We start from the raw sequence: 225,936 nt of genomic DNA on the forward strand, positions 1-225,936 counted from the left end.
CCGTACGACGTCGACGTGTCAGGCGTGCGCTGGATCGACGTACTCGATCGACTGGCCGCGGAACGCCCGCGGATCGTCGTACCCGGGCACGGCGACGTCGGCGACGTGCGCCTGCTCGCCCAGGTCCACGACTACCTCGTCGAACTGCGCGACGAGACGTGGAAGCGCCGTGACTCCGCGGAATCCGAGGACACGATCGCCGCCGAAGTGCGCGCGCTGATGATCGAGCGCCACCCCGACTGGCGCCTCCCCGAATGGATCGACCGTGGCGTCGGCTGCCTCTGCGCCGAACACCAAGCCGCCGCCAACCAAGCCGCAGCGAACCAGGCCGCCGCCGACTAGGCAGGTTCCACAACACGTCGGCGGGTCGCCAGCCGGGCGGTGAGGAGGCAGAAGGCGACGAGTACGGCAGCCAGCAGGAGGCGGTCCGGTGTGGTTTTCGCGCGGGTGAGGAGTCCGAAGATCGTGTGGGCAATCAGAGCCGCGCCGATCGCGGCGACTCGGTGCTCCGTGGTCCAGGCAGGGCCGCCGCTCCAGCGGGCGAGGAACCGGGCAGTGACGATGGCGACGGCGGCGGCGAGCGTCATCGGTAGCAGAACCCAGTTGCCGTGGGCAAAGGCCGGCCGATGGGCGCCACCGATCGGGAACAGCAACGCGAGGAACGCCAGGGTCGCCAACCCGCAGCTCACCCCGACGACTGCGGGAGCCGGCACCGGTAGGACGAACTGTTGAGCGGTCCGGGTGGGGAGGACGCGGAGGGCGAGCAGGCCGCAGATGGCGATGAGAGCGACGACGAGGAGGATCGCGGTGGCGGACATCTGGTAGTGAGGGTCCTCCGAGGGCGGGACTGCCAGCCGGAGTAGTACGGCCCCGAGCAGGGTGACGAACGCGGTGATGATCAGACCCGGCCGTCGCAGGTACGGCTGCTGACCAATGCGGGGGAAGAGGAGTTCGACCAGAGCGATCGGGATCAGAACGCTGAACACGACGTGATACGGCAGGTTGAGTTCGGTGTACGTCGTGTTGATACCGAACACGCGAGGCCCCCAACCGGCCGCGCCGTAGAGGTGCGGGCTGGTCAGGCTCTGGAGCGCCAGCCCTTCCTCGAGCAGGCCGTAGCAGACCCCGAGCAGCGCGATCGTCGGCCAGCCGCCACCGGAACGGCGGGCGAGCTCCCGCACCAGCAACGCGCCGGCGCCGTAGATCGGGACGTACATCAGCACGAGATACAGCATCCGCACCGGAACCGTACCAAGGGAGAACTCCGCGATCAGTGGCGTCAGCACCACCAGCGTCCACGCAGCCTTCCCGGCGCCTGGCTGCCTAGCCGGCCTCGGCGGCCGCGGGAACGCGGCCCGGACCGGCTTCAGGTTGGTGATGACAACAAGGGCCGCGAGCAACAACCACTGGATGACCTGCACCGAACGCAACCACATCGGGTACGCCCCGGTCAGCAGGAGGTAGCTGACGGCAACGAGCCCGGCCAGCGAGAGGGTCCGGACCCGGACGTACGCACCTCGCCGGCCGCGGCGCATCCGGCGGGCGACGAACCAGTAGAACGCGGCGATGAGCAGTACCGTCGAGGCCCGGATCCAGATCGAGATCCGGAGCTCCTCTGCAGTCTTGGTGCTGCCGTGGAGCAGTTGGTAGTCCACAACCTGCGCCGTGAACGTCAGAGTGAGAACGGCGAAGACAGCCGTCGCGCCCAGGTTCGCGAACAGCAGGACGACCGCCCGCCGGACCCACACGGCGGCCGTCGGTGGCAGGGCGGTGTCCGCCGGGGAGGTCGTCATACCTCGGAGATTAGGGACGGCTCGGGATCCTGGCATCCGACCAAAGTCGAGGTTCGCGTGACCATCGGGGGTGAGTAGGGGAGACTGACCCGGTGATGATGCTCGGTCGGCGGATCGCCGGGTGGTTGCGGCGTCGGGATCCTGGATTGGCGGCTACCCGGCGGGCGGCGCGGACGGCGGTGGTGATGCCGTTGCTGTTCGCGTTCTGCGCGGGCGTCCTGAAGGCACCGACCATCGCCACCTTCGCCGCGTTCGCCGCGTTCGCGATGCTGTTGCTGGTCGACTTCTCGGGCAGCGTGCTGCAGCGGATCCGCGCGCAGGTGCAGTTGGCGGTCGCGTGGCTGGTGCTGGTGTCACTCGGGACCTTGGCCGGGTACTCCATCTGGACCGCGATCGTGGCGACCGCGGTCGTGGGGTTCGCCGTACTGTTCTCCGGTGTCGTCAGCTCCGTACTCGCGGGTGCCGGTACGTCGCTACTACTGTCGTTCATCCTGTCCGTCGCGACGCCTGGCTCGCTGTCGACGCTGCCTGATCGGCTCGCCGGGGTCGCGATCGCTGCCGTCGCGGCGGTCCTCGCCGTCTCTTTCCTCTGGCCGCGCGCGTCCGTCGATCCGCTCGGTGCCCCGGCTGCGCAGGTGTGCCGGGCGGCCGCGGCGCAGCTCCGGTCCGAGGCGCTGGACTCGGCCGAGGTCTGCGTCGTCAAGACCCAGGCGACCGCGACGGCGATCGACGAACTTCGCCGCAGGTTCACCGCGACGCCGTACCGCCCGACCGGATTGTCGACCGGGTCCCGCGCGCTCGTGCGGCTGGTCGACGAGCTGACCTGGCTGAGCGGCATCGTCGGCGGACAGGGGCCGGAGGCAACGACCTGCGACGCGGAGTCGGCCGCTGTACACCTCGCCGCCGCGCAGGTGCTCGAGAACTGCGCCGAGCTGCTCGAGAACCCGACGCAGATTGTTGACAATCTTACCAGCGCAGTACAGGAACTCCGCGACGCGGTGGCGAAGCTCGAGGACGGCGCGGTCGACCGGCTGCCCGCGACCTACCGGTCCGAGGCCGATCTGCTCGGCAGCCTGAACGTGTCGTTCCGCGCGCAGGAGATCGCGTTCGGCGTACTGCTGATCGCGCAGAACGTCGAGGCCGCGCGCCGCGCCGATCAACGGACGTGGACCGACCGTCTCCTCGGCCGCGATCCGAGTGCGCTCGCCGGTCCGTTCACCAGCGCCACCGAACGAGCAGCAGCACACCTCGAGCCGCACTCGGTCTGGCTCCACAACAGCATCCGTGGCGCGGTCGGCCTCGCGGCCGCGGTCGCGCTGGCGAACGTGACCGGCGTACAGCACGGCTTCTGGGTGATCCTCGGGACCTTGTCGGTACTGCGTTCCAACGCGCTCAGCACCGGCCAGAACGCGTACCGCGCGATCGGCGGTACGGTCGTCGGCTCGGTCATCGGCGCCGTACTGCTGCAGCTGATCGGCGACAACCGGACCGCGTTGTGGATCCTGCTGCCGATCGCGGTCCTGGTCGCCGGGATCGTACCGGCGGCGATCTCGTTCGCGACCGGTCAAGCCGCGTTCACGGTGACGCTCGTGATCCTGTTCAACATCGCGCAACCGGAAGGCTGGTCGCTGATCCTGTTCCGGATCGGCGACATCGCGCTCGGTTGCGCGGTCAGCGTCGCGGTCGGCCTGCTGTTCTGGCCGCGCGGCGCGTCGAAGGCGGTCGGCAAAGCGCTGGCCGAGGCGTACGTCGACAGCGCGCAGTACCTCGTCAGCGTCGTCGGGTACGCCGTGTCCTGCTGCGCGCCCGGTCCACTCGCGCCACAGGACGGGCGACGCGCGGCGGCCGCGGCGCGCCGGCTGGACGACACGTTCCGCACCTACCTCGCCGAGCGCGGTGCGAAGACCGTGCCGTTGAGCGAGATGACCGCGCTCGTCACGGGTGTGGTCGGAGTGCGGCTGGCGGCGGACGCGGTACTGGAGCTCTGGCAGCGGTACGCCGACGGCCGGCCGCCGTCGGACGATCGGGCCGCGGCGCAGGCCGCGCTGCTCGTGTCGGCGGACCGGCTCCTGAAGTGGTACTCGAACCTTGCGGGTGCGCTGGACGGTCGTACGGCAGTACCCGAGCCGCTGGCGCACGACCACCCGGCGAAGACGCGGCTCGTCGACGCCGTACGGCACGACCTGTACGACGCCAACGACCAGGCGACGCCGACCGCGATCCGGATCCTGTGGACGCACGACCACCTCGAGGTCGTACGCCGTCTGCAGCCGGGCCTCGTCACGGCCGCGGCTAGCTCGACGCGAACGGACCCTTCGGGCTGAACGCGTACTCGACGAACCGATCGGCCATCACTTGATGGGTGGCGGCGTCGGGGTGCAGGTCGTCGAGCAGCGGGTGCGCGGCGTTGTCGGCCGCGCCGTACAGCGTCCGGCCGTCGAGGTAGTGCAGGTTCGGGTCGGTGAGGGCGCGCTGGGCGACGACGCGTTCGAGTTCGGCGCGGATCACCGAGAGGGTGAGCTTGCCGGCCGCGACCTCGTCGGGGTTGCCGGTGGCGGTGAAGGCGAGCTTGCCTTCGGCGAGGGCCTCGAGGTTCCAGCCGGTCGGGCCGGGCGTGTGCTCGTGGATCGGGCAGAGGATCGAGGAGACGATCAGCAGCGGCGTGTCCGGGTGGCCGTCGCGGATCGTGTCGAGGAACCCGTGCACGCCGGGGGTGAACGTACGCAGCCGGAGGCTGTCGGAGTTCACGATGTTGATGCCGAGCTTCAGGCTGATCAGGTCGGCGGGCGTGTCGCGGATCGTGCGCGCGTAGAACGGCTGCAGGTACGCGCTGCCGCCGAAGCCGAGGTTGAGCAGGTCCACGTCGGCGGCGGCTGCCACGAGGGCCGGCCAGGTCCCGGTCGGGTGGGTCGCGTTCGAGCCGTGGCTGATCGAGCTGCCGTGGTGCACCCAGCGGCGCGCCCTCGGCCGGACCGGCTCGACCGGGGAGTCGGTGCGGAGGGCAACGAGTTCGGTGGTCTCGTCGTGCGGGAGCCAGATCTCGACTGTCTTCGGTACGGCCGGGAGGTCTTCGATACGGAGGGTTTGGGCGGTGCCGTCGCGGGTGTCGGTCGTGCCGGTCATCAGGTCGATGGTGATGACGTTGCCGTCCGGGGCGGTGAGCTGGGTGGTGAGCTTGCCGTCGACCAGTACGTCGTACACGCCGTCGGGGCGTGGGGGAGCGCCGATGTAGTCGCGTTTCGTCGGGAGGGTGTCCAGTTCGATGACGGTGGCGGCCGTACGGAAGACGAGGCGGACGCCCGAGGGCTGGGTGTCGACCATGTCGGTCTGTGGGTCGACGTACTGCGCTCGCGCCCAGGCCGGGAGGCGGTGTGGGAGGTGGCCGCGGGCGGTCTGCTCCAGGTCGAGGGCGCCGCGAAGGAGCTCTTCGGTGATGGGGACGGTCTGCATATCAGCTCCAGTTGCGGAGGAGGTTGTCGAGTGCGGCGAGGATCCTTGGCCAGCTGTCGGCGCTGTCCGGTTGGCTGTGGCTGAAGGAGCCGGCTAGTTCGAGGGTGACGTAGCCGTGGATGACGCTTCCTAGTAGCCGTACGGCGTCTGTTTCGGCTGGCTCGTCCAGGTCGTACGCCCGCAGGACCGCGCGCATCAGCTCCGAATGCCTCCTCCCGGCGGACATGTACTCCGTTCCCAGGACTGAGGTGGAGGGGGTGCGGCGGGCGCGCTGGTGCGGGGCGGGCGCGGCGGCGGGCGGCTGTGGGGCGGGCGCGGCGGCTGACGGCGCGGCGGCTGGCGGGTGTGGGGTGGGCGCGGCGGCTGACGGCGCGGCGGATGACGGGTGGGGGGTGGGCGTGGCGGCGGGCGGGTGTGGGGTGGGCGCGGCGGCTGACGGCGTGGCGGCGGGCGGGTGTGGGGTGGGTGGGAGGTAGCGGGAGGCTGTGTAGCGGCCGGGGTGGGTTTGGGCGTAGGTGCGGTAGACGTCGGCCAGGGCGGCTAGGGCGTCGGCGCCGGCTCGGCCTGCTACCGCGTGCGCGGCTTGGTCGGCCAGTTCGGTGAGGGCGACGGTGGCTATGCGTGTCTTGAGGTCGTCGGAGTTGCGGACGTGGGAGTACAGGCTGGCGACCTGCACGTCGAAGCGGCGGGCCAGCGCGGACACGGTGACCTGGTCGAAGCCGAGCTCGTCGGCCAGGTCGGCGCCCGCGACGGCGAGGCGCTCGCCGGTCAACCCTGCTCTAGCCATAATTCATTATGGAATTACCTAAAGCCTTTAGGCAAATCGGCATATGAGAAAGCCCTCACCGCGCCGTTGCGGTGAGGGCTTCCCGACGGGTCAGGCCGTGCGCTTGGTCCGGTGCAGGTGCGCCGGGCCGATCTCGCCCTTGCGGAGCAGTTCGACCCGCTCGGCCAGCAGCTCCTCCAGCTCGGAGATGCTCCGGCGCTCGCGCAGCATGTCCCAGTGCGTACGCGCCGGCTTCTCCTGCTTCGGCTCCGGCTTCTCGCCGGTGGAGCGGGCGGCCTCGCTGCCGCAGTGCGGGCACTCCCAGACCGCGGGCACCTCGGCGTCGTGCGCCATCGTCACCTCGACCACGTGGCCGCGGGGGCAGTCGTACGTGATCATCTGGCGCGGCGCGAACTCGACACCACGGTCATCCTCGAAGCTGACCCCACCCAGCCCCGAACCACGCAGTACGCGATTAGACATGTCAAACCTCCGAGATCGTCATCCGTGCCAACGGTCGGCCGGCCCGGATCATTCCCATTTTGGCATGTCCGAGCCATATGTACGCACCTGACAGCCCTTGATAACACCGTCGTGACCCGGCGTCATCGAGTGTTTACAGAGCACGGTGTGTCGGGTGCCGACCGACGTACGACGTTCCAAATCGATATCTGGTTCACAGCCCGTTGCCAGGAATCGAGGATCTCCTCCTCAGTAATCGTCCTTAGCCTCAGCGTCCATGGTGCTACCCCGCCACAAGCTCCGTGGCCTCAGTTTCGTGAACGTGGCCCTGGTGGCCATTGTGCTCGTGATCGGCGTGACCGCCTACTTCTTGTTCTTCAAGAAGGATCCGCCGGCCGCCAGCGCGACCCTGCCGTCCGTAGCCGTCCAGCGGGGTGAGGTCACCGCGAGCGTCAGCTCGAGCGGCACGCTGCAGAGCTCGCAGACCGCGGCACCGCAGTTCGAGACCTCCGGCACGGTCACCCAAGTACTGGTGAAGGTCGGTCAGGTGGTGGCCAAAGGTACGGCGATCGCCAAGGTGGACCCATCCTCGGCAGAGCGGCAGCTGGTGATCGCCCAGCAGAACCAGATCGCGTCGGCGAACTCGGTGACCGCGGCGGAAGGCACCCTCAGCGACGCGCAGGACGCGCTCGAAACTGCCGAGGAGGCGTCCGCCTCCCCGTCGCCGACGCCCACGAACGGTCAGCAACAGCAGACGCAGTCTCAAGGTCAGGGTCAGGCCCAGAGCCCTGAAGTTGCCGTGAGCAACGCCGAGGCGAACCTGGCGAAGGCGAAGGCCGACAAGGAACAGGCCGACCAGAACGTCGACGCCGCCCAGGCCGCGGTCGACGCGACCACCCTCAAGGCACCGATCGCCGGCACCATCACCGCAGTCAACGGCACGGTCGGCTCGGTCGCCGGCGGCTCCAGCTCAGGTTCAGGATCCGGCAGCAGCGGGGGACAAGGCTCAACCTCAGGTCAAGGTTCATCCTCGACGTCGACCAGTACGTCGTCCACGTCCGGTACCGGCTTCGTCGACATCGCCGACCTCAAGTCGCTGCAGGTGGTGGCCGCGTTCGCGGAGGCCGACGCGATCAAGATCAAGGCCGGCCAGTCCGCGACCGTCACGCTGAACGCGGAGCCCGGTACGACGCTGACCGCCTCGCTGGCCACCGTCTCGCCGACCCCGACGACCACGAACGGCGTCGTCTCGTACTCGGCGACCTTCAGCCTCGCCAAGCTTCCGGCGAACGCCCGGATCGGCCAGACCGCGAACGTCACGGTCCAGACCGCGAAGGCCACGAACGCGCTGTACGTCCCGAGCACCGCGATCACGACGAGCGGTACGACCTCCACGGTGACGATGGCCGACGGCAGCGGGACCCGTGAGGTGAAGGTCGGCGTACGCGGCGACAGCTACACGCAGATCACGTCCGGCCTGAACGAGGGCGACCGGATCGAACTGCTCCAGGGCACGATCGGGGGTACGGGCACCCAGAACGGGCAGAACCGCCAGGGTGTCGGCGGCGGGCAGTTCCCGGGTGCCGGCACCGGCGGCTTCGGGCGCGGGACCGGTGGCGTCGGCGGTGGTGCTGGTGGTGGCGCCGGTGGTGGTGCTGGTGGTGGTTTCGGTGGCCGCTGAGTCCCTGATCGAGCTCCGGGACGTCACCAAGACGTACGGCCACGGCGAGACCGCGGTGCACGCGCTGCAGGGCGTGTCGCTGCGGGTCGAGGCGGGGGAGTACGTCGCGGTGATGGGTTCGTCCGGATCCGGCAAGTCGACGTTGATGAACATCCTCGGCTGCCTCGACGTACCGTCCCGCGGGGAGTACTGGCTGGACGGCAGCAACGTCGCCCGGCTGACCGAGGACCAGCAGGCGCTCGTCCGCGGCCGCAAGATCGGGTTCGTCTTCCAGTCGTTCAACCTGATCCCGCGCACCACCGCGCTCGCGAACGTCGAGCTGCCGCTCACGTACGCACACCTGCGCCGGGCCGAACGGCGGCGGCGGGCGAACCGCGCGCTGGAGCTGGTCGGGCTCGCCGACCGTACCGGGCACCGCCCGAACCAGCTGTCCGGCGGCCAGCAGCAACGCGTCGCGATCGCTCGCGCACTGGCGACCGGACCGCGGATCCTGCTCGCCGACGAACCGACCGGGAACCTGGACGCGCACTCGACCGACGAGGTGCTGGGCATGTTCGACGACCTGCACGCCGACGGGCGGACGATCATCGTGATCACCCACGAGCACGAGGTCGCGGCCCGCGCGCGGCGGCTCGTCCACGTGTCCGACGGCCGGATCGTGCGCGACGAGGTGACCCGCTGATGTCACCACGCGACCTGATGGGCGCCGCGCTCCGCGGCCTCACCGCGAACAAGCTCAGATCGCTGCTCACCGTCCTCGGCGTGTCGATCGGTGTCGGTGCGGTCATCGTGTTGGTTGCAGTCGGCAACGGTTCCGCGAAGGCCGTGCAGCAGCGGCTGGAGGCGATGGGTACGAACCTGCTGACGGTCTCCACGACTGGTGGCGGCGGCGGCTTCGTCCGCGGTCAGGCCGGTCCGGCGAACCAGCAGTACAGCCTCACGCTCAACGACGCCGCGGCACTCGCGGACAAGGCGCTCGCTCCCGACATCGCGTCCGTCGCGCCGGTGATGACCAGCTCCGGTACGGCGACCAACGGCGACACGAGCTACACGGTCAACCAGGTGATCGGTACGACACCGGCGTACCTGCCGGCGACCAACACGCCGGTGCAGCTCGGGCAGTCGTTCACGCAGGCGGACGTGGACACGTCGCAGCGGGTGATCCTGCTGGGACAGACGGCCGCGACCGAACTGTTCACGCGGCCGGCCAGCGCTGTCGGGCAGACGATCAAGCTCGGGGCCGTCGACTTCACCGTCCTCGGGGTACTTGCGAGCAAGGACAGCACCGGGTTCAACGACCCGAACGCGACCGCGATCGTCCCGATCAACACGCTGCGCGCGACCCAGGCCGGGTACGGCGCACTGAACCAGATCGTCGTCCAGGCGTCGGACAAGGACCGGGTCGACATGGCGCAGGCCGAGGTCACGCAGTTGCTGACGGCGCGCCACCAGGTACCGGCGACCGAGACGACGTCGCCGTTCCGGATCACGAACTCGGCCCAGATCCTGCAGACCAGTCAGGACACCGCGGCGACGTTCACCGCGCTGCTCGCGACGGTGGCCGCGATCAGCCTGGTCGTCGGTGGCATTGGCGTCACCAACATCATGCTGGTCACCGTCACCGAGCGGACCCGGGAGATCGGCATCCGCAAGGCCCTCGGTGCGCGGCGGCGGACGATCCTCGGCCAGTTCCTGATCGAGGCGACGCTGCTCAGCCTGATCGGCGGTGCGGTCGGGGTCGCGGCCGCGCTGATCGTCACCCGCTTCCAGCTGGCCGGCGTACAGCCGGTGCTGGTGCCGTCGTCGATCGGACTCGCGCTCGGCGTGTCCGCGGCGGTCGGCCTGTTCTTCGGCAGCATGCCGGCGCACCGAGCCGCCGGTCTCCGTCCCATCGATGCACTACGTCACGAGTGAGAGTGGAACTGTCATGAGTAGCAACCAGACGCCGGACGAGTTCGCCCAGATCGGGTCCGACGAAGAGGTCGACGCGGCGTTGAAGCCGAAGAAGACCCTGAACCTTCCGCTGGCGACGGCGATCCTGGCCGGCATCGTCGTGCTCGCGATCGGGCTGGCGGGCGGTGCCGGGCTGCACGCGGCGTTCGCGTCGGACAGCACGTCGAACCAGCCGCAGGCCGGGCGCGGGTTCGGTGGGTACGGCGGGTTCCGCGGCCAGAACGGCGGGGCTGGGCCTGGGGCGCAGGGCGGTGGTCAAGGTGGCGGGACCATCGGGACAGTTGTCTCTGCGAACAGTTCCGAGCTGGTGGTGAAGACGCAATCCGGCAACGTGACGGTCAAGCTGACCGGTACGACCACGTACGACATCACGTCCAAGGGCACCGCCGCGGACCTGAAGGCCGGCGAGCAGGTCGTCGTCACCGGCGACAACGCGAACGGCACGATCACCGCGAACACCGTCCGCCAAGGCAGCTTCGGCGGCTTCCGCGGCAACCCAAGCGCAACCCCCTCCTCCCGCTGAGGATCCCCAGGCCATCCCAATCGCCCGCCGGCCGCCCAGCTGAGCGGTGCCGCCGTGCAGAACCGCGGATTGTGATGGCCTGGCGACCCGGTCCCCTCGCCTGCGGGGCTCAGTTGCGGGTGGCGAACAGGGCTACTGCGGTGGAGTCGAGGGTGAAGGTGCTGCCGGCGGCGTCGATGGCGGTGCCGGTGCGGTCGAGGACGGCGTCGAGTTTGCCGGCGTCGGCCAGAGGTTTGGCGATGCCGCTTGTGCGGAGCTGGTCGAGCCACTCGTCGCGGGTGTAGGTGCGCGACCACGGGAACGTGGGGCGGCGGATGTCGGTGAACGCTGGGCCGAGGCTGTCGGCGGTACGGTCGAGGAAGTGCTCGTACGCGCCGAGCGGTGATGTGGCGGATCGTCCCGCGGCCGGGTTGTCGGGCAGTACGTCGCGGAGCACGTCAGCGAAGGCGGCGCCCAGCTCGGCGGGCGGCTGGAGGACGTACCAGAACACCGCGAACAGCCCACCCGGCCGCAACACCTGCACCGCCTTCGCGGCACCAGCCACCGGATCCACCCAGTGCCAGGTCATCCCGGCCACCAGTCCGTCGAACGTCCGTCCCGCCGGATCCCACGACTCGAACGCGGAAACCTCCACCTCGACCCCGGTGCTCCGCGCGTAAACGGCCATCCGTTCGTCGACCTCCACTCCCAGTACGCCGCACCCCGAAGCCTGCAGTTGCCGAGCGACGATCCCGGTCCCGCACCCCACATCAAGCACCTCGCGCCCAGGAGCCGCCGCAACGACCGCCTCGATCAGCTCCACCGGATACCGAGGCCGAGCCCGGTCGTACAACTCCGCGTCATCCCCGAACGACTCAGCCATATCCCGCCGCCGATGCGGCTCACCGGTACCGGCAGCAGGCTGAGGGGCAGTTCCACCATCTAGAATGGGCATGTGCCCACGGTAGTGGGCGGTTGCCCACTCTTGTCAAGGACGGTTCGGGATGCCTACCGGTGTGGCGATGCGGGATGCTCGGGAGTTGTTGTTCGGGGCGGCCGAGCGGGTCCTGTTGCGGGACGGGCCGGAGGCGCTGACGAGCCGGGCCGTGACGACCGAGGCCGGCTGCGCGAAAGGTCTGCTGCACAAGCACTTCACGGACTTCGACGGATTCCTCGCAGAGCTCGTGCTGGATCGGATCCGCCGACTCGCGGACCGCGGTGCGGAGCTGCTGGAGGCGGCCGGTCAGGGGAGTGTCGTCGACAACCTGACCGCGATGTTGACCGACCTGTTCGGCTCGGTCGCCGTCGCGATCGTCAGTCTGACCATCTCCCGCGACGGCCTGCGCGCCCGACTGCGTACGGCGGTCCCGACCGGCGTGCCGATCCTGAGCGAGGCGGGGCAGGTGATCCGGGACTACTTGGCGGCGGAGCAGGCGTACGGCCGGATCGCGCCGGACGCCGACACCGACGTACTCGGGCTGACGCTGATCGGCTCGACCCACATGCTGTTCGCGGACCGCACCGGTACCCGCCCGACGACCGACGCTGTCCGTACGTTCGTCGCTTCGGTGGTCCTCGGTTGACACCTTGCCTGGGATCAGGGCGGAGGCTGGTGCGTAACGACAGGTAGTGCATCGGCTATACGGTGTACGCGGCGACCCCGCCAGGCGCAGGTGCACTACCCCGGCGCCCAACACCTCCTGTCGTCCGGTACCCGGCACCAACCCACGCACAGATGGCAGAAGGACCCGGTTCAGGATTGACGATTCGCGATGGAAAGCGCTATCTTCCGACGAAATGCTGCCTAGAAAGTACAAATCAGGCCCTCTCTAGACGGAAGTTGGCACGACTGTGATTGGAGGCGCGACCGGCGAGCAGGAGATCATCAGGACGTACCTGGACCGGCTGCGGCTCGACCTGGTGGTCGCGGCGCGGATCACCAAGGTGCATCGCGAGTGGTCCCGGGCGCTGATGCCCGACCAGTTCTCCCGGCTGTATCTGATCCTCGAGGGCGAGGGCCGCCTGGTCGTCGGGGAGCAGGAGCTGTACCCGAAGCCGGGTGAGCTCGTGTACCTGCCGGCCGACGTACCGGTCTCGTACGAGACGATCAGCGACAACGTGTTCCGCAAGCACTGGCTGCACTTCAACGCGCTGATCGGGGACCGCGACATCGGCGAGCTGCTCACGCTGCCGTACGTCGTGCCGAGCAAGGCGCCCGAGGAAGCAGCTGCGCTGTTCGAGCAGGTCGGCGCGGCGGACCGCGATCCGCCCGGCCTGGCCACGCCGTTGCGGTTGCGGTCGGCGCTCACCGCGCTGTTCGCGCACTACCTGGACAGCGCGCCGCCCGGTTCGGTGCGGTTGTCGCCGCAGCAGACGTCGGAGTCCGGGATCGTGCAGTACATCCAGGAGAACCTGGCCACGCTGCCGAGCGTGGAGGAACTGGCCGCGGTCTTCGGGTACGACCTGGCGACGTTCATGCGGCACTTCCGGACCGAGTTCGGGCTGTCGCCGAAGCAGTACATCAAACGGGCCCGGATCGAGTGGGCCCAGCGTGAGCTGACGGCGACCGCACGCCCGATGGAGGAGATCGCGGCCGCCGTCGGGATGGACCAGAGCTATTTCTCGAAGGTCTTCCGGCAGGTGAGTTCGGTGACCCCGAGCGAGTACCGAAAGCTGTACCGCCCACACAGTTAGGAGGCTCGTCCCATGGATCGTCGTACCTTCTTGATCAGCAGTGGCGCCGTGGCGCTCGCCGTCGGCAGCGCGACCCCCGCCTTCGCCGCCACCGTCACGTCGCTGGCGGAGTTGCAGCAGGCCATCGACAGTGCGACCGCCGGGACCACGATCACGGTCGCCAACGGTACGTACGCCGTACCGTCCGGGTCCCCGATCACGATCAGCGGCCGGCACGGGATCACGATCGTGGCGCAGAGCCGCGGTGGCGTGGTGCTGACCGGTGAGCAGAGTTTCGTACTGAGCGCGTCGTCGGACGTGGCGATCAGCGGGTTCGCGTTCCGGCAGAGTACGACGCTGGAGATCCCCACGGACTGCCCACGGATCCGGTTGACCCGCAACGACTTCCAGCTCGCCACGACGGCCGGCCACTGGGTGGTCGTCCGCGGCGACGACGCGAAGGTCGACCGGAACACGTTCCACGACAAGTCCACGCTCGGCGTCTACCTGGTGATCGACGGCCCTGGTACGGAGGCCATGGCGCAGCGTACGTACATCTTCCGCAACTACTTCCGGGACCACACGTACGGCTGCGCGAACGGCGGTGAGCCGATCCGCCTCGGGGTGAGCGGCCGGGCGCTCAGTACGGCCGACGCCACCGTGGAGTACAACCTGTTCGAACGCTGCAACGGCGATCCCGAGGCGATCTCGGTGAAGTCGTCGGGGAACAAGATCCGCTACAACACGGTCCGCGGCAGCCAAGGCGGGATCGTGCTGCGGCACGGCAACAACAACCGGGTGGAGGGCAACTACCTGTTGTCCGGCGACAACGGGATCCGGATCTACGGCAACGATCATCTGATCGTCAACAACTACGTCGACACGGTCGGCAGCGCGGGCGTGGTGCTCGGCAGCGGGACCGAGCGCGATCATTACGAGGGGGAGCCGTCGAGCTCGCGGACCGGGAACGATGCGCCGGACCGGGTGACGATCGTGCTGAACACGCTGCGGAACAACAACGGGGCAATCAACGGTGAGAGTCAGCGGACGGTGCCGCCGTTGGACTGTGTGATCGCCGACAATCTCCTGGTCGGCGAGAGCGGTGACCTGGTGAACATGCCGTACCTCGACGGGCTGAGCTGGTCGGGCAACATCCTCTGGGGCGGAGCGAGCGACGGCAACATCCCGGCGGGCTACACGAGAGTCGATCCGAAGCTGACAGCCGGCACCGACGGCATCTACCGGCTCGGCCCGGGCAGCGCGGCGGCGAACGCGGCAGCGCTCGACCACTCCGGCCAGGTCACCGACGACCTCGACGGACAGCCGAGAACGGCACCGTACGACGTCGGCGCCGACGAGTACTCGACAGCCGCCGCCGTGCGTCGTCCGCTCAACGCGGCCGACGTCGGGCCGAACGCGCCCTAGCTGCGGCCGGCCGCGCCGCCGGGTGGGGGAGAGGGTGGGACGCAGCGGCTCGGGGCCGGGGAGGCCCCCGGCAGGACGGGCGGCGTTGCTCAGACGACTGCCGGTTGGGTGTTGCCGGCCTCGTCGATGCCGCGGCGCATGTCGACGCGGGACAGTAGGGCCAGGCCGATGACGAAGAAGATGCCCAGGGCCACGATCGCGGGACGGTACGAGCCGGTGAGCTGGTGTACGAGTCCGAACAGCAGCGTGCCGAGCCACGACGTACCGCGTTCGCCGGCCTGGTAGAGCGAGAAGTACTCCGCCTCCCGCCCCTTCGGGATGAGCTGGCTGAACGCGGACCGCGACAGCGCCTGCGTGCCGCCGAGCACGATCCCGATCGCGACCCCCATCGTCAGGAACGGCAGGATCTGGTGCGCGGGCAGCAGCAACCCGGCCACCACGATCAGCACCCACACCACCAGACCACCGGAGATCGTCCGGTGCGCGCCGTACCGGGCCGCGACCCGCCCGAAGACGAGTGCCCCGAAGAACGCGATCAGCTGCACGAGCAGGATCGTTGCGATCAGCACCTGTGTCTCGAAGCCGAGCTGCTTCTCGCCGTACGTCGACGACACCGAGATCACGGTCTGGATGCCGTCGTTGAAGAACAGGTACGCGATCAGGAACAGCATTGTCATCTTGTACGCCCGCATATGCCTGAGCGTGCCCGCGAGTTGCCCGAAGCTCTGCCGGATCAGGTTGCCGCCGCGGACCTGCTCGACATTGCGCGGCGGCCGGTTCTGCAGCCGGACGAACGGAAGGATCGTGAACAGGCCCCACCACACGCCGGCGCTGAGCAGGCTGAGGCGTACCGCGGTTCCCTGGCTCATGCCGAGCGCGTTGTGGGCGGTGACGACGGCCAGGTTGACCAGGAGCAGCAGGAAGCCGCCGGCATAGCCGAGGGCCCAGGCGCGCGACGACACCGTGTCACGGTCGTCCGGCGGCGCGATATCGATCAGGATCGAGTCGTACACGACCAGCGACGACCCCAGACACAGGTTCCCGATGAACAGCAGCAGTGCGCCGAGCACCCAGCGGCCGCCGCCGACGAACACCATGCAGCTCGCCGCGACCGCACCGGCCCAGGCGAAGCCGCACATCAGCAGCTTCTTGTTCGCCATCCGGTCCGCGATCGCGCCGACCACCGGCAGGAACAGCGCCGACACCAGCGTCGCGACCGTCACGACGTAGAACGCCAGGGACCCCGGGGAGATGCCGAGCCCGAGGACGCTCAGGTTGGTGTGGCACGGGTTGTCGGTCGTACCGACGTACCCGCAGGCGGCCTTCTCCGCGACCGACGTGAGGTACGGCGCGAACAGGACGGTGCCCGTGGTGGTGACGTAGCCGGAGTTGGCCCAGTCGTAGAAGCTGAACCCCCAGTACTCACGCTTGTCGACCGTCGCCGGGGGCGAGAGGAATCCCATGCGCGGAAGTGTGTCATTCCCGGGGTACGTAGCGGCGTATCCCGCGATAACACTTCAGTGCCACTGACCTCTTTCGACGAGTACGTCCCGGAGCAGGTCGGTGCGATCGGTGATGATCCCGTCGACGCCGGCGTCCAGCAGCCGGCGCATCGTGTCCGGGTCGTCGACGGTCCACACGTGGACCTGCTTGCCGCGCGAGTGCGCCCGCCGGATCAGCCCGGGCGTGAGCAGGTGCAGCGGGCCGTACCGCTCCGGGATCTGCAGGCAGGCGCCTTTCGACGGGAGCGCGAACGGGAGGAACCGGATCAGCGCCGTCTCCCACTCGCCGTACCCGGTGCACAACCGCGGTCCGAGCAGCTTGCGGATCCGCCGTACCCGCGACTGGGAGAACGATGACACACACACCCGGTCGATCGCGCCGGCCGCGCGGAGGACGTCCGCGGCGGGTCCCAGACCGCCGTCGGCCTTGACGTCCAGGTTGAACCGTACGTCCGGGAAGTGCTCGAGCAGCTCGTCCAGCCGCGGGATCGGCTCGTGGCCGTTGATCAGCGCCTTCTGCACCTCCGACCACGGCAGCTCCGCGATCGCGCCGGTGCGGTCCGTGACCCGTTCGAGCCGGTCGTCGTGGAACGCGACCACGACACCGTCGCTGGTCGCGTGCAGGTCTGTCTCCAGGTACCGGTACCCGAGGTCGACGGCGTTCTGGAAGGCATGCAGCGAGTTCTCGTACCCGAGGTTGTCCGGATGCTTCGCGCCGCCGCGATGGGCCATCGCGATCGGGCCGTCGTGGTCGAGGTACGGGTACACGCGTGCAGTATGTCAGTGCAAGTCGGGGTAGGTAGAGTTGTGGCGGTGACCTTGAGCTCCCGCCCCGATCTCTGGACCCTCGATCCGGACGTCCTGCACCTCAACCACGGTTCGTACGGTGCGGTGCCGCGCCGCACCCAGGAGCTGATGGCGAGCCTGCGGACCGAGATGGACGCCAACCCGATGGTCTGGTTCCGTACCGTCGCCGACCGGTTGACCACGAGCCGGCTGGCGCTGGCGTCGTTCCTGGAGACCGACCCGGCGGGCTTCGCGCTGGTGCCGAACGCGAGCGCCGGGGTGACCGTGGCGCTGCATACGCTGCCGATCCCCGCGGGCAGCCGGATCGTGCTGACCGACCACGCGTACGGCGCGGTCCGGTACGCCGCCGAGCGGTTCGCGAAGGACCGCGGCGCCGAGGTGGTGAACGTGGCGATCCCGCTCGAGGCCGACGACGACACCGTGGTCGCGCTGATCGCGGAGCACCTGGACAACGCCTCCGTACTGATCGTCGACCAGATCACTTCGGGTACGGCCAAGGTGTTCCCGATCGACGGACTGGTCGCCGCCGCCCACGACCGCGGCGTACCGGTCGTCGTCGACGGCGCGCACGCCCCGGCGCTGATCGACGCCCCGGCCGCCGCGGGGGCCGACTTCTGGACCGGGAACTTCCACAAGTGGCCGGCCGCACCACGCGCGACCGCGGGCCTAGTGGTGGCGGAGCGGTGGCGGTCCGCGTCGATGCCGCTGATCGTGTCCTGGTCCGAGTACGACGAGCGGATGCCGGAACGGTTCGACATGCAGGGCACGTACGACTACGTGCCGTGGATCGCCGCGCCCGAGTCGCTCCGGGTGCTCGCGGACCTCGACTGGCCGGCCCGCCGACCGCAGCTGACCGCGCTGGTCGAGGAGGGGGCGAAGATCCTGGCGAAGGCGCTCGGGACCGGGGTCGCCGAGGTCGGGCACGCGCCGGCCACGATGCGGCTGGTCGAGCTGCCGTCCGGGGTGGACCTGTCCGGCGGGGACACGCTCAAGATGCGGATCTCCCGCGAGCTGAAGGCGGAGATCACCTTCACGGGGTTCGACGACCGGCAGTTCATCCGGCTGTCGGCACATGCATACAACTCGCTCGCGGACTACGAGAAACTGTCGGAGGGCCTGCCTAGGCTCCTCGCGTGAATGACATCCAAGGCTCGTACAACACTGCCGCTGCCGACTACCACGCGATTCTCAAGGACTACCACCAGGCCGATCCGTTCGAGCAGGGTGCGCTGGACTACTTCGGCGCGCTGGTCGAGGACGGCCCGATCGGCGATCTGGGCTGCGGGACTGGTCGCATCACGGCGTACCTGGCCGGCCGCGGGCTGGACGTGTTCGGGGTCGACCTGACGCCGGGGATGGTCGAGGTGGCCCGGCGGGAGTACCCGGCGCTGCGGTTCGAGGTCGGGTCGCTGCTCGACCTCGACCTGAAGGACGACGAGCTGGCCGGAGCGCTCGCCTGGTACTCCCTCGTCCACACGCCACGCGAGCAGCTTCCGACCGCGTTCGCCGAGCTGTACCGAGTGCTTCGTCCGGGCGGTGTGCTGGTGCACGGGTTCAAGGTCGGCGAGGGCAGCCGGCCGCTGACGCACGCGTACGGTCACGATGTCGACCTGCAGGTCTACATGTACGAGGCCGACGACGTCGCGGGCCTGCTCGCCGACGCCGGGTTCGTCGAGGTGGCGACGGTGACACGTGCGGCACTGCCCGCCGAGAAGGACGCCGGGCAGGCCGCACACCTCGTCAGGAAACCTGCTACCCCTTGATCGCTCCGGACGTCATGCCGGCGACGATCTGGCGGTTGAAGAACAGGAACATGATCAGCGGCGGGATCGTGATCAGCAGGATGTTCATGAACAGCAGGTTGTACTGGGTGGAGAACTGGCTGTTGAAGTTGTAGAGGGTCAGCTGGACGGTGGCGTTCTGGTCGCCGGGCAGGAAGTACAGCGGGTTGGTGAAGTCGTTGAAGACGGCAACCGACTGCACCACGACGACCGTGACGATCACGGATCTGAGCAGCGGGAAGATCACCCGGAAGAACAGCCCGAGCGGCCCGGCGCCGTCGATGACGGCCGCCTCGTCGAGTTCGCGTGGAATGGTCGCCACGAACGCCCGGAACAACAGGATGCAGAACGACAGGCCGAAGGCGATCTCGATCAGGATCAGGCCGGGCATCGTCTTGAACAGGCCGAGCTTCTGCAGCACCCAGATCGTCGGCACCACGGCCGGCGGGATGATGAGGCCGGCCAGCACCAGGAAGTTGATATACCCGTTCCACCGGCTCTTGCGCCGTTGCAGCACGAACCCGGCCATCGCCGCGAGCACCACCATCCCGGTGACGCTGGCGACGGTCAGGATCGTGCTGTTGATGAACGCGATCACCAGCATGTAGTCGCGGGCCTTCACGACCTCGACGAAGTTCTGCACGAACCGGAACTGGTGCGGCCAGGAGAAGCTCAGGTCCGCGGCCTGGGTCCGGTCCTTCACCGCGGTCAGCACGATGAACGCGAACGGGACGATGAACACCACGATCGACACCAGGATCGCGACCGCGCTCAACGCCCACTTCCGCGCGGGCCGGTGGTTGACCAACTCAGCCGTACTCACAGGTCGACCTCCTTGCGGTTCAGGGCCCAGGACAGCGGCAGGATGATCGCGGTGACGACGACGAACAGGACGACGTTGCCCGCGGTCGACAGGCCGTAGAAGCCGGCCTGGTACTGCTTGTAGATCACCGACGCGATCACGTCCGAGGTGAACCCGGGCCCGCCGCGGGTCATCGCCCAGATCAGGTCGAAGGACCGCAGTCCGCCGATCAGGGACAAGATGATGACGGTCACGGTGGCGGGCCGGGACAGCGGCAGCACGATCCGCCGGAACTGCTGCCACGACCCGGCCCCGTCCACCCGGGCCGCTTCGATGTACTCGCGCGGGATCGAGACGATGCCCGCGATGTAGATCAGCGTGGCCAGGCCGACGCCCTTCCAGACGTCGACCGCGGCCACCGACAGCAACGCCCACTTCGGGTCGGTCAGCCACCCCGGACCCTGGATCCCGATCGCCGCGAGCGACTTGTTGATCAGGCCCTGGTCCGGGTTCATCAGCACGGTGAACGTCAGCCCGACGCCGATCGTGGAGACCAGGACCGGGAAGAACACCACCGAGCGGAGGTAGCCGCGGGCAACGATCTGCGAGGTCAGCAGCACCGCGAGCAGCAACCCGAGGACCACCTTCGACCCGGAGGTGACGACCGCGTAGATCAGGGTGTTGGTGAAGCCCTTGACCAGCTGCGGTTCCTGGAAGAACAACTTGAAGTTCTCCAGCCCGATGAACTTCGACTCGAACAGGCTCCAGCGGGTCAGGCTGAAGTACAGCGAGGCGAACGTCGGGATCAGGAACAGCACGCCGTAGATGATCGCGGTCGGCAGGTAGAACCAGTTCGAGTACGGACGGTAGACCTTGCTACCGGTCTTCTTGGTGGTGACAGCGGCCTTGCTGCGTTCCTCGGCGATGACGGCCACCGACCTCACCAACCTGCCAGTCCGAGCTGTTGCGCCTGCTTCTTGACGTCGTCGTCGTACCGGGCGGCGCCGTCTTTCGCCTTCCGGATCCCGGATCCGACCTCGACCGTGATCTGCTCCAGCGACGGGCCCTTGACCGGCGACAGGAACTCCAGCGCGAGGCTGGACGCGCCGGGCTTGTCGAGGTACGGCTGCATGTCCTTGATCGCCTGCGGTACGTCGTTGCCGAGGCTGCAGCCCTTCACCGCGTACGGACCGGTCGGCGCGCCGGCCTTGTTCTGCGAGTCGCAGCCGTCCGGGCTGGCGATGAACGCGAGGAACTTCTTCGCGGCGTCGAGCTTGTCGCCGGTGGTGGTCTTCGGGATGTACACGCCACCCGGGGTCCACAGCGTCAGGCCGTTCTTGCTCGCGTCGTCACCAGGCAGCGCGAACAGGCCGACGTTCTTCGCCGCGTCCGGGTACGTCGCGACCATGTTCGCGACCACGCCGGACAGCATCGGGTAGTGCGCACCCTTGCCGGTGGCAAGCATCTTCAGGCCGTCGGGCAGCTTCGCGGACGCGAAGTCCTTGTTCTCGTAGCCCGCGTCGTGCACCGCCTCGGTGTGCTCGAAGCCCTTCAGCGCGGCCGGGTTGGTCGCGTACTTCGCCTTGTTCGCGGTGTAGTCGTCCGCGAACGACGGGTCGACCGCGGAGACGTTGTGGAAGTCGCCGAGGACGAACAGCTGCGACGTCCAGGTCTCGCCGTACGTCTGGATCACCGGGGCGATCCCGCCGGCCGCCTTGATCTTGGCGTTGTTGGCCATGAAGTCGGCCCAGGTCTTCGGGATCGTCAGGCCGAGCTTCTTGTAGACGGGGATGTTGTACAGCACCGCGCCGCCCATGAAGCCGCCGAACGGCACGCCGTACACCTGGTTGTCGGCGGTCACGGTCTTCTTGAAGTTGTCGTCCAGGTCCTTGATGTACGGCTGGTCGCTGATCGACACCAGGTTCTTCTGCGGCGCGATCGCCTGGAACAGCGATCCGGTGTTGTACGCGAACACGTCCGGCATGTCACCGGTCGACAGCCGGGTCTTGACGATGTTGTCGCCCTCGGACCCGGCCGGCCGGGTCTCGAGCTTCACCGTGATGTTCGGGTTCTTCGCGTGGAAGTCCTTGGCGATCTGGTTGCCTTCCTGGACGTCCTGGTCCTGGTTGCCGATCAGGTACGTGAGCTCGATCGAGCCGTTGCCTCCGGAATCGCTCGAGCCGAGACTGCCCGCGCTGCAGCCTGCGAGGGTGAGAGAACAGACAGCCAGCAGCGCGAGTCCGCTGGCTCCTGGGCGGAACCTCATCGTGACCTCCAAAAGGGGGATGGTGTGTCGCAGCGGGGCGGTCAGGGCAGGGGTGTCGGTTGTCAGAAGTGCAGGATTGCGCGGAGTGCGGTCTTCGCCGCATCCGGACCGGTGGCCTCGGCGAGGGCACCGGCAGGTTGGTCGAGGAAGCGCTCGAGCCGGCCGGCGAGCTCGGCGTCGTCGGCGACGAGCCCGCTCTCGACCGCGGCGCCCGACAGAGCCGCCCAGGTCGGCTGGTCGTCGACGAGCTGACGGATCGTGGCGTCGGCCGGCAACCCGGGCACCGAGGCGTACGGGTCGTCCACCGTCCATTCGTGCGTACCGTGGCCGATCTCGACAGCTTCGAGGCTCGGTACGTCGACCTTGGCGCGGGAGCCGACCGGGATCGTGACGGTCAGCGTGACGCGGCCGTCAGCGCGGGTCCAGCCGACCGAGGCCTCGCCGTACGGCGTGAGGTGCTTCGCGGACGCGTTGGTGAGCTGATCGGTGAACAGCGGCCGTACGTCGATGCTCCGGTAGCCGGGCTCCGCTGCGGCGAGGCCCGCGACGCGGCGGTGCATCCAGTCGGCGACCGCACCGAGGGCGTAGTGGTTGAACGACGTCATCTGGCCGGGGTTGATGCTGCCGTCGGGCAGCATGCTGTCCCAGCGCTCCCAGACCGTCGTCGCACCCATCGTCACTGCGTACAGCCAGGACGGGCAGCTTGTCTGTAGCAGGAGGCGGTAGGCCAGGTCAGGATGACCGGAATCGGCCAGTGCGTCGGCGATCAACGGCGTGCCGACGAATCCGGTACTGATCCGGAAACCTGCCGTCCGGACGAGGTCGGCCAGCCGCGCACCGGCACGCTGCCGTTGCTGCTCGGTCGGCAGCAGGGCCCACTGCAGCGCGAGCGCGTAGTTCGTTGCCGAGTCGCTCAATACCCGGCCGCCCTCGGTGGTGTACTCGGCCGCGAACGCCTGCCGGACCCGCGCCGCCAGTTCGGCGTACTCACGGGCCAGCTCGGTCTGCCCGACCACCTCGGCCGCCTTCGCGACCACCTCGGCCGAACGCGCCAGGTGCGCGGTCGCGAGGACGTCGGGGTCCGCCTTCGCGCGGAACGGGTTCTCCGGCGGCGCGGTCGGGTCGAGCCAGTCGCCGAACTGGAAGCCGCCGGACCAGAGCAGGTCGCCGCCGGCCAGGTCGGCCATCTTGTCCACCCAGGCGCGCATGCTCGGCAGCTGCCGCGCGAGCAGGCCGGCGTCGCCGGTGCGCTCGTACAGCACCCACGGCACGATCGTTGCCGCGTCACCCCAGGCCGCGGTGGCCGGCGCCTCGGTCCGGAGCACGTCCGGTACGACGAAGGGCACCGAGCCGTCCTTCTGCTGTTCGGCCGCGAGGTCCGCGAGCCAGTTGGTGAGGAAGCCGCCGGTGTCGAACAGGAAGCTCGCGCTGGGGGAGAAGACCTGGATGTCGCCGGTCCAGCCCAGCCGCTCGTCGCGCTGCGGGCAGTCGGTCGGTACGTCGACGAAGTTGCCGCGCATCCCCCAGACAACGTTCTGGTGGAACTGGTTCAGCAGCTCGTTCGACGACTCGAACCAGCCGGTGCGTTGCAGGTCGCTGCCGATCACGATCGCCTCGACGTCCGCCTTCCGGAGGTCGTCGACGCCGGTGACCTCGGCGTAGCGGAAACCGTGGAACGTGAGCGGCGAGTCGAGCAGGAGCTCGTCGGAGCCGGCGAGGATGTAGGTGTCGGTGGCCTTCGCGCTTCGGAGTGGGCGGACGCCGAGTTCGCCGTTCTCGAGCACCTCGGCGTGCCGTACGACGATCTCGTCACCCGCGGCGTGCCCGCGGACGGCGATGCGGACCCGGCCGACGAGGTTCTGGCCGAAGTCGACGAGCGTCTTGCCCGCGGGCGAGGTGGTGATCTCGACGGCCGGCAGCAGGTTGGTGATCCGGACCGGCGGGCCGTCGGGTGCGACGAGCAGGGTGAGATCGGCGTCGAGTACGTCGACGGGCGCGGGTTCGCCGGGCTGCCAGCGCAGGTCCGTGGTCTGGCCGTCGTACAGGTCGTCGGCGACGACGTTGCTCTCCCGGGAGGTCCAGCTGCCGTCGCTGCCGTACGTGTGCACCCGGCCGTCCTCGGTCGTGACCTCGAGCTGTGCGAGGACGGCGAGGCGCTCGCCGTACAGCTGCTTCTGGTCCTGGAAGCCGATCCGGCCGCGGTACCAGGCGTTGCCGAGGAGGAACTCGAGCGTGTTCTCACCAGGTCGGACAAGCTCGGTCACGTCGTACGTCTGGTAGCGCAGCCGGTACTGGTACGAGGTCCAGCCGGGCGCGAGCTCCTCGGTGCCGACGCGCTGCCCGTTCAGCTCGGGCAGGTAGATGCCGTACGACGTCGCGTACAGGCGGGCCTTGACGATGCCGTCCGGGAGGTCGGCCGTACCGGCGACCAGCGGGGCGGGGGAGCCGTGCGGGTTGTCGTGCGGGCTGACGAACCGCGCGGACCAGTCGTCGGCCGAGAGCAGGCCGGCTTCGACGGAGGCCGGCTCGCTCCACTCGCTCCAGTCGTCGTTCCCTCGGACCCTGACCCGGACCTGGGCGGCTTCGCGGGAGGTGAGGGCGTCGGCCGGCCAGGGCACCAGGATCTGGTCGGGGGACTGGACGGTGAAGACCTGCGTGGTGTCGCGGGCGATCTCGAGCTCGTACGCCGTCTGCGTGTAGCCGGGATCCGCGGCCGGGACCTGCCAGGAGATCCGCGGGCTCGCGGTACCGATCCCGGTCACCGGGGCCGGGCGGTGCTCGAAGCGGAGGGAGGTGGGTGCGGCGGGGTGCGACATGTGACTCCAACCGATGGGTTTCAGCATTCTGGATGAAACGATTCAGAGGATGATCCGATACTCCGACCAGCACCGGGCGGCTGCTAGCCCGATGTGCACTCGCTCTAGCACGATCTGCACCTCGGCTCGTACCTTGAGCTCGTGTCAGAAATGGCCGACGAGCCGGTGAGGACCCGTGGGACCGTGCTGCACTTCGTCGAAGGGACGGTGGTGCACGCCGGTAAGCACATGCACGAGCGGAGCCATCCGCTGCACACGCACAGCTTCTTCGAGCTGGTCCTCGTCACGGGCGGTGAGGGAATCCATCACAGCCTCGCGGGGCGGCAACGCGTACGGCCCGGCGACGCGATCCTGCTCCGGCCGGGCGTGTGGCACGAGTACGTCGACTGCGACTCGCTCGAGGTCTACAACTGCTGCTTCGCGGCAGACCTGGTCCGCCGCGAACTGGCCTGGGCACGCGAGGATCCGCTGCTCGGGTACCTGCTGTGGACCGGCCCGTTCTCGGCGCAGCGCCGGGGCATGCTGTCCACACACCTCGACCCGGATGCCGTGCAGGAGGCCGTCGGGCATCTCGACGCCCTACGCCAGCTGCGCAACCAGCCGCTCAGCCGGCATCGCGGCGAGGTGGTCGGCTGGCTCTCGCTGTACCTGAACTGCGTCGCCCGTACGGTCGCGGACCGTGACCAGCGACGGGAGTACACCCACCCCGCGGTCGTCGACGCGATGCGGATGATGGAGGCCGACCCGGCCCGGCACTGGACGCTGTCCGACCTCGCCGGCGAGCTGCACCTCGCACCGGGTTACCTGGTCCGGCTGTTCAAGTCGGTGACCGGGCTACCGCCGATGGCCTACCTGTCGCGGCACCGCGTCGAACTCGCGGCCGACCGGCTGCTGCACACGGATCTGCCGATCAACCGGATCGGGGAGTCCGTCGGCTGGCCCGACCAGAACTACTTCGCCCGCCGATTCAAGTCCCACTACGGGCTGCCCGCGTCGACCTACCGACAACGTTTCAATTCGGTTCGGCACAGCTATCCCGGCTCTTGACGAGCAGCTCCAGACCGTCCAGGATCCGCTCCAGCCCGAACTCCAGGCCCTGGTTCTCGCTGCCTGCCGTCGTACTCATCGCGGCGACCAGGTGCGGGAACCGCGGGGCCTCGGTCGCCATGATCTCGGCGAGGGCCTGCTGCATGTCCTCCTCGGTGAGACCGACGGTGTGGCCGGGGAAGGTCGCGGACTGCTGCGCGATGTTCCGGACGTGACTGGTGACGACCAGGATCGAGTCCATCTGCTCGCCACCGGTCAGGCCGATGTCCGAGAGGGCGCCGAGGCCGCGTTCCATCCAGGCGAGCTCGTTCGGGCCGAGCAGCCGGCGGCCGATCGTGGACTGGAGCAGCCACGGGTGGCGCATGAACCCGTCGTACAGATCGAGGGCCCAGGTGAGCAGCGACTCGCGCCACGGTCCGTCGGGGCGCGCGGGTGGACTGCCCATCGCCAGGTCGCTCATCACCGCGACCAGTTCGGTCTTGCCGGGCACGTAGCGGTACAGCGCCATCTTCGTCACCGGTAGCTCGCCGGCGATCCGCTGCATGGAGACCGCGTCCAACCCTTCGGCGTCCGCGATCGCGATCGCGGCCTGGGCGATCTCGGTCAGCGTGATGGCCGGTTTCGGTCCGCGGGTGCGGTGCGGTTCCTTGCCCCACAGCAGTTCGGTCATCGAGCTCCTTCCGAAAACACTTGAACTGTGTCTACCATACACATTACTGTGTCCGGCAGACACAGTTACTGATTTCGAGGAGACGATCATGAAGGTGCTGGTTTCGGGCGCGAGCGTGGCGGGGCCGTCGGTGGCGCTCTGGCTGGGCCGGGCGGGGCACGACGTGACGGTGGTGGAGATCGCGCCGGCGTTGCGGCAGGGCGGGTACGCCGTGGACTTCCGCGGCGAGGTGTTCACCACGGTGCTGGAGCGGATGGGTGTGCTCGCGGATCTGGGTGCGCTGCAGACCGGGGGTAGTGCGATGCGGTTCGTCGACGAGTCCGGCCGCAAGCTGATGCGGTTGCCGGCCGAGTTCGCGGGCGGGGAACTGGAGGTGCTGCGCGCCGATCTGTCGCGGGTGTTGTACGAGCACAGCCGGCAGCAGGCGACGTACCGCTTCGGTGACTCGATCGCGGCGTTGCGCGAGCACGCCGACGGCGTCGACGTACGGTTCGAGAGCGGGATCGAGGAGACGTACGACCTGGTCATCGGCGCGGACGGGATGCACTCCGTCGTCCGGCGGCTGGCCTGGCCGGCGGCTCAGGTGGTGGAGCGGCACCTGAACTACTACGTCGCCGGGTGGGAGGTGCCGAACACCCACCGGATCACCGGCGACTCGCTGATGTACAACGTGCCGGGCAAGCTCGCGAGCGTCGGCGCGGATCGCCGCGATCCGGAGCTGGCGCAGACGCTGTTCGTGTTCAAGTCGCCGGTGCTGGAGTACAACCGGCGCGACCTGGACCAGCAGAAGGCGATCGTCGCGGAGCAGTTCCGCGGCCTCGGCTGGTACGTACCGGAGCTGCTCGAGGCGTTGCCCGCGGCAACCGAGTTGTACTTCGACTCGATCAGCCGGGTGCGGGTGGACCGCTGGTCGACGAACCGGATCGTGCTGCTCGGCGACGCCGGGTACGGCGCGACGTTCGGCGCGCTCGGTACCGGTACGGCGGTCGTCGGTGCTTACGTACTGGCCGGCGAGCTGGCACGGGGAGACCTCCGGACGGCATTCGACCGGTACGAGGCGACGCTGCGCAAGGCCGTCTCGACGACGCAGGACGGCAGCCGGGCCGGTACGTTCCTGGCGCCGGCGACCCGGTTCGGGATCACGGCACGGAACAAGATCCTCGACCGGCCGTTCTTCCTGAACCAGATGCTGAAGATGGCCCAGAACATGAGCGAGCTGATCGAGCTGCCGCCGTATTCAGTCAAGGAGGGGCAGTTTGTCCAGCCATGACTCCCACGAGTCGGGCAGCCAGCCCGGCACGCCGAGCACGCCCAGGTAGAGCCAGACGCCGACCAGCACACACGCGAAGAGCGCTCCCGTGCCGAGCGCCTTCAGCCAGGCGGGCTGCTTGCCGGTCCAGGCGGTGAGTGCCTTCACCCAGTCCTTGACCCGGTACAGCAGCCGCTGCGCCCACTCGAACTCGCTGGCCAGCACCGCCAGGCCGGCGATGAACAACGGGATCCCGCCGGGGCCTGGCAGCCAGCCGGTCAGCGGGGCGGCGATGAGCAGCAGACCACCGACCACGCCCACGCCGATCCGGTAGAACAGCAGCTTCCTCGGGTTCTCCCGGATCCGGCGCCGCCACTCCCACCGGTCGTCCGCAGCGTCCAGCGTGATGTTGTCATCGGTGCGGTCGGGACTCTGTTTCTCGGCCACACAGCCAGACTACCCAGCTCTAGGAAGCGACCGGGTTTCCGAACTCCCAGTGCCAGGGCTCCTCGCGGTTGCGGCCGGGCTCGGCCCAGGCTGGGTGCAGCCAGCCGTACGACGGGGCGTGCGCCTTCATCCACTGGTACTGGACGGTGTTGTACTTGTCGATCCCGCCGCACAGGTCGACCGCGACACCCCAGCCGTGGTTCGACGTACCGGGAAGGGCGGCCAGCGAGGGTTTGCGCTGGTAAAGGCTGACCTGGGAGGCGTACGAGCGGTACGAGTCGGTGATGCACAGCGTCTTGCCGAACTGGGCGCGGTAGGCCGCGGCGAGTTGCCCGTACGCCGCGGCGGCGTCGCAGCGGAGCATGTGCCCGCCCCCGATCGCGCACAGCTTGTTCGCCGGGATCATGCCGTTGCTGTAGCCGCCCCAGCCGGTGCTCGCGGAGCCGGTCGCCAGGAACGGCATCGGGTTCACCGGGTCGCCGCCGAGCCGGACCTCGAAGTGCAGGTGCGGACCGGTCGTGTTCCCCTTGTCGCCGACGGCACCGATCTGCTGGCCGGCGGTCACCTGCTGGCCGTCCGTGACGTCGACGCGGCTCAGGTGCGCGTACAGCGTCTCCAGGCCGTTGCCGTGGTCGATCCGGACCAGGTTGCCGGCCCACGCCGGGTGCTCGACCCGGACGACGCCGGACGTGACGGCGCGGACCGGTGTACCGATCGCGGCCGGGAAGTCCTGGCCGGTGTGGTACCCGCTCGACCACTCGGACCCGGCTGCGCCGAACGGCGTACCGATCTCGTACGTGCCGTCCGGCAGCGGCCAGGTCCACGAACCGGAGCCGACGTCGTACGACGTGGCGGTGTTGCCGCAGCGGAACGCGTACGCGTCGCTCGTCGCGACCGGTGCGACCTGCGGCTTGACCGGAGCGCCGAGGGTCGGGCGCAGCGCGGCGTACAGGTTGTCGGGGACGCCGGTGACGACGACCGCGCCCTTGGACTCGTCGGCGGCGATCATCTCGTCGTCGTCGAGCGCGATCCCGATGTGCACCAGGCCGTACGACCTGCTGCCCATCACGAGCAGGTCGCCCGGCTGGATCTGGGTGGTCGGGACGGCCTGGTAGTCGGGGTAGACCTTGCCGACCAGGTTCGGGAGAGTCGTGTACGGCTCCCATGCGACGCGCGCGGCGCCGAGGCAGCCGTACTTGTCGGGGCCGGTCGCGGCCACGCCGTACCGCTTGCCGACGAGGCTGAACGCCTGGTTGACGGCGCGGATCGTTTCGGCGGACAGAACCCGGACCGTGCGGCCGGCCGTGGCGACGGACGCCACTCCGGGGACGGCCGCACCACGGCGCGTCAGCGGTGCGAGGCCGGCGGGGAGCTTGGCCGGGTTCTTGAGTACGGCGGCGGCCGGGGGAGTGACCTTCGCTGCGGCGAGCTCGGTGAGGTAGGTCTTCCAGCGGGCGAGGGCCTGTGCGTCGCGGACCGTTTGCAGCTGCTGCGAGACGCCGGACGCCACATCGAGGTCCGCGGTCTGGTCGGCCATCATGGCGGAGGCGTCCGCGGCCTTCTGCTGGACCTGCTTGCTGAGCTCTTGCGCCTTGGCGGCGGCCTCGTTCGCGGCAGCGCGTTTGGTGACCGCGTCGGACTTCAGCCGGTTCGATTCGGACTCGGCGGCCATGGCGGTGTTGTACTGCGACACCTGGGTGCTGCCGAGCTGGACGATGGCGGTCTGCCGGTCGGCGATCTCCTGGAGGTTCTCCGCGACCGGGGCGAGCGACCAGAGGATCGACTCGGTCCCCATGACGGTCGGGATGCCCAGCTGGTACGCCTGGGCGGTGATCACGCCGAGGCGGCGGCGTTCCTCGTCGGCGCGGCTCTTCGACGTACTGGCCGTGGCCTCGGCAGCCTTCGCGGCGGCCTCAGCCGTCTGCGCCTCCTTGAGGGCCTTCGTGTACGCGATCGTGGCCTTGGCGAAGTCGGCCTGGACGGCGGCTGCCTCGGCCTGGAGCTGCTCGAGGGAGCGATTCACGTCCGTGACGGAGGCCGGCGGGGGCTGGGTCGTGGGCGTGGGGTCGTCGGCGTACGCCGGTACGGCAACGGCCGCCAACAAGGTGCCGATCGCCGCGAACCGCAGCCACCGGCGCTTCCCCAGATCCATCCGTCCCCCATGTAACTCGCCTCACGCGATGCCCAAGCGTAGGCGTCGTACGGTCCTTACGGAACCCCGGCTAGCATTCACTCCATGGCCTCGCACTTTGACGTTGTTGTCCTCGGCGCGGGTCCGGGTGGGTACGTCGCGGCGATCCGCGCCGCCCAGCTCGGGCTCAAGACCGCCATCATCGAGAAGAAGTACTGGGGCGGTGTCTGCCTGAACGTGGGCTGTATCCCGTCCAAGGCGCTGCTGCGGAACGCCGAGCTGTCGCACATCTTCCGGACGGAGGCGAAGACCTTCGGCATCAGCGGTGAGGTCAGCTTCGACTTCCCGACCGCGGTGCAGCGCTCCCGCAAGGTCGCCGACGGCCGGGTCAAGGGCGTCCACTTCCTGATGAAGAAGAACAGCATCACCGAGTTCGACGGCTGGGGCTCGTTCACCGACGCGAACACGCTCGACGTCACGCTGAACGACGGCTCGTCCGAGACCGTGACGTTCGGCTCATGCATCGTGGCGACCGGCGCGACGACGAAGCTGCTGCCCGGTACGCAGCTGAGCGACCGCGTGGTGACGTACGAGGAGCAGATCCTCACCGAGGAACTGCCCGGCTCGATCGTGATCGCCGGCGCCGGCGCGATCGGCGTCGAGTTCGCGTACGTACTGGCGAACTACGGCGTCAAGGTGACGATCGTCGAGTTCCTCGACCGGATGGTCCCGCTGGAGGACCCGGAGGTCTCCAAGGAGCTCGCCAAGGCGTACAAGAAGCTCGGCGTCGACGTACTGACCTCGACCCGGGTGGACTCGATCGACGACTCCGGCTCCTCGGTCAAGGTCACGGTGACCGGCAAGGACGGCGTCCAGCAGACGATCGAGGCCGACAAGGTCATGCAGGCGATCGGCTTCCAGCCGCGCGTCGACGGGTACGGCCTGGACAAGATCGGGGTCGCGCTGACCGAGCGCGGCGCGATCGACGTGGACGGCTTCTGCCGGACCAACGTGCCGAACATGTTCGCGATCGGCGACGTGACCGCGAAGCTGATGCTCGCGCACGCGGCCGAGGCGATGGGCGTGATCGCCGCCGAGACGATCGCCGGGCACGAGACGATGGAGCTCCACTACGCGATGATCCCGCGGGCGACGTTCTGCCAGCCGCAGATCGCGAGCTTCGGCTACACCGAGGAGGAGGCCCGCAAGCTGGGCCACGACGTCAAGGTCGCGAAGTTCCCGTTCACCGCGAACGGCAAGGCTCACGGCCTGGGTGACCCGACCGGCTTCGTCAAGGTGATCAGCTCCGCGAAGTACGGCGAACTCCTCGGCGCGCACCTGATCGGCCCGGAGGTCACCGAACTGCTGCCCGAGCTGACGCTGGCCCAGAAGTGGGACCTGACCACCAAGGAACTGGCCCGCAACGTGCACGCCCACCCGACCCTGAGCGAGGCCCTCCAAGAGGCCTTCCACGGCCTCGAAGGGCACATGATCAACTTCTGATCGGCTGTGTCGAACGGGCCGGTGTCGATCTGACGCCGGCCCGTTCGACGTTGGGGTATGACAAACCAGCGCAAAGTTGTTGCCGCCTACTTCCTGTCCCTCGACGGCGTCGCCGAGAAGGCGAACGAGTTCCTCACCGGCTGGGACGACGAGACCGACGCGGCCGGGCAGAAGCTCATCGCGACGCAGGACACCGTGCTCCTCGGCCGCCGCACGTACGACGAATGGTCCGGCTACTGGCCGACCAGCGACGTCGAGCCGTTCGCGTCGTTCGTGAACGCGGCGCCGAAGTACGTCGCGACGTCCAGCCCGCTCGACGACGCCTGGGCGAACTCGCACCCGATCACCGGCGATCTGGCCGAGTTCGTCCGCGACCTGAAGAGCCGGCCCGGCGCCGACATCGGTATCCACGGCAGCATCTCGGTCACCCGCTCACTGCTCGAGGCAGGCCTGGTGGACGAACTGCACCTGGTGATCGCTCCCACCGTGGTCGGCACCGGCCAGCAGTTGCTCGATTCTCTCGGTCCGCTTCGGCTTGAGACAATCTACGGCACAAAGACTCCGGCCGGACACATCCTGGCCGACTACCGGGTCGTCCGCTAACGCTCGGAAACACCGCCGAGTACTGGCTTCACATCGACGATCGGGGTGCCGTCCAGCGCCTCCAGATCACTCACCCGCACCCGCAACCCGTCCACGGCCAGTACGCGGACCCGATGCAACCCCAGTGGATTGGGCCGATCCGGCGACCTCGTGCTGAACACACCGGTCGCCGGCCGCGCCACATCACCTCGCGGATGCACCTTCTGCACCTCCCGATCAGCCCGATCGAACCAACTGATCAGAATCACCTCGTCGCCGGGTTTCACATCCGCCAGCGCGTCCCGCACGCTGTCGTCGAACACCACCCAAGCCTCCGGTGCGCCTTCGTCCCCCTGCCGGGGCGCGTCCGCCCGTTCCCGCAGCTCCGACTCGACCCACCCAATCGGACGCAGAACGAGTTCATCGGACATCACAAGCTCCGGTAGATCGTTTGAAGGGGCTGGCCGGGGGTGTGGAAGTGGAAGGCGAGGCCAGGGTCGGCCGTCGGGTCCACCACCGCGGGGGTCGAGGGTTCGAAGGGGAGGTGGACGGTGGAGCGGATGCCGGGGGCGCCCCGGACAGGGAGGTTGGCGAACGTGCTCGTGATGGCGTTGTGGACGTGGCCGGTGAAGAGCGCTGTCACGGGCCTGGATTCCAGGACCTTGGCGAGGTCGTCGGGGTTCTGGAGTTTCCACTGGTCCATGACGGGGTGGTGGAGTTCGAACGGCGGGTGATGCATGGCCAGGAAGACGGGGCCGTCGAAGGGGACGGCAAGGGTGCGCTCGAGCCAGGCGAGTGTGTCCTCGGACAGATAGCCGTGGTCCTCGCCTTCGACTGTGCTGTCGACCAGCACGAAGCGGGCTTCGCCGACCTCGCGGACCTGGTGAATGGGGTGGCCGTGGTGGATGGGGTGACCGTTGCCCGGCTCTGTGACCAGCGCCCGGAACGGCTGACTCACGTCGTGATTGCCGGGCAGGACGAGGGTCGGTACGTCGAACGTCAACTCGCGCGCAACCTCGACGTACTCCTCGGCCAGCCCGTGATCAGCCAGGTCACCGGTCACCAGCACCACGTCAACCGTCGACGACCGCACATACGACGTAACCCGCCGCAACCGAGCCCGCGCCTCCTCAGAACCATCGAGATGCGGGTCACTCAAATGCGCGATCACATACATGCCCAGCACACTAACCGCAGAAGCCTGTCGGTAGGGCTGTGCAGGGGATCAGGCCGCCGCGTTCCAGGGCGGGGCGGGCTTGGGTGGAGTGGATGTAGTCGAGGAAGGCTGCTGTCAGCGACTTCGGGTCGGGGGCGCGGTAGGTGTAGGCGTGCTCCACCTCCCAGAACTTGTACGAGCGGTCCGCCACCTTCGACGTGTCCGGTACGACGTCGTCGATCGTCACCGCGGCGAGGTCCGGGAACTTCCGGGCGCTGCCGAGTTCGGCGTACCCGATGGCGCCGTCGATCTCGTTCACGCGGGTGAGCAGCTCGTCGGTGGTACCGACCTCGCAGCGGTGGTACGTCGCGGCGGCCGCGTCGTCGTCGCGCCGGCAGTCGTCGGAGGTGATCCCGAGCTCCTGGTCGCCGCCGAGTACCTTCTCGCGGAACACCAGCCGGGACCCGGACGCCGGCCCGACCCGGCTGACCATCCGGATCGGCAGGTTCCGGCCGCCGAGCTGGTTCCAGTTCGTGGTCTTGCCGGTGTAGATCTTGCGCAGCTCGTCCGTCGTCAGGCTGGTGACGCCGGCCGACCGGTTGACGACGACCGCGAACACGACCACCGCGACGGCCTCGCCGCTCAGCGTCGGCGCGTCCTCGGCCGGCCCGTCCGACATCGCGATCACCTTGCTCGCGGCGGCCGGGTCCTGCGCGCCGAGCGTCTTCAGGTCGAGTACGCCGCTGCGGCTGCCGTTGGCGGCGATCATGATGTCGGCGCCGGAGCACTCGCTCGAGTACGCGCTCCGCAGCTCGGTCATCGTCGGCTCGACCGCCGTCGACCCGATCACGCGGATCTGCCCGGAGGCGCAGTTGTCCGGCGGCTGCAGTACGTCGACCAGGAAGAACGCGACGAGCGCACCGACGAGCACCAGGGTCGTCGCCCCGAAGATCAACGTCCGCCGGCCCGGCCCGCGCGGCCGCGGTTCGTGGTAGATCCCGCCGTTCACGCCGCCGGCCAGGTACCCGCTGTGCTTGACCTCCTTGCCGGCTCCGGAGAGCACGAGCAGGAACTTGAAATGGTCACCGCGGTTGATGCTGAGCTTCGGGACCAGCAGCTTGTCGGTGTCGATGTAGTCGGCCGGCTTGATGTCCTGCTCGATCAGGTCGCCGAGGTCGGGCGGGTGCGACTCGACCACCTTCATCCGGACGATCTTCCGGTCCGGGAAGCTGAACCCGAGCGGTTTCTGCAGGTCGTGGGCGTCGATGTCGGTGCCGGCGTTGTCGACCCGCAGCAGCACGATGCTCGGGTCGTCGACGACCTGGTTCTGGTGCCGTACCTCGACGTCGACCAGGTCGCGGGCCCGGCTCTTCGGATGTACACCGATCTGTGCGTCGACCTGGACCCGGTACACGAGCCGCTTGCGGCGCCACAGGTACCGGTCGAGCAGCCAGACGATCGCGGTGACGATCACCGAGACGAGGGAGACGGCGGTCCCGAGGTCGATGTTGCCGAGCCCTGAGAAATCGAACAACTCTGTCCTCACTTCTACGAGAACAGAACGCTAGTGGCCGGTGGTGAACGCCTGCTTACCGTGCGATGACGCGCCGGGTCGGGACTTGGTCCGGCTCGGGTCGTCTGACAGATTTGGCCGCATGGCTGAACAGGTTGACGTCGTCGTTGTCGGGCTCGGTGTCGGTGGGGAGGAGACGGCGGGGCGGCTGGCGCAGGCCGGGCTGCGGGTGGTCGGGATCGAGTCCCGGCTGGTCGGCGGCGAGTGCCCGTACTACGGCTGCATCCCGAGCAAGATGATGATCCGGGCCGCGAACCTGATCGCGGAGACCCGCCGCGTGGACGGCATCGCCGGTACGGCGACCGTGCAGCCGGACTGGGCGCCGGTGGCGAAGCGGATCCGCGAGGAGGCGACCGACACCTGGAACGACCAGGTCGCCGTGGACCGCCTGGTCGGCAAGGGCGCCACCGTCATCAAGGACGTCGCCACCATCACCGGCCCGGCCACGGTCCGCGCCGGCGACACGGAGTACGAGGCGTCCCGCGGCATCGTGATCGCGACGGGGACGGTCCCGTCGGTGCCGCCGATCGACGGCCTGGCCGGTACGCCGTTCTGGACGAACCGCGAGGCGATCGAGGTGGAGACGCTGCCGGCGTCGCTGGTCGTCCTCGGCGGCGGCGCGATCGGGATGGAACTGGCGCAGGTGTTCGCGCGCTTCGGTGTCCAGGTGACCGTCGTCGAGGGTGCCCCGGAGGTGCTCGCGATGGAGGAGCCGGAGTCGGGCGTGCTGGCCCGGGAGGCGCTGCAGCGCGACGGCGTGACGTTCCGGCTGGGTGCGCACGCGCAGCAGGTCGGGTACGCCGACGGTACGTTCACGGTCACGCTGGCGGACGGTACGACGGCGACCGGCGAGAAGTTGCTGGTGGCAACGGGCCGCCGGGTGGCGACCGCGGATCTCGGCGTGGACAAGCTGGGTCTGGACCCGGCGGCGCGCCGGATCGAGGTCGACGAGCACGTACGGGCGGCCGACAAGGTCTGGGCGGTCGGGGACGTGACCGGCGTCGGCGCGTTCACCCACAACGCGATGTACCAGGCCGACATCGCGGTCCGCGACATCCTGCGGGAACCGGACGCGCCGACCGCGAGCTATCACGCGATGCCGCGGGTGACGTTCACCGACCCGGAGATCGGCGCGGTCGGGATGACCGAGCAGCAGGCCCGCGACGCCGGGCTGAACGTACGGACCAACTCGACCCCGATCCCGGCCTCGACGCGCGGCTGGATCCACAAGGCCGGCAACGAGGGCTTCATCAAGGTCGTGATGGACGCCGACCGCGGCGTACTGGTCGGCGCCACGAGCGCGGGCCCCACCGGTGGTGAGGTGCTGAGCGCGCTGGCGGTCGCCGTACACGCCGCCGTACCGGTGAGCACCCTGCGGCAGATGATCTACGCGTACCCGACGTTCCACCGCGCGATCGGCGAGGCACTCAAGTTCTAGTTGCGAATCGGTCGCAACTAGAACAAGAATATCGGCGTGCATGTTCCGGACGGATTCTTCGACGCGCCAACCTCCGTCGCCACCGGCCTGATCGCGGCCGGGGCGGTCGGGTTCAGCCTGCAACGGGCGAACCGTGAGCTCCGCGAGACCGGCCCGGCGCTGGCCGGGCTGACCGCGGCGTTCGTGTTCGCGGTGCAGATGGTGAACTTCCCGGTCGGCGCCGGGACGAGCGGTCACCTGCTCGGCGGTGCGCTGGCCGCGGCGCTGGTCGGGCCGTGGACCGCCGTACTGGTGATGTCCACGGTCCTGCTCGTGCAGGGCCTGTTGTTCGCCGACGGCGGGCTGACCGCGCTCGGTACGAACATCACGTTGATGGGGCTGGTCACGGTCCTCGTCGGGTACTTCCTGACCCGGGCGTTGCTGAAGGTGCTGCCGCGGCGCGCCGGCAGCGTCGTGCCGGCGACGGCCGTCGGCGCGCTCGTGTCCGTCCCGGTCGCGGCGCTGGCGTTCACCGGCCTGTACGCGATCGGCGGCGCGGTCGACATCCCGCTCGGCAAGCTGGCGACCGCGATGGTCGGCTGGCACATCTTGGTCGGTATCGGCGAGGCGGTCATCACCGCGGCCGTGCTGAGCGCGGTCGTCGCGACGCGGCCCGACCTGGTGTACGCGGCCCGCCACCTGCAGCAGGACCTGGTCCTGGTCGATGCCGACGGCAGCACCTCGACGGTCGCGCCGGACCGGCCGATCGCCGCGAAGCCGGCCGGGCGTTCGCTCGGAATCGGGGTCGCCGTCACGCTGGTGGTCGCGGGTGGGCTGAGCCTGTTCGCGAGCGCGCACCCGGACGGGCTGGAGTTCGTCGGCGCGAAGCTCGGGTTCGAGAGCGCGGCGAAGGACTCGGCGGTGGCGGGCAGCCCGCTGGCCGATTACGGCGTCCACGGGATCGGCAACGCGCAGGTGTCCGGGGCACTGGCCGGGATCATCGGCGTAATGGTGACGATCGTGGTCGGGCTGGCGATCGCGAAACTGGCCTCGTTGCGGGCGAACAAGGCCTCATGAGTGGCGACGGCCTGCTCGTTGCGGTGGACAGCCCGGTGCACCGCATTCCCGCGCAGGTGAAGCTGGTCGCGCTGTTCGTCTTCGTCCTGGCCGTCGTCTCGACCCCGGCCGCGGTCTTCTGGGCGTTCGGCCTGTACGCCGTGATGCTGATCGCGGCCGTGATCAGGGCGAAGGTGCCGGCGCCCGTGGTGTCGCGGCGGCTCGCAGTGGAGACGCCGTTCATCGTATTCGCGCTGTTGCTCCCGTTCGTTGCCACCGGCCCCCAGTTCGACGTACTCGGTCTGCACCTGTCCCGGTCGGGTGTGCTCGGCGCGTGGAACGTGCTCGCGAAGGGCACGCTCGGGGTGATCGCGGCGATCCTGTTGTCGGCGACGACAGCTCCGCGGGACCTGCTGGCCGGGCTCGAACGGCTGCGGTTGCCCGCGACGCTGGTGGCGATCCTGTCGTTCATGGTGCGGTACATGAGCGTGGTGTCGGACGACCTGCACCGGATGCGGATCGCCCGCGAGTCCCGCGGGTACACAGGTGCCCGACTGGGACATCTCAAGGCGGCCGCCGGGGGAGTCGGTGCACTGTTCGTCCGCAGCTTCGAGCGGGGCGAGCGGGTGCACCTGGCGATGCGGTCGCGCGGGTACATCGGCCGGATGCCCTTGCTCAGCGCCGAGGGCGCGTCGAGTACGCAGTGGATCGAGGGGCTCGCGATCTCCCTCGGCGCCGTCGTCGTCGCGATCGCGGCCAGGGTGGTGGGCTTGTGAGCGGTCCTGCGATTCACGTCGAGCGGCTGGTGTTCGCGTACCCGGACGGACGGCAGGCGTTGTTCGGCGTCGACTTCACCGTCGAACCGGGCGAGCGGGTCGCGTTGCTCGGGCCGAACGGCGCCGGCAAGACCACGCTGGTCCTGCACCTGAACGGCATCCTCGGGTCGGTCGCGGGCGGTACCGGGAGCGGCCGGATCCGGATCGGCGGCACCGGCGTACACCGGGAGCACCTGACCGCGATCCGGCGCAAGGTCGGGCTGGTCTTCCAGGACCCGGACGACCAGCTGTTCATGCCGACGGTCCGCGACGACGTCGCGTTCGGTCCCGCGAACCTCGGGCTGCGTGGCGGCGAGTTGGACGAGCGCGTACACGAGGTGCTGGTGCAGGTCGGCATGCAGGACCACGCGGACCTCGCACCGCATCACCTGTCGTTCGGCCAGCGCCGTCGGGTCGCGGTGGCCACGGTGCTCGCGATGCGGCCCGAGGTACTCGTTCTCGACGAGCCGTCCAGCAACCTCGACCCGGCCTCACGCCGCGAGCTGGCGGACATCCTCGCCGGGCTGGACGTGACGCTGCTGATGATCACGCACGACCTGCCGTACGCCCTCCAGCTCTGCGAACGCAGCCTGCTGATGAACAACGGCCGGATCGTCGCCGACGGCAAGACCCGCGACCTACTGGGCGACGCCGAGCTGATGGCCGCGAACCGCCTCGAGCTGCCGTACGGTTTCGACCCGCTGTCCGTCGCGGGACCGGAGCGCGGCTAGTTGGTGACCGGCACCGGGAATCAACGGTGAATTTGTTACCAGGCCCTTGTGTGTTACTCGCCGGTCAGCGAAGGTGACGTTGAGTACTTCAGTCGCCACAGCTCGCTCACAAAGGCGGTCCGCCCATGAAGTCCATCGCCAGTTTGCTGTCCGCTGTCGCCCTCGGCGCAGCCTCCCTCCTGATCCCCGGGGTCGCGCACGCCGCGGCGCCGAACTACGTCGCGCTCGGTGACTCGTACGCCTCCGGCGTCGGCACCCGGACGTACATCTCCAGCAGTGGTTCCTGTCAGCGTTCGACCAAGGCGTACGCGTACCTCGACGCCGCGCGGATCGGCGCCAACCTGACCTTCGTCGCCTGCTCCGGTGCGAAGGTTGCCGACGTCACCGCGAACCAGTTGCCGTCGGTGACGAGTTCGGCCGACATCGTCTCGGTGCAGGTCGGCGGCAACGACGCCAACTTCTCCTCGGTGATCACCACCTGCGCGGAGCCCTCCTGGCTCGGTGACTGCAACAGCGCGGTGGCCGGCGCGCAGTCGATCATCAACAACACGTTGCCCGGCCGGCTGAACACCCTGTACGGGTCGATCAGGAGCCGGGCGTCGTCGGCCACGGTCGTCGTGGTCGGGTACCCGCGGCTGTTCAACGGCACCGACTGCAACGCGGGTACGTTCTTCAGCGGCGACGAGATGACCAAGCTGAACGCCACCGCGGACCTGCTGAACTCGAAGATCGCCGCGGCCGCGAGCGCGGCCGGGTTCGCGTTCGTCAACCCGACGTCGGCGTTCATCGGCCACGCCGTCTGCGGCAGCCCGGAGTGGATCAACGGCCTGTCCAACCCGGTCAGCGAGTCGTACCACCCGAACGTCACCGGCCAGGCGGCGTACGCGAACCTCGTCCAGCCCGCCCTCTGACCGCACCATCACACGTGCCGCTCCGGCGTCGGGGCGGCACTGTGCTTTTCAGGGGTGCGTAACCGGCGAGTACGTGGTGTCATGCAGGAGTGGCGCGGAGGTCTCTCGACTGGTTGCTGGCGGCCAGGATGCAGGCCAACTGCCTTGCGCGTCCGGTGCACGAGGCCGGCCCCGGAGGGGTGGCCGACGTCGTACGCCGGACGGGGGGACTGCAGGCCCAGACCTGGCGAGGTGCCGCGTATGCGGTGCGCGCCCGATCCACCGCCACCACGTTCGCCGACGTGACGCACGCGCAGATCACCGACCGTTCCGTCGTCCGCGGCTGGTTCATGCGCGGAACCCTCCAACTCGTCGCGACCGAGGACGCCGGCCGGCTGCTCGGCCTGCTCGGCCCGAAGCTGATCAAGGACTCCGAACGCCGGTACGGCGAACTCGGCCTCCCGGAACGGATCCGCGGCCAGGCAGCCGACGTACTCGAAGCGCACCTGCTTGCCCACGGCCCGTCCAACCGCGCCGAACTGGCCGACCTTCTGGTTCGCGCCGGGCTGATCGCCGAGCCGAAGGGGCAGGCCGTCTACGCCCTGATCCGCTACACCGGTCTGCTCGGCCGCCTGTGCTACGGACCGGGCGATACCTGGGTTGCGGTACGGGACTGGCTGGGCAAACCCCTCGTGTTGGAGGGTGACGTGGAGGCTCTGGCCTACCGCTATCTGACCGCGTACGGCCCGGCGACCGCACGCGACTTCGCCACCTGGGCGGGCCTGCCCGTGCCGCAGGCCCGCCGTGCGGTCGCCGCCGTCGCCACGCAGCACTTCGAGGTCGAGGGCACCGAGCTCGACGCCGTCGACGACCTGCCCGGCTGTCAGGACGTCCGCATGCTCGGCGAGTTCGACGCGTACCTGCTCGGGTACCAGAACCGTTTCCAGGAGCTGCCGAAGGCGATCTTCCCGGGCGGCGGCACGCTCAGCCCGGCGGTGATCCGGGCCGGCCGAGCGATCGGCGCCTGGAAACACGCGGACCTCTCGACCGACCTGTACGAACCCGCGGACCTAACCGACGAGCTCGCCGACCTCGCCCGGTTCTGACACGTACCGGCGAAGATGCTCGGCCGTCACGGTCGGGCTGCTCTCCACCAGATCGGCCGGCGTCCCGGTGAACACGACCTGCCCACCGTCGTGCCCGGCACCCGGCCCGATGTCGATCAGCCAGTCCGCGTGCGCCATCACGGCCTGATGGTGCTCGATCACGATCACCGTGTTGCCTTGGTCAACGAGGGTGTCGAGCATCCCGAGCAGCTTGTCCACGTCCGCGAGATGCAGCCCGGTCGTCGGCTCGTCGAGGATGTAGATCGACCCGGTCCGGCCCATGTTGATCGCCAGCTTGAGCCGTTGCCGTTCACCACCCGACAGCGTCGTGAGTGGCTGGCCGAGTCCGATGTACTCCAGTCCGACAGTCGACAGCCGGTCCAAGATCGTCCGCGCCGTACCCTTCCGGAAGAACTCACGGGCCTCCGCGACCGTCATGCGCAGGACCTCGCTGATGTTCTTCCCACGGAGCCGGTAGCCGAGCACCTCGGCGTTGAACCGCGCGCCGTTGCAGTCCTCGCAGCTCGAGGCGACCTCGGCCATCATCGCCAGATCGGTGTATACGAGCCCGATCCCTTTACAGGTGGGGCAGGCGCCGACGGAGTTCGCGCTGAACAGTCCTGGCTTGACCCCGTTCGCCCTGGCGAACTCGGCGCGGATGGGATCGAGCAGACCCGTGTACGTCGCCGGGTTGCTCCGCTTCGACCCGCGGATCGGGTCCTGTCCGGCGATGATCACGCCGTCCCGCCCGGCCAGTGAACCGTGGATCAGCGAACTCTTCCCGGAACCGGCGACCCCGGTCACCACGGTCAGTACGCCGAGCGGTACGTCGACGCTGACGTCACGCAGGTTGTGCAGCGTGGCGTTCTCGATGGCGAGCTGCCCGGCCGGCCGCCGTACGTCGTCGCGTACGTTCACGCGGTGGTCGAGGTACTGCCCGGTCAACGTCCCGGACGCCTTCAGTCCGGCGACATCGCCCTGGTAGCAGAGCCTTCCGCCGGCCAGGCCGGCGCCCGGACCGAGGTCGACGACGTGGTCGGCGATCCGGATCGTCTCCGGCTTGTGCTCCACGACCAGCACCGTGTTGCCCTTGTCCCGCAGTTGCAGCAGCAGGTCGTTCATCTGCTGGATGTCGTGCGGATGCAGCCCGACGGTCGGCTCGTCGAAGACGTAGGTGACGTCGCTCAGACTCGACCCGAGATGCCGGACCAGCTTCACCCGCTGCGCCTCACCACCCGACAGCGTCGACGACTCGCGGTTGAGTGAGAGGTACCCGAGCCCGATCGTCACGAACGAGTCGAGCAGTTCCCGCAGCGCCCCGAGCATCGGCCCGACGCCGGGATGCTTGACCGAGGCAACGAACTCCGCGAGGTCGCTGATCTGCATCGAGGAGCACTCGCCGATCGTCCGCCCGTCGACGGTGACGGCCCGGGCGGCCGCGTTCAGCCGTACGCCGTCGCACTCCGGGCAGACGTCCTGCCGGATGGCGCGCTCGGCGAACGCCCGCGCGTGGCTCTGCATCGACTGCAGGTCCTTGCTCAGGTACTGCCGTTTCAGCTTGGTGATCAGTCCCTCGAAGGTCAGGTTGCTCTTCCCGACCCGGATCTTGATCGGCTCCTGGTAGAGGAACTGCTGCCAGGCCGCCGCCGGGAAGTCCTTCAGCGGCAGGTCCGGGTCGAACAGGCCGGAGCGCGCCATCAGTTGCCACGGCCAACTGTCGATCGTGTAGCCGGGCGCCTTGATCGGGCCCTGGTTGAGGCTCTTGTCGCGGTCGACGAGTTCGTCGAGGTCGAACTCGGTGGTCCGGCCGAGCCCTTCGCAGACCGGGCACATGCCCTCGGCCCGGTTGAAGCTGAACACCGACGGCGGGCCGGCCGACGGTGTCCCGGCGCGGCTGAACAGCACCCGGAGCATGGTGTGCGCGTCGGTCGCCGTACCAACGGTGGAGCGGGCGTTCGCGCCGATCCGCTCCTGGTCGACGACGATCGCGGCGGACAGGTTGTGTAGCGCGTCCACGTCCGGGCGGCCGAGGCTCGGCATGAAGTTCTGCACGAACGCGGTGTAGGTCTCGTTGATCAGCCGCTGCGACTCGGCCGCGACGGTGTCGAAGACGAGCGAGGACTTGCCGGAACCGGAGACTCCGGTGAAGACGGTGAGCCGGCGTTTCGGGATGTCGAGCGAGATGCCGGCGAGATTGTTCTCCCGGGCACCGCGCACCTGGATGACGTCATGACTGTCAGCAGGAAACATCCTTCAATGGTGTCATTGAACCGCCCGTACGAACTTTTGCTCACGGCATAGGTTTGGCTCGCTTAGAAACCTTCAAGGCCGTGAGGAAGGTTTGCGGGCCACCAGCGTGACTTCGTCGAGGAGTTGCTGCAGTTGGGACGCCAGTTGTCCGCGGTCGCCGGGGGACAGGGACGCGACCAGTTCGGACTCGCGCGTGAGCACCTGGTCGACGGTCCGCTCGATCAGGTCGTGACCGGCCGGCGTCAGCGCGACCAGCACCGCGCGGCTCCCGTCGTCGGCCGCGCGCCGGGTGACGAGTCCGCCGTCCTCGGCTCGAGCGACCCGCTGGGAGATCGCGCCGGCGGTGACGAGCGTACGGCTGGCCAGTTCGCGGGTGCTCAGCTCGTACGGCGTACCCGCTCGGCGGAGCACGCTGAGCAGGTCGAGCGTGGCCGGGTCGACGCCCGCGTCGGCGAGTACCCGCCGCCGGTCGTCGGCGAACAGCTTCGCCAGCCGCCACAGCGGCGTGACGATCTCGATCGAGTCGGTCGGCGTACCGGGACGCTCGCGCTGCCACGCGCGGGCGATCTCTGCCGCCGGGTACGGACTCGGTTGGTCGAGCGGGTAGTTGTCGGTCACGGCGTCCATGCTACGTTTAGACCTAAACATTTAGACCTAAACGTGAGGATTGAGATGCGAACGATCGTGGTGACCGGGGGAGCAACCGGGATCGGCCGGGCGACCGCGGAGTTGTTCCGTGCCGACGGCGACGACGTGGTGATCACCGGCCGGCGTGCCGATGTACTCGAGAAGACCGCGGCTGACCTCGGGGTCAGGGGAGTGGTGTGTGACGCAACCGACCCGGCGCAGGTCGAGCGGCTGCTGGACGAGCTGCCCGAGCAGGTCGATGTGCTGGTCAACAATGCGGGCGGCAACACCGACTTGAACCGGCCGGACGGCGGTCTCGCGCAGTTGAAGGCGAACTGGCTGGCCAACCTGGAGGCCAACCTGATCAGTGCGGTGCTGACCACGACCGCGCTCGGGCCCCGGCTGACCACCGCGGTCGTGCATCTGGGTTCGATCGCGGGCGCCCGAGGCTCCGGTTCGTACGGCGCGTCGAAGGCCGCGCTGGCGATGTGGAACGCCGAGGTGGCGGCGGAACTCGGTCCGCAGGGTGTCACGTCCAACGTCGTCGCGCCGGGCTTCACCGCTGACACCGAGTTCTTCCAGGGGCGACTGACCGACGAGCGGCGCAATACGTTGCTCCAGGCAACGTTGAACAAGCGCGAGGGACAGGTCGGCGACATCGCCGGCACCATCCACTTCCTCGCCTCGCCCGCCGCCCGGCACCTCACCGGCCAGGTCCTGCACGTCAACGGCGGCGCGCTCATCACCCGCTAGCGGTGCCGACGGACAGGAGGTGTACGCCCACCGAGGTCGATAGGTGGTCTTGCTGAGCGTGGGGACGCACGGGCGGACCCGACACCTCCTGTCGATCGGCACGTCCACGCTGCGTGACAACGTGGGCCAGGTGTGACAATGGGCGGCATGCGTCCCACCGTCAAAGATGTCGCCAAGCTGGCCGGGGTGTCGCCGAAGACGGTGTCGAACGTGATCAACGGCGTCGTGTTCGTGCGGCCCGAGACCCGGGCGCGGGTGGAGAGTGCGCTCGCCGAGCTCGACTACGTGCCGAACATGAGCGCCCGCGGCCTGCGCAACGGGCGCTCGGGCATGATCGCGCTCGCGCTGCCCGACCTGCTCCGGCCGTACTCGGCCGAGGTCGTGCACCTGGTCGTCGAGCTCGCCCACGAGCGCGGCTGGGGAGTGCAGATCGAGCAGACCGCCGCCGAGCCGAACCGTGAGTTCGAGCTGTTGTCGAAGGCCCGCGCGTACCTGGTCGACGGACTGATCCTGAACCCGGTCAACCTCGACGACAGCGCGGTGATGTCGGCCGGCCCGCTGCCACCCGTCGTACTGATCGGTGACGTCGACCAGGACCTGGTCAGCCAGGTCGCGATCGACAACGTTGCCGCGGCGCGGGACCTGACGAAACACCTGCTGGCACAGGGCTGCCGGCGGATCGCCGCGGTCGGCACACCGGAGGTCCCGCGCGGATCCAGTGGTGCCGGTGTGCTCGCGGGTTCGGCGCAGGCTCCAGGTACGGCGGCGTCCCGGCTGCGCACCCAGGGGTACTGCGAGGCGCTCGAGGAGGCCGGCGTACCGATCGATCCGGCGCTGCAGATCCCGCTGGATCGCTGGCGGCCGGAGGGTGCCGCGACCGTGGTCGGCAAGTACTTGGCCGATCACGAACTGCCGGACGCGTTCTTCTGCTTCACCGACACCGTCGCCTCCGGGGCTCTGTCGGCGCTGTGGAGCGCGGGCGTCAACGTACCGAAGCAGACGCTGGTCGCCGGGTTCGACAACATCCTCGAGAGCCAGTTCATGATCCCGCCGCTGACCACGATCGACTTCGACCGGCGCGCTTTCGTCGCGGCCGCGCTGGACCTGCTCGGCGAGCGGATGGCGGACAAGACCGCACCGCCACGCAGGGTGATCATCCCGCACCGCGTGGTCGAACGCGCCAGCACCACACGCTAACGGATACGTTTCCACAAAATCCAACATCAGAGTCTTGTGCCACCTATTCTAACGATGTAATCATCGGTCCCGCCCTCGAAGGAGACCGAATGAGTGAAGATTTCTCCCGGCGCTCGCTGCTCAAAGCAGCAGCGGCGCTGGCCGGTGGTGGGTTGCTCGTCGGCTGCGCGCCCGGAGCGTCGCGATCGACGACCGACCTGAGCTACTGGCACCTTTTGACCGGTGGTGACGGGACGGTGATGGCCGGCCTGGTGGACGCCGTCAACGCCGCGAACCTCGGCTTCCACACCACCCAGACCGTGCTGGCCTGGGGTCCGCCGTACTACACCAAGCTCGCCATGGCCTCGGCCGGCGGCCGCGCTCCGGACGTCGCGATCATGCATGCGTCCCGGATCGCCGGCTATGCACCAGGTGGTCTGCTCGAGCCCTGGGATCTCGACCTGCTCGCCGAGGCCGGCCTGCACGAGAGCGACTTCCCAGCGCGGGTCTGGGAGAAGTGCCAGTACGACGGGAAGCTGTACGCGATCGCGCTCGACACGCATCCGTTCGTCCTCTACTACAACACCGATCACGCCGAGAAGGCCGGTGTCACGGACACGCTGCACTCGCTCAAGAGCCCCGAGGAGTTCACCGAGGTCGCGACCAAGCTCCAGGCGGTCACCGGCAAGCACGGTCTCTCGTACGGCTATCTCGGCGACGGCGCGCAGATGTGGCGCTTGTTCTACACGCTGTACCGGCAGACCGGCGCGGACATGAAGCTCGTACCCGGGCAGCAGGCCCAGGTCGACAAGGACGCCGCGGTGCAGGTGCTGACGTTCATCCGCTCGTTGCTGAACGACAAGCTCGCGTCTCGCAGCGGCGACGGCGGTACGGCGACCAGCGAGTTCCTGCACGGCGAGAGCGGCATGTTCTTCGGTGGTGTGTGGGAGTTGCCGGTGCTGAAGGATGCGAAGCTGCCGGTCGACGCGCTGCCGATCCCGACGATGTTCGGGACCCAGGCCGCGTACGCCGACTCGCACACGTTCGTGTTGCCGCGGCAGTCGAAGGTCTCGCCGGAGCGTCGCAAGCACGTCTACACGATGGTGGCCGAGTTGCTGAAGCGCTCGGTGAAGTGGGCCGGCGGCGGTCACATCCCGGCGTACCAGCCGGTCGCGACGAGTGCGGAGTACCAGGCGCTGAAGCCGCAGTCGAACTACGCGGGCATCCCGGCGTACGTGAACTACGACCCGGACGTGTGGTTCAGCGGGGCGGGCAGCGACTTCCAGAACTACTTCGCCGAGAACGTGCAGAACGTGTACCTCGGCAGCGGTGACCCAGGCGCCGGGTTCGACGGCTTCGTCGCCCGGCTGAACAAGTTGCTCGACCGTCCGCAGCCGGTGTGAGAGGAGAGACACAGATGAGAAAGCGTGACGAGACGCTCACCGGCTGGGCCTTCGCGGCACCGTTCGCCGTCCTGTTCGTACTGTTCCTGGTGGTGCCGGCGGTGTACGGCCTGTACCTGAGCTTCACCGGCGAGACGCTGACCGGCGCCGGCAGTGGACTGGTCGGTTTCGCCAACTACGGCGAGGCTCTGACCGACCCGGACATGTGGAAGTCGCTCGGAAACACCTTGTGGTTCACGGTGCTCAGCACGATCCCGCTGGTGGTGCTGTCGCTGGCCCTGGCGTTGCTGGTGAACCTCGGCCTGCCGGGACGGTGGCTGTGGCGGCTGTCGTTCTTCATGCCGTACTTGCTCGCCTCGACGGTCGTGGTGATGTTCTGGAGTTGGATGTACAACCCGACGCTCGGGTTGATCAACGGCGTGCTGGCGAAGTTCGGCGCGGCGCCGGTGGCGTGGCTGCAGGACCCGAAGGTGGCGATGCTGTCGGTCGTGATCACCACGCTGTGGTGGACGATCGGGTTCAACTTCCTGCTCTACCTGGCCGCGTTGCAGAACATCCCCGAGCAGCAGTTCGAGGCGGCCGCGATCGACGGCGCCGGCAAGTGGCGGCAGCTGTTCTCGATCGTGATCCCGCAGTTGACGCCGACCACCGTCCTGATCCTGACGCTGCAGGTACTCGCGTCGCTGAAGGTGTTCGACCAGATCTACATGCTGACCAACGGCGGCCCGGCTGGTAAAACGCGGTCGATCGTGCAGTACATCTACGAGTCCGGCTTCACCGGCTACCGGTTCGGCTACTCGTCGGCCATCTCGTACCTGTTCTTCGCGCTCATCGTCCTGGTGTCGCTGGCGCAGTACAAGCTGATCAACCGCAGGAGCGCCGCATGATCAAGCAAGGTCACAAGCCGGGTGAGAATCCGTGGAGCGTCTCGCGAATCGTCGCGCTCCTGGTGCTGGCAGTCCTCGCCGCCACCTGGCTGGTCCCGTTCGCGTGGTCGGTACTGACCTCCTTGAAGAGTGAGGCCGACGCCGGGGCGTCGAAGCTCAGCCTGAATCCGCCCGACGGCTTCAGCTTCGCGGCGTACCGCAAGGTGCTGTCAGCCGGCGACATCCCGTCGTGGGCGTGGAACAGCCTCATCACGTCGGTCGCGATCACGCTGATCACCGTCGCGACGTCCGCCCTTGCCGGGTACGCGTTCTCGCGGGTGAACTTCAAGGGCAAACGACTGCTGTTCGCCGCCATCATCGCGGCGATCATCATCCCGCCGCAGTTGCTGATCGTGCCGCTGTTCCGGCAGATGCTCGCGTTCAACCTGGTCGACACGTACTGGGGCATCATCCTGCCGCAGGCGTTCGCGCCCGCGATGGTGCTGATTCTCAAGCGTTTCTTCGACCAGATCCCGGTCGAACTGGAGGAGGCGGCGCGGGTCGACGGGGCGAGCCGGCTGCGGGTGTTCTGGTCGATCGTGCTGCCGTTGTCGCGGCCGATCCTCGCGGCGGTGGCGATCTTCGTGTTCATCGGCGCCTGGAACAACTTCCTCTGGCCGTTCATCGTGACCACCGACGCGCACCTGATGACGTTGCCGGTCGGCCTGCAGACGGTGAAGAGCGCGTACGGCCTGCAGTACGCGCAGAACATGGCGTCGGCGATCCTGGCCGCGCTGCCGCTGGTCGTGGTGTTCCTGTTCTTCCAGCGCCAGATCATCAAGGGCATCGCAACTACTGGCTTCGGTGGCCAATAGGTTTCCTGAGCTTTCCTGAGACCTGGATTCCGGTACTCGGGATTCCGGTCACCATCCCTTGAAAACATCGTCACTCTCAGCAATTGTTGACCGCTACCGCCATCACTCGGGGGCAGTAACGACGAGAAGGGGGAAGTGTGTCAGCGATGAGTAGGCTCGCCGGGCAGTGCCGTGATGTGAGGAGTCACGGCAACGCCGGTCTCGGACGAGCTTCGGTCCAACCGGCGGTGTGTACCGGGATCCACGAGGTGAGCTCGTCGATTCCGTCGGTACCACCGCGACGCGTGGCCGTGCTGAGGTTGAGCAACGGTATGACGACCACGCTCCGACTCAGGTCCGGTGTTCAGGCACCGGTGCCTGGCACCACGGTGTACGTCCAAGGTGGCCGGGGCATGGGTGATCAGCCCGCCTCAGGTGGGGTCATCCTCGCGTCGGGAGTCTGAGTCAGTGACTCGCCGGTCTCAGGTGTCCAACGCCCAGCTGAGGCCGGCAAGTCCCTCGAACGGTCACGATTCCATCGGGTCGGTGAACTCCCGGATCTCGATCGGCGAGTACGGCGCCTCCGGCAGCCGCGCCGCGATCTCCGTCGCGCGCTCGAGGCTCGCGCAGTCGACCACGTAGTAGCCGGCCAGCACTTCCTTGGCCTCGGTGAACGGCCCGTCGGTCACCGCCGGTACGCCGTCCTGGACCCGTACGACCCGCGCGTTCTTCGTGGTGAGCCCGATCCCGTCGACGAGCTCACCGTTCGCCTTCAGTTCCTCCGACAGCACCCGGTGCTGGTCGAGCACGCCGTCGATGCCCTGCTCGTGCAGCGTGTCCCAGGTCTCGTCGTTCCCGTAGATCAGCAGCATGTATTTCATTTGTTCACGGTAGCGACTACCAGGTCGCACCCGCGGGCTGCCGGGTCGTCGTGTTCAGCCGGTTGAACAGGTTCGTCAGGCCGATCATCAGGATGATCGCGGACAGTTCCTTCTCGCCGTAGTGGTCGGCGGCCGCGTCCCAGATCTCGTCGCTGACCGCGGTCGGGTTGTCGGCCAGCCGCGTCGCCGCCTCGGTCATCTCCAGCGCGGCCCGCTCGGCATCGGTGAACAGGTCCGAGTCGCGCCACGCGGCCACCTGGTGCAGCCGCTCGTCGGTCTCGCCGTTCTTCAGCGCCGACTTGATCCCGCCGAACACACACGGGGAGCAGCCGTTGATCTGGCTGGCCCGCAGGTGCACGAGTTCCAGCACCTTGCCGTCGGTGCCGGAGGCGCCGATCGCCTTGTAGATGTTCTGGATGCCCTTGGTGGCGTCCGGCAGGATCATCGCGGGGTTGGTCATCCGTGCTTGCATGATCAGATCTCCATCAATTAGTTGCAGTTGGTTGCTTTCACTGCCTTGACGGATGCTGCGCGGCGGATGTGACAGCGAACCGCAGATCATTTTCCAGCCGGTTCGCCACGGGCACGGTGGGGTCGGAGTACTGCCCGGTCAGGCAGATCGGGCCGGCGTACCCGAGCTGCTGCAAGGTGGCGAACACGGCCGGCCAGTCGGACAGTCCGTTCTCGGCCTCGACGAAGTTCGTCTTCCAGGTACCGTCGTCGCGGACGTAGTGCACGTTCTTGAGGTTCACGATGCCGAGCCGGTCCGCCCCGAGCTGCAGGGTCACCGCCGGGTGGTCGCCGGCGAGCGCGTCGTGGGCCGCGTCCCACACCAGCTTGTAGTGGTCGGGCAGGCCGTCGAGCAGTTGCAGTACGCCGAGCGTCGACGACACGTACCGGCCGTGATGTGGTTGTACGCCGACCTGTACGTCGTACCGTTCGGTGAGTACGACGGCCTGCTCGAGCAGCTCCCGGTTCCGCCGGACCGATGCGGCGTACCCGTCGGCGCCGAGCTCGGCCATGATCCGGATCATCGGTACGCCGGCCTCGGCGCAGGCGGCGAACACCGGCTCGGACAGGTCGCTCGCGACGCTGATCGGTTCGATGCCCTCGGCCCGTAACTGCCCGGTGAACTTCGGCAGCTCCGCCTCGGCGTTCGCCGCGGTCACGTACGCCGTGTCGCGGACCGGCACCTCGGCGCCGCCGAACCCGAGGCCGGCGATCAGCCGGCCGAGCTCGTCCCCAGGCAGTCCCGCCCACGGTTTGGTGAAGACGGACCACAGATAGGACATCAACGGCCTCCCAGCCCACTCATGGTGATACCTCGGACGAACCAGCGCTGCGTGAGGAAGAACAGCACGATCAGGGGGATCGTGGTGACGGTCGCGGCCATCAGCAGCAGGTTCCACTGCGTGCCGTTGGTGTCCTGGAACACCTGCAACCCGACGGATGCCGTACGCGTCGCGTCGCTGTTCGAGATGACCAACGGCCACAGCAGGTTGTTCCACTGTCCGATGAACTTGAAGACGGCCAGCGTCGCGATCGCCGGTACGGCGAGCGGCACGATGACCCGGACAAACGCCTGCCAGCGGTTCGCGCCGTCGAGCCGGGCCGCCTCCTCGTAGTCGCGCGGAATCCCCAGGAAGAACTGCCGGAGCAGGAACACCCCGATCGCGGTGAACGCGTGCGGCAGGATCATCCCGGGCCAGGTGTCGATCCCGTGCAGCTTCGCGACCAGGACGAACTGCGGGATCAGCGTCACCTGCGAAGGAATCATCAGCGTCGCGAGGTAGATCCCGAACAGCCAGCTCCGGCCCGGGAAGTTCAGCCGGGCGAACGCGTACGCCGCGAGCGCCGCGGTGACCGTTTCGAGGATCGTCGTACCGCCGGCGAAGTAGATCGTGTTCAGCAGGTACTTGCCGAGCGGGACCAGGTCGAAGGCGCGGGTCAGGTTCTCCGGGTGCCAGCTGCTCGGCCAGAACGACGGCTTGGCGGCCATCGACTCGCCGTCGGACTGGAACGCGACCAGCACCATCATCACGACCGGGATCAGCGTGACCGCGGTGACCAGGAAGCAGGCGAAGACAACCAGCTTCTGGCGGATTTCAGTTGTCATAGTGGACGAGCCTCCGCTGGAACAGGAACTGGCCTGCGGTGATGATCACGATGAACGCGAACAGGACCAGCGACTGCGCGGCGGCGTACCCCTGGTCGTAGTTCTCGAAGCCGGTCCGGTAGATGTACATGACCAGCGTGGTGGTGCGGCTGCCCGGCCCGCCGTTCGTCATGATCAGAGCCTGGTCGAAGACCTGGAACGAGCCGATCACCGACGTGACGACGACGAAGAACAGCGCGGGGGAGAGCATCGGCAGCGTGATGTGCCGGAAACTGTTCCAAGTGGAAGTACCGTCCACGCGGCCCGCTTCGTAGAGCTGCTGCGGGATCGCCTGCAGACCGGCCAGGAACACCACCATGCCGAACCCGAAGCTCTTCCAGACGCTCATCAGGATCAGCGCCGGCATCGCCCAGTTGTCCGAGATCAGCCAGGACGGCCCGTCGATGCCGAACCATCCGAGCACGGCGTTCACCAGGCCGTCGTGCGGGATGTACAGCCAGATCCAGACGAACGCCACCGCGACCGTGATGGTTGCGTACGGCAACAGCAGGAGGCTTCGGAAGACCGCGATCCGGCGGACGCCCTGGTTGAGCAGGAGGGCGAGCGCCAGGCTGACCAGGATCGTGAGCGGGACGCTGACCAGGGTGAAGTACACGGTGTTGCCGAGCGCGGACCAGAACGTCGGGTCCGGGCCGAGGCGGGCGAAGTTGTGCAGGCCGGCCCAGGTCGGGGCGCTGAACAGGTTCCAGTTCAGCAGCGAGATGACGCCCGCGGCGACGACCGGTCCGGCGGTGAAGATCAGGAAGCCGATCAGGCTCGGGAGGATGAACAGCCAGGCGGTCAGCGCCTCGCGGCTGCGCCAGCGTGGTGTCGGAGGCTGCCCGGTGACAGCAGGCTTGGTGGTGACCGGTGCGGTGTCTGCCGTTGAAATGGCCATCAGGATCACCCCTTCCTGGCGGTGGCTTGGCGGGTGGTGTCGAGATGCTGACGCATCAGTACGTCGAGCCGCGGCGTCAGACCGTTGATGGCATCCGCGACCGTGACCTGGCCGAGGAACGTCCGCGGCAGGTCCTGTCCGAGCAGCTGCTTGACCTGGTTCCAGTTCGTGGTGACGTCGAACGCGTGCCCGCCGGCGAGCTTGCCGGCCAGGATCTGCTGGACGATGCCGAGGTTGTCCGGTGGCGGCTGGAACGCGCTGCCTGCGCTCAACCGGGCCGGGTTGTTGCGGCCGGCCTTCGCGTAGATGTCCAGTGCGCCGGTGCTGGTCAGGGTCTTGAGCAGCTTCCACGCAAGGTCGAGCTGCGGTCCCTCGCGGACCGCCGACGGAATCGCGAAGCTGGAGCCCGAGACGCGGGGCGTACTGCCTGCCGCGCCGGCCGGGAATGGGATGATGTCCCAGTCGAACTTCGCCTTCCGGGCGTTCACCACCTGCCACGGGCCGTTCTGCATGAACGCGACGTTGCCCTGCATGAAGTTCGACAGCGAGCTCTCGGTGACGAGGTTCTTGATCGGCGGCGTGACCTTGTCCTTCACGAACAGGTCGATCACGTACTGCAGCGCCTGCATCGCCTCGGGGTCGCCGAGCGTACTGTGGCTCGCGTCGTCGCTCATCACGTTGCCGCCGGCACAGTAGATCCACGACACCAGGTCGTCGATCGCCGGCGCGCAGGTGAACCCGTACTGCTCGCCGGGCTTGGTGAGCTGCTTGGCCAGGTCCCGGAACGTTGCCCAGGACATCGGTTCGGTCCGCGACGGGAGCGGGATGCCCTGCTTGTTCAGCAGGTCCTTGTTGTAGTACATGACGGTCGGTGCGACGTCGAAGCCGATCGCGTATGTCTTGCCGTTGAAGCTGGAGATCTTCCGGCTGGTGCCGTAGAAGTCGTCCAGGCTGAAGTCCGGGTCGGCCGCGATCAGGTCGTCGAGTGGACGGTGCGCGCCGCGGGCGGCGTACGTCGGGATCAGGGTGCCGTTCAGCGCGGTGACCAGGCTCGCCGTTCCGCTGACGAGCTGCAGGTCGAGCTTGGTCGGGTAACCGCTCGACGGCGTGAGGGTGGCGACGGACTTCACGCCGAGCTGCTGCTCGACGTACTTGCCGAAGTCCTGCCACACCTTCTTCTCGGCGGCGCTGCTGGACCACATGGACCAGGTCGCCGTACCGGCCGGCGGCCCTGACGAACACCCGGCCGCGACGGCTCCGACTCCGGCCAGGCCTGAGAGTTGGAGGAACCTGCGGCGGGACAGGTTGGTGTGCATGGTTCTCCTCACCGGTAGAGCAGGTCGATCGACTCGGCGCGGATGCGCTCCTCGTCGACCTCGACGCCCAATCCAGGGGCGGTGGGGACCGTTGCGACGGCCTTGGTGATGTTCAGCCCGTCGACGTACAGGTCGGTCAGCAGCTCCGGCCCGTTGAGCTCGGCGGGCAGGGCGAGCTCGAGCTGGCTGAACACGTGCAGCGCGGCGGCGAACGCGACGCCGCAGTCGGTCAGCCCGCTGGCGAGGATCTCCACCCCACCGGCGAGCGCGGTCTGGGCGGTCTTGAGAGCGTTCCGCAGGCCACCGGACTTGCAGACCTTGATCACCACCAGGTCGGCGGCGTCGAGGCGGATCGCGCGAGCGAGGTCCGGCGCCGAGAAGCTGCCTTCGTCGATCGCGATCGGCAGGTCGATCAGCTCGCGCAACCGCTGCATGGCGAGCGTGTCGGTACTCGGTACTGGTTGCTCGACGCAATGGATCGTCCGGATGTCCCTGGTCCGGTCGAGCAGCCGGCGGAGCGCGGCGGGACGGTACGACTGGTTCGCGTCCAGCCAGAGGGGTTTGCCGTCGGCAACTTCCGCGACGGTCTCGATCGCGGCCGTGTCGGCGTCCAGGTCGCCGCCGATCTTGACCTTGTACGCGGCATAGTCCGACGACTGGATCGCGTGGTCGCGGACCACGTCCTGGTCGCCGACGCCGATCGCCGAGCAGAGCGGGATCTCGTCGTACACCTTCCCGCCGAGCAGCGCGTGGACGGGGACCCCGGCGAGCTTGCCGGCCGCGTCGTGCATGGCGACGTCGACGGCGGCGCGGGCGAACGGGAAGCCGTTGGAGACCGCGGGGCTGAGGCGTTTGGCGGCGCGTTGGTGGAACAGTTCGATGTCGAACGGGGTCAGCTCTTGGAGGATCGGTGCGAGGTGGCGGCGGATGACGACGGCCATGGTTTCGGCGGTCTCGTAGCTCCAGCTCGGGAGGGCGCGTTGCTCGCCCCAGCCGACGACGCCGTCCTCCGTCGTGAGCTTCACGAAGATCACCGCACCGGCTTGGTCGGGGGCAGCGTCGGGGGAGCCGACGGTGCCACTGCCGAGTACGAACTTCCGCGCGAACGGCACCGCGACCGGAAAGACCTCGACCTGCGCGATCCTGCTCATGCCGCGATCGACCAGACCGCTGCGTCGACAAAGCTGGGCCCGCGTGTCCCGTCCTCGAGCCACCTGAGCGCATCGCGCACCACATACCCCGCCAGCGCCAGATGCCCCTCCGCGGTATCACCAGCGATGTGCGGCGTCAGGAGCAGATTCTGCGACCTCAGAACGTCCTGTTCGAACGCGGGCGGTTCCGGGTCGTAGACGTCCAGCGCCGCGTAGATCCGTCCGCCCAATGCGTGTTCGAGCAGCGCAGGCTGATCGATCGCAGGTCCGCGTGAGGAGTTCACCAGCACCGCACCGTCTGGAAGGTTCTCGATCAGTGCGCGCGTGATCATGCCCTTCGTCTCCGGCACGTTCGGGACGTGGATGCTGAGGAACGGCGCACTGGCCGCGTCGTCGAGCGTCGTCGTCCGTACGCCGAGTTCCTGTGCGCGCTCTGCTGTGAGGTACGGGTCGTACACCGCGACATCGCAGCCGAACGGTTTCAGCATGGTGATCAACGCCCGCGCCGTGCTGCTGGCGCCGACGATCCCGACCTTCGCGTCGGCCAGTTCGTGTCCGCGGTACTCCGTCTGCTTCCATCCGCCCCCGCGAACCGCCGCGTCGAACCGGGGCAATCGCCGCGCCAGCGTCAACATCGCGCCGAGGCAGTACTCACCCACCGACCAAGCAATCCGAGGCCCCGCCGAGAACACCGCGACCCCTTGCTCCAACACCACCGGATCCACCAGGTTCTTCACGGTCCCCGCCGCATGAGCCACCACCCGCGGCCCGTTCCCGTCGGCCCACAACTCTTTCCCGAGATGCGGCGTCCCCCAACTGGTCAGCAGCACATCAGTCCCCGCCGCCAACTCACCCACCACCGCCGGATCGATCGCCGGCGGCGTGCCCGGCCGGCCCGGGGAACTGGAGGGCGCCAGGGCGTGGTCGGCGGTCGCCCACACCACCTCGAACCGCTCCTCCAGCAGACTGCGGGTGTCCGCGTCGACTACGTCGTCGGCGCGTTCCGGGGAGATCAGGGCGGCCAGTCTTGGCAGGCGATTCGGCACTGGGGTAGCTCCTTCGGTCGGGCGTACAGCCGACGGTAGGCGGTTTCCGTTATGCCGGTCCAAGCCCATTTCCGCATGAACCGATACCGTGGCTGCATGGATCTGTCGCTGCAGCAACTCAGAGGTTTCGTCGCCGTCGCCGAGGAACTGCACTACGGCCGCGCGGCGCAGCGCCTCAACCTGACCCAGCCGCCGCTGACCCGCCAGATCCAGGGCCTGGAGCGGTCCCTCGACGTACGCCTGTTCGACCGCACCGGCCGGGGCGTCCGGCTGACGGCCGCCGGGGGAGTGTTCCTGGAGCACGCCCGCCGCGTACTCGCCCTGCTGGAAGTGGCGCCCGAGGCAACAAAACGGGCCGCGGACGGCACCACCGGCACACTGCGCCTCGCCTTCACCGCGATCGGCGCGTACGCCGTACTCGCCGACTTCCTCACGATGGTCGGCAAACGCACGCCGGGCGTCACGGCGGAGCTCACCGAACTCGTCAGCCCCGCGCAGTTCGAGGCGCTGGCCAACCTGGAGATCGACCTGGGCCTGGTCCGCCCGCCGATCCCGGAGCGTTTCGAGTCGCTGCTCGTACACTCCGAAGACCTCGTACTCGCCGTCCCGGCCGCGCATCCGCTCGCGGCGGGCGACGGGCCGGTGTCGCTGGTGGATGCGACCGACGACTACATCGGGTACAGCCCGGAAGGCTCGCAGTACCTGCACGACATCTGCGCGGCGATGATCGGCATGGACCGGTACGCCGTCAGCCAACTCGCCTCGCAGGTTCCGACGATGCTCGCGCTGGTCCGCGCCGGCCTCGGCTGCGCGCTGATCCCGCGTTCGATCATGGCGATGGGCGTCGAGGGTGTCCGCTACCGCGAGCTCGACGCGGCCGACGCGCACTCGGTCACCCTGCACGCCTGCTGGAGCCCCGACAACCCGAATCCCGCCCTGCAACGCCTCGCGGAGTCGCTGCTTGCCGATCCGCACTTGACCTAGAGCCAGCTCTAATTCGTACGCTCGGTCCCATGAGCGCACAACACAAGATCGGCTCGGGTTTCGGGCACGACAGCACCGCCGACGAGGTCCTCGCCGGAATCGACCTGACCGGCAAGCTCGCGGTCGTCACCGGTGGGTACTCCGGCATCGGTCTGGAGACCACGAAGGCGCTGGCGAAAGCCGGCGCGCACGTCGTCGTACCGGCCCGCCGTCCGGACGCGGCCCGCGACGCGCTGGCCGGGGTCGACGGCGTGGAGATCGACGAGCTGGACCTGGGCGACCTGGACAGCGTCCGCGCCTTCGCCGACCGGTTCCTCGCGTCGGGGCGGTCGATCGACCTCGTGATCGACAACGCCGCGATCATGGCGAGCCCGGAGACGCGGGTCGGGCCGGGCTGGGAGGCGCAGTTCGCGACCAACCACCTCGGCCACTTCGCGCTGGTGAACCGGCTCTGGCCGGCGATCGCGGCCGACGGCGGGGGCCGGGTCGTGTCGGTGTCGTCGACCGGGCACCGGCGCTCGGACATCCGCTGGGACGACCTCGAGTTCCGGCAGGGGTACGAAAAGTGGGCGGCGTACGGGCAGGCGAAGACCGCGAACGTCCTGTTCGCCGTCCAGCTCGATGCCCTCGGCAAGGACTCCGGCGTCCGAGCGTTCGCACTGCATCCGGGCGGCATCCTCACCCCGCTGCAGCGGCACCTGACCCACGACGAGATGGTCGGCTACGGCTGGATCGACGAGGACGGTACGCCGCACGTGGCGTTCAAGACCCCGGAGCAGGGCGCGGCGACCTCTGTCTGGGCGGCGACGTCGCCGCAACTCGACGGGCTCGGCGGCGTGTTCTGTGAGGACTGCGAGATCGCGGAGATCTCGACCGACGACGCTCCGGGCGTGCGGCCGTACGCGATCGACCCGGCGTCGGCGGAGCGGTTGTGGACGGTGTCGGCCGAGCTCACCGGGGTGAACGCGTTCGGCTAGAGTCGTCACTCGGTGAACAGTGAGATCGTGGACCGCCTGCGCGCGGCCGGGTGCGTGTTCGCGGAGGACGAGGCCGCGCTGATCGTCGAGGCGGCACGCGACGCAACGGTCGAGACGATGGTCGAGGCGATGGTCGAGGCGATGGTCGAGCGGCGGGTGGCCGGTGCGCCGTTGGAGTACGTCGTCGGCTGGGCGTCGTTCTGCGGGTTGCGGATCGGCGTCGATCCGGGGGTGTTCGTTCCGCGCCGGCGGACCGAGTTCCTGGTCGCGGAGGCGTTGAAGGCGACTGCTCCGGGCGCGGTCGTCGTCGATCTCGGCTGCGGTTCCGGTGCGCTCGGCGCGGCGGTGGCCGCTCGGCGCGAGGTGTCGTTGTACGCCGCCGACGTCGAGCCCGCCGCAGTGCGATGCGCCCGGCGCAACGTCACGCCGTACGGCGGGACCGTCTACCAGGGCGACTGGTTCGACGCGCTGCCGGTCGAGTTGCGCGGGCGGATCGACGTACTGCTGGCGAACGTTCCGTACGTGCCGACCGACGAGATCCGGTTGCTGCCGGCCGAAGCCCGGTTGTACGAACCGCACGTGACCCTCGACGGCGGGGCAGATGGGTTGGCGAACCTTCGTCGCGTCGTCGCCGGCGCCGTTGACTGGCTCACGCCGGGCGGGCACGTGTACGTCGAGATGAGTGACCGGCAGGCGCCGCTCGCCCAGGACGTGATGGTCGCGGCCGGGCTCGGCGCCGAGGTCGTCACGGACGACGACCTCGGCGCGAACGTTGTCCACGGCATCAAACCCGGCGCTGGACGTGCAGCAGGTACTCGCGCCGGTTGAGTGGATCGTGGTCCGTGCGCGGACGTTCCGGGACCGCGCCCGTGACCGGCTGGTAGCGCTCGAACGCCGACTCCAGGACGCCTTCGCCGCGGGTGAGCGCGGGGAGCTGCTGTTCGAGTTCGTACACGGCGGCTGCCGGGATTTCTCCTTCCAGGGTTGAGGTTTCGGCGGCCAGTGCCGGTACCTGCGGGATCGCCCGGAGTCTGGCCAGGGCCGCGAGGACGGCGCGGGTCGTGTCGGTCGGGATCTCCAGCTGGAAGCGGTGCAGCGGCTCGTGCACCGTCGTACCGGCTTGCTGGAGCGCGGTCATCAGGACCACCGGAGTGAGGAACCGGAAGTCGCCGGCGGTGCTGGACATGCTCTTGTCGAACACCGCGTGCGAGTGACTCTGGCGCGCGGAATACCCGGAGTGCGTCATCACCACATGGGCGTCGGGGATCTGCCAGCCGTGCAGGCCCTGCTGGAGAGTCTCCCGGACGGTTTCCTCGACGGCCTTGATGAACGCGTACGGCATCGACCCGAGTTCGACCTCGAGCTCGAAGGTGACGCCCGCGTCGACCGGGGCGGGTTCGACGCGCAGGCCGACCGTGGCGAGGAACGGGTTCGGGTCCTTCTTGTTGAACTCGACCGCCTCGCCGACGCCGTCGATCCGCTCGATGTGGATCGTGGTGGTCTCGCGGAAGTCGACCGCGATGCCGTACTCGGTGGCGAGCGTGGTCTCGATGACCTCCTTCTGGACTTCCCCGTACAGCGACACGTACGTCTCCTGGCGCAGGTCGTCCTGCCGCAGGTTGATCAGCGGGTCCTGCTCGGCGAGCTGGGTCAGCGCGACGCGCAGGTTGCCCTTGTCGGACGGCCGCCGCGGCGTAACCACGGTCTCCAGCGTGGGCCGCGCGAACTTTGCGGAAACAATTCGTCGCTCTGCGCAGGATTTGTTCCGAAGATCGGTGATCACGTCGCCGATCCGGATGTCGCCGAGGCCCCAGAGTTTCCCGATCTGCCCGGCGCCGACGCCGTCGCCCGGGTCGCTGTCGCCGTACGTCTGCAGTGCGGTGATCTTGCCGTCGGTGTCGCCGTACCGCACGCGGTCGCGGATGTTCGCCGTACCGTCGAAGATCCTTACGTAGGCGATCTTCTCGCCGGCGGGTCCGCGCTCGACCTTGAAGACGGTGCCGTCGAGCGGGCCGCCGGTACCGCGGGCGCGGGGGAGCAGGTCGCGGATCCCGTCCGTGAGCGCGTCCGTGCCGGCGCCGGTGATCGCGGACCCGAAGTACACCGGGTGTACGAGGGCACGGTGGGTCTGCTCCACGAGTACGTCGTGCAGCGCGAGCGGAGCGCCGTCGACGTACCGCTGGAGGAGGTTGTCGTCGTGCTCGGTGAGCAGGTCGAGCAGTACGTCGTCCTGCACGATCGGCTTGAACACGGCATCCGCCGTGCCGAGGTTGGCCGCCTCACCCATCGGCACGATCCGCGGCGTCAGCTTCTGCGCGATCTGTCGCAGCACGCCGTCGTACTGCGCGCCGGCCCGGTCGAGTTTGTTGACGAAGATCAGGGTGGGGATGCGGAGGCGCTGGAGCGTGCGCATCAGCACCCGCGTCTGCGCCTGCACACCTTCCACCGCGGAGATCACCAGTACGGCGCCGTCGAGCACGCCCAACGCGCGCTCCACCTCGGCGATGAAGTCGGGGTGCCCCGGCGTATCGATCAGATTGACCCGCAGGTCACCGATCGCGAACGTCGCGACTGCCGTCTTGATCGTGATCCCTCGTTGCCGCTCGAGCGCCAACGAGTCCGTCTGAGTACTTCCGTCGTCGACGCTGCCCACCACGTCGATCACACCGGCGGCGTACAGCAGCCGCTCGGTCAGGCTGGTCTTCCCGGCGTCAACATGCGCCAAAATCCCAAGATTCAGTACTTCCACGCAGCTTCATGTCCTTAGAACAGGTGAGATCCACTTCCATGCCAGACACAAAGCGAGGTCGCATGACGGACTCCTATCAATCACCTGTTCTCAGTACCCGACGAGTACACCAACTCCTTCCGAGAACACACAAACCATTTAGCTGTCGCCTACATGTCAGTTGATGAGGGTGCCTACCGGGGTGCCGGTGGCGATGGTGGTGGCGGCGTGGGGGCGGTCTATGTCGAAGACGTGGAGGGGGAGGTGGTGGTCGCGGGCGAGGATGAAGGCGGACTGGTCCATGACCCCCAGGCCTCGGTCGATCACCTCCTGGTAGGTCAGGTGGTCGAAGCGGGTGGCGTCGGGGTACCGGTTGGGGTCGGCGTCGTACACGCCGTCGGTACCGTTCTTCGCGACCAGCAGCGCGTCGGCCTGTAGCTCGATCGCGCGCTGGACCGACGGGTAGTCGGTGGTGGTGAACGGCTGGCCGTTGCCGCAGGCAAGCAGGACGATCGAGCCCTTCTCCAGGTGCCGCAGCGCGCGCAGACGGATGTACGGTTCGGCGAGGTTCTCGATCGGGAGCGCGGTCATCAGGCGTACGCCGTGTGCCCCGAGTGCGGCGAGCCGGCCGCGCAGCAGGACCGCGTTGATGACGGTACCGAGCATGCCGATGTTGTCGGCCTCGACCCGGTCGATGCCCCAGTCGCCGGCGCGGTTGCCGCGGAACACGTTCCCGCCGCCGATCACCACCGCGACCTGGACGCCGGTGGCGCGGAGTGCGATCACCTCGGTGGCGAGATGGGTGAGCCGGTCGCTGCTGAAACCGAACTCGTTCGAGCCGGCGATCGCCTGCCCGGAGAGCTTGAGGACGAGCCTGCGATACATGCCGCAACATCTATCACGGCACCCGGGGCAGGCCGCAGCGCAGCGGGCCGCCGTGAGTTGTCCCCGGTGGGTTCTAGGCTCGGGTCGACGAGGAGGTGGGCATGATGGACATGGTGTCCGACTGGCGGAAGCTGGCGCAGGCGTGGCAGACGAGATTCCTGATCGACGCCTACGCGGACGGGGTTCGGTTCGCGGCGGCGGTGGGGGAGGCGTGCGGGGAGGCCGTCCCCGAGCTGCGGCTCGGAGCGTCGTACGTGGATGTCGCGACCCGCGACGAGGGCCTGGCCGAGCGGATCAGTGCGGTGGCGGCCGAGCAGGGGCTGAAGGCCGATCCGGCCGCGGTGGCGCAACTCGAGATCGCGCTGGACACGGCGGAGCTGGTGGAGATCGGGCCGTTCTGGGCGGCCGTACTGACCGGGAGCACCGACTCGTTCACCGGGAACGATGTGATGGATCCGACCGGCCGGGTCGCGAACCTGTGGTTCCAAGGGACGACGCCACACGAGCCGCCGCGGCAGCGCTTCCACCTGGACCTGTGGCTCCCGCCCGAGGTCGTGCCGGCGCGGATCGAGGCGGCGATCGCGGCCGGCGGCAAGGTCGTGTACGACGACGAGGCGCCGATGTTCATCGTGCTCGCGGACCCGCAGGGCAACAAGGTCTGCCTGTGTACCTCGGAGGGCCGCTGAGATCTGCTAGCGTTCGGAGTGACTCGAGGAGGTGTGTGATGGCTAGGAAGGTTCTCCGGTTCCGCGCCGTTCCCTCCTCGACTGCTGCCTGCTGACAGCTCTCCCTCCGGACCGATCGGTGCGTCGCGGCGTCTGGCCGCGGATCACGCATGCCGCTGTCGCAGCGGCGTGCTCCGTGCCGATCGAACCGGAGCTTCCGCATGTCCTCGCTTCATGCTGCCCTCGCCCGCGCCGTGACCGGCGTGCCGCACCACGAACTGCGTCGCCGCGCCGACGCGCTGTCCGACCGCTACCGCAACGAGCAGATCGACGACGCCACGCCCGGTCTCGGAGATGAGCTCGACGCGTTGGCGTACGCCGTCGTACGAATGCCCGCAACCTTCCGCGCGATCCACGCTGCCCTCGCCGCGGTCGACGCGCCCGTCAATACCCACGTCGATCTCGGCGGCGGCACCGGGGCCGCCGCGTGGGCGGCGACTGAGTACTGGCCAGGACTGCGTACCGAGATCGTCGAACGCCAGCCGGCCGCGGTCCGCCTCGGCAAATCTCTTGCTGAAGGCAACAACTGGCGGTGGACCCTGGGCGATCTTCGCAGTTGGGACGGCGCCGTGGGAACCGATCTGGCGACGATCGCGTACGTCCTCAACGAGCTGACTCCCGACGCACGACACGCTCTCGTCGACGCCGCGGCCCGATCCGCGCAAACGATCGTCGTCGTCGAACCAGGTACTCCGGCCGGCCACCGCCGCATCCTCGAAGCCCGCGACCAATTGCTCGCCCACGGCCTCCGGATCGCCGCGCCGTGTCCCCACGAAAGACCGTGCCCGGCCACTTGGTGCCACTTCGCCGCACGTCTCCCACGCACCGAACTGCATCGCGTCCTCAAGCACGGCACCCGCAACTTCGAGGACGAGAAGTTCACCTACGTCGTCGCCACGCGCAACCCGGTCCGCCCGGCACCGGCCCGCGTCATCACCCGTCCGCTTCACCCGAAGAACCGCGTCGTTCTCGACCTCTGTACGGAGTCCGGTACGACCGAGCGGATCGTCGTACCGAAGTCGTCCGACGCCTACCGCGCCGCGCGCAGCACTAGCTGGGGCGACGAGTGGTGCAACCGGTTGCAGCTCGAGCCGTAGTTGCCCGGACGATCAGCGAGGTCCCGAGGAGGACACGACGGTCGGGGTCCTCGGGGTTCTCGAGTCGCTGCAGGAGGAGATCGACGGCGGCCGCGCCGGCGTCAGCCGCATGCGAGGAGACCGTGGTGAGCGCCGGGTACACCTGTGCTTTCAGTACGTCATCGCAGCCGACGAGGCTGATGTCGTCCGGGACGGAGACACCACGTTGCGTCAGTCCGGCCATGACGCCGTGGGCGAGGACGTCGTCGAAGGCGACGGCCGCGGTCGCCCGGCTGTCGAGCAGCGCCGGCGCCGCCTGCATCCCGGCCTCGTAGTTCGACACCTGCCCGGGCAGCATGATCGCCTCGATCCCGGCCCGCTCTGCGGAGCGTTTGACCGCCTTCTTCCGTTGGGCGTTGGCCCACGAGCGGGCCGGGCCGGCCAGGTACGCGATCCGGGTGTGGCCGAGTTCCGCCAGGTGTTCGACGGTGGCGCGTACGCCGTCCGCGCTGTCGACGAGCACCCGCGGGATGCCGGTGACGTCACGGTTCACCAGTACGACGGGGCGGCGTACGGCGAGGTCGCGGATCTGCTTCTCGGTCATCCGGCTGGCGGCCAGTACGAACCCGTCGGCCTGCGGGGTCAGCCGCCCGACCATCGTGTGCTCGCGGGCCGGGTCCTCGTCGGTGTTGCCGAGCAGCAGCGCGAGCCCGGCGGTCTCGGCCCGGCCCTGGGCCGCGCCGATCATCGGCGGGAAGAACGGATTCGCGATGTCAGGCACGATCATCGCGAGCAGCCCGTGGCGTCCGGTGGACAGCGCCTGCGCGGTCGGGTTCGGTACGTAGCCGAGCTCGGCCGCGGCGGCGCGGACCCGGGTGACGGTGTCGGCCCGCAGTACGCGGGGATTGCTGAAGGCCCGCGAGACCGTCGCGCGGGAGACGCCCGCAAGCGCCGCGACGTTGGTGATCGTCGGCGCCGCGGGGTCGTTGGAGGCCATGCAGCGCAGCCTAACGGCCGCCGCAACCGGTTGCACGCCGACGGGTCAGGGATGCCCCACCAGTAGGCAGAACGGGTGGCCTGCTGGGTCGGCCAGGACGTAGAGGGGTTCGTCCGCGTCGGTGGAGCGGTCGTGGAGGACGGTCGCGCCCAGGTCTACGGCGCGGCTGCGGTGGCGTTCCAGTTCCTCGGCGGAGGGTACGGCGTAGTCGACGTGTAGCTGCATCGGTACGTCGGAGGTCGGCCAGGTGGGTCGTTTCAGCTCGGCCACCTGCTGGATCGCCAGCTGACGGTTGCCGTCGGCATCGAGCAGCACGATCCAGTCGTCGTCGTCGCCGGGGCGGAAGCGAAGGCCCAGGAGGTCGCGGTAGAAGGCTGCCAGGGCGGGCGCGTCCGTCGTGTCGAGAACGGTGTGCATGCGGCGCGGGTACACCAGGTCGAAGCGGACGATGACCAGCTCGTCGCTCGGCTTGAGGTCCGGGTAGTAGCTGCTGAGGCCAGGGATCACCTCGTCCGCGCCGGCGAATCCGTCCTCGCGGGCTTCCTCGTCGGTCACCGCGTCCACCCGCTTCGCGAGTGCCGACACGATCCGGCCGGGCAACCGGACCTCTTCGTCGAACTCGAACACCAGGTCGGCCGGCCCGACCTCGACCGGGTCGTTGAAGCGCATCGTGATCCGCTTCGTCCCGGCCCGGACCGCGTCGAGGTGCGTGGCGCGGAAGCGGAGTTCCTGGAGGCTCATGCGACCGACCCTACGTGCTGCGGAACGACCGCCGGTACGTATTCGGCGGTACGCCGACCACCCGCTGGAAGTGTCGCCGCAACGTAGTCGCGGTCCCGAGACCAGTCGCGACGGCGACCTGCTCGATGCCGTTGTCGGTCGATTCGAGCAACTGCTGCGCGCGCCGGACCCGCTGGGTGAGGAGCCACTGCAGCGGCGTCTGACCGGTGATCGAACGGAACTGGCGACCGAGGTGGCGCGCGCTGGTGCCGGCGCGACGTGCGAGGTCGGTGACGGTCAGCGGCTGGTCGAGACGCTCCTGCGCCCAGGCGAGCAGTTCGGTGAGGGAGTGGTCGCCGCTGACCTGGACCGGGGTCGCGACGAACTGCGCCTGGCCGCCGGTGCGGTGCGGTGGTACGACGAGCCGGCGGGCGACGGTGTTCGCGATCGTGGCGCCGTGGTCGAGGTGGATCAGGTGCAGGCAGAGGTCGACCGCCGCCGCTTTGCCGGCGGCGGTGAGGACCGTGCCGTTGTCGGTGTAGAGGACGTCCGGGTCGACCTCGGCTTGTGGGTAGGCGGCTTGGAGGTCGGCTGTGTGGGCCCAGTGGGTGGTGGCTCGGCGGCCGTCGAGTAATCCGGCTGCGCCGAGGACGAAGGCGCCGGTGCAGAGGGACGCTATGCGAGACCCAGAACTGTGGGCGGAGCGGACCGCGGCTACCAGGTCGGGTGGTGGGGGTTGGGTGGGGTCGGCGAGGGCTGGTACGAGGACCGTGTCGGCGGCCGACAGGTCGTTGAGGCTGTGCGACGGGTTGACCAGGAACGGGCCGACTTGGGTGGGGCCGTCGCCGCACAGGCGTACGTCGTACCAGTCGTCGACGCCTTGGGGTGGGTTGCCGAAGATTTCGTAGGCGATGCCGAGCTCGAAGTGCAGCAGGTGGCCCGCGGTTGCCACGGCGACGGTGTGCATGTCCGAAAGTGTACGGATGTTGTCGTTCCGGACCCTCACAGTCGGGGCGGCGCGCGCTGGAGACTCGATGGCATGAACGCCATCGTCGTGTACGGCGCCACCGGTCACACCGGCCGGTTCGTCGTCGAGGAACTCCTTCGCCAGAACCTTCCGGTCGCCGTCTCCGGCCGCAACGGGTCCACACTCATGGCCCAGTGGGGCGCCCTCGACGTACGACCGGCCGCCGTCGATGATCCGTACGCGCTGGACCGGGCGTTGCGGAACGCGGCCGCGGTGATCAACTGTGCGGGTCCGTTCGCCACCACCGCCGAGCCGCTGATCGAGGCCGCCGCGCGACAGCGGATCCCGTACGTCGACGTCGCCGCCGAGATCGAGGCGAACACCGCGACCCTCGCTCGCCGGAGCAGCACCCCGGTTGTCCCGGCGATGGCGTTCTACGGCGGGCTCGGCGACCTGCTGACGACTGCTATTGCCGAAGAACTGGCGCCGGTTCACGTCGCCTACGGGTTGAGTAGTTGGCATCCGACTCCCGGGACGCGCGAGGCCGGGCGGGTGTCGCATGATCGGCGGGGCGGGCGGCGGGTGCGGTACGCCGACGGGCGCCTGCAGTACCACGACGACCCGCCGGTGCAGGAGGACTGGACGTTCCCCGCGCCGCTTGGGAAGCGCCGGGTGATCGCCGAGTTCAGCATGGCCGACATCGTCACGATCCCGAGCCACATCGCCGTACCCGAAGTCCGCACGTACATGACGGTCGAAGCCGCCGGTGACCTGGCGGACGCGGACACCCCGGCGCCACCGCGCGACAACGACCAGTCCTTCGTGGTCGACGTACGGGTCGGCGACCGGCGCGCGACGGCGACCGGCAACGACATCTACGCGATCAGCGCACCGCTCGCGGTCGGCGCCGTCCGGCGGATCCTGGCCGGCGAGACGCGGGCGTCCGGGGTGGCGTCGGCCGGCGCGATGTTCGACGCCGTCGAGTTCCTCAAGGAGTTACCACTCGCGTTCGACCTGCCGTAAATCGATTCCGCACGGGAGAATGTTGGACCTCTGCTGACGAAGCCGGAGGCCGCCCACATGCCCAAGCTCGCGCGCCGTACCTTCCTCCAAGCAACCGGAGCCGTTGCGCTCGGAACCACCACCACCGCGTACGCCGACGACACCATCGACTACACGGCCCGCCGTACGTTCGACGACTGGGACCGCCTGTTCCAGCAAGGTGGCCCGGGGCAGCCCGACCAGCCGAACGACAACACGAACCGCGACGGCCGCTCCGGCATGCTCGCCTGGAGTCAGTCGTATGTACTGCTCGGGCTGGTCCGGATGTACGAGACGTACCGCGACACCTACTACCTCGACCGCCTGATCGACAACGTCGACCAGGTGCTGCAGGTCCGCGACAGCGCTCGCGGTGTCACCGACTACCGCGGCCTGTCGTTGCCCGCGTGGCGCGCCGACCACCCGTACACCACCGGGTACGCAACCCTTGCCGACGGCAACGGTACGCCGCTACTCGATCTCCGCGAGGCGCTGTCGTACGCCGAGGACACGACGATCGCCGTCACGGCCGGGACCCGCCCGGACACGTTCACGGTCAAGCTCGTCAACATCTCCGTGAACCGTACGGTCACGCACACCGACCTCTCGCTGGACCCCGAGAGCGCCGACTACGCCGTCGCCCGGATCTACGCGGCCACGCCTGGACCGCTCCAGCTGACGGCCGTCGATCGGCGTGCGGCGCCGGGCGCGGGCGACGTGCCACAGTTCGGCAGCTACCAGATGCACTGCCGGCCGGTGATCTTCGCCGTACACACCGGCATGATCACGTACCCGATCGCGAGCTTCGTCCGGATCGTCGCCGGCTCGCCGGTACTGCGGAAGCGCTACGGCCGGAAGGCAGCGGAGTACCTGCAGGCCTGCCGCGAGGCGGTCGCCGTCCACGACTGGGAGTACGACACCGACCACCTGATCTGGCCGAAGGGCCAGCCGCTGCCGTACGACGGCTGCGAGCAACCGATCAACCAGTCCGTCGGCCTCGGCCAGACCCTCGTCGAACTGGCCCTCGTGACCGGCGACCGGTCCTACCGGGACAAGGTCGCAGCGATGGGCAGGATGTTCTCGGCCCAGCTCACCGCCGACGCCGACGACGCATACCAATGGCACTACTGGCCCGTCGGCGGCCGCATCTACGAGGGCTTCACCAAGACCGGCGATCCTGCGACGGACCTCTCGATCTTCACCCCGTCCGGTGGTCCGGCACGCCAGTTCGAGGACATCAGCCACGGCGCGATCGACGTCGAGTTCGCCGTCCGGGCGTTCCGCGCGAAGCTCGCGTTCACGGGCCGGGACATGGCGCGGATCGCCCGGACCTTCACCCAGAACGTCGCGTTCACCGACGCAGACGGACTGCCGGGCATCCACACCACCGTCGCCGGCGGTGCGGTCGGTGCCGCGTCGGTCGCGGCCCAGGCGCCACGCTGGATGCAGGTCACGCCGTGGGATCCGCAAGTGCATGCCCACTGCCTCGCGCTCTACAACCGTTACCAGCCGACGCCGGAGCGCGACGGGCAGCAGCCGATCGGCTTCGGCTGGCTCCTCGCCAACGTGGCTTATCTGAACTGGGGCGTCCGGTTGACAGCGTCGTCTCAGGTTCGCTGACCTAGCCTGGACGTGTGGAGGGGGAACCGCTGGTACGGCGGTCCGCGGGGATCGTGATCGCCGGATTGTTGCCGTGGGCCTGGTTCGTGCTGCGTGACCGGCTCGGGGTGGTCACCGACGTGCTCGCGATCGTACTGCCGATGCTCACGCTGGTCGTCGCGCTCGTGGCCGGCAGCCTCGGCCTGCTCGGCCGCCGGCGGCCCGCGGCGCTTGCGTTCGCGGTGTCGACGCTGCTGGTCGGGGTCGTCGCGACGGTCACGCCGTGGATCCCGCACGGGACCGGGACCGTCGACGAGAGTCGCGCCGTACGGATCGCCGCCGCGAACATCGGCGAAGGCGAGCTCGAGGGCGCCGACACGTTCATCGGGGTGAACGCCGACGTACTCGTCGTGTCCGAACTCGGCTCGCCGCTGACCCACCGGCTGTCCCAGGCGTACCAGTACGTGGAGTCGTACTGGAACGGCCCGGCCATCGCGGTCTTCAGTCACTGGCCGCTGACCGTCCTCGAAAGCCCCGGCCCGGACCTGCCCGGCTTCATGCTCCGGGTGCACGCCCCGTCCGGCGACTTCGACCTGATCGCGGTCCACGTGCCGAGGCCCTGGTACACGACAGGCGGGTCGACGTACCGGCAGAAGAACCCGGGCCAGCCGTACGAGACGACCGTCGCCGGGCATCACCGGCTGATCGAGCAGATCGCCGAACGGGCCGCGAAGGACAGCGGGCCGGTCGTGGTCGCCGGCGACCTGAACACCACCGACCGCGGCCGCGACTACCGGATCCTCACCCGGCCGCTGCACGACGCGATGCTCGACAGCTGGGGACGACCGTCGCAGATCGGGAGGTGGGCCGCCCTACTTGTACGGATCGACCACGTCCTGATCAAGCAAGGTTGGTGCTCGGACCACAACCACTGGTACACGATTCCCCGCTCGGACCACCACGGCCTGGTGACCACGATCGGGCCGTGCGCAGCATGACCCGCGTCGTCGGCTGAGTGACTTCGCTTGGTTGAGATGGCAGGATTTCTACCGTGAGTAGCGGGACGACGGATGCGCAGCGCCTGGACGACCTGGCGCGGCTGCGGCGTGTGAAGGACCGGATCGACCGGGAGTACGCACAGCCGCTGGACGTCGAGGCGCTGGCGCGGGGCGCGCACATGTCGGCGGGGCACCTGAGCCGCGAGTTCAAGCGTGCCTACGGAGAGTCGCCGTACGGGTACCTGATGACGCGCCGGATCGAGCGCGCGATGATGCTGCTGCGGCGCGGCGGGATGAGCGTCACCGAGGTGTGCTTCGAGGTCGGCTGCCAGTCGCTCGGCACGTTCAGTACCCGCTTCACCGAGCTGGTCGGGATGCCGCCGAGCGTCTACAAGGACGCCGCCGCGGACGCGACGCTCGGAATTCCGTCGTGTGTCGCGAAACAGGTGACCCGACCGATCAGGAATCGAGAAGCAACTCCGGCCTCCGGCACGTAGCGTGACGCCCATGAGTCTGAAAATCCTGAACAGCTTCCTGCCGCACACCGATCCCGAGGAGTCGCTGAAGTTCTACCGCGACCTGCTCGGCTTCGAGGTCCGGATGGACGTCGGGTACGAGGGGATGCGCTGGATCACGGTCGGCCCGCCCGGCCAGCCGGACACCTCGATCGTGCTGACTCCGCCTGCCGTCGACCCCGGCATCACCGAGGACGAGCGCAGGACGATCTTCGAGATGATGGCCAAGGGCACGTACGCGACCGTGGTGCTGCAGACCGACGACCTGGACAGCCTGTTCGACCGGCTGCAGGCCAGCGACGCCGAAGTGATCCAGGAACCGGTGGACCAGCCGTACGGTGTCCGCGACTGCGCGTTCCGCGACCCGGCCGGCAACCACGTCCGGATCAACCAGGCCCGCTGACCTCACCCTTGGAGTAGACCGAGCATGGAACACGTTGCCGACAGCCACGACATGATCCGGGTCACCGGCGCCCGGGTGAACAACCTCAAGGACGTCAGCGTCGAGATCCCGAAGCGCCGGCTGACCGCGTTCACCGGGGTGTCCGGGTCGGGCAAGAGCTCGCTGGTGTTCGGCACCATCGCGGCCGAGTCGCAACGGCTGATCAACGAGACCTACAGCGCGTTCGTGCAAGGCTTCATGCCGTCGCTGGCCCGCCCTGAGGTCGACGTCCTCGACGGCATCACCACCGCGATCATCGTCGACCAGGAGCGGATGGGCGCCAACCCGCGGTCCACCGTCGGTACGGCGACCGACGCGAACGCGATGTTGCGGATCCTGTTCAGCCGGATCGCGCAGCCGCACATCGGCCCACCGACGGCGTACTCGTTCAACGTCCCGAAGCGGACCGCGACCGGCTCGATGACCGCCGACAAGGGCGCGGGGGAGAAGAAGGTCGTCCGCGAGGCCGTGTACGCGGGTGGCATGTGCCCGCGCTGCGAGGGCATGGGCTCGGTCACCGACTTCGACCTGACCGCGCTGTACGACGCGGAGAAGTCGCTGGCCGAGGGCGCGCTGACGATCCCCGGCTACAGCATGGAGGGCTGGTACGGGCGGATCTTCCGCGGCTCCGGCTACTTCAACATGGACAAGCCGATCAAGAAGTACACCAAGAAGGAACTGCACGACCTGCTCTACCGGGAGCCGACCAAGATCAAGGTCGAGGGCATCAACCTCACCTACAACGGCATCATCCCGGCGATCCAGCGGTCGTTCCTGTCCAAGGACGTGGACGCGATGCAGCCGCACGTCCGGGCGTTCGTCGAGCGCGCGGTGACGTTCACGACCTGCCCGGACTGCGACGGCACCCGGCTCAGCGCCGAGGCCCGCTCGTCGAAGATCAACGGCAAGAACATCGCCGACCTGACCGCGATGCAGATCACCGACCTGGCCGCCTGGATCCGTTCGTTGAAGGAGCCTTCGGTGGCGCCGCTGCTGAAGGCTTTGGGCGAGGCGTTGCAGTCGTTCGTCGACATCGGGCTCGGGTACCTGTCGCTCGACCGGCCCGCCGGGACGCTGTCGGGCGGTGAGGCGCAGCGCACCAAGATGATCCGGCACCTCGGGTCGTCGCTGACCGACGTCACGTACGTGTTCGACGAGCCGACGATCGGTCTGCACCCGCACGACATCCAGCGGATGAACGAGCTGCTGCTGCAATTGCGCGACAAGGGCAACACGGTCCTCGTCGTCGAGCACAAGCCCGAGACGATCGCGATCGCCGACCACGTGATCGACCTCGGCCCGGGCGCCGGGTCCGGCGGCGGCGAGGTGGTGTTCGAGGGGACGCTCGACAAGCTGCGTACCAGCGGGACACTGACCGGGCGGCACCTGGACGACCGCGCTTCGCTGAAGCCGTCGGTCCGGTCCGCGTCCTCGGTCATGGAGGTCCGCGGGGCGTCGCTGAACAACCTGCAGGACGTCGACGTGGACGTACCGCTCGGTGTGCTGACCGTTGTCACCGGAGTGGCCGGGTCCGGGAAGAGTTCGCTGATCCACGGGTCGATCGCCGACCGGGAAGGCGTCGTGTCGATCGACCAGGGCGCGATCCGCGGGTCGCGGCGGTCGAACCCGGCCACGTACACCGGTCTGCTCGAGCCGATCCGGAAGGCCTTCGCCAAGGCGAACGGCGTGAAGCCGGCGCTGTTCAGCGCGAACTCCGAGGGCGCGTGCCCGGCGTGCAAGGGCGCCGGGGTCATCTACACCGAGCTCGGCGTGATGGCGACCGTCGAGCAGACGTGCGAGGAGTGCGAGGGGCGGCGGTTCCAGGCTGCCGTACTGGAGTACACGTTCGGCGGTCGCGACATCGCCGAGGTGCTGGCGATGCCGGTTTCGGAGGCGTTGCCGTTCTTCGCCGAGGGTGACGCGCGGACCCCGGCGGCTTCGGCGATCCTGGGGCGGCTGTCGGACGTCGGACTCGGGTACGTGTCGCTCGGGCAGCCGCTGACGACACTGTCCGGCGGCGAGCGCCAGCGGCTGAAGCTGGCGACCCACATGGGCGAGAAGGGCGGCATCTACGTCCTCGACGAGCCCACTACGGGTCTGCACCTGGCCGACGTCGAACAGCTGCTCGGACTGCTCGACCGCCTGGTCGACTCCGGCAAGTCGGTCATCGTGATCGAGCACCACCAGGCGGTGATGGCACACGCCGACTGGATCATCGACCTCGGCCCGGGCGCCGGCCACGACGGCGGCAAGGTCGTCTTCGAGGGCACCCCGGCCGACCTGATCAAGAAGCCGAAGACGCTGACGGGGAAGCATCTCGCGGAGTACGTCGCGAACTGATCAGGAATCGAGAAGCAGCGCGTGGTGGTCCGGAAATAGCGTTGGTCGTGTTGGCAGACCACTGAACTGGAGATGACGAAATGACCACCACGCAAGGCGTCCAGACCATCCTGCACCCGGTCACCGACCTCGAGAAAGCCAAGCCGGTGTACGCCGCGCTGCTCGGCGTCGAGCCGGTCGCCGACTCGCCGTACTACGTCGGCTTCGAGGCCGCCGGCCAGCAGATCGGCCTGGTACCGAACAGCGACATGACCGGCCCGGTCGCGCACTGGCACGTGACCGACATCGAGGACCGCATCAAGGCAATCGTCGAGGCCGGCGGAACCCTCAAGCAGCCCCCGCGCGACGTCTCCAACGGCCGCCTGGTGGCGCTCGTCACCGACCCCGACGGCAACGTCCTCGGCCTCCTCCAAGACCCGTCCTGAAATGTGCAATCTCCCCACCGAGATCCGGGCCGCCCTGTACGGCTCACCCACGGAGGCCGACGTACCAGAGGACGACACGGTTGAAGCCGAGGAACTGGACGACGCCTGGCAGACTGTGTGACCGCTGGCGGGTTGCAGCAGGCCAGTCCTGCAACAACCCGCCATCCGTCTCGTTCTGAGGGGAACTGATGTCGGTTGAGCACGTGCTGTTCGATGCGGACGGGGTGTTGCAGGAGCTGCCTGGCGGGTGGTTCGCGGCGATGGAGCCGTATCTGGGGGACCGGGCGGAGGAGTTCCTGCGCGAGACGTGGTCGGACGAGCTGCCGATGCTCGCGGGGCGGGGCGACTACCTGCCGGTGCTGGCGGCGTCGCTGGAGCGGTACGGCGTACGTACACCGGTGACCGAGGTGTACGACGCGGTGTGGAAGAACATCGTGCTGATCGAGGAGTCCATCGCGCTGGTGCGGACGCTCCGGCGGAACGGTTACGGCGTACACCTCGGGACGAACCAGGAGCAGTACCGCGGTACGCACATGCGGACGGCGCTCGGGTACGACGACCTCTTCGACGTCAGCTGCTACTCGTACGACCTCGGCGTCGCGAAACCCGACCCCCTGTTCTTCACCCGCGCCGCGGCCCGCATCGGCGCCGACCCCACCACGATCCTCTTCATCGACGACACCCCCCGCAACATCACCGCCGCCCGCACCGCCGGCCTGAAAGCCGAACAATGGACCTTCCCCCATGGGCACGAGGTCCTGCGCAATCTGGCGGCGCTGCATGGAGTCACCATTCGACCCACTTCCTGAAGGCCGGCGGTCGGCATCGGTTCTTCAGGATGAAATCAGTTGTGCTTCAGAGGCGTAAGAGACGCTGAGTGCAGAGCGTCGGTCAGCTCTGTGGGTGAGGGGTGTCTCATGCGTCACCGTCGAAGGCACAAGCTGAGGGGTGATCGTCCGCGCAAGCGGGCGTCCGGCAGCGATGTTCCATCTGCGTCCCGGGCGTCTGACGAGTCGTTGATCGGTGACTATGCCGCAGCAGTCTTTGCGGCAAACTCAGTCGTCCTGCACAGGCCGGCGCTCCTGCTGACCCGGCAAGCTGTCGCGGCCAGCAATCGGCGCAGGGCTGCGTCGCCGTAACGCGAGCGCTGCTGCGCCTCCCAGCCTCCCCACATGCCCGATGTGGTGGAGCCGGCACGTGGCCACCCCCACGTTGCCGCTGGCGGGTGGGTCTGCCTGCATCACCAGGGTCGGCAGGCCCACTCGTCCAGGTCAAGACAGATCGTTCTATCTGCTAGCCTTGAGGGCATGTCGGAAGCGCGGATGCGGTTGCTTGGTACGGCCACTGGGCTGTTCTACGCTGAGGGGATTCACGCGGTTGGGGTGGATCGGGTGATTGCCGAGGCGCAGGTTACGCGGGCTACGTTGTATCGGCATTTTCCGAGCAAGGACGACCTAATCGTCGCGTACCTGACGCAGGCCGACGACGCGATCCGAGAGCGGGTGGCGGCCGCGCGAGCCGCCGATACGGACGCTGATGACGTGATCCGCGCGGTTGCCGGGTTCATCGTGGAGGACATCAAGAGCCCCGGCTTCCGCGGGTGCGCGTTCCTCAACGCCGCGGCCGAGTACCCGGACCCGGAGTTCCCGATCCACCAGGCCGTACTGAAGCACCGCCAGTGGTTCCTCGACACGATGACCGAACTCTTCACTGCGACCGGCAAACCCGACGCGGAACCGGCCGCCCGCCACTTCGTGATGCTTCGCGACGGCGCGATGACCGCCGGCTGCCTCACCGACCCGAAGCCGATCTGCGACACGTTCCTCCGCGGCGTCGACGGCCTCCTGACGTACCGAAGCCGTTCAGACCAGACCTGACTGCCACGCCCACACAGCGATCTCCGTACGGTGAACGACCCGGCAGACCGTGGTCATCACCTCCGGCGGCCACGACGACTCGTCCGACGGGAGCTCGAGCGAGGTCGGCGGGACCGTGCTGTGCGAGCCGTCCGACCAGTTCGCGCAGGTACCCCAACCCGACCGGGCCCGGCCGCGGCTGGGGAGGATTTTCCGCCCGTACCGGGACAAGATCCGCCCCAACCTCGACCCGGCTGCCGTCGCGCCGAGCTCTTGCAGCGGCCGCCGTACCACTCCTGCTTTGGCAGCGGACGTTGACGTCGGACGACCGACTGTTCTGGTTCGCGCTCGCGACCGGTGGGTTGGTGGTGGCGGCGTTCTACGTGTGCACGCTGCTCGCCCTGCTCACGACGCGGATCCGGTCGCAGCTGATTCGGATCTTCAGTCCGCTCGGGCGGATGGCGCTCACCAACTACCTGACGGCGACGATGCTCGTACTGACGATCATCCACGGACTCGACCTGAACATTATCTCCGCTGGTGACGTCGTACTGATCGCTGCCGCAATCCTCACCACGCAATGGATGTGGTCCACGCTGTGGCTGCGTCGCTTCACCCAAGGGCCGTTCGAGTGGCTGTGGCGATGGGCGACCTGGGCCGAGCGGCCGCCGATCCGAATCGCCCGCACAGAGCAAGGAGCGCTTGGTGCCGAAGACCGACTACGACGAGTTCGCTGAGGCGTACGCCGCGGACAACGAGGTCAACCTGCTCAACGGCCACTACGAACGACCGGCGATGCTCGACCTCGCCGGTGCCGTCGACGGCCGGCGCATCCTCGACGCCGGCTGCGGCGCCGGTCCGCTGGCAGCGGCGCTCCGCGACCGGGGCGCGATCGTCAGCGGGTTCGATCTGAGCGCTTCGATGCTCGACCTGGCCCGCCGCAGGCTCGGTGCCGATGCCGACCTGACCGTTGCCGACCTGGCGAAGCCGCTGCGCGGTACGACGACGCGGCGTTCGACGATGTCGTCTGCTCCCTCGTCCTGCACTACCTGAAGGACTGGACCGAGCCGCTCGCCGAACTACGCCGCGTACTGAAACCCGGCGGCCGACTGATCCTGTCGCTCAACCACCCGTTCGTCTACACCGCCCTGAACCCGGACGGCAAGTACTTCGACCTCGCCGAATTCTCCTTCAACGCCGAACACGCCGGCCGCACCGTCACCTACACGATCTGGCACCGCCCCATCCAAGCAATGTCCGACGCCTTCACCACAGCCGGCTTCCGCATCACCGCGATCACCGAACCCCCCATCTCCCCAAACACCCCAGCCGCCCTACGCCCCAAAGACGTCGAACACCCCGCCCGCTTCATCAGCTTCATCTTCTTCACCCTCGAAGCCTGCTGAGTTTATTGAGCTGCGGCTGGCCGTAGGTATGCGAAAGACTCGGCCACGTGGACATTCGCATTGCGGATCAGGCGGACGTGAAGCATCTGGCGCGGCTGCTGTGGCTGAATGCGACGCCTGAGCAGCGGGCATCGCAGTCGGTCGAGGAGTTCGCGGCGGACCTTGATACGTGGTGGGCGGGCAACCCCGCGCACGTGGCGTTCGTCGCTGACGAGAACGAGGTCGTCGGGATGGCGTGGCTGGCGACCGTTCCGCGCGTACCGCGACCGGGTGTCACCACTCGGCGGTCGGCCGACATCCAGAGCGTGTTCGTCGTACCGGAGCAGCGGGGGAGAGGGGTCGGCTCGGCCCTCGTACAGGCGGCCGCCGACCACGCCTTCGACCTCGGCGCGGGCCACGTCACCGTGCATTCGGGCCGCAGAGCCGTACCGGTATACGAGCGGCTCGGCTTCGCTTCATCGCGTCAGTTGCTGCAGAAGGAATCCAGGTAGAACCAGGGCTCAGGTTGTCGTTCCGTTGACCGTCCGCGATCTCACCGAGGCCGACCTGCCGGCTCTCAGTTGGTACGGGTCCGCGACGGGGCTCGCGTCCGTCGCCGAAGCGATCGAGCGCGCCGGCCGCGGCGAGGTCGACTACCTGGCGGTCTGCCACCCTCGGGATTGCCGGTCGCGGTCGGAGGTGCCGACTACACGAAACCACCGGGAGCGGCGACGATCTGGCAACTCTCGGTCCAAGCGGAGTTGCGCTCGTGCGGAATCGGCACGGTGCTGATCGAGGCGCTGAAGCAACGAATCCGCGGCCGCGGCCTCGACTGGGCCGAGCTAGGCGTCGACGTCAACTCCGCGCGCCCACAAGGACTCTACGAACGCCTGGGCTACGAAGTCAGCGGTAGCGAGCCCGGCGGCTGGAACGTGGAAGCTCTGGACGGAACCGTGAATCGCTACGAAACCCAGATAACCCTCCTACGCAAGAAGCTCACCTAGAAGCTACCTGGAGGGCGGCCAGGATGGTTGGGAGGGTTCCTGGGTCGGCCAGCTTCAGGTTCGGCAGCTCGCTGGGACGGAACCAGCGGAGGTCGTCGTGCTCGTCGGGTTCGGTGTTGACAGGTTCGCCGTCCCAGCGCGTGATGACGAACGCGTGCATGTCGAGCTGCGGGTTGCTGGTCGTCATCGGGATCGGTACGGGGTCGTACACGTGGACGCCGAGTTCCTCGAGGCATTCCCGGCGTACGGCGTCCCGCGGCAACTCGCCGCTCTCGACGTGCCCGCCGGCGAGATCCCAGCAGTCGGGATAGTTCTCGCGCGACGGGTGGCGATGTACCAGCAGCACCAGACCGTCGCGGACGAGTGCGGCGACTGCGATCCGGCTGACCATGGCGGAACTCTAGGCGGCTCTCGGTCCTACTGCCCGGCCAGCTTGGCCACGACCGGTGCGAGGGTCTCGGCGAAGTCGGCGCCGATGACGAAGTACGAGAAGCCGATCTCCTCACGGCGCCGCTCGATCTCCTCGGCGGCCGCCGAGGGGTCGCTCGGCAGGACGATGAGCGAGTCGGCGGCGTGGAGTGCCGCGGTGTCCAGGCCGGGTCCGGCCATGAACGGTGCGACACCGTCACCGACGACGGCGATGTGCTGGGCGAGCTCGATGTCATTGCCGGCGGCAAAGTCGCGTACCGCGTTCGTGGTTTCGGTCCGGTCGTCGTCCGCCGGGAGCACGAACGTCACAGCGTCGGCTACCTCGAGCGCCAGCGCACGCGACTTCGGGCCACTGACCGCCATGACGACCGGCGTGTGCAGATCGGGGCCGTCGAACGTACGCAGCTTGGCGACGGTTTCGCGCATCCTGGTACGGCGCTCGGCGAGGGAGACGGCGGGCAGCCCCAGCTCGACCTCGATCCCGGGCCGCCCGGCGCCGATCCCCATCTCGAACCGGCCTTCGGTGAGTACCGAGAGCGAGTGTGCCTCCCATGCCGTGCTCAACGGCTCACGCAGCGCCGCCGCGTAGACCCACGAACCCACCCGCAGATCGGTCAGGGCAGCCACGGTCGCGAGTGTCGGCGCAAGCGCCGGCTGCCACGTCGGCACGTCGGGCATCAACAACGTCGAGTAACCGCTGTCGCCAATCAGCTGCACCCGATCACGCCACGCCGCCAGATCCGAACTGATCGGCGCCACAACCCCAAATCGAAACGGCCTCAACTGACCGGTCATCATCGCTCTCCTTCAAGTCTGTCGCTCTACTTGTACTCTCCACGAACCCCCACCCCCCATTCCGACAACACCACACAAGAAGATCAGAGATGCTGGGGGAGTGGAGTATGTGTCGAGGGTGCCGCGGGCGCCGTTGGGTGGGTTGATCGACGATCTCTACTACCTGGAGGGGGCGGCGCCGTATGCGCGGCTGGTGTTGCCGCCGATGCCGGCGGCGTTGTTGATCGTCAACCTGGGGGAGCCGTTCCGGATTCGTGGCGGCAGCGACGTCGAGGCGGCCGAGTACGCCGACGGCTGCGTGATCACCATGCCGACTAGCATGCTGGAGTTCGGGTACCCGCGCCGGCCCCGGTCCGTCGGCGTGCACTTCAAGCCGTGGGGCTTGGCGCCGTTCCTGCGGATGCCTGCGGCCGAGCTGTGCGATCGGCCGGTGACCGTGGAGCAGGTTTGGGGCCGGCGCGCCGTCGCCGAGCTGCGCGATCGGCTGGCCGCGGCGGACGGACCGTACGAGATGCTGACGTTCCTCGAGAACGAGCTCATGCGACGCCTGCACGAGACCGCCGGGATGGAGCTGGTTCGTCATACGAGCAGCGTCATCGCGACGACCAGCGGGGCAGTGGGCATCGGCGGCCTGAGTACGGGAGCCGGCATCAGCAGCACGCATCTGACACAGCGGTTCAAGGAGCTGATCGGCGTCACACCGAAGCGGCTGGCGCGAACGTACCGCTTCACCGCCGCGGTGTTCGCGATCAACCCCGCCGAACCGGTCGACTGGAGCGAGCTCGCCGTACGCGCAGGGTATTTCGACCAGGCTCATTTCGGACACGAGTTCCGGGCGTTCACCGGGCTCACGCCGACTCAGTACGTCGAAGTCCGGCGGCGGTTCCTGCGCGAACACCCCGGCCACACGCTGGATAGCTGGCCGCTGCCGGCCGATTGATTTCTTACAAGAGCGACAGCCCACGGCGCGCTAACTTGGGCGCACCCCGAAGCAAAGGAGCGCCCTGTGGGCAAGGTGGTCATGTACGGCTCGGTGTCGGTGGACGGCTTCATCGCGGACGAGCACGACCAGCCGGGACCGCTGTTCGACTGGTTGACAGGTGGCGATGTCCTGTTGGACGACAGCGGCGTACTCAAGGTGTCGCAGACGTCGTACGAGTACGTAAGGCCGTACTGGGACGAGATCGGCGTGACCGTCGTCGGCCGCCACGTCTTCGACCTCACGGACGGCTGGGACGGCAAGCCTCCCGGCGGCATCGACCACGTGGTCGTCGTCACGCATCGCCCGCAGCCCGCGGGCTGGGACCCCGAAGCGCCGCTCCACTTCGTCGACGGCATCGAAGCAGCCATGGCCAAGGCACAGGAGCTCGCCGGCGATCGTACGGTCGAAGTCGCCGCGGGCGACGTTGGCGGCCAGGTGTTCGCCGCGGGCCTGGTCGACGAGGTACGCATGGACGTCGCACCCGTCGTACTCGGCTCCGGCAAGCGCTACTTCGGCTCGCTGCACGCACAACACCTCCTGGAAGACCCGGACGTCGTCATCCCGAGCAACCGCGTCCTCCACCTGCGCTACCAGGTCCGTCGCTGACTGTTGTCGGAGGCCCCTGTCACACTTTCGAACCATGACCCTTCTGCCGCCCCGGTTGAATCCCGGCGACCGCGTCCGTTTCGTCTCGCCGTCCAGTACGCCTGACCGCGAACTGGTAGCGAAAGGCGTCGAGCTCGTCACGAGCTGGGGCCTGCAGGTCGAGCTCGGGAAGCATGCCTTCGACAGCGCCGGCTACTTGGCCGGCGCCGACGAGGACAGGCTCGCCGACCTCAACGACGCCTTCCGTGATCCGGGCGTACGCGCGATCTTCGCCACGCGCGGCGGCAAAGGGGCGTACCGCATCGCCGACGGGCTCGACTTCGACGCCGTACGGCGCGACCCGAAGCCGCTGATCGGCTTCAGCGACATCACCGCCTTGCACCTCGCACTGTGGAAGCAGGTCGCCCTCGTCGGCATTCACGGACCGACGATGAGCTGGTACGAGCCGAGCCGTGGTCCCGAGTGCGCCGAGGCGTTACGCCGCGCACTGATGACCACCGACGAGATCGTCGTCCGGCAGGATCCGAAGGAGCTCAGCGCCGCCCTGACCGAGGGCGAAGCTGCGACTGGGTTCCTAATGGGCGGAAACCTCGACGCTGTTCGCTGCGCCGTCGGCGGAGACCTGTGCAGCTTCGACGGCGGCATCCTGCTGATCGAGGAGAACCATGGCACAGGCCTTGGCATGGTCGACCGCCAACTGACCCAGCTGATGCGATCGGGCCTGCTCGACGGGCTGTGCGGTGTCGCCGTAGGTCAGCTCACCGGCTTCGAAGACGACCTGGTCAACGGATGGACCGTACTGGACGTCCTCCGCGACCGTCTGACGAAGCTCGGCGTACCAATCCTCGGCGGCCTCCCGATTGGACACGGCCTTCGACCCGCCACCGTTCCACTCGGCACCGTAGCGACAATTGACCCGGCAGCAGGAACGCTGACCGTCGCGCCGGGCGTTAGCTGAACGCGCTGTCGTAGCCTCGTTCGTCATGACTCAGCTCATCCGCATTCGCGACGCAGCGCCCGGTGACGCCGATGCGCTGGCGGAACTGCATGCCCGGTCGCGCGCTGCGTACTACGGCGCCGGTGGACACGAAGTGGCGGCGGTTCCCGACGAGGAGTACCGGGAGACCTGGCGCAAGATGGTGGGGGACCCTCGCCTCGACGTGCTGGTGGCTGCCTTCGGCGACGACATCGCGGGTGTGCTCGCGCTGGATGCCAACGGAGTGTTTCCGACCAACGCGCCGCACGAGACGCGCGTCCGGCTGGTCGGGATCTTCGTTGAGCCGGATCGGTGGTCGAGTGGCGTTGGCAGCGCGTTGATGGAACGCTTCGTCGCACGCCAGGTCAACGCCGTGGGTGAGGTGGATGTCTGGGAACGGAACTCTCGCGCCATCCGGTTCTACGAGCGGCACGGCTGGACCCGAGACGGAACCTCGCGGCCGGGACCAGCCGGGGCGGACTACGTCGGATTCGTACTCCGATCATGACCGCTCACCTGGTGTTGGATGTGGAGCTTGGTGAGCCAGGCGGCGAAGGCGCTGAGGTCTTCGACGTTCGTTTGGGGGATGTGGAGTTTGGTGCCGCGGGTGGAGGTGATGGTCAGATAAGGGGCGGCGAGACCGTTGCTCGGTGCAACGAGTGCGGTGCCCTGGAACTCGGACCACGGGATCCGCCGCCACCACGCGAAGCGGATGCCGGCAGCACTCACGGTCGCCCGCGGGTGGCCGAGCAGGAACAGTACGGCGAGCACCGCGCAGGCGGCGACGAGTACGCCAAGGAGCGCCACCCGGATCGTGAACCAGGTACCGCGACTGTCGAGGTCCCGAACCACCGAAACGATCGGAATCCCGGCCAGCGCCACCACAACAACCAGCCCACCAAAGGCCAACGTCCGCCGAACCCCGAACACCACCCGCCCAGCCCGATGCCACTCCGCATCCCAAGCCCCGATGTCCTGATTCCCCATCACCATGTTTCGCTCCTCTCCGGGCACAACTCTAATTGGGCTCGCGTCACCTAGAGAGCTTTCGCAGGTCGTCGAAGGCTTGGCGCACGCACGCTTGCAGGCCCGGATCGGGGTTGCCGTCCCAGGTGCGGACCGCGTGCTGGTAGGTGGCCCAACCAGTCCTCGCGGCCAGGTCCGCGAGCCGGTCGGAGAGGCCGCGTTGACGTAGGGCCTCTGCGACGGCGTCGGTGAGTAGGGCGTGTTTGGTCAGGTCCCGTTCACGTAGTGCAGGAGTCGAAGCGATGAGCTCGGCGCGGGCACCGGTCGTCGGGCGACGGGCTTCCAGTGCTTCGGCCGCTGCCGCGAAGGCATGCAGCAGGACGTCGTACGGCGCAAGTCCGCTCGGAGCCTCGACGATCGACCGGATCAGATCCAGCCGGAGCTCGGCCTCCCCGTCGAACAGTACTTCGCGTTTGTCGCTGAAGTGCCGGAAGAAGGTGCGCTCGTTGACGCCGGCGCGAGCCGCTATCTCCGCGGCGGTGGTCCGGTCGAACCCGCGCTCCGCGAACAACTCGAGCGCCGCCTGCAACAGGCGGCCGCGCGCTTCTGCTCCGCTCCGTGGCACTCCCTCACCCTAGCCCATTGTGTCAGTCACTGACATTTCATGTAGTGTCAGTGACTGACATTAAGGAGCTGTAGATGAAGGTGTTCGTCACCGGGGGAACGGGACAAACCGGTCCGACCGTGGTGTCCGAGCTGATCAGGAACGGCCACACCGTCACAGGACTGGCTCGCTCCGAACGCGCCGCCGATGTGCTGTCAGGGCTGGGGGCAACGCCACACGAGGGCTCGCTGGACGATCTGGACAGCCTGCGGCGCGGAGCGGAGGCGTCCGACGGGGTGTTGCACATGGGGTACGGCGGCGACTACGCCGATCCGGAGGCCCTGATCCGGCGCGACCGTCAGGCAATCGAGGCTCTCGGCAGCGCACTCGTTGGCACGGGGAAGCCGCTGGTCAGCACGTCCGGCACGCTGGTGATGGCAACCGGCCGGATCACCACAGAATTGGATGCACCCGATCCGGGGTCGATCGCGGCGTTCCGGATCGCCGGCGAGCACGCGTGCCTGGGACTGGGGGAGTCGGGAGTACGAGCGTCCGTCGTACGCCTGGCGCCGACGGTGCACGGCCCGCGGGACCACGGTTTCATCCCGGCGCTGATCGCGGCAGCCCGGCGGGCGGGAGTGTCGGCGTACATCGGCGACGGCCTCAACCGCTGGCCGGCCGTACATCGCGCAGACGCGGCAGTGCTGTTCCGGCTGGCGCTGGAGAACGCTCCGGTCGGCAGCGTGCTGCACGGCGTCGGCGAATGCGCGGTAACGATCAAAAGCATCGCAGAGCAGATCGGCCACCTGCTCCAGATCCCCACCGTGTCACTGACCGTCGACGAGGCCGCCGAACACCTGGGGAACCCGTTCCTGGCCAAATTCTTCTCCCTAGACACGCCCGTCTCGAGCCAGCACACCCGCGCCCTCCTCAACTGGACCCCAACCCACCCAGGCCTACTCGAAGACCTGGCCACCAGCGACTACCTAGACCCAACCGCCAGCCACCGAGCAGAAGAAACCTGGCTCCGCCACTGAACGAGCTAACCCACGGTTGCGACGAGTTCGGTCACGTGCCTCGACTCGTCGGACTTAACTGGTGGGCACGGGAGTAGCGTCACGCGGACGTGAGTTCGAGGAACAAGAAGCAGATGAACGAGCGCCCGTCCTCGGTGGGCAGGAGCTCCGGGGGAGTGTCGACTGCCGGAGGCGGCTCGCTCACTCTCGAGATGTGGAAGCCTGCGTCGACGAAGGCGTTGAAGACGGCGTACAGGGGACGGTGCCAGTACGTCATCCACACTGTCTGCCCGTCCATCTCGTAGTCCTCGGAGTACTGGGTGACCGCGAAGTAGTCGGCGTCCGAATGCGCCACGGCGTACACAGTGGGATGCATGGTCGCCACAACCAGCCGCCCGCCCGGTTTCAGTACCCGCCGCAACGCGGCGAGCGGCTGCGTCCAGTCCTCGATGTAGTGCAGTACGAGGGACGCAACCGCCAGGTCGAACTCGCCGTCGCCGTAGGGAAGTTGGGCGGCCAGGTCTCCAACTCTGAGGTCGACGTCGTCACCCAAGCGTTGCCGGGCCAGATCCAGCATCGCGGCACTACCGTCGAAGCCTGAGACCTCGGCGCCCTTGTCCCGCAGTTGCTTCATCAACGGACCGGCGCCACATCCGACGTCGAGCACCCGGAGCCCAGACACATCACCCGAGAGCCGAAGCAGTTCTGGCCGCGCGTAGTAGGCGTTGTAGAGACTGCTGTCGTTTGCCGACGAGTACGCGCCGGCAAACGCGTCGTACTGATCGGACTCAGGATCCTGTGCGGAAGGCATGAACAGTTTCCTATCAGTCGGGCGGGCGCGGGACGATCATGATCTCGGGGTGTAGGGCAGCATCGGCTTCTCAACAGTCAGGAGATCTTCTATCGGGCCCAGCCAGCCCGACGGGACGAGGAGCTTGTAGGTAGGCGAGTGGGATACGACGCTCGACACGCGGAGGTCGGCGATGACGCTGAGGAGGGCGTTGGCCTGCTCGAAGCCGAGGTGCTGAGCGAATCCGAGGTGGTGGACGGCGTCGGAGATGGCTTGGGTGTACGCGTCTTTCTCGGTGAAGCGGCTGCAGAGGTGGACGACCGCGTCGGCGGTGCAAACGATGGGACGATGTGGAGAGGTGCCGTGGATCACCTCGACAGACAGGTCGCACCAAGAGCCGATCTCGATGCCTTGGCCACTGATCTCGCCATCGCCCATTGCGGCGTGCGCGTCGCCGATGACGAACCGGCCAGACCCGATTTCGTCGTAGAGAAAGAGGGTCGAGCCCGGGGCGAACTCCTTGGTGTCGAGGTTGCCGCCGTGGTCCCAGGGGTCGGCGATCAGTTCGGACCGAACCAGGCCGAGCCAGCCGAGCATCGGGACAACTGGTACGACGTGTTGCCCGTCCAGGATCGCCTGGTGACCGCGGAGCTCGGCGCGGCCACATATTCGTGGTTCGCGGACTCCCGGAGAACGCCGCCCCACGGCTCCCAACCTTTGGTGGTGGTTGCGAAGCCATACTGACCAACGGGGTCCAGTTCAAGCGCGTGAAGGTGGAAGGCAAGGGTGTCGCCAGGACTCACGCCCTCAATGCGGAGCGGGCCGGTCAGGAAGGGGTAGTCCGAACTTGGCCACGTGCGAATCCGGGTTCTTCGACCGGCAGGAGAACCGCGGCGTCCGGGAGATCATGGCAGTCCAGGTCAACGGGCGGCGCGGCGATCGGATCCATCACGGCACTCTAGGACCATCAAAGCAATGCCACAGGCAATTATCAGATCGAGCTGAGGCGGGATGTCGTAGGGGAGTGGCAGGCGAGCGGACCGTGCCTTGGCCAGGGGTCGGTTCGAGTCAGGTCCGCAGCTCGAATCGCAGGGTCGTACCGGCAAGTTGCTCGACCTGGGCCAGCAATCCTGGCGCGATGGCCACGGGTTCGCCGTGAGCCCGCACTCTGATCCGACTCGGCGGCTCGCCTTCCAAGGTCACACGTAGCGCCGGCTGGAACTCGGACAACAGGAAGCGAGCCCGCTCGAATCCGCGCTCTTCGAACCGAAGCTCGCTCCCTTCCGCCACAAGATCGAACTCGAACGTCACCATGCAACCCTAACCAGCGCGCGGACTGCGACCGCGTCGTGTGGTGCTCTGAACCGACAGTACTGCCGGCTCTCGGTTCAGGCCGGCTCGCAGACGTAGAGTTGGAGCGCTGCATCTGCTGTGAGTGGTGTACGGGACCAGTCGCCGAAGCGTTCCACAACCCGGAGACCGCCGAGCGCGAGCAGCAGCGGCAACTCCTGGGGGAAGATGCTCCTGATCTCGAGCGGCGCGACCTTGAAGTCGACCTCGGAATCGGTCGAGAAGTACCACCTGCCGCGAGTTACCTGCGCCCCGGCGTCGTAGGTCTCCGCGACGTCGACATGGACTACGCCACGATCGGGGTCCACGAACGACAACGCGTCGCGCCTGCGTCGAACGCCGTCTGCCTGGGCGAGCATGCGAACGCTCGGGTTGAACACGTCGAAGATGAGCCGCGCTCCGCGCGCCAGGTGCTTTCGCACCGACCGAAAGCAGCTCACCAAGTCCTCAGCTTCATGCAGATGGAGCAGTGAATTGGCCGCGATGAACACGAGATCGAAGGTTCTTCCCAGGTCGAACTCGCACATCTCGCCCTGCACCCACTGCACGTCCACGCCGCGCTCGTCTGCCTTGCGCTGGGCCTCGGCAAGCATGCCCGGCGACAGCTCCAGGCCCGTGCACAGATGCCCGTCGGACGCGATCGGGATCAACTTCTGTCCGGTGCCACTCCCGAGTTCCAAGACCCGCCCGCCACGCCGATCGGCCTCGGCCCTGTAGAAGTTGACGGCCTGTTCGCCTCCAGGGAACAACCGGTCGTACAACCTCGCATCCGAGTAGAACTGCTCGCTCATGAGACGCACGCTCCTTGCCGGATCTCGAGCAGCCTGCCTTTTCGGCCAACAACCACGTGGGCAATTGTCGCGATCAGACCGAGATCCCTCCACGGCTTATCAACGCAGCCCATGCGCAGCTTCGTGAGCTGGGGCTGGCTTCGTCAACGTAGGCATGGCCATGCGCATCGATGGACAGTCAACGAGAAGGGAATCGTCGCTTCCGCCGCGAGATTGCCGCAGGCACCGGCTGGGTTCGAGGCCTTGGCAGAACGCGCCGTAACCGATGTCGAGGTCGGCGGACATCTCCTCAAGGCCGTACGCGCAGCCGTCGGCGAAGGCACCCAGTACTAGACGCAACCCACCGTATTCCAAGCGCCGATAACGGACATTATGTCAACTACCGGGCATCGCATGGTGTCAGGTGAGTCTGCGGGCACGGCCTATCCACTACCCCGCGGGCAACTGCAGGACCTGCGGAAGTCGGCCTTCTCCTGGCGGTTGTGTGAGCGACCGCTCGGTTCGGTCAGGGGGTGGAGCCTGGTGTCTAAGGCTTGCTCGCGACCAGCATGTAGTTCTCGGCCTTGGGGTCGAAGGTCGTTGTTTCCGTTTGGAGGCCGGCGTGGTGTAGGTCGGCTTTGAGGGTCTCGTGGCGGTAGGGCCAGCAGGGCAGGAGTTCTGAGCGGACGTGGACCAGGCCGGTCGCGTCGACTTGGGCGATTGCGATCTCGATGTGGTGTTCGTCCTCCCAGTGCGGTGCGATCTCCCAGCGGTAGATGACGACGGCGTCGCGGCCGTTGCGGCGGACGAGGTGGTTGCTGATGTCGAGCCGGGAACCTCTGGATCTCACGAGTTCCCAAGTGCGGGAGGTGAGTACCAAGTGCCCGCCGGGGCGTAGGAGCCGTGACATCGACTGCAGAGCAGCGCGCCTGCCTGTCGCGCCTGTGGCATGGTGAAGCGAGTTGCCGACGCAGAAGACCATGTCGAACGTGCTGTCGTCGAAATGGTCGGGCAGCTCTTCCCAGCTCGCCTGCACAGCCCGGACAGATGCGCCGAACTCCTCGGACAACTCTGCAGTCCGTCGCACCATCGCTTCGCTGGCGTCGGTTGCGGCAACCTGGATGCCACGACCGGCGAGGCCGACCGCAAGCTGTCCGGTTCCGCACGAACAGTCGAGGACGTGAGCGTTCGGCGGCAAAAGGCTGAGGACGTCATCGAACGACGCAGCGAAGTCGGCCGGAGGTAATTTTGCATCCGAGATGAGCCATTCGTATACCTCGGCAAGCACGTCATAATCCGTCACAACCACTACCTCCGTCACCCAGTAGATTCACGGCAGGACGTCAGTCCATCAGTGGAACAAACCGGGCACCAATGATTTTCAGTAGTGCATCCCCGGGATGGGGCGGAGTTTGAAGATGAGGATGCCCAGGTGCTTGTTGAGCCACTCTTGTTTGTGGGGGTAGCGACGTTGGGCGGCTTCGGATAGTTGGGGCTCGTGGGTGGTCTCGATCCAGAGGCCGGCTGCGCTGAAGACGTTGAGCAGGTCGGAGATTGTGTACGGGCGTTTGGTCAGGCTGATCTGGTCGTTCCAGCTGTGGGCGTACGAGAACCTGTCTGTGGAGAAATATTCCTCGCCCAGGGACGTGCCGTTGCGTTCGGATCGTTCGACGGCGTAGCGGATCGGATGGGTCCTGGTCAGCAGGATGAATCCCCCGTCGGTCAGCATCGTTCGTGCTGCTCGCAGGGTGCGGACCGGATCTTTCGCGTAGCCGAACGACTGCAGGAACAGGATTCGGTCGAACTTGCGGCCGGCCAGCGAAGGTAGCGAATCCAGTTCGGAGAGGTCGCCCTGGATGAATTCCAGACCGGGCGGCGGTGCGCTGAGGAAGTTGCCGCTGACATCGATTCCGACGGACGCGGCCGCACCGTCGCCGACCAGTTCGGCGAGCTTGCCACCGTTGCCGCAGCCGACGTCGAGCACCGACAGCCCGGTGACGTCGCCCAACAGTTCTCGCTGTGCCGGCCACTCGACAAGCCGGTCCAGCGAATCCTCCCTGGACCGTGCCCGCTCGTAATCCTGAGCGAGTTCCGGCCACGGTCGGCTCGCATCTCCATCTGACGTCGCCACGATGCAGACCATAGACGAGTTACCCGTCCGACCGCGCCGTCAGCAGGTAGGTGGCGGGAACGTACGTCGACGTCTCCCCCAGACCCTCGTACGAATCCTGCTCCGGGAATTCCTGGAGCGACCGAACGGTCAAGCCCGCGTCGATGACTGCCGTGACGACGGCCCCGAGATTCCAGATGTAGCTGCGGTGCGGAACCTTCGGTGTTCCGATACGCTGAGTTACTTGTGGCGCCTTCGAAGGATCGGAATAACCATCCCGGCCGATTCCGAAATAGTCGCTGCTGACCGACAATGAGTTCTCGTCGCGGACTGTCAGAATTTCCCAGAGCGGGTGATGCTCACTGATTACCAGCACTCCCCCGCGATTCAGACGTTCGGCGATTATTGCAGTCCATCGACGGATATCCGGAACCCAGCAGATACCGCCCCAGGAAATGTAAACGATGTCGAATCCGCTGATATTCGGGTCGAGGTTCATCATGTCCTGCTCGATGAACTCGACCGGCAGGCCGAGTGCGGCCGCCTTGGCCCGGCCTGTGGCCAGGTGGGACGGTGCGAGGTCGACGGCGGTGGCTGTCGCGCCGAGTTTGGCGAAGCTGAGCGCCTCGTCGCCTACCGAGCAGGCCAACTGCAGAACTCGGCGGCCGCGGACGTCTCCGAGTACGGCCAGTTCAGCTTGGGTGACCGCACTGCCGCCGTCACGGAAGAACTCGACCGGCTCCCCCGGGCGGTGCGGAGCGAGCTGTTCCCAGTAGTCACGATTCTGCCTGACGACCTCCGAGGACATAGCACGCGAGGCTAGCAACAGAATTCACTTGCGTCTCATGAAAAAGTGGCGAGGTGGATTTCGAGGCGGTGGCGAGAGCGGAAGCGGCCAACACCGAGGCCCGGCCGGTACGAATTGCCGACGGGCTGGTGACGCGACCGGCGGGCCCGGCCGCGGCGACGGTCCAGGAGTTTCTGCGGTTTCTGCACCGCCGCGGGCTGGAATGTGTGCCCGAGCCGGTCGGACTGGGCGACGGTGTCGAGACGCTGCGGTTCATTCCCGGCGACAGCGGTGGCGACGCCTGGTACCACCAACACACCGATGACGGTCTCGCGTCCGCGGCGCGTTTGCTGCGAAGGATTCACGACGAGAGCCAGTCCACGGACGGGCTCGTGTACTGCCACGGCGACCCCGGTCCGTGGAACTTCGTCTGGGAGGACAACACAGCGGTCGGCCTGATCGACTGGGACTACCTCCACCGCGGCCCGCGCCTCGACGACATCGCGTACGCCCTGCACTGGTTCGCTCCGCTCCGCTCCGACGAGCTGGCTCTGCGCTGGCATCACTTCCCGGAGGTGCCCGACCGCCGTCATCGCATCAACGTGTTCCTCGATGCGTACGGCGACCTCCCGGACTTCGACGTCGTCGACGTGGTCACCGCCCGGATGGAGGCGACCCGGGACCTCGTACGCCGGCTCGCGGAAGCAGGGCAGGAACCACAACGTACGTGGGTCCAGGACGGCGCCCTCGACCGCGACAACGAGGAGATCGCGTGGATCCGTAGCCACCGCGATCTCTTGACCTGACCTTTGTGAATGTGATCACGAGCTGGCAGGATCTGCCGCATGGCGGGTCTTCGGCGGTGGTTGGACGGGATGCCTGAGCGGTGGATCCCGCCGACCGGCAGGGATTTGGCGAGCCCGTATCGCTTCCTGTTCTGGCTGACGCGATCGCAGTCGCGCCGCATCACCCTCGGCGCGGTACTCGGCATCTGCTGGATGGTCGGCCTCACGATCCCGCCGTGGGTACTGTCCCGCGCCGTCGACAAAGGACTCGTGGCCCGCGACACGCCCGCCCTGATCGAGTGGGCACTGGTCCTCCTGGCCGTCACCGTTCTCAACGCGCTCCTCGGCATCGCGCGGCACCGCACGATGACGAAGATCCGGATGGATGCCGCCTTCCGTTCCGTCCGCGCCACGGTCTGGCACACGTCCCGTCTCGGCGCATCGCTGAGCAGACGGATGACGGCAGGCGAGGTCGTCACGGTCGGCATCTCCGACGTCTACACCGTCGCACAGGCGCTCACCGTGACCGGTCCAGGCGTCGGTGGAGTCGTCGCGTACGCCGTGGTCGCCGTCGTGCTGTTCACGATCTCTCCCCTGCTCGCCGCGGTCGTCCTGGCCGGCGTACCGCTGCTCGCCATCGCGGTCGGCCCGTTCCTCCAGCGCATCGAGCGCACCGGCAGCACGTACCGCGCCCATCAAGGCAGCCTGACGACGCGCCTCGTCGACGTACTCGCCGGACTGCGCGTCCTCAACGGTCTCGGCGGAAAGACGTACGTCGCCCAGCGGTACGAACGTGAATCACAGAGCCTGGTCGGACATGGCTACCGCGTCGCAGGCCCATCGAGCTGGGTCGGCGCGCTGTCGACCGGCCTGCCCGCTCTGTTCTTGGCCGCGGTCGTCTGGTTGTCCGCACGGATGGCCGCCACCGACGCGATCACGATCGGCGACGTGGTCGCGGTCTACGGGTACGTGGCCGTACTGGTCATCCCCGTCGCATCGCTGATCGAAGGCGGTGGCGACCTCGCCCGCGCACGGGTCGCCGGGCAGCGGATCATCGACCTCCTCAACCTGCCGGTCGCTCACGGCGACAACGCCCGTACGCGGATCTCGAACGGACCGCTGGCCGACCCCGAGTCCGGGGTGATCGTTCGCCCGGGCCTGCTCACCGCTCTCGTCGCCGCCAATCCCGCGGAAGCAATCGCCGTCATCGAACGGCTCGGGAACGTCGGTACCAATGCTGTGACGTGGGCAGGCATCCCGATCGACTCGGTCGACCGGGAGGAGTTCCGGCGCCGATTGGTTGTCGCCGACAACGATGCCGAGGTCTTCGCGGGTACGGTCCGCGACGTCGTCGCCGGACGGCTGGACGCGGACGACGACCGGATCCGTACGGCGCTCCGCGTCGCCGTGGCCGAGGACGTTGTCGAGGCGCTGCCCGACGGCCTCGACACCGCGATCGCCGCCGGCGGGACCGACCTGTCCGGCGGCCAGCGCCAACGGATCCGCCTCGCCCGCGCGGTGTACGCCGAACCTGACGTACTGCTCGCCGTCGACCCGACCTCGGCCCTCGACGCAAATACGGAAGCGGCCGTCGTGGACCGGGTCCGTGAAGCACGGTCCGACACGACCACCGTGATCACCACGACGTCCCCGCTCGTACTGGACCGTGCGGACGAGGTGATCGTGCTGCAGGACGGGAAGTTGTCGGCGGCAAGCACCCACGCGGCCCTGCTCCGCAGCGATCCCTACTACCGCGACCTGATCTCGCGCGCCCAGGACGACGAATGAACGGCCAACTCCCGGTCGCGACCCCGGCCGGGGTGCGTGCGGCGGCGTTCCGCGACCTCGGCGCCGACCGCAGAGCCGTACTCGGCATCATCCTCGTGAACGGCCTCGCCTCGGCCGCCGGCCTGGTCGCGCCCTGGCTGCTCGGCCGCATCATCGACACGATCCGCGCAGGCTCCGGCGACGTGCTCAGCGCGGTCGACCGGCTCGCGTTCGGGGCGCTGGTGTTCACAGTCGTACAAACAGTGCTGTCGTGGTGGGCGTTGAAGATCGGCTACCGATTCGGCGAACGTACGGCGGCTCGCGTCCGTGAGCGCTTCCTCGACCGGACCCTGGCGCTGCCTCCCCGTTCGGCCGACCACGTCCCGACCGGCGACCTGATCGCCCGTGGAAGTACCGACGCGTCGCTGGTCGCGTCCACGCTGCGGTCCGCCGTACCGGAGGTCCTTGTCGCGATCGTCCACGCGCTGTTCCTGGTCGTCGCGGTACTGGTCCTCGATCCACGGCTCGGGCTGTGCGGACTGCTCTGCCTGGTCGGAGTCGCGGCGGCCGTCCGGTGGTACGTGCGGCGGGCGCGGCCGGCGTACCTTGCCGTCGCAGCAACCGGTGCTGAGCTGGCCGACGCGGTTGCCGGTACGGCCAAAGGCGCGCGGACGGTCGAACTACTCGGACTCGAGCGCCGTCGCCAGGAGGTCACCGAGACCGCGATCACCCGCGCGCGGACCGCGCGGCTTGACGCGCTGTGGCTCCGTACGGTCCTGTTCCCGTGGGCGGATGTCTCGCTCGCGCTGCCGGTGGTCGGCGTACTGCTGGTCGGCGGCGCGCTGTACGCCAACGAACTCGTCAGCCTCGGTGTGGTCGTCACGGCGACCGTGTACCTGCGCCAGCTCGTCGGTCCGCTCGACACGTTGATGCTGTGGATCGAACAGCTGCAGGGCGCCGGCGCGTCGTACGCCCGCGTCGAAGGTCTCGCCGATCTCCCAGCTGAGGACCGGCCGGCCGCGGCGCCCGGGACCGTCGGCGACCGAATCCAGGTGACGAATGCGCACTTCAGCTATACCGGTGCACGCGACGTGCTGCGTGGCGTCGACCTGCAGGTACAACCTGGTGAACGTCTCGCGATCGTGGGTACGTCCGGAGCCGGGAAGTCCACGCTCGCGCGGCTGCTTGCGGGTCTCGACCGGCCGCACATCGGATCGGTGACGATCGGCGGTACGCCGGTTGCCGAGCTGCCGCCGGAGCAGCTCCGCGAACACATCGTACTGATCACCCAGGACGATCACGTCTTTCACGACTCGGTCCGCGACAACCTGCTGATCGCGAAACCGGATGCGTCGGACGAGGAGCTGTACGCGGCACTCGCCGCGGTCGGGGCCACGTGGTGCGCGGACCTCGATGCGGAGGCCGACGTGGATGATGCCGCCGCACAGCAGCTCTCGCTGGCGCGGGTCGTGCTCGCTGACCCGCACACGCTGATCCTCGACGAGGCGACGGCGCTGCTGGACCCGAAGACGGCACGACGTACGGAGCAGTCGTTGGCGGCGGTACTACGGGGCCGGACGGTGATCGCGATCGCGCATCGCTTGCAGACTGCGCATGACGCAGACAGGATCGCCGTGATGGAAGCCGGCAAGTTGGTCGAACTCGGCACACACGACGAACTCGTGCGCGCCGGCGGAGTCTACGGAAGGCTGTGGCGGGCTTGGCATGCTGACTGAGCTTCCTCGGTCATACCGCCGGCAAGCACGCGAATGTTCGGCTGTACGGATTGTCGGATCGGGGTGCTTAGGTTCGTTGCAGTCGTAGTTCCCCACTGAACGGAGATGGTGATGACGGCTGGCGGGTTCTCGTCGAAGCGGCTGGTGCGGCTGCGTGCGTTGCAGGAGCGGTACGTCGCGTCCGGCCTTGTGCCGGGGATGGTGGCGGTGCTCGCGCGGCGGGGTGAGGTGTACGTCGAGGCCACGGGGCGGCTCGCGTTCGAGGGCGCCGGGGCTCAGGTTCCGATGGCGACGGACACCGTCGTCCGGATGGCGTCGATGACGAAGCCGGTCGTGGCGGCGTGCGTGATGACGATGATCGAGGACTGCACGTTGCGCCTCGACGATCCGATCGACGAGTTCGTGCCGGAGTTGGCGAACATGCGGGTGCTCGCGGATCCTTCCGGCCCGTTGGAGGACACGGTCGCGGCGGCACGGTCGATCACCGTACGGGACGTGCTGACGTTCACGCTCGGGACCGGGATGGCGCCCGAGGACTCCCCGATCTCGGCTGCGATGGACAAGCTCGGCGGGCCGACGTTGGACGAGTGGGTCGCGGGGTTGGGGCGGCTTCCGTTGGTGCACCAGCCGGGCGAGCGGTGGCTGTACGACACCGGCGCCGACGTGGCCGGCGTACTGATCCAGCGGGCCGCCGGGAAGTCGTTCGGCGCGGCGTTGCAGGAGCGGATCCTCGAGCCACTCGGGATGAAGGACACCGGGTTCAGCGTGGAGCCGGGGAGCCTGGACCGGTTCGCGGCCGCGTACCACCAGGACAATGCGCCGACCGGTGAGGCCGTCGTACTGTCCGACGAGGCGTACTGGACCAAACCGAAGACGCTCGAAGGCGGCAGCGGCGGTCTCGTGTCGACGGCCGACGACTACCTCACCTTCGCGTCAGCGCTGCTCGCGGGTGGTGCCGGAGTGCTGTCGCGCGCCGCAGTGTCACTGATGACGAGCGACCAGCTCACTCCGACCCAGCGCGAGATCTCGGGCTTCTGGCCCGGCTACTTCGCGAACACGAGCTGGGGCCTCGGGCTGGGCCTGGTCACCCGCCGCACCAACCTCGGCCCGTCAGCCGGCAGCTACGGCTGGTCCGGCTTCTACGGCACCGCCTGGTACAACGACCCCGCCGAAGACCTCACCGCCCTCCTCATCCAACAAAGGGCCCACGCCGGCGACGCCCGCCTCCCCCTCCCCCGAGACTTCTGGACCACCATCTACCAAGCCCTCGACTAGCGCAGCCGGTGCTCCAGCTCGTCCATCGTTCGCGTGAACGCCTCCTCGAGGTCCACGCCGTACGCGTCCGCCAGCACCAGCACCGACCACAGACAATCCGCCAGCTCATGCGCCAACGCCTGGTCGAGATCCGCCCGGTCCCGCACCCCGGCCTTTCCCTGCACGAGCTTCACCAGGTCGCCGACGTCCCCCACGAACCCCAACGCCAACTCCTCCGCACTCCACTCGCGCCCGTACCGCTCGACCTCGCGCTGCGCGTACATCCGGCGTACCTGCCGGGCTCGATCGTTCAACTGCTCGAAACTGGCCACCCGACCGAACCTACTGAGCCGGTCGCATGGAAAGAATGTTCGGGGTGGGTGTCGTAGTGGGGTGGTTGGGTTCGTTGGATGGGTGTACGGGGTTACTGGAGGGAGATGGTGATGCAGTACTTGATTTCGGTGGTTGACGAGAGGACCGGGTCTGCCACGGAGGAGGAGATGGCGGCGATCACGAAGTTCAACGAACAGCTGCAGGCGGACGGGCACTGGGTGTTCGCGGGTGGGTTGAGTTCGCCGAGCGACGCGACCGTGATCGACGGGCGGGGTGAGGAGCCGATCTTCACCGACGGGCCGTTCCTGGAGACGAAGGAGTACATGGCCGGGTTCTGGGTGTTCGAGGCGGACGACCTGGACGTCGCGCTGAAGCTCGCGGCCGGGGCGTCGAAGGCGTGCAACCGCCGGCTCGAGGTGCGGCCGTTCCTGTGACAGCTGTCGAGAACGCGATCACCCAGGCCCATCGCAACGAATGGGCGCGGGTGGTCGCGTCCTTGGCGAAGCGGTTCGGCGACCTCGACATCGCCGAGGAGTCCGCCGCGGAAGCGTTCGCGACCGCGGTCGAGCGGTGGCCGGTCGACGGCGTACCGCCGAACCCCGGCGCCTGGCTGACCACCACCGCCAACCGCAAGGCCATCGACCGGATCCGCCGCGAGAGCAAGCGTGACGACAAACAGAAGGAGGCTCAGATGTCGTACGAGGAACCACCCGAGCCTCTCGGCGTGATCGACGACGAGCGGCTCCGGCTGATCTTCACCTGCTGCCACCCGGCCCTTGCGATGGAGACCCGGGTCGCGCTCACGCTGCGCCTGGTGGGCGGGCTAACCGTGCCGGAGATCGCCCGCGCGTTCCTGGTCCAGGAGACCGCGATGGGCCAGCGGATCACCCGCGCGAAGGCGAAGATCAAGGCGGCCCGGATCCCGTACCGGGTGCCGGCTGCGGAGGATCTACCGAGCCGGATGTCCGGCGTGCTCGCCGTGCTGTTCCTGGTGTTCAACGAGGGCTACCTGGCGACCGGTCCGGACACCGACCCGGTCCGGCAGGACCTGACCGCCGAGGCGATCCGCCTGACCCGGCTGATCCGCGGACTGCTGCCCGCCGACGGCGAGGTCGCGGGGTTGCTGGCGTTGATGCTCCTCACCGAGGCGCGCCGTACCGCCCGCGTCTCGCAGACCGGCGAACTGGTCGCGCTCGACGAACAGGACCGCGGCGCCTGGGACACCACGATGATTGCCGAGGGCCACGACCTGGTCCGGGAGCGGCTGGCGACCCGGCTGCCACCCGGGCGGTACCAGATCCTTGCCGCGATCAACGCCGTACACACCTCGGCTCCCGACATCCGCGACACGGACTGGTCGCAGGTCGTCGCGCTGTACGACCAGTTGGCGCGCCTCGACCGCTCTCCGATCGTCGCGCTCAACCGGGCGATCGCGGTCGCGGAGCTGGACGGTCCGGACGTTGCGTTGGCGCTCGTCGACGGGCTCGGCGACAAGCTGTCCGGGTACCACCTGTTCCACGCGACGCGCGCGGACATGCTCCGCCGCCAAGGCCGGAGCGACGAGTCGCGGGCCGCGTACGACGCAGCCATCAAGCTTGCGGGCAACACGGCCGAGGTCGCGTATCTGACTCGCCGACGGTCTCAGCTGGGCTGAAGAGTTTGGCGACCGTAGCGGGCCAGGCAGTGCCACACGTACTTGATTGCTTGCGGTGGACACGTCGCGCCGCCGAGGAGGTACGGCGTCAGTTCGTCGCCGAGCTGGTGCGCGAGGGTCACGGTGTCGGCGCCGCGGTACGCCGGGTCGAAGGCGGCCGGCTTGGCGCGGAAGCCGGGGTGGTACTCGACGGTGCAGCCGAGTTGGCGGGCTGCGGTCTCGATCGGAGTGCCGGCGAAGGACGGGTCGAGTACGACGGCGTCGACGTCGGTGCCGAAGCGGACCGGGCCGTGGAGGTGTGCCTCGATGTAGTCGTCGAGGTCGTCCGATTCGGTTGCGTCGGCGAGTTCGCACAAGTACGGCAGCGACGTCTGATCGCCGAAGTGTGCCGGTTCACGGGCGGAGTCCGGGAAGCAGAACGTCGTACGTTCGATCCCTTCCGGCTTCAGCCGCAGGTACGACGACCCGAAACGAATCGCGCCACCGTACACGTCGGCGTTCCGGTTCCACACCCCATACACCGGCCGAGCCGTCGCCGGCTGGTCCGGGGCAGAACAGGTACCCCAGTCAGACATTGATGTTGAAGCCGAGGTTGAGGTCGGAGGCGGCTTGGCCGGCGCGGATGCCCCAGTTGGTGGTGGGGTGGTCGCGGACGAGGATGGTGACGTGGTCGGGCGGGATGTTGTAGGCCTTCAGGTTGGTGACGATCTCGGTGTAGAGGGTCCGCTTGGCGTCGACCGAGCGGCCGGCGAAGCAGTCGATCGTGACGAGGGTGAAGTACTCCGGTTGCGTCAGGCGCGGTGAGCACGCGAACCGGTGTGGTTCGTGCACGAGCAACCGCACGTCCTTATCCTGCGGCGGGATCTTGAACGCGGTCACCAGCGCCGCGTGAACCGCTTCGATGAGCCCGGCCTCGTCCGCCGCGGAGTACTCCCGACGTACCTCGATCTGTGCACTCGGCATGAACTGCTCCCTCTCCGGTCGACCACTCCTCCCCGAACCCCACCACGAAGCCCCCACTCCGGCGACCGAATATGCCGATCAAGGCGCTGGGAATCTATCCGGCGTCGCTGCTGTCGAGGGCGGCAGCCAGCATGTGGTGGCCTTGTTGTTCGAAGGGTTCTTCGCCGACTTGGTAGGCCCAGACTGCGGTGCTGACTGCCTCGCGTACTCGGGTGCGGTGCCAGGGTTCGGGTTCGCGGGGGTCTGTGCCGTAGCCGGTGAGGAAGGCCTGTTCCAAGGACGGGTCGCGTTGGAACTGCTGGACGGCAAGCCGGGCCAGGTCGGTGTAGGCCGGGCGCAGGTCGGCGCGGCCGAAGTCGATCACGCGTAGGGTGCCGTGGTCGATCAGCCAGTTGCGCGGTTGCCAGTCGCCGTGGGTTGGGACGAGGGTCGCGGGCGGGGTCGGCCAACGGGCGATGGCTGAACGGACCTGGTCCTCGACATCGGGGGCGATCCGGTGCGGCTTCCGGAGGTAGCGCAGGATCCGCTCGTTCTCACGGGATTCGTACGTGTCGTCGCGTACGGCGGACTGCTGGTGGAGTACCGCGAGGAGTTCGCCGGCCTGCTGGTAGGTGTCCGGCGTGAACTCGTACGGCGTACCTTCGACCAGTTCGCCCGGCAGGTACCGGGTGAGGATGAGCTTGGCGTCGTCGTCGGCGTGCAGCAGCTCGGCGGCCCGCCCGATCGCCGTCCACGGCCGCAGCCAGTTGCGGTGCGCCCGTAGTTCGCGGGCGAGATGGTGGTCCGCGGCGTCGGCGGCCTTCGCGATGTAGCGGGCGCCGTCGTGCTCGAGCTCCAGGACGTACGTACCGATGATGCCCCAGCTGTGGTCGCGCACGATCGTCGCGGACGGCAACCACTGGTCGAGCAGCTGCTGCTGCCGGTCGGAAAGTCCCACGGTCCCGAGACTATCCCAGAAAAGATTGCGGAGAATGCTGGACGAAATCCCCTGGAAGATTTATCCTGGCCGAATGCAGAATTCACAGGGAAATGTCTCTTCACCATTAAACCTATCATCGGAAATTGCGGAATGCAAGTCCGGGGAATTCTGGCAGCTCGGTGCCGACCGGGTGCGGCGGATCGGGTTCGGCGCGAAGCGGCTCGCGGGATCGGCCCCGACCGACGGCCCGGACGTACGGGAGCGGGCGATCGCGCTGCTGCGGCGGGTCGTCGAGCTCGGGGTGAACCACATCGACACCGCCGCGTTCTACCCGAGCCACGGGGCCGGCGGCGGGACCGCGTTCGAGAGCCTGGACTGGGCGAACGACGTGATCCGCCAGGCGCTCGCGCCGTACCCGAGGGAACTCGTGATCGCGACCAAGGTCGGCCCGACGCGGAACGGACTCGCCCGGCCGGACGAACTGCGCGGGCTGGTCGAGGCGGATCTGAAGGCACTCGGCGCGGACACGCTCGACCTGGTCTATCTGCGGCAGCATCGGCTGGAGTCGATCGCCGAGCACTTCGGCGCCCTCGCCGAACTCCAGGCGAAAGGAATGATCCGGCAACTCGGTATCTCGAACGTGAAAGTCGCGCATTTGCATGAGGCGCGCGAGATCGCACCGGTGGTCGCGGTACAGAACCGGTACAGCGTCGGATTCGGGCGCGCGAACGACGAAATCCTGGAACTGTGCGGCGAACTCGGAATCGCGTTCGTGCCGTTCTTCGCGGTGACGGGCGAGTCCCGCGAGGCCGGCGGGGTGCCGGAGTCGGACGTCGTACAGGAGATCGCGGCACGGCACGGGGCGACGGAGGCGCAGGTCCGGCTGGCGTGGACGCTCAGCCGCGGTCGGCACGTACTCGCGATCCCAGGCACGTCCAGCGAGCACCACCTCGAGCAGAACCTCGCGGCCGCCGACCTGCCCCTCTCCCCCGATGACCTCGACGCCTTGAACTCCCTCACCGACTGACCGCGGCCCGCTCGGTGTGCGAGGGTGTGGGCCCCGAGCGAAAGGGGTTCTGGGTGCGAGGCGCGATGTTCTTCGATGTGGACGGGACGCTGGTGCCGGGCATCTCGTCGGCGGTGTACCTGGCCGGTCATCTCGGGCATCAGCAGGCGGTGGCTGAAGCCGAGGCGGCGTGGGACGTCGGGACGGTGAGTCCGCGGTACGTCGAAGAGCTCGACGCCCGCGGATGGGCCGGAACGAGCGTGGAGCAGATCCGTGAGTGGCTCGCGGATCTGCCACTCGTCGACGGGATCGAGGACGTGGTCAGCTGGTGCGTGGCGAACGAGGTCGTACCGGTGCTGGCGACGCTCGCCTGGCGGCCGGTCGGCGAGTACCTGTGCGCGCGTTTCGGGTTCGTCGAGGCGTACGGACCGACGCTGGAAGTGCGGGAGGGTCGCTACACCGGTATCTCGCTGATCGGCAGCGACGAGTACGGCAAGCGCGACTTCGCGCGCGAGTTCGCGAAAGGCCATGGGTTGTCGCTCGCGCAGTGTGCCGCTGTCGGCGACAGTCTGTCCGACCTTCCGTTGTTCGGCGAGGCCGGTCTCGCAATCGGGTTCAACGCGACCGACCCCGCCCGCGCGCTGGCACATACGAACCACACCGGCAACGACCTGCGTGCTGTCCTGCCAACACTCAGGGAGTGGTTCGAATGCTGAGGGCAGTGCTGTTCGATCTCGACGGAACGCTGGTCGATCACGAGTCGGCGGCGGCTGGTGCGGTTGTGGTGTGGGCCGCGGAGTACGGCGTGGTCGGCGCCGAGGTGGCTGCGAACTGGGCGGCTGTGTCGGACAAGTACTACCAGCGGTATCAGCGGCGCGAGCTGACCTTCGCCGAGCAGCGACGGTTGCGCGTGCGGGAGTTCCTCGGCGTCGACGTGGATGATGCCGAGGCGGATGCAATGTTCGAGGGTTACGTACGGCGATACGAGGCGCGCTGGTCTGTGTACGGGGATGTGGTGCCGGCGTTGCGGGCGGTGCGCGGTGCTGGACTCGGCGCCGTGGTGCTGACGAACGGCAACACTGCGCACCAGCGCTTCAAGCTCGACCGGATGGGGCTGACCGCAGAGATCGACGACCTGATCACCGGCGACGACCTGCCGGCGACCAAGCCCGATCCGCGGGCGTTCGCGTACGCACTCGAACGCGTCGGGGCGTCGCCCGATCAAGTGATGATGGTCGGCGATTCGCTCGAGAACGACGTTCGCGGCGCCCAGGCGGCCGGCATCCACGCCGTACTGATCGACCGAAACGACAGACACGCACAGGCCGACGTGCCGCGGATCCGATCGCTCACCGAGCTCACCCCGCGAGGCGGCGACGGCGAGCGCGTTGACGGCACGTAGCCCCGCAGTACCGCGCCGGACGACCGGTGGCCTGGAGCGGCAGTCGGGCGCCGCAGTCCGCGCAGACGCCGACGGCGCTGTCACGAAACGCGAGTTGTTCCGTGACGGCAGCCGGTGTGCGCAGGCCGTCGAGAACCAGCTGTACGAGCCTGTGCCCGGCTGCGCGATCGCGACGGGCGGCGAGCATCGAAACGCAGCCGGCGGTGATCGACACGACGTCGTCCGGGCCGATGTCGGCGCGGACGCCACCGGCGCGTTGTGCCGCGTGCAGCAGGGCGGTCAGGACCTGACGGAATCGCTGGACGGACGCCCTCAGCATCGGGCGCGGCCAGCTCGCGTCCTCGGCGATGACGTCGCAGATGTGCCCGCGTAGGTCCGATTTCTGCACGACATCCAGCAGGAAACCGAAGAACGCCTGCGCCGGGGCGAAGCGCGCCATCCGCTGCTCGCCCGAGGCCACCAGTTCCTCGAGGTGCTGGACGAACACCGCCTCGAGCAGGGCCTGTTTGGTCGGGAAGTGCCGGTAGACCGTGCCTGCGCCGACCCCGGCCCGGCGTGCGATCTCACCGAGCGGGACGTCGAGTCCCTGCTGGGCGAACGCCTCGCCGGCGGCCGACAGCATCTTGGCGCGGTTGCGGCGCGCGTCGGCCCGGTCGCCGCCGTTGGTCACGCTCGTCATGTCGCTGTCGTCATGTCACGAAACCCCTTGTGGTCGTCGCACTAACCGGGTTGAAGTATTCCAGATATCGCCGACGGAGAGGACGACATGACCACCGAAGTGAACCAGCGGGCGGACGACGGGCTCGTTGCTGTGACTGGTGCCACCGGCAAGCAAGGTGGCGCGACTGCCCGGAGATTACTGGCCGCCGGCCGGCCGGTGCGGGCGCTCGTACGTGACAAGACCACGCCCGCGGCGGCAGCGCTCGCGGAGGCGGGGGCCGAGTTGTTCGTCGCGGACTTCGACGAGCCGTCGAGCCTGGCGCCGGCGCTCGAGGGTACGGCCGCGCTGTTCGCCGTACCGCCGACCGCTTATGGGCCGTCGGGCAGTAATCCGGAGCTCGAGTTCGCCCGTGGTCGTGCGCTGGCGGATGCGGCGGCCGCGGTGGGCGTCCGTCACGTGGTCTTCACCGGTGTGGCTTCGACGAGCGGAGATGCGTTCGCTGCGCCGGGCAAGCGGCGTACCGAGCGATACCTGCGCGAACATCTTCCGTTGGTCACCGTGCTCCGGCCGGTCCGGTTCATGACCAACTACCTTGGGGCGCCTGGGCTCGGCCTTGAAGGGTTTGCCGATGGGGTCCACCGGCATCTGTTCCCGCCCGACGAACCTGTGCAGATCATTGCGATCGAGGACATCGCCGAGTTCGCCGTGATGGCGTTCGAGCAGCCGGATCGCTTCGCGGGCCGGACACTGGAGCTGGCCGGTGACGAGCTGACCCCGGTAGAGGCTGTTGCCGCGATCGGCGCTGCGACCGGGGTTGCGGTGCGGTACGAGCAGCTGACGCACGACGAGGCCGCTGCGCTCAACCCGGAGATCGCGGAGACCCGGCAGCGGTGGATCTCCGGCCAGCGCTGGCACGCCGACCTCGAGGCGTTGCGCGTCATCCACCCAGGACTACGCACCCTCGCCGACTGGCTCAACGAGTCAGGCACCGCCGCACTGCGCACGCGCCTGCTCGCCACGGCCTAGCGAACTGAGCACATGCCACGCCGCCCCGCACGCCGCCCCGCGCGATGGCGTGGCGCGATGGCGTGGCGCGATGGCGTGGCGCGATGGCGTGGCGCGATGGCGTGGCGCGATGGCGGGGCGCAAGTGGCGGGGCGCAAGTGGCGGGGCGCAAGTGGCGGGGCGCAAGTGGCGGGGCGCAAGTGGCGGGGCGCGTGGTGAGTGGCGCGTGGCGCGTGGTGAATGGCGCGTGGTGAGTGGCGCGTGGCGCGTGGTGAATGGCGCGTGGTGAATGGCGCGTGGTGAATGGCGCGTGGTGAATGGCGCGTTGGAGTGGTGGGGTTAGAAGGTGAGCTCGTCGGTTTTCTTTACGGTGGCGGTTCGGCCGGGGGCTCGGTGGTTGTCCCAGTAGAGGTTGGTGTGGGCGATGACCTTGTCCGGCGTCGGTGCGCCCCACTCCGACAGGTCCTCGGTGGTGTGCGCGTCGCCGACCAGGGTCACGTCGTACCCGCGGACCATCGCGCCGTGGATCGTCGAGCGGATGCATTCGTCGGTCTGCGCGCCGCTGACGACCAGGTGGCCGATGCCGGCGCGGGCGAGCACGTCCTCCAGGTCGGTCTCCTCGAACGAGTCGGCGTACGTCTTGTGGACGACCGGATCCGAGCCGTCGCGCGACAGCTCCGGGACGAGCTGCCAGTTGTCGGTGTCCTTCTCCAGATTCTCGCTGGAGTGCAGGACCCAGACCACCGGGACTCCCCCGGCGCGCGCTTTGCCGACCAGCGTGGCGATGTTCGCGACAACCTGATCGCGTTCGTGCGCCTCGCTCACGACACCGTTCTGTACGTCGACCACCAGCAGGCCCGTGTTCGGCCGATCAGACAGCGTGGACATGTCCGCTCCTTCCAGCAGGTACGACCGAACGCTAGCCGCGCCCACCGACAGTTCTCGTCACCAGCTCCGCAACCGAAGCCGCACGGTCGGCACGTCCCCGTCGTCCAGATCCTCGGCCCGCCGCACCGCCGCCTTCACCGGCAGGATGTACCGCCCGTCCTTGGGGAACATCGACGTGTCCCACACACTCCCGCCGATCTCGGCCGTCACCGGAATCATCCCCCACCCGTACGAGACCTGCCCCGACTCCGCCTCGAAGTACCCACACTCCTCCTCCGGCACCGTAATGAAGTACCAAGGCGCCGGCCCTCGCCAATACCAAACCTCCCCCGAGAACTCGACTTCGTTCACTTCTCCTCCAAGGTGCTTGCGGCCAGAAGGCGGTGGGCCAGGTTGCGGGAGGCTTGTTGGAGTTCGGGGCCGCCGCGGATTCGGTAGGACGTTTTGATGGCGGTCAGTTGGGTGGCGTACCACTCTGGTTCGTCTGTGCTGGCCAGGAGGCGGGTGTGGGTGTCGTCGATGGGTTCCAGGCGGCCCATGCTTCTGGGGATCCACCATCTGGATTGTTCGAGTGGGGCGTCGATTTCCACCTCGATCGGGTAGCGCCAGCCCATGGCCAGGTGTTCTTCGACGGCTGCCAGCGGGTCCAGGTCGGCAGGCGCGGTGAAGGTGGTGGGCTGGGGTTCGACCTTGGTGATCTTGTCGACCCGGAGGACTCGTTGGGCGTCCTTGGAGTGCGACCAGCACAGGAGGTACCACCGGCCGCGCCGGACCACCACTGCCCACGGGTCCACGTCCATCGGCCACTCTTCCTGGTGGCGGCGGTACGTGATGGTGATGCGGCGGGTGTCTGCGCTGTGCGAGACGAGCGCCGCGGTGATCTCCGGGTCAGGGGTCCGTACGCCGGGGTCGGGACCGCGGGCGCTGACCCGGCGGACCGCATCCGTGGAGCGGGCCACCGGCTCCGGGAGGACGCGGATGATCTTGCCGAGGGCGTTCTCGACCGGATCGGCCGTACCGCGGGGACCTTCGAGGACGGCCATCACCAGGCCGAGCGCCTCGGTCGTGCTGAACATCAACGGTGGAAGCCGCAGCCCCCGCCCGACCCGGTAGCCGCCGTACGGGCCGCGCACCGACTCGATCGGGATGTCCGCCTCGCGCAGGATCGCGACGTACCGGCGGGCCGCGCGTTCGGACACCCCCAGCTTCTCGCCGAGGTGCTCCGCGGTGACGCCCGGGTTGTTCTGGATCAGCTCCAGCACCATCAGGGTGCGCGCGGTCGGGCTCACGTCGTACGCCATCGTCCACCATTCCGGAAGAAGACCGTCCGGTTCTGAGCGTAACCCACCCAGAAGTGCTCACCGGCTGAGCGGTTTGTCTGCGACGATCGACGCGTGCGGGCAGATCGGCTGGTGGCGGTGCTGTTGCTGATGCAGGCACGCGGACGCGTCACCGCGGCGGAGGTCGCCGACGAACTGGAGATCTCGCTCGCGACCGCACGCCGCGATCTCGAGGCGTTGTCCACAGCCGGCATCCCGGTTTATCCACAGCCCGGGCGGAACGGCGGCTGGCAACTCGTCGGCGGCGCCCGTACGGATCTCAGCGGCCTGACCGCGACCGAAGCCCAAGCCCTGTTCCTCCTGGTCGGCCCCGCCGCATCGATCGCGCCCGACGCGAAGGCAGCGCTCCGCAAGCTCGTACGCGCCCTCCCCGACACGTTCCGCGAGCACGCCCAGGCCGCGGCCGAGGCGGTCGTCATCGATCCGGCCCGTTGGGGTGAGCACGTCAAGGAACGCCCGGAACTGGTACGCCGCCTCCAGGACACCGTCGTACGCCGGCAGCAAGTGCGACTGGTCTACGCGGGCCGCGGACGCGGTACGTCGGAACGCGTGGTCGAACCGCTCGGTCTGGTCGACAAGGACGACATCTGGTACCTGATCGCGGGTACGCCCAACGGCCGGCGGACGTTCCGGGTGGACCGGATCGAGCACGCGGCGCCGACCGGTGATCTCTTCGAGCGACCGGACGAATTCGAACTGTCATCGGCGTGGGCGGAGATCGTCGAGCGGATGGAGGAACGCCGATCGGGGCTGACGGCAACGGTCCTGATGGACGAGCGGCACGTCCGGGTGATGCAGGACCGGCTCGGGCGCAACTGCGAGCTGGACGGGACGGCCGGCGACCGGGTCCGGATCCGGGTCACCGCGCCGACGCCACTGATGATCGCGCAGCACCTCGCTGGGTGGGGCGGGTCGATCGAAGTGGTCGATCCACCGTCGGTCCAGGCGGAACTCGCGCGTCTTGGCCGGGAATTGACCAGTCGTTACGGCTCGATGGACCACCTTGGTGAGTAAGGTGCCATGGTTCATCGTGTCCCGTTCAAGCCTCAGGAACAATTCGTGACCACATCCCCTCCCCAGCCACCGCAGGGCCCTTACGCAGGTCAGCCGAGCGGCTACGGTCCGCCACAGCAGCAGCCGTTCCCGCAGTACTCCCAGCCGGGTCAGCAGCCTCCGCCGCAGGGTCAGCCCGGCCAGCCGTACCCGGGCCAGCAGCAGTACCCCGCACAGGACGGCCAGCAGTACCAGGGCCAGCCCGGTGCATACCAACAGCAGTACGCCGGCCAACAGGCACCGCAGTACGGCCAGTACCAACAACCTGGCCAGTACCAGGGCCAGCAGGGCCAGTCGTTCCCGCAGCCGGGCTATGCCCCGCAGGGCCAGATGACGTGCCGCTTCTGCGGTGGCTACCCGGCAGTGGACGCCACTGTCCGCGGCCACCAGGGCATGATCATCCTGATGCGGTTCCTGAAGCTCCGGGGCCCGTTCTGCCGTACCTGCGGGATCGCGTCCGTCCGTGACATGACCTCGAAGAGCCTCTGGCAGGGCTGGTGGGGCATCGGTTCGTCGATCATCAACCCGATCACGATGCTGATGAACATCGGCCCGATGCAGAAGTTCAAGCGGCTGCCGGAGCCGGCGCCGGGTCAGACCCCGCCGATGAATCCGGGCAAGCCGCTGTTCCAGCGGCCGGCCATCCTGATGCTGCTGCTGCCGGTCGCGTTCATCGCGATCCTGATCGTCGGCAACCTCAACTCGACCGAGTCGAAGGCGCAGATCGGTTCCTGCGTGGTGAACGACGGCACCTCCAGCAAGCCGGACGTGAAGGTCGTCAAGTGCAGCTCGTCCGAGGCGGAGTACCGGGTCATCGACAAGTTCGACTCCACCGACGAGAGCAAGTGCGGTGACCAGACGGACGCCACGTACGTCGACGAGGGCGCGAACTACACGCTCTGCCTGGCGAAGGTCAAGTAGCTCGGCTGTGAGGCCCTGGGTGACCGGGGCCTCACTGACACATCAGTCCGGCAGCCAATGCAGCTCGTGTGACAGGGCTTTGGCGACGGTACGGACGCGGCGGTGCAGTGGTGACTGAACGCGCGGGAGCACCAGGTGGATCGTCAAGGTGTGTGCGCCCTTCAGCGGTCGCCACGTGAGACCGGCCGACAACGCCGTGACCGCGGCTTCACCAGCCGGGGCAAGGGTGAGCCCGTCGCGTAGGTCGCGCTGATACATGTCGAAAGACACCGCGGGCGTGCGGAACAGGGTGTTCGGCTGGGCGTCACGGAACAGTGCGGCCAGCTGATCGTGGATCACGGGGTTGGCCGTACGGTCGGGAAGCCGGAGCGGATACGCGGCCGCGTCGGCGATCTCGATCTCCGGGTATTCGGCGAGCGGATGATGCTCCGCCAATTGGACGCCGATGCGCTGACGCCGCAGCAGAACCCGGCGTACGCCACGACCCAGCTGTTCACCGCGGGTGATCCCGGCATCGATGCGGCCATCGGCGACTGCGGGCGAGATCTCCGGTGTCGCCATCGGGACCGCGGTGACCTCGAGTCCCGGGCTGCTGCGAATGATCCGGTCCACCAGGGCCGGTGCCGTCTCGGCGCCTGCACTGAGGCTGTACCCGATGCGCAGGGTGCCCAGTTCGCCGGCGCCTGCATTCCGGGCGGTGTCCCATGCCTGGTCGAGCGCCGCGAGCGCGGGCGGCGCGGACTCGACCAACGCCGCACCGGCCGCAGTCAGTACGACGCTGCGCGTGTTGCGAACCAGCAGGCGCGTACCGAGTTCCGCCTCCAGTCGGCGCATCCGGGCACTGAGTGCGGGCTGGGCGATGCCGATCCGTGCGGCCGCGCGGGTGAAGTTCAACTCCTGTGCGAGCACCAGAAAGTACCGCAGGCTCACCGTGTCCGGCGCCACATGCACTCCCTGTCGATTGATAACGATCCGTTCTGACTCTAGCCCGAACCGGTCTTTCCCCCGACCACAGATCGCGCCATAACCTGCGGATGTGACGATTCAACTGACCGCAGGAGGCACTGATGCATAAGTTGCTGGTCCTGTATCCCAAGCCCGTCGACCCTGACCACTTCCGCGACTACTACGTGACCAAACACCTTCCACTGGTCATGCAGTGGCCCGGCCTGCTCGACTGGCGCTACAGCCTCGACGTGACGGCGACCAATGGAGATGCGCCGTACTTCGCGGTCTTCGAAGCCGACTTCGCTGACGCCGCCGCCTTGGCCGCGTCGCGGGCCTCGGCGCCGGGCCAGCAGGCGGCCGCCGATGTCGTCAACTACGCCACCGGCGGTGTAGTCGTCATCGACTATCCGGTGCAGGACCCCACCGGCTGAGGCAGGCCGATGTTCTGGCGGGGTGTCACGGTGGTTGATGCCTGTGTGCGGCGCGATGGGCGGGGTGGCAGCCCCACGGCGGTGACCGACGACGACCCGACGGCGACGGACCCGGATCGGCGTGCGGTCGCTGCCGCAGCCGGCACGTCGCACGCGGCGTTCCTCGGCGCGGGCCGTACGCCCGACGGCGGCTGGCCGGTCCGGTTCTTCACCGCCACCGGCGTACTGGCCGGCTGCGGGCATGGCACCGTTGCCGCGCAGGCCGTCCGGTTGACCCGGACCGGGCTGGGTGAGCTGTACGACCGCCAGCACACCGGCGGGCGTACGTTCGACACCGTCGCGATCCGCCGCCCGGCCGGTATCGAGGTGTGGTTCGACCAGGGCCTCGTCGCGTTGCGCGACCCGGCGCCGGACGAGTGCACCGCGATCGTCGCCGTGCTCGGGCTCACCGCGGACGATCCGCATCCGACCGATGCACCACGGATCGCCGCGCCCGGCACACCACGCGTGCTGGTACCGGTTCGCGACCGGGCGGCGCTGTTCCGAGTTCACCCAGATCTCGGCAGGCTGACCGCGGTGTGCCGGCGGTACGGAGTGCTCGGCTGCTTCGTGTACGTACCGCCGGTGGGCGACCGGCCGGGTGCGGCGCGCATGTTCGCGCCGGCGATCGGCGTCGACGAGGACGTCGCCAACGCCAACAGCACCGGCTGCCTCGCCGCCCACCTACTCGACACAACAGGCGCGCAGACGATCGCGATCGAGGTCGAGCAGGGCGACACCCTCGGCCGCCCCTCCAGCGTGCTCGCTTCGGCCCGAGGCGGACCGGCGGGCATCACGACCCGGGTCGGCGGATTGGCGGTGGTCTGCTCCGGTCAGGAGTAGTAGCCGTCCACTGGGATTCGGGCCTCGTCGTAGAGGGCTGGTCCTTCCAGGGGGATGGCTGGGAAGTCGCCTGTGGTCTTCAGGCCGTTCAGTTGGTCGCCGGAGAGGGCGTAGACGACCTTGCCGAGACCGGAGCGTGCCAGGGCTCCAGTGCACATGGGGCATGGCTGGCAGCTTGTGTACATGGTTGTGCCGGCTGCTTGCTCCGGGGTGAGGTGTTGCGCGGCCCAGACTGCGAGTTTCAGTTCTGGGTGGTAGCTGATGTTGTCTTCGCTGAGCGTGGTGTTGTGGTCCTCGGCGAGTACGTCGCCGTCCGGGCCGACGAGGAGCGAGCCGAAGGGCGCGTCGCCGGACTCGCGGGATGCCGCGGCCAGGGCGATCGCTCGGCGCAGGAACTGTTCTGCTTCAGGTGTCACGTCGTCTCCAGTGGTCGATGATCGTCGCCAGTTGTTGCCAGGCGGCTTCGGGTCGTTCGGTCTCGGCGGGATCGCCGACGAACGGATCGAGTACGACGTTTGTCGCACCGAGGTCCTGCAGGACGGCGAGATCCTCCAGCACTTGCTCGACCGTCCCTTCCCCGGCGATCCGCTCGTCATCCACCAACGGCTCCCGCGTCAGCCTGAGCAAGATGCGCGGAGCAAACCGCGGCGCACCTGGTCGGGACGGGTCCACTGCGCCGGAGGGCGGCGTCAACGCGCGCAGGCGCGCGAGACCCGCCCGTAGTTGTGGGATGGTTCGGCGGAGAGGGTGCCAGGCGTCGCCGTACTCGATGGTTCGGCGGAGGGCTGCGGGGCTGTTGCCGCCGATCCAGCGCGGGATGCCGGCGGGCAGCGCCGCGAGTACCTCGTCCGTCGCGCGGCCGCGCCCCGCGAAGTCGGCGCCGAGGGCGGCGAACTCCTGTTGGGCCCAGCCGACGCCCACGCCGAGTACCAGCCGGCCGCCGCTCAGCGCGTTCAAGTTCGTCGCCATCCTTGCCGTGAGCAACGGATGACGGTACGGCGCGATCAGTACCGTCGTACCCAGCCGCACCCGCGAGGTGATCCCCGCCAGCCAGCTCAGCGTCGTGAACGGCTCGTAGAACGGCTCCGGGTACTGCTCCGCGACGTCCGGCGTGATCGCCACATGGTCCGACACCATCAGCAGGTCGTACCCGAGTCCCTCGACCACCCGCGCCCAGTCCCGCAGCCGCGCCGGGTTCGTCCCGGGGCCGAAGTTCGGCACGTTCACTCCAAGTTCCACGCCCTCAGGCTATCCAGGCGGCAACCCTGCCTTGAAGAGATTCTGCCCGGCGTCCGGCGCCTCCGGCCGTGGAATCGCCGGTAGATTGACGGTATGACCGAGAGTCTCGATCCGACCGACTGGGCGATCATCAACGAGCTGCAGGACGACGCCCGGCTGTCGCTCACCCAGCTCGGCCGGCGGGTGAACCTGAGTGCGTCTGCGACCACCGAGCGAGTACGGCGGCTCGAGACGCTCGGCGTGATCACCGGGTACCGCGCCGAGGTCGACCTGACGAAAGTCGGCTACCCGGTCCTCGCAGTCGTCCGGCTGAAGTACCCAGGCAACAAGCACGAGCCGCTGCACCGCCTCCTGGCCGAACGCCGGGAGATCCTCGAATGCCTGCGAACCACCGGCGACGACTGCTACACGCTCAAGGTCGCGGCGGGTTCGATGCCGCACCTGGAGGAGCTGGTCAACGAGCTGACCGAGTTCGGGAGTACGACGACCAACTTGGTCTACTCGCAGACACAGCGGTACCGCGGGCCGCAAAAGCCGGTGACCTCGCAGACCCGGCAGTGAGAGCGTTGGCCGGTGCTGAACGTACTGGGGATCGAGGTCTCGCCCGACCTGCTGGAGCGGTGGGTCGACTGGCTGGCGCCTGACGAGCAGCCGTTCTTCGTCACGCCGAAGCAGGCTCGCACCTGGAAACTCACGACCGGCGAACGCGATCCGACTCGTGAGCACCGCGATACCTATTGGATCTACGCGATCGACCGGAAGGCGGCGCGGACGGTCTGGTTGACGGAGGCTACGTTCCTCGAACTCCCTCGCGCCACCCGGGCAGGGTTGGTGCGGCAGCAGGTTGCATGCGGGCGTGGGGCGGTGCCTACTGCGCGGAGGTGGGCCGGCGTGGTGGGCGCGGAGGTCAGGCAGCAGGCGGATGGGCATCGGTTTGTTTGGTGGAAGTCCTTGTTGGGCAGGCCGGAGGTGGTACTTCCGGGGATTGTCAGCGAGGGCCTGGGAATGAGTAGACATGCGGAGGTTCGCTCGTGGCCCGCGGCACTTCCTAGGGTTCGGGAGTTGGCGGGGACGTTTGCGGATGGGAGTGGGGCGAACTGTTTCGGCACCGTGATGGCTGCTTGTGGGGTGGAAGGTGCGGAGAAAGTCTGGATGCTGCGAGAGCCGTTTGAGGAATGGCTTGCGGAGCACACCGTGCTTGGTGGGAGGGACGAGGTGGCGGGCACGGTGTTCGTGTGGCGGGACGCGGCGCTCGACGTTCAGCACGCGGCGTTGACGATCGGGGACGGGTGGATGTTGCACAAGCCGTCGCAGTCGTGGATGTCGCCGCGGAAGGTACGGACCGTGGCCGAGGTGAAGCGCGCCACGCGGACCGCCGGTTGGCGGCTCGAACGCCATAGAGTTGTCGGGTGAGGCTTCTCGTCACTGGAGCGGCAGGACTCCTAGGACGAGAACTCCTGCGCACCGCCGACCACGACGTCGTACCGGCGTACCACTCGCAGCCCGTCCCGGGCGGAGTGCAACTCGACGTACGACGGAAAGACCAGGTCCGCGACGTGATCCGCGACGTACGCCCGGACGCGATCATCCACACCGCCTACCTGCAGGATGATTGGGCGACCACCGCCGACGGCGCCGTCAACGTCGCACTCGCGGCCTCCTCAGCCCGACTGGTGTTCGTGTCGAGCGACGCGGTGTTCGGCACACGCGCCACACCGTACGACGAGGACGAGCCGCCCTGCCCGACAACCCCGTACGGCGCCGCGAAGGCTGCCGCCGAAACGGCCGTCCGAGCGCTCCGCCCCGACGCCCTCGTCGCCCGTACGTCGCTCATCGTCGGATCGCACGGTGATTCGGGCGAGGAACAACGGGTACGTCGCCTCGCCGCCGGTGAGCCGGGTGCGTTCTACACCGCGAACGTCCGCTGCCCGGTGCACGTCAGCGATCTCGCGTCCGCACTGCTCGAACTGCTCGCCACCGGCACCGACGGCATCGCCCACCTGTCCGGACCGCAGGCGCTCAGCCGCCACCAGCTCGGTTGCCTGATCGCGACCCGCGACGGCATCGACCCGGCCGCGCTGCCGTCCGCGGCGGGCGCACCGTCGGTCATCCAGCTCGACAGCCGCCGTACGCAACGACTGCTGAAGACCCGCCTGCGACCCGCCTCGGAGTTCCTGCTCAGTCGTTGACCGTCGTGGTCACCGGCGTACCGAGCTCGACCGTACGGCTGACCGTGCAGAGCCGGTCGTGCGACATCTTCACCGCGCGCGGCAGCGCCTCGCGAGCCTTGTCGCCGTCCTCCCCCTCCGGGAAGTGCACAGTGAACTCGACCGCGAGGTTCTCCATCCGGTTGCCCTCGTCCGCGTCCCGGATCTTGTCGCCGCGAACGACCGCGCTGAACTCCGTCGGCTCCGCGCGCCGGCTGACGACGATGTCGACATCGATCGCCGAGCAGGTGCCGATCGCGGCCAGCAGCAGCTCGACCGGCGTGAAGTCGGTGTCCGCGCCGCCGGAGCCGACCCGGATACTGCCGCCGCGAGCGTTGCGAACCTCGTAGCTGCTGTTCGCCAGTCGTTCGAAGCTGACCTGGCGGAGTGTGTCTGCCATCGTCCCGTCACATTCTGTTGCTTGTGGCAACTCAAAGGGTGTTCAACGCGTCCCGGACCGGGGTGTCCCCGGCCACGAGTTCGAGCGTCCGGCCGATCGCGGCCGGAGTGTCGCAGAGGCCGGCCAGTACCAGCGCGACGTCATCGCGGCTGATCCGGCCGTTGCCGGTCTTGTCGGCGAGGTACACCCTGCCGGTTCCCGGGTCGTCGGTCAGGCTTCCGGGCCGCAGCACGGTCCAGTCCAGGTCGCGGGCCCGCAGGTCCTCCTCGGCCGCCCACTTCGCCTTCAGGTAGACGGTGAAGGTCGAGTCGTCGGTGAGCGAGTCCGCCCGGTCCGCGCCCATCGAGCCGACCTGGATGTGCCGGCGTACGCCTGCCTGCTCGGCCGCGTCCGCGAACAGCGCGGCCGCGCCGCGGTCGACCGTGTCCTTGCGCGCGTTCCCGCTGCCCGGTCCGGCGCCGGCGGAGAAGATCGCGACCTCGGCACCGCGCAGTACGTCGGCCACGGCCGCGGCATCCGCCTGCTCGAGATCGAGTACGGCGGCCTGTCCGCCGGCGGCCGCGACGTCGGCCTCGTGGTCCGGGTTGCGGACCACCCCGACGACCTCGTGCCCGTCGGCGCTCAGCAGCCGGGTCAGGCGCAGAGCGATCTGTCCGTGTCCACCTGCAATCACGACTCGCATACCTGCACACTATCTCTGTGCCACACGCTGCAGCTGCCGACGGGACCAGGATCGCCTATCAGGTTCGTGGCGAGGGGCAACCACTTGTGTTGTTGGCCGGGCAGTCGAACAACCACACGTGGTGGGATCCGGTGCGGACGGACTTCGAGGAGCAGTACCAGACGATCACCCTGGACTGGAGAGGTACAGGGGACAGTGACAAGCCGGACGAGGTGTACAGCACCCGCGCCTTCGCCCAGGACGTGGTCGCTGTGCTGAACGCTCTCGCGCTGAGCTCCGCCCACATCTATGGGACCTCGATGGGGGGACGTGTCGCGCAATGGCTCGCCATCGACGCACCGGAGCGTGTCGGCAAACTGGTCCTCGGCTGCACGTCACCAGGAGCAAAGCACGGACACGAGCGAAGCCAGGAGATCCGCAAGGCGCTGGCAGACCCCGCACGCACTCAGCAGGTCCTGCTCGAGCTCATGTACACACCGGCCTGGCTCGCGAACAACCCCGGCCCGTACCACGTACTAGGTGACGCGAGCATGCCGACGTACGCCAAAGGCCGCCACCTCGTCGCCAGCAACAAGCACGACGCCTGGGATGGCCTCCCGGACATCACCGCGCCGACGCTGATCCTGCACGGCACCGACGACATCTTCAGCCCCGTCGCCAACGCGCAACTCCTCGCCGAGCGCATCCCGAACGCGCGTGCCGAGCTGATCGACGGCGCCCGGCACGCCTATTTCCACGAGTTCCGCGACGTCGCGAGCCCGGCGGTACTAGCCTTCCTGGCCACCGCGCAGGACCGGCCGTAGCGCGTCGAGTACGGCGGCGTCCTCGATCGTCGACGGCACCGGCTCGTCCCGGCCGTCCGCGATCCCGCGCATCGTCCGGCGCAGGATCTTCCCCGACCGCGTCTTCGGCAACGCCTCCACCACCGACACGTCGCGGAACGCCGCGACCGGCCCGATCTCCCGCCGTACCGCGGCCACCAACTCGTCCCGCAGAACGTCCTCGGTGACGGTCGCCCCCGCCTTGAGTACGACGAACGCCCGCGGCAACTGCCCCTTCAACGCATCATGGACGCCGATCACGGCGCACTCGGCCACCGCCGGGTTCGCCGCCACGACGGCCTCGATCGAACCGGTCGACAACCGGTGCCCGGCGACGTTGATCACGTCGTCGGTGCGGCCCATCACGAAGATGTAGCCGTCGTCGTCGATGTAGCCGCCGTCGCCGGTCAGGTAGTACCCGTCGTACTCCTTGAGATAGCTGTCGATGTAGCGCTGGTCGTCGCCCCACAGCGTCGGCAGCGCGCCCGGCGGCAGCGGCAGCTTGATCGCGATCGAGCCTTCCTCGTGCGGTTGCAGCTCCTTGCCGTACGGGTCGAGGATCTGTACGTCCCAGCCGGGCATCGGCACGGTCGCCGAGCCGGGTTTGGTCGGCAGCGGCTCGAGCCCGCGCGGGTTCGCGGCGATCGGCCAGCCGGTCTCGGTCTGCCACCAGTGATCCACAACCGGTACGCCGAGATGGTCGTGCGACCAGTGGTACGTCTCCGGGTCGAGCCGCTCCCCCGCCAGGAACAGCGTCCGGAACGAATCCATCGGGTACTTCGTCAGCTCGGCTGCCTCGGGATCGACCTTCTTGATCGCGCGGATCGCGGTCGGCGCGGTGAAGAGTGCCTTCACGCCGTGCTCGGAGATGACCCGCCAGAACGCGCCGGCGTCCGGCGTACCGACCGGCTTGCCTTCGTACAGCACGGTGGTCGCGCCGACGAGGAGCGGCGCGTAGACGATGTACGAGTGGCCGACGACCCAGCCGACGTCCGACGCGGTCCACCACACGTCGCCAGGGCCGATGTCGTACACGTTCCGCATCGTCCAGGCGAGTGCGACCGCATGCCCGCCGTTGTCGCGGACCACGCCTTTCGGGCGTCCCGTCGTACCGGACGTGTAGAGGATGTAGAGCGGATCGGTCGCCGCGACCTGCACCGGGTCGACCTGCTCCGTCGGCAACGAAGTCCAGTCCACATCGTGCTCGCCCAACTGTGCTTCAGCCTGCGGACGTTGGAACACCACCGTGTACTCGGGGCGATGCGACGAGATCGCCAATGCTTCGTCGATGATCGGCTTGTACTCCACTACACGGGTCGGCTCGACGCCGCACGACGCGGCGACGATCACCTTGGGGCCTGCATCCTCGATCCGGGCTGCCAGTTCTCGTGGCGCGAATCCGCCGAACACCACCGAATGAACGGCTCCGAGGCGGGCGCATGCCAGCATCGCGACGACTGCCTCCGGGATCATCGGCATGTAGATGATGACCCTGTCACCTTGACCGACACCGAGGGATCTGAGTGCGCCGGCGAAGCCGGCAACCTTGTCGCGAAGCTCGGCGTAGGTGAAGGACGCCCCGCTCCCGGTGACGGGTGAGTCGTAGACGAGGGCGGTCCGGTCGCCGTTGCCGGTTTCCACGTGACGGTCGAGGGCGTTGTACGACGTGTTCAGCACGCCGTCCGGGAACCAACGGAAGATCGGGGCATCGGTCGCGTCGATGGCGCGGGTCGGTGGCCGCGTCCAGGAGATCGCCTCGGCCGCCTCCAGCCAGAACCCGTGCGAATCGTCCAGACTCCGCCGGTAGCTGTCCTCGTACGCGCCCATCACATGGCCTCCCATCCGTCGGCTGTTCCCCATCGTGGCAGGGTTGAGGGATGACGGTAAGTCTCGAGGACGTGCAGCGCGCCGCGGAGCGGATCGCCGGACGGGTACGGCGTACTCCGGTGATCCAGGTCGCGCCCGGGCTCACGTTCAAGCTCGAACTGCTCCAGCACACCGGCTCGTTCAAACCGCGCGGCGCGTTCAACCGGCTGCTCAGCGCGAAGGAGAGCGGCGAGCTGACCGGACAGGGCATCGTCGCCGCGTCCGGCGGGAACCACGGGCTCGCGGCGGCGTACGCGGCCCGCGAGCTCGGCGTGCCGGCCCGGATCTTCGTCCCCACGACCACCCCGGCGGCCAAACTCGGCAAGCTGCGGACGCTCGACGCCGACGTGGTCGAGATCGGCAACGAGTACGCCGAGGCCTACCAGGCGGCGCTCGTGGAACAGGAGGAAACCGGCGCGGTCCTGGTGCACGCGTACGACCAGCCGGAGATCATCGCCGGCCAGGGCACCGTCGGCCTCGAACTGCTCGACCAGGCCGGCAGTTTCGACACCGTCCTGGTCGCGGTCGGCGGCGGTGGCCTGATCGCCGGCATCGCCACCGCCCTCGGCGACGGTGGCCTGATCGCCGGCATCGCCACCGCCCTGGGCGACCACGCCCAGGTCATCGGCATCGAGCCGGCCGCGGCTGCCACCATGCACCGCGCGCTCCAGGACGGCCGACCCACCGACGGCCCGGTCGGCGGCGTAGCAGCCGACTCCCTAGGCGCGCGCCGCCTGGGCACCTTCGCCTTCGAAGCAGTCAAGGGCCATCACGTACGGTCCGTCCTCGTCGACGACGACTCGATCGTTGCCGCCCGCAAACAGCTGTGGACCGACCATCATCTGGCCACCGAACACGGCGGCGCCACGGCGTACGCAGCCCTGGTCTCAGGCGCCTACAAGCCAGCCGCCGGCGAACGGGTTGTCGTGGTGATCTGCGGCGCCAACACCGACCCGAGCACGCTTACTTAGTACGCGCCTGCTTGTCGTCGGCGAGCACCCACGCAGCCAGCACACCGGCAATTCCGCCGCACAGATGCCCCTGCCAGGACACGCCGTCCTGCGGCAGGAGGCTCGCGAGCAGCGCGCTCCCCCACACCATGATGACCACGATCCCGACCAGCACCTGACCGAGCCGCCGGTTGAACAGCCCGCGCACGATCAGGTACGTCGCATACCCGAAGACCACGCCGCTGGCACCGATCGTGATCAGGTTCGGCGGCGAGATCAGCCAGGTCCCGAACCCGCCGATCACCGCGACGATCGCGGTCACCTGGAACAGCCGGACCGCGCCGTTGACCGCGATCAGCAGGCCGAGGGTGACGAGCGGCAGCGTGTTCGAGATCAGGTGGCCGAACCCCAGGTGCAGGAACGGCGCGGTCAGGATCCCGATCAGGCCGCGCGGATCGCGGGAGACGATCCCGTACTGGTTGAGCGACCCGTTGGTCGCGGTGTCGACGACCTCGACCGCCCACATCAGCCCGACCAGGACGCCGAGCAGCTTCAGCCCACCACCGATCTTGGCAGTGTCCACACTCCGCCCCGTCCGCCGGGCGGGAGTCTGCGCGCTCATACATCCACCATGCCCTACTCCCTCAAGTCTCAGCCCTTGACGAGCGTGGCGACAGCGGAACGTGACCTCTGAGATACTGCGAGTGGCAGTCGTCGAGTGAGGGGGAACGATGCCGATAGCCGTCTACGTCCTGGGACTGAGCATCTTCGCGCAGGGCACGTCCGAGTTGATGCTGGCCGGGTTGCTGCCCGAGCTGGCCACGGACCTGCACGTGTCGATCCCCCAGGCCGGGCTGCTGATCTCGGCGTTCGCGGTAGGCATGCTGGTCGGGGCGCCGGTGCTCGCCGTCGTCACGCTCACCTGGTCCCGGCGTACGGCGCTGCTCGTCTCCCTGGCGATCTTCGCGCTCACCCATGTCGCGGGCGCGTTGACGACGAGTTATGCCGTACTGCTCGCGACCCGGATCGTCGGCGCTTTCGTGTACGCCGGGTTCTGGTCGGTGGCCGCGGTCACCGTCATGACGCTCGTCCGGTCCGACAGCCGGGCGCGGGCGATGAGCATCGTCACCGGCGGCCTGACGATCGCCACAATCATCGGCCTCCCGCTCGGAACCGTCCTTGGCCAGCACCTCGGCTGGCAGTCCGCGTTCTGGACCGTCGCCGGACTGTGCGTCCTCGCGATGGCAGGCGTCGCCACCACAGTCCCCGCCGGCCGCCCCGACCCCGCCACAGCCCCACGCCTCGGTGATGAACTCCGCGTCCTCCGCAACGCCCGCCTCTGGCTGGCCTTCGCCACCACAGCCTTAGTCACCGCAACAATCCTGGTCGTCTTCAGCTACCTCGCACCCCTCCTCACCCAAACCACCGGCCTACCACCAGGCGCAGTCCCCGGCGTCCTCGCTCTGTACGGTCTTGGGTCCTTCATCGGAATCACCATCGGCGGCCGATTCGCCGACGCACTCCCGTTCCATACGTTGTTCATCAGCATCACGGGCCTCGTGGTCCTGTCGGGCCTACTTGCGCTCACAGCAACTGTTCCCGTGACCATCATCGGAGTCATCGTCCTGCTGGGCGGCTTCGGTTTCGCCGCGAACCCGGCCCTGAACGCCCGCGTCTTCAGCCTCGCCGGCGACGCACCGACGCTGGCGACCGCGACCAACTTCTCCGCGTTCAACGTCGGCATCACAGCCGGCCCGTGGCTCGGTGGTCTCGCGATCGACGCCGGCGCGGGCTATCCCGCCCTCGGCTGGATCGCGGTCGGTACCGGCCTCGCGGCGCTGGCGACCGTACTGTTCGCGGCGTACGTCCCCGTCAGTTCACAGGGCCTTGCGGGTCGAGGTGCGTCGGATCGAAGTCGGCGTGCCGCTTGAACACGTACTTGTTCAGCAGCCACGTCAGCGCCCACAGCCCGATCCCGACGAGCATCAGCCACCCGGCGATCTTGTAGTCCGCGGAGTCCCGCCCTGACAACGGGCTGGCGAGGTAGACGCACAGTACGACACCTGCGACCGGCAGCGCGGTCGGTGCGTGGAAGTGCTTGTGCTCGACCCGGTCCCGCCGCAGCACCAGCACCGCGACGTTCACCACCGCGAAGACGCACAGCAGAAGGAAGGCCGTCGTACCACCGAGGGCGGCGAGGTCGGCGTACCCGATCAGTACGAACGCGAGCAGCGTCGTGAACAGGATCGCGATGTACGGCGTACGGCGCTTGCGCAGCACCCGGCCGAGCGGACCGGGCAGCACCTGCTCGTGCGACATCCCGTACAGCAGCCGGCTCGCCATCAGCATGTTGATCAGCGCGGAGTTGGCCACCGCGAACATCGTGATCCACGCGAACACCTCGAGCGGGAACCCGGGAGCGCCGGCCTGGACGACCTTCAGCAGCGGGGTCGCACCCTTGTTCAGCTCGTCCGGCGACACCAGCGCGACCGCGGAGATCGCGACCAGTACGTAGATGACGCCGGTGATGCTCAGCCCGGTCAGCATCATCCGCGGGAAGATCCGCACCGGGTCCTTGGTCTCCTCGGCCATGTTCACCGAGTCCTCGAAGCCGACCATCGCGAAGAACGCCAGCGCGGTCGCCGCCGTCACCGCACCGAACGGCGACTCGCCCTCGGGGACGTGGAAGTCGGTCAGCCGGGACGTGTCCCCGTCGCCGCCGAGCAGTGCCCACGCGCCGATCCCGATCACGATCAGCAGACCGCTCAGCTCGACACAGGTCAGTACGACGTTCGCCTTCACGCTCTCGCCGACACCGCGCAGGTTCACCAGCGCGATCAGCGTCATGAACGCGAGCGCTGTGATCATCAGCAGCGCGCCGCGGTCCGGATCGATGTGGGCGGCGGAGAAGAAGTTCGCCGCGAACGCCTTCGACGCGCTGGACGCCGACGTGAGACCCGAGCACATCACCGCGAAGGTCAGCAGAAAAGTGAGGAAGTGGATCCCGAACGCCTTGTGCGTGTAGACCGCCGCCCCGCCGGCCTTCGGATACTTCGTCACCAACTCCAGGTAGGACGTAGCGGTCAGCATCGCGACCACGAACGCACACAGGAACGGCAACCACACCGCCCCACCGACCTCGCCCGCAACCTTCCCGGTCAGCGCGTACACCCCGGTCCCGAGAATGTCCCCCACCACGAACAGCAACAGCAGCCCCGGCCCCATCACCCGCTTCAGCTCAGGACGTTCACCGGCGTGCGTTACAGAATGGTCACTCATCGCGCCTCCCTGACGTCAGTGCGTCACTACATCCTTCCATCTGAGAGCAAACTGAAAACAGTTGACGCGCGCCTTACGGCATCATGTGGCCGGTGATGCACCTACGGCTGATCGCCCCCGCAGACCGCAGCGAACGAGTCCTGGACACCCTCGTCACCGACCCACGGGTGACGAGCGTCGTACGGATCCCGGGTGCGGCCCACCGTCCCGACGGCGACCTGATCGAGTGCGACGTCACCCGCGAAGCGACCTCCGACATCCTCGCGTTCCTCCGCGCCGAGGGCCTGTACGACGACGGCGCGGTCGCGCTCAGCTCGGTCGACTCGGCTCCGTCGCGGAACGCCCAGGCCGCCGAGAAGGCGGCACCTGGCGCACCCGACGACGCGGTGATCTGGGACGCGGTCGTCGACCAGGCGTACAACGAGGCCGGTGGCTCCTGGGTCTACTACGCGTTCCTGACGCTCGCGACCATGATCGCCGCGGTGGCGGTCGTCACCGACTCGTCGATCCTGGTCGTCGGCGCGATGGTCGTCGGGCCCGAGTTCGGCGTGGTCGCCGCGCTCGCCGTCGGTATCTTCCTGCGCAAGGGCGGGCTGTCGCGCGCTTCGCTCGTACTGCTCGTCAAAGGTTTCGTACTGGCGATCGTGCTGACCGCGATCGCCGCCTTGCTGGCCCGCGCGGTCGGTTGGGTGGATGTCGCCGACGTGACCGCGGCGCGGCCGCTGACCGGATTCATCTGGCGGCCGGACCGGTGGTCCGCGGTGGTCGCCGTACTGGCCGGCTGTGCCGGTGTGCTGTCGCAGACGGCCGGCCGAGGGAACGCGCTGGTCGGCGTGTTCATTTCGGTCACGACCGTTCCGGCGGCCGGCGACCTCGCCCTCTCGCTCGCACTGTGGGCGCCGCACCACATCGGCGGAGCCGCCGCGCAGCTCGGCATCAACCTGGCGGGAATGACCGTGGCCGGAGTCGTCACGCTGCTGCTGCAGCGGCTGATCTGGCGCAGTTACCTGCGGGTCAAGAGAAGGGCGGGCGCGCGCGTTGAGGCTTGACCGGGCGTCCCCTGTCCGATCCGCGCGCGCCCAGCAAAGTAGACATACCCCACCGGGAGGGGTCGTGCACCTGTTCCGGTCCTGACGTATGTCGGCCATGACGTGAAGTCGCCAAACCGGTCGAGCCCGTCCGGCAGACGAGATAGCCTGATCGGATGCTGGAGTCGGTAGGGGTGGCAGCACCGGACGAGGAGGCGTACCGGGCCGTGCTGTCGGCCCCGGGCTGCGAGGTCCAGCAGCTCGCCGAGACCCTCGGGCGGGACGAGCTCGACGTACTGGAGACGGTCGGCCGGCTGGAGAAGCTCGGGCTGCTGACCAGTACGTCCGACGACCCGGTCCGGCTCATCCCGACCCGTCCGGACGTCGCCGTGGATGCGCTGGTCGCCGTCCGCCGGGCCGAACTCGACCGCGTCCGCGCCGAGGCCAGGGTGCTGTTGTCGGAGCTGAGTACGCAGGAGCAGTACCGGCCGGAGAACCTGGTCGAGGTGATCGTCGGCCAGGAGGCGATCGCGGCCCGGTTCGCGCAGCTGCTGAACGGGACCCGGAACCAGCTGCTCGTGCTCGACCGGCCGCCGTACGCCGCTCAGGCCGACGAGTCCGACAGCACCGTCCGCGGGCTGCTCGGCGACGGGGTCGTTGTGCACGGCATCTACTCCCCCGACTCGCTGGACATCCCGGGCGGCGTCGACGAGGCGTTCAGCGCGGCCGACGCGGGCGAGACCTCACGGGTCCATCCGCAGGTGCCGATGAAGCTGGCCGTGTTCGACGCGCGGATCGCGCTGCTGCCGCTCTCGGTGGACCAGCTGGTCGACAGCGCGCTCGTCGTCCATCCGTGCGCCTTGCTCGACGCGTTGACCGAGATGTTCTGGTTGCTGTGGGACCAGGCCGTTCCCGTCGTACCGGCGGCCAAGGCGGACCCGACCGACGCGCGGTTGATGACGCTGCTCGCGGCCGGCTTCAAGGACGACGCCATCGCGCGACAGCTCGCGCTGAGCAGCCGTACGGTCGGTCGCCGCGTCGCCGAACTGATGGAGACGCTGGGCGCCCGGACCCGTTTCCAGGCCGGCATCCACGCCCAACGCCGCCACCTCCTCGAGGACTAGCAGGCACCCAGCATCTGCTGCAGCGCGGTCTTCTCCGTGGACTGGAGTGACAGCTTGTAGGTGTACTTCACCCAGATCCAGTAGCGCGCGTACAGGCAGTGCACCGCGGTGTTGGTGGGCTGCCACTCGGACGGGTCCTTGTCGCCCTTGGAACGGTTGCTCGATGCCGACACCGCGATCAGCTGCGAGATCGTCAGGTTGTTCGCGAACTCCTGACGCTTCGCCTGCGTCCAGCCGCTCGCGCCCGACTTCCACGCCTCGGCCAACGGCACGATGTGATCGATGTCGACGTCCGACGAATCCGTGAACGTCTGCTTGTCGTACACGCTGTACCAACTGCCGGCGGTCGGCTGGCAACTGCTGTCGACCTGCACGCCGGTCCCGTCGCGCTTCAGGACCTCTTCGCGGGTGTCACACGTGCCCGACTGGTTGATCCAGTGCGGGAACTTGTCCCGGCTGTAGCCGGTGGTCGAGCCCTCCGCCTTCACGGTCAGGCTCGCCAGTTCACTGGCGGCGGTGGTCGCGGACGGCGGGGTCGGCGGAGACGCGAATACCGGTCCGGTACTCAGCGCCCACGCGGTCGCGGTAGCTGCCACGGTAGTGGCAAGGGCGGTCGTACGCGTGAACTTGCGGGGCATTGGTCAGGCCTCCGATGGGTGGGGCGGATCCCCCCTGACGGTGCTGCCCTCAGCCTTCCCCGATCACGCACGGTAGGAAACCACTCACCAGTTACAGTCGAGTGAACGTCAGTCGTGTTCGACGACGGTCAATGTCCACCCGGCCGCGGCACGGTCCAGTTCGGCGTTCCAGCGCTCGTTCACCAGCTTGTGCAGGGATTTCGCGGTGCCCGGATCCTTGCCCGCCTCGAGCAGGTGCCGCGCGACCAGGCCGCGGGTGTGCTTCGCGTTGTGCGAGACGACGGTCCGTACGCCGTTCCGCTCGCGCACCACGTTCACCGACACCCACTTGTCCGCCTGCGCGCCGCTCGGCCGCCACGCCGCGACGTACGTCGACGAACGGCAGTCCACGATCACGCCGTCGACGTCCTTCAGCGCAGCGCCGAGCGGCTCGCGCCACACCGACGCGAGCGGACCGTGGCCGGGCAGCGTCGTACCCATCGAGAGCCGGTACGGCGGGACGCGATCGGCCGGGCGGAGCGCGCCCCACGCGGCCGAGATGACCAGCAGCCGGTTCGCGGCCCGGCGCTTCGACCCGGCCGAGAGCGTGGCGTAGCCGAGGGCGTCGTACAGGACACCGGAGTACAACTCGGAGACCGGGACGGACGGCTCGGTCCGCCAGCGGGTGTTCCGCTCGACCTCGTGCTGCAGCGAACCGCCGACCTCGAGCACGTCGTGTGCGTCGGCCGACGCGGACACCTTCGCGAGCGTCTCGAGGACCTGCTCGCGGACCGGGTTCAGCTCCGGGAACGACAACGCCGAGAAGTCCACCGCACGACCACGCGACCGCCCGGTCTTACCTTCGGACGGCGGCAGGAGAATGAGCGTCACGTGAGCTCGTCCAGAGCGGCCAGGTCGGCGGGGGTCGGGTCCCACGTGCCGGCGGCGACGTTCTGCGCGATCTGTTCCGGGGTCGTCGCGCCCGCGATCACCGACGCGACCGCCGGCTGCGCGGCCAGGCCGCCGATCGCCACGTCGATCATCGTCAGGTCCCGCTCGGCGGCGAACGTCTCCAGCGCCTCGAGCTTGTCGAAGTCGGCCCGCGCGAGCCGCTCCGGCTGCGAGGCCAGGCGGGTGCCTTCGGGTGCCGTCGTACCGCGCTTGTACTTGCCCGACAGCAGACCGGACGCGAGCGGGAAGAACGGCAGGATGCCGAGCCCGAGGTGTTCGCAGGCCGGGACCAGTTCGTCCTCGACGTCGCGTTCGAGCAGCGAGTACTGGTTCTGGGCGCTGACGAAGTGCTCGAGGCCGGTCGAGCGCGACGTCCAGTCCGCGTCGACGACCTGCCAGGCCGCGAACTGGGAGCTGCCGATGTACCGCACCTTGCCCTCGGCAACCAACTCGGACAGCGCCGAGAGCGTCTCCTCGATCGGCGTCACCGGGTCCGGGAAGTGCAGCTGGTAGAGGTCGATCCAGTCCGTGCCGAGCCGCTGCAGGCTCGACTCGACCGCCTTGCGGATGTACCGCCGGGAGCCGCGGACGCCCCAGTCCGGGCCGTTCACCCCGCCCATGTCACCGCCGAACTTGGTCGCGACCACGACCTCGTCGCGGCGCGCACCGAGCGCCTTGCCGAGCAGTTCCTCGCTGAACCCGTGCTCGCCCCGGTAGATGTCCGCGGTGTCGAAGAGCGTGATCCCAGCGTCGATCGCCGCGTTCACCACGGCGTCGGTCCGGCCCGCGTCGAGGCGCCGCCCGAAGTTGTTGCACCCGAGCCCGACAACGCTGACAGTCAGTCCCGAGTCACCCAACTGCCGGTACTCCATAGTCGCCATGTGCTCAGCCTAGTCACGGCATACAGTGGCCCTCATGCCGAGTCTCACCGTCGACGGCGCTCGCACTCGGGCCGCCGCGCTTTCCGTCCAGTCGTACGACGTCGATCTCGACCTCACCCAGGGCGAGTCGACGTTCGGATCCACCACCACGATCAGGTTCACCGCGACCGAACCCACCAGCTGGGTGGACGTGAAACCCGACGCACTGACCTCCGTCACGCTGAACGGCTCGGCGCTCGACGTCGTGGGGCTGAACGACGGCCGCCTCGAGCTCACCGGCCTACTGGCCGACAACGAACTCGTCGTGGTCGCCACGATGGCCTACTCGCACGACGGCGAGGGCCTGCACCGCGCGGTCGACGCCGCAGACGGTCTTGCCTACACGTACGCGATGTCGTTCCTGGACGCCGGCCCGCGGATCTTCGCCTGCTTCGACCAGCCCGACCTCAAGGCGCCGTACCGGATGAAGGTCACCGCACCGCAGGACTGGATCGTGCTCGGCAACGGCGCCTCGACCCAGGTTTCCCCCGGTCGCTGGGAGCTCGCCGAGACCAAGCCGCTGTCGACGTACTTCGTGACCGTGGTCGCCGGGCCGTACCACCAGCTCACCGATTCCCACGACGGCATCAACCTGAGCGTCGTGTCCCGGCAGTCGCTCAAGGACGCGCTGGACCGCGAGGCCGCGGACATCTTCGAGGTCACCAAGCAGTCCTTCGACGAGTACCACCGGATGTTCGGCTACCGGTACCCGTTCGGCGAGTACCACCAGGCGTTCGTCCCGGAGTTCAACGCCGGCGCGATGGAGAACCCGGGCTGCGTGACGTTCCGCGACCAGATGGTGTTCCGGTCCGCGGTGACCGACGGCGAGCGCAGCCAGCGGGCCCGGACGATCGTGCACGAGATGGCGCACCAGTGGTTCGGCGACACCGTGACGATGAAGTGGTGGAACGACCTCTGGCTGAACGAGTCGTTCGCCGAGTACATGGCGCACCGCGTCTCCACCGCCGCCACCCGGTACACCGACAACTGGATCGACTTCGCCTACATCCGCAAGTGGTGGGGGCTGCAGGCCGACCAGCGGTCCTCGACGCACCCGGTCGCGGCCGACGCGGTCAAGGACGCGGCCTCCTCGCTCGACGACTTCGACGGCATCTCGTACGCCAAGGGCGCCGCCACCCTCAAGCAGCTCGCGGCGTACCTCGGTGACGACGTGTTCCTCGCCGGGGTGAACGCGCACATCGCCGCGAACGAGTTCGGCAACGCCACGTTCGCCGACCTGCTCGCGAAGTGGACCGAGGCCGGCGCGGTCGGCCTGGACGACTGGGCGCAGGCCTGGCTGCGGACGCCCGGCGTCGACACGCTGACCGTCGTACGGACGGACACCGGGATCGAGCTGCACCGCAAGGCGCCCGCCGACCACCCGGCTGCACGACCGCACAAGCTGATCGTCGCCGGGTACGACACGGACGGCAACCGCACGGCTGTCGACGTACTCGTCGACGCCGACCAGGTGTCGGTCGACCTCGACCCCTCGGTCGCGGTCGTGATCCCGGACGCCGGCGACGACAGCTGGGCGAAGATCCGCCTCGACGCGGACAGCCTCGCGAACCTGGCCGCCGTACTGCCGAAGATCACCGACGGCGTCACGCGGGCCGTCGTACTGAACAGCGTCCGGGACGCGGTCGCCGACGCCGAGCTCGACCCGAAGCTCGGGTTCGACGTCGCCCTCGGCATGCTGCCGACCGAGACCAGCGACATCGCCGTCGCGACCCTGCTGAACTGGTCTGCCGGGACGCTGCTCGGCGTCTACCTGCCGTACGAGCCGTACCGCGGGCAGCTGGCCGACACGCTCGGAGCGCGCCTCGAGACGGTCGAGGCCGGGAGCAGCGTGCAACTGTCGGTGGCGCGCGGGTTCGCCCGGTTCACCGACGACGTCGACCGGCTGAAGGGCTGGCTCGCCGGCGACGGCGTACCGGACGGCCTCACAATGGACGCCGACCTGCGCTGGATCGTCACCCTGCAGCTCGCCCGGCTCGGCGCGATCGACGAGGCCGGCATCGACGCCGAGCTCCAGCGCGACACGTCGTCGGAAGGCATCGTGCACGCCACCCGCTGCCGGGCCGCGCTGCCGACCGCCGAGGCGAAGGACCGGGCCTGGGCGCAGATCACCACCGACGCGGACCTCGCGAACTACGAGCTGTACGCCGCCTGCGAAGGCTTCTGGCACCCGACCCAGGACGAGCTCACCGCGCCGTACGTCGACCGGTACTTCGCCGAGATCGCAGGCACCGAGAAGCTGCGCTCCGGCTGGGTGGTGGCGAGCAGCGCCAAGCTCGCGTTCCCGCGGTACGCCGTCTCGCAGCAGGTCGTCGACCGCGGCAGCGACCTGATCGCGGACGAGTCGGTCGCGGCCGGCATCCGGCGGTCCGTGGCCGACAGTGTCGACGATCTGAAGCGTGCGCTCGCGGTGCGTTCGGCGTTCGCGAACTGACCGATCGGCCGCGGTCACACCGTGTTGTGACTAATGTGACTGGTGTGACCAGGAGGACCCTGGTGACCAGGCAAGATGTGTTTTCGTGACGTAACCTCCACAATGACCGCGCGGCACGGCGCGCCGGTCTTGGTCAGGCCCAGCGTCCGGGAGAGACTGTCTAGAACCGCACAGGAGAACAAGGTCAATGCGCGAGGCGAGGCTCGTCGGTCTGAGCCAGGATGGGACACAACTCATCCTGGCGGTGGCAGAGACGGGTGAGGAGTTCGCCGTTCCGGTCGACGACCGGTTGCGTGCGGCCCTCCGCGGCGACCGTGCCCGACTCGGCCAGCTGGAGATTCAAATGGAGAGCGCGCTGCGCCCACGAGACATCCAGGCTCGTATCCGCGCCGGCGAAAGTCCCGAGGCGGTCGCGGCGGTCGCCCAGATGCCGATGGAACGCGTGATGGCGTTCGCCGGCCCGGTCCTGGCCGAGCGGGACCACATCGCCAGCCTCGCGCAGCGTGCGTCCGTCCGGCGTCGCGGTGGTGGCGACGCCCCGACCCGCAACCTCGGAGCCTGGGTGACCGACCGGCTCCGGCTGCGTCAGGTCGACCCGGCCTCGGCCGAGTGGGACGCGTGGCGGCGCGAGGACGGCCGCTGGGCGGTGCGCGTCTCGTACTTCGTCGAGGCCGAGGACAACGGTGATCCTGAGGCGGAGAAGAAGGACGAGAAGGTCGCCATGTTCGCGTACGACGCTCCTGGTCGGTACGCCGTACCCGACGACGACGAGGCACGCTGGCTCGTCGGTGAGCAGGCGCAGGTGCTGCCGACCCCCGTACAGCCGCAGCCTGGTGAGCGGCGGCTCGCCGCGGTCGCGGACATCGACCCGCTGATCGCGCCCGACCACGGCGCCGACAGCTACGAGGCAGGCTTCGAGGACACGGTCGCCCTGCGCCGCCGGAACCACCCCGTTTCCGAGCGCCCGGACTGGTCCGACCGCGAGGCGACGCGGCGCGACGTCTCCGATCGCGACGCGGCCCGCCGCGACCCCGAGCGCGGCCCGCGGCGTGTGCACTCGGTCCCCAACCCCGACGAAGAGCCGACGCTGATCGACGTCCCCGTCGACCAGCCGCCGGCGCCGCGTCCGTCCGTCCGTGCGGTCGAGCGCCCGGCCGACCCGCCCGCCTTCGCTTCCCCGGCCGAGGACTACCCGGAAGAGCACACCGCCCGGAACGGCACGACCGACCCACAGCCAACCCGCGCCGCCCAGCCCAACGAGGTCCGGCACCCGGAGTCGCACCCGACACGCGTCCCTCAGCCCAACGAGCTGCGTCAGCGCGACGCACGCAGCACACCCTCCCGCACCACCGAGCCACCTGTCACGGACCCCCGCTCGGCAGACCCCCGTTCGGCCGACCCGCGTTCTGTTGGCGCGCGCTCGTCTGAGACCCGTCCGACCGCCTCGCGGCCGGCACCATCAAGCCCGACCGAGCCACGGCCGGCGCCGGCCGCCCGCGCCGAGCAACCTCCCCGTCCGGCCGACCCACGGATCACGGACGTGCCCTCCGCCGAGCCTGCGCGCGAGCACACCCCGACCGCCGACCCGAAGCCCGAGGCTCCGGCCGCCCAGCTGTCCGAGGGCACCGAGAACGGACAGACCGAAGACGCCGCCGAGCCCAAGAAGAAGCCGGCCCGCCGGGGCAAACGCGCCAGCGTGCCGAGCTGGGACGAGATCATGTTCGGCAAGAAGGCCGACTGAACCCCCGGTCCAGTACCTTCGCGGACCATGCCCACCGCCCTCGAACGAGCCACGACAGCAGCCGTCCTCGCCGTCCGGCGTGACCCGTCCGCGGCCCGAGCCGTCGAGCAATGCCGACACGAACTCGCCGAGCCAACACCGGACGGCCAGCAAGCAGCCCTGCTCGTCGGCTGGGCTTACCTCGCCCTGCACAACCCGTCCCAGGCCTGGGAATGCTTCCGCGCAGCCGTCTCGTACGCAACCCACCAGCACCTGACGGACCGAGCCGCGCTCCTCGCCGGCCTACTGGCCGCCCAGCGCCTCGACGCACCCGCCCTCGCCGGCGCCTGGTACCGCGTCTCCACAGACCTGCGCGGCGTCCTCGATCGGACGAACTTCACCGGCGACCTGTCCGCCGAGCTCACCGACCAGCAGATCTGGCCCGACCATGCGGAACTCCACGCCAACATCCTCCCCACGCTGCTCACAACCTTCGACGCCCGGAGCCGATCCCTCGCAGCCCTCACCTTGTACGCCCTGCACCACGCCAACGGCCAGCCCGGTGGAGCCGTACAAGCAGCAAAGCAGGTCGTACAGCTCGCGCACCCGACGTACGTCGCCGCCGCCTGGCTCGGCATCGCCGAGACCCTCGTCAAGCAGGGAGACAACACAGCGGCAGCCGGCGCCTGCGAGGAGGCGCTCGCGGCCGACGGGCAGTACAGCGCCCGGCTGCTCCTCGGCCTGGCCGAAGGCCCGGAACCGGACGTACACACCCAGGCCGGGACTCTCCTCGGTACGCTGCAACGCGACGTCGGCGATCTCGATTCAGCCGTCGCCACCCTGACCGCCGCAGCACGCGACGAAGATCCCACCGCGTTGCTCGCCCTGGCGCAGACCCACGATCTCGCGGGCGACCCGGCCGCCGCGCAGCCCCTCTATACGAGGCTGGCCGAGCACGAGCTCTCCGAGCAGTACCAGGACGCGGTCTTCAACCTGGGCCTGCAAGCCAAGGATCGCCGCGACCTGCCAGAGGCGACCCGGTGGTTCCGCCGGTACATCGAGGCCGGCTACGCGGCCCATCCGCTGGCGGCGGCGCACCTCGGCGAACTCGCGTACTGGGTCGGCGACAAACAGGCCGCGCTCCACTGGTACCAGTACACCCTCGACCACACCGAACTCCCCATGCTCGTCGAGGAAGCCGAACAGCGCATCGCCGAGCTGCGGGGTTAGGCACCCAGGCGGCTGAGCGCATACATCGCCTCGCGCTCGAGGCGGGCGATGTCGGCCAGGACGCAGCCCGCTTTCGACAGGTGCCGTGGGTCGCCGGAGTGGCCCGCCTGGGCGATGAGCGCCGCTACCTCTGTCCAGCCTGCTGCGGCCTCGGCGTACAGCTGGTGGCCTTTGCGGAGGTCGTCGCTGCTGACGAGTTCGACGCATTCGCGCAGGAAGTCGCGGTAGAGGTTACGGAAGAGCGCACCGCCGGTGCCGGCTTTCTCCATCAGCAGTGCGATCTGGGGCAGGGCGTCGGTGCGGTCGAGCCAGGTAGGTACGAGCTTGGCAGCCTTCTCGATCCCTCGGTGGCCGAGGTTGGCGATCGGCGGGTTGAGGAACGCGTCCGCGCATGCGGTGATCGCCGGGACGAGGTGCTCGGTCAGGACGATGGGGCGCCCGGTGAGCGTGAAGGAGCGATGTCGCGCAGCCATCGGGCTGCGCGCAGCCCGGGCCTCCGCCAAGCTCGTGAGGCTCGTCGACACGGCGCCGCCCTGCTGCTCGGTGTCGACGAGGTACGCGTTCTCGTCGTCGTACCCGTAGAGAGCGACGACATGCCCGCCGAAGTGCACCTTCGACGTGAAGTACTCCAAGTAGTAGCTGTCCAGCTGCAACCCCACCGGCTCACCGGTCTCGAGCGCAGCCGTCACGTTTGTCCATGCCTTCCGCGCCGAGGCAGTCTCCTGTACCTGCAGGTCGAGCCGGAGGTTGTGCGCGAGGTTCCTGGTCAGCTCGAACGGCTTGACCCGACCCCCGAGGAACGGGAACTCCATGTTCCTGCTGTCCCAGTAGATGAACGACAACCCGGAGCCGAGCCCGAAGAGCATTGCCTCGGACAGCTCGATGCCCTGGTGCCGCAGGAGTACGCCCAGCGCAGTGGTCTCGCAGTGCTGTCCGCCGCGGGCCTCGATGTCGTTTCGCACCCCCGCATGATGAACCCTCCGGAGACCGGAGAGTCCACCCCCCGCCCTCGCATCTCAACCCGGTGACCAGCCCGGAGGCCGATGGCAGGACCGGGCATCGCGGCGAGGGTGAGGGCATGACAGCGAACATCGTGATCATGCAACTGGCGATCCTCGGCGTGGTGCTCGAGTCCGATCTCGGCCGCCGCAAGATCGGCTGGTTCCGGGTGGGACGGCCGATCGTCGGCGTCGGCCTCATCGTGCCGTTCTTCTTCACCTCGCTGCCCACCGGCGGCGACGACCTGCTGCTGCAAGGCGTCAGCGCGCTGGCCGGGGCGGCGCTCGGGCTGTTCTCGGTCTGCCCGCTGCTGGTGTCCGTCGACTACCACCCGGATTGGCGAAGGCGATGGCCGCGCACCTCGCCCACCCCGGGCAGACCCGCTGCGGTCAGCCGCTCGGGGGCTGGCTACGCGGCGGTCTGGATCGGTGTGACAGCCGCCCGGCTCGGCTTCGCCTACGGCGCCCAACACATCTTTCCGGTGGGCCTCGGCGTGTTCATGGCCACCCACCACCTGAGTGGCACCGCTCTGACGAACGGCTTCATCTTCTTGTCCGTGAGCATGAGCCTGTTCCGGAGTCTGGGACTGTGGGCGCGAGGCCGCGCGTGCCGGGCCCAGGCCGTCCCGGTCGTAGGCGCCGCGCAGACGGTGGGCGTTGCACGGTGATCCTCACACCGCTGCGTCGGGCACGCCCTTCGGGCAGGCCGTCCTGGGATAATCAGGACCGATGAGTATCACCCGCAGATTCAGGCCGGCCGTGGACCACCCCGGGATTGGGCTCAGCGGAATGATCCCCGACCCCCGGGCGCGCGTCGCGGTCATGCTGGCGGGGCTGGGGGTCTCGATCTGGATCAACGTCGCCACCCTCCCCGCCGACCCGGGGATCGTGGCGCCCGTCGCCCTGGCCGTCGCCTCGCTGGCGTGGCTTGCCCTGATCGCCGGCGCCCGCGGCGGCCAGGTGGCCGTGGTCGCCGCGGTGATGTGCGCGGCCGGGTCGGTGATCGCCGTCACCGATACCAACGGGCTGATCTTCACCGGCGTCGCGGCGAGCATGGCCGCCGTCGCATTCGATCCGGTCGCCGCTCTCGTACTGTCCGCCGTCGGCCCCGTCGCCCACTGTCTCGCAGCGATCCCTCACGGTGCGTTTCCTGGGCGCCTACTGGCCACCGCCGCTGTGGTGCTCGCCGGACTGGTAGCCGGTGCGAGCCGACGCGAGATCGACCAGCGAGCCCGGCGCAGCACGCTGGTCGCCACGGAACGCCGGCGTACCGAGCTCGCTCGGGCCGAGGCGGAACTCGCCGGTGAGCGCAACCGTCTCGGCCGCGAACTGCACGATGTACTCGCCCACACCCTCGGCGCCCTGTCGATCCAGCTCACCGCGATCGACACCCTCGCCCGCAACAACGCGCCGCGCGAGAAGCTCATCACACAGATTGAGCTCGGTCACGAGCTGGTCAGCACAGGCCTGGACGAGGCACGCCAGGCGGTCCGTGCGCTGCGCGGTGAGAGCGCACCGCTGGCCGCGCAGCTCGAACGGCTCTGCGAACTCCATCAGGCAGAGCTCGAGGTGGATGGTGGCTGGCAAGAGCTCGAAGCCGACACCACGCTCACGCTCTACCGGCTCATCCAGGAAGCACTGACCAACGCGGTCAAGCATGCCCCTGGCACGCGGGTGCGCGTGCGGATCGGCTTCGGTCCGCGGGACGTGACGGTACAGGTCGGCAATACCAGCCCCGCCCCGGGCCCGGACGCACCCCCGGGGCCGCGCGCGAGCGGCGGCGGGTTCGGGCTGCAGGGCATGAGGGAACGCGTCGAGCAGGCGTGTGGCGATCTTCAGGCGGGCCCTACGCCCGACGGCGGATGGCAGGTCACCGCACGAATCCCCTACCGACAGGGCAACCCGGGCAACCGCAGCGGCGGGAGTAACCGATGAGCCCCACACCGACCTCCGTGATCATCGCTGACGACCACCGCGTCGTGCGCGAGGGCCTGGCCACCATCCTCAGCGCCGCCGACGGGGTGTACGTCGCCGGGATGGCCGCGGACGGCGCGCAGGCTGTCGAGCTGGCCGTCGAGCACGAGGCCGACGTCGTCTTGATGGACCTTCACATGCCCGGCACCGACGGCGTCGAGGCCACACGCCGCCTGAAGACCGAGCGCCCGGCCACGGCCGTCGTGGTACTCACCACCTACACCGACGACGACTCCATCCTCGCCGCTCTCGAAGCAGGCGCGATCGGCTACCTGACGAAGAACGCCTCCGCCGCGGATATCCACCGCGCCATCAAGGCCGCCGTCTCCGGCCACACCATGCTCGACCCACTCGCCGCCGCCCGCCTGATCCACGCAAGCCGCCGCAACGACCCAGGCCATCCCAGGACGGACGCCACCCTCCCCGACGGCCTTACCGAACGCGAGGGCCAAGTGCTCGGCCTGATCGCGCAGGGACTGTCCAACGCGGAGATCGCCGCCAGGCTGTACCTGAGCCGCTCCACGGTAAAGACCCACATCAATCAGATCTTCTCCAAGACCGGCAGCCGCGATCGCCCGCAGGCCATCGTGTACGCGCACCGGCATGGGATCCCCACCGAGGAAGACCCAGCCCAGCGGAACAGATGACTCCGGAGCCGTTGCGGACAGTTGTCCCATATCGCGGACGGTGTTTGGCGGGCGGTGCCTCGGGCTGTCATGATCGTCGGCATGCAGATGCTGTGTTGTTGCTGTTGTCGCTGACGAGCGCCGGCTCCCGGCGCACGAGGCCCTGTCCTTTCCGTGGCCCGCCCGCCGACACAGCACTCACAGGAACATCGCATGAATCTCCCGGCTCTCGCCGATCTGCTCGCATCTCGTGGCCTCCGGCTGCTCCCCGGTTCGCACGCCGTACCGGTCGAGCTGCTCATCCAGTTGCCTGACGCAACGATCGTACGGTTCTCCGCCCGCGGTACGACGCTCCGCCTGCGCAGCTACTCCCCCGACGCGCTGACCACGATCACCATCCCGGCCGAGTGCGGCTGCGGCGACCACCACCCCCAGACCGGCCCGTCGCGCGTGGCGCTCAGCCGGTACGCCGTACCGCTCGACGAACACGTCATCGACGGCGAACTCCAGTACGGCTGGCACCACCACGAGGCAGGCCTCCTCCACCTGGCCGATGCCACGGAGCACCTCTTCACCCTCCTCGACCAACTCCGCACCCGCGACCTGATCCCCGCCTGACCGGTTGTGCGACCGCTGGCAGGTTGCAGCACGCCAGCCGTCACATAACCCGTCAGCGGGCGAGCGCTACGGGCGGCGGTTCGCCGGTTCGTTGGCGTCGAAGTGGGCGCGGGCCGCGTCGACCTCTGCGAGATTGGGGGACCATTCGGCGAGGGAGTGGAAGAGGGGGGCGAGGCTGCGGCCCAGGGGGCTGATGTCGTACTCGACACGGGGCGGGACCTCGGCGAAGTACTCGCGGGTGATCAGGCCGTCGCGTTCCAGTTGCCGCAGGCGCTGAGTCAGGACCTTCGGGGTGATGACGCCGATGCGGCGCTGCAGTTCGACGAAGCGCTGCCGGCCGTACTCGTTCAGGGTCCACAGGATCGGCGTCGTCCACCGGCTGAACACCAGGTCGACGACCGGCGCGATCGGGCACGCCTGAGCCGGTTCGATGTCTGTACAGCCAGGGGCTGTGGTCTCGGTCACAAACCCAATACTATCCTCTAGGTACCTACTATCTCCAGGCGATTAGCGTCGTACCCATGATCGTGATCACCGGAGCAACCGGCAACGTAGGCCGTCCCCTCGTCGACACCCTGACCGCCGAGGGCGAGGACGTCGTCCCCGTCTCGCGCAGCGGCGCCGGCCACCAGGCCGACCTGACCAAGCCCGAGACCCTCAGGCCCGTACTCGGCGGCGCGAAGGCCGTCTTCCTCCTCACCTCCCCCGACTTCCTTGCCCGCGGCAACCTCCAGGACGTCGTCGACGTAGTACGCGACGCTGCCGTCCCCCGCGTCGTTCTGTTGTCCTCGCAAAGCGTCGGCACCAAGAGGCTGCCCTCGATCCTCGAGGACACCGTCACCGGGTCCGGCCTCGAGTGGACGATCCTGCGCCCCGGCAACTTCGCCAGCAATGCGTATGCCTGGGCCGACTCGATCCGCACCCGGCGCGCGATGGCGGCTCCGTTCGCCGACGTGGCCCTGCCGGCGGTCGACCCGCAGGACATCGCCGAGGTCGCCGCGGCCGCGCTGGTCGACAACGCGCACGCCGGCGCCGTCTACACCCTGACCGGGCCTGCGGCCATCTCGCCGCGCCTACAGGCGCAGGTGATCGGGGAGGCGATCGGTACGCCGATCGAGTTCACTGAACTGACCCGCGACCAGGCCCGCGCCGGCATGCTGACCTTCATGCCGGAACCGATCGTCGAATCCACCCTCGACATCCTCGGCACACCACTGCCCGCCGAACAAGCGGTCAGCCCCGACGTCGAGAAGGTACTCGGCCGTACGCCGAACACCTTCGCCAACTGGCTCAACCGAAACGCCGGCGCCTTCCGCTGACAAACCAGCCCGCCGCCACATCAGCCCCGCACTACCGCGCCGCACCGCGGTAGTGCGGCGCGCTACCGGTCGGGCACGGCGGCCGGGGACGGCGCCTCGTCAGCCGCGATCAGCCCTGCGTCTCCTCGCGGCGTCCAACAGCGGCCGTACCGGGTACGACGAGCAGCTTGCCGGTGGTACGCCGAGCCTCCAGATCGCTGTGGGCCTGGGCGGCCTCGGACAATGCGTAGCGGCCCGTTACGGTGACCTCAAGTGCGTTGGAGCGCACCCACTCGAACACATCGGCGGCCCGTCGGAGCAGTTCGGACCGATCGGCGACGAAGTCCCCGAGGCTGGGCCGGATCAGGGTCAGCGAACCGCCCTGGGCGAGCCGCATCGGATCGAACGGCGGCACGGCACCACTTGCCGCGCCGAAGAGCACGAGATGGCCGCGGGGTCGCAGGCTGGCGAGGCTCGCATCGAAGGTGTGCGCGCCGACGCCGTCGAAGACAACCGGCAGTCCCTGACCGCCGTTGAGCCGCCGCACCTCGGCTGCGAGATCGTCGACTGCGGAGGGAAGGATCACCTCAGCGGCCCCGGCACGCTTCGCCAGCTCGGCCTTCGCCGTAGTCGACGTCGTGCCGATCACCCTGCCGCCGAGATGAGTGATGAGCTGGGTCAGAAGCAGTCCCATGCCACCGGCCGCCGCATGAAGGAGCACCGTGTCGCCGCCCTGAACCGGGTAGGCGTCCTTGACGAGATAGTGCGCGGTCATGCCTTGGAGGAGCACGGCGGCGGCCGTCTCGAAGCCGATGTCGTCGGGCAACGGCACCAGCCGGGAGGAGTCCACGACGGCCCGCTCCGCGTACGTGCCGGGAATCTCCACCCACCCGACCCGGTCCCCGACTGCGACGTCGGCAACGCCGGGTCCAACTTCGACGACCGTGCCGGCGCCCTCAGCGCCCGGGGTGAAGGGCAGCGGGAGGCTGTATCGGCCTTCGCGGTGGTAGACGTCGAGGAAGTTGACCCCGGATGCGGCGACCTCCACGATCGCCTCGCCCGGACCCGGCCGCGGCTGGTCCACCTCGGCCTCCTGCAGCACCTCGGGACCGCCCACTTCGTACACCTGAATCGCTCGCATGACCCTCACCAACTCCGTTGGTGAGGATCCGATTCCCGGCAAGCAGACCAGCCCGCCCGCTTCCGCCCGTTCCGGGACGCGGGCTCCCCGGCTTAGTCCGTATCGCCGTCGGCGGGGCGTGTCCGTAACTGGTGGCGGAGGGTTTCGGCGACCTGTTCGGCCGCGCGTTGGGCTGCGGTGAGTGCGGTGAAGCGGTCTTCGGCGGCCTTCTTCACGTCGGCCAGTTGTGACTGGTGGTCGGCGCGGAGTTGCTCGCGGTCGGTCCTGTGCTCGTTGCGGAGTGCGTCGAGCTCGGCGCGGTGACGCTCGCGCTCCTGGAGTACCTCGGTCCGCAGCTGGTCGGCGGCCTGCTGCGCGGTGTGGCGCTCGGCCTCGGCCGCGGTCTGCGCGATGCGCGCGGCCTCGACCTCGCTGCGCGCCTGACGGAGTTGCTCCTGCGCCGTCGCCTGAGCGTCGCCGATCCGTTGCTCAGCCTCCGCACGTACCCGCTCCAGGTCCGCCGCAGCCTTCTCGCGGACAGCCGCCAACTCCTGCCGCGCTTGCGCGAGCTCACTCACGGCCTGCTCGCGGGTGGCAGCCAACTCCTGCCGGGCCTGGTCCAGCTCACCGGCGGCCCGCTCGCGAATGGCCGTGGCGTCGCGGCGGGCCTGTTCTGCGGCTTCCCGGGCTGCGGCTACGTCGAGGCGGGCCTCGTCGAGGGCGGCGACGGCTTCGAGGGCGGCTTCGTCGGCTTCGTCGCGGGCGTCCTCGGCCTCGGCTGCTTGCTGTTCGGCCTTGCGGCGACGCTGCTCTTCCGCACTTCGCTGTCGTTCGGCGTCGGCCAGCTCCGCCTTCGATGCAGCCTGGAGTTGCTCGACCTCGGCCGCGACCGCTTCCGCGTCGCCGTACGTCCGGACCGCTTCGGCGAGCTGCGCGAGGTATCCCTCCAGCTCCCCGACCAGGCGTGGCAGGTTGCCCTTCATCAGCTGCTCGAGAGTCATCCGGGCCGCCGTCACCGGCCCGGCCACTGGAGCCGCCGCGCCGGAGGCCGCTCCAGTGGTCTGTCCAGCGCCATCCCGACGTACGGGCTGCCTGGCCAAGCGGTTCTTCGCGGCCCAGGCGTTCGCCTTGTTGTGTACGACCGGCTTGCCGTCGACGCCGGCTCCCTCGCGGCCGCAGTACTTCGGCGGCCGGCCTGGTGTTCCGGGATCGGCCTGCTTGGGGTTCGTACAGCTCACCCCAGGGAACTCGCACAACCCTTGCCGGGATCGCGCGACCGGCTCCGCCTCCGTCGTCGTCATAGTCGCCAGTCTACCCATTTTGGTCGATAAAGTTCGGCTTTAAGGTCGGATAGTGTCCATGTCTTTAGACCCAACGAAACCAAACGCAACTAGCGCATAATCCCCGTTATGCGCTAGTTTCTCTCCTGTGGACGATGAGCCCGCGGTACTCGTATTTCGCCCGACAGAGACTGCTGTCGAGCTGCCACGGCCCGACGCAGCGACCGAGGCCGCCGTACGTCGCTCCCTCGGCCGTCGTCGTCCACTCGCCGACCCACGCGCGGATCCCGTCGACCGGCTCGATCTGCTGATGGCGGCACTCACCCCGGAGGTGGCCGCGCTGGTGGTGCTCTGGCTCGGCGGGACCCGCCGGGCGAGCCGCGATACCCGGATCGGGTATGCCGATGACCTGCTGCTGTGGGCCGACTGGGCCCGACGTGAGCTCGGCCGGGACCGGTTCGGGCTCGACCTACAGCGCGGCGAGGTCACGATGTGGCTCACCTGTCAGCAGGACGCAGGCGCCGCCTCGTCCTCCATCTCACGACGGCTGTCAGCGCTGTCCAGCCTCTACCGCTACGCCGCCGGCTGGGGCCTGCCGGTCGCGTCGCCGATCTCCGACGACGACCACCGACCGAAGTTCCACCGCGGCCGGCGCGCCCACATCCGCGCGGGTCCTCGACGCCGACCAGGTCGCGGCCTTGCTCGCGGCCGCACGTGACGTACGGGACGCGCTGATCGTCGGCCTGCTGTACACCGGCGCGCTGCGGGTCTCCGAGCTCTGCGGAGCCGACGACGCCGACCGTCACGACGAGGGCCGGCGTACGTGGCTCGTCGTCACCCGCAAGGGCGGCAAATCGATCCGCGTACCGCTGGAGACGACAGTGGCCGAGCTTCTCGACTCGTACCGCGCGACGCGGCCGGCCTGGACCGGCGTAGGGCCGGCACCGCTCCTCGCCGACGCCGCCGGCGATCGCCTCGACCGGCACGACGTCACCCGGCTGCTACGCCGGCTCGCGAAGTCGGCCGGGATCCCCCGCCCCGAGACGGTCGGTCCGCACTCGTTGCGCGCCACCGCGATCACCGACCAGAAACGCCGGGGCCACAGCGCCGAGGACCTCCAGGAACTGTCCGGTCACGCGGACGTCCGTACGGTCATGGTCTACATCGACGACGACGGCCGCGCCGAACGTGTCGCCGCCCTCACCGACGACCTCGGCCGCGTCATGACGGCGGTGCCTCGCCATCTGAAGTCCCCTGGCTGAAGCCGACGAGCGGCAGGAACACGTCGTCGACCAGGGCCGTGACGGTCGACGCCGGTACCGGCGCATGGCTGAAGAAGATCTCGTGCCGCATCAGGTTCGTGGGCGCGGTGAGGACCGCGACAGGTAGGTCGTCCGTCGCGATCTCGCCCCGCTCCGCCGCCCGCTTCACGATCGTCGCCATCACCCCGGTCATCCGGCTGTACACCTCCGGATCGAGGTCCGGCGCCTCGGCCATCAGCCCGTGCACCGTGTCCGGGCCGAGCCGGGTGAACCGATCGGCCATCTGCTGCAGCACCCCGAGTACGTCGTCGCGCAGCGAGCCGGTGTCCGGGACGTTCTCGACGATCGAGCCCAGGTGCTGCCGCATCGCCGCGATCACCAGCTCGGCCCGGTTCCGCCAGCGCCGGTACAGCACCTGTTTGCCGGTCTGCGCCCGCGCCGCGACCGACTCCATCGTCAGCTGCGTGTAGCCGGACTCCATCAACTCGGCCCAGGCGGCATCCAGCAGTACGGCCTCGAGTTCGGCACCTCGGCGGCGTTCCATGAATCCTCCAGAAGAGACCTTGCGTCTCTTAGCGATCCGAGTCTACCCTGAAACTCGTAAGAGACGCTACGTCTCTAAGGAGACTCATCGATGACTACCCAGACGGATCGCCTCGACCGGTCGGTCCTGAAACTCGCCGCCGTCCTCGTGCTCGGCGCGCTCGCACCACTTCTCGACAGCACGATCGTCACGGTCGCGATCCACACCCTCGGCGTCCGGCTGCACGCCTCGGTCACCACGGTCCAGTGGGTCAGTACGGCGTACCTCCTGGCGCTCGCGATGGCCGTCCCGATCACCGGCTGGTCGGCGAACCGGTTCGGCGCCAAGCGGATGTGGATCATCGCGCTCGCACTGTTCCTGGCCGGCTCGATGCTCTGCGGCATCGCCTGGAACATCGGCTCGCTGATCGCGTTCCGGGTGATCCAGGGTGCCGGCGGCGGGCTGATGTTGCCGATCCTGCAGACGATCCTGCTGCGTGCGGCCGGCCGCGACCGGATCGGCCGGCTGATGGCCGTCGTCACCTTGCCCGCGCTGGTCGGCCCGATCCTCGGACCCGTACTCGGCGGCGTCCTCGTCGGCCACCTCGACTGGCGCTGGATCTTCTACGTCAACCTCCCGATCTGCCTCGCCGCGATCGTGCTGGCCGTGCGAACTCTCGAGCCCGACCCCGCGCCGACTGCCGCCGCGCTCGACGTCACCGGGCTGCTGCTGGTCTCCCCCGCGCTCGCGGCGATCATCTACGGCCTCAGCCAAGTGGGCGACCGCGGCTTCGGCCACGCGGCAGTACTGGTCCCGATTGCCGCCGGCGTGATCCTGCTGGTGGCGTTCGTACTGCGCCGCACCGCCGAGCCGCTCATCGACCTCGCGCTGTTCCGCACCAGATCGTTCACCGCGTCGGCCGCACTCCTGTTCCTCACCGGGTTCGGCCTGTACGGCGCGATGTTGCTCCTCCCGCTGTTCTACCAGCAGGCGCGCGGCGAGACCGTCGCCGCGGCCGGCCTACTGCTCGTACCGCAAGGTGTCGGCAGCCTGATCGCGCGCACCGCCGGCGGCCTGACGGACCGGTACGGCGCACGCCCGGTCGTACTGGTCGGCATCGTGTTCACCACGATCGGCACGATCCCGTTCGCGTTCAGCGACGCCTCGTACCGGCTGCTCGCCGTCGCGCTGGTGATCCGCGGCGCCGGACTGAGTGCGGTGAGCCTGGCGGTGATGGTCGGCGCGTTCCGCGAGCTCGAACCGGCGCAGATTCCGCACGCGAGCAGCACTACCCGCATCATGCAGCAACTCGGCGGCGCCTTCGGAGCCGCGACGTTGGCCGTCATTCTCCAGAGCCAACTGACCGGCCACAGCATTCAGCTCGCCTATGCACACAGCTTCGCCTGGGCGATCGGATTCACGGTGATCGCCGCCTTGCCCGCATGGTTCCTGGGCAAGAGATCCAGTTAGGCGTCGAGCAATCTGTCGACCAGCCCGTCGATGTAGTCCGGGGTCAGCGAGCCCAAGCCGAACAGGACCCGGATGTACATCGGAGCCATGACGTGATCCAGCACCTCGAGCGCGTCGGGTGCGCGCTCGCCACGTTCAACCGCGCGATCGAGCATGGACTGCAGTTGCCGACCGCGTTCGGCGAGGACGTCGTCGCGCGCCAGCAATCCCTGCTCACCAGTACTCGACAAGGCGATTGCCAGGCGCAACAACGCCAGCCCGTCGGGCCCGGTGATCTCGCGGGCGACCTGAGCCGCGTACGTGCGCAGGTCGCCGGCGAGGCTCCCGGTGTCGGGCATCGGTGACTGCACGTTGAGGCGAGTGAGCGCCACGTCGGCGAGCAGGGTCTCCAGGCTTCCCCAGCGACGGTAGATGCTGCTGTCGGCCACGCCCGCGCGGGCGGCGACGTCGCCGACGGTGAAGTTCCCGTACCCGCGCTCGCTGATCAGGTCGGTGACGGCCTGGTGTACCTCCGCGCCGACCCGGGCGCTGCGTCCGCCGGGCCGCCGGGCACGTTGTGGCTCACTCATGCATCCACCTTAACGCAGTTACGACTTGCGTTTGCGAGCGGCCCTGCCTACAGTCGTTAACGCAGTCATTGACTGCTTTAGAGACGACTGAGAGGAATCCCCTATGGGTCGGCCGAACCGGGCCGTACTACTCGCCGTGACCTGCCTCGGCCAGTTCATGGTGCTGCTCGACAACACGATCGTCGGAGCGGCGCTGCCTGATATGCAGCGCCGGCTGCACACGCAGCTGACAGGTCTGCAATGGATCGTCGACGCGTACGTACTGCTGGTCGCCATGCTGCTGCTGACCGGCGGCGTCCTGGCCGACCGGTTCGGCCGCAAGCGGGTCTATCTGACCGGCGTTGCCGTCTTCACCGCAGCGTCCCTGATCTGCAGCCTCGCACCATCGGTCGGCTGGCTGGTCGCCGGCCGGGTACTGCAAGGCATCGGCGCGGCAGCTCTGAGTCCTGCGTCGCTGGCCCTGCTCGCTGCCGCCTATCCAGTGCCACGGGAACGAATCAAGGCGATCGGTCTTTGGGCCGGATTCAGCGGAATCGGCCTGGCCGCGGGTCCTGTCGCCGGCGGCGTGCTCGCCGAAGCGTTCGGCTGGTCCGCGATCTTCCTGGTCAATCTGCCCATCGGCGTGATCCTCCTCCTCGTCGGCCTCCGCAGCCTCGACGAGACGCGGAATCCGAGCGCTCCCGCGATCGACATCCCAGGGACCGTACTGTCGGTCCTGGGGGTCGGGGCGCTGACGTACGGACTGATCGAGGGTGGCGCCCGCGGCTGGACGTCGCCGCTGATCCTCGGCAGCTTCGCCGCCGCCGTCTTCCTGCTCACGGCCTTCGTCGCCGCCGAAGCGCGCCGGTCGGCTCCGGTGCTGCCACTGCGGCTGTTCCGCGAGCGACTGTTCAGCGTGTCCAACACGGCCATGGTCGTGGTCGGGTTCGCGCTGATGGGTTCGTCGTTCTTCTTCTCCCAGTTCTTCGTGTACGTCCAGGGCAGCTCGATCCTGCGTGCTGGGTTGCAGACCCTGCCGACATCTCTCGCCATGGTGATCGTCAGCCCGTACGCGGGCCGGCTCGCCGCCCGGTACGGCTTCCGGATCGTGGTAACTGTCGGCCTGGCCTTGGCCGGTCCGGGTTTGCTGGCGCTCGGCATGGTCCACGCCCACACCGGCTACGGGAACGTGTGGTGGCGCCTGGGACTCGTCGGCGTCGGCTTCGCCCTGACCCTGTCCCCACTGACTGGAGCCGCCATCCAAGCCGTCAGCCCGCAGGAAGGTGGCCTGGCATCGGGCATCAGCAGCACGACCCGGCAGATCGGGGCGGTGCTCGGCGTCGCGCTGCTCGGCGCCATCGTCCGCACCCGGCAGTCCGGCGGTGCCTCGTTCGAGACCGGCCTCAACAGCGCGTTCCTGGTCGCCGGCGGCGTCACGTTGGCCACCGCTGTGTTCACCGGCTTGTGGCTGGCGAAGTCTCCGGTCAAGGAAGATTCACGGGTCGAGCACCCGGTCTTGAATTAGTAACACGCTTGGTTTAACTTATCCGCGCAGCTGCTCTCGCCTGTCCTTCCAGCCCGCCACCTGGAGGTTCCAGCATGTCCAGACGCTTGCTCGCGCGGGTCCTGCCCGCCGTACTTCTCACCGGGCTGCTCGCCGTGCCCGCGGCGCATGCGGCCACCATGTACCCGAGTGGGGTCGGTACCGATCTCGGGCCGACCCCGACCACGCTCGGCATCAAACCAGCGGCCGGGGACGACCCGGCCGGACTGCGGACCGGGACCGAACAGGGCCGCACCTACTGGCAGACGAACCAGGCGGCCGGCACCGGCTACCTCGAGTTCGACGTCGACCACGACTACGTCGACGAGATCGGCACCGACGACGTCCTGGTCACGGTGACCTATCTCGACAGCGGCTCCGGGACGCTCGAACTGCAGTACGACGCGAAGGCCGACCCGCAGCAGGACGCGACCGACGTACAGCTCACGAACACCGGCCAGTGGAAGACCGGCGTCTTCGCGCTCACCGGCATCAGCTTCACCAACCGGCTGGGAGACGCCGACGTCCGCGTGTTCGGCAGCAGCGATGTGACGATCGCCGGCCTCCGGATCAGTACGGCGGGCGCGTCCGTACAGCTCGGCGCCACGCCGGTGCAGAACGGGATCAGCCCGCGCGCCGGGGACGATGCCTCACACCTGATCACCGGCGTCCAGGACGGCCGTCCGTACTGGCAGACCGACCGGACGGCGCCGTCGCCCGGCACGAACTTCTTCTACCTGAACGTCGCCGACACCTACCTGTACGACAACCGCAGCCTGGTGCTGGTCAGCATCGACTACTTCGACGAGGGCAACGGGCAGTTCGGGCTGCACTACGACTCCCCCGGCGACACCATCCCGGAGAAGTTCAAGAACTCCGAGGTGGTCCGGTACGGCGACACGAAGACCTGGAAGACCTACACGTTCGCGCTGCCCGACGCGGTCATGACAAACCGCTCGAACGGCGGCGACTTCCGGATTCACAACGGCGACGGGTCCGTCGACCTCAAGGTCGCCGCAGTCCGCGTCGCCAAGGTCGCGTCCACGCTCGACGTCACCGAAGGTCTCGTCGACCTGATCGCTCAGGCCACCCGGACCGAGAAGGCAGCACGCGAAGGGACCCGGGACGGGCAGTACCCAGCCGGCAGCCGTGCCACGTTGCAGGACGCGATCGACAACGCTCAGGCGGTCGCGTCCACTCCGGGCGTCACGGACGTACAGGTCAAGCAGGCCCTGACGACGCTGCAGGCGAAGCTGGACACGTTCGACGCGTCGGTTCTCGACACGAACTTCGCTGATGAAGGTACGGCGTCGGCTAGCGGCGGGACCGGAGCAGCGAACGTCAACGACGGCGACGACTCGACGGCTTGGTCCGGTGGTGCGAACGCCTGGCTGCAGATCGATCTCGGCAAGCCGCGGCCGGTGAACGACGTACGGGTCGAGTGGGGTGCCGAGTACTCCCCCGACTACACCGTGCAGGTGTCGAACGACGGCCAGAAGTTCACCGACGCCGGCCGGATCGGCTCGCCGGGTGGCAACCAGACCAGCCGGACCCGGTTCGCGACGGTCAGTGCGCGCTACGTCCGCGTCGCGATGACCGGCGCTCAGGCGTTCACCGTGAAGGAGGTGCAGCTGCGAGTCAGCCCGGTCGTCGTACCGCAGCCGAAGCTCGTCCAGACCATCAACCCGACCGAGGACGGCGTGATCGCGGACTTCGACGCGACGCAGTACGGCGCCGACCGGACCGGCAAGCGTGATTCGACGAAGGCGATCCAGCAGGCGATCTACGCCTGCCAGGACGCGGGCGGCGGTACGGTCTGGCTGCCGGCCGGGCAGTACAAGGTGACCGACACCATCGAGGTGCATGCGTTCTGCACGCTGCGCGGCGATCACGGACCCAAGCTCGGCACCGGCACGGTGATCATCGCCGACCTGACCTCCGGTGACGACGGGCCGAGCCTGTTCCGGATCGGCGGCAGCGCCGGCGTCCTCGGCGTCACGACGTACTACCCGAACCAGAACGCGGCGAACCCGGTGCCGTACAACTACACGTTCGAGATCCCTGGCGGCGCCTGGATCGGGAACGAGAACTACATGATGTCGACGGTTTCCGACGTCACGATGCTGAACTCGTACCGCGGGATCGGCGTCAGCACGATGCCGAACGACCACGGCAACGCACCGAGCTCGGGGCAGGTGCACGAGTCGACGACGATCCGCAACGTGACCGGTACGGCGCTGTTCGAAGGTGCTCGTGCCTACAACGGTGCCGACGTCGGCACCTGGGAGAACGTTGCCTTCAGCAACTCGTACTGGTCCGCGGCGCCGGCCGCGTACCACCCGCCGGCCCGCGCCGCGCTCGACGCGTGGACCCGCGCGCACGGCACTGGCCTCGTGTTGGGTGACCTCGAGTGGGACCAGTTCTACCGGGTCGCCGTGTCGGACTACGCGGTCGGAATCCATGTCGTCGCCGGTCAGCGTGCACAGTTCACCGGCAGCTTCCTGGAGCCGGACGTACGGCGTACCGGGGTCGGCATCAAGGTCGACGTGATGGACGACCGCTGGGGCATGACGCTCGCGGGCGGTCATGTCGACGGCGGGATCGCCAATGACTCGCACGGGTACGTGAAGATCACCGGCACCGAGGTCGTCGGCGCGCAGACCGGGATCATCCACCACATGTCCGGCACGGCGCCCACGTACACGCAGAAACCGCTGCCCAAGCCAGTGCAGAAGCTGTACGTCGTGGACGCGCCGCACGGGGTCGGGTACCTGCCGAGTGCGGACGCGACGCGGGCAGTGCAGAAGGTGCTCGACCGAGCGGGGCGGGAAGGCGGCGGGATCGTCTACCTGCCCGCGGGATACTTCCGAATTAGTACTAGTTTGGAAGTACCTGCGAAGGTCGAGCTGCGTGGCGCCTCCGCCGTACCGAACCGGGACCAGGGCGGCGCGAGCGGCGGGACCGTGCTGCAGGCGTTCGAGCGGAACACCGACACCGCGCTCATCACGCTCCAGAACCGCGCCGGAGTGCGTGGGCTGCGGGTGTTCTACCCCGACAACAACCCGGCGAACGGCGTCGTGGCGTACCCGTACGCGATCCGCGGTCACGCCGGTGGGAACTACGTGATCAACGCCGGCTTCCCGAACGCGTGGAACGGGATCGACCTGAGCGGCGACGACGTCGTCGTCCGGAAGGTCGCCGGCGCGTTCTTCGACCACGCGATCTCGATCGGGGCCGGGCGCAACGGCCGGGTCGAAGGGGTGCTGTCGAACGGGAACGCGGTGACGCGGGTCGGGTACCAGCAGCCGTACTGGATGAACGAGGGCAACATCTTCGAACTCGTCATCGACAAGTACATGCGCAAGACCGCGAAGATCGTCACGGTCGACGGAGCGCGTGGGTTGACGTTGCTGAACGTGTTCGCGTACGGCTTCCACGACGGGCTGGTCGTGAATGACGGGCAGGTGTCCGCGTTCAACCTCGGCACGGACAACCTGGGAAGCGACGGTCACACCGTGCAGGTCGTGAAGGGTGACGTCGAGGCGACGAACCTCGCTCGCTACAACGGCGCGACGCTGAGTGGAGCGGCGACGTTGCACAACGTGATGGTGATCAACGTGGTGCAACGCAGCGTCGCGGTGCAGGCGAACGGGAGCGGCACGGTCGCGATCGCCGGCAACGAGTCGGAGCCCGGAACGTACGAAGTCGGCGCGCAGGTCACCGTGACGGCAGCGCCAGGATCGGATAGCGTTTTCCAAAACTGGACCGTCAACGGGACCGTGGTGTCGACAACGCCGTCGTACACCTTCACCGTGACAACGGACCAGGTACTGACCGCTAACTTCACGCCGAAGTAGGAGCGAGATGGCTGACACACAACAACAGGTCGCGATCGTCGGGTGCGGGATCATCGGACGTACCCACGCCAAGACCGTCGCGGAACGGCCGGATGCGATCGTGACCACCCTGGTGGACGGTGACGCCGCGGCCCGGGAGGCACTCCGGGACCAGTTGGTCGAACTCGGCCAGCCGGAACCGAAGGTGTTCGAGGACCTGACCGCGGCGCTGAGTGGGTCGGACGTGTCGCTCGTCGCGATCTGCACGCCGAGCGGTACGCACGCGGCGCTGGCCGAGCAGGCACTGGACGCGAAGTTGCACGTGGTGATCGAGAAGCCGCTCGACGTCGACCTCATCCGGGCACGCCGGCTCGGCGCAGCGGCAGACCGGGCAGGCAACCACGGCGTGGTCGCTTCGGTGATCAGTCAGCACCGGTTCGACGCCGGGAGCGCCGTGGTCAAGCAGGCGATCGACGCCGGGCGGTTCGGGCAGCTCACGTCGTCGGTCGCTTCGGTGGCGTGGTGGCGCAGCGACGAGTACTACGCATCCGCGGGTTGGCGTGGTACGTGGGAGCAGGACGGTGGTGGCGCGCTGATGAACCAGGGCGTACACACGGTCGACCTGATGCTGTGGTTCATGGGTCGCCCGGTGACGATCCAGGCGCAGGCGCTGCGGGCGGCGCATCACGCGATCGAGGTCGAGGACACGGTCGTCGCGACGCTCACCTTCGAGAACGGCGCCGTCGGTACGTTGCACGCGACGACTGCGGCGTACCCGGGCGGCCGTACCCGTGTCTCCGTCCACGGCACCGAGGGCGGCGCCGAGATCGAGGACGATCGCCTCTCCCGTCTGAACCTCGACGGTGTGAAGGACGATCAGCCCGTCGACGTGGGCGACCCCGGCGGCCACAAAGCCCAGTACGCCGACATCCTCGGAGCGATCGCCGACGGCACCGCCCCCGCGATCACGGTCCAGGACGCCATCGACGCCCTGGCAACAGTCCGCGCCGTCTACATCGCGTCGACCCTCCAACGCCCGATCAAATTCCTGGACGTCCTCGAGGGCCGCTACGACGACGTAGACGTCTCCCGAGGAGTCGGTCTACCCCCGAACTAACGGCCCGCCAGGCCACCACAACACCACGCTCAGCCACGAGCCAAGCGTGGCGCTGCCCCGCAGCCCCCATTGCGGTGGCCTGGCGAACCACCCCTCCGCGCTGCGCGAGCGCAGGGCTTTGTGGGGTTAGGCGCCGGGCTCGCGGTTGTTCAGGATGCGTTGGTAGAGGTTGCAGTCTTGCCAGTGGCCGTCTATGTGGAGGTAGGTCGGGGCCATGCCGATCTGCTGGAAGCCTGTGCGTTCGAGGACGCGTTGGCTGGCGACGTTACCGGTGAGGGTGCTCGCCTCGATGCGGTGCAGCTTCAGTTGTGTGTCGGCGATCTCGGCGACCGCTTCAACCGCGCGAGTTGCCAGGCCTTGGCCGATCGAGTCGACCGAGACCCAGTAGCCGAGGCTGGCGCTGCGGAACGGGCCGGGGACCAGGTCGCTCAAGGTGATCGCCCCGACGATCCGGGAACCCGACGCGAGCACCCACGGCACCACGTGGCCGTTCTTGTAGCGCTCGAGCTGGTAGTTCATCCGTTCGACCTGGCCGGCTGTCGTGAACCACTTCTCCGTACGCACCGGTTCCCAGCGGCGGAGGTGTTCGCGGCTCAGGATCTGCGCGTCGGCCAACGCAGGAGCATCGTCGAGAGTCGCGATCCGGAGTTCGACCTCAGGAGTAAGCAGGCGGGGCTCAATCACTTGGGCAGCCTACGAGCCTGGCTCGAGCCCGACACCCGTGGGGTGAACGCGTCGTGGAAGATCGTCGACGCCGCCCCGACCGCGGCCGCGTCCTTCTGCAACATCGACTCCTCGACCGCAACCGGCCGCGCCTCGCGGGCGACCGGATGCCCGTTCACCGCGCGCCCGATCTCGCCCAGGAAGATCTCCGAGATCTCCTTCCCGAACGCCGGCCCGCCGAGCACCACCAGATCGAGGTCGAGCAGGTCCACGAGCCCGACCGCGCCCTGCCCGATCACCCGCGCCACCTGCCGTACGGCCTGCACCGCGGCCTCGTTCCCGGCGGCCGCCGCGTGGCAGACGGCCTTGTACCGCGAAGCTTCGTCGGTCGCATGAGGATCGTTCTCGACATACCCGAACTCGGCCGCGATCACCGGCAGCGACGCGGTCGGGTTGCATTCGGGCAGCATCCGCGGACCGTTGTCAGTGTCCCACTCCCCCGCACGCAACGCCGCGATCTGCCCGAACTCGCCCGCGTTCGACGTCCCGCCGCGATAGATCGACCCGTTCAGGAACAGCCCGCTGCCGACGCCGGTACCGAGATACAGGTACGCGAAGTCCCGAGCCCGCGCCGACCGCCCGATCCAGCGCTCGCCGATCGCGGCTGCCGTACCGTCCTTTTCCACCAGCACCGGATGGTTCAGCCGTTCTTGCAGCAACTGCCGGATCTTCAGCCCGCGCCAAGCCGGCTGCAACGGCAGCGCGAGCATCGACCCGTCGGCGTCGATCGGACCCGGTACGGCGACACCGACGCCGAGCATCGACTCCAGGTCCACCTGGCTGATGCTCAGCGCCGCGGTCACCGTCGCCGCGGTCAGGTCGACGAGCTTCCCGGCCTCGAGGTCCTCCGCGAGGTCGACGGTCTCGCGCCGGACGATCTTCCCGTCCAGGTCGACGACCGCGACCGTCAGCAGCTCCGGGTCGACGTGGATCCCGACCGCGTGTGCGGCGTTCGACCGCAGCCGGACCGGCGTGCGCGGTTTGCCGAGCCGCTCGGCCCGCTCCTGCGCCTCCTCCACCAGCAGTCCTTGCTGGAGCAGGATGCGCAGGATCCGCGACACCGACTGCTGGGTGAGGCCGGTACGGCGGGAGATCTCGGTCCGGCTGATGATGCCGGCCAGCCGGATCGTCTCGATGATCACGGCCTCGTTGAACGAGCCCAGGTCGTACTGGTTCGCGCCGGCGCGCCGCACCAGCCCTTCGACCGATTCGCTCATCTCCACCTCCCCATCGTCGTCCCGTACTGGCCGTGATCGTACTGCCGATCTACGGTGCCTCGAGCGCTCCGTCGATGCGCCGTACGCCGGCCGCCCACTCGTCGTGACCGGACAGCGCCGCCGGATACCGCGCCGCGGCCTCCTCGTCGAGGTCGATACCCCAGCCCGGGGTGTCGTTCGGCCGCAGCCAGCCGTCCTCGATCCGCAGCGTGCCGGGGAACACCTCGTGCGTCGCGTCATCGTAGATGTGGCCCTCCTGGATGCCGAAGGCAACCGATGTGACATCGAGCGCGACGTTCGCCGCGGCACCGATCGGCGAGGTGTCGCCCGGACCGTGCCAGGCGGTCCGCACGCCGCACAGCTCGGCCAGGTCGGCGAGCTTGCGGGCCGGCGTCAGGCCGCCGAGGTCGGACACGTGCGACCGGATGAAGTCGACCCCGTGGTCGCGGATCAGCCGGATCGCGTCGTTCATCGACGTGGTCAGTTCACCGACGGCCAGCGGCACCGGCGACGCGGCGCGGACCTCGGGGAGCCGGTCCCAGTTCTCCGGCGCGAGTACGTCCTCCAGGAAGAACAGGCCGTACGGCTCGAGCGACCCCGCGAGGATGACCGCCTCCTTCGGCGTCAGCCGCGAGTGCACGTCGTGCAGCAGTTCGATGTTGTCCGGCAGCGCCTGCCGCGCCTCGGCGAACAGCTCCGGCGTCGTGCGCAGGTAGTCGCGCGCCGACCAGCCGTTGCGGTACGGCGCGTCCGGGTAGAGCGTCGGCAGCTGCGGGGCGCCGTACCCGCCGCCGCCAGGCGTCGAGACCTGGAGGCGGATGTGCCGCCAGCCCTGCCCGATCAGCTTCTGCGCATGCGTGATCGTGTCCTCGATGGTCTGCCCGCTGGCGTGGATGTACGTGTCCGCGGCGGCGCGTACCTTGCCACCGAGCAGCTCGTACACCGGCATCCCGGCGCGCTTGCCGGCGATGTCCCACAGGGCCTGGTCGATGCCGGAGATCGCGTTGTTCGTGACCGGTCCGCCGCGCCAGTAACCCGAGTACGACGCGAGCCGCGTCAGGTCGCCGATGTCACCGGGATACCGGCCGACGAGCAGCCGCGCGAGGTGCTCGTCGACGAACGTCTGCACCGCCTTCCAGCGCTGCGTGAACGTCGCGCAGCCCAGGCCGTACAGCCCGGGTTCGGTGGTTTCGATCTTCACGACCACCAGCGGGATGCCTTGCGGCGCGGTGACGATCGCCTTGACCGCACGGATCCGGAGGTCGTCGCGCACCGGCCACGGCTGGTCGAAGTTCGAGGGCATGTCAAAGCTCCAGAGGAAGGGTGGGTAGGTCCAGTTCGTGCCGGGCCTGGAAGCCCAGCACCGTACGTACTGCGGTCAGATCGATCGGTACCTCCCGGCCCACGAACCGGCGTGCGCGAGGCACGTCCGGAGCGAACCGGTCCAGCAGGTCCTCGGTCGCGTACGGCGCGCTGCTGGTGCCGGCCGCGACGAAGAAGGTGTGCGCCCCGGACAGCGGCGCGGTCAGCGCGAGCTCCACGGCGTACGCCGAGTCGCGGGTGTCGAGGTACGTCCACGCCTCGCGCAGACCGCTGCCCGGGTGCTCCCGGACGTGGTCCGACATCCGTTGCAGGGCCTCGGCCGAATTCACGTGCGGGAACCGGAACGAGACCACGTCGATCCCCCACCGGCGCCAGGCCATCCGCGCGGTGTTCTCGTCGTTCTGCTTGGACAGCGAGTACCAGTCGCCGACGTCGCTCGGCGCCTTCTCGTCCCACGGGAAGTACGCCGGGCGGATCTCGTGCGGGTTGAACGGCACACCGGTCGCGTTGATGCTGCTCGCGATCACGGCCCGGTCGATGCCCAGGGCACCGGCCTGCGCGAGCACGTTGAACGTCGACACCACGTTGATCGTGTACACGTCGTACGGCGAACCGGCCGACGGGTGCGGGAGCGCTGCCAGGTGTACGACGTACTCGACACCCTGCAGCGCCCGCGCGACGTCGGCCTCGGACCGGGTGTCGCCGATCAGCACCCGGTCCGCCTTCAGATCGGGATGCTCCACGTTCGACAAGGCGGTCACCTTCGCACCGAGCTCGCTCAGGTGCTCGACCGCAACCAGCCCGATCCGTCCGGCAGCCCCCGTGACCAGCACCCGCCGGCCGTTCAGTTCGTTCACTCCTTGATTCCTCCCGACATCCCGACACCACGCAGGAACTGCTTCTGGAACAGCAGGAACAGGACCACGGGGATCAGCACCGCGAGGAACAGGGCGCTCATCTGCAGCGAGATCTCCGTGGTCTTCTGCACCCTCGGCAGGGCGACCGAGATCGGCTGCAGGCGTGGGTCCGGCAGGACCAGCAGCGGCCAGAGGTAATCCTTCCACGAACCGATCACGGTCAGCAGCGCGACGACGCCCACGATCGGCTTCGACAGTGGCAGGATCAGCGCGGTGAACAGCCGCAGGTTGCTCGCCCCGTCGATCCGGGCCGCCTCGATCAGCTCCCGCGGGATCGCGTCGAAGTACCGCTTCATCACCAGCACGTTGAACGCGCCGGCCGCCGACGGCAGCCAGACCGCCCAGAACGTGTTCTGCAGACTGATCCCGAGCAGCGGCATCTTCAGCACCGTCATGTAGAGCGGTACCAGTGAGATGACGCCGGGCAGGAAGAGCGTCGCGAGGACGGCGCCGGTGACGAACGGGCCCCACTTCGGCCGCAGGATGCTCAGCACGAACGCGCCCGTCGTACAAACGAACAGCGTCGAGATCATCGAGCCGATCGCGATGAACGCGGTGTTGCCGAGGTACGCGCCGATCTGCACCCGGTTCCACGCGTCCGGGATGTTCTTCAGCTGGATCCCCGACGGCCACAGCTGCATCGGACCGCTGAGGATGTCCTGGCTGGTCGAGACGCCGGACTTGAGCAGCCACAGCAGCGGGCCGACACCAGCGATCACCAGACCAATGAACAGCAGTACCTGAATGGCGGGCAAGCCGTACCGGACCAACGAAACTTTCCGGTCCGCGGTGGAGATGATGCCGCGTTCGTGACTCATGTGACGCTCCAACGCCTGGTCAGGAAGTGGTAGGCGGCCGACAGCACACACAGCACCAGCGCGAGCAGCACACTGAGCGCGGTCGCGGCGCCGAAGTCGCCGTTGATGAACGCGTACCGGTAGATCAGCAGCAGTACGGTCGTGGTCGCGTTGTTCGGTCCGCCGCCGGTGAACAGGAACGGTTCGGTGAAGACCTGGAACGTGCCGATCAGCTGCAGCAGCATCATGATCAGGATGATTCCGCGGATCTGCGGCAGCGTGACGTGCCAGACCCGGCTCCAGATCCCGGCGCCGTCCAGCTCGGCCGCCTCGTACAACTCGGTGCGTACGCCGGTCAGCGCGGCCAGGTAGATGATGGACGTCGCCCCCGCACCGGCCCAGGTCGCCTCGAGCACGATCGCCGGCATCGCCAGCGTCGGTGAGTTCAGCCACGCGAACGGGCCGATCCCGAACCAGCCGAGGATCGAGTTGAACACGCCCGCGCCGCTGGGGTCGTAGAAGAACGTCCACAGCAGGATCGCGGCCACCGGCGGTACGACGGCCGGCAGGTACGAGAGCACGTTGTACAGCCAGCCGGCCTTGCGCAGTTCGCTGACGAACACGGCCAGGAACAACGGCACCGGGAAGCCGAAGACCAGTGCCAGCGCGGCGAAGTACAGCGTGTTCAGAGCGGCCTGCGGGAGTTGCGGATCGGTCAGTACGTAACTGAAGTTCGACCAGCCGACCCATTCCGGCGCCTGTACCAGGTTGTTCTTCTGGAAGCTCAGGACCAGACCGCGCACGATCGGGCCCCAGGAGAAGTACAGGAAGATCAGTACCAGGGGCAGGACGAAGAAGATGCTGCTCAGTCCGCCGGAGCGGTACCAGGTGATGATGCTCCGGCGGGACTGAGGTGCACGTAGCAGGGACATGAGGCTACCGGGCCAGACGCGCGTCGATCTTCGAGGCGGCATCGCTGACCAGCTTGTCGATGTCCACATCCTTCTTCGTCAGCACCTGCTGGACCACCGGGTCGAGCAGCGAGTAGACCTCCTGGCCCTTGTTCGACGGCTCCGGCAGCAGCTTCAGCGACGTGGTCGAGTCGATGTAGCCCTGGAACTGCTTCACCGGGACGTTCACGTACGGCTCACGCCACTTGTTGTACTGGTCGTACGTCGACTCGCTCAACGGGGTGATCCCGGGCCGGCCGACGAAGCCCTTGTCGGCGATCGCGTTCTTCGCGTCCGCCACCGCCGCGGCCTCGTTCGTGTACTTGTCGAACTGGTCGAACTTGATCCACTTCAGCGCCGCGACGATCTCGTTCTTGGTCGCCTTCGGGCTGATCATCTTCAGCGAACCACCGGTCAGCGTGCCGTGCGGGCCGCCGTCCTGCGGCAGCGCACCCTCACCGAAGTCGGCGGGCTTCATCCCGAACTGCTTGACGCTCATGTCGTACGCGTCCGGCGCCTGCAGGACCATGCCGATCTTGCCGGCCGCGAAGTCCTGGCGGACCTCCTCCTGGTTGTACAGGAAGCGGCTGCCCATCGAATTGTCGGTCCAGCGCATGTCCTTCAGCAGTTGCAGCGCCTTCTTGGTCGGCGCGTCGTTGAACGTGGACTTCTTGCCGTCCTGGCTCTCGACCGTGCCGCCCATGCTGTACGTCATCGTGGTCAGCATCCAGCCACCGGTGTTGTTGGTGGTCAGCTGCGCGTACCCGGCCTTGCCGGTCTTCTCCGCGATCTGCTTGGCGTACTGGCGAACCTCGTCCCAGGTCGTCGGGGGCTTGTCCGGGTCCAGGCCTGCCTGCTTGAACAGGTTCCGGTTGTAGGCGAGGCCGACCGAGAAGACATCTACCGGCACGCCGTAGATCCGGCCGTTCGCGTCCTGGACGATCTTCAGGACGTTCGGGTTCAGGTCCTTGGTCAGGTCGACCAGTTTCAGTTCGTCGGTGATGTCCGGGAGCTGCTTGTTCGGGATCATGTTGGCCGGCTCGGTGAAGCTGATGCTCATCACCGTCGGCAGCGTGCCGCCCGCGACCTGCGCCTGGAAGGTCTGCGCCTGCCAGCTGGTCTCGGTCGACTTCACCGTGATGTTCGGGTACTTCGCCATGAAGTCGCTGACCTTCTGGTTGAAGGCCTTCAGGTCGTTCGGCTTGTCCGGGGTGGGGCGGTCCCCGATCGTGATCGTGACCGGCGCCTTCTCGTCCACCGCACCGGTACCGCCGCCGGACGACGCCGGGTCCGTCCCCTTCGCACAGCCGGCCGCGAGCATCAGCCCGGCAACCCCCAGGGCGGTTCCGTACCGGCCCCACCTGCGCACTCTGATCATCGGAACTCCTCAGGTTTCCGGATACCGCCGATGTGCTCTGAGCCACACACCGGCCAGGTCCCGAGTAAGTTAAACCAAGCGTGTTACTAACTCAAGACCTCAGCCGGGGCAGCTGCAATAACGCTTTCGCAACGTCGAACCGCGCGCCTGGGTACCGACGTACCGGATGACGAGAGGAGCCAGCCATGACCAACCAGGTCGTGCATTTCGAGATCACCGGAACCGATCCCGCCCGGCTGCAGGACTACTACCGCGACCTCTTCGGGTGGAGCTACGACCTCGGCGACACCGTCTCCGAGCAGGTGTCCGAGCCCGGGCAGTACGGGTTCGTCGGCAATGCGGGAGTGAACGGCGGCGTCGGCGGCGGTCCGTCGCTGCGGCCGAAGGTGATGTTCTACGTGGGGGTCGACGACGTCGGTGCGGCGCTCGCCCGGGCCGAGGACCTGGGTGGGACGCGGGTGTTCGGGCCGGACGGCGTCCCGGGGAAGCTGGTCGTCGGGCAGTTCACCGATCCGGAGGGGAATCTGGTCGGGCTCGCCGGGGAGCGGTAAAGGACTGGAGGTTGCAGTCGCCGGACGTGAGGATGGGGTGCATGCATCTGCGACCGGCGACCGCCGCCGACTTCCCGTTCCTGCTCGAGATATTGCTCGAGGCGTGCAACTGGGACGGGACACCCTGGTACGACGAGGCCAAGGTACGGGCGGACCGGCGCGCGTGGCACTACCTCGACGGGTGGCCGCTGCAGCGCGACTTCGGGGTGGTCGCCGAGATCGACGGCTCCCCCGCCGGTGCGACCTGGGCGCGGCTGCTCACCGCCGACGAGCCGGGGTACGGGTACGTCGCGGACGACGTACCCGAGTTGACCCTCGGCGTGGCGGCCGGGTTCCGGCGGCGTGGGGTGGCGCGGGGCTTGTTGACCGAGGTGATCGCGCTGGCGCGCGTGGCGTCGTACGGGCGGCTGTCGCTCAGTGTGGATCCGGACAACCCGGCGCGGAAGCTCTACGAATCGCTTGGCTTCCGCAAGGTCGGCTTGGTGGGCACGTCCGACACGATGGTTCTCGAACTCTGAGGTTCTAGCCGAATCCGCGAACACGGAACTGCATCACGCGGTACGGCCAGCCGTCGTTCGTGTTCCAATGGCTCACCGACAGGTGCAGGTCCGACAGCGTCGACCCCGGGATGACGTAACCGCCGTACAGCTGTGCGACGTGGTTGTCGTCCTCGGAGCCCCATGCGCCGCCGTAGATCAGGGTCTGCCGGTACGCCGTGTAGAGGTTCGACGTCGGCGTGTCCATGATCATGCCGTCGATCCGGTAGTCGCCGGCGTCGAACCAGGTCAGAATCCACTTCCCGCCGAGCGGCCGCAGGCTCATCTCGCCGAAGCTGCCGCTCAGGATCGGGGTTGCCGGGTTGCCCCAGGCCCAGACGCCGTCGCGGTAGCCCCACGGCTCGTACGCGCCTGGGTTCGCGATCTGCTCCTGGCGGACGCGCTTCAGGATGATCGGCTTGTTCCGCTGGAAACCGGTCGAGTAGACGTACACGTACCCGTCGTTCCCGAGGCCCCAGGTGAGCAGCTGGAACATCCCGCCGTCGATGTTCGGGTCGAACTTCGCGCCCGTGTGGTACCAGCTCGCGCCGGAGTTGTCGGAGCGCCAGATCTCTGTCCACACGACGTTTCCGAGACCTTTGTTGACCATCGCGTGCAGGTACATCGAGCCGCCGATCGTGATCACGTCGGACGGCAGTACGGTCGAGAACGTCGGGTTGTCGTGCGGGTAGTCCCACAGCTGCTGCGCCGCAGCTCCCCCGACCGCACCGGACCACTTCACGCCAGTGGTGAGGTCGGAGGTGGTGGACCACAACGCAACCGGCGAACGCCACCAGCCGCCACCGACGCGGGCCTCCTCGAACGTGTCGCCGAACATGAACAGCAACCGCCCGTCCGGCGTCCGCGCCGGAATCCCGAGGTCGGTCGCCGCCATCCGAAACCGGTCCGTCAGCCCTGGTCCGGTCAGGTCGGCGACTTTGCTGGTCAGTACGGCTTGGGTGTTGCCCAGCGCGCGGCTCGGCAGTGCGGCCAGCGCACCGGCACCAACCGCGGCCTTCAGGAACGTGGATCGCTTCATCATCGCGTACTGACTCCCAACGTCGGGGCGGGTGATGGGAAATCGATTTCTCCCCTCACGATCCCGCAGCACCATCGCGAAGTCAAGCGTGGTCTACTCCCCACCGCTGTCGGGATGTTTGCCGGCTGCCGGGTTACAACCCGCCACCCGAGAAACAACCCACCACCGCAAGCCCACCACCCACGGCAACCACGGAGGCGGCACGCATCGGACCCAGCACCGACGCGACAAGCGCGGCAGCGCGACCGCCAGCTCGCGGGGGGCGTGTGGTGGTGCAGGAGCCTGTGGTGGGATCGGCGCTTAGTCGGCTCCGGTGGCCGCCGGGTGCGTGTGGCCGGGGGGTGGCCAGTCGCGGCTGCAGGGCGGGGTACCCGCCGCGTGGTGGGTGCCCGCGTCGCGGGCTTGGGATTGGTCGGTGCGGGTGGCCACCGGGCGGATGGGTGCCGGGGCTGTGGTTGGTCCGAGCCGGCGGGTGGGGTTAGTTGGGGCCGGTGGCGACTGGGCGGGTGGGGTCGGTGATCCATTCGGACCAGCTGCCGATGTAGACGGTGGCGGGGATGCCGGCCGACTCCAGGGCGAGGGCTTCGTGGGCGGCTGTGACGCCGGAGCCGCAGTAGACGGCTACCTCGGTGTCGTCGGTGATGCCGAGGGCGGTGAACCTCTCGCGGAGTTCGGCGGGTGGGCGGAAGTGGCCGCTCTCGGTGACGTTTGCGCCGGTGGGGGCGTTCACCGCGCCCGGGATGTGCCCGGCGACCGGATCCATCGGCTCCACCTCCCCCGCGAACCGCTCCGGAGCCCGCGCATCCAGCAGGATCCCCTTCGCCGCCACCGCAGCAGCCCCATCCGCATCCAGCACAGGAATATGTCCAGGAGTCGCGATGAGACCACCGACAACTTCGCCCGTGCTCCCGTCCCCACCGGCGGAGTTGGAGGGCAGGCCCGTGTGCGCAACTGGCGAGGGTTCGGTAGCAGCACCGGAGACGGCCGCAGGTACGCCAACTGCCTGCGCGCGAGCCGTCGGCGCCTCGGCTGTCAGTTCTGCCCCGGCGGCTGCGCCGGCTGCTCCGCGCTCACCCGTCCGCGCCTCCGCTGTCAGCTCTCCCCCCGCCGCTGCGCCGGCTGCTCCGCGCTCACCCGTCCGCGCCTCCGCTGTCAGCTCTCCTCCCGCCGCTGCGCCGGCCGTTCCGCGCTCACCCGTCGGGGCCTCGGCTGTCAGGTCTCCCCCGGCGGATTGCCAGGCGGCTAGGCCGCCGTCCAGGACTCTTACGTTGGTGAGGCCGAAGTAGCGGAAGGTCCACCAGGCCCGGGCGGCGGACATGGCGTTGTTGGCGTCGTAGACGACGACGGGGGTGTCGGCGGAGGTGATGCCGAGGCGGTAGAAGGTCGCGGTGACGGTGGTTGCGTCGGGCAACGGGTGGCGGCCGGGGCCGGGTGGTGCGGCCAGTTCGGTGTCGAGGTCGACGAAGTACGCGCCGGGGATGTGGCCGGCGTCGTACGCTTCCTTGCCGGGAGGACCGGCCAGGTTCCACGTGACGTCGGCAAGGACCGGCGCGGGCTCCAGCGCACGCAGCTCGGCGACGGTGATCAACGGGTTCATGAAGCGGCTCCTCCGAACGGCAGGACCTCGGGTGACAGGGTGGCGCGGGCGCGCGCCTGGGTGAGACGGCGCCGGTAGTGCCGGCGGCAGAGCACCTCGTACGCCGGCTCGAGGTCGCGCGTCACCATGTCCCCCACCACCAGCTGCTCGCCCTCGGTCACCATCTCCCCACCGATCGTACGGGCGTTGTGCGTGGCGCGTTCACCGCACCAGCACAACGCCTCGACCTGGAGCAGTTCCATCCGGTCCGCGAGCTCGACCAGCCGCGCCGACCCCGGGAACAACATGGTCCGGAAGTCCGTCAGGATGCCGAAGCAGAACACGTCGATCTGCAGCTCGTCGACCAGCCGCGCGAGCTGCTCGATCTGCAGCGGGCTGTAGAACTGTGCCTCGTCGCAGACCACGTAGTCGATCCGCCCGCCGTGGGTCAGCTCGCCGACGACGTAGTCCCAGAAGTCGAACTCCTCCCGCACCTCGACGGCTTCCGCGGACAGCCCGAGCCGGGACGAGAGCACGGACTCGCCGGCCCGGTCGTGGCTGGTGAAGATCCGCCCGAGCCGGCCGCGGGCCTTGTGGTTGTGATCCATCTGCAGCGCGAGGGTCGACTTGCCGCAGTCCATGGTGCCGGTGAAGTACAGGAGCTCAGCCACGGGCGATCATCCTGCCAAGTCAACGGCTCGTCGCGCACTCCGGGGTGTGTCGGAGGGGTGGCTTGGTTCCGGAGCCTCCGTTCAGTTTGAATGGAACGTGCGCAAACCCCTGCTCCTCGTCCTCGCGGTCTGCCTGCTGGCCGCCTCCGCCGTACTTCCGGCCCCACTCAGGGCGACGGCCGTGCCGGAGCGGATCGAGGCCGGGCTGCGCGCGTACTTCGTGATCACCGATCCGGGCCAGACCGGCAAGGTCACCGGCGCGGTCTCGCAGAACGGCGGCACGGTGTACGCGACGTACGACGCGATCGGGGTGATCGTCGCGCACTCGACGGCGACCGACTTCGCGGACAAGATGCGCGGCGTGGACGGCGTACAGAAAGCCGGTGCGACCCGTACGTCGGACCTCCCGGCGGACGCGGCGAACCCGGGCATCCCGGCCGCCGTACCGGAGGTCGCGACGGCCCAGCCCGAGGGCGACCGCACCGACATGACGCAGATCGGGGCGGACCGGGCCTGGGTGAAGAACCCAGGCTCGAAGAACATCACGGTCGGTGTCCTCGACACCGGCGTCGACGACCAGCACCCGGACCTGAAGGCGAACTTCGACGCGACCAAGTCGGCCTCCTGTGCGTACGGGAAGGTCGACCCGCGCCCCGGTGCGTGGCGACCTGTCGGCGAACACGGTACGCACGTCGCCGGCACCATCGCCGCCGCGAAGAACGGCGTCGGCATGATCGGCGTCGCGCCCGGTGTGAAGGTGTCGTCGATCCGGATCGCCGAGCCGGGCAGCCAGTTGTTCTTCCCGGAGAACACGGTCTGCGCGTTCATGTTCGCCGCCGACAAGGGCGTCTCGGTGACGAACAACAGCTACTACGTCGATCCGTGGCTGTTCAACTGCCCGAGCGACAAGGACCAGGACGCGATCGCCGAAGCGGTACGGCGGGCCGTCGCGTACTCGGACTCCAAGGGCGTCGTGAACGTTGCCGCCGCGGGCAACGAGGACTACGACCTGGCGAACAAGACCGACGACAACACGAGCCCCGACGACTCGACCGCGGCTGACCGCCCGATCACGAACGATTGCATCAGCCTGCCGACCGAGTTGCCGAACGTGGTGGTCGTCGCGTCGGTCGACCCGAACAGCCTGAAGTCCCCGTTCTCCAACTACGGAGACAACAAGATCAACCTCGCCGCGCCCGGCCAGGCCGTCTACTCGACCGTCCCGGGCGGCGGCTACAAACTCCTCGACGGTACGTCGATGGCGTCGCCGCACGTCGCCGGTGTCGCCGCGCTGATCCGCAGCGTCGACCCGAAGCTCACCCCGGCCCAGGTCCGCGCGAAGCTCGCGCAGCAGGCCAACGATCTCGCCTGTCCGGCTTCCGGCGCGGGTGAGTGCACCGGGTCCGCGGCCGACAACTCGTTCTACGGCGAGGGTCTGGTCGACGCGGCGGAGGCCGTCGGCGCCGCGGCCGCGCAACCGCAGGGCGCCATCTCGGTCACCCAGCCGACGGACCAGATCGGCGTCGGCGGCATCCCCGCGATCCCGTTGCTGATGAAGGGTACGGGCGGCACCGGCGACATCAGCTACACCGCCGTCGGCCTGCCGCCCGGGCTCTCGATCGAGAAGACGCGCGGCTGGATCACCGGCGTACTGACTCCCGGCGCCGGCCGCTACAAGGTGACCGTCACCGCACGCGACGGCGAGGCGAAGACCGCGACCACCACGTTCTGGTGGAACGTCTGGAGTTTCTAGTACCCGGCGTCGACGAGCAGCGGGATCTCCATCTCGTCCGCTGTCAGCGATCCGTGCAGTCCGATCAGCCCTGCCTCTTGCGGATACCGACGGCTGGCGACGAGCGCGACCGGCCCGAGCGTCGCGACGATGACATCACCGAGGCGAGGCGAGACCCGGTCCTCGACCGTTGCGCCGAACCACCCGCGGTCGACGGCCTCGGCCCGTGACAACACCAGTGCCTGGTCGCCCAGCCGATGCTGGTACGCGGCCAGTACGTCGGCCTCTGCGCCGGGTACGCAGTAGAGATGACGGAACCGTGACTCGCCGCCGATCAGGCTGACGCCGTCCGTCAGCGCCGGCTCGGCGTCGAGGTCGACGCGGTGCTCAGGCGCCACATCGATCATGCCGTGGTCCGCGGTGACGAGCAGTACGGCGTCGCGTGGCAAGGCTGACCGCACCTGCTGGGCGAACGTGTCGGCCGCGGTCAGCTCCTTCTGCCACTGCCACGAGTCGCACCCCTGCTGGTGGCCGATGTAGTCGAGCTGCGAGTCGTACACGTACACCAGTGACGACTGCCCTTCACGGCTCGCGAACCGGGTCGCGTCCAGGCGGTCCTCGACAGTGTCCGCGCCCCGATGAGCAGTCCCCCGGAACGCCGCGGCCGTCAGCCCCGACTTCTCGAACCGGACCTTGCTCACGTTGCGCGTCGCGACCCCGGCGGCCGCGACCCGGTCGAACACGGTCCCGTGCGGCTGCCAGCGCCGCGGATCCACCGGTGCGTCCCACTGCAACGCGTTCAGCAACGCACCCGTCTCCGGGACGATCGACGTGTACCCGACGATCCCGTGCGCGCCGGGCGGCAGGCCCGTACCGAGGCTGGTCAGGCTGACGGCAGTCGTCGACGGAACGCCCGCGGTCAGCGAACGCGCCGCCAGCGACGACAAGTACGGCGCGGCTTCGGCGTACCGCTTGAGGAGGTTCCAGCCGAGGCCGTCGAAGAGCAGCACCGCGTACCGCGAGGCGTCGGGCAGGCCGAGGAGGTTGGACTCCCCCGGCACCGACAGCGCGCCGGCCACCGACGGCAGGACGTCGGCGAGCGCGCCGCCGCCGTACTGCGGGGAAACCGGCTCGATCACTGCACTACCTGGTGGTCGCGAACGAGAGGGCCTTGGCGAACTCGAGCACCTGCTGGATCCCGGCCGGGCCGTCCGCGGCGGCGCTGATCCGCAGCGAGATGTCGTCGGCGGCGACCGAGCCGGTGTAGCCGTGGTCGGCCTCGCAGTTCGGGTCGGCGCAGACGGCAGGCTCGAGGTCGATCCGGTTGACCATCCCCCAGCCGATCGTCAGCACCACCTCGCCACTGCCGGCCACCGCCGGGTCGGCCTTGCCCGAGGCGTAGCCGGCCGGGTTCGGCACGACGCGGTTCACCACGACCGCGTTGACCCGGTGCAGCGGGATCGCCTCGGTCGAGGTGGACGCGTACGGCGCGCGGATCAGTTCGTCGGCGGCGTGCTCGTCGGTGTGGCCGACGATCAGCCGGGTCGGGGTGAGCGCCAGGATCGTGATGTGCCGCCGGACCTCGTCCCGGTCGAACGTCGGCTCGTGCTGCAGCACGTAGGCCCGGATCGGCTCGCCGGCGATCGCCACCTCGAGCGAATCCGTCACCACGTCGGGGTAGTAGCCGCACCGATCGATCGCCTCGCGCAGGTCCGGAGACGCGTCCGCGAGCTCCGGTGTATTCAGGTCACGCATGCCCTCATCCTTGCACGATCAGGGCCGCCGGCGTTTCACCCTTGTGGACAACCGCGATCAGTTCGCACTTGCCTTCCGTAGCACCGGCGCACCCGCGGCACCCGCGACCGCGACCAGCACGAGGCCGACGATCACCTGCCCGAGCAGCAGAATCAGGCCGGAACTGCCCTGCGTGATCACCTTCCCGCCACTCAACGCGAGCCCGCACAGCGCACCGAAGCCGACGACGGGCAGCCCGACACCGAGCACCGGTACGACCGCGGCGAGTCGCGCGGCGCGCTCGATCACCTGCAGCGGTACGCCGGAACGCCGCAGTGCGCGGGCAGGTGCCGCCTGGTCGAGGGCCGTACCGACGGCACCGGCCGCCGTCGACGCGGCGACGGTCAGGAACACCAACGAGAGCAGGAGTGCGACACCGATACGCATGTCACCGAAGTTCGGGTTCTGGTCCCCCGACGGCATGAAGACCGAGATGAAACCGGTGACGAAGCCCGACAGTACGAGTGCAGCCACCGGCCGGAACGCGCCCTTCGGGTCGTCCACGAGCCGCCGCCCGGCGAGCAAGGTCACCGCACGGTTCGCGTTGCCGGCCATGATCTTACCGATCACCTGGACGGCGAACGGTCCGATGACGCGTACCGCGAGAGCGGCGAAACCGACGCCGATCAGCAGCGGTACGAAGGCGCCCCGCAAGCCGTAGTACCCCAGGATCGCCGGGCCGATGACGAGAAGTCCCAGGCGGATCGCGTTGACGCCCTTGCGCGTCTGACCGCGTACGACGCCCAGTGGAGTGATGCTGACGCGTCCGAGGCCGATCAGCGCGCTGATGACCGACAGGATCGGTACGGCGACCAGTACGACGAGGACCGTCCACCACCGGACCGTGATGTCGCTGAGGTACCAACGACCACCACCCAGCGGGATCTGCGCGATCAACGGACTGAGAACCGTGTAGCCGACAAGACCGACCAGTGCGCCGGCAAGACCGAGCACGGCCTGTTCCACAGCGCTCAGCCAGAGCACCTGGGTACGAGTGGCACCTGCCAACCGTAGTGCGGCCAGCCTGTGCTCACGGCGCTTTGCTGCGACACCTGCCGCCTGCCCCACGAGGCTGAGGATCGGGAACAGCACCAGCGTGATACCGAACGCCACAGCGATCAGCAGACCAAGCATGCGGCTGTCCCACACCTTGTCGTGCCAACTGCTCACGTACTGCGGGTTCTGGTCGGCCGGGATCGTCTGTACGCCACGGATGACGATGTACTCCTCCGGTGACGACAGGCCTTTGTCGCTGATCTCCCCGGTCGGCTTGTCGAGACCGAACTGCTTGCTGAGGCTGGACCAGTGCTTGGCGACCTCCGGCGACACGAACACCTCACCCGGCTTCGGCGCATGGTCGAGGCCGGGCGGTGCAGGCTCGCTCGGCTTGAGTACGGCGACGTCGAGAACGCTGAGGCGATGGCCGTCGACACTCTGCTCGTCGTCCAGGTTCAGCATGCCGATCGCCGTTGCCGGGTCGGCCTTGTCCGCGCTCCGCCAACCGATCCGGTCGGACCGGTGCGTCAACCCGAGCGACCCCGCGATCAAGAACGTCACCAGCAACGCCACGACCGCAGTCGCACCGAACGCCGCCAGGTTCGCGGCCCGTCCGCCCGGCCCAGGCCGCCGTACGAACCGTAGGCCGAGCTCGGTCATCGGGCTCATCGCGCGACTCCGACCGACTCACTGACGCGGCCGTCGACGATGTTGAGCGTGCGGTGGCAGCGGGCCGCGACCGCGTTGTCGTGCGTGACGACTACTACTGCGGCGCCGCGGTACGTCGCTGCACCGACGAGGAGCTCGATCACCTGGGAGCCGGTCGCGGCGTCCAAGGCACCCGTCGGCTCGTCGGCGAACACCACCTGTGGTTCGCCGACCAGAGCGCGGGCAATCGCTACTCGCTGTGCCTGGCCGCCGGAGAGCTCGCCAGGTCGGCGGCCGACCTCAGCCGCGAGCCCTACCTGCGCCAGCATGTGCCTGGCGCGACCGATCGCCTCACGACGGTTCAGACCGTCCACCATCAGTGGGAGCGCCACGTTCTCGTCCGCGGGCAGCTCCGCGAGCAGTTGGTTGTCCTGGAACACGAAGCCGAGCCGACGGCGACGTAGTACTGTCCGGGCGGCATCGTTGAGCTGGTCCACGCGTTCACCGCCCAGCCAGACCTCGCCCTGGTCCGGGGTGAGGATGCCTGCGAGTACGTGCAGCAAGGTGGTCTTGCCGTTGCCGCTGGGACCCATCACGGCGAGGGCCTCGCCGGAGCGGACCGCGACATCGACGCCAGCCAGACCCACGACGCTGCCGTAGTACTTGACCAGCCCGTGACCGCTGAGCACAACCTGGGGACTCTGGAAGTTCATACCGCAGAGCCTTCCGCGAACCCACCCCCGGAACGTCGGACCACGGACCGGTCTTCCCGTCGCCTTCGGGTGCCTTTCGACGTACGCCCGTACGACTCAGGTCGTAGAGAACGCGGACGGGTACGCGTCGCGGTAGCTCGGGATCGGACCGGTCGGGGTGTCGACCGACTCGGCGTTGAGCATCGCGTGGACGATCGCGCGGGACAGCGTGCGGGCGCCGGCGGCGTACACCGTTTCCAGCTGGCCGAGGGCGGCAGGGTCCGTGACGCTCAGCCGCGGCTGGTCGGTCGTGGTGGACAGCGCGAAGATGCTGTCGCCGTCGACGAGGGTGTGGATCGGGTCGATCGCCCGGGCGAGGCCGTCGTGGGCGATCATCGCCATCCGCTTGGTGGCGGCCTTGTCGAGCGGTACGTCGGTGGCGACGACCGCGATCACGGTGTTCATCGACGGGCCGGGGATGAGGTTGCGGCCGGGTTCGACCAGCGACGGCGCGTCGGTCGGCGTCCGCAGGTGGGCGAACTCGTCGCCGAGGCCGAGCCGCGCGCCGTACAGGTTGCCGTCGGCGTCGATCGTGGAGCCGGCCGCGTTCACGATCACCAGCGCGCCGACCGTCGTACCGTCGTCGAGCCGTACGCTCGCCGATCCGACGCCGCCCTTCAGCGACCGGGCGCGAGCACCGGCGCCGGCCCCGTGGTTGCCCAGGGCAACCGGTCCGCCGGTGGCGGCCGCGATCGCGCCGGCACCCCAGGACGGCTCCGGACGGGCCTTGAAGTCACCGCCGCGGGCCAGGTCGAAGATGACCGCGGTCGGCACGATCGGCACGACGTCGTGCTCGTCCTGGCCGACCCGTACGCCCTCGCCGCGCTCCTCCAGCCAGCGCATCACGGTGCCCGCGGTGTCGAGGCCGAACGCGCTGCCGCCGGTCAGGACGATCGCGTTCACGCCGCCGTTCGAGTTCACCGGCGAGAGCAGGTCGGTCTCGCGCGTCCCGGGCGCGCCACCGCGGACGTCGACGGCTCCGACGGCGCCTCGTGGGACGTGGACAACGGTCGTGCCGGTCAGGTACGGCAGGTCGAGGCGCTCCACCTGACCTACGTGGATTCCGGGGACGTCGGTGATCGCGTTGTGCGGGCCAGGCTGCATACGGACGATCCTAAATCGGTTGCGGTCGTGTCTAGCGTGAAAGGTATGAACGCCGATCAGCTGTGTGGTCTGCTGGCCGAACCGTCGAGGTTGCGGACGTACTCCGCGATCGTGCTCGGCGCCTCCACTCCCGAGCAGGTCGCAGGCAGCACCGGGCTGGCCGCGCCGGTCGTGGTGAAGGCGCTGCAGCGGCTGACGAAAGGCGGGCTGATCGAGGCGAGCCGCGACGGGTTCACGGCGGACGCCGGCGTGTTCAAGACCGCCGTACGGGAGAACCGGCCGGAGCGCGTACCGCTGGATCCGGATCCGGCGCGGGACAACGTGCTGCAGTCGTTCATCCGGGACGGGCGGCTGACGCACTTCCCGACGTACCCGGACAAGTACCAGGTGGTGCTCGAGTACCTGGTGCAGAGCTTCGAGGTCGGTCGGGAGTACCCGGAGACCGAGGTCAACGAACTGCTCAACCGCTGGCACCCGGACCACGCCGCCCTCCGGCGCGGGCTGGTCGACGCAAGGCTGCTACGTCGAGAGAACAGCATCTACACGCGGACTAAGTGAGCCTGCGAGCCGGCGTGTCCTGCCGGGGCTTCTCGTTCGGGGCGATGCGGACCCGGGTGTCCAACACCGTCGCGCCTTGGGCGGAGACGAGGACCGAGCGGAGGTCGAGGCGGACGACCTCCTCCAGGTCCAGCGTCAGGCGCGACACCCGGTGCAGGAGGTCTTCGATCGCGGAGATGTCCACCGGGTCCGACCCGCGGTAGCCGTACAGCAGCGGCGCCGCCTTCACCTCACGGACCATCTCGGCCGCGTCCCGTGTAGTCAACGGCGGCATCCGGTACGACCGGTCGCCGAGCAGGTCCGTCGCCACCCCGGACAGCCCGAACGTGACCACCGGCCCGAACGACACGTCCTCGATCGTCGAGATCACCACCGGTACCCCGGGCGGCGCCATCTTCTGGACGACGAACTGTGCCCGGGCCGGATCCGCGGCGACCCCGAACGTGCGCGTCATTTCCGTCCAGGCCGCGCGCATGTCCTCCTCGTCGTGGATGTGCCGCCAGATGTCGGCCAGGTCCGGCCGCATCCGCCACTGTTCCGCGGTCGCCTTCAGGATCACCTCGAACCCGAGGTCCGCGGCCCGCGCGACCGCCTCGTCCGCGCTCAGCACCGGGAACGCCGGCAGCACCGAGATCCCGTAGAAGCTCAGCAGCCGCTGCCGGTCCGCCTCGTCCAGGTCCGCGCCGGACGGGTGCCGCTGCAGGAACTCCGCGACGTAGTCCTCTCCCCCGGCGGTGTCGATGTCCGGCAGGTCCGGGATCCGGCTGTCCGACCGGCGGTGCCATTCGCCGTACTGCGTCGCCTTCGCGAGCGCACCGACGGCGTACTGCGGGTTCAGGAACGACGGGATCGAACCGCGTGCCGCTCCCCCGTCCTCGTCCGGCACCCGCAGCTCCTCGGGCACGCTGCGGGACGCGAGGAACGTCGCCACGACCGCCTTGTCCGAATCGGCGGCCGCGGCCGCGAGCACCTGCGCGATCTCGCCGCCGTTGGACTGCACCGGCGGCGTGTAGATCACGACGACCGAATGCACCTTCTCGTCCGAGAACACCTCGGACAGCGCCAGGCCGAAGTCCGACGCGGTCGCATCGGCGCTCAGGTTCCGCGGCTCCCCCGCGACCTCCAGCCCGCAGCCTGCCATCGTGTCGAGCGCGAGCAGCGTCAGGGCGTCCGAGTTCGACACGATCGCGACCCGGCGGCCCTTCGGCAGCGGCTGGTGCGCGAGCAACTGGGCGACGTCGAACAGCTCACCGGTAGTGTCCACGCCGATCAGCCCGCTCTGCCGGAACATCGCCTCGATGGTTGCTGGCGGCAACTGGCTGCGCCGGATCAGCTGCCCGACCGGGACGCCCTGGGTGGCGCGGCCGGACTTCAGCGCGACCACCGGTTTGCGGCCGGCCAGCCGACGGGCGACCCGGCTGAACTTGCGCGGGTTGCCGAGCGACTCCAGGTACAACAGCACGACCTCGGTGGCCTCGTCGGAGTACCAGTACTGCATCAGGTCGTTGCCCGAGACATCGGCCCGGTTGCCGGCCGACACGAAGCTCGACAGGCCGAGACCACGCCCGACCATGTCGGCCAGGATCGGTACGCCGAGCGCGCCGGACTGGCAGAAGAACGCGACCCTTCCCTTGCTCGGCATCAACGGCGACAACGTGGCGTTCAGCGACACACCTGGCGCGGTGTTGATCAGCCCGAGCGCGTTCGGCCCGATCACCCGCATCCCGTACGAGCGCGCGAGGCCGACCAGGTACCGCTGCCGCTTCCGTCCCTCGTCGCCGATCTCCGCGAACCCGCTCGACACCACGACGAGCCCGCGAACGCCCTTCGCCGCGCAATCCAGTACGACGTCGGCGACCATCTCGGCCTTCACCGCGACCACGGCGAGGTCGACGTTGTCCTCGACCTCCCGGATCGTCGGGTACGCCGGGACGCCCTCGATCTCGTCGGCCTTGGTGTCGGTGTTGACGGCGTACAACCGGCCCGGGAATCCGCCGTCGCGGAGGTTCCTGAGCAAGGCGTTTCCGATGGTGCCCTCGCGGCGGCTGGCGCCGATCACCGCGACGCTCGACGGGGTCAGCAGCCGCGCGATCGACAGCGCCTCGGAGCGCTGCTCGCGGGCCTGCATCACCCCGAACGAGGTGTCGGTCGGCGCGATGTCGAACTCGACCATGATGACGCCGTCCTCGAACTCCCGGGCGACCTTGTAGCCGGCCTCGGTGAAGACCGTGATCATCTTCCGGTTGTCCGGCAGCACCTCGGCGACGAACCGGTGGATGCCGTTCTCCCGGGCGGCCTGCGCCAGGTGCTCGAGCAGCAGCTGGCCCAGCCCGCGGCCCTGGTGTGCGTCCTCGATCAGGAACGCGACCTCTGCCGTACTGCGGCCGGTCCCCTCGTACCGGCCGACGCCGATCATCTCGTCACCGACCGTGACGATCAGCGCGAGCCGCTGGTGGTAGTCGACCTGGGTGAAACGCGCCACGTCCCGCTCGGACAGTTCCGGGTACGGGGCGAAGAAGCGGTAGTACTTGGACTGTTCGGACACGCGGGCGTAGAACGCCACCAGCAGGTGGTCGTCGGCGGGGGTGATCGGCCGCAGGTGCGCGGTCGCACCGTCCCGCAGGACGACATCGGCCTCGTACTCCGCCGGATAGCCGTCCGGCAGCTCGTGGTCATACTGGTCCGGCACCTAGACAGCGTACTCAAACACCCACTGCGGAGGACGGGAATTTGGTCGAGCGGATCGCGCCGGTACTGGTGTTCCTGATCGCGGTGACCGTGATCGCGGAGCTGGCCGACCAGGCCAAGGTGTTCGACGTCGCAGCCCGGGAGGCGGCGCACCTGGCCCGCGGGCGGGTCTGGCGGCTCTGGCTGCTGGTCGTGGCGCTCGCCACCGGCCTCACGATCGTCCTGTCGCTGGACACCTGCGCCGTGCTGCTGACGCCGGTGGTGCTGTCGATGGCCCGTCAGCTGGACATCCCGCCGAAGCTGTTCGCGTTCACCACTGTCTGGCTGGCCGGTACGGCGTCCCTCCTGCTGCCCGTGTCCAACCTCACGAACCTGCTGGCGCTGCACCCGTTCCGTGAGCTCGGTGTGAGCTATCTGTCGGTCAGCTGGCGCCCTGCGATCGCTGCGATCGTCATCACGGTCGCGGTGCTCGCCGCACTGTTCCACCGCGACCTGCCGCGGAAGTACGTCGTACCGCCGACGCCTGACGTCGAGGACAAGGTCCTGTTCTGGGGTGCGACCGCGGTGTGCGTGCTGCTTGGTCCTGCCTTCGTCTCAGGTGTCCAGGTGGCGTATCCGGCCACCGTCGGAGCACTCGTACTGGTCGTGCTCTTCGCAGTACGACGTCGCAGCGTGCTGAAGTGGTCGCTGCTCCCGATCAAGCTCGTTGTGACTGTGGTGGTGCTCTTCACAGTCGTGGGCTTCCTGAGCTCACACGGCCTCGAAGACGTACTACGGCGTGTGGCCGGCACCACTTCTGAGTTGCGACTGAGTGCGACCGCCGCGGTCGGCGCGAACCTGTTCGACAACCTCCCCGCGTACCTGGCTATGGAGCCCGTCGCCTCGGACAGCCCGCACCGCATGATGGCTCTGCTGATCGGCGTGAACTGCGGCTGCCTGCTGACACTCTGGGGCTCACTCGCCACACTCCTCTGGCGCGCCCGCTGCGACGCGGCCCGCGTAGAGATCTCGTGGTGGTCGTTCCTATGGCGCGGCCTGATTCTCACGCCACTCGTCGTGACGGGCGCTGTCCTGGCGCTGAATGGGTAATGTGCGCCTCATGGCGACGGAGCAGAGCACCTCGGAGGTCACCCGGGAGTTCCGGGCGGCGCGGGACTTTCTTGTGGCGCACCGCGACGACTACGAGACCGCGTACCGGGATTTCAGTTGGCCGCAGTTCGAGCGGTTCAACTGGGCGCGGGACTGGTTCGACGCGCTCGCCGTCGAGCAGCCCGAGGCGGCCGCGCTGACGATCGTCGAGGAGGACGGCGAGGTCAGGACGCGGACGTACGCGGAGATGGCCGAGCGCTCCCGCAAAGTGGCCGGCTGGCTGACCGCGGCCGGCTTGAAGCCGGGCGATCGCGTGCTGATCGTGCTCGGCAACCAGGTCGAGCTGTGGGAGACCATGCTCGGCTGCATCCGCGCCGGCGCCGTGATGATCCCTGCGACCACCCTGCTCACCGACGCCGACCTGGCGGACCGGATCTCGCGCGGCAACGTACGGGCTGTCGTCACCAGCGGCGCCGACGCCGAACGGTACGCCGGGATCGCGGACCACTGCATCCGCGTCGCGGTCGGCTCGACGGCTGAGGGCTGGCTGTCGTACGCCGACGCCGAGAGCTACGACGGCCCGGTCCCCGACGTGGACACCGCAGCTGACGACTCGCTGCTGCTGTACTTCACGTCCGGTACGACAAGTCAGCCGAAGCTGGTCGAGCACACGCAGGTCAGCTACCCGGTAGGGCACCTGTCGACGATGTACTGGATCGGCCTGCAGCCCGGCGACGTACATCTCAACGTCTCCTCCCCCGGCTGGGCGAAGCATTCGTGGAGCAACGTGTTCGCTCCGTGGAACGCGGGCGCCACCGTGTTCCTCTACAACTACACGCGCTTCGACGCCGCGAAGATGCTCGACGTACTCGCGACGTACGGCGTGACCACGTTCTGCGCGCCGCCGACGGTCTGGCGGATGCTGATCCAGGCCGACCTGTCGGCGGTCGAGGTCCGGATCCGCGAATGCATCTCGGCCGGCGAGCCGCTCAACCCCGAGGTGATCGACCAGGTCCGGAACGCCTGGGACATCACGATCCGGGACGGGTACGGGCAGACCGAGACGACCGCCCAGATCGGCAACCCGCCCGGCCAGCCGGTGAAGCTCGGCTCGATGGGGCGCCCGCTGCCGGGCTACAGCATCGCGTTGATCGACCCGTCGACGGACGAGATCGGCGACGACGGCGAGATCTGCATCGAACTGGCGCCCGCGCCGGTCCCGCTGATGCGCGGGTACCGCGACGCCGACGAGCTCACCGCCGAGGTGATGCGCAACGGGTACTACCACACCGGCGACGTCGCCAGCCGGGACGAGGACGGGTACATCACGTACGTCGGGCGCTCGGACGACGTGTTCAAGGCCAGCGACTACCGGATCTCCCCGTTCGAGCTGGAGTCGGTACTGATCGAGCACCCCGCCGTCGCGGAAGCGGCCGTCGTACCGTCGCCGGACCCGGTGCGGCTCGCCGTACCGAAGGCGTACGTCGTCCTCGCCGCGGGGCACGAGCCGTCCAGAGAACTCGCCGGCGAGATCCTCGCGTTCTGCCGGGAACACCTCGCACCGTACAAGCGGATCCGGCGGATCGAGTTCGCGGAACTACCGAAGACGATCTCCGGGAAGATCCGGCGGGTCGAACTGCGCGCCGACGAAGCAGCCAAGGTCGAGAGCGGGAACGCCGGGCAGACGTACGACGAAGCCGACTTCAAGTAAGTGTCCTTTCACACCGGCCTGGGCTGGTCGGCGCTCGTCGTCCTGCCCTTACTGATCGCGATCGGCGTCGGCGCGTCCCGGTACGCCGGCCTCCGGCACGACAAGGGCATCGTCACGGCCGCGCTGCGGGCCGTCGTGCAACTCGCGGCGGTCGGCGCGGTCGTCGGCGTCGCGCTGCAGCACACGATCGGTGCGCTGGCGTTCGTACTGCTGATGTTCGTCGTCGCGACCGTGACGAGTACGCGGCGGCTCCGGCAGACGGCGGTGATCCCGCGGCTGTGGATGTACTGCGCGGCCGCGATCGGTTCCGGTGCGTTCGCCGTACTGCTGCTGCTCATCCTGCCGGGCGTCGTGCCGCGGAACCCGGCGAGCATCCTGCCGATGGGCGGCATCATCGTCGGCGGCGCGATGACCGCGACCACGCTGGCCGGGCGGCGGGTGCTGAGCGAGTACCGCAACCGGTTCGGGGAGTTCGAGGCCGGCCTGTCGATCGGGCTGATGCAGCCGGATGCGTTCAAGCTCGTCGCCGGGCCGGTCGCCGGTGACGCGCTGTTGCCCGCGCTCGACCAGACGCGGACGGTCGGGCTCGTCACGCTGCCGGGCGCCTTCGTCGGTATGGTCCTCGGCGGCGCGTCGCCGGTACAGGCCGCGGCGCTGCAACTCGTCGTACTGATCGGGCTGGTCGCCGCCGAGGCGATCGCGATCCTGGTCGTCACGGAGCTGTTGTCCCGGGCAGCGCTTCCGGACGGGCGTACGGTTGGCTCATGAGTGACGACAAGGGCATCTTCAGCCGCATCGACGAACTGGTGGCCGAGGAGCACGAGCTCCGGACCAAGCACGCTGCCGGGCAGGTCGGCGACACCGACGAGCAGACCCGGCTGCGGGCTCTCGAGGTCGAGCTGGACCAGTGCTGGGACCTGCTGCGGCAACGCCGCGCCAAGCGGGAGTTCGGCGAGAACCCGGACGACGCGCAGGCGCGCTCGTCGGACACCGTCGAGGGATACCTGAACTAGAAACCGCGCAGTTTCTCCGGGGTGATCCGGATCAGTACCGAATAGGCGGCGTGGAACTGGTCCGGAGTCATCCCCAACCGCTTGATGTCGCCCGCGTACTTCTCGTTGTAGGCCGTCAGCGCGTCGCCGCCGATCGGGTCGGTGTCGATCCGCGCCGTGCCGGTGATCACGCCGACGTCGCCGCCGGTGTGGGTCGCGTTGAAGTTGACCGCGACCTGCGGGTGCGCCGCGATGTTGCGCAGCTTCGCCTTGTCGGGCTCGCTGCCGATCAGCAGCTCGCCGTCGTGCCAGAGGAACCACACCGGGGTCGGCGCCGGCGTCCCCGACTTCGCGACGGTGGTCAGCCAGACCATCCGTTCGTCGCCGAGTTGCCGTGCGATCCGTTTGCCGAAGCCGGTGGAACTGTCGATCGTGAACATTCGGTGCCCTTCAGGAGGCCGGTCCGAGACGCCCCCACTCGATCGCCGGGCAGCGGTCCATCACCATCGTGAGTCCCGCCGCCGCCGTCCGCGCATAGGCGTCCTGATCAACTACATCGAGCTGGAACCACACCGCCTGCGCGTTGATTCCCACCGCCTGGTCAGCGATGTCGCCGGCCAGCTCGGACCGTACGAACACGTCCACGCAGTCCACCGGGAACGGGATGTCCGCGAGCGTCGCGTACCCCTGCTCGCCGTACACGGTCTCCGCGGCCGGATGGACCGGAACGATCCGCTTCCCATGCCCCTGCAGGAACCGCGCCACGCCGTACGCCGCCCGGCTCGTGTTGTTCGACAGCCCCACCACGGCCCACGTGTCGCACTCGGCCAGGATCTTCCGGATCGCCTCGTCCATCGAACTCATGTTCCAATTCTGGCTCGTACATCAATCGCGCGGACGCGGACGCCGAACGTTGCACGCCCGCACAACGTTGCAACGAACGCTCGATCGCGCCGCAGCTTGACGAGCAGGTCGACTTCGAAACCCGGCTACTGCGCCCACACCACTGAATAGGCCTGCCGTCAGGCGCACACTACTGGAGCACGACTCCCGCCCTGGCCCGATCGTACAAATCAATCTTCTGCACGGGAATCACAAGGCCCGCCCATAGCGCGCGTGCCGCCAGCTCCTGGCTGCGTGCAACCAGGAGCGTAACCGAGACCAACATCGGTGCACAGAGCGCAAATACAACCCAGCGGCCCGCGACCACACCGTCACGCGCAGCGAAAGCGGTCGCCGTCGAGCCATCTACGCGTCGAGCCTATAGACCATCGAGCCGTGCCGACGCCAAACCACACGACGCACGGCTGAGCCAGCGCACGACAGTAATCCTTCGATTGCCCAAACCGACGCTCCTTCCAGACCAAATCCGATCGTTAGGCCGAACCAACTGTTCGATCGACGCTCACTTCAGCGATCTCCCGGACGGATTCAAACTCGTCGACCCAAACCGAGGTCTCTTCGGCAATCACCCGGCCGAGGTCTGCAGAATATCGCCGCAAGATCGACCAGCGAGCTGTCTGATCCGCATCCTCAGACGATGCCCACTCAGCTTGCAGATTTAACAACCCTCTATTGCACATCATTGCGGTGGCGACATATCGGCTCCAAGATACCGAATAGCCGAAGTAACGATCTACCAGTTGGAATCCGCCGGCGATAGCCAGCAGTAGATAACCTAGAGCCGAATCCAATTGAGGAAAAATAGGCGAAGCGAGTGGAACTACGCCTCCAGTCACGCCAATAATCAATGACGAAAATCTCAGGTATTTCGAAATCTTCTGCTTCGACCGTTTGTGCACAAGGTACCACTCGACGACGGTGCAATACCTCGCAACCAGCGCACGGTAGTAATCAGCAGGATGAACCGACCCGCTCTCGCCGAGGTCAAGCCTGAAGGCGTGCAGGTCCCCAGTTCGATCTGAATCGTTCACTCTGGGCCACGCTCCCATCGCGAGACGTTGAACCAGGTCCATTCGGACCGCTCGAGCGCTTCTCGAACAGTACCCATATCAAGAAAATCAAAGTCGTGGCTTGCGTCGATGCGCTGGAGCATACGATCCACGAACAGCGGATCGTCTTCGCGCTGCTCAGCCGTAACAGCTTGGCCCGCCAGCCACGACAGAAACCATGCCATGAGTTCCGGATCAGTCTCGCGATCCCGTGACCTGATATTCATCAATGGCGAAGTCGGCAGGACGTATTGACGACCTGCCACAGTTATGAACTCGTACCCGTCGAGTCCGGCAACATCAATGTTATCCAAGTCAATAAAGACATGGAACACAGACTCGCGTTGACGATATCCGTACAGGTAAGGATTGGGCGCTCGATTGTTAAAATTGGAGAAGATTCGGTCGGCACTGCTAACGGTCGCGATCTGACCGTCCGCAAGCCTGCGCCAGCGAAGCTCTACCAAGCGTTGCTCAGAATTCATTTTGATTACTCGAGGCCCCCATTGCTCGAGGAACAGATCAGTCAGGAATCCAGGTGCGAGGCCACTGCACAGCAGAGGCACATCCTCAAGGACAAGCGGGCTTTCAACCGCAGACAGAATCTTCGCCAGAGAAGCTGTCGTCGGGATGGCGCCGAGCACATACTCCATATGCCGCGCCAAGACGCTGTCGATCGTCATCAATTGTTCATACTGACCCAGATCTGCTAGGGAGACCGCATGACGCTCACCATTCTCCTCGAGTACGAATGCCGATACGTCCTGCATTACCTTCGCGAGAAGCTTTGGCGACTCCAGCGACGTCTGACCCGGGCGGCGGCGACCGTCGTCCCGCCGAAAGACCGCAGCCACATACGCAATCTCTCGACTTGCTTTGGTCAGAGATGCTCGTCGCGCAGATTGCATCTCATTCAATTCTGACTGCAAGTGCGACGCATATCCTTGATATACGCGCATCAAGTATTCATCGTACTTCACACTTCTTTCGATTGCCGACCGGGCTACATTCGTCTGCGGCGCGTTGGCACCTGTCGCATCTGCTAAGGCAAAGATCGGACCATTCCTATCAGCAAAGCCAGGAACCGCGCCATTCACGAGAATCCCTTCGATACAGGATCCGACGCTCACAGGTTCGAAGCGGGATGTAGGATCGAGACGGTCGGCGGTTAGGAATTCCCACTGATCAAACCATTCGTTCCAGCGAACCGCATACGCTACTGACATCCCATGGACTTCAAACTCGCGAACCTCGACCTTCTCACCCCAATCGCCGATTAGGGCGCCTTCACTTTTCTCATAATTCGCGTGGGCGAGCAAGCTATGTTCCAATGCTTGCCTCACCGATTGAAATCCTATTGGGAGTAGCTCACCATCGTCGATCTGCAACGAGACCTGGCAGCGAGGAACCACGATCCATCGACGCAGGTGCGTTTCCAGATCGCGAAGGCGCGCCGATGGACGAACTTTGATCCGGATGAGTGTCCCGCCAGCGGATAGTCCAACCGGCAGTCCAGGATCTAGTTTATTAAGGAGCTTCATCAGATATTGACCGTGGACCGAGACGAGCTTCAAGTGCCGCGCAACCTCACCGTCCGGCGTCCTGGTTATCACATTGACTTCATCCGCGATCATGAAGGCCGTCAGTACGCCAATTCCGAACCTGCTAATTGAATGGAATCCAGGATGCTCTTTGATAAACTGTGCGTCTTGATATCGAGATGAACCGACCCTAAGAAAGTTTCGCTCCAAGATCTCCTCGGACATGCCAGTTCCATTGTCTTCGATCTCCAGAACGCGGTCATCGGGATACCAGCGGGTGTTAATCTGAGGCTCATACTCAACACCCTTGATCTTCTCCAGGTACTGTCGTAGGCGGACTGCATCTATGGCATTCTGGAGAAGCTCCCTGATCACAACATTACTATCGTTGTACAGCGTATGACCTGTCAGAAGATCGAGTACTTTTCCGTGGTCCAGCTTGAACTGGAACGGCTGGGTGACGAACCCTTCCGCATCAACGTTCGAGCTGTCGATTCGCTGCCACGGAAATTGATGAGGAAGTTTATACTTACGTGCTGAAGCTGTGGCCCAGGCTTCACATTGCGCGATCTCCTTCGACGCATACTGCAAGTAGGTAGTCAGGCCAAAGAATCCATCCGAATCCGCGAATGTCGCATGCACCTCAATCTCAGTAGGTGCGATCGAATCGTCGACCTCGCCATCATCGTTATATGCAGGTCTCATGCGAACGGACCGAACCGCGTTTTGCTTCGACCACTCGACTTGGCTTGTCGGATTCGTCGGATTAATGATGCTATATGCGACAGCAGGTGCCCGGTCACTGGTTATATGTAAGAGGTCCGCAGCTCTAAGCAAGATTGCGCAATATTGTAGATTGGCGGTCTCCTCGTCTGAGGACCCATAAGGCTTATTGACGACATACTTGTCGGTATCGTATATGTCGTCCAGGTGATGACTCTGGCATACGAGCCCCAAGTCCGCGACAAACGTCGGATGAAGGTTGCGCACCATATCTGTCAGCAACGCCGTGACCGCTGGGTCTAGGCCGATTGAAGGGTCTGGATTTGCGGTCAACCATGATCGAATCCGTGCCGCATGGTTCTGTCGAACGAACTCCTGATAGAAGAACCGTTCTTTGGCATCGGACTCCAGGTCCCGAAACCACGGGCTCTCCAGTATTGCCGTATAACTCTCTCTTCCTTCAAACGAGGCTTGAAATTCTCCGAACTTCGTCTTATCTCGAGCATCATATTCAGCGCGAGTCACCAGGAGGCCGAAGTCATGGAGATAGGTAGACAGTACTACCATCAGCCAGTCAGACACACTCATCTTTTCACGAGTGTCCGGCGGCACAAGCCAGTTGTATCGCTTCAACACTCCATCGACATGAGAAATATCATGCTTAGTGTATTCGTCGAAGAGCCCAAACCGTCCGATTTGCCCGAGGGCTTCCGATGCCTGGTTCCGAAAGTGATCCAAACTGAACCCTGAAAACGCTTCCAGCGTTCCAGCCTTAGCTGCTTGCTCTTCTGCAAACGACAGTGTGCGATTCATATTCCCCCCTAAAGAATACGGCCCGACAAACGCGCCGAGCGAGCGATGTTACTGAACACAGTGGAGCCTTGGAATATGTAGGCAGGCACCGTATCCATATTGATACTCAAAGCGCGCGCCAACTCGTGCTGCCCAGGTACTGACTTACCCCCTCAGATATGTCAGTACGGCGGACACTCGGCGGTCGAGTCCGTCGTCGAGCTGCAGCTTCGCGAAGATGTTGCCGACGTGTTTGCGTACGGCGGCCTCACTGACCACGAGCTGCTCCGCGATCGCGCCGTTCACCCGGCCCTCCGCCATCAGCGCGAGCACCTCGAGCTCGCGTGGGGTGAGCGCCGACAGCGGGCCGTCGTTCCGCCGCCGCGCGAGCAACTGGCGGACGACCTCGGGGTCGACGACCGTACCGCCGCCCGCGACGCGGTCGAGCGACTCGAGGAACTCGGTCACGTGGCCGACCCGGTCCTTCAGCAGGTACCCGATGCCGCCGGTCGTTGTCTCGAGCAACGTCGACAGGTAGGCGTCCGCCACGTACTGCGACAGCACCAGGATCCCGATCGCCGGCAGTTCCGCCCTGATCGCGGCCGCGGCCCGCAGGCCCTCGTCACTGTGTCCGGGCGGCATCCGTACGTCGGTGATCACCACGTCCGGCGGATCCTTGCGGACCACCGCGAGCAGCGTGTCCGCGTCGCCGACCTGGTCCCGGACCTCGTGCCCGGCGCGATCGAGAATGCTGGCCAGACCCTCTCTCAGCAACAACGAGTCCTCCGCCAGCACGATGCTCAATCTGGGGCTCAGCCGAGTCGGCACGGGCACTCCATCCTCAATCGGGTCGGTCCACCGGATGGGCTGTCGACGTCGAGTGTGCCGCCCAACGCGTCCAGCCTGGTCACCAGACCCGTCAACCCGGTCCCTGCACCGAGTCTCGCACCACCGGCACCGTCGTCCTGCACGGTGACCACGAGTCGGTCCCGGTCCACCCAGCCCGATACCTCGCACTTGGTCGCCTGCGCGTGTTTCGCGACGTTCCCCAGCGCTTCGCTGATCACGAAGTACGCCGCCGCCTCGATCGGCGCCGGCAGCCGGTACGGCAGCGTCATGTTGAGCGTCACCGGGAGCGGCATCCGGTCCGCGACCTCGCGGGCGGCGGCCTCGAGCCCGTGGTCGACGAGTACGCGCGGATGGATCCCCCGTACGGCCGCCCGTAGATCGGCCAGCGCTGCCTCCGCCTCGGCGTGCGCCTTCACCACGAGCCGGCGCCCCTCCCCCTCGGGCAGATCGAGCTCGGCCAGCCCGAGCGTCATCGTCAGCCCGACCAGCCGCTGCTGTACGCCGTCGTGCAGGTGCCGCTCGATCCGCGCCCGCTCGGTCTCGAACGCGTCGACCAGGTCCAGCCGCGAACGCCGGACCTCGGCCAGGTTGCGCTGCAACTCCTCCTGCCGCGGTCCGAGCATCGCCTTCGCCAGCGACGCCTCGGCGCCGGCGATGACGCCGAGCAGGTACGAGCTGACCGCGTAGAACGGAGGCCCGAACAGGACGAGGAACAGCAGCCCTTCGCCGAACGTGTCCAGCTTCCAGTTCCACATCGCCACGTCGTCGTTAGTGGCGAGGAACGGCGTCGCGAGGGTGATGCCGAGGACGGTCGCGCTGAGCCCGCCGAACAGCGCGCTCACCGGCCAGATGAACGTACCGAGCACGAAGCTGTACCCGAGCGCGCGCATCGACGCCTGCTCCCGCCGCCGGAACGCCAGCCGCTTCCGGACCGACAGCCCGATCGGCAGCGCGGCGTGCGGACTCGGGATCCCTTCGATCAGCATCAACCCGGCCCGGCGGCGTTCGACCCACCCGATCGCCGCGCCGATCAACGGGAACGCCGTCAGCATCAGGATCCCGATCAGAATCGGACTCAGCAACGCACTGAGCGCCGCCAGCCCGACCAGCACCGTGATCGCCAGCCCACCCATCGGAATGGACGACAACAGGTACGCGTACACCCGCCAAGGCCACGCCGAAACCAGGTAACGCGGCGAAGCCAACGCACCCCAAACCGTCCCGACACCCTCCACCATCCCAACCCTAAGCGCCCACCCCACCCCCAGGCGGTAGCGCCCGCGCTACTCCCCCTTCTGTTCGGCGGCGCGCGGGATGCCCCACCCGGCGCACCACCGAGAGCGAGGCAGCCGGTCCGCGGCTCGGCCAGCCCGCCGATCAACCATGGTGGGGAGGATTTACCGCCCGAACCGGGCCAAAAGCCTCCCCAGGTGGTCAACTCCGCGGCCGATGGAGACGACATCTCGCCCGCCCTGATCGAGGCCATGACCTCTGCAGGCGAACGCCAACGGCGATTGCGCGACATCGATTCTGGCGAGTTGGCTGTCCCGTCAGAGGCGTGTTGCGGTGTGGACGAGGTCGGCGACGGCTTGGGATCTGCTGTGGGGCGGCCAGGCGATGACGGTCGTGACGGCTGGTGCGTCCGGCACCGGCACGGCGGCGAGGTCGTCGGTCAGCTCGTCTCGGGACGACTCGGGCGCGACGACGCAGGCCCGTCCGAGCGCGATGAGTTGGAACAGTTGGGTGTGGTCGCGGACCTGCGGACCGGGGCCGTTCGGATAGGTACGGTCCCACTCGGGCCAACGCGGCAGCGGCAGGTCAGTCTGCGCGTTGATCTCGTCCAATGACAGTTGCGACCGACCGGCGAGGGGATGACCTGCGGGCAGGACCACCACCTGCTGTTCGCTGTGCAGATCCTCGGTGTCGAAGCCGGCCGTCGTGTCGTACGGCCTGTGGAGCAGAGCAACGTCAGCACGCCCGGTACGCAACAGACCTTCCGGCTCGCCAGGACCGCACAGCACCACCTCGACGGGCACCGCGCGCGGTTCAGCGGCGTACGCGTCCAGAAGCTTCGACAACAGTTCCCTGGACGCCCCGGCCTTGGCCGCCAGCACCACGCGCGGCTGATCGGCCGCGGCGCGGCGGGTGCGCCGCTCGGCAGCTTCGACCGCGTTGAGCGCGGTCCGGGCCTCCCGCAGCAGTACGGACCCGGCGTCGGTCAAGGTGATTGCGCGGGCGGTACGGTGCAGCAGTACGACTCCGAGCCGCCGTTCGAGCTGCTGGATCGCCCGCGACAGCGGTGGTTGCGCCATCGCGAGCCGCTGTGCCGCCCGCCCGAAGTGCAACTCTTCCGCGACGGCGACGAAGTATCGCAGCTCCCGCGTCTCCACCCGCGCATCGTATCCGGCGCTGACCACGATCAATACCCGTGCGGTATCGCCGCGCACCCGACCGGTCTTGGACGCCTCGGCCTGGTCCGCCACATGATCGACGGCATGAGTGAACGGACTGTCGCGCTGGTGACCGGCGCGAACAAGGGAATCGGGTACGAGATCGCCGCGGGCCTCGGGGCACTTGGTTGGCGAATCGGCGTAGGCGCAAGGGATCAGCATCGCCGCGAGACGGCGGTGGAGAAGCTGCGCGCGAGCGGTACCGACGCGTTCGGCGTCCCGCTCGACGTAACCGACGACGCAAGCGTGGCCGCCGCGGCCGAACTCATCGCCGACCATGCCGGCGGACTCGACGTACTGGTCAACAACGCCGCGATCACCGGGCCGATGCCGCAGACGCCGACGACGCTTGAACCCACGACCGTACGAACTGTGATGGAAACCAACGTGATCGGCGTCATCCGCGTCACCAACGCCATGCTGCCGATGCTGCGCCGCTCCACAGCACCGCGAATCGTGAACATGTCCAGCAGCGTCGGCTCACTCGCCCTGCAAACCGCACCCGACACGGACCTGCTGCCCACCGCGTACTTGGCCTCGAAGACGTACCTCAACGCCCTCACCATCCAGTACGCCAAAGAACTCAGCGACACCAACATCCTGGTCAACGCGGGCTGCCCCGGCTTCACCGCCACCGACCTGAACGGCTTCCGCGGCACCCGCACCCCACAACAGGCCGCCACCATCGCAATCCACCTCGCAACCCTCCCCAACAACAGCCCAACCGGCACCTTCTCCAACGACACCGGCCCAATCCCCTGGTAAACACACAGCTTCCATAGGCGTACCGCCCGAAGTGCGCCCACACCTCCACGGAGCCCGGGCAGCGGGACGGCCCGCGCTCCACCACATGCGACCACATGTCAGCCACGGCGTAGTCGTGTCCTCCTGGCCACCCGCCCGGTGAGTGCCTGCAGCCGACCGCCCCGCCCCGCGAACGCCTGCACCTTCGCCGCAGCCCGTTCACGGCGGTACGGTCCGCGCACCACCGCAGGCAGCCGCTAGACAGCCGCCGTGAAGCGGTGTCCTTCGGGGCGACCCGCCCAGCGAATGCCTCCAGCCAGCCGCCCCGCCCGGCGACGCGTGCACCTTGGCCGGAGCCACCTCCACGACAGGACTGGCCCACGCACCGCCGCAGGCAGCACCAAGACAACCGCCGCGAAGCGGCTCCCCTTCGATCGTCCCGCTCGGCGAACGCCCGCAGCCGAGCACCGTGTCCGGTGAACGCATGCACATTCGCCGGAGCACTCCCACGACAGGACGGGTCCGCGCGCCGGCGGAGGCGGCCAACAAAACAGCCGCGTAGCGGTGTCCTTTGAGCGGCCCGCTTGGCGGGCCGTCGCGACGCGGTGTCCTTTGGGGGCTTAGCACCAGGGTGTTGGTAGCGCGGGCGCTACTCGGGTTTCGCGTGGGGGCCAGGGTTTGGGGTGGGTGGGGGCGGTTGGGTTGGAGTATGACCGTTACTGCGCCGACGTACCCGCCTGTCGTACCTGTTGAGCCGCCGGCCTTGTTGTTGGACGGGATCACCAAGACGTACCGCTCCAAGGCTGGTGCTGTCGAGGCATTGCGTGGGGTGACGTACCACTTCGCGCGCGGGTCGTTCACCGCAGTGATGGGGCCGTCCGGGTCGGGCAAGTCGACGTTGCTGCAGTGTGCTGCGGGGCTCGACCAGCCGACTACGGGGAACGTCGTACTGAACGGGGTCACGCTGCGGACGCTCAACGAGGTGGAGCTCACGAAGCTGCGGCGGGGCGAGATGGGGTTTGTGTTCCAGGCGTACAACCTGCTGCCGTCGCTGACGGTGTACGACAACGTCGCACTCCCTCTGCGGCTCACGGGACGCCGGCCGGCGCGGGGCGACGTACTGCGCGTGCTCGAGCAGGTCGGGCTGGACGGGAAGGCCAAGCGGCGGCCTGCGGAGTTGTCCGGTGGGCAGCAGCAGCGGGTCGCGATCGCGCGGGCGCTCATCACCAAGCCGTCGGTGTTCTTCGCGGACGAGCCGACCGGCGCGCTGGACAGCGGTACTAGTCGCCAGATCCTCGGACTGTTGCGCGAGGCAACCGATCGCGCCGGGCAGACCGTGGTGATGGTCACCCACGACCCGGTCGCGGCCGCGTACGCCGAACGCGTCCTGTTCCTGTCCGACGGGTTGCTCGCCGGCCACCTCGACCGAGCCACCCCGGCGCAGATCGCCGCGGCGATGAGCGACCTGGAGCGCTGATGTTCTATCTGAGCCGACAGACGGTCGGCCGGCACCGGGCGCTGTACGCCGGCGCGTTCGTCGCGCTTGCGGTTGGGGTGTTCATGCTCGGGCTAGGGGCGACCGCGACGGCTGCCACCATCGCGTACCAGCTGCCCGCGTCGGCGTCGATCGGCGTGACTACGCTCGGTGGGGCGGATACGCCGGCGCAGCATGTGCGGGTGGCGCTGGCGGGTGGTGATGTGTCGGGGTTGCAGACCGTGCTGAGCATGGTCGGGGTCATCTGTGGGTTCATCACGATCTTCGTGATCGCGAGTACGTTCGCGTTCGCGGTCGCGTCGCGGCGGCGGGAGCTCGGGTTGTTGCGGTTGGTCGGGGCGACGCCGCGGCAGATCCGCCGGATGATTCTCGGGGAGGCGCTGGTCGTCGCGTTCGCGGCGTCGCTCACCGGAGCGGTTGCCGCGCAGCTCGCAACCCCGTTGCTGCTGCGGAAGGCGTCGTACACGGAACTGGCGCCGGTGAAGCTCGAACCGGCGTCGCCGTGGGTGCCGCTCGCGATCGCCGTCGGTGCGGGGATGCTGGTCGCGATGCTCGGCGCCCGGTCCGCGGCCCGGCGGGCGGGGAAGGTCGCGCCGGTCGACGCGCTGCGTGAGGCCGACCTCGAGCCGCCGCGGATCGGGCCGGTACGGATCGTGTTCGGCCTGCTGTTCCTGGCCGGCGCGCTGACGATGCTGGCGCTGATCCGACCGTCGTCGGGTGACGGCGCCGTACCGCTGGCGATGTTCACGCCGATGGTGATGGTGATCGCGCTGACGCTCCTCGCTCCCCTTGTCATACCTCTGCTAGGACGGCTGTGGGCGGCGCCGCTGGTCGCGTGGACGCACATCTCGGGTCGGTTGGCCCGCAGCAACGTGACCGCTGCCCCTCGCCGCAGTGCCTCGCTGGCCGCGCCGATCTTGGCGATCTCAGCCATCGCGGGTTCGATGGTGCTCAGCTTGAGCTTCGCGGCTGACAGTTCCGCCGCCGCCATACGGGATGCCGTACGCGCGCCGATCGTCGTCACCGGAGCAGCACCCGTTGAGGGCCCAGGGGTTAAAGCGGTGGATGCCGGGGTGCCGACTCAGTTGGTGCGGGTGGCGGAGGATTATGCGGAGCTCGAGGACGCTGAGGGGATCGATCCGGCGGTCGCCACCCAGACGCGGGATCTCGGGGTACTGAGCGGTGACCTGAACCAACTGACCGGACAGACTGTTGCTATCAGCAAGGAAATGCCGGGGTTCGAGCACTACCGGGTCGGGGACGAGATCCCGGTGGTGTTCGTCGATCGGACGCCGGCCAAGCTGCGGGTAGTGGCGATCCTGAAGGACGCGTTCGGCGTCAATCCGTCGTTCCTGATCCCGCTCGACGTCGCCCGCAGGCACGCGCCCGACGCCAAGGTCGAGCGCAGCTTCGTCCTCCCGGCGGACGGCGTGGCGCCCACCGACCTCGTGAAGCGCATGCCGAACGCCCAGCTCGCCACCGACTGGGAGGCCGACCAGGCGAAGGGCCTGCGCAAGGGCAACCAGCTCGGCCTGGTGATCCTGCTCGGACCGGCCGCGCTCTACAGCGCCATCGCGATCGTCAACACCTTGCTGATGAGCAGCCTGCAGCGGCGCCACGAGTTCGTCACGTCCCGGCTACTCGGCGCGACGGGCGCCCAGCTGCGGCGGATGGTCCTGTGGGAGTCTTCGCTGGTCGGCGCGGTCGCTCTCAGTCTCGGCACGGCGATCACCGTCACTGTCGGTGTTCTCCTCCGGCATGCCATGACGTCCGGGCTGGCGGACGTACCGTTGACGGTCCCGTGGGGTGTGCTGCTGGGTATCGGCGGACTTTGTCTGACCCTGGCGGTAGGGTCCGCTCTGGCCCCGACTGCGTACCTTCTGCGGGTCGTGGGCCGGGAATTGGTGGGTCACCAGGGAGAATAGGTACGGCGCCAACCGTCGCGGCGCCGGTACCACTTGATCGAGGAGTTCGTAGAACCGTATGGCACGCCGTACCAGCACCGCCGAACCCGAGGACTTCGAGGAGCACATCCTCGACGTCGACGTCTCCGACGAGATGCGCACCAGCTACCTCGAGTACGCCTACTCGGTGATCTACTCCCGAGCGCTCCCGGACGCGCGGGACGGGCTGAAGCCGGTCCAGCGCCGGATCCTGTTCTCGATGGCGGAGAACAACATCCGCCCCGACCGCGGCCACGTGAAGTCGGCCCGCGTCGTCGGTGAAGTGATGGGTAAGTACCACCCACACGGCGACGGCGCCATCTACGACGCCCTGGTCCGCACCGCCCAGCCCTGGTCGATGCGGGTCCCGCTGATCGACGGCCACGGCAACTTCGGATCTCTGGACGATGGTCCGGCCGCGATGCGATACACCGAGTGCCGGATGGCGCCGTCGGCGATGGCGATGACGAACGGGCTGGACGAGAACGTCGTCGACTTCCGGCCGAACTACGACGGCCAGGAGGAGGAGCCGTCGGTCCTGCCGGCCGCCTTCCCGAACCTGCTGGTCAACGGCGCCGCCGGGATCGCGGTCGGGATGGCCACCAACATGGCTCCGCACAACCTGGTCGAGGTGATCCAGGCGCTCCGGCACCTGATCAAGACGCCGGGCGCCGACCTGGACGACCTGATGCGGTTCGTGCCCGGCCCGGACCTGCCGACCGGCGGCAAGATCGTCGGCCTGGAAGGCATCAAGGACGCGTACGCGACCGGGCGCGGCAGCTTCAAGATGCGCGCCACCGCCCGGATCGAGAACGTCACCCCGCGCCGCAAGGGCATCGTGGTCACCGAACTGCCGTACTCGGTCGGCCCGGAGAAGGTGATCGAGAAGATCAAGACCCTGGTGCAGAGCAAGAAGCTCCAGGGCATCGCCGACGTCAAGGACCTGACCGACCGGACGCACGGCACCCAGCTGGTGATCGAGGTCAAGAACGGCTTCGTCCCCGAGGCGCTGCTGGAGCAGCTCTACAAGCTGACCCCGCTCGAGGACGCGTTCCACGTCAACAACGTCTGCCTGGTCGAGGGCCAGCCGCGGACGCTCGGCCTGAAGGAACTCCTCGAGGTCTACCTCGACCACCGGTACGTCGTGACCCGGCGGCGCAGCGAGTTCCGCCGGAAGAAGGCGCAGGACCGGCTGCACATCGTCGACGGCCTGCTGATCGCGATCCTGGACATCGACGAGGTCATCCAGGTGATCCGCAGCAGCGACGACTCGGCCGCGGCCCGGTCCCGGCTGATCGAGATCTACGACCTGTCCGAGATCCAGGCGAACTACATCCTGGACATGCCGCTGCGCCGGCTGACGAAGTTCTCCAAGCTCGAACTGGAGACCGAGAAGGGCGAGCTGGAGCGCGAGATCGAGGCGCTGACCGCGATCATCGAGGACCCTGCACTGCTCCGCAAGATGGTCTCCGACGAGCTCGCCGAGGTCGCCAAGACGTACGGGACGCCGCGCCGGACCGTGCTGCTGGAGTCGTCCGGCGCGACCAAGACGGCCGCCGTGCCGCTCGAGGTCAGCGACGACCCGTGCTGGATCCTGATGAGCTCCACCGGGCTGCTGGCCCGGACCAACGGCGTCGAGCCGTTCGGTGCCACCGAGTCGCGGGCCAAGCACGACGCGATCGTGTCCGCGATCAAGAGCACCGCCCGTGGTCAGTACGGGCTGGTCACCAGTGCCGGCCGGCTGATCCGGCTCGAGTCGCTCGACCTGCCCGCCGTACCGACGACGGCGAACGCGCCGAACCTGCAGGGTGGCGCGCCGATCGCGGAGTTCGTGTCGCTGGACCCGGGCGAGAAGGCGCTCGCACTGACCACGATGGATCCGGAGTCGGTCGGGGTCGCGCTGGGAACGACCGGCGGCGTGGTGAAGCGGGTCGTACCGGACCACCTGAGCAACCGGGACTCGTGGGAGATCATCGGCCTGAAGGACGGCGACGAGGTGATCGGCGCGGTCGAGCTGACCACCGGCGACGAGGAGCTGTGCTTCATCACGTCGGACGCGCAGCTCCTGCACTTCCCGGCCTCCGCCGTACGGCCGCAGGGCCGGACCGCGGGCGGTATGGCCGGCGTACGGCTCGCGGCCAACGCGAAAGTCGTGTTCTTCGGTGCTGTGGACACCGCCCGCGAGGCGCAGGTCGTCACGATCGCGGGCTCGTCATCGGCGCTGCCGGGGACCGAGGTCGGCGCGGTGAAGGTCACGCCGTTCAGCGAGTACCCGGGCAAGGGCCGCGGGACCGGTGGTGTGCGCTGCCAGCGACTGCTCAAGGGTGAGGACGGCCTGCTGCTCGGGTACGTCGGCGCCGCGCCGGTGAAGGCCAGCGCGAGCAGTGGTGCGCCGGTCGAGCTGCCGCCGGTCGACCCGCGGCGCGACGGTTCCGGCGTACCGGTGGCGCAGCCGATCGCTGCGTGCGCTTCCGATCTGGCAGGCTGATCCCGTGAAGAGAGTGCTCGCGCTCTGCGCGGTCGTCGCCCTTGCGCTGACGGGCTGCAGTGGCAAGAAGGACACCGGCGGCGGAAACAGCGGCGGTGACGACGCGGTCGCGCTGCTGACCGGTGCGAAGCAGGCGATCGACCAGGCGGCCAGCGTGCACATCGTGCTGACCGGGCGTGACCTGCCCGCCGACGCGCAGACGCTGGCCAGCGGTGACGGCGTCGCCACGCACGCGCCGGCTTTCAAGGGCAAGCTGACCGTCAACACGAACGGCTCCTCGCTCGACGCCGAGGTCGTCGCCGTCGGCAGCAAGGTCTACGCGAAGGTGTCGTTCTCGCCGGCCTTCATCGAGTTGTCGCCGAGCCAGCTGGCCGGGCTCGGCGCGCCGGACCCGGCGATCCTGCTCGACCCGGCGAAGGGCCTCACCGCGGTACTGCCGACGTTGAAGGACCCGAAGGTCAAGGGCCAGACCCGCGACGGTTCGAAGGTCCTCACCGAGGTCACCGGATCCGTCGAGGGCAAGTCGCTGCAGGGCATCTTCCCGAAGGCGCCGGCCGACCAGGACTTCCCGAGCTCGTTCAAGATCGACAAGTCCACCAAGCAGTTGGTGTCGGCGACCATCACCGGCCCGTTCTACTCCGGTGCCACCAGCAGCTACGACGTCACCCTCGACAAGTACGGCGAGAAGGTCGAGATCACCAAACCGTGAGCCCGAGCTCGGCGCGGACCCGGCTGACGCTCGCGTCCATCGCGGTCGCGTTCGCGGCCGCCGACACGTACGTCGTGGTGCTGGCGTTGCCGGACATGATGACCGGGGTCGGGTTGTCCGCGGACGAACTGCAGCGGGCGGCGCCGATCATCTCGGGGTTCCTGCTCGGGTACATCGCGGTGCTGCCGTTGATCGGCCGGATCGCCGACGTGGTCGGGCGTACGCCGGTACTCGTCGGGGCGTTGCTGTTGTTCGCGGTCGGGTCGTTGGTGACAGCCGGGGCGTACGACCTGCCGCTGGTGGTAACCGGTCGGTTTCTTCAGGGCGTCGGCGGTGGCGGGCTGGTGCCTGCCACGCTGGCCCTGGTCGCCGATCTGTGGCCGGCCGAGCGGCGCGGACTGCCGCTGGGTGTGGTCGGCGCGGTCCAAGAACTCGGGTCGGTGCTCGGGCCGTTGCTGGGCGCTGCAGTGCTCGCGGTGGCCGACTGGCGGTACATTTTCTGGCTCAATCTGGTGGTTGCTCTCGTCCTCGCGTTGAGCCTCCGCGGTCGGCGACGGCCTCCCCCGTCAGCTGTCGTCGGGGTGCTCGCGTGCGTTGCCCTTGGACTCACGCTGACTGCTCCAGAGCGTCTTGCGTCGGGCGTGACGCTCGGGCTGCCGTTCGTACCGTTCACAGGTACGTCGCGGCTGCTGACGCCGATCGGTGTCGCCACCTTGGTGCTGGCGTTCGTGTGGCTGGCACTGGTGCTGTGGCGGACTCGCGGGCATCTGCACGGTCTGCTGTCGCAAGTGGATCTCGTAGGCGCCTTGTTGCTGGCTCTCGCGCTCGCGGGTGTCGTCCTGGCGTTCGCCACGGCCGACCCCGAGAAGCAGTTGATGTCGCCGGCCGGACCGTGGCTGCTGGTCGCTGCCGCGGTTTTCGCGATCGCGTTCGCGTTGTGGCAACGCCGTACGGCCGCCGCGATCGTGCCGCGCGGCCTGCTCGGTGCGCGTCCCGCCTGGGGGTCGTTGCTGGTCAGTTTCCTGATCGGTTGCGCGCTGATCGCGGCGCTGGTCGACGTACCGGTCTTCGCGCGCGCCACGCAGGGCGGCGGACAGCTCGCGGCGGCGCTGGTGCTGCTGCGGTTCCTGGTCGCGCTGCCGATCGGCGCGGTGGCCGGCGGGTGGCTGACGCGGCGGTACGGGCTCGGGCTGATCACCGGCGTCGGCCTCGCGCTGTCCGGGGCGATGTTCCTGGTGATGGCGTTCTGGAGCCGTACGGCGCTCGACCACTGGCCCGCGACCGTCGTACTGCTCGTCTGCGGCTTCGGGTTCGGGCTCGCGCTCTCGCCGGTGAACACCGCGATGCTCGGCGCGACCCCCGCCGGCAGCCACGGACTGGTCAGCGCGCTCGTGGTGGTCGCGCGGATGGTCGGCATGCTGGTCGGCGTGTCCGCGCTCACCGCGATCGGTCTGCGCCGGTACTACGCGATTGCCGACGGCATCAAATCCCCCAACGAACTCTGCCCGTCCACGCCCGCGAACTGCCGGCCGTACGTCGACGCCCTGCTGGACGCGGCCGTTTCACAAGTTCACGCAATCTTCGCCGGTGCCGCCGTGTGCGCCTTGCTGGCCGCCGTTCTCGGCCTGTTCCTGCTCGGCCGGAGTGGTACAGCGCACACATGATGATCATCATGAGGGACGGCCGTCTCAGGTCGCGTACCGTGAAGCTGTGACCCCTGCCCCCGCTGCCGGCCTGTGCTCGACGTTCTGTCGGGTGCTGCAGGAGCCGTTGCCGGGTACGGCGGTCGTCGCGACCGGCTGGGTCGTCGTCGAGCAGCCCGGCCCGTGGGGCGCGAAGGCGCCGACGCAGAGCCACCTCGACCCGGTCTTCGGCGGGAGGTTCGACGACGACTGCAAGAAGGTCGACGTACGGTTCGGGCTGATCCGCTCCCCCGGCCGGCACGCAGACGCCGTCGAGCGCTCACACCAGGTGTTCGTCGCCTCCACCACACCAGGCCGCAGCTGGCTGCTCGGCGGCTGCATCGCCCACCCTTCTGAACTGAGCGCCCTGGACCTCGACTCCGTGGCCCGCGGCGACCGTGCCGCGGTCCTCGCCTCGCTGCCCAGCCTGGCGGTCGTCGACGATCCGATTGTTCTCGTATGTACAAACGGCAAGCGCGACGGCTGCTGCGCCATCCTCGGGCGGCCGCTCGTCACGGGCCTCGCCGAGCGGGTACCGGGGCGGGTGTGGGAGGCCAACCATCTCGGCGGGCACCGGTTCGCGCCGACCGCGACGTACCTGCCGGCCGGCACTATGCACGGCCAGCTCACGGTCGACACCGCGGTCGAGATTCTCGCCGCGGCCGACCGTGGGGAAACAGTTCTGACCGGGCTGCGCGGTCGGTCCACCTGGACCAAGCGCGGTCAGGCGGCCGAAGTCGCCGTCCGCGAACTCATCGGCGAGTTCGCCCTGGATGCGTTGCACGTCGACGGCGAAGAGGCCGACGCCGTCACCGTCCAGCACGTCGACGGCCGATCCTGGATCGTGCCGGTGACCAGCGCACCGGCCGACCCACCCCGTCCGGACTCCTGCGGAAAGGAACCGTTCGCCATGTCGATCCTGCAAGCCGGTACCCCAGTGTCAGGTCCAGTCCGATGAGCGGCGGCTTCGAGGACCTGCTCGCGGCCAACGCCGAGTACGCCGCCGACTTCCACTACGGCGGTTTCGACGGGATCGCCCACGCCGGCATCGGCCTGGTCACCTGTATGGACTCGCGGATCCCGCCGCTGGAGATGCTCGGCCTGAAGCCCGGCGATGCGAAGGTGCTGCGCTCGGCCGGCGGCCGCGTCACCGAGATCACGATGACCGGGCTGGTCCTCGGCGTCCAACTGCTCGGCGTCAAGCGGATCATGATCATCCCGCACACCCGGTGCGCGATGGCCGCGATGTCCGAGGACGAGCTCCGCGCCAAGGTCGAACTGGCCGCCGGGAAACCGGCCGGCTACCTGCCGATCTCGGTCATCCCCGACCAGCACGAGGCGCTCCGCCGCGACGTCGCCGCGGTCCGCGAACACCCGCTGATCGGCGAGGACATCCTGGTCGGCGGCTTCATGTACGACGTCGACAACGGCCGCCTCACCCAGATCGACTGATGGCGTTCACCCGACCCGAGCCGCCGTACTACGCCGTCATCATCAGCTCGAAGCTCGACGCCGGCAACCTCGACGGCTACGCGGCGATGGACAAGCGGATGGGCGAACTCGGCCGCGAGCAGCCCGGCTACCTCGGCCGCGAGTCCCTCACCGGCGCCGACGGCCGCGACCTCACCGTCCTGTACTACCGCGACGCCGAGTCGATCAGCGCGTGGAAACAACACCCCGAACACCTCGAGGCCCAACGCCTCGGCCGCGACCAGTGGTACGCCGACTACCACATCGAAGTCGCCCGCGTGGAACGCGCGTACGGCTTCAATCGCTCCAACCTCACGTGATGCTGACCTTGCCGGTGTCCAGTTCGTAGTAGGCGCCGGTGAGGGTTAGTTTGCCGGATTGTTCTAGGGGGCGGATGACGGGTGAGCGGCGGAGTTGGTCGAGGATGTGGGTGATGTTGGTGTGGACGGCGTTCGTCAGGCGGTCGCCGGGTGGGGCTTGACGGACTGCAGGTGTGAGGGTGTCGATCAGGTAGCCGAGGCTGCCGGGGTGCGTGGTCGGGGTGTCGACGGCTTTGATGGTGGCGTCGAGAGCGCCGCAGCGCTGGTGGCCCAGGACCAGTAGGAGCGGCGTGTGCAGCTCTGCGATGCCGAACTCCAGGCTGCCGATGACAGAGCGGTCGAGCGCCCCGCCCGCGGTACGCACGACGACCAGGTCGCCCAGCCCCTGGTCGAAGACGAGCTCGATCGGGACACGCGAGTCGATGCAGCCCAGGACCGTCGCGAACGGACGCTGGCCCTGGCTCACCGCGAGGCGCCGGGCCACGCCCTCGTCCAGGTACTGCTCCTGCGCGGCCACGAACCGCTTGTTCCCGGCGAGCAGCCGCGCCAACGCCTGGTTGCCGTCGGCAACTGGATCCGGCACTCGAGCACAACCGGCGGCACCCGCGGCGAGGGCGGCGGCCAGCAGACCGCGCCGGGACAGATTCCTCACCCATCGAACGTAGCAGATTGCATACAGTCTGCAGAAGGCGCGGGTTCCGACGAATTCTCGGTTCCGGGCGGGAAATCTGATAGACACCAGGTATGAGACTCCGCCCCAGCTCATTCCACCGCTCCCTCGTTGCCGGCGCACTGGCGTTGACGGCCGTCCTGTCCGGCGCTCCGGTCGCACATGCGCTACCCGACAGCGCGCCCGTGCTCCGCGGCGGACGTGTTACCGGCTGCCTGGATCAATCCGTTGTCGGCACCGTCGAAGAGCAGCGGTTGAGCCGAGGGATCAACGGCGGCCCGTCAGTGCCCGCGGAGATCCTGCGACGGTCGGGTTTCGACCGGCAGGTGACGCTGTTCGCGCAGCTGCTCTGCCGAGTGCCCAACCGCCAGGCGGCCACCGCGCTGGTCCGCGCACAGGGCGAGGCGTTGTGGCGTGCGGCGACCTACCGGGCGCAACACGCGCCGAGTGGCACCGGCGCACTCCCCTCGACCGATGACCGCGGCCTCTACTGGGCACGCATCTCCATGGCGCTGACCCTTCGCCAGTGGCAGCCTGCCTTCGGGCTTGGTACCGCGGACCGCGCCGAGCTGATGCGCTCCTTCGAGTACGCCTCCCGCGGCATCACCAGCACCCACTTCGGCACGGGCGTGCGCAAGATCCTGGTCACCGGGTTCGACCCGTTCACCCTCGACGCCGACATCCGGATCGGCAACCCGTCTGGCGCGAACGCCCTCACCCTCGACGGGCAACGCTGGACGGTGAACGGGACGACGTACGAGATCCAGACCGCCATCTTCCCGGTCCGCTACACCGACTTCGACGAGAGCATGGTGGAGAACGCGCTCGCGCCGCACTACCGCCCCGGACCGCAGCACGCGGACCTGGTGATGACGGCGAGCCAGGGCCGGGCCGGCATCTTCGATCTCGAGGTGTTCAACGGCCGGCGCCGCTCGGTCAGCTCGATCGGCGACAACAACAACCTCTGGGGCGGCGGCACCATCAGCGCACCGGTCGTCTCCCCGAGCATGCCGGCCGGTCCGGAGTGGATCACGTCCAGCCTGCCGCTGGCCCGGATGGCGCAGGCCGACGTCGCGCCGTTCCGCACCCGGGTCAACACGTCGGTGCTAGAGATCCCAGCCGGCGAGACCACGCCCGTACGGCGTCCGGACGGCCCGACAGCCGGATCGATCGCATCCGAAGGCACCGGCGGCGGCTACCTCTCGAACGAAGTTGCCTACCGCAACACTCTGCAGCGCGACCTGCTCGACCCGTCGATGCCCGCCGGCCACCTGCACGTCCCAGTGCTGAGCTTCGACCTCACGAACAAGACCGCGATCACGGACCCGACGTACGAGGCCAATCGGGACGCGATCGTCGCCGGCGCGCACGCAGTCCTGAGGGCAGCCCTGTCATGATCACAATACTGATCACGTGATCAGTATTGTGATCACAGCTTCAGGATCTCATCGGTACGGACCGGCAGTCCGGTCTCGAAGGATCGATTGGCCGCCAGTCCCGTCACCAGAGCGAGAGCGGCCTGTCGCCCGTCAGCGATCGACGCGCCGTCGGTCGGTTCTCCGTCAAGCAGCGCGGCCAGAACCCGCGGGTCGGCGCCACCGTGTCCTTCGTGGTCGTGCGGCACCGTGTGATCGACCGGCTCAGCCCACAGCGGCCGCAGCGCGATGCTGGTAAATGTCGACTCTTCGACATTCAGCTCGAGCCGGCCGCCTGATCCGTTGAACACCACGCGGTAGCCCTCGAACGGCGCGTACGCCGTCAGGTGGTACGTCATCGTCGCGCCGGTGTCGTACGTGACCAGTACGGCCATGTCGTCCTCGATCGTCACGCCGGGCGCGAAGACGTTGCGGTCCCGGTAGTACCCGTCCTCTCCCTCGGCATCGAGGTACAGCTCCCGCATCGTCGTGTTGTCGGCCAGGTGGAGCGCGAACGGATCGTCCGCCGCGGCCGCGGATCCGTGTGCACGTTGGTATTCCCGCGCGTACCCGTGTTCGCGATCCGGCCCGTAGAACGCGAGCTGTCCGCGGGCGTAGACAAGACATGGCTCTGCGCCGAGCCACCAGTTCACGAGATCGAAGTGGTGACTGGCCTTGTGCACCATCAGCCCGCCGGAGTTCGCCTTGTCGCGATGCCAGCGCCGGAAGTAGTCCGCACCGTGCGACACGTCGAGCATCCACTCGAAGTGCACCGAGTGCACCCGCCCGATCGCGCCCTCGGCCAGCAACTGCCGCACTCGCCGATGCACCGGATTGAAGCGGTAGTTGTACGCGACCGACAACGAGCCGCCCGTTTCGCGAACGGTGTCGAGGATCCGCTGCGCCTTCGCCGCATCGGTCGTCATCGGTTTCTCGCAGATCACCCGCGTACCGGCCCGCAGCGCCGCGACGATGTAGTGGTCGTGCGTGGCGTCGACGCTCGTCACCACGACGAGTTCGATCCGCTCGACCCGCAGCATCTCCTCGAACCGCGCCGGCGGCCACAGGTGCGCCGTACGTCGGCCCGCCGCGAGCAGCATCCGGTTGTGGAACGCCATCCGGACCGAGTTCGGGTCGCACAACGCGACCACGTCGTACGCGTCCCGCTTGGCCAGCCCTTCGGTGAACAACTGGGCCCGGTGACCGGTCCCGACGATCGCTGTACGCATGAATCCCCCTATTGCTTGACCGCGCCGGCCAGGCCGTTGACGAAGAACCGTTGCAGGAGCACGAAGAGCAGGATGATCGGCGCGAGCGTGATCACCGTGCCCGCGCAGAGCAGCGTCCAGTCGGTCGAGTTCTCACCGATGAACGCGTACATTCCGATCGCCAGCGTGCGCAGCTCGGGCCGGCCGAGTGTGAACACCAGCGGTACGAAGAAGCTGTTCCAAGCGGTGATCGCGGTGAACAACCCGACGGTCGCCAGCATCGGGCCGGACAGCGGCAGCATGATCCGCAGGAACGTCTGGTGGAAGTTCGCGCCGTCGACCTGCGCGGCGTCCTCGAGTTCCTTGTCGACGGCCATGAAGTAGCCCATGAACAGGAAGGTTCCGAACACCACTCCCCCGGACGCCTGCACGATGATCACCGACCACAGGCTGTTCAGCAGGTGCAGCCGTTGCATAAGGTCGAAGACCGGGATGATCGTGTAGCCGTGCGGCAGGAACAACGTCGCCGACACCAGCCCGAGGCAGAATCCACGGCCCGGGAAACGCGTCCGGGCAAGCACATATCCGGCGCCGGAAGTGACTACTAAAGTGATCACGACGGTGCCGAGAGTGATCAGTATTGTGTTCATGAAGTACCGGCTGAACGACGCCTCCTGCCATGCCGTCAGATAGTTGGCCCACAGGAAGTGCGACGGCATCGGGTTCAGCCCGTCGGAGAAGAAGTCGTCGTCGCTCTTCAGCGAACTCCCCAGCGCCCAGAACAACGGGTACAGCCACGCCAGCCCGCTGACCAGCAGCGCGACATGCGTCATGACCGTCACGCCCCGCCGCCTCATGCCGTACCACGCCTTCTGCCGAGCGATCGCAGTACGACGACTTGGACGACGGAGAACGCGATCAGCAGGAGTCCGTACACGAACGACGCAGCCGAGGCGAGGCCGATGTCGGGCTGTACGGCGTTCGCGTTACTGCCGCCGAACGCCAGGTGATAGATGTACGTGTTCACGACCTCGGTCGCGAAGAACGGGCCCCCACTGGTCAGGACCTGCACCAGGTCGAAGATCTGGAACGTACCGATCACCGCCAGGATCACGATCACCACACCGACCGCGCGCAGCATCGGGATGGTGATGTACCGGAACATCGCGATCCGCCCGGCCCCGTCCAGCCGGGCGGCCTCGTACAGCTCGTCCGGGATCGTCTGCAGGCCGGCCAGGAAGTACACCAGGTTGTAGCCGAACGTGTGCCAGATCCCGACCAGGATGATGATCGCGAGCGCGAAGTGCGGGTCCCCCAGCCAGTCGATGTGCTGGTGGATCAGCCGGAGCTTCAGCAGGAACGTGTTGATCGAGTCGCCGAAGTTCGACACCAGGAGTTGGATGACGACGCCGATCACGGCCGCGGACGTGACCACCGGCAGGAAGAACAGCGTCCGGTAGAACGACGCGAACCGCAGTCGCTTGTTGTTCAGTACGAGTGCGAGCGCCAGCGCGAGGACCAGCTGCACCGGTACGACGAAGGCTGCGTACACGAACGTATGGCCGAGGGCCCGCCAGAAGATGCTGTCGTGCAGGATCTGCCGGAAGTTGTCCAGGCCGACGAAGTTCGACGGGTCGCCGATCCCGTCCCACTTGTAGAAGGTGTACCCGAGCGACGCGACGATCGGGTACACGACGAAGACCAGGAGCAGCACCATCATCGGTGCCAGGTAGACGTACGACCACAGGTAGGTGCGGCGCCGCATCAGGCGCCCGGCTTGGTGGTGTAGGCCTTCGTCAGATCCCAGTCCGGGAACATGAAGTCCTTCGCGCCGACACCGGGCGCCTTGGTGATCGCGTCACTCAGCGCCTGGTTCATCTTGTCGGTCAACTCGTTCAGAGCGCCCTGCGGGTCTTTCAGCTGTCCGGTGTAGACACCCGCAAGCACGTCGTTGATGTCGGGCTTCACCGCAGGCAGTTGGACGGCGCTGACCTTCGGGTTGCGGATCGTCGGCTGCGGACCCACCACGGCCGCGCCGGACATCGCGACATACTGCGCGAACGGAGCGAACTTCACAGCCTTGGGGTCGTTGTTCTTCGCGTAGACGGACAACCCTTGCCCCTGCTCGACCCAGCGCTTGCCCGCCTCCGGGCTGTACAGCCAGTCGAACCAGGCCCACGCCTCGTCGGCGTGCGGCGTCTTCGAGTTCACCGCGACGAACTTGCCGCCGGGCGGCCCGTAGAACAGCGCCTTGGGATCGCCCGCGGACGGTGTCGGCAGCGTGACCAGGCTGTACTCCGTGAACTTGTGCTGCGACCACTCCGGCTGGTTCCACACACCACCGACGGTCATCCCGAACTTGCCACGCTCGAAGAACGCCCGGGCCTGCTCGTCGGAGATGCTCATCGAGTTCGGGTAGAACCAGTTCTTGTTCTTCCACTCGAGCAGCAGGTTCACGACGTCGAGGTAGTTCCGGTCGCTGCCGTACGTCCACTTGCCGACGCGGTAGTCCATCCCGTCGATCCCGCCGACGGCCGCACCACCCGGCGAGCCGGCACCGCGGACGAACAGATCGAGCCACCAGGCCAGGGTCGTGTTCGTCGAGTTGCCGAATCCGAACGGCGCGACCTTGCCGCCGCTCTTGGACGCGATCGCGTCCGCCGCGCTGCTGACATCGTCCCAGGTCTTCGGCAGCTTCACACTGCCGTCGGCGTTGGTCAGACCGACGTCCTTGAAGACACCGTGATGCACGTAGAGCTGCAGCGACGGTGCCGGCGCAGCGAACGGTGCCGTGTAGACCTTGCTGCTGAACACGTCGACACCCTCGACGAAGCTGTTCTGCGGGAACCTTCCCTGCCACGAGTCGGTGGCCCACTTGTCCAGCGGCAGCAGCCAGTTCTGTGAGATCTGCTGGCTCAGCTGCGGGCTCTTCGGGATCATCAGGATGTCCGGCGCGTTGTTGCTCCGGTACGCCAGCGACACGAGGTCCGCGTACTTGTCGCTGACCTGGGTCGTCTTCTTGACCGCGATTCCCGGGTGCGCCTGCTGGAACAGCTTGATCTCGTTGTCGACCCAGCCAGCCTGGCTTGCGTACCAGTCCCAGTAGGTGATCGTGGTCGCGGCCTTGGACCCGTTGGCGTTGCTGCCGGAAGAGCAGGCCGCGAGCGTACCCGCGCCGGCCAGTCCGAGCGCCCCGCCGAGCAGGGTGCGTCGTGAGATGCGTGATGACATGAGTTGTTCCTCCAGTGACTTAGCTGCAGGCCGGCGTGGCCGACGACGCGGTCTGGGTCAGGGCGCCGAGCCGCCAGGTGAGCAGGCTTCCGTCCCACGTCACGGCGACGCGCCGCGGACGCTGGTACGGCAAGAACGAGACGCTCTGGCCGCGGTCCGACGGCCCGGGGCTGAACGCGTTGTCCGTCCCGATCGGGACGGGGATGTAGTAGTTGTTCGCGTTGGAGTAGCCGAAGTACGCGGTGTAGGTGTTGTCACCTGTGTTGTGCACGACGCATGCAGCCGTCGGCTGTACCGGGTTGAACACGGTTTCCGCGGGGCCTGTCGACGGTGGAGCAGCGGCCGCCATCGGCGCGAACGAGGCGTCGTCGACGAGCAGATCGCCGGTCCCGGTAGCCGTGCTGATCCACCACTCGGCCTTCGACAGCGTCCCGGTCCAGGTGACCGCCACGTTCGCCGCCGAGAGCTGCGTCCAGCCCGTACTGGACACCAGCGCCGAACCGAGCCGCAACGTGGTCGAACCCGTCGACGTAGTCAGCTTCAGACTCACGGTCGCTGTGTCGGATCCACTGGCGAGTCTGACCCACGCGGAGGAGTCGTAGAGCCCACCGTTCGCCACCGCCACACCCTGCGCGGGTCCAGCCCAAGCAGCAGCTCTCCCCGTGACCGAGAGATCACCACTCCCGGTGTGTGGAGTCGTCGACGCGTTCTTCAGCGGGCAGGTGCCGAGGCAGTACCAGCCGGTGGTGTTGGACTGGTTCTCGAGCGACCCGTTCGCCAGCACCGACGGCGTCGGCAGGTACGGCGTGACTGCCGGCGGCCCCTGTGCGGGTGGCGGTGTGCCGTCGGTCGGGGTGATCGCGAGGTCGTCGAGGGTGCATTGTGTCGACACCGGGTTCGGGTTGGACCATGCGAACGCCTGCGTCCACGTCGTCCCCGCCGGTGGGGTGAACGCGGCCAGCTTCTGCGTGTACGCACGTTCGTCGGCGTACGACAGCTCGTACTGGAAGGTCGGCGTACCGGCTGTCGCGCCGCCACGGACGCCCACGTAGCACTGCGTGCCTCCGCCGTTCAGCCTCCCCCAACCAGACAGCAGGTAGCTGGTGCCAGGCGTGAGGCCGGTCAGGTTCTGCGTCACGCCGGAGCCTGGGTTCAAAGCCAGCGCGGTGTGGCCGCTGTGTGCATTCGCCGCGGTGGCTGGTCCGGTGCCGAGTGGGGTCCAGCCGCGGGTACCGCTCTCGAAGTCGCCGTCACCGATCGGATTCGGCTGGTCCGTACGTACTGTCGTGGAGATGCCGTCCGTGATCACCTTCACCGAGGCGCCGGCGTTGGTCGGCATCGCCACCTTGACCTGCTTGGCGATGCCGTTAACGGTGACTGTCACCAGGTAGTCACCGAGGAAACCGCGCGTCGTGTAAGGCCCGGCGGCGCTGGTCGTGCCGGTCACGCTCGTGTGCCATTGGTGGTTGATCAGATTGTCGACGACCTGCGCATTCGGCTTGGCCGACCAGTCGTCGTTGTAGAGCGCGACGCGCGGGTTGTAGATGTTCTTCGTCCAGATGCCGAAGTTGCTGATCTGGTTGACGTTCGGATCGGAGAACATCGCGGTCATGAAGTCGCGCGTGTAGTCCGCCTGCAGTTGCTGGTCGTCGGTGTCGACGTCGAACTCCGTCACCGCGACCTCCACCCCGAGCCCGGCGAACTGGTCGACGATCGACAGCAAGGTGTCCGGCGACGTCAGCTGGACACCGTTGAAGTGGCTCTCGAATCCGACCACGTCGATCGGTGCACCGGCGGCCTTGATCGACTGCACCATCGAGTACACCTTGTCCCGGTGCCGGCCCTCCCAGCCGTTGTTCTCGACCAGGCCGTAGTCGTTCAGCGCCAGCTGCGCGTTCGGGTCGGCCTGGCGCGCGAGCCGGAACCACGAAGCCAGCTCGTCCGGCCCGAGGATGTCCTGCAGGTTGTGCTCGGAGTACGGCTCGTTCACCACGTCCCACTCGTCGATCAGCCCGGCGAGGGTGCCTGCTTCGTCGGCGATGTGGTTGTCCACCCTCGTACGAAGTGCGGCCGGGTCGTTCTGCAGTGAACTCACGTCGGGGGGCAGGTAGCCCCAGGACGGCCAGACCAGGTTGTGCCCGCGGATCCGCAGCCCGTGTTCGCGCATCCACTGCAGCGCGGGCAGCGTGATCGTGTCCCGTTCGACCGGGTTCTCCCAATGGTTCCACTTCAGGTTGTTGCCCAGGGCCCCTTGGTCGAACAGCGTCGAGTACTTCGTCTGGTACTGCGTGAGATCCGTCCCGCTGATCCCCCCGGACGGATCGCCGATCAGGTGCGCGCCGTCGGACGCGGCCCCGAACTTGAACGCACTCGTCTGCTGGACCGCGGACACGGTCGCTCCGCTGACCGGGTTACCCGCCGGGTCGACGACCGAGACGTTCAGGTTTCCCTTACGGTACTGGTCGATCCGCGTGTTGGCCGCCGTACGCCAGGCCGCGTTCGCGTCGCGGCCGACGTACGTCGCCTGTGGGTAGCCGGCTGGAGTACCGGGACCCCAATCCTGGACGGAGACGCCGGCGATCTGGAACGTCTGCACGCCGTACCCGAGCCAGAGGTTCAGGTGCGCGGCAGTCGTCGTACCGGCCGTGTACGTCGTCGCGGCGCGGAACGGGAACTGGAACTGCTGCCAGTCGGTCCCGTACTGCAGCGCGGCGTTGAGCGACTTCTTGTACGGCGAGCCGTCGGTCTCGAACACCAGGTGGGCGTTGCCGGTGCCGGGCGAGATCGACCGTGCCCAGATCGTGGCGACCATCGCGTCGCCTTCGGTCACCGTGGCAGCAGCCGGTACGCCGAGGGTGATCTCGTACTCGCCGTCGAGGCCCTGGCTCTGTGGGGCGTTCGGTACGGCGATCTGCAGTGCCTTGTCGAAGTTCGGATTGTTTCCAATTGGAACTTGTTGAGTTGCATCGGCCGGGAGGCTCTTGAATTCGGTGAAGTTGGCGACGGCGTCGGACGGGAGCACCTCGATCGGGGTGACGTCGGCGCGAGCGGTGGGCTGAACCGCGATCGCGGCCAGGAGGGCCACGGTCACCCCGGTGGCCAGTTCTCTGATCACTGGAGGGATTCCTTCCAGAGGGCGCACAGCAGCACGGACCGGCCGGCCGAGGCCGGGGTCCTGACAGGGAGGAGCTGCTGTGGGTGGGCGGTCGGGCGGGACCTCGATCCGGTCCGGATCAGGCCTTGGTGGTCTGCGCCTTGGTGGTCTGAGCCTTGCTGCTCGGCGTACGTCCGCGCGGGGACCTGGTCACGGGCACCGGCCCACAACTCGCCCGGACGATCAGGCTGGTCGGCATCACCAGTCGCGGCAGCTCCGCGGCCGGTGGTTCCTCGTCGATCGCTTCGTCAGCCGGGCCGATCGCGGCGAGCAGCAGCTCCGCCGCGCGCTTGCCCATGTCGACGAACGGTTGCTGGATGGTGGTCAGCGGCGGCCGGATCTGGGCCGCCGACTCGATGTCGTCGAAACCGATCACCGAGACGTCCTCCGGTACTCGCAACCCGGCGTCGGCGGCCGCGGTCATGACCGCGTACGCCGTCACGTCCGAATGCGCGAAGACCGCCGTCGGCCGCTGGTCGGCAGGCAGCGCGAACAGCTCCCGCGACCGGGCACGGATCTGCTCGGGTACGAAGTCCCCGGGTTTGGTGAGCTCGGGATCGGGCTGGATACCGGCCGATCGGAGTGCGTCCAGGTAGCCGCGGTAGCGGTCCTGGCAGCACCGGTAGACCATCCGGCCCTGCACGCAGGCGATGCGCTCGTGTCCCAGTTGGAGCAGGTGGTCCATCGCGGTCAGTGCGCCGTCGTAGTTGTCCGCGGTCACCGAGGGCAGCGCGACGTCGGCGTCGACTGTGTTTACCAGCACCACCGGCAGGCCTTCGGCATGCAGCTGGACGAGCGGTTCCAACGGTTGCTCGTGGCTGACCACGAGCAACCCGGAAACCATGCTCGACGTGAGGATCCGGTCGATCAGCGAACCGTAGTCACGGTCGTTGGTCGCCGTGTAGAGGATGATGTCGAACCCGCTGCGTTCGGTCACCGCGGCCACGCCGATGTTGATCGAGGCAACCATGTGCCAGGACAGCCCCGGGACGACCATGCCGATCAGCCGGGTGCTGCCCTTGGCCAGCGCGGTCGCCGCGAAGCTCGGCACGTACCGGTTGCGGCGCATCACCGCGAGCACGTGCCGCCTCGTCGCGGGGTCGACCTTCGGGCTGTTGTTCAGCACCAGGGAGACGGTCGACTTGGACACACCGGACAGCGCGGCGATGTCGCGAATCGTCAGCTTCGCCATCCGGCGGTCCTTCTCTCTCGATCCGTTGGACTGGTCCAACGGGCTGTGCACCGGAACGTAACAGCGGCTCCGTACGGCGTCAACACCTGATGCGCAAACGGTTTCCCCGCAGCCCATTGCGCCGTACGTCGACCACGTGCCACCATCGCCCTACCGTGTTGGACCGGTCCTACGCAGGCCGGGATCACCTGCCGCCGGCCGGTCCATCACGTCCACCCACCACGTAGACAGTCCTGGCTCCCAGGAAGGCCGCCCATGCCGCCCTATGCCCTCGACGACTTCGCCTTCGACCTGCGCCGCGCGGCGCCGCCCAACCAGATCTGGGCGCACAGCGGCAGTACCACCGTCACCCCGCTGCCGAACACCGTCTGCGGGGTCGGCGGCTGGTTCGCTCCCCCGCTGGCGGCCCCCGACAGCCACCTGACCTTCACGTTCGAGGTCGACGGCCGTCTCGTCCTCGACGCCACCCGCCCCGGCGCCGGCAACCGAGGCCTCCTCCCTGCCGGCGGCACCTGGTATCCCGACCGCGTCGTCCGCCAAGGCACGTACCACCACTACACCGACGGCCACCTCACCTCGTTCACCGTCGAATCCACCCTCACCCCCAACCACCCCACCCCCGGCTACACCCTCACCCTCAAATTCACCAACCGCACCGCGAACCCCCACACCCTCACCATCCACCCGACCCCATCCCCCACACCCCCACACCAAGTCCCCCTGAACACCTGGGGCTGGGTCCCCCCACCCACCACAACCCCACCCACCACAACCCCACCCACCACCACCCAGCCCACCACCACCCCACGCCCCGCAACCCAGCCCACCGCAACCCAGCCCACCGCAACCCAACCCACCGCAACCGAGCCCACCACCCTGCCGTTCCAACACACCAGTCCTAGGCAAACACTGCAGCCCCACGGCGAAACAACATTCGTCCTCACCGTCGGACATCCAAGCGCGTACCGTACGGACGACGAACTGAAGCGACTCCCAGTACTAACCTCCGACCTACCAGCCCTCGAGCAGTACTACCGCCGCTCACTAGCCAGCGGCCTGGTCTGCCTCTGGGACAACCCCAACTTCGTAACCCGCCCATTCATCGCCACCTCCGGCCTCGACGGAGGCGCATTGTGCGCGTACGCCTGGGACACCGGCGGCTACGCACCCAACCTGCTCACCGTGATGCTCGGCCACAGCATCGTCGACATCATCGAGTCGTTCCTCGACGCCGACCTCACCGACAGCTACGCGATCGCCCCCGACGGCACCGGCCTCGGCGTCGCCTACGCGTACAGCGGCTGGTCCCTGGTAGCTCTCACCCGCGCCGCCTCCGCCCACCACGAACTCGACCCCGCCCTGATCCGCCGCCTGTACGACGCGATAGCCGCCCAGGACAAGCACTTCCAACCCGTCGGCGCACTCCGCGACTACGGCGATCAGAGCAACCTGCTGGAAATGCGCAGCTCCGGCTGGGAGCACGTAGTAGCCAGCCCCAACGCAGAGCGCGCCTGGACCCTCGACACGCTCGCCGAGCTCTCGGACCTTACCGGTGCAGCGCTCCCGTCCACCCTGAGAGCAGACGCACAGGAGATCCGCGACGAACTGGTCAATCAACTCTGGGACCCGCAAGCCGGCTGGTTCCGCAGCCGCTACCCCGACGGCCACACCGAACTCACGTACTCCATCCAAGCCTTCGACGCCCTCGACGCGTGCCCGCCCGACGTAGCAGCCGCCCTACTCAGTCACTTGAGACCGGGAGCGTTCTTGGGTGAGTACGGCGTGAGCAGCGTCAGCGCCGAGGACCATCTCCACTACGAGACCGCTGACATCGACTGGTCCGGCGCCGGCGCCTACACGGGCGAAGCACCCCAACTCGCGCTCACCCTGTGGCAACGCGGCGAACACGAGAAAGCCTGGGATGTACTCCGCCGCCTGCTCTGGATGGGCGAGCACTACCCGTACTTCCCCCAAGACCACTACTGCGACAAACCCGCCGCCCCCGCCTCAGGCCGACGCATCAACGTCATCGCCGGCCTCACCGGAGCCGAAGCAATCATCCACGGCCTGCTGGGCATCCGCCCCCAGCCCGACGGCTCCCTCATCATCCAACCAAGCCCCACCCCACCCGGCACCATCAAACTGACCAACTACACCCACCGCAACCACCACATCGAGGTGACAATCACCCCAACCCGCACCACGATCACCGTCGACGGCACCGAAGTCCCGCGCGGCATCGTCGTGCCAGCTCGTTCGCGTGCTGCAGCAAGAAGCGTGTCCGCTCGCCGGTTGTAGGGATGACGATCTGGGGAGGATCCTGTCCCGATCCAGGTGGCAAATCCTCCCCAACCCCACCGCGGCAGCGCGCACGGCGCCGGCTCCACGTCGCTTCAGGACCAGGTCAGCCGGCGAGGATCAGTGCGAAGGCGTCGGTGACGTCGTCGACGTGGTGGTCGGCGGCCGGGGTGTCGGCCTCGTGATGGTGGCCGACGCGGATCGTCCGCAGGCCGGCCGCGATCCCGCCGGCGATGTCGTACGCCGGGTGGTCGCCGACCATCCAGCCGCCCGACAGCGTCGCCCCGGTTCGCGCCGCGGCGAGCTGGAAGATCCGCGGATCCGGCTTGCGCACACCGACGGCGCCGGACACACAGGCGTAGTCGACAGCCTTGTCGATCTGTGTGTACTCCAGCTTCAGATCCTGCTGAGCCGGGTCCCCGTTCGTCACCACCGCGACCCGCCAACCGGCCGCCCGCAGCGAAGCCAGCCCGTCCAGGACAGCCGGACGAACCCAGGCGAACAGCGGATGTTCCTCGTTGTACGACGCCACCAGGTAGTCCACCGACGCCGCGAGCCCGAACCGCTCGCGCGCCAGCCCGAACAACTCCGGCCGCGGCCGGAACCCACCGTTGTCATGGGCAACGAACCATTCGAGCGCCTCCTCGCCCAGCCCCTCGACGTCCACCCACCACCGGGCCCATCGCATGAACGCACCGTTGCGGTCGATCAACGTGTTGTCCAGATCAAAACAAGCCAGCCGAGGACCCACTGCCCCTCACACCGCCTGACGGTTGTCGTACGCCACCCGCGCGGCATCGATGCGGGACAGGTGCGTGAGGCTCCACTCCAGCAGCGGTGCGGTGGCCTCGCGCAGGGTCCGGCCCATCGTCGTCAGCTCGTAGCTGACGTGCGGCGGCATCACGTTGTGGACCGTGCGGGTCAGGATCCCGTCGCGCTCGAGGTCGCGCAACGTCACGGTGAGCATGCGTTGGCTGATGCCCTCGGTGGCCCGCTTGAGTTCGGTGAAGCGGCGCGGCCCGTCCTTGAGGTTGCGCACGATCAGCAGCGCCCACTTGTCCCCGACGATCCCGAGAACTTCGCGGGCCTGACAGGGGTCCTGCATGGTTACCTCCTGAGAACCGGGTCACCGAAATGTGCCGTATTGCCCGGTGCGCGTCGTGCGATCAAGGATTGTTTTCGGTTACTGAAGCGTACCGAGGCACAAGGAGGAACCGGACGACCATGACCACATTTCTGCTGGTACACGGCGCCTGGCACAACGGGCAGATCTGGAACCGGGTGGTCCCGCTGCTGGAGTCGGCGGGCCACCGGGTGCTGTCGCCGTCGCTGACCGGCTACGGTCAGAAGGCACAGCTGCTGAGCCCCGAGGTCGGGCTCGGAACCCACGTCGACGGCGTCGCCGGCCTGATCGAGAGCGAGCGTCTCGACGACGTCGTGCTCGTCGGCCACAGCTATGCCGGAATGGTGATATCGGGAGTCGCCAACCGGTTCCCGGAGCGGATCGCACAGCTGGTCTTCCTCGACGCAATGGTCCCCGAAGACGGCGAATCCGCGGTCGACGTGCTGCCGGTCACCAAGCAGCTCATCGACGTCGCCGTTGACGGCTGGCGGGTTCCGCCGATGCCGGAACTGCCGCCGCCGCTCGGCTTGTTCGGGGTCACCGATCCCGACGACGTCGCCTGGTTGCGCTCGACCCTGTCGGACCACCCGGTGCGGTGCCTTCAGGAGCCTGTCTGGCTGGGCAACCCGGCCGCGCGCACGATCCCGCGTACGCACATCCACTGCCTCGAGGGCACGCCCGCGGGCATCACCCGGCGTCCCGTCCCGGCCGGCGAGCGAGTGCGGGAGCTGCCGACCGGCCACGACTGCATGATCACCATGCCCGTCGAGCTCACGAGGCTGCTGCTCGAGGTGGCCGCCTGATCAGACGTCGATGCGGTTCTCGTCGAGTTCGTAGGCACCTTGCACGAGGAACTCCTTGCGGGGGGCGACGTCGTTGCCCATCAGGAGGTCGAAGACCTGGGAGGCTGCTTCGACGTCGTCGACGGTGATGCGGCGCAGCGTGCGGTGGCGCGGGTCCATGGTGGTTTCGGCCAGTTGGTCGGCGTCCATTTCACCGAGACCCTTGTAGCGCTGCGGTGGCTCCTTCCAGCGGACGCCCTTCTTCATCAGCTCGGCCGTCTTCCGCTGGTACTCCGCGTCGCTGTAGGTGTACAGGTACTTGTCCTGCCCCTTCTTCGGGTTCGTCAGCTCGAAGCGGTGCAGCGGCGGGACGGCGGTGTAGACGCGGCCCGCCTCCACCAGCGGCCGCATGTACCGGAAGAACAGCGTGGCGAGCAGCGTACGGATGTGGGCGCCGTCGGAGTCGGCGTCGGCCATGAAGATGATCTTCCCGTACCGCGCCTGCTCGAGGTCGAAGGTCCGCCCGGAGCCGGCACCGACGACCTGGATGATCGACGCGCACTCGACGTTCTTCAGCATGTCGCCGACGGACGCCTTCTGCACGTTCAGGATCTTGCCGCGGATCGGCAGCAGCGCCTGGAACTCCGAGCTCCGCGCGAGCTTCGCCGTACCGAGCGCGGAATCACCCTCGACGATGAACAGCTCGGACCGGTCGACATCGTTGCTGCGGCAGTCCGCGAGCTTGGCGGGCAGCGCGGACGACTCCAGCGCGGTCTTGCGGCGCTGCAGCTCGCGGTGCTGCCGGGCCGCGACCCGCGTCCGGGAAGCTGCGACGATCTTCTCCAGCACGGCCCGCGCCTGCGCCTTGAACTCGCGCTTGGTCGAGGTCAGGAACGACTCGAGCTCGGTCTGCACGACCTTCGCCACGATCCGCGACGCGGCCGGCGTACCGAGCACCTCCTTGGTCTGGCCGTCGAACTGCGGCTCGGCGAGCCGCACCGTGACGACCGCGGTCAGCCCCTCGAGGACGTCGTCCTTGATGATCTCCTCGCCGCTCTTCAGCAGCCGGGTGCCGTCAAGTGCGTTCGTGAAACTCTTCGACAGCGCGCGCTCGAACCCGGCGACGTGGGTCCCGCCCTTCGGAGTCGCGACGATGTTCACGAACGAGCGCAGCTCGGTCTCGTACCCGTCGCCCCAGCGGACCGCGATGTCGACGTCCAGGTCCCGCTCGACGTCGGTCGGCGTCATGTGGCCGGCGTCGTCCAGCATCGGCACGGTCTCGGTGAAGTGACCGGTCCCGGCCAGCCGGACCACGTCGGTGACCTTCTGGTCGGTGGCGAGGAACTCGCAGAACTCGCTGATCCCGCCGTCGTGCTTGAAGTGCTCCTCGGTGGCCTCGTCGCCGCGCTCGTCGCGGATCACCAGCTCGAGCCCCGGCACCAGGAACGACGTCTGCCGCGCCCGGGTGACGAGCTCGTCGTAGTTGAAGGTCGCGTCCTTGGTGAAGATCTGCCGATCCGCCCAGTACCGGATCCGGGTGCCGGTCATGCCGCGCTTGGCCCGGCCGGCCTTGCGCAGGCCCTTCGACGGCGTGAACGACGCGTCCGCGCCGTCACCGTCGAACTCGCCCGACACACCCCGCCGGAACGACGTCGTCCAGACCGTGCCGCCGCGGTCGACCTCGACGTCCAGCCGCGCTGACAGCGCGTTCACCACCGAGGCGCCGACACCGTGCAGACCACCGGAGGCGTTGTACGACCCGCCGCCGAACTTGCCGCCGGCGTGCAGCTTGGTGAAGACCACCTCGACACCGCTGAGCTTGGTCTTCGGCTCGATGTCGACCGGGATGCCGCGGGCGCGGTCGATCACCTCGACCGAACCGTCCTGGTGCAGCACCACGTCGATCCGCTCGCCGTGACCGGCCAGGGCCTCGTCCACGGCGTTGTCGATGATCTCCCACAGACAGTGCATGAGGCCGCGGCTGTCGGTGGACCCGATGTACATACCCGGCCGCTTGCGGACCGCCTCGAGACCCTCGAGGACGAGCAGATGGCGGGCGTTGTACGCCGGGTCGATCTCGGTACTGCGAGGCGTCGGGGCGGCCACAGGGCTCCTTCACTGGTTCACTCACTTACAGATGACAAGACTAAGCGGCGCGACCCCCAAAAACGTGCAGGCGGGACATGCCGACGGGTACCGGAGATACATGTCGCGACAGGTATCGATCCGGACTCGATTCGAAGTGGTGTACGACACTCCGATTCCGAGCAGACGGTGACGATCTCATGGCGCACAGTGAGAGAAGAAGCACCCCGCCTCCGTGGCTCACCAGATTTCCCCGTACCACGAAACGATTCCTTGTCAGCAAACGTCATAGGGGAACAGGTGGTTCGTCTCACATACGGACACGTTGTCCCCACCGGGAAGCGATCCGCATGTCAGGATGTTGCTATCTGGTGAGTACGGAACTAGATGAGATGAGGCCTCAATGACTACAGCACTCGCCCCGAGTTCGGCCCTGTCGGCCGCGGATCGTTGTGACCGCTGCGGTGCGCAGGCCTACGTCCGAGTCACCCTGACCAGCGGTGGGGAACTGCTCTTCTGCGCCCACCACGGCCGGGAGCACTCGGAGAAACTGCGCGACATCGCGATCACGATCCACGACGAGACCGGTCGGCTCGACGCCACCCCGACGATCGCGGTGGACGACGAGCGGTAACACCAAGCAGTTTCCAAACGCGCCAACGACGGCGCCAAAGTCATGAAGGCTTCGATGGCGGTCCACCTCACCGGGTGGCCGCCATCCTTTCTGTTCACACCACCGGTACGCCTGGCGCCGGCCCGTGCCGCCGGAGCTCCTGCCACGCCCGCGCCAACCGCGTGACGGCATCGTCGAGTACTTGCTCTGTGTACGCGAACGGCACCCTTAAGTAGTCGTCGTGCTCGCCGGTCGGATCCATCGCCTGCCCCGCCACCACCTCGACGCCGTGCCGCAGCGCGACCTGGGCGAACACCCGCGCGTCGGTGCCGGGCAACCGGATCCACAACGCCGACCCGCCGACCGGTGCGGACCACTCCCACTCCGGCAGCCGCTCCGCGAGCAACTCCCCCATCAGCTTCTTCCGTACGGTCGCCACCCGCGCCCGCGCCGCCGTCAGCTCACCGAGCCGCGGCAGCAACCGTGCCGTCAGCGCCTGGTCGATCACCGGGCTCCCGAGATCGGCCAGCGCCTTGTGCCGCGCGAGCCGTTCGGCCAGCGGCCGCGACGCCCGGATCCACCCGATCCGCAACCCGCCCCAGACGGCCTTCGACACCGACCCGATGGTCAGTACCTCCGCGTCGTCCGGCGCGTACGCAGCCAACGGCGGCGGGATCTCCGGGCCGGTCGGATCCCACGCCGAGTACGCGTTGTCCTCGACCACGACCACCCCGTGCCGCGCGGCCAGTTCCGCGACCTGCCGGCGACGCGCCGGCGACATCAACCGCCCGGTCGGGTTGTGGAATGTCGGCATCACGAACAACATCGCCGGCTGGTGCTCCGCGAACACGGCCTCCAGCAGCTCCGGCCGGATGCCCGCGTCGTCCAGCGGTACGCCGACCACGCGCCCGCCGGCCGCTCCGAACAGGTCGAAGCACCCTGGCCAGCTCGGCTGCTCGATCGCGACCGCGGCACCGTTGCGCAGGTACATCTGCGTGACGAGAGCGATCGCCTGGTGCGCACCGGTCGTCACCACGATCTCGTCGGCCGACGTCGGCAGCCCGGATCCGGTGAAGTGCTCCGCGATCCGTTCCCGCAGTACCGGCAGGCCGCGCGGGTGGTACCCGACGTCGTCGAGCAACCCCGGCAGGTCGGTCGACGCGAGGTCGATCAGCTCCGACGAGAGCTCGGGCAGTCCGGGATCGACGGCGTACGTCAGCGAGATCACCTCGTCCGGGCGGACCGTGATGCGGTGGAAGAGCGATTCGCCGTACCCGGCCGGCATCCGCTTGTCCGCTCGTGAACGACCCCGCCCGGCGGTCCGGGCCACTGTCGTACCGCTGCCCCGCCGGCTTTCGACCAGGCCGCGGGCACGGAGTTCGTCGTACGCCGCGACCACTGTCGCGCGGCTGATCGCGAGCGATTCGGCGAGGCGTCGTTCAGCCGGCAGGCGGGCGCCAACCGGGAGCTCCGCGGAACCGATCAGCGCGGCGATCTCGTCGGCCAGCCGGCGGTACAGGCCGCCGCTGCGAACGCTCAACCGGTGCCCGATCAGGTCCGCCAGGGCGGCATGGTCCTCAGAACGGTCCACTTCTCCTCATATTGGCTCGGGTGGACTGCTTCTCGCGCCGCCAGGCTAGTACGCGGAAGCAGTCCAAAGGAGGTCAAGTGGGGATCGGACAGCTCGCTGGGTTCGCGGGCGCAACAGTGGTGCTGGTGGGAATGCCAGGACCCAACAATACGTACATCTCGCTTCGCAGTCTCACTCAGGGCCGCCGAGCGGGTGTTGTCTCGGCGCTGGCCGTGGAGACCGGGACCCTGGTCTACATCGTCGTCACCGCACTCGGCCTCGCCACTCTCGTGCAGGCGTCGCCAAAGCTGTTCACCGCGATCACGGTCGCCGGCGCGCTCTACCTCGCGTACCTAGGCCTCAAGCTCCTGAAGGCCCCAGCCGCGGACCACTCCGCCGGCATCCAGGCCGCACCGCTCGGCCGGATCTTCCGCGACGGCGTCGTCGTCAACCTGCTGAACCCGAAGGCCGCGCTGTTCTTCCTCGCGTTCCTCCCCCAGTTCACCACCCGGGGCGCCGGCCCTGCCCAACTCCGCACGGAGATGCTCCTGCTCGGCGTCGGCGCGCTCCTGATCGGGATCACTCTCGACCTCTCCTACGCCATCGGCGCCGACGCCATCGGCCGCCGCTTCCGGTCCGTCCGTACGACGACCCGCGCGCGCAACCTGGTGGTCGCGGCGATCTACCTCGGGCTGTCCGCGTTCGCCCTCGTCAGTGCGCTCTGACGACGGTCGTCTCACCGTCGACGACCCGCACCGACAGGCTGTCCGAACCCACCCGCAGTCCCCCGATCTCGAACCGTTGCCACGGCACTTCGGGCTCCACGACCAGCGTGCCACCCGGTACGTCGGGCTCGACGCCGAGCGCTGCGATCAGTACGGCGACAGCGGACGCCGCGGCCCACGCCTGCGGCCGGCACGAGAGCGGGTACGGCGTCGGCGTACTCTCCTCGGCCGTCCCGCGGCCGCCGTACAGCTCGGGCAAGCGGTAGCCGAACGCCTCCGCGGCACGGACCAGTCCTTCGACGTACGAAGCGGCGACGTCGGCGTGGCCGGTCGCGTACAGGCCCTGGATCGTCATCGCGGTGTCGTGCGGCCAGACGCTGCCGGTGTGGTAGCCGAGCGGGTTGAAGCGGGTCATTGCCGTGGACAACGTTCGCAGGCCGAAGCCGCTGTCCAGGTCGGCCGCGGCGAGGACCTCCGCGACCGTCGCTTCCTCGTCCGCGTCGAGCAGTCCGGTGCCGAGCAGGTGGCCCATGTTCGATGCGCGACCGGCGACCGGGTTCTTCGCGCCGTCCAGCGCGATCGCCGGGTAGCCGTCCACCCAGAACGCGGCGCGGAACCGTTCCTGCAGAGCGGCCGCCCAGGCGCGCCACTCGTCGCCGGACTCGCCGTACGCCTCGAGCAGCTCGGCGCCCTGCACCGCGGCCGCGTACGCGTACCCCTGCACTTCGCACAGCGCGATCGGAGCCGTCGCCAGGGTGCCGTCAGGCCATTGCACCGCGTCGGCGGAGTCCTTCCAGCCTTGGTTCGCGAGACCGTGGCCCGACTCGTCGACGTACTCGAGGAAGCCGTCGCCGTCGGGATCGGCGTACTCCTTCATCCAGGCGAGCGCGCGCCGCAGGTTCGGCAGGAGATCACGGACATCGTCCGCGGGCATGCCCCAGCGCCAGGCCTTGTGCAGCGTCATGATCCAGAGCTGGGTCGCGTCGTGCGTGCCGTAGTACACGGGTGGAAGGACCAGGCCGCCGCCGTGGTCGGCGACGTCGGCGCGCAGTTCGTGCGGGATCTTGCCGGGTTGCTCGGCCGAGTCGGCGTCGACCTTCGTTCCCTGGTGTGCCGCGAGCGCGCGAAGGGTGCCCGCGGCAAGCTTCGGGTCGACAGGGATCAGCATGCCGGACGAGATCAGCGAGTCGCGGCCGAACAGCGTCAGGTACCAGGGCGGACCGGCGCCGAGGTAACGGTCGTCGCCGGTGGCGAGCTGGAGCGCGCCGATGTCCTCGAGGGAACGCTGCAGCCAGCGTTCCACCCGCTTGTCGTCACAGCTCAGCGTGACGTCGTACGGCGTCCGCTCGGCCGGTGGCTCGATCGAGAAGTCGGTCGTCGGCTTCGGGAAGTCCGCGGTGACGTGCAGTGTCAGCGTGAACTCGGCACCCGCCTCCACGCGCGGCGTGGCCGAGACCCCGGGGACGGCGGTGACCACGACGCGGGTGTCGTCGCTCTCCCAGCGGATCCGGCCGGGGCCGTCCGGGAGCGGCGCCAGTTCGGGAAGCGCCTCGGCCGCGCCGCTGCGAACGGCGGCGGTGCCGGCCAGATCGGTGCCCAAGGCAACATCCAGGCGGCATTCGACCGGCACCCCGGAGCGGTTCACCAGCGTGATCCGCTCGGTCAGGCCGGCGGAATCGACCGTACGCGTCCGGTACAGCATCACCGTCGCGTCGTGGCCGGTGTCCCCCAGTCCTTCGACCATCGCGACGTACTGATGCGTTGCCGCGTCCTGCTCCTCGGCGTGCAGCGGGAGCGGGTCCCGGCCGTCCACCGTGACACTCAACCGGGACAGGATCCGGCGGTCGCGGGCGTACACCCCCGCTGCTCCGGAGCCGGTGAGCTGACCTGATCGCGGCGACAGCACCACCCACGGAGCGGCCAGGGCGGTGACGAGTTCGTGGAGTGCAGACATCTGTCCAGCCTAGAGTGTGTGCATGGACACAGCTGTCACGGTGCTGGCCGGGATCGCGATCTTCGTCGGGATCGTGGGCATCGTGCTGCCGATCCTGCCCGGCGCGATCCTCAGCCTGGCGGCGATCCTGGTGTGGGCGATCGTCGTGAAGAGCGCCACCGGTTGGGTGGTGTTCGCGATCGCCGCGGTGCTGATCGGTGCCAGCCAGGTGGTGAAGTACGTCGTACCGGAGCGCCGGCTCCGGGAGGCCGGCGTACCGCGGCGGTCGATGGTCGTCGGGGTGCTGCTCGGCATCGTCGGGTTCTTCGTGATCCCGGTGGTCGGGATGTTCGTCGGGTTCCCGATCGGTGTGTATGTGTCCGAGCTGCAGCGGCAACGTACGCACAAGGCGGCGTGGACCTCGACCAAGCACGCGCTCCGCGAGACAGGTGTGTCGATGCTGATCGAGCTGGCCGGTACGTCCCTGGCTGCCGCCGTCTGGCTGATCGCGGTGCTCTTTCTGGTGTGACGCGGCTTTCTTAGGTGATTGCCAGGTTGTTCTTAGTCGCACCGAAAGTCAGCGGCGCCATGCTGAGTGGATGAAGCTCTCACAGAAGCGTTGGCGCGTGTTCGGCACGGTCGCCGCGGTTGCCGTGACCACCGCCGCGGGCGGGGCCGCGTGGGCGGCGAGCAACGCGGACCCGACACCGTCGGCATCCCCTTCGGCGTCCAGTCCGTCGCAGCCCGACCAGAACCAGAAGCCCAGCGGTGGGCCGGGACGCGGCGGGTTCGGTGGGTTCAAGGGCGAGTTCGGGCTCGGCGGTGCGCTGCACGGCGAGTTCGTCGTACCGAAGGACGGCGGTGGCTACCAGACGATCGCGGTACAGCGCGGCGAAGTCACCGCGGTCAGCAAGGACTCGCTCACGGTGAAGAGCGCCGACGGCTACAGCCGGACGTACACGCTCACCGCAGACACCATGGTGAACGCAGCGCGTGACGGTATCGGCGACGTGAAGACCGGGAACACCGTGAACGTCTCAGCGATCGTGACCGACGGGAAGGCCACCGCGACCAGGGTGAACGACGGCACGGTCCGCGACGCGGCCGGCCAGAAGTGGGGTTTCAAGCACGGTCCGCGCTGACAGCAAGTGCTCCGCCGACTCACAGGCGATTGCCAGGAACCTTCCAGGATTCACATGGATTGCGGCGGCACACTGTCACCATGAGTCCGCATCTACTGGTTGTCGACGACGAGCCGAACATCGTCGAGCTGCTGTCCGCAAGCCTGCGGTTCGCCGGGTACGACGTGACCACGGCGACCCATGGCGCCGAGGCGCTGCGCAAGGCGCGGGACGTGGAGCCCGACCTCGTCGTACTCGACGTGATGATGCCCGGCCTGGACGGGTTCGAGGTGGTCCGCCGGCTGCGCGGTGAGGACCGGCACGTACCGGTGCTGTTCCTGACTGCCCGGGACGCCATCGAGGACAAGGTGCTGGGACTGCAGACGGGCGGCGACGACTACGTCACCAAGCCGTTCAGCCTCGACGAGCTGGTCGCCCGGGTGCGGGCGTTGCTGCGCAGGTCCGGTCACCGCGAGGAGACCGCGACCGAAGCCGCCGTACTGCGGTACGCGGACCTCGAGCTGAACGAGGACAGCTACGAGGTGTTCAAGGCCGGCCAGGCGGTGCAGCTGTCGCTGACCGAGTTCAAGCTGCTGCGGTGCCTGCTGGAGAACGCCGAACGGGTGATGTCGAAGGGCCAGATCCTGTCCGCGGTGTGGAACTATGACTTCGCCGGTGACGCGGGCGTCGTCGAGTCGTACATGTCGTACCTGCGTCGCAAGGTCGACACCGGCGACCAGAAGCTGCTCCACACCGTCCGCGGGGTCGGCTACGTCCTGCGCACCCCGCGAGGCCCCAACTGATGCAACTGAGTCACCGGCGGTTCACCGACCGGTACCCGCTCCGCGTCACCATCGTCGTGGTCCTGCTGACTCTGGTGGTGCTCGCGCTGGCCGCGTCCGGCGTGCTCGCGACGACCATCATGCGTGGCTACCTGATCGACCGCGTCGACGAGCAGCTGCAGCAGACCGCCGTACCGCTGTCGCACGCGAAGCCCGACCGGCGACCGCTGCCGCCGGGGGCCGGCGGGCCGATCCGGCGACAGCTGCCGAGCGTGTTCGTCGTCCAGTTCAGCAACTCCGAGGGCCAGAGCGACAACGGCCCGGTCGGCTCGCGGCCGGACGAGACCGAGCCGTTGCCGAAGCTGCCGACGCTCAACCTGAACCAGGTCCGCGATCTCGCCGGCAAACCGTTCGACGTCGACGCCCAGTCCGGGGGCACGAAGTGGCGGGTCCTCGCCGTCGAGACCGAGGACGGCACCGGTTCGGTGATGGTCGCGCAGAGCCTGAAGGACATGGACCACACGATCCAGCGCCTGGTCGGCATCCAGGCCGCCGCCGGGGTGATCCTGCTCGTACTGCTGGCCGGCGTCGGCACGTTCGTCGTACGGCGAAGTCTGCGCGGGCTCGAAGACGTCGAGCACACCGCGGTCGCGATCGCCGGCGGCGACCTGAGCCGGCGCGTCCCGCAGCGCGATCCGCGGACCGAGGTCGGGCGGTTGTCGCTGGCGTTGAACCAGATGCTCGGGCAGATCGAGAACGCCTTCGCGCAACGTACGGCGTCGGAGTTGGCGGCCCGTACGTCGGAGGACGCGGCGCGCCGCTCCGAGGAGGCAGCCCGGCAGTCCGAGGACCGGATGCGGCGGTTCGTGGCGGATGCGTCGCATGAGCTGCGTACGCCGCTGACGTCGATCCGCGGGTTCGCCGAACTCTCCCGCCAGCGCGGCGACACCACCGACTCCGACACCATGCGCCGCATCGAGGACGAGGCCAAACGGATGGGCCTGCTCGTCGACGACCTGTTGCTGCTGGCCCGCCTCGACCAGCAGCGCCCGCTCCGGATGGAGTCCGTCGACCTCCTCCCGATCGCCGCCGATGCGCTGCACAACGCCCAAGCCATCCAACCGGACCGCCCGCTCTCGCTGACGATCCTCCCCGACTCCGAGGCACCGGTCGTCGAAGGCGACGAGGCCCGCCTGCGCCAGGTCCTCGGCAACCTGGTCAGCAACGCCCTCAACTACACCCCCGTCGACGCCCCAATCACCGTCTCGGTGGGCACCCGAGGCGCCGAAGCGATCCTCGAAGTCAGCGACACCGGCCCCGGCCTGTCCGACGAACAGAAGGCCCACGTCTTCGAACGCTTCTACCGAGCCGACACGGCTCGCACTCGCACCACCGGCGGCTCCGGGCTTGGGCTGTCGATCGTCGCCGCCCTGGTAGCCGCCCACAAGGGCCGGGTAACCACCACCAACACCAACCCCCACGGCGCAACCTTCACCGTCCACCTCCCGCTCCACGGCTAATCCGGCGTCTAATGAGACATGACCAGAGTTCGTCTGTGTGCCGGCCTGCTGGCACTCGCGCTTGCTGTGAGTCCGGCGGTCACGACATCCGCTGCAGCGGCACCGGCCGGCGGAGCGTCCGCGGTCTTCTCCCGGATGACGATGGCGCAGCGGGTCGGCCAGTTGTTCATGGTCGGCGGATCAGCGACCGGGCCCGGATCCGCTACCTACACGGCGATCTCGAAGTACCACGTCGGCTCCGTGATGCTGACCGGCCGTAGCACGATCGGCAGGAGCGCGACGCTGACGGTGACGCGCAGGCTGCAGAGCAGAGCGACGTACGCCGCGACGCTGAGCGTGCCGTTGTTCGTCGCCACGGACCAGGAGGGCGGAAGCGTCCAGGTACTGCAAGGTCCCGGCTTCTCGCGGATGCCTGCCGCGCTGACGCAGGGCACCTGGTCGACCAGCACACTGCGCACCGATGCTGCGCTCTGGGGACGTCAACTGCGGCTGGCAGGCGTCAACCAGAACCTCGCGCCGGTGCTGGACACCGTGCCGTACGCGATGCGCTCCACGAACAAGCCGATCGGGTACTACCGGCGCGAGTTCGGGTACACCACGTCCGTCGTCACCGGCCACGGTGACGCCTTCCTGTCCGGCATGCTCGGCGCCGGCGTGGCGACCAGCGTCAAGCACTTCCCCGGACTCGGCCGGGTCACCGCGAACACCGATGTGTCGACGGGCGTGACCGACTACGTGACGACGTACAGCGATCCGTACCTCGCTCCGTTCCGCGCCGCGGTGAAGGCCGGCACGCCGTTCGTGATGATGTCCCTGGCCGACTACAACAAGATCGCACCACGCGTGCCCGCGGCGTTCTCGAGCAGGATCATCGGCGGCATGCTCCGGTCCGAGCTCGGCTTCCGGGGTGTGGTCATGAGCGACTCGCTCGCCGCCAAGCAGGTCCAGGCGTGGTCACCGGGGGCTCGGGCGATCAACTTCGTCAACGCCGGTGGCGACCTGGTCCTGATGACGGACCCGGCTCAGATCCCCGCGATGGTCACCGCGGTGCTCGCAAAGGCGAACGCCGACAGCGCCTTCCGCGCAAAGGTGAACGCGGCCGCGCTGCTCGTACTGTCCACCAAGCAGCGGATGGGTCTGATCTAAAGCTCGGGGAAAGTGCGGGTCGCGGACTCGCCGTGTTCCAGGACCTGGGCGGCCGGGCCGAGGATCTTCGGATCGGGGTGCCCGACCAGGTCGACGTCCTTGTCGGTGTAGTCGTACAACGAGAGGACGTGCCGCATCGCCTCCAGCCTCGCGCGCTTCTTGTCGTTGCTCTTGACAACGGTCCAGGGGGCGTGGGTGGTGTCGGTGTAGTGGAACATCGCCTCCTTCGCCTCCGTGTACGCCTGCCACTTGTCCAGCGAGGCGAGGTCCGTCGGCGACAGTTTCCACTGCCGCACCGGGTCGATCTGGCGGATCGTGAAGCGGGTCTGCTGCTCGGCCTGCGACACCGAGAACCACAGCTTCACCAGCAGGATGCCGGAGCGTACGAGCATCCGCTCGAACTCCGGCGCCTGCCGCATGAACTCCTCGTACTGCTCCTGGCTGCAGTACCCCATCACGTGTTCGACACAGGCGCGGTTGTACCAGGACCGGTCGAACAACGTCATCTCCCCCGCCGCCGGGAGATGCGCGACGTACCGCTGGAAGTACCACTGGGTCTGCTCGCGGTCCGTCGGCTTCTCCAGCGCGACGATGCTCGCCCCGCGCGGGTTGAGGTGTTCCATGAAGCGCTTGATCGTCCCGCCCTTGCCGGCGGCGTCGCGGCCCTCGAACACGATCACGAGGCGCTGCTTCGAGCGCTTCACCCAGTACTGGAGCTTGAGCAGCTCGATCTGCAGCAGCCGCTTGTCGCGGTCGTAGATCTCCCGCGGCAACCGCTCGGCGTACGGGTATCCCTCACGCCACGTGTCGACCGGCGTACCGTCCGCGCGCAGCAGTACCGGGTCGTCGTCCTCCTCGTCGAGAACCCGAAAACCGAGCTCCTGAACCAGATCATGCGTACTCATGCCCTAAGAGTCCGCGCTGATGGTGACCGTCAGATGAACAGCCTCAACGACGGCGCAGCTTGACCGTGCAGTCGCGGCGGTTGACCAGCTCGCCGTCGCGCATCACCTGCGCCCGTTCGTGTTCGCGGCTGACCAGCGTCTCCCACTCGCCGTCGGGCAGCGCGAGGCTCTCGATCACCTCGTCGGGTCCCGGGAAGTGGATGTCGGGATGCGGGTTGTGCTCACCCGGCGGGAATCCCAGGTGCCCTTCGATCAGCAGTACGCCACCCAGCGCGACGGCCGCCGCCGCGCGGCGCAGGATGCCGTCCCGCGGCAACTCGGTCTTGGAGTGCAGGAACTGCGCCGACACCAGGTCGAACTCCCCGTCCGGGAACGACTTGCCCAGCTCGTGCTGCTCCCACTCGATCCGCTCGCCGACACCCGCCGCGCGAGCATGCTCAGCCGCTCGCCCCAACGCGACGCTGGAGATGTCGACGGCCGTCACCGACCACCCGCGCTGCGCCAGCCAGATTGCGTCGGCCCCTTCCCCGCACCCGAGATCCAGCGCCCGCCCCGGCGTCAACTCGGACACCTCCTCGGCGAACAAGACGTTCGGCTTCCCACTCCACACCTGCTCGTGCTCGGAGTAGAACTCGTTCCAGTACTCACCGGGCAACTGCTCTGTCGTCATGCCCCGATCGTCCGGCACCGCCCAGCCGCCTGGCAAACAATCTTGCCGGGTTGGCAAAACCGAGGAGCCCGCCGGGAACGCGAGCCCTAGGATCACGTGGTGATCGAAGACGGTGAAGAGATCCCGCTGCTCGGCGGCGACGTGACCGAGGGGCTCGTGCGGGTCGGCGACACCGTACGACGGCCGCCCGGCGAACGGCCGCAACTGGTCGAGGACGTACTGCGGCACCTGGAGAAGGCCGGGTTCGACGGGGCACCGCGTTTCCTCGGCGTCGACTCGAAAGGCCGGCACACGTTGTCGTACATCGACGGTGAGGTCGCCGGCCGCCCGCGGCCGCCGTGGATCGCGGACGAGGACCGGATGGTGTCGGTCGCACGACTCCTCCGGGCGTACCACGATGCCGTCGAGCCGTTCGGCATCCCCGACGACCTGCCCGCTCCGATCGCGCCGCCGGGGCTGCCCGCGCTCGACGATCCGCCCGAGCTGATCGGCCATCAGGACGTCACCCCGGAGAACGTCGTGTTCCGCGACGGCCGTGCGTACGCGTTGATCGACTTCGACCTGGCCCAACCGGCGAGCCGGGCCCGCGAATTCGTGAACCTGATGCTGTGGTGGGGCCCGACCGGCGCCGAGGCCGACCAGGACCCGCGACTCCAGGGCCTCGACCGCCCGCGCCGCTGCCGGATGCTTGCCGACAGCTACGGTCTGTCGGAGGCCGACCGCGCCCGGGTGCTGCCACTGTCGATCGCCTTGAGCGAGCGAGCCTGGCACACGATGAAGTACCGTGCCGAACTCCTCGGCGGCGGCTGGAGACGCATGTGGGACGAGGGAGTCGGCAACATCATCCGCAACCGCGAAGCCTGGCTCCACGAGCACGCCGACTCCCTCACCACAGCACTGCTCGGCTGATCTACGTCAGTGGGTGATCTTCACCTCGGCGCCGGTCTTCGCGGACTCGTAGATGGCGGTCAGCATCTTCGCCATCTCGAGGCCCTGGGCGGCGGTGGCGTCGGCGGGGATCTCGCCTCGGCAGATCTGCAGGAAGTGGTCGATCTGGTTGGCGAAGCCGACCTTGAAGTCGAAGCCGAGCGAGTCGATCTGCGGCTGGATGTGCAGCAGCGTGTCGTGCAGCTCGGTGATCATCAGCAGCTCGGGCTCGATCTCCGCGCCGCCCTTGTCGCCGTGGATCCGGACACTGATCTCGTTCCGCGCGTGCAGCGAGAACGACGTCGCGACGTCGAGCACCGCCCCGCCCTCGAACCGGATCTGGGCGGTGGCGAAGTCCTCGACCGTGTTCGGCCGGGCCGCTGACGCGGCCCGGTAGCGGGTCAGGTTCTGGATGTTGTCGCGGGCACCGAGCGGCGCGAACGTCGCACCGGACGCCGCCACCGGCTTCGGCATCCCCATCAGGTACCAGCACAGGTCGATGATGTGGACGCCGAGGTCGATCAGCGGACCGCCACCGGACAGTTCCACGTCGCCGAACCAGCCGCCGGGGTTGCCGGCCGTCCGCAGCAGCGTGGCGCGGGCCGCGTAGATGTCGCCGAACTCGCCCTCGTCCAGGAACCGCTTCGTCACCAGCGCGTTCGGCGCGAACCGCCGTACGTACCCGATCTGCAGCGCCTTGCCGGTCTCCTCGACCGCCTTCACCAGCGCCTCGGCCTCCGGCACCGTCACGGTCATCGGCTTCTCGACCAGCACGTTCTTGCCGGCCCGGAGCGCGCCCTCGGCGATCGGGGCGTGCAGCGTGTTCGGTACGCAGACGCTGACCGCGTCGATGTCCGGGTCCGCGAAGATCTCCGCAGCGTCGCCGGTCACCCGCTCCACGCCGAACTGCTCGCCGCGCGCCTTCGCCCGCTCGAGGTCGACGTCGCACACCGCGACCAGCTCGGCCTGCGGGTTCTTCTGGTACGCGGCCAGGTGCTCGACGGCGATCGAACCGAGCCCGATCACCGCAATTCGCGTCGTCATGTCAGGCATTTCAGGCATGGCCTTCCGTCAGTCGGAGGATGTTGGCCAGCGAACGCTCGATCGCGGGCAGCGGTGTCTCCATGCCCTCGAACTCGAGGCTCACGGGTACGTCAGGCTTGGTCGCCGCCAGTGCGAGCAGACCCGCAACGTCCACGTCGCCGTGGCCGGTGACCGTGCCGAGCAGGTAGTCGCCGGCCAGCGTCTTCAGCCAGCCGTCGCCCGCCGAGCGGCGGATGTGGAAGTCCTTCACGCCGATCGACGCGGCGACGTCGATCAGGCCGGCGGCGGTCTTGCCCGGCACCTCGCCGACGCACAGGCCGTTGCCGAGGTCGAGAGTGACCCGGAAGTTCGGGCGGTCGACCTCGTACACGAGCCGCGCGAGCCGCTCGCTGCCGTTCATGAAGAACCCGTGGTTCTCGATCGTCGACACCACGCCGAGGTCGGCGGCGTGGTCGGCGACCGCGCGGCAACCCTCGACGACCTTGGCGAACGTCGTCTCGAACTCGCCCGGGTCCTGCTCACGCCACGCCCACGGCGCCACGTCGTGCCGGAAGATCCGCGCACCGAACGCGTGCGCCACGTCCAGCTGCTTGCGCAGCCGGTCGATCTCCTTCTCGTCCGCGGTCCGCAGGTCGCCGCTGACCAGGTAGTTCACGATCGGCACGCCGATCTCCTCGGCGTGCTTGGCGGTGTCGCGTACGACGTCCTGGTGCTCCAGGTAGTACTCGCCGTCCATCGCGGCGACCTCGATGTGCCCGGCCGACGAGGCCGCGACCCAGTCCAGGACCCCGATCAGGTCCATCTCACCGCTCGTCATGAGCTGGCGAAAACAGTACGAACTGACTCCGAGCTTCACTTCGTGGTCCTCTCCACTTCGTGAGTGATTCGGTTCCAGGGACTGGGGACGTCCTGGATTCCGTAGATGACTGACTTCGAACGGTCGAACGCGTTGCCGACCGCCCCGAGGACGACCGCCTCTCGGCCCAGTGCGGCGGCGACGAA

General features: G+C 68.2%; 222 protein-coding genes (2 of these 222 only partly in view). 114 read left to right on the plus strand and 108 right to left on the minus strand.

The features are described 5' to 3' along the window. Positions 1-342: the final stretch of an MBL fold metallo-hydrolase gene (locus tag ACFYRU_RS20130; protein WP_387660928.1), read on the plus strand. Its footprint begins 579 nt before the window's first position; 342 of the gene's 921 nt are visible here — the last part of the coding sequence; the start codon falls outside the window, past its left edge; its stop codon occupies positions 340-342. On the opposite strand, the gene ACFYRU_RS20135 is transcribed toward ACFYRU_RS20130, so the two are convergent. Next, a complete protein-coding gene (locus ACFYRU_RS20135; RefSeq protein ID WP_387660931.1) occupies positions 339-1,793 on the minus strand; it encodes a hypothetical protein in 1,455 nt (484 codons plus the stop codon). The two genes, ACFYRU_RS20130 and ACFYRU_RS20135, sit on opposite strands and share 4 nt — an antisense overlap. Positions 1,794-1,888: 95 nt before the next feature. Between ACFYRU_RS20135 and ACFYRU_RS20140 the strand changes: the two genes are divergently transcribed. Then, positions 1,889-4,117, plus strand: coding sequence for an FUSC family protein (locus ACFYRU_RS20140; protein WP_387662916.1), 2,229 nt, complete (start codon positions 1,889-1,891; stop codon positions 4,115-4,117). Here ACFYRU_RS20140 and ACFYRU_RS20145 read toward each other — a convergent pair. The 3 genes from ACFYRU_RS20145 to ACFYRU_RS20155 all read right to left on the minus strand — a co-directional run bounded on the left by ACFYRU_RS20145 (position 4,086) and on the right by ACFYRU_RS20155 (position 6,492). Continuing rightward, complete coding sequence (locus tag ACFYRU_RS20145; RefSeq protein WP_387660934.1) at positions 4,086-5,243, minus strand: GDSL-type esterase/lipase family protein; 1,158 nt, start codon at positions 5,241-5,243, stop codon at positions 4,086-4,088. The two genes, ACFYRU_RS20140 and ACFYRU_RS20145, sit on opposite strands and share 32 nt — an antisense overlap. Position 5,244: 1 nt before the next feature. Then, positions 5,245-6,030 (minus strand): TetR/AcrR family transcriptional regulator, encoded by a 786-nt coding sequence (locus tag ACFYRU_RS20150; RefSeq protein WP_387660937.1) that lies wholly within the window; start codon positions 6,028-6,030, stop codon positions 5,245-5,247. 90 nt (positions 6,031-6,120) lie between these two features. After that, positions 6,121-6,492: an RNA polymerase-binding protein RbpA gene (locus tag ACFYRU_RS20155; protein WP_130448290.1), complete on the minus strand. Its 372-nt coding sequence runs from the start codon at positions 6,490-6,492 to the stop codon at positions 6,121-6,123. Between the two features lie 310 nt (positions 6,493-6,802). Here ACFYRU_RS20155 and ACFYRU_RS20160 point away from each other — a divergent pair, with 310 nt between their 5' ends. From ACFYRU_RS20160 to ACFYRU_RS20175, 4 genes are read left to right on the plus strand one after another with little or no spacing between them, the layout of a single operon-like run. Continuing rightward, on the plus strand, positions 6,803-8,152 hold the full coding sequence (locus tag ACFYRU_RS20160; protein ID WP_387660941.1) for an efflux RND transporter periplasmic adaptor subunit: 1,350 nt from the start codon (positions 6,803-6,805) through the stop codon (positions 8,150-8,152). After that, the gene (locus ACFYRU_RS20165; protein ID WP_387660944.1) at positions 8,142-8,834 is read left to right on the plus strand and encodes an ABC transporter ATP-binding protein; all 693 of its coding nucleotides are present in this window, start codon (positions 8,142-8,144) and stop codon (positions 8,832-8,834) included. Before ACFYRU_RS20160 ends, ACFYRU_RS20165 begins: the two co-directional genes overlap by 11 nt. Beyond that, entirely contained in the window at positions 8,834-10,066 is a 1,233-nt protein-coding gene (locus tag ACFYRU_RS20170; RefSeq protein WP_387660947.1) for an ABC transporter permease, read from the plus strand. The genes ACFYRU_RS20165 and ACFYRU_RS20170 overlap by 1 nt, the downstream gene beginning before the upstream one ends. A gap of 13 nt (positions 10,067-10,079) precedes the next feature. Next, positions 10,080-10,628: a hypothetical protein gene (locus ACFYRU_RS20175; RefSeq protein WP_387660950.1), complete on the plus strand. Its 549-nt coding sequence runs from the start codon at positions 10,080-10,082 to the stop codon at positions 10,626-10,628. Positions 10,629-10,737: 109 nt separating this feature from the next. Here the strand turns inward: ACFYRU_RS20175 and ACFYRU_RS20180 are convergent, their stop codons facing one another. After that, positions 10,738-11,562 carry a class I SAM-dependent methyltransferase gene (locus tag ACFYRU_RS20180; protein WP_387660953.1) on the minus strand — a complete coding sequence of 275 codons (825 nt, stop codon included), beginning with the start codon at positions 11,560-11,562 and terminating at the stop codon, positions 10,738-10,740. Positions 11,563-11,611: 49 nt separating this feature from the next. Between ACFYRU_RS20180 and ACFYRU_RS20185 the strand changes: the two genes are divergently transcribed. The 3 genes from ACFYRU_RS20185 to ACFYRU_RS20195 all read left to right on the plus strand — a co-directional run bounded on the left by ACFYRU_RS20185 (position 11,612) and on the right by ACFYRU_RS20195 (position 14,705). Then, positions 11,612-12,190, plus strand: coding sequence for a TetR/AcrR family transcriptional regulator (locus ACFYRU_RS20185; protein WP_387660956.1), 579 nt, complete (start codon positions 11,612-11,614; stop codon positions 12,188-12,190). Between the two features lie 268 nt (positions 12,191-12,458). Beyond that, positions 12,459-13,301: an AraC family transcriptional regulator gene (locus tag ACFYRU_RS20190; protein ID WP_387660959.1), complete on the plus strand. Its 843-nt coding sequence runs from the start codon at positions 12,459-12,461 to the stop codon at positions 13,299-13,301. 12 nt (positions 13,302-13,313) lie between these two features. After that, entirely contained in the window at positions 13,314-14,705 is a 1,392-nt protein-coding gene (locus tag ACFYRU_RS20195) for a polysaccharide lyase 6 family protein (protein WP_387660962.1), read from the plus strand. Positions 14,706-14,794: 89 nt separating this feature from the next. Here ACFYRU_RS20195 and ACFYRU_RS20200 read toward each other — a convergent pair whose 3' ends face one another. Beyond that, positions 14,795-16,168 carry an MFS transporter gene (locus tag ACFYRU_RS20200; protein ID WP_387660964.1) on the minus strand — a complete coding sequence of 458 codons (1,374 nt, stop codon included), beginning with the start codon at positions 16,166-16,168 and terminating at the stop codon, positions 14,795-14,797. A 54-nt stretch (positions 16,169-16,222) separates the two neighbouring features. Continuing rightward, complete coding sequence (locus ACFYRU_RS20205; protein WP_387660966.1) at positions 16,223-16,975, minus strand: glycerophosphodiester phosphodiesterase; 753 nt, start codon at positions 16,973-16,975, stop codon at positions 16,223-16,225. 45 nt (positions 16,976-17,020) lie between these two features. Here ACFYRU_RS20205 and ACFYRU_RS20210 point away from each other — a divergent pair, with 45 nt between their 5' ends. Continuing rightward, entirely contained in the window at positions 17,021-18,151 is a 1,131-nt protein-coding gene (locus ACFYRU_RS20210) for an aminotransferase class V-fold PLP-dependent enzyme (RefSeq protein WP_387660969.1), read from the plus strand. Further along, positions 18,148-18,777 carry a methyltransferase domain-containing protein gene (locus ACFYRU_RS20215; protein ID WP_387660971.1) on the plus strand — a complete coding sequence of 210 codons (630 nt, stop codon included), beginning with the start codon at positions 18,148-18,150 and terminating at the stop codon, positions 18,775-18,777. Before ACFYRU_RS20210 ends, ACFYRU_RS20215 begins: the two co-directional genes overlap by 4 nt. On the opposite strand, the gene ACFYRU_RS20220 is transcribed toward ACFYRU_RS20215, so the two are convergent. The 4 genes from ACFYRU_RS20220 to ACFYRU_RS20235 form a co-directional block, all read right to left on the minus strand. After that, the gene (locus ACFYRU_RS20220) at positions 18,767-19,618 is read right to left on the minus strand and encodes a carbohydrate ABC transporter permease (protein WP_387660974.1); all 852 of its coding nucleotides are present in this window, start codon (positions 19,616-19,618) and stop codon (positions 18,767-18,769) included. The two genes, ACFYRU_RS20215 and ACFYRU_RS20220, sit on opposite strands and share 11 nt — an antisense overlap. Next, entirely contained in the window at positions 19,615-20,532 is a 918-nt protein-coding gene (locus ACFYRU_RS20225; RefSeq protein WP_387660977.1) for a carbohydrate ABC transporter permease, read from the minus strand. Before ACFYRU_RS20225 ends, ACFYRU_RS20220 begins: the two co-directional genes overlap by 4 nt. Positions 20,533-20,537: 5 nt before the next feature. Further along, positions 20,538-21,863, minus strand: a complete 1,326-nt coding sequence (locus ACFYRU_RS20230; RefSeq protein ID WP_387660980.1) for an ABC transporter substrate-binding protein — start codon at positions 21,861-21,863, stop codon at positions 20,538-20,540. Positions 21,864-21,925: 62 nt separating this feature from the next. Further along, entirely contained in the window at positions 21,926-24,679 is a 2,754-nt protein-coding gene (locus ACFYRU_RS20235; RefSeq protein WP_387660983.1) for a family 78 glycoside hydrolase catalytic domain, read from the minus strand. A 150-nt stretch (positions 24,680-24,829) separates the two neighbouring features. On the opposite strand from ACFYRU_RS20235, the gene ACFYRU_RS20240 reads away from it, so the two are divergent. Then, entirely contained in the window at positions 24,830-25,726 is an 897-nt protein-coding gene (locus ACFYRU_RS20240) for an AraC family transcriptional regulator (RefSeq protein ID WP_387662918.1), read from the plus strand. Here ACFYRU_RS20240 and ACFYRU_RS20245 read toward each other — a convergent pair. Then, entirely contained in the window at positions 25,692-26,396 is a 705-nt protein-coding gene (locus tag ACFYRU_RS20245; RefSeq protein WP_387660985.1) for a TetR/AcrR family transcriptional regulator, read from the minus strand. The two genes, ACFYRU_RS20240 and ACFYRU_RS20245, sit on opposite strands and share 35 nt — an antisense overlap. A gap of 88 nt (positions 26,397-26,484) precedes the next feature. Between ACFYRU_RS20245 and ACFYRU_RS20250 the strand changes: the two genes are divergently transcribed. Beyond that, positions 26,485-27,666 (plus strand): FAD-dependent monooxygenase, encoded by a 1,182-nt coding sequence (locus ACFYRU_RS20250; protein ID WP_387660988.1) that lies wholly within the window; start codon positions 26,485-26,487, stop codon positions 27,664-27,666. On the opposite strand, the gene ACFYRU_RS20255 is transcribed toward ACFYRU_RS20250, so the two are convergent. Beyond that, entirely contained in the window at positions 27,634-28,092 is a 459-nt protein-coding gene (locus ACFYRU_RS20255; RefSeq protein WP_387660991.1) for a PGPGW domain-containing protein, read from the minus strand. The genes ACFYRU_RS20250 and ACFYRU_RS20255 overlap by 33 nt on opposite strands. A gap of 19 nt (positions 28,093-28,111) precedes the next feature. Next, a complete protein-coding gene (locus ACFYRU_RS20260; protein WP_387660994.1) occupies positions 28,112-30,244 on the minus strand; it encodes a peptidoglycan DD-metalloendopeptidase family protein in 2,133 nt (710 codons plus the stop codon). Positions 30,245-30,328: 84 nt separating this feature from the next. On the opposite strand from ACFYRU_RS20260, the gene lpdA reads away from it, so the two are divergent. Together lpdA and ACFYRU_RS20270 are read left to right on the plus strand one after the other, a co-directional pair. Next, positions 30,329-31,726, plus strand: coding sequence for a dihydrolipoyl dehydrogenase (gene lpdA, locus ACFYRU_RS20265; protein ID WP_387660996.1), 1,398 nt, complete (start codon positions 30,329-30,331; stop codon positions 31,724-31,726). 57 nt (positions 31,727-31,783) lie between these two features. Continuing rightward, positions 31,784-32,329 carry a dihydrofolate reductase family protein gene (locus ACFYRU_RS20270; protein ID WP_387660999.1) on the plus strand — a complete coding sequence of 182 codons (546 nt, stop codon included), beginning with the start codon at positions 31,784-31,786 and terminating at the stop codon, positions 32,327-32,329. Here ACFYRU_RS20270 and tsaA read toward each other — a convergent pair. From tsaA to ACFYRU_RS20285, 3 genes are read right to left on the minus strand one after another with little or no spacing between them, the layout of a single operon-like run. Then, the gene (gene tsaA, locus ACFYRU_RS20275) at positions 32,326-32,739 is read right to left on the minus strand and encodes a tRNA (N6-threonylcarbamoyladenosine(37)-N6)-methyltransferase TrmO (RefSeq protein ID WP_387661002.1); all 414 of its coding nucleotides are present in this window, start codon (positions 32,737-32,739) and stop codon (positions 32,326-32,328) included. The genes ACFYRU_RS20270 and tsaA overlap by 4 nt on opposite strands. After that, positions 32,739-33,485 carry a metallophosphoesterase gene (locus tag ACFYRU_RS20280; protein WP_387661005.1) on the minus strand — a complete coding sequence of 249 codons (747 nt, stop codon included), beginning with the start codon at positions 33,483-33,485 and terminating at the stop codon, positions 32,739-32,741. The genes tsaA and ACFYRU_RS20280 overlap by 1 nt, the downstream gene beginning before the upstream one ends. Before the next feature lie 10 nt (positions 33,486-33,495). Continuing rightward, positions 33,496-35,010, minus strand: a complete 1,515-nt coding sequence (locus ACFYRU_RS20285) for a PstS family phosphate ABC transporter substrate-binding protein (RefSeq protein WP_387661008.1) — start codon at positions 35,008-35,010, stop codon at positions 33,496-33,498. A gap of 109 nt (positions 35,011-35,119) precedes the next feature. Here ACFYRU_RS20285 and ACFYRU_RS20290 point away from each other — a divergent pair, with 109 nt between their 5' ends. From ACFYRU_RS20290 to ACFYRU_RS20315, 6 genes are all read left to right on the plus strand, one after another. Then, positions 35,120-36,475 (plus strand): dihydrolipoyl dehydrogenase family protein, encoded by a 1,356-nt coding sequence (locus ACFYRU_RS20290; RefSeq protein ID WP_387661010.1) that lies wholly within the window; start codon positions 35,120-35,122, stop codon positions 36,473-36,475. A gap of 36 nt (positions 36,476-36,511) precedes the next feature. Further along, on the plus strand, positions 36,512-37,531 hold the full coding sequence (locus ACFYRU_RS20295) for an energy-coupling factor ABC transporter permease (protein WP_387661013.1): 1,020 nt from the start codon (positions 36,512-36,514) through the stop codon (positions 37,529-37,531). After that, a complete protein-coding gene (gene cbiQ / locus ACFYRU_RS20300) occupies positions 37,528-38,286 on the plus strand; it encodes a cobalt ECF transporter T component CbiQ (protein ID WP_387661015.1) in 759 nt (252 codons plus the stop codon). Before ACFYRU_RS20295 ends, cbiQ begins: the two co-directional genes overlap by 4 nt. Beyond that, complete coding sequence (locus tag ACFYRU_RS20305) at positions 38,283-39,056, plus strand: energy-coupling factor ABC transporter ATP-binding protein (RefSeq protein WP_387661018.1); 774 nt, start codon at positions 38,283-38,285, stop codon at positions 39,054-39,056. The genes cbiQ and ACFYRU_RS20305 overlap by 4 nt, the downstream gene beginning before the upstream one ends. Positions 39,057-39,181: 125 nt before the next feature. Continuing rightward, entirely contained in the window at positions 39,182-39,967 is a 786-nt protein-coding gene (locus ACFYRU_RS20310; RefSeq protein ID WP_387661020.1) for an SGNH/GDSL hydrolase family protein, read from the plus strand. 89 nt (positions 39,968-40,056) lie between these two features. After that, positions 40,057-41,052: a winged helix DNA-binding domain-containing protein gene (locus ACFYRU_RS20315; protein WP_387661023.1), complete on the plus strand. Its 996-nt coding sequence runs from the start codon at positions 40,057-40,059 to the stop codon at positions 41,050-41,052. On the opposite strand, the gene ACFYRU_RS20320 is transcribed toward ACFYRU_RS20315, so the two are convergent. Both ACFYRU_RS20320 and ACFYRU_RS20325 read right to left on the minus strand, forming a co-directional pair. Further along, on the minus strand, positions 41,017-43,302 hold the full coding sequence (locus ACFYRU_RS20320) for an ATP-binding cassette domain-containing protein (RefSeq protein WP_387661026.1): 2,286 nt from the start codon (positions 43,300-43,302) through the stop codon (positions 41,017-41,019). The genes ACFYRU_RS20315 and ACFYRU_RS20320 overlap by 36 nt on opposite strands. Before the next feature lie 72 nt (positions 43,303-43,374). Continuing rightward, positions 43,375-43,920, minus strand: a complete 546-nt coding sequence (locus ACFYRU_RS20325) for a MarR family winged helix-turn-helix transcriptional regulator (protein ID WP_387661029.1) — start codon at positions 43,918-43,920, stop codon at positions 43,375-43,377. A 54-nt stretch (positions 43,921-43,974) separates the two neighbouring features. Here ACFYRU_RS20325 and ACFYRU_RS20330 point away from each other — a divergent pair, with 54 nt between their 5' ends. The 5 genes from ACFYRU_RS20330 (at position 43,975) to ACFYRU_RS20350 (ending at position 49,002) form a co-directional block, all read left to right on the plus strand. Continuing rightward, entirely contained in the window at positions 43,975-44,682 is a 708-nt protein-coding gene (locus tag ACFYRU_RS20330; protein WP_387661032.1) for an SDR family NAD(P)-dependent oxidoreductase, read from the plus strand. Positions 44,683-44,829: 147 nt separating this feature from the next. Further along, positions 44,830-45,879, plus strand: a complete 1,050-nt coding sequence (locus ACFYRU_RS20335; RefSeq protein ID WP_387661035.1) for a LacI family DNA-binding transcriptional regulator — start codon at positions 44,830-44,832, stop codon at positions 45,877-45,879. Positions 45,880-45,968: 89 nt separating this feature from the next. Further along, positions 45,969-47,261, plus strand: coding sequence for an extracellular solute-binding protein (locus ACFYRU_RS20340; protein ID WP_387661038.1), 1,293 nt, complete (start codon positions 45,969-45,971; stop codon positions 47,259-47,261). Positions 47,262-47,275: 14 nt separating this feature from the next. Then, positions 47,276-48,148 carry a carbohydrate ABC transporter permease gene (locus ACFYRU_RS20345; RefSeq protein WP_387661041.1) on the plus strand — a complete coding sequence of 291 codons (873 nt, stop codon included), beginning with the start codon at positions 47,276-47,278 and terminating at the stop codon, positions 48,146-48,148. Beyond that, complete coding sequence (locus tag ACFYRU_RS20350; RefSeq protein WP_387661044.1) at positions 48,145-49,002, plus strand: carbohydrate ABC transporter permease; 858 nt, start codon at positions 48,145-48,147, stop codon at positions 49,000-49,002. Before ACFYRU_RS20345 ends, ACFYRU_RS20350 begins: the two co-directional genes overlap by 4 nt. 506 nt (positions 49,003-49,508) lie before the next feature. Here the strand turns inward: ACFYRU_RS20350 and ACFYRU_RS20355 are convergent. Genes ACFYRU_RS20355 through ACFYRU_RS20390 form a run of 8 tightly spaced genes read right to left on the minus strand, consistent with a single transcriptional unit; the run spans position 49,509 to position 56,428 of the window. After that, the gene (locus ACFYRU_RS20355; protein WP_387661046.1) at positions 49,509-49,862 is read right to left on the minus strand and encodes a YciI family protein; all 354 of its coding nucleotides are present in this window, start codon (positions 49,860-49,862) and stop codon (positions 49,509-49,511) included. A gap of 16 nt (positions 49,863-49,878) precedes the next feature. Then, entirely contained in the window at positions 49,879-50,334 is a 456-nt protein-coding gene (locus tag ACFYRU_RS20360) for a carboxymuconolactone decarboxylase family protein (protein ID WP_387661049.1), read from the minus strand. Between the two features lie 37 nt (positions 50,335-50,371). Next, the gene (locus ACFYRU_RS20365; RefSeq protein ID WP_387661051.1) at positions 50,372-51,154 is read right to left on the minus strand and encodes a sugar phosphate isomerase/epimerase family protein; all 783 of its coding nucleotides are present in this window, start codon (positions 51,152-51,154) and stop codon (positions 50,372-50,374) included. Then, positions 51,154-51,978 carry a carbohydrate ABC transporter permease gene (locus tag ACFYRU_RS20370; protein WP_387661054.1) on the minus strand — a complete coding sequence of 275 codons (825 nt, stop codon included), beginning with the start codon at positions 51,976-51,978 and terminating at the stop codon, positions 51,154-51,156. Before ACFYRU_RS20370 ends, ACFYRU_RS20365 begins: the two co-directional genes overlap by 1 nt. Then, complete coding sequence (locus ACFYRU_RS20375) at positions 51,968-52,915, minus strand: carbohydrate ABC transporter permease (protein ID WP_387661056.1); 948 nt, start codon at positions 52,913-52,915, stop codon at positions 51,968-51,970. The genes ACFYRU_RS20370 and ACFYRU_RS20375 overlap by 11 nt, the downstream gene beginning before the upstream one ends. Positions 52,916-52,920: 5 nt before the next feature. Then, on the minus strand, positions 52,921-54,231 hold the full coding sequence (locus ACFYRU_RS20380; RefSeq protein ID WP_387661059.1) for an ABC transporter substrate-binding protein: 1,311 nt from the start codon (positions 54,229-54,231) through the stop codon (positions 52,921-52,923). 8 nt (positions 54,232-54,239) lie between these two features. Beyond that, positions 54,240-55,382 carry a mandelate racemase/muconate lactonizing enzyme family protein gene (locus ACFYRU_RS20385; protein ID WP_387661062.1) on the minus strand — a complete coding sequence of 381 codons (1,143 nt, stop codon included), beginning with the start codon at positions 55,380-55,382 and terminating at the stop codon, positions 54,240-54,242. Next, the gene (locus ACFYRU_RS20390; RefSeq protein ID WP_387661065.1) at positions 55,379-56,428 is read right to left on the minus strand and encodes a hydroxyacid dehydrogenase; all 1,050 of its coding nucleotides are present in this window, start codon (positions 56,426-56,428) and stop codon (positions 55,379-55,381) included. The genes ACFYRU_RS20385 and ACFYRU_RS20390 overlap by 4 nt, the downstream gene beginning before the upstream one ends. Before the next feature lie 96 nt (positions 56,429-56,524). Here ACFYRU_RS20390 and ACFYRU_RS20395 point away from each other — a divergent pair, with 96 nt between their 5' ends. Genes ACFYRU_RS20395 through ACFYRU_RS20405 form a run of 3 tightly spaced genes read left to right on the plus strand, consistent with a single transcriptional unit; the run spans position 56,525 to position 59,217 of the window. Continuing rightward, positions 56,525-57,412 (plus strand): LysR family transcriptional regulator, encoded by an 888-nt coding sequence (locus ACFYRU_RS20395; RefSeq protein ID WP_387661068.1) that lies wholly within the window; start codon positions 56,525-56,527, stop codon positions 57,410-57,412. 29 nt (positions 57,413-57,441) lie between these two features. Next, on the plus strand, positions 57,442-58,389 hold the full coding sequence (locus ACFYRU_RS20400; RefSeq protein ID WP_387661070.1) for an SDR family NAD(P)-dependent oxidoreductase: 948 nt from the start codon (positions 57,442-57,444) through the stop codon (positions 58,387-58,389). A gap of 12 nt (positions 58,390-58,401) precedes the next feature. Next, complete coding sequence (locus ACFYRU_RS20405; protein WP_387661073.1) at positions 58,402-59,217, plus strand: putative protein N(5)-glutamine methyltransferase; 816 nt, start codon at positions 58,402-58,404, stop codon at positions 59,215-59,217. Here ACFYRU_RS20405 and ACFYRU_RS20410 read toward each other — a convergent pair. Both ACFYRU_RS20410 and pyrH read right to left on the minus strand, forming a co-directional pair. Further along, positions 59,174-61,138: a GTP-binding protein gene (locus tag ACFYRU_RS20410; RefSeq protein ID WP_387661076.1), complete on the minus strand. Its 1,965-nt coding sequence runs from the start codon at positions 61,136-61,138 to the stop codon at positions 59,174-59,176. The genes ACFYRU_RS20405 and ACFYRU_RS20410 overlap by 44 nt on opposite strands. Before the next feature lie 156 nt (positions 61,139-61,294). Further along, a complete protein-coding gene (gene pyrH, locus ACFYRU_RS20415) occupies positions 61,295-62,002 on the minus strand; it encodes a UMP kinase (protein ID WP_387661079.1) in 708 nt (235 codons plus the stop codon). A gap of 101 nt (positions 62,003-62,103) precedes the next feature. Between pyrH and ACFYRU_RS20420 the strand changes: the two genes are divergently transcribed. Continuing rightward, the gene (locus ACFYRU_RS20420; protein ID WP_387661081.1) at positions 62,104-62,688 is read left to right on the plus strand and encodes a VOC family protein; all 585 of its coding nucleotides are present in this window, start codon (positions 62,104-62,106) and stop codon (positions 62,686-62,688) included. Positions 62,689-62,888: 200 nt separating this feature from the next. After that, positions 62,889-63,824 carry a small ribosomal subunit Rsm22 family protein gene (locus ACFYRU_RS20425; protein ID WP_387661084.1) on the plus strand — a complete coding sequence of 312 codons (936 nt, stop codon included), beginning with the start codon at positions 62,889-62,891 and terminating at the stop codon, positions 63,822-63,824. Here the strand turns inward: ACFYRU_RS20425 and ACFYRU_RS20430 are convergent. Genes ACFYRU_RS20430 through ACFYRU_RS20440 form a run of 3 tightly spaced genes read right to left on the minus strand, consistent with a single transcriptional unit; the run spans position 63,778 to position 66,487 of the window. Continuing rightward, positions 63,778-64,800, minus strand: coding sequence for a LacI family DNA-binding transcriptional regulator (locus ACFYRU_RS20430; protein WP_387661087.1), 1,023 nt, complete (start codon positions 64,798-64,800; stop codon positions 63,778-63,780). The two genes, ACFYRU_RS20425 and ACFYRU_RS20430, sit on opposite strands and share 47 nt — an antisense overlap. A gap of 45 nt (positions 64,801-64,845) precedes the next feature. After that, entirely contained in the window at positions 64,846-65,541 is a 696-nt protein-coding gene (locus tag ACFYRU_RS20435) for a VOC family protein (RefSeq protein ID WP_387661089.1), read from the minus strand. 10 nt (positions 65,542-65,551) lie between these two features. Continuing rightward, positions 65,552-66,487: a helix-turn-helix domain-containing protein gene (locus ACFYRU_RS20440; protein ID WP_387661092.1), complete on the minus strand. Its 936-nt coding sequence runs from the start codon at positions 66,485-66,487 to the stop codon at positions 65,552-65,554. Positions 66,488-66,559: 72 nt separating this feature from the next. Here ACFYRU_RS20440 and ACFYRU_RS20445 point away from each other — a divergent pair, with 72 nt between their 5' ends. The 14 genes from ACFYRU_RS20445 to ACFYRU_RS20510 all read left to right on the plus strand — a co-directional run bounded on the left by ACFYRU_RS20445 (position 66,560) and on the right by ACFYRU_RS20510 (position 78,092). Beyond that, positions 66,560-67,510 carry a saccharopine dehydrogenase NADP-binding domain-containing protein gene (locus ACFYRU_RS20445; protein WP_387661095.1) on the plus strand — a complete coding sequence of 317 codons (951 nt, stop codon included), beginning with the start codon at positions 66,560-66,562 and terminating at the stop codon, positions 67,508-67,510. A gap of 57 nt (positions 67,511-67,567) precedes the next feature. Then, positions 67,568-69,148, plus strand: coding sequence for a hypothetical protein (locus tag ACFYRU_RS20450; RefSeq protein WP_387661098.1), 1,581 nt, complete (start codon positions 67,568-67,570; stop codon positions 69,146-69,148). Between the two features lie 14 nt (positions 69,149-69,162). Next, positions 69,163-70,125, plus strand: a complete 963-nt coding sequence (locus tag ACFYRU_RS20455; protein ID WP_387661101.1) for an endonuclease/exonuclease/phosphatase family protein — start codon at positions 69,163-69,165, stop codon at positions 70,123-70,125. A gap of 53 nt (positions 70,126-70,178) precedes the next feature. Continuing rightward, complete coding sequence (locus tag ACFYRU_RS20460; protein WP_387661104.1) at positions 70,179-70,622, plus strand: helix-turn-helix transcriptional regulator; 444 nt, start codon at positions 70,179-70,181, stop codon at positions 70,620-70,622. Positions 70,623-70,632: 10 nt separating this feature from the next. Beyond that, on the plus strand, positions 70,633-71,043 hold the full coding sequence (locus tag ACFYRU_RS20465) for a VOC family protein (RefSeq protein WP_387661107.1): 411 nt from the start codon (positions 70,633-70,635) through the stop codon (positions 71,041-71,043). Between the two features lie 24 nt (positions 71,044-71,067). Beyond that, a complete protein-coding gene (locus ACFYRU_RS20470) occupies positions 71,068-73,422 on the plus strand; it encodes an ATP-binding cassette domain-containing protein (RefSeq protein WP_387661110.1) in 2,355 nt (784 codons plus the stop codon). An 80-nt stretch (positions 73,423-73,502) separates the two neighbouring features. After that, positions 73,503-73,847: a VOC family protein gene (locus ACFYRU_RS20475; protein ID WP_387661113.1), complete on the plus strand. Its 345-nt coding sequence runs from the start codon at positions 73,503-73,505 to the stop codon at positions 73,845-73,847. Positions 73,848-74,035: 188 nt separating this feature from the next. Next, positions 74,036-74,656, plus strand: coding sequence for an HAD family hydrolase (locus tag ACFYRU_RS20480; protein WP_387661116.1), 621 nt, complete (start codon positions 74,036-74,038; stop codon positions 74,654-74,656). A 498-nt stretch (positions 74,657-75,154) separates the two neighbouring features. Further along, the gene (locus ACFYRU_RS20485; RefSeq protein ID WP_387661119.1) at positions 75,155-75,724 is read left to right on the plus strand and encodes a TetR/AcrR family transcriptional regulator; all 570 of its coding nucleotides are present in this window, start codon (positions 75,155-75,157) and stop codon (positions 75,722-75,724) included. 275 nt (positions 75,725-75,999) lie between these two features. Then, positions 76,000-76,440, plus strand: coding sequence for a DUF418 domain-containing protein (locus ACFYRU_RS20490; protein WP_387662919.1), 441 nt, complete (start codon positions 76,000-76,002; stop codon positions 76,438-76,440). Continuing rightward, positions 76,409-76,756 carry a class I SAM-dependent DNA methyltransferase gene (locus ACFYRU_RS20495; RefSeq protein WP_387661122.1) on the plus strand — a complete coding sequence of 116 codons (348 nt, stop codon included), beginning with the start codon at positions 76,409-76,411 and terminating at the stop codon, positions 76,754-76,756. The genes ACFYRU_RS20490 and ACFYRU_RS20495 overlap by 32 nt, the downstream gene beginning before the upstream one ends. Then, complete coding sequence (locus ACFYRU_RS20500) at positions 76,744-77,109, plus strand: hypothetical protein (RefSeq protein WP_387662921.1); 366 nt, start codon at positions 76,744-76,746, stop codon at positions 77,107-77,109. Before ACFYRU_RS20495 ends, ACFYRU_RS20500 begins: the two co-directional genes overlap by 13 nt. A gap of 47 nt (positions 77,110-77,156) precedes the next feature. Beyond that, complete coding sequence (locus tag ACFYRU_RS20505) at positions 77,157-77,600, plus strand: GNAT family N-acetyltransferase (protein ID WP_387661125.1); 444 nt, start codon at positions 77,157-77,159, stop codon at positions 77,598-77,600. A 168-nt stretch (positions 77,601-77,768) separates the two neighbouring features. After that, positions 77,769-78,092 (plus strand): GNAT family N-acetyltransferase, encoded by a 324-nt coding sequence (locus tag ACFYRU_RS20510; protein ID WP_387661128.1) that lies wholly within the window; start codon positions 77,769-77,771, stop codon positions 78,090-78,092. Here the strand turns inward: ACFYRU_RS20510 and ACFYRU_RS20515 are convergent. Together ACFYRU_RS20515 and ACFYRU_RS20520 are read right to left on the minus strand one after the other, a co-directional pair. After that, the gene (locus tag ACFYRU_RS20515; protein ID WP_387661131.1) at positions 78,085-78,483 is read right to left on the minus strand and encodes an NUDIX domain-containing protein; all 399 of its coding nucleotides are present in this window, start codon (positions 78,481-78,483) and stop codon (positions 78,085-78,087) included. The two genes, ACFYRU_RS20510 and ACFYRU_RS20515, sit on opposite strands and share 8 nt — an antisense overlap. Before the next feature lie 26 nt (positions 78,484-78,509). After that, positions 78,510-79,238: an LLM class flavin-dependent oxidoreductase gene (locus ACFYRU_RS20520; RefSeq protein ID WP_387661134.1), complete on the minus strand. Its 729-nt coding sequence runs from the start codon at positions 79,236-79,238 to the stop codon at positions 78,510-78,512. 187 nt (positions 79,239-79,425) lie between these two features. On the opposite strand from ACFYRU_RS20520, the gene ACFYRU_RS20525 reads away from it, so the two are divergent. From ACFYRU_RS20525 to ACFYRU_RS20540, 4 genes are all read left to right on the plus strand, one after another. Then, positions 79,426-80,256 (plus strand): helix-turn-helix domain-containing protein, encoded by an 831-nt coding sequence (locus ACFYRU_RS20525; protein ID WP_387661137.1) that lies wholly within the window; start codon positions 79,426-79,428, stop codon positions 80,254-80,256. Between the two features lie 66 nt (positions 80,257-80,322). Further along, entirely contained in the window at positions 80,323-80,904 is a 582-nt protein-coding gene (locus ACFYRU_RS20530) for a dihydrofolate reductase family protein (protein WP_387661140.1), read from the plus strand. Between the two features lie 34 nt (positions 80,905-80,938). Next, a complete protein-coding gene (locus tag ACFYRU_RS20535; protein WP_387661143.1) occupies positions 80,939-81,862 on the plus strand; it encodes an LD-carboxypeptidase in 924 nt (307 codons plus the stop codon). A gap of 25 nt (positions 81,863-81,887) precedes the next feature. Continuing rightward, on the plus strand, positions 81,888-82,388 hold the full coding sequence (locus ACFYRU_RS20540; RefSeq protein ID WP_387661144.1) for a GNAT family N-acetyltransferase: 501 nt from the start codon (positions 81,888-81,890) through the stop codon (positions 82,386-82,388). On the opposite strand, the gene ACFYRU_RS20545 is transcribed toward ACFYRU_RS20540, so the two are convergent. After that, complete coding sequence (locus ACFYRU_RS20545) at positions 82,361-82,873, minus strand: hypothetical protein (protein WP_387661147.1); 513 nt, start codon at positions 82,871-82,873, stop codon at positions 82,361-82,363. The two genes, ACFYRU_RS20540 and ACFYRU_RS20545, sit on opposite strands and share 28 nt — an antisense overlap. 40 nt (positions 82,874-82,913) lie before the next feature. Beyond that, on the minus strand, positions 82,914-83,471 hold the full coding sequence (locus tag ACFYRU_RS20550; protein WP_387661150.1) for a TetR family transcriptional regulator: 558 nt from the start codon (positions 83,469-83,471) through the stop codon (positions 82,914-82,916). 74 nt (positions 83,472-83,545) lie between these two features. Between ACFYRU_RS20550 and ACFYRU_RS20555 the strand changes: the two genes are divergently transcribed. Beyond that, a complete protein-coding gene (locus ACFYRU_RS20555; RefSeq protein WP_387661152.1) occupies positions 83,546-84,487 on the plus strand; it encodes an SDR family oxidoreductase in 942 nt (313 codons plus the stop codon). A 79-nt stretch (positions 84,488-84,566) separates the two neighbouring features. On the opposite strand, the gene ACFYRU_RS20560 is transcribed toward ACFYRU_RS20555, so the two are convergent. The 7 genes from ACFYRU_RS20560 to ACFYRU_RS20590 form a co-directional block, all read right to left on the minus strand. Next, positions 84,567-85,277 carry a class I SAM-dependent methyltransferase gene (locus tag ACFYRU_RS20560; RefSeq protein WP_387661155.1) on the minus strand — a complete coding sequence of 237 codons (711 nt, stop codon included), beginning with the start codon at positions 85,275-85,277 and terminating at the stop codon, positions 84,567-84,569. Between the two features lie 36 nt (positions 85,278-85,313). After that, on the minus strand, positions 85,314-85,853 hold the full coding sequence (locus ACFYRU_RS20565; RefSeq protein ID WP_387661158.1) for an acetamidase/formamidase family protein: 540 nt from the start codon (positions 85,851-85,853) through the stop codon (positions 85,314-85,316). Between the two features lie 471 nt (positions 85,854-86,324). Further along, positions 86,325-86,567, minus strand: coding sequence for a hypothetical protein (locus tag ACFYRU_RS20570; protein ID WP_387661161.1), 243 nt, complete (start codon positions 86,565-86,567; stop codon positions 86,325-86,327). Between the two features lie 77 nt (positions 86,568-86,644). Then, on the minus strand, positions 86,645-87,397 hold the full coding sequence (locus tag ACFYRU_RS20575; protein ID WP_387661164.1) for a class I SAM-dependent methyltransferase: 753 nt from the start codon (positions 87,395-87,397) through the stop codon (positions 86,645-86,647). A 526-nt stretch (positions 87,398-87,923) separates the two neighbouring features. Beyond that, complete coding sequence (locus ACFYRU_RS20580; RefSeq protein ID WP_387661167.1) at positions 87,924-88,679, minus strand: class I SAM-dependent methyltransferase; 756 nt, start codon at positions 88,677-88,679, stop codon at positions 87,924-87,926. A 78-nt stretch (positions 88,680-88,757) separates the two neighbouring features. Beyond that, entirely contained in the window at positions 88,758-89,519 is a 762-nt protein-coding gene (locus ACFYRU_RS20585) for a class I SAM-dependent methyltransferase (RefSeq protein ID WP_387661170.1), read from the minus strand. A 7-nt stretch (positions 89,520-89,526) separates the two neighbouring features. After that, complete coding sequence (locus ACFYRU_RS20590; RefSeq protein WP_387661173.1) at positions 89,527-90,294, minus strand: class I SAM-dependent methyltransferase; 768 nt, start codon at positions 90,292-90,294, stop codon at positions 89,527-89,529. A gap of 53 nt (positions 90,295-90,347) precedes the next feature. On the opposite strand from ACFYRU_RS20590, the gene ACFYRU_RS20595 reads away from it, so the two are divergent. The 4 genes from ACFYRU_RS20595 to ACFYRU_RS20610 all read left to right on the plus strand — a co-directional run bounded on the left by ACFYRU_RS20595 (position 90,348) and on the right by ACFYRU_RS20610 (position 95,836). Then, positions 90,348-91,079, plus strand: a complete 732-nt coding sequence (locus ACFYRU_RS20595) for a phosphotransferase (protein ID WP_387661176.1) — start codon at positions 90,348-90,350, stop codon at positions 91,077-91,079. A 39-nt stretch (positions 91,080-91,118) separates the two neighbouring features. Next, the gene (locus ACFYRU_RS20600) at positions 91,119-92,846 is read left to right on the plus strand and encodes an ABC transporter ATP-binding protein (RefSeq protein WP_387661178.1); all 1,728 of its coding nucleotides are present in this window, start codon (positions 91,119-91,121) and stop codon (positions 92,844-92,846) included. Then, complete coding sequence (locus ACFYRU_RS20605; RefSeq protein ID WP_387661180.1) at positions 92,843-94,561, plus strand: ABC transporter ATP-binding protein; 1,719 nt, start codon at positions 92,843-92,845, stop codon at positions 94,559-94,561. The genes ACFYRU_RS20600 and ACFYRU_RS20605 overlap by 4 nt, the downstream gene beginning before the upstream one ends. Positions 94,562-94,672: 111 nt before the next feature. Beyond that, the gene (locus ACFYRU_RS20610) at positions 94,673-95,836 is read left to right on the plus strand and encodes a serine hydrolase domain-containing protein (protein WP_387661183.1); all 1,164 of its coding nucleotides are present in this window, start codon (positions 94,673-94,675) and stop codon (positions 95,834-95,836) included. Here the strand turns inward: ACFYRU_RS20610 and ACFYRU_RS20615 are convergent. Further along, positions 95,833-96,147 (minus strand): MazG nucleotide pyrophosphohydrolase domain-containing protein, encoded by a 315-nt coding sequence (locus tag ACFYRU_RS20615; protein ID WP_387661186.1) that lies wholly within the window; start codon positions 96,145-96,147, stop codon positions 95,833-95,835. The two genes, ACFYRU_RS20610 and ACFYRU_RS20615, sit on opposite strands and share 4 nt — an antisense overlap. A 111-nt stretch (positions 96,148-96,258) precedes the next feature. Between ACFYRU_RS20615 and ACFYRU_RS20620 the strand changes: the two genes are divergently transcribed. Continuing rightward, positions 96,259-96,582 (plus strand): YciI family protein, encoded by a 324-nt coding sequence (locus ACFYRU_RS20620; RefSeq protein WP_387661189.1) that lies wholly within the window; start codon positions 96,259-96,261, stop codon positions 96,580-96,582. Beyond that, positions 96,579-97,802, plus strand: a complete 1,224-nt coding sequence (locus tag ACFYRU_RS20625; protein WP_387661192.1) for an RNA polymerase sigma factor — start codon at positions 96,579-96,581, stop codon at positions 97,800-97,802. The genes ACFYRU_RS20620 and ACFYRU_RS20625 overlap by 4 nt, the downstream gene beginning before the upstream one ends. On the opposite strand, the gene ACFYRU_RS20630 is transcribed toward ACFYRU_RS20625, so the two are convergent. The 3 genes from ACFYRU_RS20630 to ACFYRU_RS20640 form a co-directional block, all read right to left on the minus strand. After that, a complete protein-coding gene (locus ACFYRU_RS20630; RefSeq protein ID WP_387661195.1) occupies positions 97,790-98,377 on the minus strand; it encodes a DUF3626 domain-containing protein in 588 nt (195 codons plus the stop codon). The genes ACFYRU_RS20625 and ACFYRU_RS20630 overlap by 13 nt on opposite strands. Further along, the gene (locus ACFYRU_RS20635; RefSeq protein ID WP_387661198.1) at positions 98,370-98,765 is read right to left on the minus strand and encodes a tautomerase family protein; all 396 of its coding nucleotides are present in this window, start codon (positions 98,763-98,765) and stop codon (positions 98,370-98,372) included. Before ACFYRU_RS20635 ends, ACFYRU_RS20630 begins: the two co-directional genes overlap by 8 nt. 94 nt (positions 98,766-98,859) lie before the next feature. Continuing rightward, entirely contained in the window at positions 98,860-99,702 is an 843-nt protein-coding gene (locus ACFYRU_RS20640; protein WP_387661201.1) for a phosphotransferase family protein, read from the minus strand. A 172-nt stretch (positions 99,703-99,874) separates the two neighbouring features. Between ACFYRU_RS20640 and ACFYRU_RS20645 the strand changes: the two genes are divergently transcribed. The 3 genes from ACFYRU_RS20645 (at position 99,875) to ACFYRU_RS20655 (ending at position 102,092) form a co-directional block, all read left to right on the plus strand. After that, a complete protein-coding gene (locus ACFYRU_RS20645) occupies positions 99,875-100,711 on the plus strand; it encodes an aldo/keto reductase (protein ID WP_387661204.1) in 837 nt (278 codons plus the stop codon). 65 nt (positions 100,712-100,776) lie between these two features. Next, positions 100,777-101,406, plus strand: a complete 630-nt coding sequence (locus ACFYRU_RS20650; protein WP_387661207.1) for an HAD family hydrolase — start codon at positions 100,777-100,779, stop codon at positions 101,404-101,406. Continuing rightward, a complete protein-coding gene (locus ACFYRU_RS20655) occupies positions 101,400-102,092 on the plus strand; it encodes an HAD family hydrolase (RefSeq protein ID WP_387661210.1) in 693 nt (230 codons plus the stop codon). The genes ACFYRU_RS20650 and ACFYRU_RS20655 overlap by 7 nt, the downstream gene beginning before the upstream one ends. On the opposite strand, the gene ACFYRU_RS20660 is transcribed toward ACFYRU_RS20655, so the two are convergent. Further along, positions 102,049-102,771 (minus strand): TetR/AcrR family transcriptional regulator, encoded by a 723-nt coding sequence (locus tag ACFYRU_RS20660; protein WP_387661213.1) that lies wholly within the window; start codon positions 102,769-102,771, stop codon positions 102,049-102,051. The genes ACFYRU_RS20655 and ACFYRU_RS20660 overlap by 44 nt on opposite strands. 87 nt (positions 102,772-102,858) lie before the next feature. On the opposite strand from ACFYRU_RS20660, the gene ACFYRU_RS20665 reads away from it, so the two are divergent. Next, complete coding sequence (locus ACFYRU_RS20665) at positions 102,859-103,779, plus strand: NmrA family NAD(P)-binding protein (RefSeq protein ID WP_387661216.1); 921 nt, start codon at positions 102,859-102,861, stop codon at positions 103,777-103,779. 318 nt (positions 103,780-104,097) lie between these two features. On the opposite strand, the gene ACFYRU_RS20670 is transcribed toward ACFYRU_RS20665, so the two are convergent. From ACFYRU_RS20670 to ACFYRU_RS20680, 3 genes are read right to left on the minus strand one after another with little or no spacing between them, the layout of a single operon-like run. Further along, on the minus strand, positions 104,098-104,646 hold the full coding sequence (locus tag ACFYRU_RS20670; RefSeq protein ID WP_387661219.1) for an isochorismatase family protein: 549 nt from the start codon (positions 104,644-104,646) through the stop codon (positions 104,098-104,100). A gap of 57 nt (positions 104,647-104,703) precedes the next feature. Further along, entirely contained in the window at positions 104,704-104,997 is a 294-nt protein-coding gene (locus tag ACFYRU_RS20675) for a DUF1905 domain-containing protein (protein ID WP_387661222.1), read from the minus strand. Beyond that, positions 104,994-105,947, minus strand: coding sequence for a helix-turn-helix transcriptional regulator (locus ACFYRU_RS20680; protein ID WP_387661225.1), 954 nt, complete (start codon positions 105,945-105,947; stop codon positions 104,994-104,996). Before ACFYRU_RS20680 ends, ACFYRU_RS20675 begins: the two co-directional genes overlap by 4 nt. Positions 105,948-106,040: 93 nt before the next feature. Here ACFYRU_RS20680 and ACFYRU_RS20685 point away from each other — a divergent pair, with 93 nt between their 5' ends. Further along, the gene (locus tag ACFYRU_RS20685) at positions 106,041-107,000 is read left to right on the plus strand and encodes a helix-turn-helix transcriptional regulator (protein WP_387661228.1); all 960 of its coding nucleotides are present in this window, start codon (positions 106,041-106,043) and stop codon (positions 106,998-107,000) included. 45 nt (positions 107,001-107,045) lie between these two features. Next, positions 107,046-107,960 (plus strand): toxin-antitoxin system, toxin component, encoded by a 915-nt coding sequence (locus ACFYRU_RS20690; RefSeq protein WP_387661231.1) that lies wholly within the window; start codon positions 107,046-107,048, stop codon positions 107,958-107,960. 42 nt (positions 107,961-108,002) lie between these two features. Here ACFYRU_RS20690 and ACFYRU_RS20695 read toward each other — a convergent pair whose 3' ends face one another. Then, entirely contained in the window at positions 108,003-108,905 is a 903-nt protein-coding gene (locus tag ACFYRU_RS20695; RefSeq protein WP_387661233.1) for a LysR family transcriptional regulator, read from the minus strand. Between the two features lie 122 nt (positions 108,906-109,027). On the opposite strand from ACFYRU_RS20695, the gene ACFYRU_RS20700 reads away from it, so the two are divergent. Continuing rightward, on the plus strand, positions 109,028-109,339 hold the full coding sequence (locus tag ACFYRU_RS20700; protein ID WP_387661236.1) for an EthD family reductase: 312 nt from the start codon (positions 109,028-109,030) through the stop codon (positions 109,337-109,339). 9 nt (positions 109,340-109,348) lie between these two features. Beyond that, positions 109,349-110,221 (plus strand): PhzF family phenazine biosynthesis protein, encoded by an 873-nt coding sequence (locus ACFYRU_RS20705; RefSeq protein ID WP_387661238.1) that lies wholly within the window; start codon positions 109,349-109,351, stop codon positions 110,219-110,221. Here the strand turns inward: ACFYRU_RS20705 and ACFYRU_RS20710 are convergent. Further along, a complete protein-coding gene (locus ACFYRU_RS20710) occupies positions 110,212-110,637 on the minus strand; it encodes a nucleoside deaminase (RefSeq protein WP_387661241.1) in 426 nt (141 codons plus the stop codon). The two genes, ACFYRU_RS20705 and ACFYRU_RS20710, sit on opposite strands and share 10 nt — an antisense overlap. Beyond that, positions 110,627-111,460: an LLM class flavin-dependent oxidoreductase gene (locus ACFYRU_RS20715; protein WP_387661244.1), complete on the minus strand. Its 834-nt coding sequence runs from the start codon at positions 111,458-111,460 to the stop codon at positions 110,627-110,629. The genes ACFYRU_RS20710 and ACFYRU_RS20715 overlap by 11 nt, the downstream gene beginning before the upstream one ends. 93 nt (positions 111,461-111,553) lie before the next feature. On the opposite strand from ACFYRU_RS20715, the gene ACFYRU_RS20720 reads away from it, so the two are divergent. Genes ACFYRU_RS20720 through ACFYRU_RS20730 form a run of 3 tightly spaced genes read left to right on the plus strand, consistent with a single transcriptional unit; the run spans position 111,554 to position 113,649 of the window. Next, positions 111,554-112,021 (plus strand): Lrp/AsnC family transcriptional regulator, encoded by a 468-nt coding sequence (locus tag ACFYRU_RS20720; RefSeq protein WP_387661247.1) that lies wholly within the window; start codon positions 111,554-111,556, stop codon positions 112,019-112,021. 12 nt (positions 112,022-112,033) lie between these two features. Further along, positions 112,034-112,873 carry a hypothetical protein gene (locus tag ACFYRU_RS20725; protein ID WP_387661250.1) on the plus strand — a complete coding sequence of 280 codons (840 nt, stop codon included), beginning with the start codon at positions 112,034-112,036 and terminating at the stop codon, positions 112,871-112,873. After that, entirely contained in the window at positions 112,870-113,649 is a 780-nt protein-coding gene (locus ACFYRU_RS20730; protein WP_387661253.1) for an SDR family oxidoreductase, read from the plus strand. The genes ACFYRU_RS20725 and ACFYRU_RS20730 overlap by 4 nt, the downstream gene beginning before the upstream one ends. Here the strand turns inward: ACFYRU_RS20730 and ACFYRU_RS20735 are convergent. Together ACFYRU_RS20735 and ACFYRU_RS20740 are read right to left on the minus strand one after the other, a co-directional pair. Next, positions 113,639-114,067: an OsmC family protein gene (locus ACFYRU_RS20735; protein WP_387661256.1), complete on the minus strand. Its 429-nt coding sequence runs from the start codon at positions 114,065-114,067 to the stop codon at positions 113,639-113,641. The genes ACFYRU_RS20730 and ACFYRU_RS20735 overlap by 11 nt on opposite strands. A 31-nt stretch (positions 114,068-114,098) precedes the next feature. Next, on the minus strand, positions 114,099-114,749 hold the full coding sequence (locus ACFYRU_RS20740) for an NAD(P)H-binding protein (protein ID WP_387661259.1): 651 nt from the start codon (positions 114,747-114,749) through the stop codon (positions 114,099-114,101). Positions 114,750-114,766: 17 nt separating this feature from the next. On the opposite strand from ACFYRU_RS20740, the gene ACFYRU_RS20745 reads away from it, so the two are divergent. Further along, entirely contained in the window at positions 114,767-115,552 is a 786-nt protein-coding gene (locus ACFYRU_RS20745) for an alpha/beta fold hydrolase (RefSeq protein WP_387661262.1), read from the plus strand. On the opposite strand, the gene ACFYRU_RS20750 is transcribed toward ACFYRU_RS20745, so the two are convergent. Further along, positions 115,517-117,430 carry an acetate--CoA ligase gene (locus tag ACFYRU_RS20750; RefSeq protein ID WP_387661265.1) on the minus strand — a complete coding sequence of 638 codons (1,914 nt, stop codon included), beginning with the start codon at positions 117,428-117,430 and terminating at the stop codon, positions 115,517-115,519. The two genes, ACFYRU_RS20745 and ACFYRU_RS20750, sit on opposite strands and share 36 nt — an antisense overlap. A 17-nt stretch (positions 117,431-117,447) precedes the next feature. On the opposite strand from ACFYRU_RS20750, the gene ACFYRU_RS20755 reads away from it, so the two are divergent. Then, positions 117,448-118,407: a threonine/serine dehydratase gene (locus tag ACFYRU_RS20755; RefSeq protein ID WP_387661268.1), complete on the plus strand. Its 960-nt coding sequence runs from the start codon at positions 117,448-117,450 to the stop codon at positions 118,405-118,407. Here the strand turns inward: ACFYRU_RS20755 and ACFYRU_RS20760 are convergent. Further along, entirely contained in the window at positions 118,400-119,008 is a 609-nt protein-coding gene (locus ACFYRU_RS20760; RefSeq protein WP_387661271.1) for a rhomboid family intramembrane serine protease, read from the minus strand. The genes ACFYRU_RS20755 and ACFYRU_RS20760 overlap by 8 nt on opposite strands. A gap of 109 nt (positions 119,009-119,117) precedes the next feature. On the opposite strand from ACFYRU_RS20760, the gene ACFYRU_RS20765 reads away from it, so the two are divergent. Next, positions 119,118-120,317, plus strand: a complete 1,200-nt coding sequence (locus tag ACFYRU_RS20765; protein WP_387661273.1) for a Cmx/CmrA family chloramphenicol efflux MFS transporter — start codon at positions 119,118-119,120, stop codon at positions 120,315-120,317. Here ACFYRU_RS20765 and ACFYRU_RS20770 read toward each other — a convergent pair. Further along, a complete protein-coding gene (locus ACFYRU_RS20770) occupies positions 120,259-121,665 on the minus strand; it encodes an APC family permease (protein ID WP_387661276.1) in 1,407 nt (468 codons plus the stop codon). The two genes, ACFYRU_RS20765 and ACFYRU_RS20770, sit on opposite strands and share 59 nt — an antisense overlap. Before the next feature lie 95 nt (positions 121,666-121,760). On the opposite strand from ACFYRU_RS20770, the gene ACFYRU_RS20775 reads away from it, so the two are divergent. After that, entirely contained in the window at positions 121,761-122,714 is a 954-nt protein-coding gene (locus ACFYRU_RS20775; protein WP_387662923.1) for a DUF389 domain-containing protein, read from the plus strand. A 155-nt stretch (positions 122,715-122,869) separates the two neighbouring features. Further along, positions 122,870-123,817 (plus strand): transcriptional regulator TrmB, encoded by a 948-nt coding sequence (locus ACFYRU_RS20780; RefSeq protein WP_387661279.1) that lies wholly within the window; start codon positions 122,870-122,872, stop codon positions 123,815-123,817. On the opposite strand, the gene ACFYRU_RS20785 is transcribed toward ACFYRU_RS20780, so the two are convergent. The 3 genes from ACFYRU_RS20785 to ACFYRU_RS20795 form a co-directional block, all read right to left on the minus strand. Further along, complete coding sequence (locus ACFYRU_RS20785) at positions 123,814-124,455, minus strand: HNH endonuclease family protein (protein WP_387661282.1); 642 nt, start codon at positions 124,453-124,455, stop codon at positions 123,814-123,816. The two genes, ACFYRU_RS20780 and ACFYRU_RS20785, sit on opposite strands and share 4 nt — an antisense overlap. A gap of 108 nt (positions 124,456-124,563) precedes the next feature. Then, on the minus strand, positions 124,564-125,325 hold the full coding sequence (locus tag ACFYRU_RS20790) for a YaaA family protein (RefSeq protein ID WP_387661285.1): 762 nt from the start codon (positions 125,323-125,325) through the stop codon (positions 124,564-124,566). Continuing rightward, a complete protein-coding gene (locus tag ACFYRU_RS20795) occupies positions 125,322-126,266 on the minus strand; it encodes an aldo/keto reductase (protein WP_387661288.1) in 945 nt (314 codons plus the stop codon). The genes ACFYRU_RS20790 and ACFYRU_RS20795 overlap by 4 nt, the downstream gene beginning before the upstream one ends. Before the next feature lie 34 nt (positions 126,267-126,300). Here ACFYRU_RS20795 and pepN point away from each other — a divergent pair, with 34 nt between their 5' ends. The 3 genes from pepN to ACFYRU_RS20810 all read left to right on the plus strand — a co-directional run bounded on the left by pepN (position 126,301) and on the right by ACFYRU_RS20810 (position 131,707). Beyond that, positions 126,301-128,757 (plus strand): aminopeptidase N, encoded by a 2,457-nt coding sequence (gene pepN / locus ACFYRU_RS20800; protein WP_387661291.1) that lies wholly within the window; start codon positions 126,301-126,303, stop codon positions 128,755-128,757. A gap of 187 nt (positions 128,758-128,944) precedes the next feature. Continuing rightward, complete coding sequence (gene sepH, locus ACFYRU_RS20805; RefSeq protein ID WP_387661294.1) at positions 128,945-130,498, plus strand: septation protein SepH; 1,554 nt, start codon at positions 128,945-128,947, stop codon at positions 130,496-130,498. A 27-nt stretch (positions 130,499-130,525) separates the two neighbouring features. Continuing rightward, positions 130,526-131,707 carry a hypothetical protein gene (locus ACFYRU_RS20810; RefSeq protein ID WP_387661296.1) on the plus strand — a complete coding sequence of 394 codons (1,182 nt, stop codon included), beginning with the start codon at positions 130,526-130,528 and terminating at the stop codon, positions 131,705-131,707. On the opposite strand, the gene ACFYRU_RS20815 is transcribed toward ACFYRU_RS20810, so the two are convergent. After that, positions 131,704-132,669: a BtrH N-terminal domain-containing protein gene (locus tag ACFYRU_RS20815; RefSeq protein ID WP_387661299.1), complete on the minus strand. Its 966-nt coding sequence runs from the start codon at positions 132,667-132,669 to the stop codon at positions 131,704-131,706. The two genes, ACFYRU_RS20810 and ACFYRU_RS20815, sit on opposite strands and share 4 nt — an antisense overlap. Positions 132,670-132,785: 116 nt before the next feature. On the opposite strand from ACFYRU_RS20815, the gene ACFYRU_RS20820 reads away from it, so the two are divergent. The 4 genes from ACFYRU_RS20820 to ACFYRU_RS20835 all read left to right on the plus strand — a co-directional run bounded on the left by ACFYRU_RS20820 (position 132,786) and on the right by ACFYRU_RS20835 (position 135,923). Then, positions 132,786-133,373, plus strand: coding sequence for a hypothetical protein (locus ACFYRU_RS20820; RefSeq protein WP_387661302.1), 588 nt, complete (start codon positions 132,786-132,788; stop codon positions 133,371-133,373). Between the two features lie 121 nt (positions 133,374-133,494). Next, positions 133,495-134,640 carry a sensor histidine kinase gene (locus ACFYRU_RS20825; protein WP_387661305.1) on the plus strand — a complete coding sequence of 382 codons (1,146 nt, stop codon included), beginning with the start codon at positions 133,495-133,497 and terminating at the stop codon, positions 134,638-134,640. A gap of 17 nt (positions 134,641-134,657) precedes the next feature. Continuing rightward, the gene (locus tag ACFYRU_RS20830; protein WP_387661308.1) at positions 134,658-135,326 is read left to right on the plus strand and encodes a response regulator; all 669 of its coding nucleotides are present in this window, start codon (positions 134,658-134,660) and stop codon (positions 135,324-135,326) included. Positions 135,327-135,518: 192 nt separating this feature from the next. Next, positions 135,519-135,923: a hypothetical protein gene (locus ACFYRU_RS20835; protein ID WP_387661311.1), complete on the plus strand. Its 405-nt coding sequence runs from the start codon at positions 135,519-135,521 to the stop codon at positions 135,921-135,923. A 66-nt stretch (positions 135,924-135,989) separates the two neighbouring features. Here the strand turns inward: ACFYRU_RS20835 and ACFYRU_RS20840 are convergent, their stop codons facing one another. Further along, positions 135,990-136,388 carry a winged helix-turn-helix transcriptional regulator gene (locus tag ACFYRU_RS20840; RefSeq protein WP_387661314.1) on the minus strand — a complete coding sequence of 133 codons (399 nt, stop codon included), beginning with the start codon at positions 136,386-136,388 and terminating at the stop codon, positions 135,990-135,992. Between the two features lie 56 nt (positions 136,389-136,444). On the opposite strand from ACFYRU_RS20840, the gene ACFYRU_RS20845 reads away from it, so the two are divergent. Next, positions 136,445-137,242, plus strand: coding sequence for an NAD(P)H-binding protein (locus ACFYRU_RS20845; RefSeq protein ID WP_387661317.1), 798 nt, complete (start codon positions 136,445-136,447; stop codon positions 137,240-137,242). A gap of 109 nt (positions 137,243-137,351) precedes the next feature. On the opposite strand, the gene ACFYRU_RS20850 is transcribed toward ACFYRU_RS20845, so the two are convergent. Together ACFYRU_RS20850 and ACFYRU_RS20855 are read right to left on the minus strand one after the other, a co-directional pair. After that, a complete protein-coding gene (locus ACFYRU_RS20850) occupies positions 137,352-138,362 on the minus strand; it encodes a quinone oxidoreductase family protein (protein ID WP_387661319.1) in 1,011 nt (336 codons plus the stop codon). A gap of 92 nt (positions 138,363-138,454) precedes the next feature. Next, entirely contained in the window at positions 138,455-139,642 is a 1,188-nt protein-coding gene (locus ACFYRU_RS20855; protein WP_387661322.1) for a hypothetical protein, read from the minus strand. A 127-nt stretch (positions 139,643-139,769) separates the two neighbouring features. On the opposite strand from ACFYRU_RS20855, the gene ACFYRU_RS20860 reads away from it, so the two are divergent. Both ACFYRU_RS20860 and ACFYRU_RS20865 read left to right on the plus strand, forming a co-directional pair. Beyond that, positions 139,770-140,339 carry a site-specific integrase gene (locus ACFYRU_RS20860; RefSeq protein WP_387661325.1) on the plus strand — a complete coding sequence of 190 codons (570 nt, stop codon included), beginning with the start codon at positions 139,770-139,772 and terminating at the stop codon, positions 140,337-140,339. Next, the gene (locus ACFYRU_RS20865; protein ID WP_387661328.1) at positions 140,320-140,883 is read left to right on the plus strand and encodes a tyrosine-type recombinase/integrase; all 564 of its coding nucleotides are present in this window, start codon (positions 140,320-140,322) and stop codon (positions 140,881-140,883) included. Before ACFYRU_RS20860 ends, ACFYRU_RS20865 begins: the two co-directional genes overlap by 20 nt. Here ACFYRU_RS20865 and ACFYRU_RS20870 read toward each other — a convergent pair. Continuing rightward, a complete protein-coding gene (locus tag ACFYRU_RS20870) occupies positions 140,843-141,427 on the minus strand; it encodes a TetR/AcrR family transcriptional regulator (protein ID WP_387661331.1) in 585 nt (194 codons plus the stop codon). The two genes, ACFYRU_RS20865 and ACFYRU_RS20870, sit on opposite strands and share 41 nt — an antisense overlap. A 90-nt stretch (positions 141,428-141,517) precedes the next feature. Here ACFYRU_RS20870 and ACFYRU_RS20875 point away from each other — a divergent pair, with 90 nt between their 5' ends. Beyond that, positions 141,518-142,876, plus strand: a complete 1,359-nt coding sequence (locus tag ACFYRU_RS20875) for an MDR family MFS transporter (protein WP_387661334.1) — start codon at positions 141,518-141,520, stop codon at positions 142,874-142,876. Here the strand turns inward: ACFYRU_RS20875 and ACFYRU_RS20880 are convergent. Beyond that, positions 142,873-143,445 (minus strand): TetR/AcrR family transcriptional regulator, encoded by a 573-nt coding sequence (locus ACFYRU_RS20880; protein WP_387661337.1) that lies wholly within the window; start codon positions 143,443-143,445, stop codon positions 142,873-142,875. The two genes, ACFYRU_RS20875 and ACFYRU_RS20880, sit on opposite strands and share 4 nt — an antisense overlap. A gap of 103 nt (positions 143,446-143,548) precedes the next feature. On the opposite strand from ACFYRU_RS20880, the gene ACFYRU_RS20885 reads away from it, so the two are divergent. The 3 genes from ACFYRU_RS20885 (at position 143,549) to ACFYRU_RS20895 (ending at position 149,920) form a co-directional block, all read left to right on the plus strand. Beyond that, complete coding sequence (locus ACFYRU_RS20885) at positions 143,549-144,949, plus strand: MFS transporter (protein WP_387661340.1); 1,401 nt, start codon at positions 143,549-143,551, stop codon at positions 144,947-144,949. Between the two features lie 74 nt (positions 144,950-145,023). Further along, on the plus strand, positions 145,024-148,824 hold the full coding sequence (locus ACFYRU_RS20890) for a discoidin domain-containing protein (protein WP_387661343.1): 3,801 nt from the start codon (positions 145,024-145,026) through the stop codon (positions 148,822-148,824). A gap of 7 nt (positions 148,825-148,831) precedes the next feature. Beyond that, positions 148,832-149,920, plus strand: a complete 1,089-nt coding sequence (locus tag ACFYRU_RS20895; RefSeq protein WP_387661346.1) for a Gfo/Idh/MocA family protein — start codon at positions 148,832-148,834, stop codon at positions 149,918-149,920. Positions 149,921-150,046: 126 nt separating this feature from the next. Here ACFYRU_RS20895 and ACFYRU_RS20900 read toward each other — a convergent pair whose 3' ends face one another. The 7 genes from ACFYRU_RS20900 to ACFYRU_RS20930 are packed head-to-tail and all read right to left on the minus strand — an operon-like array spanning position 150,047 to position 157,225. Continuing rightward, a complete protein-coding gene (locus tag ACFYRU_RS20900) occupies positions 150,047-150,604 on the minus strand; it encodes a GNAT family N-acetyltransferase (protein ID WP_387661350.1) in 558 nt (185 codons plus the stop codon). Next, positions 150,601-151,860 (minus strand): ROK family transcriptional regulator, encoded by a 1,260-nt coding sequence (locus tag ACFYRU_RS20905; RefSeq protein ID WP_387661353.1) that lies wholly within the window; start codon positions 151,858-151,860, stop codon positions 150,601-150,603. Before ACFYRU_RS20905 ends, ACFYRU_RS20900 begins: the two co-directional genes overlap by 4 nt. Positions 151,861-151,909: 49 nt before the next feature. Then, on the minus strand, positions 151,910-153,163 hold the full coding sequence (locus ACFYRU_RS20910; RefSeq protein WP_387661356.1) for an enolase C-terminal domain-like protein: 1,254 nt from the start codon (positions 153,161-153,163) through the stop codon (positions 151,910-151,912). Position 153,164: 1 nt separating this feature from the next. After that, positions 153,165-154,040, minus strand: coding sequence for an NAD-dependent epimerase/dehydratase family protein (locus tag ACFYRU_RS20915; RefSeq protein WP_387661359.1), 876 nt, complete (start codon positions 154,038-154,040; stop codon positions 153,165-153,167). Continuing rightward, positions 154,037-154,918: a carbohydrate ABC transporter permease gene (locus ACFYRU_RS20920; RefSeq protein WP_387661361.1), complete on the minus strand. Its 882-nt coding sequence runs from the start codon at positions 154,916-154,918 to the stop codon at positions 154,037-154,039. Before ACFYRU_RS20920 ends, ACFYRU_RS20915 begins: the two co-directional genes overlap by 4 nt. Continuing rightward, positions 154,915-155,829, minus strand: a complete 915-nt coding sequence (locus ACFYRU_RS20925) for a carbohydrate ABC transporter permease (RefSeq protein ID WP_387661363.1) — start codon at positions 155,827-155,829, stop codon at positions 154,915-154,917. Before ACFYRU_RS20925 ends, ACFYRU_RS20920 begins: the two co-directional genes overlap by 4 nt. Positions 155,830-155,833: 4 nt before the next feature. Next, a complete protein-coding gene (locus ACFYRU_RS20930) occupies positions 155,834-157,225 on the minus strand; it encodes an ABC transporter substrate-binding protein (protein ID WP_387661365.1) in 1,392 nt (463 codons plus the stop codon). A gap of 185 nt (positions 157,226-157,410) precedes the next feature. Between ACFYRU_RS20930 and ACFYRU_RS20935 the strand changes: the two genes are divergently transcribed. Together ACFYRU_RS20935 and ACFYRU_RS20940 are read left to right on the plus strand one after the other, a co-directional pair. After that, positions 157,411-157,776 (plus strand): VOC family protein, encoded by a 366-nt coding sequence (locus ACFYRU_RS20935; RefSeq protein WP_387661367.1) that lies wholly within the window; start codon positions 157,411-157,413, stop codon positions 157,774-157,776. Positions 157,777-157,817: 41 nt separating this feature from the next. Continuing rightward, positions 157,818-158,294 carry a GNAT family N-acetyltransferase gene (locus ACFYRU_RS20940; RefSeq protein WP_387661370.1) on the plus strand — a complete coding sequence of 159 codons (477 nt, stop codon included), beginning with the start codon at positions 157,818-157,820 and terminating at the stop codon, positions 158,292-158,294. A gap of 4 nt (positions 158,295-158,298) precedes the next feature. Here ACFYRU_RS20940 and ACFYRU_RS20945 read toward each other — a convergent pair whose 3' ends face one another. The 3 genes from ACFYRU_RS20945 to ACFYRU_RS20955 form a co-directional block, all read right to left on the minus strand. Next, positions 158,299-159,354: a DUF4185 domain-containing protein gene (locus tag ACFYRU_RS20945; RefSeq protein ID WP_387661372.1), complete on the minus strand. Its 1,056-nt coding sequence runs from the start codon at positions 159,352-159,354 to the stop codon at positions 158,299-158,301. 475 nt (positions 159,355-159,829) lie between these two features. Beyond that, the gene (locus ACFYRU_RS20950; protein WP_387661375.1) at positions 159,830-160,948 is read right to left on the minus strand and encodes a sulfurtransferase; all 1,119 of its coding nucleotides are present in this window, start codon (positions 160,946-160,948) and stop codon (positions 159,830-159,832) included. After that, positions 160,945-161,598 carry a thymidine kinase gene (locus ACFYRU_RS20955; protein WP_387661378.1) on the minus strand — a complete coding sequence of 218 codons (654 nt, stop codon included), beginning with the start codon at positions 161,596-161,598 and terminating at the stop codon, positions 160,945-160,947. The genes ACFYRU_RS20950 and ACFYRU_RS20955 overlap by 4 nt, the downstream gene beginning before the upstream one ends. 97 nt (positions 161,599-161,695) lie before the next feature. Here ACFYRU_RS20955 and ACFYRU_RS20960 point away from each other — a divergent pair, with 97 nt between their 5' ends. After that, on the plus strand, positions 161,696-163,351 hold the full coding sequence (locus tag ACFYRU_RS20960) for a S8 family serine peptidase (protein WP_387661381.1): 1,656 nt from the start codon (positions 161,696-161,698) through the stop codon (positions 163,349-163,351). On the opposite strand, the gene ACFYRU_RS20965 is transcribed toward ACFYRU_RS20960, so the two are convergent. The 5 genes from ACFYRU_RS20965 to ACFYRU_RS20985 all read right to left on the minus strand — a co-directional run bounded on the left by ACFYRU_RS20965 (position 163,348) and on the right by ACFYRU_RS20985 (position 168,624). Beyond that, entirely contained in the window at positions 163,348-164,469 is a 1,122-nt protein-coding gene (locus ACFYRU_RS20965; protein ID WP_387661384.1) for an alkaline phosphatase family protein, read from the minus strand. The two genes, ACFYRU_RS20960 and ACFYRU_RS20965, sit on opposite strands and share 4 nt — an antisense overlap. Before the next feature lie 4 nt (positions 164,470-164,473). Next, positions 164,474-165,085: a DUF5998 family protein gene (locus tag ACFYRU_RS20970; RefSeq protein ID WP_387661386.1), complete on the minus strand. Its 612-nt coding sequence runs from the start codon at positions 165,083-165,085 to the stop codon at positions 164,474-164,476. A 57-nt stretch (positions 165,086-165,142) separates the two neighbouring features. Beyond that, positions 165,143-166,789, minus strand: coding sequence for an FtsX-like permease family protein (locus ACFYRU_RS20975; RefSeq protein WP_387661389.1), 1,647 nt, complete (start codon positions 166,787-166,789; stop codon positions 165,143-165,145). Further along, a complete protein-coding gene (locus ACFYRU_RS20980; protein WP_387661392.1) occupies positions 166,786-167,481 on the minus strand; it encodes an ABC transporter ATP-binding protein in 696 nt (231 codons plus the stop codon). Before ACFYRU_RS20980 ends, ACFYRU_RS20975 begins: the two co-directional genes overlap by 4 nt. Before the next feature lie 96 nt (positions 167,482-167,577). Next, positions 167,578-168,624 carry a P1 family peptidase gene (locus ACFYRU_RS20985; RefSeq protein ID WP_387661395.1) on the minus strand — a complete coding sequence of 349 codons (1,047 nt, stop codon included), beginning with the start codon at positions 168,622-168,624 and terminating at the stop codon, positions 167,578-167,580. Between the two features lie 45 nt (positions 168,625-168,669). On the opposite strand from ACFYRU_RS20985, the gene ACFYRU_RS20990 reads away from it, so the two are divergent. Next, the gene (locus tag ACFYRU_RS20990) at positions 168,670-169,182 is read left to right on the plus strand and encodes a DUF2087 domain-containing protein (protein WP_387661398.1); all 513 of its coding nucleotides are present in this window, start codon (positions 168,670-168,672) and stop codon (positions 169,180-169,182) included. On the opposite strand, the gene ACFYRU_RS20995 is transcribed toward ACFYRU_RS20990, so the two are convergent. Further along, a complete protein-coding gene (locus ACFYRU_RS20995) occupies positions 169,175-171,871 on the minus strand; it encodes a GNAT family N-acetyltransferase (RefSeq protein ID WP_387661401.1) in 2,697 nt (898 codons plus the stop codon). The two genes, ACFYRU_RS20990 and ACFYRU_RS20995, sit on opposite strands and share 8 nt — an antisense overlap. A gap of 41 nt (positions 171,872-171,912) precedes the next feature. Between ACFYRU_RS20995 and ACFYRU_RS21000 the strand changes: the two genes are divergently transcribed. From ACFYRU_RS21000 to ACFYRU_RS21015, 4 genes are read left to right on the plus strand one after another with little or no spacing between them, the layout of a single operon-like run. Further along, positions 171,913-172,959, plus strand: a complete 1,047-nt coding sequence (locus ACFYRU_RS21000) for an SLC13 family permease (protein ID WP_387661403.1) — start codon at positions 171,913-171,915, stop codon at positions 172,957-172,959. A gap of 10 nt (positions 172,960-172,969) precedes the next feature. After that, positions 172,970-174,670, plus strand: a complete 1,701-nt coding sequence (locus ACFYRU_RS21005; RefSeq protein WP_387661406.1) for an AMP-binding protein — start codon at positions 172,970-172,972, stop codon at positions 174,668-174,670. After that, positions 174,671-175,438, plus strand: a complete 768-nt coding sequence (locus ACFYRU_RS21010; protein WP_387661409.1) for an ABC transporter permease — start codon at positions 174,671-174,673, stop codon at positions 175,436-175,438. Continuing rightward, positions 175,435-175,683: a DUF2630 family protein gene (locus tag ACFYRU_RS21015; protein ID WP_387661412.1), complete on the plus strand. Its 249-nt coding sequence runs from the start codon at positions 175,435-175,437 to the stop codon at positions 175,681-175,683. The genes ACFYRU_RS21010 and ACFYRU_RS21015 overlap by 4 nt, the downstream gene beginning before the upstream one ends. Here ACFYRU_RS21015 and ACFYRU_RS21020 read toward each other — a convergent pair. From ACFYRU_RS21020 to ACFYRU_RS21050, 7 genes are all read right to left on the minus strand, one after another. After that, positions 175,680-176,102 (minus strand): TIGR03667 family PPOX class F420-dependent oxidoreductase, encoded by a 423-nt coding sequence (locus ACFYRU_RS21020; protein ID WP_387661415.1) that lies wholly within the window; start codon positions 176,100-176,102, stop codon positions 175,680-175,682. The two genes, ACFYRU_RS21015 and ACFYRU_RS21020, sit on opposite strands and share 4 nt — an antisense overlap. Positions 176,103-176,112: 10 nt before the next feature. Further along, positions 176,113-176,526, minus strand: coding sequence for a CoA-binding protein (locus ACFYRU_RS21025; RefSeq protein WP_387661418.1), 414 nt, complete (start codon positions 176,524-176,526; stop codon positions 176,113-176,115). A 512-nt stretch (positions 176,527-177,038) separates the two neighbouring features. Then, complete coding sequence (locus ACFYRU_RS21030; RefSeq protein ID WP_387661421.1) at positions 177,039-177,596, minus strand: SLATT domain-containing protein; 558 nt, start codon at positions 177,594-177,596, stop codon at positions 177,039-177,041. After that, a complete protein-coding gene (locus ACFYRU_RS21035; protein ID WP_387661424.1) occupies positions 177,593-180,691 on the minus strand; it encodes an ATP-binding protein in 3,099 nt (1,032 codons plus the stop codon). The genes ACFYRU_RS21030 and ACFYRU_RS21035 overlap by 4 nt, the downstream gene beginning before the upstream one ends. A gap of 144 nt (positions 180,692-180,835) precedes the next feature. Next, entirely contained in the window at positions 180,836-181,498 is a 663-nt protein-coding gene (locus ACFYRU_RS21040) for a LuxR C-terminal-related transcriptional regulator (RefSeq protein ID WP_387661427.1), read from the minus strand. Then, positions 181,483-182,754, minus strand: coding sequence for a sensor histidine kinase (locus tag ACFYRU_RS21045; RefSeq protein ID WP_387661430.1), 1,272 nt, complete (start codon positions 182,752-182,754; stop codon positions 181,483-181,485). Before ACFYRU_RS21045 ends, ACFYRU_RS21040 begins: the two co-directional genes overlap by 16 nt. Before the next feature lie 315 nt (positions 182,755-183,069). Next, the gene (locus ACFYRU_RS21050) at positions 183,070-183,909 is read right to left on the minus strand and encodes a LysR family transcriptional regulator (protein ID WP_387661433.1); all 840 of its coding nucleotides are present in this window, start codon (positions 183,907-183,909) and stop codon (positions 183,070-183,072) included. Between the two features lie 105 nt (positions 183,910-184,014). On the opposite strand from ACFYRU_RS21050, the gene ACFYRU_RS21055 reads away from it, so the two are divergent. The 9 genes from ACFYRU_RS21055 (at position 184,015) to ACFYRU_RS21095 (ending at position 194,820) form a co-directional block, all read left to right on the plus strand. Further along, positions 184,015-184,734 (plus strand): SDR family oxidoreductase, encoded by a 720-nt coding sequence (locus ACFYRU_RS21055; protein ID WP_387661436.1) that lies wholly within the window; start codon positions 184,015-184,017, stop codon positions 184,732-184,734. A gap of 688 nt (positions 184,735-185,422) precedes the next feature. Beyond that, positions 185,423-186,190: an ABC transporter ATP-binding protein gene (locus ACFYRU_RS21060; protein WP_387661439.1), complete on the plus strand. Its 768-nt coding sequence runs from the start codon at positions 185,423-185,425 to the stop codon at positions 186,188-186,190. Next, entirely contained in the window at positions 186,190-188,133 is a 1,944-nt protein-coding gene (locus ACFYRU_RS21065; protein ID WP_387661442.1) for an FtsX-like permease family protein, read from the plus strand. Before ACFYRU_RS21060 ends, ACFYRU_RS21065 begins: the two co-directional genes overlap by 1 nt. A gap of 58 nt (positions 188,134-188,191) precedes the next feature. Continuing rightward, positions 188,192-190,639: a DNA topoisomerase (ATP-hydrolyzing) subunit A gene (locus ACFYRU_RS21070; RefSeq protein ID WP_387661445.1), complete on the plus strand. Its 2,448-nt coding sequence runs from the start codon at positions 188,192-188,194 to the stop codon at positions 190,637-190,639. Positions 190,640-190,643: 4 nt separating this feature from the next. After that, on the plus strand, positions 190,644-191,348 hold the full coding sequence (locus tag ACFYRU_RS21075; RefSeq protein ID WP_387661448.1) for an LppX_LprAFG lipoprotein: 705 nt from the start codon (positions 190,644-190,646) through the stop codon (positions 191,346-191,348). After that, the gene (locus ACFYRU_RS21080) at positions 191,345-193,012 is read left to right on the plus strand and encodes an MFS transporter (RefSeq protein WP_387661451.1); all 1,668 of its coding nucleotides are present in this window, start codon (positions 191,345-191,347) and stop codon (positions 193,010-193,012) included. The genes ACFYRU_RS21075 and ACFYRU_RS21080 overlap by 4 nt, the downstream gene beginning before the upstream one ends. Before the next feature lie 46 nt (positions 193,013-193,058). Further along, on the plus strand, positions 193,059-193,988 hold the full coding sequence (locus ACFYRU_RS21085; protein WP_387661454.1) for a sucrase ferredoxin: 930 nt from the start codon (positions 193,059-193,061) through the stop codon (positions 193,986-193,988). Then, on the plus strand, positions 193,985-194,482 hold the full coding sequence (locus ACFYRU_RS21090; RefSeq protein ID WP_387661457.1) for a beta-class carbonic anhydrase: 498 nt from the start codon (positions 193,985-193,987) through the stop codon (positions 194,480-194,482). Before ACFYRU_RS21085 ends, ACFYRU_RS21090 begins: the two co-directional genes overlap by 4 nt. Next, on the plus strand, positions 194,482-194,820 hold the full coding sequence (locus tag ACFYRU_RS21095) for an antibiotic biosynthesis monooxygenase family protein (RefSeq protein ID WP_387661460.1): 339 nt from the start codon (positions 194,482-194,484) through the stop codon (positions 194,818-194,820). The genes ACFYRU_RS21090 and ACFYRU_RS21095 overlap by 1 nt, the downstream gene beginning before the upstream one ends. Here ACFYRU_RS21095 and ACFYRU_RS21100 read toward each other — a convergent pair. Continuing rightward, positions 194,813-195,472 carry a carbonic anhydrase gene (locus ACFYRU_RS21100; protein WP_387661463.1) on the minus strand — a complete coding sequence of 220 codons (660 nt, stop codon included), beginning with the start codon at positions 195,470-195,472 and terminating at the stop codon, positions 194,813-194,815. The two genes, ACFYRU_RS21095 and ACFYRU_RS21100, sit on opposite strands and share 8 nt — an antisense overlap. 92 nt (positions 195,473-195,564) lie before the next feature. Between ACFYRU_RS21100 and ACFYRU_RS21105 the strand changes: the two genes are divergently transcribed. Beyond that, a complete protein-coding gene (locus ACFYRU_RS21105; protein WP_387661466.1) occupies positions 195,565-196,887 on the plus strand; it encodes a hypothetical protein in 1,323 nt (440 codons plus the stop codon). A gap of 32 nt (positions 196,888-196,919) precedes the next feature. Here the strand turns inward: ACFYRU_RS21105 and ACFYRU_RS21110 are convergent, their stop codons facing one another. The 6 genes from ACFYRU_RS21110 to ACFYRU_RS21135 form a co-directional block, all read right to left on the minus strand. Continuing rightward, the gene (locus tag ACFYRU_RS21110) at positions 196,920-198,134 is read right to left on the minus strand and encodes a Gfo/Idh/MocA family protein (RefSeq protein WP_387661469.1); all 1,215 of its coding nucleotides are present in this window, start codon (positions 198,132-198,134) and stop codon (positions 196,920-196,922) included. An 8-nt stretch (positions 198,135-198,142) separates the two neighbouring features. After that, a complete protein-coding gene (locus tag ACFYRU_RS21115; protein ID WP_387661472.1) occupies positions 198,143-198,946 on the minus strand; it encodes a carbohydrate ABC transporter permease in 804 nt (267 codons plus the stop codon). Positions 198,947-198,966: 20 nt separating this feature from the next. Next, positions 198,967-199,878, minus strand: a complete 912-nt coding sequence (locus tag ACFYRU_RS21120; RefSeq protein WP_387661475.1) for a carbohydrate ABC transporter permease — start codon at positions 199,876-199,878, stop codon at positions 198,967-198,969. Next, the gene (locus tag ACFYRU_RS21125; protein ID WP_387661478.1) at positions 199,878-201,344 is read right to left on the minus strand and encodes an ABC transporter substrate-binding protein; all 1,467 of its coding nucleotides are present in this window, start codon (positions 201,342-201,344) and stop codon (positions 199,878-199,880) included. The genes ACFYRU_RS21120 and ACFYRU_RS21125 overlap by 1 nt, the downstream gene beginning before the upstream one ends. 19 nt (positions 201,345-201,363) lie before the next feature. Next, entirely contained in the window at positions 201,364-204,459 is a 3,096-nt protein-coding gene (locus ACFYRU_RS21130) for an endo-1,4-beta-xylanase (protein ID WP_387661481.1), read from the minus strand. Between the two features lie 118 nt (positions 204,460-204,577). Beyond that, entirely contained in the window at positions 204,578-205,690 is a 1,113-nt protein-coding gene (locus ACFYRU_RS21135; protein WP_387661484.1) for a LacI family DNA-binding transcriptional regulator, read from the minus strand. A 255-nt stretch (positions 205,691-205,945) separates the two neighbouring features. Between ACFYRU_RS21135 and ACFYRU_RS21140 the strand changes: the two genes are divergently transcribed. Beyond that, positions 205,946-207,988 (plus strand): hypothetical protein, encoded by a 2,043-nt coding sequence (locus tag ACFYRU_RS21140; RefSeq protein ID WP_387661487.1) that lies wholly within the window; start codon positions 205,946-205,948, stop codon positions 207,986-207,988. 106 nt (positions 207,989-208,094) lie between these two features. Here ACFYRU_RS21140 and ACFYRU_RS21145 read toward each other — a convergent pair whose 3' ends face one another. Both ACFYRU_RS21145 and ACFYRU_RS21150 read right to left on the minus strand, forming a co-directional pair. Further along, a complete protein-coding gene (locus ACFYRU_RS21145; RefSeq protein WP_387661489.1) occupies positions 208,095-208,739 on the minus strand; it encodes an HAD family hydrolase in 645 nt (214 codons plus the stop codon). 6 nt (positions 208,740-208,745) lie between these two features. Beyond that, positions 208,746-209,093, minus strand: coding sequence for a winged helix-turn-helix transcriptional regulator (locus ACFYRU_RS21150; protein ID WP_387661492.1), 348 nt, complete (start codon positions 209,091-209,093; stop codon positions 208,746-208,748). Between the two features lie 119 nt (positions 209,094-209,212). Here ACFYRU_RS21150 and ACFYRU_RS21155 point away from each other — a divergent pair, with 119 nt between their 5' ends. After that, positions 209,213-209,914: an alpha/beta fold hydrolase gene (locus ACFYRU_RS21155; protein ID WP_387661495.1), complete on the plus strand. Its 702-nt coding sequence runs from the start codon at positions 209,213-209,215 to the stop codon at positions 209,912-209,914. Here ACFYRU_RS21155 and ACFYRU_RS21160 read toward each other — a convergent pair whose 3' ends face one another. Then, positions 209,915-211,999 (minus strand): type IIA DNA topoisomerase subunit B, encoded by a 2,085-nt coding sequence (locus ACFYRU_RS21160; protein ID WP_387661498.1) that lies wholly within the window; start codon positions 211,997-211,999, stop codon positions 209,915-209,917. 382 nt (positions 212,000-212,381) lie between these two features. Between ACFYRU_RS21160 and ACFYRU_RS21165 the strand changes: the two genes are divergently transcribed. Further along, the gene (locus ACFYRU_RS21165) at positions 212,382-212,612 is read left to right on the plus strand and encodes a hypothetical protein (RefSeq protein WP_387661500.1); all 231 of its coding nucleotides are present in this window, start codon (positions 212,382-212,384) and stop codon (positions 212,610-212,612) included. Between the two features lie 94 nt (positions 212,613-212,706). Here ACFYRU_RS21165 and ACFYRU_RS21170 read toward each other — a convergent pair whose 3' ends face one another. Next, positions 212,707-214,182 (minus strand): PLP-dependent aminotransferase family protein, encoded by a 1,476-nt coding sequence (locus ACFYRU_RS21170; RefSeq protein WP_387661503.1) that lies wholly within the window; start codon positions 214,180-214,182, stop codon positions 212,707-212,709. Between the two features lie 77 nt (positions 214,183-214,259). On the opposite strand from ACFYRU_RS21170, the gene ACFYRU_RS21175 reads away from it, so the two are divergent. Next, positions 214,260-214,886, plus strand: coding sequence for a LysE family translocator (locus ACFYRU_RS21175; RefSeq protein WP_387661506.1), 627 nt, complete (start codon positions 214,260-214,262; stop codon positions 214,884-214,886). Here the strand turns inward: ACFYRU_RS21175 and ACFYRU_RS21180 are convergent. After that, entirely contained in the window at positions 214,873-216,840 is a 1,968-nt protein-coding gene (locus ACFYRU_RS21180; RefSeq protein WP_387661509.1) for a glycogen debranching N-terminal domain-containing protein, read from the minus strand. The two genes, ACFYRU_RS21175 and ACFYRU_RS21180, sit on opposite strands and share 14 nt — an antisense overlap. A gap of 22 nt (positions 216,841-216,862) precedes the next feature. Between ACFYRU_RS21180 and ACFYRU_RS21185 the strand changes: the two genes are divergently transcribed. From ACFYRU_RS21185 to ACFYRU_RS21205, 5 genes are all read left to right on the plus strand, one after another. After that, positions 216,863-217,348, plus strand: coding sequence for a DUF456 domain-containing protein (locus tag ACFYRU_RS21185; RefSeq protein WP_387661512.1), 486 nt, complete (start codon positions 216,863-216,865; stop codon positions 217,346-217,348). 70 nt (positions 217,349-217,418) lie between these two features. Further along, the gene (locus ACFYRU_RS21190) at positions 217,419-217,961 is read left to right on the plus strand and encodes a hypothetical protein (RefSeq protein ID WP_387661515.1); all 543 of its coding nucleotides are present in this window, start codon (positions 217,419-217,421) and stop codon (positions 217,959-217,961) included. A gap of 80 nt (positions 217,962-218,041) precedes the next feature. Beyond that, entirely contained in the window at positions 218,042-218,743 is a 702-nt protein-coding gene (locus tag ACFYRU_RS21195; RefSeq protein WP_387661518.1) for a response regulator transcription factor, read from the plus strand. Further along, the gene (locus ACFYRU_RS21200; RefSeq protein ID WP_387661521.1) at positions 218,743-220,242 is read left to right on the plus strand and encodes a sensor histidine kinase; all 1,500 of its coding nucleotides are present in this window, start codon (positions 218,743-218,745) and stop codon (positions 220,240-220,242) included. Before ACFYRU_RS21195 ends, ACFYRU_RS21200 begins: the two co-directional genes overlap by 1 nt. 18 nt (positions 220,243-220,260) lie before the next feature. Then, entirely contained in the window at positions 220,261-221,388 is a 1,128-nt protein-coding gene (locus ACFYRU_RS21205; protein WP_387661524.1) for a glycoside hydrolase family 3 N-terminal domain-containing protein, read from the plus strand. Here the strand turns inward: ACFYRU_RS21205 and ppk2 are convergent. Together ppk2 and ACFYRU_RS21215 are read right to left on the minus strand one after the other, a co-directional pair. Continuing rightward, the gene (gene ppk2 / locus ACFYRU_RS21210) at positions 221,385-222,293 is read right to left on the minus strand and encodes a polyphosphate kinase 2 (protein ID WP_387661527.1); all 909 of its coding nucleotides are present in this window, start codon (positions 222,291-222,293) and stop codon (positions 221,385-221,387) included. The two genes, ACFYRU_RS21205 and ppk2, sit on opposite strands and share 4 nt — an antisense overlap. 43 nt (positions 222,294-222,336) lie before the next feature. Beyond that, entirely contained in the window at positions 222,337-222,963 is a 627-nt protein-coding gene (locus tag ACFYRU_RS21215; protein ID WP_387661530.1) for a class I SAM-dependent methyltransferase, read from the minus strand. A gap of 99 nt (positions 222,964-223,062) precedes the next feature. Here ACFYRU_RS21215 and ACFYRU_RS21220 point away from each other — a divergent pair, with 99 nt between their 5' ends. Then, on the plus strand, positions 223,063-223,872 hold the full coding sequence (locus tag ACFYRU_RS21220) for a phosphotransferase (RefSeq protein ID WP_387661533.1): 810 nt from the start codon (positions 223,063-223,065) through the stop codon (positions 223,870-223,872). A gap of 6 nt (positions 223,873-223,878) precedes the next feature. Here ACFYRU_RS21220 and ACFYRU_RS21225 read toward each other — a convergent pair whose 3' ends face one another. The 3 genes in view from ACFYRU_RS21225 to ACFYRU_RS21235 are tightly spaced (at most 35 nt apart) and all read right to left on the minus strand, a layout consistent with a single transcriptional unit that may run on beyond the window. Continuing rightward, entirely contained in the window at positions 223,879-224,934 is a 1,056-nt protein-coding gene (locus tag ACFYRU_RS21225) for a Gfo/Idh/MocA family protein (RefSeq protein WP_387661536.1), read from the minus strand. 10 nt (positions 224,935-224,944) lie between these two features. Beyond that, complete coding sequence (locus tag ACFYRU_RS21230; RefSeq protein WP_387661539.1) at positions 224,945-225,751, minus strand: sugar phosphate isomerase/epimerase family protein; 807 nt, start codon at positions 225,749-225,751, stop codon at positions 224,945-224,947. A gap of 35 nt (positions 225,752-225,786) precedes the next feature. Continuing rightward, positions 225,787-225,936: the end of an ROK family transcriptional regulator gene (locus tag ACFYRU_RS21235; protein ID WP_387661541.1), read on the minus strand. Its footprint extends 1,029 nt past the window's final position; only the last 150 of its 1,179 coding nucleotides appear in the window; its start codon lies off the right edge, out of view; its stop codon occupies positions 225,787-225,789.

Origin of the sequence: Kribbella sp. NPDC004536 (genome assembly GCF_042873835.1) — a bacterium.
Taxonomy (GTDB): domain Bacteria; phylum Actinomycetota; class Actinomycetes; order Propionibacteriales; family Kribbellaceae; genus Kribbella.

Coding starts and splice junctions, on each gene's coding strand:
- ACFYRU_RS20750 (WP_387661265.1), bottom strand. CDS start 117,430: ATGGGGAACAGCCGACGGATGGGAGGCCATGTGATGGGCGCGTACGAG.
- ACFYRU_RS21095 (WP_387661460.1), top strand. CDS start 194,482: ATGGCGTTCACCCGACCCGAGCCGCCGTACTACGCCGTCATCATCAGC.
- ACFYRU_RS20565 (WP_387661158.1), bottom strand. CDS start 85,853: ATGCTCGGCTGGCTCGGCCTGGTTCGGTCCGAACTGATCGCCGACCCC.
- ACFYRU_RS20785 (WP_387661282.1), bottom strand. CDS start 124,455: ATGCCCCGCAAGTTCACGCGTACGACCGCCCTTGCCACTACCGTGGCA.
- ACFYRU_RS20630 (WP_387661195.1), bottom strand. CDS start 98,377: ATGTCTGACTGGGGTACCTGTTCTGCCCCGGACCAGCCGGCGACGGCT.
- ACFYRU_RS20895 (WP_387661346.1), top strand. CDS start 148,832: ATGGCTGACACACAACAACAGGTCGCGATCGTCGGGTGCGGGATCATC.
- ACFYRU_RS20150 (WP_387660937.1), bottom strand. CDS start 6,030: ATGGCTAGAGCAGGGTTGACCGGCGAGCGCCTCGCCGTCGCGGGCGCC.
- ACFYRU_RS20385 (WP_387661062.1), bottom strand. CDS start 55,382: ATGAGCAGGATCGCGCAGGTCGAGGTCTTTCCGGTCGCGGTGCCGTTC.
- ACFYRU_RS20355 (WP_387661046.1), bottom strand. CDS start 49,862: ATGAAATACATGCTGCTGATCTACGGGAACGACGAGACCTGGGACACG.
- ACFYRU_RS20970 (WP_387661386.1), bottom strand. CDS start 165,085: ATGCGTGACCTGAATACACCGGAGCTCGCGGACGCGTCTCCGGACCTG.
- ACFYRU_RS20560 (WP_387661155.1), bottom strand. CDS start 85,277: ATGCCTTCCGCACAGGATCCTGAGTCCGATCAGTACGACGCGTTTGCC.
- ACFYRU_RS20670 (WP_387661219.1), bottom strand. CDS start 104,646: ATGTCCACGCTGTCTGATCGGCCGAACACGGGCCTGCTGGTGGTCGAC.
- cbiQ (WP_387661015.1), top strand. CDS start 37,528: ATGAGTGGCGACGGCCTGCTCGTTGCGGTGGACAGCCCGGTGCACCGC.
- ACFYRU_RS21090 (WP_387661457.1), top strand. CDS start 193,985: ATGAGCGGCGGCTTCGAGGACCTGCTCGCGGCCAACGCCGAGTACGCC.
- ACFYRU_RS20825 (WP_387661305.1), top strand. CDS start 133,495: ATGATCCCCGACCCCCGGGCGCGCGTCGCGGTCATGCTGGCGGGGCTG.
- ACFYRU_RS20590 (WP_387661173.1), bottom strand. CDS start 90,294: ATGTCCTCGGAGGTCGTCAGGCAGAATCGTGACTACTGGGAACAGCTC.
- ACFYRU_RS20635 (WP_387661198.1), bottom strand. CDS start 98,765: ATGCCGAGTGCACAGATCGAGGTACGTCGGGAGTACTCCGCGGCGGAC.
- ACFYRU_RS20420 (WP_387661081.1), top strand. CDS start 62,104: ATGATGGACATGGTGTCCGACTGGCGGAAGCTGGCGCAGGCGTGGCAG.
- ACFYRU_RS21025 (WP_387661418.1), bottom strand. CDS start 176,526: ATGAGTTCGATGGACGAGGCGATCCGGAAGATCCTGGCCGAGTGCGAC.
- ACFYRU_RS20620 (WP_387661189.1), top strand. CDS start 96,259: ATGCAGTACTTGATTTCGGTGGTTGACGAGAGGACCGGGTCTGCCACG.
- ACFYRU_RS20470 (WP_387661110.1), top strand. CDS start 71,068: ATGGAACACGTTGCCGACAGCCACGACATGATCCGGGTCACCGGCGCC.
- ACFYRU_RS20340 (WP_387661038.1), top strand. CDS start 45,969: ATGAGTGAAGATTTCTCCCGGCGCTCGCTGCTCAAAGCAGCAGCGGCG.
- ACFYRU_RS21215 (WP_387661530.1), bottom strand. CDS start 222,963: ATGACGACAGAGCAGTTGCCCGGTGAGTACTGGAACGAGTTCTACTCC.
- ACFYRU_RS20705 (WP_387661238.1), top strand. CDS start 109,349: ATGTTCTGGCGGGGTGTCACGGTGGTTGATGCCTGTGTGCGGCGCGAT.
- ACFYRU_RS20375 (WP_387661056.1), bottom strand. CDS start 52,915: ATGGCCATTTCAACGGCAGACACCGCACCGGTCACCACCAAGCCTGCT.
- ACFYRU_RS21070 (WP_387661445.1), top strand. CDS start 188,192: ATGGCACGCCGTACCAGCACCGCCGAACCCGAGGACTTCGAGGAGCAC.
- ppk2 (WP_387661527.1), bottom strand. CDS start 222,293: ATGAGTACGCATGATCTGGTTCAGGAGCTCGGTTTTCGGGTTCTCGAC.
- ACFYRU_RS20885 (WP_387661340.1), top strand. CDS start 143,549: ATGGGTCGGCCGAACCGGGCCGTACTACTCGCCGTGACCTGCCTCGGC.
- ACFYRU_RS20780 (WP_387661279.1), top strand. CDS start 122,870: ATGCTGGAGTCGGTAGGGGTGGCAGCACCGGACGAGGAGGCGTACCGG.
- ACFYRU_RS20940 (WP_387661370.1), top strand. CDS start 157,818: ATGCATCTGCGACCGGCGACCGCCGCCGACTTCCCGTTCCTGCTCGAG.
- ACFYRU_RS20400 (WP_387661070.1), top strand. CDS start 57,442: ATGAGCGCACAACACAAGATCGGCTCGGGTTTCGGGCACGACAGCACC.
- ACFYRU_RS20600 (WP_387661178.1), top strand. CDS start 91,119: ATGGCGGGTCTTCGGCGGTGGTTGGACGGGATGCCTGAGCGGTGGATC.
- ACFYRU_RS20680 (WP_387661225.1), bottom strand. CDS start 105,947: ATGGCGTACGACGTGAGCCCGACCGCGCGCACCCTGATGGTGCTGGAG.
- ACFYRU_RS21005 (WP_387661406.1), top strand. CDS start 172,970: ATGGCGACGGAGCAGAGCACCTCGGAGGTCACCCGGGAGTTCCGGGCG.
- ACFYRU_RS21065 (WP_387661442.1), top strand. CDS start 186,190: ATGTTCTATCTGAGCCGACAGACGGTCGGCCGGCACCGGGCGCTGTAC.
- ACFYRU_RS20440 (WP_387661092.1), bottom strand. CDS start 66,487: ATGCACACCGTCGCCGTGGCAACCGCGGGCCACCTGCTGCACTTCGAG.
- ACFYRU_RS21110 (WP_387661469.1), bottom strand. CDS start 198,134: ATGCGTACAGCGATCGTCGGGACCGGTCACCGGGCCCAGTTGTTCACC.
- ACFYRU_RS20335 (WP_387661035.1), top strand. CDS start 44,830: ATGCGTCCCACCGTCAAAGATGTCGCCAAGCTGGCCGGGGTGTCGCCG.
- ACFYRU_RS21150 (WP_387661492.1), bottom strand. CDS start 209,093: ATGCAGGACCCCTGTCAGGCCCGCGAAGTTCTCGGGATCGTCGGGGAC.
- ACFYRU_RS21200 (WP_387661521.1), top strand. CDS start 218,743: ATGCAACTGAGTCACCGGCGGTTCACCGACCGGTACCCGCTCCGCGTC.
- ACFYRU_RS20765 (WP_387661273.1), top strand. CDS start 119,118: ATGCCGATAGCCGTCTACGTCCTGGGACTGAGCATCTTCGCGCAGGGC.
- ACFYRU_RS20535 (WP_387661143.1), top strand. CDS start 80,939: ATGACCCTTCTGCCGCCCCGGTTGAATCCCGGCGACCGCGTCCGTTTC.
- ACFYRU_RS21035 (WP_387661424.1), bottom strand. CDS start 180,691: ATGAATCGCACACTGTCGTTTGCAGAAGAGCAAGCAGCTAAGGCTGGA.
- ACFYRU_RS20245 (WP_387660985.1), bottom strand. CDS start 26,396: ATGACCGAACTGCTGTGGGGCAAGGAACCGCACCGCACCCGCGGACCG.
- ACFYRU_RS20665 (WP_387661216.1), top strand. CDS start 102,859: ATGACCACCGAAGTGAACCAGCGGGCGGACGACGGGCTCGTTGCTGTG.
- ACFYRU_RS20395 (WP_387661068.1), top strand. CDS start 56,525: ATGGATCTGTCGCTGCAGCAACTCAGAGGTTTCGTCGCCGTCGCCGAG.
- ACFYRU_RS20345 (WP_387661041.1), top strand. CDS start 47,276: ATGAGAAAGCGTGACGAGACGCTCACCGGCTGGGCCTTCGCGGCACCG.
- ACFYRU_RS21195 (WP_387661518.1), top strand. CDS start 218,042: ATGAGTCCGCATCTACTGGTTGTCGACGACGAGCCGAACATCGTCGAG.
- ACFYRU_RS20850 (WP_387661319.1), bottom strand. CDS start 138,362: ATGCGAGCGATTCAGGTGTACGAAGTGGGCGGTCCCGAGGTGCTGCAG.
- ACFYRU_RS21060 (WP_387661439.1), top strand. CDS start 185,423: ATGACCGTTACTGCGCCGACGTACCCGCCTGTCGTACCTGTTGAGCCG.
- ACFYRU_RS20260 (WP_387660994.1), bottom strand. CDS start 30,244: ATGGATCTGGGGAAGCGCCGGTGGCTGCGGTTCGCGGCGATCGGCACC.
- ACFYRU_RS20365 (WP_387661051.1), bottom strand. CDS start 51,154: ATGTCCTATCTGTGGTCCGTCTTCACCAAACCGTGGGCGGGACTGCCT.
- ACFYRU_RS20920 (WP_387661361.1), bottom strand. CDS start 154,918: ATGAGTCACGAACGCGGCATCATCTCCACCGCGGACCGGAAAGTTTCG.
- ACFYRU_RS20655 (WP_387661210.1), top strand. CDS start 101,400: ATGCTGAGGGCAGTGCTGTTCGATCTCGACGGAACGCTGGTCGATCAC.
- ACFYRU_RS20585 (WP_387661170.1), bottom strand. CDS start 89,519: ATGGTCTGCATCGTGGCGACGTCAGATGGAGATGCGAGCCGACCGTGG.
- ACFYRU_RS21185 (WP_387661512.1), top strand. CDS start 216,863: ATGGACACAGCTGTCACGGTGCTGGCCGGGATCGCGATCTTCGTCGGG.
- pepN (WP_387661291.1), top strand. CDS start 126,301: ATGCCGAGTCTCACCGTCGACGGCGCTCGCACTCGGGCCGCCGCGCTT.
- ACFYRU_RS20140 (WP_387662916.1), top strand. CDS start 1,889: ATGATGCTCGGTCGGCGGATCGCCGGGTGGTTGCGGCGTCGGGATCCT.
- ACFYRU_RS20450 (WP_387661098.1), top strand. CDS start 67,568: ATGCCCAAGCTCGCGCGCCGTACCTTCCTCCAAGCAACCGGAGCCGTT.
- ACFYRU_RS20935 (WP_387661367.1), top strand. CDS start 157,411: ATGACCAACCAGGTCGTGCATTTCGAGATCACCGGAACCGATCCCGCC.
- ACFYRU_RS20720 (WP_387661247.1), top strand. CDS start 111,554: ATGACCGAGAGTCTCGATCCGACCGACTGGGCGATCATCAACGAGCTG.
- ACFYRU_RS21180 (WP_387661509.1), bottom strand. CDS start 216,840: ATGTCTGCACTCCACGAACTCGTCACCGCCCTGGCCGCTCCGTGGGTG.
- lpdA (WP_387660996.1), top strand. CDS start 30,329: ATGGCCTCGCACTTTGACGTTGTTGTCCTCGGCGCGGGTCCGGGTGGG.
- ACFYRU_RS20485 (WP_387661119.1), top strand. CDS start 75,155: ATGTCGGAAGCGCGGATGCGGTTGCTTGGTACGGCCACTGGGCTGTTC.
- ACFYRU_RS20985 (WP_387661395.1), bottom strand. CDS start 168,624: ATGCAGCCTGGCCCGCACAACGCGATCACCGACGTCCCCGGAATCCAC.
- ACFYRU_RS20650 (WP_387661207.1), top strand. CDS start 100,777: ATGTTCTTCGATGTGGACGGGACGCTGGTGCCGGGCATCTCGTCGGCG.
- ACFYRU_RS20990 (WP_387661398.1), top strand. CDS start 168,670: ATGAACGCCGATCAGCTGTGTGGTCTGCTGGCCGAACCGTCGAGGTTG.
- ACFYRU_RS20175 (WP_387660950.1), top strand. CDS start 10,080: ATGAGTAGCAACCAGACGCCGGACGAGTTCGCCCAGATCGGGTCCGAC.
- ACFYRU_RS20350 (WP_387661044.1), top strand. CDS start 48,145: ATGATCAAGCAAGGTCACAAGCCGGGTGAGAATCCGTGGAGCGTCTCG.
- ACFYRU_RS20195 (WP_387660962.1), top strand. CDS start 13,314: ATGGATCGTCGTACCTTCTTGATCAGCAGTGGCGCCGTGGCGCTCGCC.
- ACFYRU_RS20605 (WP_387661180.1), top strand. CDS start 92,843: ATGAACGGCCAACTCCCGGTCGCGACCCCGGCCGGGGTGCGTGCGGCG.
- ACFYRU_RS20445 (WP_387661095.1), top strand. CDS start 66,560: ATGAACGCCATCGTCGTGTACGGCGCCACCGGTCACACCGGCCGGTTC.
- ACFYRU_RS20755 (WP_387661268.1), top strand. CDS start 117,448: ATGACGGTAAGTCTCGAGGACGTGCAGCGCGCCGCGGAGCGGATCGCC.
- ACFYRU_RS21135 (WP_387661484.1), bottom strand. CDS start 205,690: ATGGCGAAGCTGACGATTCGCGACATCGCCGCGCTGTCCGGTGTGTCC.
- ACFYRU_RS21105 (WP_387661466.1), top strand. CDS start 195,565: ATGAGACTCCGCCCCAGCTCATTCCACCGCTCCCTCGTTGCCGGCGCA.
- ACFYRU_RS20235 (WP_387660983.1), bottom strand. CDS start 24,679: ATGTCGCACCCCGCCGCACCCACCTCCCTCCGCTTCGAGCACCGCCCG.
- ACFYRU_RS20170 (WP_387660947.1), top strand. CDS start 8,834: ATGTCACCACGCGACCTGATGGGCGCCGCGCTCCGCGGCCTCACCGCG.
- ACFYRU_RS21205 (WP_387661524.1), top strand. CDS start 220,261: ATGACCAGAGTTCGTCTGTGTGCCGGCCTGCTGGCACTCGCGCTTGCT.
- ACFYRU_RS21020 (WP_387661415.1), bottom strand. CDS start 176,102: ATGTTCACGATCGACAGTTCCACCGGCTTCGGCAAACGGATCGCACGG.
- ACFYRU_RS20775 (WP_387662923.1), top strand. CDS start 121,761: ATGCACCTACGGCTGATCGCCCCCGCAGACCGCAGCGAACGAGTCCTG.
- ACFYRU_RS20135 (WP_387660931.1), bottom strand. CDS start 1,793: ATGACGACCTCCCCGGCGGACACCGCCCTGCCACCGACGGCCGCCGTG.
- ACFYRU_RS20200 (WP_387660964.1), bottom strand. CDS start 16,168: ATGGGATTCCTCTCGCCCCCGGCGACGGTCGACAAGCGTGAGTACTGG.
- ACFYRU_RS20855 (WP_387661322.1), bottom strand. CDS start 139,642: ATGACGACGACGGAGGCGGAGCCGGTCGCGCGATCCCGGCAAGGGTTG.
- ACFYRU_RS20290 (WP_387661010.1), top strand. CDS start 35,120: ATGGCTGAACAGGTTGACGTCGTCGTTGTCGGGCTCGGTGTCGGTGGG.
- ACFYRU_RS20370 (WP_387661054.1), bottom strand. CDS start 51,978: ATGACAACTGAAATCCGCCAGAAGCTGGTTGTCTTCGCCTGCTTCCTG.
- ACFYRU_RS20575 (WP_387661164.1), bottom strand. CDS start 87,397: ATGAGCGAGCAGTTCTACTCGGATGCGAGGTTGTACGACCGGTTGTTC.
- ACFYRU_RS20760 (WP_387661271.1), bottom strand. CDS start 119,008: ATGAGCGCGCAGACTCCCGCCCGGCGGACGGGGCGGAGTGTGGACACT.
- ACFYRU_RS20380 (WP_387661059.1), bottom strand. CDS start 54,231: ATGCACACCAACCTGTCCCGCCGCAGGTTCCTCCAACTCTCAGGCCTG.
- ACFYRU_RS20185 (WP_387660956.1), top strand. CDS start 11,612: ATGCCTACCGGTGTGGCGATGCGGGATGCTCGGGAGTTGTTGTTCGGG.
- ACFYRU_RS21115 (WP_387661472.1), bottom strand. CDS start 198,946: ATGACGCATGTCGCGCTGCTGGTCAGCGGGCTGGCGTGGCTGTACCCG.
- pyrH (WP_387661079.1), bottom strand. CDS start 62,002: ATGTATCGCAGGCTCGTCCTCAAGCTCTCCGGGCAGGCGATCGCCGGC.
- ACFYRU_RS21015 (WP_387661412.1), top strand. CDS start 175,435: ATGAGTGACGACAAGGGCATCTTCAGCCGCATCGACGAACTGGTGGCC.
- ACFYRU_RS20515 (WP_387661131.1), bottom strand. CDS start 78,483: ATGGTCAGCCGGATCGCAGTCGCCGCACTCGTCCGCGACGGTCTGGTG.
- ACFYRU_RS20810 (WP_387661296.1), top strand. CDS start 130,526: ATGCCCACCGCCCTCGAACGAGCCACGACAGCAGCCGTCCTCGCCGTC.
- ACFYRU_RS20610 (WP_387661183.1), top strand. CDS start 94,673: ATGACGGCTGGCGGGTTCTCGTCGAAGCGGCTGGTGCGGCTGCGTGCG.
- ACFYRU_RS20545 (WP_387661147.1), bottom strand. CDS start 82,873: ATGGTGATGGGGAATCAGGACATCGGGGCTTGGGATGCGGAGTGGCAT.
- ACFYRU_RS20475 (WP_387661113.1), top strand. CDS start 73,503: ATGACCACCACGCAAGGCGTCCAGACCATCCTGCACCCGGTCACCGAC.
- ACFYRU_RS20425 (WP_387661084.1), top strand. CDS start 62,889: ATGTCCTCGCTTCATGCTGCCCTCGCCCGCGCCGTGACCGGCGTGCCG.
- ACFYRU_RS20435 (WP_387661089.1), bottom strand. CDS start 65,541: ATGAGCCTCCAGGAACTCCGCTTCCGCGCCACGCACCTCGACGCGGTC.
- ACFYRU_RS21225 (WP_387661536.1), bottom strand. CDS start 224,934: ATGACGACGCGAATTGCGGTGATCGGGCTCGGTTCGATCGCCGTCGAG.
- ACFYRU_RS20540 (WP_387661144.1), top strand. CDS start 81,888: ATGACTCAGCTCATCCGCATTCGCGACGCAGCGCCCGGTGACGCCGAT.
- ACFYRU_RS20430 (WP_387661087.1), bottom strand. CDS start 64,800: ATGGCCTCCAACGACCCCGCGGCGCCGACGATCACCAACGTCGCGGCG.
- ACFYRU_RS20155 (WP_130448290.1), bottom strand. CDS start 6,492: ATGTCTAATCGCGTACTGCGTGGTTCGGGGCTGGGTGGGGTCAGCTTC.
- ACFYRU_RS20465 (WP_387661107.1), top strand. CDS start 70,633: ATGAGTCTGAAAATCCTGAACAGCTTCCTGCCGCACACCGATCCCGAG.
- ACFYRU_RS20360 (WP_387661049.1), bottom strand. CDS start 50,334: ATGCAAGCACGGATGACCAACCCCGCGATGATCCTGCCGGACGCCACC.
- ACFYRU_RS20950 (WP_387661375.1), bottom strand. CDS start 160,948: ATGAACCCGTTGATCACCGTCGCCGAGCTGCGTGCGCTGGAGCCCGCG.
- ACFYRU_RS21125 (WP_387661478.1), bottom strand. CDS start 201,344: ATGTCATCACGCATCTCACGACGCACCCTGCTCGGCGGGGCGCTCGGA.
- ACFYRU_RS20700 (WP_387661236.1), top strand. CDS start 109,028: ATGCATAAGTTGCTGGTCCTGTATCCCAAGCCCGTCGACCCTGACCAC.
- ACFYRU_RS20310 (WP_387661020.1), top strand. CDS start 39,182: ATGAAGTCCATCGCCAGTTTGCTGTCCGCTGTCGCCCTCGGCGCAGCC.
- ACFYRU_RS20880 (WP_387661337.1), bottom strand. CDS start 143,445: ATGAGTGAGCCACAACGTGCCCGGCGGCCCGGCGGACGCAGCGCCCGG.
- ACFYRU_RS20145 (WP_387660934.1), bottom strand. CDS start 5,243: ATGCAGACCGTCCCCATCACCGAAGAGCTCCTTCGCGGCGCCCTCGAC.
- ACFYRU_RS20180 (WP_387660953.1), bottom strand. CDS start 11,562: ATGCCCATTCTAGATGGTGGAACTGCCCCTCAGCCTGCTGCCGGTACC.
- ACFYRU_RS20910 (WP_387661356.1), bottom strand. CDS start 153,163: ATGCCCTCGAACTTCGACCAGCCGTGGCCGGTGCGCGACGACCTCCGG.
- ACFYRU_RS21230 (WP_387661539.1), bottom strand. CDS start 225,751: ATGACGAGCGGTGAGATGGACCTGATCGGGGTCCTGGACTGGGTCGCG.
- ACFYRU_RS20870 (WP_387661331.1), bottom strand. CDS start 141,427: ATGGAACGCCGCCGAGGTGCCGAACTCGAGGCCGTACTGCTGGATGCC.
- ACFYRU_RS20770 (WP_387661276.1), bottom strand. CDS start 121,665: ATGAGTGACCATTCTGTAACGCACGCCGGTGAACGTCCTGAGCTGAAG.
- ACFYRU_RS20555 (WP_387661152.1), top strand. CDS start 83,546: ATGAAGGTGTTCGTCACCGGGGGAACGGGACAAACCGGTCCGACCGTG.
- ACFYRU_RS20660 (WP_387661213.1), bottom strand. CDS start 102,771: ATGACGAGCGTGACCAACGGCGGCGACCGGGCCGACGCGCGCCGCAAC.
- ACFYRU_RS20975 (WP_387661389.1), bottom strand. CDS start 166,789: ATGAGCCCGATGACCGAGCTCGGCCTACGGTTCGTACGGCGGCCTGGG.
- ACFYRU_RS21165 (WP_387661500.1), top strand. CDS start 212,382: ATGACTACAGCACTCGCCCCGAGTTCGGCCCTGTCGGCCGCGGATCGT.
- ACFYRU_RS20230 (WP_387660980.1), bottom strand. CDS start 21,863: ATGAGGTTCCGCCCAGGAGCCAGCGGACTCGCGCTGCTGGCTGTCTGT.
- ACFYRU_RS20330 (WP_387661032.1), top strand. CDS start 43,975: ATGCGAACGATCGTGGTGACCGGGGGAGCAACCGGGATCGGCCGGGCG.
- ACFYRU_RS20740 (WP_387661259.1), bottom strand. CDS start 114,749: ATGCGAGTCGTGATTGCAGGTGGACACGGACAGATCGCTCTGCGCCTG.
- ACFYRU_RS20980 (WP_387661392.1), bottom strand. CDS start 167,481: ATGAACTTCCAGAGTCCCCAGGTTGTGCTCAGCGGTCACGGGCTGGTC.
- ACFYRU_RS20280 (WP_387661005.1), bottom strand. CDS start 33,485: ATGTATGTGATCGCGCATTTGAGTGACCCGCATCTCGATGGTTCTGAG.
- ACFYRU_RS20795 (WP_387661288.1), bottom strand. CDS start 126,266: ATGGCGACTATGGAGTACCGGCAGTTGGGTGACTCGGGACTGACTGTC.
- ACFYRU_RS20480 (WP_387661116.1), top strand. CDS start 74,036: ATGTCGGTTGAGCACGTGCTGTTCGATGCGGACGGGGTGTTGCAGGAG.
- ACFYRU_RS20250 (WP_387660988.1), top strand. CDS start 26,485: ATGAAGGTGCTGGTTTCGGGCGCGAGCGTGGCGGGGCCGTCGGTGGCG.
- tsaA (WP_387661002.1), bottom strand. CDS start 32,739: ATGTCCGATGAACTCGTTCTGCGTCCGATTGGGTGGGTCGAGTCGGAG.
- ACFYRU_RS20890 (WP_387661343.1), top strand. CDS start 145,024: ATGTCCAGACGCTTGCTCGCGCGGGTCCTGCCCGCCGTACTTCTCACC.
- ACFYRU_RS21140 (WP_387661487.1), top strand. CDS start 205,946: ATGCCGCCCTATGCCCTCGACGACTTCGCCTTCGACCTGCGCCGCGCG.
- ACFYRU_RS20875 (WP_387661334.1), top strand. CDS start 141,518: ATGACTACCCAGACGGATCGCCTCGACCGGTCGGTCCTGAAACTCGCC.
- ACFYRU_RS20905 (WP_387661353.1), bottom strand. CDS start 151,860: ATGAGCGAATCGGTCGAAGGGCTGGTGCGGCGCGCCGGCGCGAACCAG.
- ACFYRU_RS21155 (WP_387661495.1), top strand. CDS start 209,213: ATGACCACATTTCTGCTGGTACACGGCGCCTGGCACAACGGGCAGATC.
- ACFYRU_RS21055 (WP_387661436.1), top strand. CDS start 184,015: ATGAGTGAACGGACTGTCGCGCTGGTGACCGGCGCGAACAAGGGAATC.
- ACFYRU_RS20925 (WP_387661363.1), bottom strand. CDS start 155,829: ATGTCCCTGCTACGTGCACCTCAGTCCCGCCGGAGCATCATCACCTGG.
- ACFYRU_RS20845 (WP_387661317.1), top strand. CDS start 136,445: ATGATCGTGATCACCGGAGCAACCGGCAACGTAGGCCGTCCCCTCGTC.
- ACFYRU_RS21120 (WP_387661475.1), bottom strand. CDS start 199,878: ATGCGGCGCCGCACCTACCTGTGGTCGTACGTCTACCTGGCACCGATG.
- ACFYRU_RS20835 (WP_387661311.1), top strand. CDS start 135,519: ATGAATCTCCCGGCTCTCGCCGATCTGCTCGCATCTCGTGGCCTCCGG.
- sepH (WP_387661294.1), top strand. CDS start 128,945: ATGCGCGAGGCGAGGCTCGTCGGTCTGAGCCAGGATGGGACACAACTC.
- ACFYRU_RS20945 (WP_387661372.1), bottom strand. CDS start 159,354: ATGATGAAGCGATCCACGTTCCTGAAGGCCGCGGTTGGTGCCGGTGCG.
- ACFYRU_RS20270 (WP_387660999.1), top strand. CDS start 31,784: ATGACAAACCAGCGCAAAGTTGTTGCCGCCTACTTCCTGTCCCTCGAC.
- ACFYRU_RS20930 (WP_387661365.1), bottom strand. CDS start 157,225: ATGATCAGAGTGCGCAGGTGGGGCCGGTACGGAACCGCCCTGGGGGTT.
- ACFYRU_RS20735 (WP_387661256.1), bottom strand. CDS start 114,067: ATGGCAGACACACTCCGCCAGGTCAGCTTCGAACGACTGGCGAACAGC.
- ACFYRU_RS21190 (WP_387661515.1), top strand. CDS start 217,419: ATGAAGCTCTCACAGAAGCGTTGGCGCGTGTTCGGCACGGTCGCCGCG.
- ACFYRU_RS20820 (WP_387661302.1), top strand. CDS start 132,786: ATGACAGCGAACATCGTGATCATGCAACTGGCGATCCTCGGCGTGGTG.
- ACFYRU_RS20240 (WP_387662918.1), top strand. CDS start 24,830: ATGGCCGACGAGCCGGTGAGGACCCGTGGGACCGTGCTGCACTTCGTC.
- ACFYRU_RS20320 (WP_387661026.1), bottom strand. CDS start 43,302: ATGTTTCCTGCTGACAGTCATGACGTCATCCAGGTGCGCGGTGCCCGG.